The sequence below is a fragment of the Roseovarius sp. YIN77 genome, from assembly GCF_057219155.1.
In genome coordinates this window covers 1-230686 of record NZ_JBXVVI010000002.1, presented here as the reverse complement: position 1 = coordinate 230686, position 230686 = coordinate 1, and the positions used below count along the sequence as shown (strand labels likewise).

Genomic DNA, 230686 nt, shown 5'->3' with positions numbered 1-230686 from the left:
ACGCACGCGCCGCTTTGGGCGCACCGATGCCGGTCAAGTTCTTGACCGTGCCACAAGAAGCGATAGGAAGGCTAAGCGCCAAAATTATGGTGGCTCGTAAGATCATTCAGCTGCCACCCGATCGCATTGTTGTTCGCGCCAGCGCCGCGCGTCCTCAAGATGCGACCAGCCAAAGGCGAAATCACTATCCCCATTGGTGCGCAAATGTTCCAACCGTTCTAGCGCTTCGTCCAAACTTGGCTGATGCCCTTCCGGCACCCACCACATGACGAAATGCATCTGTTCCAGTACCTCGAACCATTCTGCCCGACGTTCATAGAATTGCCGGTGTACAGTATCCCACACAAACGCTTCTAAGGTCTGGACATTTTCCCAGACTGTCAGGTTTGAAATGAGCAGAGGATCACCCTCAACCCCGGTTTCGGTATTGCCAGTCCCGGGTTCACCCGAGCCTTCCATCATCCAGACAAACCCCGGCATCCGCTTGCCAAGCCCGTTGATCCGATCCAGCGCATTCATGAAATCGGCCACACGCGGATCATCCGTCGGCGCGACCAGTCGCGCGACGTTCAGCTCTGCAAGATGATGACCTTTGGGCTGCATTGGTTACTCCGCCGCCACGGCACTGACACGGCCAGTGCGTTTATATTTGATCCGATCTTCAATCTCATTTCGGAAATGACGGATCAGGCCCTGGATCGGCCAAGCCGCCGCATCACCCAGCGCACAGATTGTGTGGCCCTCGACCTGCTTGGTGACCGACAACAGCATATCGATCTCTTCCGGTTCCGCATCGCCTGTCACCAGACGATCCATAACCCGCATCATCCAACCGGTGCCCTCGCGGCACGGGGTACACTGACCGCAGCTTTCGTGTTTGTAGAACTTGGACAGACGCCAGATCGCCTTGATCACATCGGTGGACTGATCCATCACGATCACCGCCGCAGTTCCCAGACCAGAGCGCTGTTCGCGCAACCAGTCGAAATCCATGATCGCGTCTTCACAGATATCCTTGGGAAGCATTGGAACGGACGAGCCACCGGGAATGACGGCTTTCAGGTTATCCCATCCGCCGCGCACGCCGCCGCAGTGACGATCCAGCAACTCCTTCAGCGTGATCGACATTTCCTCCTCAACCACACAGGGGTTGTTCACGTGACCGGAGATGCCAAAAAGCTTGGTGCCTGCATTGTTCGGCCGCCCGAAAGACGAAAACCACCCGGCCCCACGGCGCAGGATCGTCGGCGCAACGGCGATGGATTCCACGTTATTCACCGTGGTCGGGCACCCATAAAGGCCCGCCCCCGCAGGGAATGGCGGCTTCATCCTCGGCATGCCCTTTTTGCCCTCAAGGCTTTCGATCAGGGCGGTTTCTTCGCCGCAGATATAGGCCCCGGCCCCGTGGGCCAGGAACAGATCAAAATCCCAGCCGGATTTGGCGGCGTTCTTGCCCAGAAGGCCCGCATCATAGCATTCGTCAATCGCGGCCTGCAGGGCCTCGCGTTCGCGGATGAATTCCCCACGGATGTAGATATAACAGGTATGCGCATTCATCGCGAAACTGGCGATCAGCGCACCCTCGATCAGGGTATGCGGATCATGGCGCATGATTTCGCGGTCTTTGCAGGTGCCGGGCTCAGATTCGTCAGCGTTGATCACCAGATAGGCCGGGCGACCATCGCTTTCCTTGGGCATGAAGGACCATTTCAAACCGGTCGGAAATCCCGCACCGCCACGACCGCGCAGGCCTGATGCCTTAACCTCATCCACGATCCAGTCGCGGCCCTTTTTGATGATGTCCGCCGTCCCGTCCCAATGGCCGCGCGCCCGCGCACCAGCAAGGCTGCGGTCATGCATCCCGTAGAGGTTGGTAAAGATCCGATCCTGATCTTTCAACATAGTTACCATCCTTCGTCCGCCGGCATTCCGGCCCTGTTATCCCCGGCGTTTCCGCCAGATATTTATTCCAACAATCAACGCCCAAATCAGCGCGCCGATCGCCGCAAAATCGAGCAAGAAAACATAGCGGGCTTCCAGCCCCAGTTTTCCACCCAACCATTGCCCACCCAGCCAGAGGATCATTGCAACCGCGATCACTATCGACACCAGCCGTGCCTGCCGCGCCAGCGCCCGATCCTCTTCGGGGCTTATGGTCATTTACGCCTCGTCGCCGTTTGCCAGCGACTTGGCTTGTTCGATCCAGCCGTCCCGCTCAATGCGGCCTTTAAACTTCAACCGGCTGTCCACCCATGCGACCTCAGCCGGGCCCCAAGCCGCGATCTGATCGAAATGATAGAAACCCAGTTCATTCAACGTCTGTTCCAGCTTAGGTCCCACACCCTTCAGCTTTTTCAGATCATCCGGTTGCCCACCACGTGCGGCGGTCAATGTTTCGGGAGCAGTTTCTGCCGCATCCGTTACAGGTGCCGGTTCAGCCTTGGGGGCTGCTTTTTTGGCGGCTGGCTCGGCAGCAGGTTGCGCCGTTTTCTCCAACCATGGGGTCAAGAGCGGCACCTCTGTTCCGTCAATCTTTTTCACCGTCTCGCCGATGTCCACGGCACGCTGGACCGACCCGTTATACTGGGTATGGCCGCTTTCAAACTCTTTCAGCGTCGTCAGGCCGGGCAGCGGTTCGGCCGCATAGCGCCCGTTTTGCGGCCCCGGCACGGGCACCTTGCCTGCGCGCAGCTCTTCGATGATTTCGCCGAACCGTTCGGCGGTCAAATCTTCATAGTAATCTTTGCCGATCTGGGCCATGGGCGCATTGGTACAGGCCCCAAGGCATTCGACCTCTTCCCAGCTGAGCTTGCCATCGTCAGACAACTGATGCGCGTTCGGCGCGATCTTGTCGCGGCAAACCGCAATCAAATCCTCTGCCCCGCAGATCATGCAGGACGTGGTCCCGCAGACCTGAATATTGGCGATCGATCCGACCGGTTGAAGTTGGAACATGAAGTAGAAGGTCGCAACCTCCAGCGCACGGATGTAATCCATGCCCAGCATGTCAGCGACATATTCGATGGCCGGGCGGGACAGCCAACCCTCTTGTTCCTGCGCCCGCCACAACAGCGGAATAACGGCAGAGGCCTGACGGCCATCCGGGAATTTGGTTGTCTGCGCCTCAGCCCATGCTTGGTTAGCAGGGGTAAAGGCGAAACTATCGGGTTGTTCGGGGTGAAGACGGCGAAGCATTAGCGGTCAATCTCTCCAAATACGACATCCATGGTACCAATAATGGCGGCGACGTCGGCCAATTGGTGGCCGGTGGCGACGTGGTCCATGGCTTGCAGGTGCAAATATCCCGGGGCGCGGATTTTGGCGCGGTAGGGTTTGTTTGATCCATCGGCGACGAGGTAGACGCCAAATTCACCTTTGGGGGCCTCAACCGCCGCATAAACCTCACCCGCGGGCACGTGGAAGCCCTCGGTATAGAGTTTGAAGTGGTGAATCAAAGCCTCCATCGAGGTTTTCATATCGCTACGTTTGGGCGGTGTCAGTTTCCCCCGGGCCAGAACATCGCCTTGGCCTTCGGGCGCGCGGAGTTTTTCCACCGCCTGATGAATGATCTTCAGGCTTTCGCGCATTTCCTGCATCCGGCACAGGTAACGATCAAAACAATCACCGTTTTTGCCAATCGGGATCTGGAAATCGAACTCATCATAGCATTCATAGGGCTGCGCACGGCGCAAATCCCATGCAAGGCCGGAACCCCGGACCATGACGCCAGAGAAGCCCCAATCAAGGATTTCCTGTTCGCTCACAACACCGATATCGCAGTTGCGCTGCTTGAAAATGCGGTTTTCCGTCAACAGACCATCAATATCATCCAGAACACGGGGGAACTCATTCGCCCATGTCTCGATGTCATTGATCAGGTCGGGCGTCAGATCCTGATGGACCCCACCGGGGCGGAAATAGGCGGCGTGCAGGCGGGCCCCGCTAGCACGCTCATAAAACACCATCAGCTTTTCACGCTCTTCAAAACCCCACAGCGGTGGGGTCAACGCGCCGACATCCATGGCCTGCGTCGTCACGTTCAGCAGGTGGTTCAGAACCCGGCCAATTTCGGAAAACAGCACACGGATCAGGCTGCCACGGCGCGGCACCTCTGTTCCGGTCAGCTTTTCAATGGCCAGACACCAGGCATGTTCCTGGTTCATCGGGGCCACGTAATCCAGCCGGTCGAAATACGGCAGGTTTTGCAGGTAGGTCCTGCTTTCCATCAGTTTTTCGGTGCCACGGTGCAACAGGCCGATATGCGGGTCACAGCGTTCGACTATCTCGCCATCCAATTCCAGCACCAAACGCAGAACGCCGTGGGCGGCCGGGTGTTGGGGGCCAAAGTTGATGTTGAAATTGCGGATTTTCTGTTCGCCGGTCAGGGCGTCGGTATATCCTCTGGAGCCGTCCATTATTGCGCCCCTCCTGCATCGGCAAACATCGCAAAGATCTCTGCCTCTGTGGTTTTCTTGGTGTCATTCGCCAAGGCATAGTTGTCAGGCTTGCGGTCGATGAAAATCTCGTGGTCCACGACAAATTGCGATGGATCATCAAAGGCCTGCATCGACACATGCTGAAACGTGCCATCCTGCATTTGCCACACCAAGGACGACCCGCATTCTTTGCAGAACACGCGCTCACCCCATTCGCTACCTTTGTAGGAACCAAGGGGCGCCCCATCTGCGAAAGTGACCGAAGTTTCACAATCCACGGCAAAATACATGCCACCAGACCATTTCCGGCACATGCCGCAATGACAGGCCGCTACCGACATGGAAACCGGGGTCGCGGTGAAGCTGCAGGCGCCACATACGCAGGCACCGTTTAGTGTTTGGCCCGATGCATCAGTCATTTCGCCGCCTCCTTCTCATCACCCGGCAGGATGTATTCGGCGCCCTCCCATGGCGACATGAAATCGAACTGGCGGTATTCCTGGGTCAGCTTGACCGGTTCATAGACCACGCGTTTCTGCGCCTCGTCATATCGCACCTCGGTATAACCCGTCGTCGGAAAATCCTTGCGCAGCGGATGGCCGCGGAACCCATAATCCGTCAGGATGCGGCGCAGGTCCGGATGGCCGGTAAAGATGATGCCGAACATATCGAACACTTCACGCTCGAACCAATTGGAAGACGGATGCACCGATACAATCGACGGCACCATTTCATCGTCACGCACGGCCGCGCGCAGGCGGATGCGGTGGTTTTGGTACATCGACAGAAAGTGATAGACGACATCGTAACGCTGATCGCGCGACGGGTAGTCCACGGCAGTGATATCCACCAGCGTTGAAAACTTGCAGCGCTGATCGCCACGAATAAACTCGACCAGCGATGGCAGGGCACGGGCGACGACATCAACGGTCAACTCGCCATGTGTGATCTTATAGCCGATCACCGCGTCGGGTTGTTTCAGCTCCAGCCAGGCGCCAAGTTCGTTCAGTGCATCAGACATGGCGACCCCTTACCTTACAATCGTGCCGGTGCGGCGGATTTTACGTTGCAGTTGCAGAATACCGTACAAAAGCGCCTCTGCCGTCGGGGGGCAGCCGGGCACATAGATATCGACAGGCACCACACGGTCACACCCACGCACAACAGAGTAGGAATAGTGGTAATAACCGCCGCCATTGGCGCAGGACCCCATAGAGATCACATAGCGTGGTTCTGGCATCTGGTCATAAACCTTGCGCAGCGCCGGAGCCATTTTATTGGTCAGCGTTCCAGCAACAATCATCACATCCGATTGGCGCGGGCTGGCACGAGGGGCGAAACCATAACGTTCGGCGTCATAGCGCGGCATCGCCACATGCATCATTTCCACCGCACAACAGGCCAGACCAAAGGTCATCCAATGCAGCGACCCGGTGCGCGCCCAATTGATAATATCCTCGGACGAGGTCAGCAGGAACCCTTTGTCCTGCAACTCGCGGTTCAGCGCCTGAGTCGCGACATCTTTATCCGCGCCGGCGGCGTTGGCTCCCGTGCTCAATCCCATTCCAGCGCCCCCTTCTTCCACTCATACGCAAAACCGATGGTCAGAACTGCCAGGAAAACCATCATCGACCAGAACCCGACCATCCCGACATCCTTGAAGGCAACAGCCCAGGGGAACAGGAAGGCAATTTCCAGATCGAAGATGATGAAGAGAATCGACACCAGATAGAACCGGACATCAAACTTCATCCGCGCATCATCAAAGGCGTTAAATCCACATTCATAGGCGCTGACTTTTTCAGGATCAGGGTTGCGAACAGCAAGGATTACAGCAGCGAGGATAAGAACAACCCCCAAAGCAATTGCAATCCCGAGAAAAATGAGAATCGGTAGATACTCTCTCAGCAGATCTTCCACAGGTGGCTCCTTGTTTGCATCAGGCGCAAGGCAGTGCTTTTTCGGGTTTAAACGGGGACCAAGACGGGGTCAACCAAAGCTGCGTGGTAAAATGTCGTCAGGTGACCGATTTTGTCGAATTCGGGACGCGACCCTGCCGTGATGACAATACGCGCACAGGTTATCCACGCAGCAATTCCCCCGCCGCCGCGCGCGCCGCATCTGTGATTTTGTCACCTGACAACATGCGTGCAAGCTCATCCACCCGCATTGTATCGGTTAGCGGCGTCACAGTGGACAGCGTGTGCCCGGCCTGTGTTGTCTTGCTGACCCGCCAATGATGCGCGCCCAGTGCAGCCACTTGGGGCGAATGCGTCACCACCAGAACCTGTGAACCATCTGCCAGGGATTTCAAACGACGCCCCACTGCATCGGCCGTGGCCCCGCCAACACCGCGGTCAATCTCGTCAAAAATCATTGTCGCCTTGGCCTCCGCCGCACTCAGGCACACTTTCAAGGCCAACAGAAATCGGCTGAGTTCGCCACCAGAGGCAATCTTATTCAGGGGTCCGCTAGGCGCGCCGGGGTTGGTGGCCACGGCGAAGGCTACGGCATCGGTGCCCTCTGGTCCCGGATCGGCATCACTGACTTCTGTGGTGAAAACCGCGCGCTCCATTTTCAGCGGTGCAAGCTCTTCCATCATCGCCTGGTCGAGCTGTTTGGCGGCGGTTTTGCGGCGGTTTTTGATTTTCAGCGCCTGTTGATCATATTTCGCCTGAATGTTCGACAAATTTGATTGCAACGCTTTGATTTCATTGTCACCGTTGTCAATCTCCTCCAACCTGGCAGAGAGTTGATCGGCCAATGCTGGCAGGTCATCCGACGCGACATCATGTTTGCGCGCCAGGGCGCGGATCGCAAAAAGCCGCTCCTCGACCTGTTCCAGATCTGATGGGTTGAAGCTGAGCTCATCAAGGCAGCGCTCTATTCCCTGCTGGGCGGAGGCAAGCTCATTCAATGCCGAATTCAGGGCATTCGCGCTGTCCTCAAGCAGCGCCTGAATTTCTTCCCCGCCCCCCTCGAGCCAGCGCAGGGCATCGGTGGTCAGGCCCTCGGCCCCATCCAATCCCAATGCCTGATAGGCGCGTTGAATATCCTCTCTCACCCGGCTGGCACTCTGCATCAGGCGACGCTGTGCGTCCAATGCGGCATCCTCGCCCAGTTCTGGCGACAGTTGCAGCAGTTCTGATACCGCGTGGCGTAAATAATCCTCTTCAGATCGGGCGGCGGCCAGGCGGCTTTCAGCCTCGGTAAGTCTGGCGCGGGCATCGGCCACGTCGCGCCAGGACTGACGCAAATCGGATATTTCCGCCGATAGTCCGGCAAAATCATCCAACAACAACCTGTGACCCCTGGGGTTCAGCAACCCGCGATCGTCGTGCTGGCCATGAAGTTCCACCAAATGCTCTGACAAGGATCGAAGCACTTCCCCCGAAACCCGGCGATCATTTGCCCAGGCGGTTTTGCGACCATCAGACCGGTTGACGCGGCGCAGGATCAGTTCCTCTGACGCAGGCAATCCAAACTCGTCCAGAACGTCATGCACCGGATGATCGGTCGGCAGTTCGAACACCGCCGTCACTTCGCCCTGTTCGGCCCCGTCGCGCACCAGTTCAGCGCGCCCGCGCCATCCCAGCACGAACCCTAACGAATCCAACAGAATAGATTTACCGGCCCCGGTTTCCCCGGTCAGAACGTTCAGCCCCGGCTGAAATTCAAGAGCCAGCCGGTCGATAATCAGCATGTCCCGGATGTCGAGACTTTTCAGCATATCCGGTCCCTAGAGCCACTCGCCACGGACGGTCTGGCGGTAAAGCCGCGCAAGCCAACCGTTGCCGCGCACTTTAGGCTGCAGACCCTGACTGCTGAGCAAAGCATAGCTATCTTCATAGAAGGGCGACGACCGGAAGTTATGACCCAAAATGGCAGCGGCGGTTTGGGCCTCATCCGTCAGACCCAAAGACAGATAACTTTCAACAAGTCGATGCAGGGCCTCTGCAGTGTGGCTGGTGGTTTGAAACTCTTCCACAACCATGCGGAACCGGTTGATCGCAGCAGTGTAATGGGCCCGTTTCAGATAATAGCGGCCAACTTCCATTTCCTTTGCCGCCAAACGATCGAACGCCAGATCAAATTTCAATCGCGCAGAACGGGCATAATCGCTGCCGGGATAGCGTTCAATCACAGTGCGTAGCGCCTGAAGTGCCTCTATGGTTAATCCCTGATCGCGGCCGACATCCTCTATCTGGTCATAATAGCTGAGCGCTAGAAGATATTGCGCATATGCGGCATCCTCTGACGCAGGATAGAAATCGATATAGCGTTGCGCCGCGATGCGGGCGTTTTCATAGTCCCGATCCTTGTGATAGGAAAAGGCCTGCATGATCAGCGCGCGTTTAGCGTATTCCGAATAGGGATAAAGCCGCTCTACCTCACCAAACAGACGCGCAGCTTCTTCCGCCTTCTTACTGTTTTCCAGCTCGAACTCGGCGCGTTCATAAATTTGTTGGGCAGATTGATCCTCTATTGCGACTTCGCGATTCCCGCCACATGCCGAAACCAAGCCAACCAAGAGCAGTATACCTGCGATTTTCCCAGAAGATCGAAAGCTGCCCGACATCGCCCGCCTACCCTGTATTCACCATAACGGGTCTATTACCCCGCCTTACGTGCATTGTCCTAGCACAGAAAAATTCGGTGCAAAATGGCTTTGCGTAATTTTTGCAGAGACTTATGCGTAAGCAGGAATTTCGGCCTTATGCACACCGACGCCAGGCAGTTTTGCCGCCTGTGGGCGGTCACATGTCACCAGGCGGAACGCTTCGGGATCGGCAAAGAGCGCACGCAATAATTTGTTGGTCAACGCGTGCCCTGCTCGAATACCAGAGTAGCGCGCCATCAAAGGCGCACCAGCCAAGGCCAGGTCACCCAGAGCGTCCAGCATTTTGTGGCGCACGGCCTCATCCGAATGGCGCAGGCCCCCCGGGCTCAGAACTTCTGCACCGCGCACGACCACGGCGTTTTCCAAGGTGCCACCCAAGGCCAGGCCATTGCGATGCATCGCCTGAACGTCGTCTTCACGGCAGAAGGTGCGGCTGTCACATAGTTCGCGAACAAAGCTACCATTCGCCATGTTCAGGGATTTTTCCTGATGGCCGATTGCAGCATCTTCGAAATCAATCTCGAAATCGATCTCAAGGTTTGAATTTGGCTCCAGCCGGGCAATTGCCAAGCCTTCGCGTACTTCAACAGGTTTCAGAACTTCGATGGCACGAACCGGTGCATCCAGTGTCCGAATACCAACAGAAATCAGCCCCTTCACAAAAGGCTGGGCGCTGCCATCAAGGATCGGAACCTCCGGACCATCAACTTCGATCAGGGCGTTATGAATTCCGCACCCGGCCAAGGCGGCCATGATATGTTCGGTTGTCGAAATGGTGACACCTGCATCGTTGTCGATGCGTGTGCATAGGCGCGCGGTCGTATCCACACCATCCCAGCGCGCGGCAATCAAACCATCGGTGTCGACATCCGTACGATGAAACCAAATGCCATATTCCGCCGAGGCAGGGTGAACCACCATGCGCACAGGCTTACCAGAGTGAAGACCCACCCCGATGAAACGTACAGATGATTTGACCGTTGTCTGCAAAATAGCCCTCTGGCGACATCCCGGACCCAATATCCGGTGACACGGACCTAATCCGCATCGCTCAATAGCTCAATTCAATCTTTGTAACGGTCTGAAACATCGCATTTCAGGATCGGCAATATATTGCCCACATTTGCATACCGTGGCGATAATACATTGATTAGAAAGAAAAAAGGGCAACAAAATGCTGCCCTTTCATCGATCTATGTTTGCCGGATCAGTTGGCCTGTCGGCGGAGAAACGCCGGTATTTCGATGCGTTCCTGCTCAGAATCCAGCTCTTGTTCTTCCTCATAGGCCCGCACTTGCGGCTGTTGGCGCAGGCGCGGTTGCGCACGACGCTCTTCTTCCTGAGGGTGCCCGGTCATCCGATTGATCAGGGAATTGATCCCGAAACGCGGGCGCTGCTCATCTGCAGTTTCCTGACGTTCTATGGGTTGCACCGCGCGTGGTCGCCCGCCAGTGGCCGGGGCTTTCTGGACGGCAGCATGCAAACGGGCCAATGCTTCGGGCGACGGCGTACCGGGCGCAGGCGCGCGCGGGGCGACAAATTCTGTCTCTTCATGCACGGCGACAGGCTCTTCCTCGCGCGGCTGATAGGCCGGTGGCGGCAGTTCGTCATCCTCTGCAGTCACCTCTTCAGATGCAACAAAGGCGGGTTCGTCATCTTCAATCCGTTCGAACAGAGAAGGCTCTGCAACTGCCTCTTCTTCGACCGGCTCTTCCACCTCAATCGCCGCTTTCTTGGGCAGTGGGTTGGCCATGGAACGGCGTGGCATCGGGGAGTCGCTGACAGACAAGCTGGCGTCGATCCCGGTGGAGACCACAGACACACGCAGGCTGCCGCCCATTTCTGTGTCCAGCGTCGATCCAACGATAATGTTTGCCTCTGGGTCCACTTCTTCGCGGATCCGGTTGGCGGCCTCGTCCAATTCGAACAAGGTCATATCGTAACCGCCGGTGATGTTGATCAGAACGCCCTTGGCGCCTTTCAGACTGATTTCGTCCAGCAGCGGGTTGGCTATGGCTTTCTCAGCTGCCTGGATGGCGCGATCTTCGCCCTCGGCCTCGCCGGTGCCCATCATCGCTTTGCCCATTTCGTCCATCACGGCGCGCACATCGGCAAAGTCGAGGTTGATCAGACCCGGGCGCACCATCAGATCGGTCACGCCTTTCACACCCTGATACAAAACGTCATCTGCCATGGAAAACGCTTCGGTAAACGTGGTCTTCTCATTGGCCAGACGGAACAGGTTCTGGTTGGGGATGATGATCAGGGTATCGACAACCTTTTGCAGGGCATCAACCCCGTCTTCGGCCTGGCGCATCCGTTTCGCGCCCTCAAACTGGAAGGGTTTGGTCACAACGCCAACGGTCAGAACGCCCAGTTCACGCGCCGCCTGCGCGATGATCGGGGCGGCCCCGGTCCCGGTGCCACCACCCATGCCAGCGGTGATAAAGCACATATGCGCACCGGCCAGATGATCGACGATTTCTTCAATGGTTTCTTCGGCAGCGGCAGCACCCACGGTTGGTCGAGCACCTGCGCCCAGTCCCTCGGTCACTTTCACACCCATTTGGATGCGAGAGCTGGATTTGCTGGATTGCAGCGCCTGCGCGTCGGTGTTCGCAACGACGAAATCGACGCCCTCCAACTGCTTTTCAATCATGTTGTCGACGGCATTTCCGCCTGCGCCACCTACACCAAATACTGTAATGCGCGGCTTCAATTCGTCCTGTTCGGGCATCCTAAGGTTCAATGTCATATAACTGTCCGCCTGTACTGCTTGTTCGGGCCATTTTTACTACGGCCTCACCCCAATTAATGCCAATCCTACCGTGACAAAGCCGCAACGTCACCTAAAAAAGAGTGAAATCACCACAAAATGTGGTGAAAATGCGTCCGACAACGGCGGTATTTTGCCGACACCCCCCAGATTTTGCGGATTACCAGTTCTCTTTAAACCATTTCACCGCACGGCGCAGCGATCTGGCCGGGTATTTTTCCGACGGAATCTCGAAATCCCAGCATTCATCCTGTGGCCGCGTGGCAAACAGGCACAACCCGACCGAGGACGAAAACGCTGGGCCGGTTGCCGCCTGCGGCAACCCCTGAACACGCAGCGGGCGACCCAACCGCACTTGTTGACCAAGGATGCGAGAGGCCAAACCTTCCAGCCCCGGGATTTGGCTACCGCCACCTGTCAAAACGATCTTTTGGCTCGGTAGATGTTCAAAGCCCGCAACTTCCAACCGTTCGCGCACATCTTCCAGAATTTCCTGAACCCGGGGGCGCATGATCCCGATCAATTCCGCCCGACTGACAGTCCGGCGATCATGTTCCCAATCGCCAGTGTCACCGCCCACCTCGATCATTTCGCGATCGTCCATGCCCGTGGCGACCACGCCGCCATAGAATGTCTTGATCCGCTCTGCCGTCGCCAAAGACACTTGCAGACCCTTGGAAATATCAGAGGTGATGTGATTACCACCCAAACGCACGGTGTCGGTATAGATCATGTGTTTCTTGATAAAGACCGACAGGCTGGTCGACCCGCCGCCAAGATCAATACAAGCCGCACCCAGTTCCTGTTCATCTTCGACCAAGGCCGAAAGGCCGGATGCATAGGCTGATGAGGCCAGCCCGGCCAGTTCCAGATCGCAGCGCTTGATGCAGTAGAGAAGGTTTTGAACCACCCGGCCACTGACAGTCAGCATATGCATATCTGTGGCAAGCCTGTTTCCGATCTGCCCGCGCGGATCGATCAGGCCGGTGCGATGGTCGATTGCAAAATTAACCGGTTGGGCGTGGAGCACATCCCGGCCCTCGCCAATATCAGGCACATCGCAGACCGACAGAACCCGGGCGATATCGCTTTCGGTCACCGTGCTGTCGTGCAGTTCCACCTGGCCCGCCAAGCCATAAGACCTCGGCCGCCCGCCCGAAAAACAGGCGATCACATGGTCGACGCGAACCTGCGCCATTTTCTGCGCGGCTTGTACCGCCGTGCGGACGGCGCGTTCGGTTTCTTGCATGGCGTCGACCTCGCCAAACCGCACCCCGCGAGAGCGTGTTGTCGCAGCGCCAATAACACGAAACCCGGACTGACCCGCCAAAGAACCCACGCCGTCGGCCTCGCGAAACTGTTCCGACCCGTCAAATCGCAGAACCAGACAGGCAATTTTTGAGGTTCCGATATCAAGAATGGCGATAACACCACGATGCATTGCTGCCTTTCGAATACCGCGCATCGCACGTTGCGCTGCAAACAGGTCGGTCATCATTGCCCGCTTCCCCCCACTGATAATCCACGAATGCGCCAAAGCTCTGTCACGGCGTTACTTGCCAGCCGCACCGTTGGACGATGGCCAAGCCGCATGTCCACAGCCGTGACATCACGCGACAATAAATCCTGCGCTTGATTGAGCGCGATCACCCGTTGCAGGGCGTTGATCGGATCACTTTCAGGCAGCATGATGCGTTGACCCCGATCCAGAACGACATCCCAGCGACGCGTGCCGATGCGCATCAATCCCCGCAACCGGTCTGCAATTGGGCCCGCGGTCGCGAAGAGTTGCAAGGCCTCAGGCACCGCCTGATCGGCCCCCGCCCCCGTAATCAAGGGCAAATCCGGGCGCTCCAACCGGGCAATCAGGGCCGCAACCCTGTGGCCTTCGGCATCCAGAGTTTCGATCCCTTGCGGGCCGCGCCAAACAATTGCTGGCTGCCGCTCTACAATATCGATTTGCAACACCCCGCCTGATCGGATGCGCACTTCGGCACTTGCCACCGGATCCAGCCCTGCCACCGTCAGACGCATCTGCTCCAGATCCAAATCAAAGGAACTGACCGGAAAGTCATAGGGCAGCACCTCGCGGATATCTCCCGCCAGTTCGCGCGAGGCCCCGTCAATGGCCATCAGATGCACGGCAAATTCCGGGCGCTCCTCGATCGTGCGGCGAATTTCGTCAATGCCGTTGGTCACATGTTCCATCGCCCGATCATCCGACACGAACAGACCCACAAATCCGCAAACAATTGCAATGGGCACACCGGTGCGGATGAAACGCCTAAACCCCGGCGTCAGACGCAGGCGTTCGATCTTGTAGGCCAACCTGCTGGGGGCCGGATCGCATTGGGCGGGGCGCTTGCGGATCATCGATCGCATGAGGCGTCCTCCACCATCCGGCGGCACAAGGCCCCGAAACTAATCCCGCAATGGGCCGCCTGTTCGGGCGACAAAGAGGTCGGCGTCATACCGGGCTGCGTGTTTGTTTCCAGCAGGATCAAACCATCCAGGCCACGCGCCTCATCCCAGCGAAAATCGGTGCGGCTGACACCCCGGCACCCTAAAACCTGATGCGCGACTAACGCGTGATCCATACAGGCATCAAACACCTCTGCCGAAATATCGGCAGGCACCACGTGGCGCGATCCACCTGCTGCATATTTTGCCTCATAATCATACCAGCCATCAGACAGGATATCGGTGACCGTCAATGCCCGGTCGCCCATGACTGAAACGGTCAGTTCGCGGCCTGCAACATATTCTTCCACCATCAGACAATCCGGCAGGTCCGGATCAAGCTTTGGCGGGCCATTGGCAGCCTCGTGCACGATATAAACCCCGACCGAGGAGCCCTCATTATTTGGCTTCACCACATAGGGCGGGGCCATCACGTGATCCGCCTCGATCTGTTCGCGACTGGCAAGGATATTGTCTGCAACGGGCAATCCGGCAGTGCGGTAGACGGCTTTGGTCCGATCCTTGTCCATCGCCAGCGAAGAGGCCAACACGCCCGAATGCGTATAAGGAATGCGCATCCATTCAAGGATGCCCTGTACGCAGCCATCTTCGCCCCAGCGTCCATGCAGAGCATTGAAAGCGACATCAGGCTTTAACTCATCCAGACGCAGGGCAAGGTCCGGACCAGCGTCCAGTTCGATCACCTTGAACCCTTCGTCCCGCAGCGCAGCGGCGCATTCACGCCCAGATGACAGGGAAACCTCGCGCTCTGCCGAAGGTCCGCCCATCAGAACCACTACTGTCGGGGTTGTCCTGCTCGACATACCCGCCTCTTTCACCGCATGACCCTTTTCGGGTCTTTTTGATTGCGCAGGGCCTGCCTGTGGCCCTTGATATTCTTTATTTTTCTGCCGCAGGTTCACCCACGCGCATGATTTCCCACTCTAACGTTATTCCGCTGTGTTGGAAAACCTTTTTTCTGACCAATTCGCCTAATTCTTCCAGATCGGCCGCGGTTGCCCCACCGGTGTTGATCATGAAGTTCGAATGTTTTTCCGACATCTGCGCCCCGCCCACGCGCGCCCCGCGCATTTCGGCATCATCAATCAGCTTCCACGCCTTCAAATCATGCACATCGTCATCGCGCCCCGTGGAACTGAACCCGGCCGGATTGCGAAAGGTGCTGCCTGCGGTGCGGTCCTTGGTCGGCTGGGTTGCATCGCGCTTGGCCAATTGGGCTGTCATCCGATCCGCAAGCACCCACGGATCACCTGACGGGGCCTCAAAGGTCGCGTCAATCAGAACCCACCCCTCGGGCAAGTCAGACCGGCGATATTGAAAGTTCAGATCATCGCGGGAGAGCACCACAATCTCCCCCGCACGTGTCACGGCACGGGCACTGACCAGAACATCCGCAACATAGGTGCCATAGCAGCCCGCATTCATCCGCACCGCCCCACCAATCGCGCCCGGGATGGTGCGCAAAAAGGTCAGGTCCAGCCCTGCCTCTGCGGCCTTGCGCGCCACATGCGCATCCAGTGCCGCAACGCCTGCCGTCACCTGATTGCCCTCGACCGTAATGGTGTTGAACCCGCGCCCCATACGAATGACCGCCGCTCGCAATCCACCATCGCGCACAATCAGGTTTGACCCGACCCCCATGGGGAACACCGGAACATCGGCAGGCAGCGCCTTTAGAAAATCACTCAGATCATCAACATCTGCGGGCTGAAAGAAGATATCAGCTGGTCCGCCAACGCGCAGCCATGTCAGATCAGACAAAGGCCGGTTGGTGCTTAGCCTGCCGCGAAAATCGCCTGCGTTCATTCCGCCCCCCGCACGACCTGCCGCCGCGCCCAGCGATAGAGGTAGATCACCGGCCAGCGCAGAATAGACATGGCTGCCACCAATACAGCAAAACCGACCCAAGGGCCGTTTTCATAGGTCACGTATCCCAGGATCGGAATGCCCAGCGCGATCATCACATAGGCAAAGCGCCAGTGTTTGTCCCGGCTGGGAAACATCGCCACAATATTCGTTGCAATGAACCACAGCGCTGCGAGGATGAGAGAGTTTGTCATTCTACGCTCGTATTCAACTGATCGGCCAGACCATTGGCCCAGACACTGATCGTCCCGGCCCCAAGGCAGACAACAATGTCACCCGGTTTGGCCTCTGCGCGCACCAGGTCTGCCAGATCCTGCTCTGACGATATGCTGCGTGCATCACGGTGCCCGCCTTGGATCAAACCCGCCACCAGATCATCGCGCGATGCGCCCTCAATCGGGTCCTCCCCCGCCGCAAAGACATCCGCGATGCCGACAATATCGGCGTCATTGAAGCAGCGGCAGAAATCTTCGAACAAAGAGGACAAGCGCGTATATCGATGCGGTTGATGCACGGCGATCACCCTCCCCTCAGATGCTTGGCGAGCGGCCTTCAGTACTGCGGTAATTTCTACCGGATGGTGGCCATAATCATCGATGATCTGGGCACCGTTGAATTCACCCACTTTGGTAAAGCGTCGATTGACGCCACCGAAATTGGCCAGCGCCTCACGGATTTCGTTCTTCTTCATCCCCAGATGCCTGGCCACGGCCACCGCCGACAGCGCGTTGGAAACATTGTGATCCCCCGGCATTGGCAGCGTGCAACCCTCAATCACCTGCCCCTCTGCCTGCAGCACGACATCGAAATGTGCGACCCCGGCCTTGTAGGTCAGATTGACCGCACGAATATCGGCCTGCGTGTTGAACCCATAGGTCAGAATGCGCCTGTCGCTGATCCGGCCAACCAACGCCTGCACTTCGGGATGATCGGTGCAACAGATCGCCAATCCGTAAAAGGGGATGTTGGAGACGAAATCGGTGAAGCCCTGCCGAAGCGTATCAAAATCGCCCCAATGTTCCATATGTTCGGGATCAATATTGGTGACAATGGCGATGGTCGCGGGCAAGCGGTTGAAGGTGCCGTCAGATTCGTCGGCCTCGACCACCATCCATTCGCCCTGCCCCATCCGCGCGTTTGATCCATAGGCGTGAATGATCCCGCCATTGATCACGGTTGGGTCCAGATCGCCCGCATCCAGTAAGGTCGCCACCATGGTGGTCGTGGTGGTTTTGCCATGGGTGCCAGCAACTGCGACATTGGATTTAAGCCGCATCAGTTCCGCCAGCATTTCCGCCCGGCGTACCACCGGCAGGCCTTGCACCCGTGCCGCATCCAGTTCCGGGTTGCCCGGCTTAATCGCCGAAGAGATTACAACAACATCGGCACCGTCCAGATTATCCGCCTTCTGCCCGATAAAGATCGTCGCGCCCAGGCGTTTCAAACGGTCTGTGATCTTGCTGGATTTCAGATCAGACCCCTGAACGATGTAGCCATGGTTCAACAGCACCTCGGCAATGCCAGACATCCCGATCCCGCCGATACCGACAAAGTGGATTGGGCCCATTTCGGTTGGAAGCTTGGTTGCCGCTGCATTCATCGTGCTGGTTCCTCTTGTGCCAGTTCCTTAACCAGTTCCACCAAAGCCTGCGCCGCCTCGGGCTTTCCATAAAGCCGCGCGGCACTGGCCATTTTAGAGGCCGCCTTGGGTTGATCAAAGATCATGCGTATTTGCGCCGCCAGCGTTTCAGGTGCAAGAGCAGATTCCGGGGTCAGGATTGCGGCCCCCGCACGCACCAAGCCACGTGCATTCGCGGTTTGGTGGTCTGCGGTCGCCTGCGCAAAGGGGATCAGGATCGACGGGCGCCCGATCACGGCGATATCGGCGACCGAGGATGCCCCGGCCCGGCTGATCACCAGCTGTGCCTCGCTCATCCGGCGTGGAATATCGGTGAAAAAGGTCTTCACATTGGCCTTGATCCCGTACCGGGCATAGTGATCCGTGACACGTTGTAGATCTTCCTCCCGCGCTTGCTGAAACACCCGCAGGTTTTTCAACACATTCGCGGGCAGACTGGAAATCGCCTCTGGCACCACATCGGATAAAACACGTGCTCCCTGACTGCCGCCAATCACCAGGATCGACATCGGATAGCCCCCGGGCTGAATATAGGGGGCGCCCTCGCGATCCCGGATCGCGGCCCGCACCGGATTGCCGGTAAAGGTCCCCTCAACGCCATTGGGCAGATCGGTTGGCCAGGTTCCGCAAGCGATGCGATTGACCCGCGTGGCAAAGAGCTTGTTCACCCGGCCCAACACACCGTTTTGTTCATGGATCATCCGCGGCAGACGCAATATCCACGCCGCCGCCAGCGCCGGAATTGTGGGATAACCTCCGAAACCAACAACAACCGCTGGTCGGTTCTTCCGGAACGCCCGAACCGTCGCCACCACACCAGCAGCAATGCGAAACGGGACCTCCAGTTTGGCCTTGATCCCACCTCGGGCAAAGCTGGCAGAGGCGACTTGCGTCACCTCAACCATATGCGGAAAACCGCCCGTATACCGTGCCCCACGCGCGTCGGTGGACAGCTTCACCCGCCATCCCCGGTGCAACATTTCCTCTGCCAGGGCCTGTGCCGGAAACATATGACCACCGGTTCCGCCCGCCGCGATCAGCAGCAAAGGCGCCCTATGTTGTGATGTTGGCATTAACGTCCCCGGCCAATAAAATGATCTGCAATCTCGCCCTGCGGACGCTTGCGGGTAAAGGCCAAAAGCATGCCCAACGCAATCCCGCCCGCAACCAGAGACGAACCACCATAGCTGACAAAGGGCAATGTCATGCCCTTGGCCGGCAACAGGCGTACAGCGACACCGATATTGATAAAGGCCTGAATGCCGAACATGCAGGCCAGCCCAGTTCCGGCCAACCGGATAAACGGATCACGTTCGCGGATCAGCCGGATCAGCGAACGCACTGTGATCATCGCAAAAAGTAGAATGATGCAAAGGACAAGGATCAGCCCGTATTCCTCTGCCGCTACAGCAATAATGAAATCCGTATGCGCATCGGGCAGCCACCATTTGACCTGCCCCTCACCCACGCCGACGCCAAAAAATCCGCCCTCACGGATCGCGTTTGTGGCGTAACCGATCTGTGTGGTCGGATCGATTTCGGTCGACAAAAACCCATCAATCCGCCGCGCAAAATGTTCGGAATTATTATAGGCGACAGTCCCGCCAAAAACGACCAACCCGGCCATTCCAACCAACAAGAGCATCGGCGCGCCGGCGACGAAATACATCACACCCCAGCCGAACAGGATCAGTGACGCCTGCCCAAAATCGGGCTGCATGGCCAAAAACGCCACGATGATCAGCGCCACGGCCAACGACATGGATTTACCCGGCGGGCCATTGATTTCCTGACTGGCGGCCATTAACCAGGCGCATAGGATAACAAAACCGGGCTTCAGAAATTCAGACGGCTGCACCGACCCGAAACCGAGCGAATACCAACGTGTTGCCCCCTTGCCAAAATCCGTACCCAGAAGCGGCAGAAAAATCAGCCCGATCATTGCGACAGCAAAGCCGATGACGCCCAGACGGCGCAACAGATCCGGTGACATCATCGAGGTCAGGAACATCGCCATCAATGCCAGCGTGCCATAGACGGCCTGCCGCTGAACGTAGTGAAACGCCTCAAATCCATTGCGCTCTGCCAGGGGTGGCGAGGCCGCCAGCCCCAGCAACATACCGATCGCAAACAGGATCAGAACCGCCGACAATGTCCATTTATCAATCGTGCGCCACCAACGGGGGAGAACAGGTTCTCCTCCCTGCACGGGAACCGCACCGTATACCATTTCGGTCATGGGATACCGCCTAAACTGCCTCAATTACCGCCCGTTTTCCGGGTCTGTGCCAAAGTGTAACCCAGATACGCTGATATAGCTAGAGTCAGCCGGCCCCCTCTTGTGTTTTTCCGCCGATCATGGTCAGCCCCTCGGATGCACTACGACACGGTGATCATAGGGGCCGGGGCTGCCGGTATGATGTGTGCCACCCGCACAGGTGGGCGCACGCTTGTGATCGATCACGCCAAGGCACCGGGCGAAAAGATCCGCATTTCCGGCGGCGGGCGCTGCAATTTCACAAATATCCATGCCGGGCCAGATAATTTTATCTCTGCCAATCCGCATTTTCACAAATCCGCGTTGGCGCGCTACACGCAGTGGGATTTTGTCGACCTGGTCAACAGGTATGGCATCACCTGGCATGAAAAAACGCTGGGGCAGCTCTTTTGCGATAATTCCGCCAAAGACATCATCGCGATGCTTCGGGCCGAGATGGCGCAAGCCGGGGCAGAATTGCGGCTCAACACCTCGGTGACAGAGGTTTCCAAAACCCATGATAGCTTTCAACTGGCGTTGTCCACCGGGCCCAATTTTACCTGCCGGAACCTCGTCTTGGCCAGCGGCGGAAAATCCATTCCCAAAATGGGCGCAACCGGCTTTGCCTATGATATCGCGCGCCAATTCGGGCATGTGGTGACGGAAACTCGCGCGGGCCTGGTGCCCCTCACCTTCCCCGAGGGCCGCTTTGCCGGGATTTCTGGCGTGTCTTCGGATGTGCGCATCACCTGCGGGCCGACCAGTTTTGAGGAGGCACTCTTATTCACGCATCGCGGCCTGTCTGGGCCCGCAATCCTGCAGATCTCCTCCTATTGGCGGGAGAGTCAACCGATTACAATCAACCTGTTCCCAAGCGGCTCGCCCTATGAATGGCTGCGGTCGGATCGCCAAAAGTCTGGACGGCGCAATCTCACAACAGTGTTGTCGCTGCTTCTGCCCGCCCGCTTAGTAGATCATCTCGCCGGAACCACAGACCTGATTGGCAATCTGGCGGATCAAAGCGACAACGCCCTAAGCGACTTGTGCGATCGGTTGACCAATTGGCAGCTCTCCCCATCAGGATCCGAAGGGTATCGCACGGCAGAGGTCACCCTGGGCGGCATTGACACTGATGGTCTGTCTTCCCAAACCATGATGTCGAAAACCACGCCGGGCCTCTATTTCATCGGTGAATGCGTGGATGTGACGGGCTGGCTAGGCGGGTACAACTTTCAATGGGCCTGGTCATCAGGCGTCGCAGCGGGCAAAGCGATTGCCAATCGCTGATCCTGCACAAAATCCTGTGGCCTCGGACAGCGGGATTGTGTAATCCCCGTTGCGATGACACAGACTCTTACCATCCGCCGCCCCGATGACTGGCACCTGCACCTGCGCGACGGCGCAATGTTGCGCGCCGTTCTGCCCGAAACCACCCGCCATTTTGACCGGGCAATCATTATGCCCAATCTGTTACCGCCCGTGGTCACCGGCACACAGGCGGCAGAATATCGCGACCGGATCATGGATGCGATGCCTGACGGGGCCGCGTTCCAGCCTTTGATGACGCTTTACCTGACCGAGGACACTGACCCCGATGATGTGGCCGCGGCCCATGCCTCTGGCCTGATCAAAGCGGTCAAACTCTACCCCGCCGGTGCCACGACCAACTCCGCCAGCGGGGTCCAGAACTTCGACAAAGTGCGCGGCGTGTTGGAACGCATGGCCGAGATTGGCCTGCCCCTTTGTGTCCACGGCGAAGTCACCGACGCCGATATTGACATTTTTGATCGCGAGGCCGTTTTCATCGACCGCGTGCTGGACCCGATCCGTCGTGCAACACCAGGCCTGCGCACCGTGATGGAACATATCACCACCCGTGACGGGGTCGAATACGCCAAGACTCAGGACAATCTGGGCGCCACCATCACCGTTCAGCACCTGATGTTGGATCGCAACCACATGCTGGTCGGTGGCATTCGTCCACATTACTATTGTCTGCCAATCCTGAAACGCCGCGACCATCGGGAGGCCCTATTGGGCGCTGCCACATCTGGCGACCCTCGCTTTTTCCTAGGCACTGACAGCGCACCCCACGCGACCCATACCAAAGAAAACGCCTGCGGCTGCGCCGGATGCTTCACTGCTCCCGTCGCCATGGCGTGTTTGGCAGAAACGTTTGAACAGGCGGGCGCGTTGCAGTTGCTGGAGGCCTTCACATCCGAGCACGGCGCGCGGTTTTACGGATTACCGTTGAACGAGGGCACCCTGACGCTAACCAAAGGCACTCCTATCACCCTGCCAGAAACGATCCCCTCCGATGTCGGCACCGTCACTGTCTTTGACCCCGGTATGCCAATCCACTGGCACGTCACCGAATAAGGACCTGTTCCGCCGGCAATGCCTCCGGCGGGAGTATTTGAGCCAAAAAGAAAGAACCACACCATGATCCCCACCTCCTATCCCGACGCAAAGACCATCGCCAAATTGACGGCCAAAATGCTCTTGGATATCGAGGCGGTGCATTTCAATGCGCGCGAACCGTTCACGCTGGCCTCCGGCCTGCCCTCGCCCACTTATATCGATTGCCGCAAGCTGATCAGCTTTGCCCGCATCCGATCGACGCTGATGGATTTCCTCGCCTGCACCATCATGCGCGACGCAGGGTTGGAAGCGTATGACAACATCGCTGGTGGCGAAACAGCGGGCATTCCCTTTGCCGCTCTGGTGGCCGAACGCATGGCCCTGCCAATGACGTACGTGCGCAAGAAGCCCAAAGGCTACGGCCGCAACGCCCGAATCGAGGGCGCCATGTCCGAGGCTCAGCGCGTGTTGCTGGTCGAGGACCTGACCACCGATGGCGGATCAAAACTGTCCTTCGTCGATGCCATCCGCGACACCGGCGCGACCTGCGATCGGACCGCCGTAATCTTTTACTACGGCATCTTCCCCGAAACCGAAAAAACCCTGTCCGATCATGGGGTCAGCCTGTCATATTTATGCACCTGGTGGGATGTGCTGGAGGCCGCGAGAGAGGGTGATCGCTTTGATCCCGAAACCCTGACCGAGGTCGAAAAGTTTCTGAATGCCCCGCGCGAATGGCAGGAAGCCCGCGCCGGAAGCTGACCTAACGGCAGCTTTTGCAGTAAATTTTTTTCAAAAAATTTACTCGCGCGCAATATCGATATTTCGTGGGTCATGCACCCGAGCGCGCTAAATATTGTGGGGTTTCTCTACTACACAGAAAATCCACAGACTTATCCAGATTGCTTTACTCACGGCAAATGTGCCATGAAGGCCCGCAGGGCGGAGAGGGCTCAATGAACGAAATAGCACGCATCAGCGCGTCCGAAACGACGGACGAGCTTCAAACAGTATTGCCGCACAACATCGAGGCTGAGCAACAGCTTCTGGGTGCGATATTGACCAATAATGAGGTCTATGATCGCGTGACGTCGATCATCGGGTCACAACATTTCTTTGACCCCGTCCATGCCCGCATTTTTGAAACGGCAGAGGCACGCATTCGCAAAAACTCGATTGCCTCACCCGTGACATTGAAAGCGTTTCTGGAGGATGACACGGGCCTGGCCGAACTGGGCGGCCCCGCCTATCTGGTCAAACTTGCAGGTGCGTCGATTTCCTCCTTTGCGGCACGGGACTATGCGCAACTGATTTATGATCTGGCGATCCGGCGAGAGCTGATCGCCATTGGGCGAAACATTTCGGATAAGGCAGCCAAGACAGACGTATCGAGCGAACCGGGCGAGCAAATCGTCGAAGCAGAGCAGGCGCTATATGCGCTTAGCGAACAGGGACAGGCCGACAGTGGGTTTCAATCCTTCCTGTCGGCCGTCACCGACGCCGTAAACGTCGCCAATGCCGCCTATCAACGGGATGGGGGATTGGCGGGGGTCTCCACTGGCCTGACAGACATGGATAAAATGTTGGGGGGCCTGCATCGCTCTGACCTGATCATTCTGGCCGGGCGGCCCTCGATGGGCAAAACCTCTCTGGCAACCAACATCGCCTTTAACGTCGCCAAGGCCTATCGCAAGGGCAAGTTGCACGATGGGTCTGAGGGGGCCGTGAACGGTGGCGTTGTCGGGTTCTACAGCCTTGAAATGTCAGCCGAACAACTGGCCGCACGGATCTTGTCCGAAGCGTCACGCGTCCCCTCCCACCAAATCCGTCGCGGCGACATGACAGAAGAAGAATTTCGCCGCTTTGTCGATGCCGCCAAATCGTTAGAGGCCTGCCCGCTCTTCATCGATGACACCCCTGCCCTGCCGATCAGCCAACTGGCCGCCCGCGCACGTCGCCTGAAACGGACCCACGGGCTTGACCTGCTAGTCGTTGACTACCTGCAGCTGTGTCGGGGCACCAAAGCAGGCGATAACCGGGTGAATGAAATCTCTGAAATCACCATGGGGATGAAGGCCATCGCCAAGGAACTGGATATCCCTGTGATCGCACTGTCACAGCTGTCCCGCCAGGTAGAGTCTCGCGATGACAAACGCCCGCAGCTGTCCGACTTGCGTGAATCGGGTTCTATCGAGCAGGACGCCGACGTGGTGATGTTCGTCTATCGCGGAGAATACTACAAAGAACGCGAAAAACCTGCGGACCACGAGATGGACAAGATCGCCGCCTGGCAGCAAGAGATGGAATCGCTTCACGGCAAGGCCGAGGTTATCATCGGCAAACAACGCCACGGCCCAATCGGCAATGTGGACCTGGCCTTTGAGGGTCAGTTCACTCGTTTCAGCGATCTGGCAAAGCCGTGGCAAAGCGGGCCTGATAGCGGGTTCTAGTTCGCCTCTACCTGCCCTTTTCCATGACTCAAAACCGGCTCGTCATTCTGTGCCCGCGCTGAAACACCTGTCGAACATAGGTAATCGACTGGCCCTGCCACCAAGTTGACCGTTCTGCCAGAAACAGGGGCTCCCCCTGCGCGCATCCCAGATGGCTGGCCAGCAACTCATCCGCCGCCGTGGCGGAAAAACTGATTTCCGCGTCAGAGAATGGAACCGTTTTGACCAGCCATTCATTTGGGCCGATCTCTGAAAAATCGGCCTCTTCGGCCTGAGGCAGCGCCGCCAGATTGATCCACCGGTCTTCAAACTGATATGGATTTCCATCCGCATAATGCATGCAGATCAGGTGCAACACCTGCCCGTCCGCTTCCAATTTCATCCGGGCGCGCAACCAACCCGGTGCTTCGATCACCTCATGCAAGACCAACGCATATCGATAGGTCTTACCCGACGCGCCAATTTCATGCCGCACGATCGGGATTTCAAATCGCGCATGCCGCAAAGGTGACATTCGCACCCGCGTTCCCGCCTTGCGCTTACGTTCCACCAGCCCTTCTTCGGCCAATTCACGCACCGCGCGGTTGACTGTTGCACGGGCGCATTGAAATTCGGCCGCCAAATCAACTTCATTTGGTATCAGATCACCGGGTGCCCAGTCGCCCTTAACAATGCGGCCCCGAATATACTCTTTGACGTCCCGAAAAGCCGTTTTCATCGGAACGAGCCTTCGCGACACGGATGAAACTCAGTGAAATGCACATTGCTTCCTTCTGTTTTACGAATTCGCACCATAGACGGCAGCATACCAAACACAGATGAATTTGTATGCACATAAATCTCAGAACTCTATGCTAAATACAAGGTTTCAACCGATCTCAGGCCCCAACATGCGGCTCGTATCGCCTGCGCGTTGCACTTTCTTTTAGCAGCCAATCCTCGACGATTTTTTGCTCTGCAAACGCTGTTTGACCTTTCCGCTTCAGCAGGAAATAGCCCGACTCCGTTCGGACACATCGATCCCCCATAGGGCGGAACAAGGCGCCGTTATCCAAGTGATGATCAACCAGATGCCCCCACCCCAAGGCAAGCCCGAGCCCATCAACCGCCGCCTGTATCCCCAACGGGTAGGTGTTAAATGTATTCACCCCACGCATAGACCGTTCTGTTATGCCCTGCGCGCTTAACCAGTTTTCCCAATTCATCCACTCTGTATGCATGCTGGATATATCGATCAGGTCCAGATTTGGCAGCTCGTTCAGATCATTCGCGGTTGGATTTGCCCGCAAATAGCTTTCCGAACAGACCGGAAAAATCGTCTCTCCGAATAGCATTGTTGCAGTATAACCGGGCCACTCCCCATCACCACGTAAAATCGCCAAATCAACGTTTTCGGCCAGGCATTCCTCATCGCTATCCGACGCCAGCAAGATGATTTTTATGCGCGAATTGGCCCTGTTGAATCGGCGCAGTCTGGGCATCAGCCAAAGCGACGCAACCGAATTTGTGGCCGCAATCGTCACCGCATTTTTTTGCTTTCGGGACAAGATTTGCTGTGATGCCTTACGCAACCCATCCAAAGATACAGTCACCGTATCCAATAGATTTTGGCCATGCGCCGTCAGATGCACCGATCTGTGACCGCGCACAAACAATGGAACATCGTAATGCAGCTCCAAAAGACGTACTTTCCGGCTGATGGAGTTTTCAGAAATATTCATCTGTCGCGCCGCCTGCGCAAAGCTCCCGCATTTGGCCGCCATCTCAAACGCCACGAAGTAATCCAGTGGGGGAAGTAATTTCTTGGTTTCCATCAGTGGCGGCCTAATCTTCCTTGACGGTCTCGACGTAACCGGAGCAGCGCATATAACGGCAATCCCGCCAAAACTTGACAAAACTTCAACATATTGATTAAAGCAGATTTTTCATATTTTGCCACTAAATTCTTGGGGCAATGCCTCTCAAAATATGAGTCTGAAAAATCAACGAATTACGACAAGATAAACGCGATCCGGGTTATGACCCTCGGGTCTCATTAAAAACGGGGAGTAGAAATGAAAACCAAACTAGCAATGTCAGCGGCCATCGCCGCGATGGCTGCCACGGGCAGCTATGCCGAAGATAGCTCTGATCCAATTGTCATTCCCATCCACAACTGGTCCAGCCAGATTGTGATGTCAAATGTCGTCGGGCAGATTTTCGAAGAGAATGGAAATGCCGTCGAATATGTCACCACTGACAGCCAAGCGGTCTACGAATCCATTCGTCTAGGCGATGTAACACTAGAGTTAGAAGTCTGGGAAGGTGCTTTTGGCGCATCTTATCGAGCAGCCTTGGCAAAAGGAGGTATGGTTGATGCGGGAGCGCACGACGCCGTAACACGCGAAGACTGGTGGTATCCAATGTGGACCAAAGAAGCCTGCCCAGGCCTGCCAAGCTGGGAAGCCCTGAACGACTGTGCCGAAGTATTCGCAACAGCCGAAACCGGTGACAAAGGTCGTTATCTTGACGGTCCGGTTGACTGGTTGAAACATGGTAAAGAACGCGCAGAATCTCTGGGCCTGAACTTCACCGTGATCAACGCGGGTTCCGCTGCAGCCCTGTGGGCCGAAATCGGGGCCGCCGAGGCCGACAAGAAACCGGTTCTGGTCTTCAACTGGACACCAAACTTTGCCGAGGCCGTCTGGCCGGGTGAGTTTGTGGAATTCCCCGAATGGGAAGACGGCTGCGATACCGATCCATCCAAGGGACCGAACCCTGACGCGCTTTATGACTGCGGCAATCCATCGACCGGTTATCTTCGTAAGGTGGCGCATCACGAGATGACAGCCAAGTGGCCTTCAGCTTACTGTGTGTTGTCCACCCTCTCCTTTACAAACCCGCAGATCGCCGAAATGGCAAAACTGGTTGATACAGATGAGTTGGAACCCGAAGAAGCTGCCGAAGAGTGGCTGGAAGCCAACGAAGACGTCTGGCGGCCCTGGATCGACGCCTGCGCCAGCTAACCTGATCCACAACCAATATGACCTAATCGCCCGCCCCCCTTGTGTTACAATGGGGCGGGTGAACAGGGGAGAATTACCAAAATGAATGACTCAGCACCGGTTATTTCCGCAAAAAATGTCTGGAAGGTTTTTGGGGATAATCCCAAGAAATACCTGGAACAAATGCCAGAAGGGCATTCATTCGACCAAATCCGGGCGGACGGATACATCGCTGGCGTAAAAGATGTGTCCATAGACGTCGGACGCGGAGAGATGTTGGTCATCATGGGCCTGTCCGGTTCGGGCAAGTCCACATTGGTTCGCTGCTTTTCCCGCCTTCACGACATCACCGGCGGCTCGATAGAGGTTGAAGGCCAGGACATCATGTCCCTGTCTGAAAATGAGCTGATCGATCTGCGCCGCAACAAGATGGGCATGGTGTTTCAATCTTTCGGATTGCTGCCCCACCGCACGGTACTGGACAATGTCGCCTTCCCGCTGGAAATGCGCGGGCAGGATCGTCACACCCGCCGCGAACGCGCGCTAGAGGTAATTAAACTGGTCGGCCTGGAAGGCCGCGAAGATTATTTTCCCCGGGAACTGTCGGGGGGCCAGCAACAGCGTGTCGGCATCGCCCGCAGCCTGGCCATTGAACCCGACCTGTGGTTCCTGGACGAACCATTTTCCGCACTTGATCCCCTGATCCGCCGCGAAATGCAGGATGAATTCCTGCGGCTTCAGGAAATGCTGGGCAAAACCATTGTGTTCATCACCCACGATTTTGACGAGGCGCTGCGACTGGCTGATCGGATCGCGATCATGAAGGACGGGGCCGTCGAACAATGCGACACGCCCGATCAGATCGTTTTGAACCCGCAGACGCCCTATGTACGAAAATTCACTGAAGAGATTGAAAAATCGCGCGTCGTGCACGCCCGCGTTCTGGCCAACCCGGTGAATGGCAGCAGTATCGAGGGCGATCCGGTTCGCGCCGGCCACACGATCCTGCAGCTTGCACGACAGCTGGTCAATGATACCCGACCAGAACTGCCTGTTGCAGACCGCCACGGTAAAATGATCGGTATTCTCAACCGTCAAGAAGCACTCGACGTCTTGCTGGGGAAAGAATGACATGGCCGATATCTCAATCGATATAGACGGCAAAACCGGCGGGCTTAGCCAAACACGCGTGCTGCAGATTATGCTCGCGATTGCGGTTCTGTTGACGATTTCTCGGCCAATATTGCCCGATTTTCTGGTGCGCCTCCCCGAGGAATGGGTGCCACCGCTGGCGATGTGGATGGATGCGGTCTTTAACTTCATCATTCAGGATTTGAAGCTGGCAGTTCTGACGCGCTGGATCGCCGAGGGACCGTTGGAATTTATGCTCGATACCACGGCGAACCTGCTTTACGGCAAACGCCGCTGGCCGAATATCGGCCCAATCCCATGGACCGCGATCGCCGCAGCCGCCGCTGTTGTGGGCTATTATCTGGGCGGTTGGCGTATGGCGCTGTTGGCGGGGGGCACCTTTGTCTGGACCGCTCTGATCGGGCAATGGACAATTGCAATGCAGACCATGTCTGTGCTGGTTGTTGCCGCGCCTCTGGCCTTTCTGACCGGTCTAATTCTGGGCATCGTCGCGTGGAAATGGTCTTGGTTTGACCGTGCTTTAAGACCGGTTCTGTCCATCCTGCAGACCCTGCCCTTCTTCACCTATCTTTTGCCCGCCGTGATCTTCTTCAAGGTCGGGCCAACTGCCGGGGCCGTTGCAACAATCGTCTATGCGATCCCGCCGATGATTTTGATGACAACGCTGGGCCTGAAAAAAGTGTCGCCCGAGGTGATCGAAGCCGGGAAAATGTCCGGCTGCACGCGCTGGCAAATGCTGCGATCCGTCTATCTGCCTGCGGCACGAACGGAAATTCTGGTGGGCGTCAACCAAGTGATCATGTTGTGCCTGGCGATGGTGGTTCTAACCGCCTTTATCGGCATGCCCGGGCTTGGTGCCAAGCTTCTAGCGATGATGGGATCGTTCAAATTGGGCCGCAGCTTTGAGATCGGCGTGACGATTGTGCTGATGGCTGTGATGCTGGATCGCTTATCAAAGGCCTGGGTTGTCAAACTGCCAGAACATCACGAACGTGGCACCCCTTGGTGGAAACAACATATTTATCTTGTCTCAGCGATTGGCGCTTTCGTCGCCTTTCTGATCCTTGCACAGTTTATCCAGGTCTTCGATCAAATCGGTCGCCGTCAGGATTTCTCTCAAGGCAAGGAAATCGACGGTCTGATCAAATCCTTCCTGGCCATTGATGTGGTGCGGGGCGTTACAGGTTGGTTGCGCTGGTTCCTGAATGTCTGGATCCTGATCCCCTTCCGCAACGCGCTTTTGTGGATCCCGACACCGGCCTTTATCCTGTTCATCGTGTCGTTTGCCTACTATGTCGGCGGCAAACGCCCGGCGATTTTGGCGGCGATCTTTTTCTCGATCATCGCGCTGACCGGATGGTGGGACAGATCAGTCATCACGTTCTATGCGGTGATCTCTGCCGTGATCCTGTCAATGTTTATCGGCATCCCGTTGGGCATGTGGGCGTCGCGCAGCGAACGTTGGTCAAAACGGATCTTGCTGGCCTGTGATACGGCGCAGACTTTCCCCAGCTTCATCTACCTGATTCCGGCGATCATGCTCTTTGGCGTCAACGACGTGGCGGTGGTTTTCTCGATCATCATTTTCACCACGGTTCCGCTAACCCGCTACACGATCGAGGGGCTGCGCACCGTGCCACCTGAACTGACAGAGGCGGCAGACATGTCCGGGGCCACGGCCCGGCAGAAGATGGTGAATGTGCAATTGCCACTGGCCCTGCCGACCATGGCGGTCGGGTTCAATCAGGCGATCATCTTTGCCTTCTTCATGGTCATCATCGCCGCCTTTATCGGCACGCAAGACCTGGGTCAGGAACTGCAGAAAACTCTGGCTGGCACCGAACTTGGCAAAAACATCGTGCTGGGGATCAATGTCTCGTTGATGGCGCTGACGTTCGACACGGCGATCCGGACCTGGGCAGAACGCCGTAAGCAAGCATTGGGACTAGGATGAACAAGATGCTGACAATCAACCCGGTTTTAGAGGTCCCTTGGGAACGCTCTGGCGTGATCGCACCGGGCCTGCCCATCCTGCCGCACGGGGTTGAACGCTATCCCGTGCCAGGAGGCGGATCGCGGGCTGTCCCCATCTATGCAGGCGATGAGATCATCATCCTTGACCGCGAGGGCCTGCAAGAGGGGGAGCTTGTCTTCTTTGCACCCGACCGCACCTCTGATGCGGCCAGATTGGGCACCAGCGGGCATGGCCGGCCAGAGGCCACAATTCAGACTCTGGCAAACGGATCCCGCTCTGGCGCCAAGGTATTGAAAGCCCTGTCAACAGCCGGGTTCAAGATCGACAAGGGCGACGGCATCCGCGTCTTTGCCGACGGCTCCCGCCCCGGTGACATGGAAACCTTCACAGCTGACTCCGATGGCCTATTGATCGTCGCGGCCCCCGGCGGCCCGATGCGACCCCAGGCCCAGAATGCGCCCACGGAATTGATCCTTTATGTCCGACGGCTAAATCCCGCCCCCGGAAAGGCGAATATCGGCCCTCCGGACCCGCTGGCGGACCCGCTGCAAGATATCAATATTCAACCGGGCAACGCGGTGTCGTATGAGGTGAAGAAAGGCGAATTCATCCAGATTTTGGACGTCAAAGGCCGTGAATGCAGTGATTTTCAGGCCTTTTCGCTCCGCGCTTTGGATGACGGGCTGGAACGCGAGATCGACCCGACAACGACGCGTTCACTTAATGGGGGTCTGTACCCCAATCCCGGTATGTTTTCGAAATACTGGACCGTAGATCAGGAACCGCTGGCAGAGGTCGTTCAAGACACCTGCGGGCGCCATGACACATTCGGGCTGGCCTGTACCGCGCGTTATTACGAGGATCTGGGCTATCCGGGTCATGTGAACTGTTCGGACAATATCAATAAGGACCTGTCCACGAATTACGGCATCCGACCGCGGGCTGGCTGGCCGGCGATCAACTATTTCTTCAACACCATACTGGATGACACAAACGCCATCAGCATGGATGATCCATGGTCGCGCCCGGGTGATTATGTGCTCTTGCGGGCGCTCAGTGATCTGGTCTGCGTCAGCACCGCCTGCCCCTGCGATGTGGATCAGGCGAATGGATGGAACCCAACCGACATTCAAGTTCGGACTTACAAATCGGGCGAGGATTTCCGCCCGTCGATCGGCTATCGAAAATCTGCGGAGGCGGAAGTGGAAGAAACGAAAAAAACCGGATTTCATGATTGTTTTGCGCGCCATACGCGCGACTTCGTGGAATATAACGGCTACTGGCTGCCCAACACGTTTGCCAATCATGGCACGCTGGAAGAATACTGGGCCGTGCGGGAAAAAACCGCCGTGATGGATTTGTCCCCACTGCGCAAATACGAGGTCACCGGCCCGGATGCCGAAAAACTCCTGCAAATGTGTCTGACCCGAAACATCAAGAAGCTCAGCGTTGGTCAGGTCATGTATTCGGCCATCTGTTATGAACATGGCGGCATGATGGATGACGGCACGATCTATCGCCTAGGCGACATGAATTTCCGCTGGATCGGGGGCAACGACACGTCCGGCCTGTGGCTGCGCGAACAGGCGCAAAAACACGGGCTGAATGCCTGGGTGCGCAGTTCGACCGATCAATTGCACAATATCGCCGTTCAGGGGCGCAATTCTCGTGACATTCTGGACAAGGTCTTCTGGACCCATCCACAGCAAGCCACCATTCAGGAACTTGGCGTCTTCCGCCTGACCATCGGCCGCGTGGGTGATATCCGGGGCACATCGGTTGTCATTTCGCGCACCGGATACTCCGGCGAATTGGGGTACGAGATTTTCTGCCATCCAAAAGATGCCCCGGAAATCTTTGACAAGGTATGGGAGGCCGGACAGGAATACGGCCTGACCCCGCTGGGCCTCGCGGCATTGGATATGATGCGGATAGAGGCTGGCCTGATTTTCGCCGGGTCAGAATTTGACGATGAAACCGACCCGTGGGAGGCCGGGATCGGCTTTACCGTGCCTTTGAAGTCAAAAGAGGACGATTTTATCGGTCGGGCCGCGTTGGAAGATCGCAAGGCCCACCCGCACCGCAAGCTTGTAGGCTTTGAGGTCGAGGGCGGTGTCGTTCCAGTCCCCGGCGATTGCGTGCGCATTGGAAAGGCCCAGGTGGGCACCATCACGTCCGCGATGAAATCCCCAATCCTTGGCAAAGTCATCGCGTTGGGTCGGGTTTCTGTGACACATGCTGAACCCGGAACGACGATTGAAATCGGCCAATTGGACGGTTTGCAAAAACGGCTGAGGGCCACGGTATCGACCTTCCCGCATTTTGATCCGACAAAGGATCGGGTGAAGGGCAACTATCCCGAAGAAATCAAACCGAAGTCGCTTGCTTCCATTTGATTGAACAGCCCATGGACGGGACCTGATCATCAGGTCCCTTTCCGGTTTCCGCCACTGCTTTCATCGCTTCGAACAAATCTCGCCGCAAATCGCCGGGCCCAGCCTCGCGACGGGAGGCGTCCAACCTGCCCCGATATTGCAGTTCCAAGTCGCCATTGAAGCCATAGAAATCAGGCGTACACACCGCATCATAGGCCCGTGTAACTGACTGATCCTCATCATGCAGATAGGGAAAGGTGAAACCCTGCTGCGCCGCCATGACGGCCATGTTTTCAAAGCTGTCATCAGGATAGGTTTCGGCATCGTTAGAACAGATCGCAGCAACCCCGACGCCCAAATCTGCCAGTTCCTGCGCATCGCGAACGATCCGATCAATCACCGCCAGAACGTAAGGGCAGTGATTGCAGATAAACATGATCAGCGTGCCATTTTCCCCGCGAATATCATCCAGACGATAACGTTTGCCGTCCGTGCCCGGCAAATCGAAATCCGGGGCCGCCCAGCCAAAATCACAAACCGGTGGGATCGCTGCCATGTCGTTTCGCTCCTGTGCTGATCAACTCAGCGCTGATGTTCGGCCATTCACCCGAAATTGGCAAGCCGATGCCATTGGCCCCCACAAATGAAAAGGGCGGCGGAGCCTAAACTCCACCACCCTTACAACTCAGCGTCTCAGATTAAATGTCGAACTTGATCCCCTGCGCCAGTGGCAATTCTCGGGAGTAATTGACCGTGTTGGTCTGACGGCGCATGTATCCTTTCCAGGCGTCTGATCCGCTTTCGCGGCCACCGCCGGTTTCCTTCTCGCCGCCAAAGGCCCCGCCGATCTCGGCGCCCGATGGGCCGATATTGACATTGGCGATCCCGCAATCGGACCCGGCGGCAGACAGGAATTGTTCGGTCTCGCGCACATCGGTCGAGAATATGCAGGATGACAGCCCCTGCGGCACGGCGTTTTGCATCTCGATCGCCTGCTCCAACGTCTTGTATTTCACCGCATAAAGGATCGGGGCAAAGGTTTCGTGATGCATGATTGCGGATTGCTCTGGCATTTCAACAATCGCCGGGTTCACATAGGCGGCATTTGGGAAATTCTCTGCCAGCACCTGACCGCCCCCGTGAACCGTACCGCCCTCTGCCTGCGCCTGTTTCAGCGCCCGCGTCATGGCGGTCATCGCGCCATCATCGATCAACGGCCCGACCAGCGTGCCATCGGCCAATGGATCGCCAATGGGCAAGCCCTGATAGGCCTTGATCAGGCGCGGGATCAGTTGATCATAGATATCTTCGTGTACGATCAGGCGACGCAAGGTGGTGCAACGCTGCCCGGCCGTGCCGACAGCCGAAAACACGATTGCCCGCAGCGCCATTTCCAGATCGGCAGACGGCGCGACGATCATCGCATTGTTGCCGCCCAGTTCCAGAATTGTACGGCCCAGACGCTTGGACATATCGCCTGCCACAGCGCGGCCCATGGGCACCGATCCGGTGGCAGAGATAATCGCAACATCGGGTGACGCCGTCAGAGCCTCCCCCAGATCGCGTTCGCCGATCACCACCTGAAACAGCCCGTCAGGGGCATCACCGCCAAACCGCGCGACCGCCCGGTCACAGATTTTTTGCGTGGCGAGCGCCGTCAGCGGGGTTTTTTCCGACGGTTTCCAGATCACCGGATCGCCGCAGACAATCGCCAGCGCTGCGTTCCAGCACCATGGCGCCACCGGGAAATTAAAGGCAGTGATCACCCCGCAGGTGCCCATCGGATGCCATGTTTCGCGCATTGCATGACCCGGACGTTCGGACGCAATGGTCAGGCCGTATAGCTGACGGGACAGGCCAACCGCGAAATCGCAGATGTCGATCATCTCCTGCACTTCGCCCAGACCTTCCTGATAGATTTTGCCGCATTCCAGCGTCACCAACCGGCCCAGGTTTTCCTTCTCGGCGCGCAATTCTTCGCCCAACAGGCGGATCAGTTCGCCGCGACGCGGGGCGGGCACCATCCGCCATTTCAGAAAGGCCGCCTTGGCCTTGGCGATTTTCGCTTCCGTCTCGGCAACGCTATCTATGGCCAGATCGGCGATCTGACTGCCATCGACGGGCGTGAACACCGGCAGACCACCGGCTGATAGTTCGGATGACTCAAAGCCATTTGCGGCAAGAATGTCAGAATGTGACATGGGGCAGTTCCTTAAAAATTGGCGGGCGCAAACCTGTGCGACATCCGCAATGACCATTTCACGCGGAGTTTGACATGATTCATCATAACATTCGATCAAAAGAAACTCTCAGACACATGAGAATTGGTCATCAGGGGCGCTGCCCCTCTGGCCCGTTGGGCCATTCACCCCGAGGTATTTTTGGCGAAAGGAAGCGGGGGTCGCGATCATCTTGATACGTCTCACAGGTGCCTTTACCCGGGGCTCCGCCCGTTCGCGGCTGAATTGATCCACTGGATCAATTCCAGGACGCCGCCTTTACCCAGGGCTCCGCCCGTTCGCGGCTGAATTGATCCACTGGATCAATTCCAGGACGCCGCTCACCCCAAAGAATAACCAGATCCACGAACGGTGCGGATCGGGTCAGAGTTTCCACCTTCTTTCAATGCCTTACGCAAACGCCCCACATGGACGTCCACGGTGCGCGTATCCACGTAAATATCACGCCCCCAGACCCGATCCAAAAGCTGTTCGCGGCTCCAGACTCGACCGGGTTTTTCCATTAATGTAGACAACAGACGAAACTCTGTCGGGCCCAGTTGCAAAGGCGTCTTGCCCCGTGTCACCCGATGGGTTTCGGCATTCAGGACAATGTCGTCATATTCCAGCACCTCACCCGCGCTGGCAGGTCGGATGCGGCGCAGCTGCGTGCGCAGGCGCGCCATCAGTTCGACCACAGAATAGGGTTTGACCATATAGTCATCGGCCCCGGTTTCCAGACCGCGCACCTTGTCGACCTCTTCGCTGCGGGCCGACAGCATGATGATCGGGATGTCGCGCGTGTCGCTACGGGATTTCAACTGCCGACAGATCTCGATCCCCGATACATGCGGCAACATCCAATCCAGAAGAATCAGATCGGGGGCTTCTTCCTCAACCATCAACAGCGCCTCTTCGCCGTTCTCGGCCTGAACAACCTCATAACCCTCGGCTGTCAGGTTGTAGATCAGGACCTCGCGCTGCGCGAACTCATCCTCGACGACCAGAACTCTGGGTTTGCCCTGCGATGCCATTGTGGCCTCCTGTTATTCTGCCGCCCCAGTGAAAGAGGTCTTATCCCCTTTGGAACGCCCCTCATCCGGAATCTCACCCGTGGCCAGAAAGATCACCTGTTCAGCGATGCTGGTCACATGATCGCCCATCCGCTCGATGTTTTTGGCAATGAAATGCATATGCATGCAGGCGGTGATATTGCGCGGATCTTCCATCATATGGGTCAGCAGCGACCGAAACAGCGCGTTATAGATCTGATCCACCTCGATATCGCGGTCGCGCACATCGTGGGCAAGCGCAGCGTCGCGCTGAATATAGGAATCCAGCACATCCTTCAGCATCAATTCCACCGCCTGCGCCATGCGCCGGATCATCGCCACCGCATCATCGACCTCTGGCAGCTGCGCCAAAACGCTGGTTCGTTTGGCGATGTTTTTGGCGTAATCGCCAATCCGTTCCAGATTGCCGGACACTTTCATCACCGTCAGGATGGTGCGCAGATCGCCAGCTGTCGGCGCGCGAAGGGCAATGATTTTCGCAGCCTCTTCGTTGATCTGCAATTCCAGCGCATCGATCTGTTTGTCGGCCTTTCGGATGTCTTCGGCCAGTTCTTCGTTGCGTTCTACCAGCGCCAGGGTGGAATCGTGGATGGCCCGTTCGACCAGCCCGCCCATTTTGATGATTTGCGCCTGAACCGTTTCAAGTTCACGGTCAAATGCGCGGAAAATATGATCTGATGTCATGTCTGTTGTCCTTATCCGATCCGACCAGTGATATAGCTTTCTGTCCGCGGGTCCTGCGGGTTGGTGAAAATCTGCGCGGTTTCGCCAAATTCCACCAGCGATCCCAGGTGGAAGAAGGCGGTTTTCTGGCTGACACGCGCCGCTTGTTGCATAGAGTGGGTGACGATCACGACAGAAAACCGCTCGCGTAGCTCATAGATCAGTTCCTCGACCTGAGAGGTCGCAATCGGATCCAACGCCGAACAGGGTTCATCCATCAGCAACACTTCGGGCCGGGTGGCAATGGCGCGTGCGATACACAATCGCTGCTGCTGGCCGCCAGACAGGCCAGTTCCCGGCGCGCTCAGCCGATCCTTGACCTCATCCCAGATGGCCGCACGGCGCAGGGATTTTTCGACAATCTCGTCCAGTTCGGCCGTGGTCTGGGCCATGCCGTGAATGCGCGGGCCATAGGCCACATTGTCATAGATCGATTTGGGGAACGGGTTTGGTTTCTGAAACACCATGCCCACCTTGGCGCGCAGTTGCACCGGATCGACGCGGCGGTCATAGATATCCTCGTCATCCAGGCGGATGTCACCTTCGACCCGGCAGATGTCGATCGTGTCATTCATCCGGTTGAGACAGCGCAGAAAGGTCGATTTCCCGCAGCCGGACGGTCCGATAAAGGCGGTGACCGATTTGTCCTCGATCTCGACATTCAGATCCTTGATTGCGTGGGTATCGCCATAATAGACCTGCACCCCGCTCGCGGTGATCTTGATATTCTTCTGGTCCACGTTGTTCTCCAGTTTCGGGGCCGTATCGTACATTTCTTGCAACCTTACATGATTACCAGCGGCGTTCGAATTTCTTGCGCAGGATGATCGCGATGATGTTCATCAGGATAAGGAACACCAACAGCACACAGATCGCCGCGGCGGTTCGCGCCTCAAACGCTTGTTCGGGGAAGTCTGACCAACGGAACACCTGCACCGGCAGAACCGTGGCGCTGTCGGTCACGCCGGTGGGCACATCCACGATAAAGGCGACCATTCCAATCATGATCAACGGGGCCGTTTCGCCCAGCGCCTGCGCCATGCCGATGATGGTGCCGGTCAGGATGCCGGGCATCGCCAAGGGCAACACATGATGGAAACTTGCCTGCACGGGCGACGCCCCAACACCCAGCGCCGCATCACGGATCGACGGTGGCACCGCCCGGATCGCGGCACGCGCGGCAATGATAATGGTGGGCAAGGTCATCAGCGCCAGCACGATACCACCGGCCAAGGGCGCCGACCGCGGCACGCCGACCACATTCAGAAACACAGCCAAGCCCAACAAACCAAAGACAATTGAGGGAACAGCAGCCAGGTTGTTGATATTAACCTCAATAAAGCCGGTCAGGCGGTTCTTGGGCGCAAATTCTTCCAGATAGATCGCGCCAAAGACACCAATGGGAAAGGCCAGTGCAAAGGTCACCATCATGGTCCAGAACGACCCAACAGCCGCCCCCCAGATCCCCGCCAGTTCTGGCGCACGGCTATCGGCAGAGGTGAAAAAGCGGGCGTTGAACACGGTCTCGATCGCGCCGTCATCCTTCAGCGTTTCCAGCCAGGCAATCTGGTGGTCGTTGATCTTGCGCAATTTTTCCGGCAGTTCAGTGATGTAGAAGGACCAATCAGCCGAATTGGTGATCTCCTCTTTGGGGGCCACCAAAATCTCTGCCGTTCCGCCGTTCTCAGACACGTCGGTCAGGCGCAACCACCCACCTCCGGCCTTGATCAGCAACGATGCGGTTTTGTCATCCACGTCTTCTGATCCGCCGGTGCTGCGGGCATTGGCTTCGATCGCTTCCGCCTCTGCGGTCAGATCGGCGCGCTTGTTTTCGGCTTTCTCGGCTTTGGCGATCAATGCGTCACGCTCTTCGCCTGTTTTCGCTACAGACGCCTGCTGGGTGTAAACATTGACTGCATTTTGCTGCCGCTCAGCTTTGACACGCAGCGCAGCCGCATCTTCCAGCAGCTTTGCACGGGCAACAGTCAGGGCCTGGGCAAAATCCGCTGCATCCGACGTGACTGTGAAGTCCTTGCGCCCTCTTGCCTCTATCGTCAGGTGCCCCGAAACAGGGTGCGGCGCCAACGCGCCATAACCGCCCTTGAAATACAGATCTGTCACGTCCGATCCCAGGTAGGCATAGGTCAGACCCTGATCCAGATAGGCCGGATTTTCCGCAACCTCATCGGCTAACTCATAAGGTGCACCACCAGAAATCAGCGCCCTGAGCGCCTTGCGCTGTGGACGGCCAGAGGCCTCGGGGAACCGCGCCGCCAGCGCGGCATAGGCGGCGTCTGTGAAATCGGCCCGCCGAATGTCATCGGCACCGGCCCCGTCGGGCAGGTCCAGAACATCCGCACCGAACTCTGTCTCCAGAACAATGTAGCTTTCCGTCAGCGCGCCGGTGGCTTTGGTCAACACTGATCCCAACAGGGACACCAGTGCCAGCGCCGCAACGCCAATTGCCAAAATGCCATAAGCCTTCAACCGCCATTCAGCGCGGCGACGCTTTCGCACGTAGGCTGTCGTGGCAAACAGGCTGCCGGGTTTAGCCTTTGGGGTGGAAGATGCAGTCATATCAGTCATTTCCCAAGCCTCACTCATACCGTTCGCGGTATTTGCGCACGACACGCTGCGCTAGAATGTTCATCACCAGCGTCATCATGAACAACGCAAAACCCAATGCAAAGGCCGGCCCAGCGGCGGTTTCGGCCTCTGTATCGCCGGTGATCAGCGCCACGATCTGCACGGTCACGGTTGTCACGGCCTCTAGCGGGTTCGCGGTCAGGTTCGCGCCCTGCCCTGCGGCCATCACCACGATCATGGTTTCCCCAATCGCACGGCTGATGCCCAGCAATATCGCCGACACGATCCCCGGCAGCGCCGCGGGCAGGACCACTTGGCGCATGGTTTCAGCCTTGGTCGCGCCCACGCCCAACGATCCGTCACGCAGGCTTTGCGGAACCGCGTTGATCACATCGTCAGATAGTGAGGAAATGAAAGGAATAATCATGATCCCCATCACGACACCCGCCGCCAGCGCGGATTCAGAGGCCACGGTCAGCCCGATCGCCTCGCCCGAATTGCGGATCATCGGGGCCAGTGTGATTGCTGCGAAAAACCCGTAAACAACCGTCGGAATTCCAGCCAGAATCTCCAGCATCGGCTTGGCAATGGCGCGCACGGGCTTTGACGCGAAATCCGACAAGTAAATCGCGGCAAACAGGCCCACAGGAACCGCCACCAGCATCGCGATCACCGTAATCAGCAGCGTCCCGGCAAAGAGCGGCAGCGCGCCGACCTTTTCTGAATCCATTTTCCCCTCGAACACACCTGACAGCGGGCTCCAGTTGGTGCCAAACAGAAACTGATCAATCCGCCAGCCTATCGCCCCAAAGAACCGGGTGGTTTCAAAGATCAGCGACAGGAAAATCCCAACCGTGGTCAGAACCGCAATTCCGGCCATCATCAACAACAGGCTACGGATGATCCGTTCAGACCGATTGCGCGCGCGCCATTCGGCAGAAACCCGCTTCACCCCGAACCATCCGGTCAGAACTGAGATGCCAACGGTGACAACCAGCGAGATCCAACCCTGCAGTGACGACAGGCGACCAAAGCGGCCTGCAATCTCTTCGCGCAGCGGATCAGTGTCAGAGGCGACAAGACCCAGCGACAGCGCCCGCGCGTCATTCAGGATCAGGTTCCAATCCAGCGGGCGGCCATCAGGCAACGCGGCCTTGACCTGCGCCAGCAGCGATTGTTCAGCGATCCATCCGCCGACAACGGTCAGAACCAGCAGCACCCCCCAACCGGCAATCAACGTGCACAGCAGGCTGAACAGCCCATGCTGATGCGGACGTGAATGCAGCCGGGTACCATCCCCGTCAGCAATTGCCAGCGCCCGGTTGCGCGATCCCAGATAGGCCAACCCGGCGATCAGGGCCACAAGTCCGAAAAGGATCAAAGACATTTTCGCGGTTTCCGTCTGTGTCTTGTGGTCCGGTTGCGGACCGTGGGGTCTTCATTGAAAAACCGGGGCAAGGCGCGCCCCGGTCTTATCTCACATTATTGAGGCAACAATCAGTAGTTCGCCTCGGTCAGGGTCGGCAAATTGTCCACACCGTCCTGGTTTGCCTCCATCAGATCGCCGCTGACAGGGATCATGCCCAGATCGGTCAGATAGCCGTCTTCGCCGTTGTTATCGACGAATTCCTGCGCATATTCCAAAATGCCCGGAACCACATCGATATGGGCGTGCTTGATGTAAAAGAACATCGAACGCGACACCGGATAATCACCAGATGCGATATTGTCGAAAGTCGGCTCAACGTCGTCAATGATCGACCCTTTGATCGCATCAGCGTTCTGATCGAGGAAGGAAAACCCAAAGATGCCCAGCGCCCGGTCGTTTGCTTCCAGTTTCGACACGATCAGGTTGTCGTTTTCACCAGCTTCGACATAAACACCGTCTTCGCGGATCTCGGTCGCGATCTCGTCGCAGTTTTCAACACCTGCTTCGTGACAACCCTCTTCCATGACCAGCTCTTCAAACGCGTCACGGGTGCCAGAGGTAGGCGGCGGGCCCAGAACCTCGATTTTCACATCCGGCAGGGTTGGATCAATGTCAGACCACAGCTCTGGTTTCGGGCCATGCTCGGCCAGCGCTTCCCAAATCTGGGCGCGGGTCAGTTCGTAATCCGGGCCGGAATTGGCATTGGCAACAACGATCCCGTCATAGCCTGCAACGATTTCAGTAAACTCAACACTGTTTTCGGCGCACAGGGCCACTTCTTTCAGTTTGATCCGGCGCGAGGCATTGGCGATGTCGGGATTCTCTGTTCCAACACCGGCACAGAACAGCTTCAGTCCACCGCCAGAACCAGTGGATTCGACGACCGGGGTCGAAAAGTCGGTGCTGCGACCGAATTGTTCAGCAACCGCAGTGGCAAACGGGAATACAGTGGATGAACCGACGATACGGATTTCGTCGCGGGCAGCAGCAGCCGTCGCAGATACGGCAGCAAGCGCCAGAGCAGAGACGGTCAGTTTTGCGAAGGTCATTGGACACTCCTAAAAGTTTCATCAGTGATCGGTCATTCGATCTGCCGACTGTCTAGTCAGGCCGCGTGACGCTTATGCAAAACTTTTGTAACAGCCGTATGACAATCGGCAGGGCAATGTAACAGGACGATGAAATCGCCTGTGCCTCAGCGGCCCTGCCCTGCGGTCGACAACAATCGCCGGTCAAATGACACGGATTTCACCAATGCATATATGGGCTTACCCGTTTCCAGCCTCATATCACCCAATGATGCCCGTGTGATCCGCGCTCTAAGATGCCCTGCCCCGATATCAACGATTACTTCGGCAAAGGCCGTGTCGAGCTCTTCGTCGATCCGGGTGATTCTGCCGGGTAGCACATTCCGTATGCTCAACCCCTTTGGCGCCGTCAGGGCCAATGACACATCGCGTGCCCTGACTCTCAGCCGCACAGGGCTGCCCGCCGGGATTGTGACACCCGGTGTTTCCATACGCAGATCGCCGATGGATACCGTGGTAATGTGCAGTGCCCGATCCACGGCCTCCACCTGACCTTCCAATATGGCACTGGCCTCAAACCGCCCGGTGGCGGGCAAAATCGCCGGGCTGTCTAGGCAATCTCCCACCCCTCCCGCAACTACCATTTGGCCCCGATCCAAAACCACCATGTGATCGGCCAGTTGCGTGACCTCTGCCAAGGCATGGGTGACATAGAGGATCGGCAAGCCAAACCGCGCGGGCAGTTCGGCGATCAGCGGCAGAATTTCCGCCCGCGCCCGCATATCCAACGCTGCCAAGGGTTCATCCAGCAACAACAACCGGGGCCGCGACAACAGCGCCCGTGCCAGCGCCACTCGTTGGCGTTCGCCGCCAGACAGATCCGTCGTGCGCCGATCCAGCAAGCCACCGATCCCCATGGCCTGAACGGCATCAGCCATACCAATGCCATCTGGCCCGGCAGGCGCCCGACGCGTTGCAAAGTTCAGATTGCCCCGAACGCTCAGATGATCAAAAAGCCGCGCGTCCTGAAACACCATACCGACCCCGCGCAGATGCGCCGGTACCCGGCGGGCAGCGTCCTGCCAAACCTCCGCCCCAAACTGCAAACGACCGGTGGCCCCCTCTTCCAGCCCCGCGATTGATCGCAGCAGGCTGCTTTTGCCGGACCCGCTGCGACCAAATATGGCGGTGATCCCCTCTGCCGGGATATCCTGCGCCACCTGCAGGTCAAACCCCGGATGGGACAAACGAATATCAACCGACAGCGCGCTCATTTCCCTGCCCCCAGATGCACCGGAAAGCGGCGGTTCAGAACAAAGACCGTCAGCAAAGTGACAAAGGAAAACCCGATCAGAATCAGCGACAAACCATGCGCCTGCGCATAATCCAACACCTCCACCCGTTCATAGATGGCAATGGAAATCACCCGTGTTTCGCCGGGGATATTACCCCCCACCATCAGAACCACGCCAAATTCACCCAGCGTATGAGCAAAACTCAGGATTGCGGCCGTCAGATATCCCCGCGCCGCCTGGGGCGTGATCACCGTAAAAAACGCATCCCATTTCGACGCCCGCAGCATCGCCGCCGCCTCCATCGGTCTGCGCCCCAGCCCCTCAAACGCGGATTGCAAGGGCTGGACGGCAAAGGGCAACGAATAGATGACCGACGCCACCACCAGCCCGGTAAAGGAAAAGCTCAACGCCTGCCCGGTTAGGCTGACCCAGGCCCCGCCGATCGGATTGACCGGGCTGAACAGGATCAACAGGTAAAAGCCCAAAACCGTCGGAGGCAGGACCAGCGGCAGCGCCGTTATCGCCTCTATCACCGGTTTGATCCGCGCCCGCGTCTGCGACAACCACCAAGCCAAGGGCATGGCGATGACCAACAGGATCAGCGTCGTCAGCGCGCCCAATTGCACCGACAGCCACAGGGGGGACAGATCAGGCCAGCTCATTCAGGCACCTCATAACCGTGGGATCGAATAATCGCGCGTCCCTCTTCGGATTGCAGGAATTCCAGAAATGCAGCAGCAGCCTCACTCCCCGCGTCCAGCAGCACCGCATCCTGCCGGATCGGTTCATGCGCCGCTGCGGGAATATCCCAACGACTGCCCCCGCGCGATTGGGTCACCAAAAAAGAGGACGCCACCAGCCCCAGATCCGCATTGCCAGAGGCCACCATCGCCGCAGCCTGCCCGATGTTTTGCCCCAGAACCAACTGCCCGCTAGGGCGTGGCCAAGCACCGAAATGCATCAACGACTGCCGCGCGGCAACGCCATAAGGGGCAAGATCAGGATTGGCGATGGCCAGATGGCCGGACATCGCGCCCTGCAACACAGCGGGGCCATCAACGACATCCCGGGTGACCGACCACAGAGACAGCCGTCCCAACGCATAGGTGAAACGGCTGCCCGTTACGCCAAAGCCGTCTTTTTCCAGCAAGATCGGGCGCGCCTGATCGGCGGCCAATAACACGTCGTAATCCGCCCCATGCCTGATCTGCGCATAAAGGCCGCCGGTGGAGCCACTGGCCAAGATCACCTGATGCCCGGTTTTGCTTTCGAACGCCTCGGCCAAAACTTCTGCCGAGATCAGGAAATTGGCCGCCACAGCGACGCGGATTTCCTCGGCAACTGCTGCGCCCAATCCCAAACCCAATACCGACGCAATACCGACGCCGCACCGACGTGATATCCAAAGCCGTTTTGCAGGCCATGTCAGGGATTTGGCGAAAGACGTGAACATGCGCTGATATAACGGCCCCCGGCAAAAAAGGGCAATCCGCGATATGCGAATTGATTTGGCGCGCCAGTCTGCTATGACCCGCAAAACACCAGTTAACGGACCCGGCTATGGATCATTTTCTCTATCGCGACGGCACGCTCTATGCCGAAGACGTCCCGATCACGGACATCGCCGCCACTGTCGGAACGCCGTTCTATGTCTATTCTTCGGCCACTTTGATCCGGCATTTCAAACTGTTCGATGACGCGTTGGCGGGCACGGATCATCTGGTCTGTTTCGCAATGAAATCAAACTCTAACCTGGCGGTGTTAAAGTTACTGGCTGATCAGGGCGCCGGGATGGATGTGGTGTCAGGCGGTGAATATGCCCGTGCCCGCGCCGTTGGCGTGCCGGGCGATCGGATCGTTTTCTCCGGCGTTGGCAAAACCCGTGAAGAAATGCGCTTGGCACTCGAAGGCGGCATTCGTCAGTTCAATGTCGAAAGCGAACCGGAAATGGTTGTGTTAAACGAGGTCGCCCTGTCGATGGGCGCCACGGCGCCAATCACCATCCGCGTAAACCCCGATGTCGATGCCAAAACCCACGCCAAAATCGCCACCGGCAAGTCCGAAAACAAGTTCGGAATCCCCATCAGCCGCGCCCGCGAAGTCTATGCCTCTGCCGCCGCGATGCAGGGGTTGGATGTGGTTGGAATTGACGTTCACATTGGCAGCCAACTAACCGATCTTGAACCATTTCGCGCCGCTTACCTAAAGGTCGCAGAACTCACTCACGCGCTGCGGGATGATGGCCACAATATTCGCCGCTTGGACCTTGGCGGCGGGCTGGGCATTCCCTATGAACGTTCAAATTCTGCCCCGCCACTGCCCGTCGAATATTGCGATCTGATCAAGGAATGCGTTGGTGATCTGGGTTGCGAGATCGAGATTGAGCCAGGCCGCTTGATTTCCGGCAATGCCGGGCTGCTGATCAGCAAAACGATCTATGTGAAAGAGGGCGAGGATCGCAAATTCCTGATCCTTGATGCGGCCATGAATGATCTGATCCGCCCGTCGATGTATGACGCCCATCACGATATCATCCCCGTCGTGGAACCAGCCCCCGGCACACTGCCAGAGCCCTATGATATCGTTGGACCGGTCTGCGAAACCGGCGATACTTTCGCCAAAGGTCGCGATCTGCCGCCGATGATCACCGAGGATCTGGTCGCTTTCCGGTCTGCCGGGGCTTATGGCGCGGTTATGGCCTCTGAATACAATACCCGCCCCCTGATCCCAGAGGTTTTGGTTCACGGTGATCAATTCGCGGTTATCAGGGCACGTCCCAGCTTTGACGAAATGCTGAAACGCGATACCATCCCGACATGGCTTTGATGGGCACCCCCGCCCAAAAGCCGTGTCAGAGGACGCATGACCCCAGCTAACCGCCCCGGATACGGGGTGAAAAACGAACAATTTCAAGCGCATAAGCGTTTACACCGGCATCTGATCTTGTCGCGTTCTGGATTGGCTTGCGAACGGTTCACGCGGGCGTTTTGGCCGGTTTGGAGCGTGTTTTTTGTCGGCACCGGTGCGTTGATGTTGGGCGTTCAGGATCACATTTCGCTGTTATCCCTGCGGATTGTGGTCACTTTGGGAACATTTTCGCTGCTCTATTTCCTGATTATGGGTTCCCGCAACTTTCATCTGCCCACGATGGCAGAGGCCCGGGCGCGTCTAGATGAAACCATGCCCGGGCAACCGCTAGCAGCCCTGTCAGACAGGCAGCTGATCGGCAAGGTGGACGACGCCTCCCGCGCGGTTTGGAACGCGCATCAGGCCCGGATGCGAGAGGCCGCCAAAGGCGCCCGCGCGCCTGTCCCAGACTTGAAAATCTCTTATCTTGATCGCTACGGGCTGCGTTATCTGGCGCTGCTGATTTTCGTCATGGCTGCCCTCTTTGGCACCCCACACCGCGTTTCAGAGATCACCACCGTGGCCCAAGGCAGGCCCGCGGTGATAAATTCTGGGCCCAGTTGGGAGGGCTGGATTGATCCGCCTACTTATACCGGGCTGCCGACACTTTATCTCAACGATCAGCCCCCGGGGCAGCTGTCATTGGTTGCTGGCAGCGAACTGTTCCTGCGCCTTTATGCACAGAGCAACCAGTTGACGATCCGCCAGACGATTGCAGACACGCCACCCGACGCCGATCCGTCCCAGCCGGAACATCGCCTGATCGCAGCCCGTGATGGTACATTACAAATTGATGGTCCGGACGGTGCGGAATGGCAGGTCACGTTGATCCCCGACACTGCCCCAACCGTCACTCTCACCGATAGCATCGAAGTCTCCCTATCGGGTGAAATGCGCCAACCATTTCGGGCGACGGATGATTTTGGGATCGTGGCGGGCAATGCCCGGATGACGCTAGACCTGCCGACTGTGGACCGGCGCCACGGCCTGCGGGCTCAACCCGATGCCCGGGATCCCATCTCCCTTGAACTACCCCTGACCATTTCTGGGGACCGGCGCGATTTTGACGAAGTGCTGGTCGAAAACCTGTCTCAACACCCCTGGGCGGGATTGCCGGTGATCCTGGAGATATCCGTGACCGACGCCGCGGGCCAAAGCGGTCAGTCTGAACCGGTGTCCATAATCCTACCGGGCCGCCGCTTCTTTGACCTTTCAGCCAAAGCGATCATCGAACAACGCCGGGATTTGCTATGGTCACGCGCCAATGGCAAACGCATCGCCCAGTTGCTGCGCGCCAGCAGTCATCGGCCAGAGGATGCTTTCGATGACGCCTCAACCTATCTGATGCTCCGCACTGCAATTCGTCAGTTGGAGACAGCGCTGTCTGAGCGTCTGCAAACCGGTGATCAGGACGAATTGGCAGAGGTATTGTGGCAAATCGCCCTGCAGATCGAGGATGGCGACATCAGTGATGCGCTGGAACGTATGCGCCAGGCGCAAGAACGCCTGATGCAAGCCATGCGCGATGGCGCGACAGAGGCAGAGATCGCAGAACTGATGCAGGACCTGCGCGACGCCGTGCGTGACTACATGCGCCAGCTCGCCGAAAATCCCGAAAGCACGATTGATCAACCCAATTCCGGCGATATGCAAATGCTGTCCCAACAGGACCTGCAAGAAATGATGGACCGGATACAGGAATTGATGGAACAGGGCCGCATGGCAGAGGCAGAAGAGTTGATGCGTCAATTCCAGCAAATGATGGAAAATCTGCGCATGACCGACCAGCCCGGGCAATCCGGCCAGGGCGAAGGGCAGCAATCGATGGAAGACCTGTCAAAAACTCTGCGCGAACAGCAGGGCCTGTCGGATGAGGCATTCAGGCAATTGCAGGAACAGTTCAACTCTGGCCCGCTGGCCGGGCAAAGCCAGGGCAACACCGGTCGCAGCGGCGGCGACGGGCGCGGACAAAACCATGATGGTCAGGGCCGCGGCAACAGCGGGGATGACGGATCCGGTAGACAAGGCGCACAACGCGGCGAAGAATCGTCTGATGGCCCAAATGCAGGCCAAAGCCTGGCCCAACGCCAGCAGGCCCTGCGCGATGAATTGTTGCGTCAGGAACAGGGGCTGCCGGGTGCAGGCTCACCAGAAGGCGACGCCGCCAGAGAGGCGCTTGATCGCGCAGGTCGCGCCATGGAAGGTGCCGAAGATGCCCTGCGCCAGGATGATTTCGCCCGCGCACTGGAAAATCAGGCTGATGCGCTAGAGGCATTGCGTGACGGTATCCGCAATCTGTCAGAAGCACTGGCCCAAGGGCAAAACCAATCTGGATCGCAAAATGGGCAAAGTCAGGCTTCCACCGATAGCACCGATCCGCTGGGGCGCAATTCCGGCACAAATGGCGCTATGGGATCAAACGAGGTAATGGGCCAAGGCAAAAACATCCAAGAACGCGCGCTGGAACTGCTGAAGCACCTGCGCGATCGCTCGACGGATCAGGAGCGATCGAAAAAGGAACTTGATTACCTCAAACGCCTGCTTGATCGGTTCTAAGGGCGATCAGTTCCCGGGCCAGCGCCTCGATATGTTCGGTCCCGGTCCCGCAGCAGCCCCCTAGACTCTTGATGCCAAAGGCAGAGCGAAGGCCCGCCATATTTGCCCCGAAATCCTCTGGTGCTTCGGTATCCAACTCCTCCAGCCCCTCCAATTCCTCGGGGCTTTTGGCGGAGGTGTTAGCGTTCAACTCCACTACTCGTGCAGCCGCCTGTGGATGGCGATCAGCCGTCACCCGCAATGCCGCTGCAAAAACCGACGCATGTACACAGTTCGCTGCATAACTGTGTGGCGGGCGTTCGGTTTCATTATCGATGCGATCAATAACTTCGGACAGGAATGTGCCATCCAGCAACGTCCCATCGGGCCGCAAGACAAAGCTCAACTGATACGGCAAACCTGTGCGAGCCATTTCCTGTGCAATACCCAAAGCTTCTTGGGCATTTGGCAAAGTGAAGGCCGACAGGTAATCCACACCAGCACCGGCCAAAGCCTCGATCTGCGTGCGGTGAAAGATGCGCGCCTCATCGGCTGTGGGGGCTTCTTCCGGCAGGTAACCGTCCCCCTTGGGGCCGGTGACGCCGCAAATCAGGATTGGCGCGGCATTTGCCCCGTATCCGTCACACAGATCGCGCATGAACTGCACCGCATCCGCATTCACGTCCTCTGATGCATGACCAGATGCCGCAATTCGCGCCGCACTTGTGCGCCAAGTAGGCGTGCCCGCCACCATCGGTAACCCGTACCGCTGACCAATATCCAGATATTCCCGATGCGTATCTGCCAGCACTTGCTGACCCAGATCGTCATAAAGAAACCCGGCATGGGCGATCATCGGATCAAACGCTTCCGCCCCGCTGCGGCGCAAGCGTTCATACATGGACCCTTCGCCCAGCAACAGATCGTGGTGATCAAGACATGTGTTGGTCATTAGCCCCCATTATGCAGAAATTTACGACAATCTTAACACGATCCAATCAACCAACAAAAAACAGGCGCACCATTGGCGCGCCTGAGACGTGTTCAACGGGATTCTGGCAGCTTATTTCTGCCGAATACGGCCATCAGTATATGGCTGGTATGAGGGGTGAGAGCCTAAATACTCTGCCGTGACATCGGCCAGATCGGGGCCAAAATCATAGGCATTGTCGGCATCGCGGAACATTTTATAGCCGTCCCCACCACCACGGACAAAATTGTTGGACACCAGCGTATAGGTCGCGGCAGGATCAATTGGCACCCAATTGCCCCCATTAATCACCAACACTTCGCTCACCCGGCCCTCATTCGAGGCAACCGAGGGATCCCAGACAAACTGCAGACCCGCCACCTGCGGGAAGCGGCCTTTGACCTCTTCAACCTGGCTCACCCCGTTTTCTAGCGCATCAATCACCGTCTGGCCCGACACCTGGAAGGTGGACAGCGTGTTTTGGAATGGCAGCACAGTCAGCACCTCGCCCATTGTAACCTCACCGGCATCTATAGAGGCCCGCAAGCCACCGGAATTGGCAATCGCAATGGTCACACCCTGATCCTGGACACGGTTCAGCATTGCGTCAGCAACCAGATTGCCCATGGCACATTCCTGCACCCGACAGACGTCGCGATTGCCCTCTATCGCGCTGTCTGCATTGGCAACTACCTTGTTGCGGATCTCATCCAATGGCACGGCCAGTTCGGCAATCCGCGCAACTGTTCCCGCGTCCTCTGCCACCGCTGCATCCATGATCAGGGGCTCACCTACAGCCTCTGTCAAATTGCCATCATCATCAAAGGTGACGTTCAACTCGCCCAGAAACTTGCCATAGGCATAGGCTTGCACGATCACGGTATTGCCGACCATGGTTGGGTATGGCCCCACCGCGCGGTCATTGATGTTGGACAAAAGTGTATTGGAATGCCCACCCACGATCACATCGACGCCCGTGGTTTCCGCCGCCACACGCTGATCGACGACATAGCCGGAATGGCTAAGAACAATAATCTTGTTCACACCCTCGGCGCTCAGCCGGTCAACTTCTACCTGAACCGCGGCCACAGGATCGGTGAAGGTCACATTCGGACCGGGGCTCGCCAGATCATGTGTGTCCTCGGGCGTCAGGCCGATCAGGCCCAGCTTCTCGCCGCCCTGCTCGATCACAACGGACTTTTGGATCGCATCAGCAATTAGCGGCTCACCACCAAACTCGGCATTGGACATCAGCACGGGAAAACCGACGGTATCCACGAAACCACGCAGCACTTCGGGGCCATCGTCAAATTCGTGGTTGCCCACGGTCATGGCGTCATAGCCCATCTTGTTCATCATCTCGGCCGCGACAGCACCTTTGTAATAGGTGTAGTACAGCGTGCCCTGAAACTGATCCCCTCCATCGACCAGAATCGAATTGTTCGACCGTGCCCGCGCATCAGCAACCGCGCTGACCAACCGGGCGGAACCGCCAAAACATTTGCCTTCTGCGTTATCTTCCGCGCCACAGCCCGAATCATATTTCGAGATCGGCTCAAACCGGGCGTGGAAATCATTGGTGTGCAAAATGGTCAGGGAATACTCTGCCATTGCCATGCCCGAGGTCAGGGCAAGTGCTGCGGCTGAGAGGAGTAATTTATTTGTCATGACAAACCTCACTGTTGATGGCCAGAGAGTGACTCTGCCTTCGTCCAGAGTCAAAACCTGATGCACAGCATGACGCCACGTAGATGCGGGTGCTTGACGCTGACGCAGCCTTTAGGCATGTGGGGCCCATGCTGATTTACAAGATATTCCGCGCAGATGAATGGGCCACGCTCCAGCGTGACGGCCAGACCACAGGCGCCCCCGTCGATATCGCAGATGGCTATGTGCATTTTTCAACCGCGACGCAGGCGGCTGAAACCGCAGCCAAGCATTTCGCGGGTGAGGATGGCCTGACCCTACTGGCCTGTGATACCGATTTCATGGACGATGATCTGAAATGGGAAGTCTCGCGCGGCGCGGCGCTGTTTCCCCATCTTTACCGCGAATTACGTATGACAGATGTTGTTTGGCATCGCCCCCTGTCGCTTGGCCCCAATGGCCATGAATTTCCAGAGGATATGAAATGAGCATGCGCGAAAAAATCGGCCTCGCCGCGCTGCACAGGCTCGATCCCGAAACCGCCCACGCCCTGTCAAACAAGGCGCTGAGGGCGGGCCTTGCCCCTCTGCCCGGAGCGATCTCCTCTGATCGTTTGAAAACCGAGATTGCAGGTCTTTCGCTGCCCAACCCGGTGGGGCTTGCCGCAGGTTATGACAAAAATGCCGAAGCGATCGCCCCCCTGACCCGGGCGGGATTTGGATTTGTCGAGGTCGGCGCCGCCACCCCCCGCCCGCAGCCGGGCAACCCGAAACCTCGCCTGTTTCGCCTGACGCAGGACCGCGCCGTGATCAACCGCTTTGGCTTTAACAATCAGGGGATGGAGGTGATTGGCACACGGCTGGCCCAACGCCCGGCCACCGGCATCGTCGGCCTGAACCTTGGCGCCAATAAGGATAGTGCTGACCGGGCCGCCGATTTTGCCCGCGTCCTGACCCATTGCGGTCCGCATATCGATTTTGCCACGGTGAACGTGTCCTCCCCCAACACCGAAAAACTGCGTGATCTGCAAGGGGCAGAGGCGCTGTCGGCCCTGCTGACGGGTGTGATGTCCGCCCGCAGCGAACTCGCGAAACCTATTCCCGTATTCCTGAAAATCGCGCCAGATTTGTCGGATACAGAGATTTTCGAGATTGCCGATGTCGCTCGAACAACGGGCATTCACGCCATCATCGCCACCAACACCACATTATCACGCGATGGGCTCACCAGCCCGGATCGCGATCAGGCGGGTGGGCTCTCCGGCGCGCCGCTCTTTGAAAAATCCACCCGCGTTCTGGCGAAGCTCAGCAAAGCAACCGACGGCCAGATCCCCTTGATCGGCGTTGGTGGGATCAGCTCTGCAGAAGATGCCTATGCGAAAATTCGTGCAGGCGCATCAGCGGTACAGATTTATTCCGCCATGGTCTATCAGGGCCTGTCTTTGATCCCGCGTATCGCCCGTGGCCTCGATGACCTGCTCGCCCGGGATGGCTTTGCACATATCTCCGATGCCGTCGGCACAAACAGAGAGGACTGGCTATGACCACCATCTGGCACAACCCACGCTGTTCAAAATCCCGCCAGACACTGGCGCTGTTGCAGGAACGTGGGATTGAACCCAAACAACGCCTGTACCTAACTGACGGCCCAAGTGCCGAAGACATCCGCGCCGTTCTGGATATGCTGGGCAAACCACCGGTTGAGATCATGCGTTCCAAAGACGCGCTGTTCAAAGAGCTCGGCCTGACCAAAGATACCCCTGATGACGATCTGATTGCCGCCATGGCGGCAAAGCCCGCGTTGATCGAACGCCCCATCGTCATCGCCAACGGCAAGGCCGCCATGGGCCGCCCGCCAGAGGCAGTGTTGGATATTCTCTGATCACAGATCAGGCGCCGACCCGCGCCTCCAACCGTGGATAGGCCCAGCCCAACGTCAGCCCGCGCGTCAGGTTCAGAACCATCAGCGCCAACCATAGCCCGTGATTGCCGAAACTCGGCAACAAGATTGCCAGCGCGATCACGTAGACCAAGACCGACAGGATCATCATCTGCCGCATCTCTCGTGTCCATGTGGCGCCCACATAGATGCCGTCAAACATCCAGGACGCGATCCCGATCATAGGGGCAACAACGACCCAAAGCAGATAGATACGTGCCTCGGCCCGCACCTCTGGCGCAGTGCTCATCAGATCAATGAGTGCAGGCCCCAATATCCAGAAAAACAGGCCCAGCAGTATCGCACCACCTACTGCCCACTGGCTGGCCATGATCGCCGCACGCCTAAGACGTGCCCGCGACCCCGCCCCGACCGCGGCCCCCACTAAGGCCTCTGCCGCAAAGGCAAACCCATCCAGCGCAAAGGCGGTGATTTCCAGAAACTGCACCAACACCTGATTGGCGGCCAGTGTCACATCCCCCAGCCCCGCACCCAGAAACAGAAAGCTGGCAAAAGATACGGTCAGCAGGACGGAACGCACCATGATATCGGCATTCACCGTCAGCATCCGCCGCAGGCGCACCGGGTCAAACACCCGCGCCCAATCGCGCCACTGATCCCCGGCAAAACCCGACCGGCACAGCCACAGACCCAGCACCAGACCCGTCCATTCCGCGATCAATGTGGCGATGGCCACGCCTTCCACCCCCCAGCCCAGTTTCAGGACAAAGATCAGATCGAGCATGATGTTCAGCCCGTTCATCCACAGCTGTAGAACCAACACGCCCTTGGTCCGTTCCACGGCAATCAACCAACCGGTGACGGCATATAGGGCAATCGTTGCTGGTGCCCCCCAAATGCGGATCGACAGATAGCTGCGCGCCAGCCCCTCAACCTCTTCTGACGCCGGCGCTAACCAAAACGCCCCGGCAAACACCGCCGCCTGCACCAAGATGAACAACACCCCCCCGACAGCGCCGATCATCACGCCGCGCATCAATAGCGCCCCGGCCTCTGCCATGTCACCAGCCCCACGCGCTTGGGCAACCATCCCGGTGGTGCCCATGCGCAGGAAACTGAATATCCAGTAAAGTGTGGACAGGATCACTGCCCCGATCCCCACCGCCCCGATGGGGGCCGCCAACCCCATTTGACCGACCACACCGGTATCGACCGCGCCAAGAATGGGCACCGTTGCGTTGGACAACACGATCGGAACTGCAATCGCCAAAACACGGCGATGGGTCAGTGGGGCCTCGGCCCCTTTCATTTGGGTCATTCGGCGCTTGGCATCAGGAAATGCCCGGTGGCCTGCGCGATGGGACGTTCTCGATTGTCCTGCCATGCCTCGACATGGACAGAGGCATAACGCCGCCCAAATCGGTTCACCCGCGCCCGCGCATAGGCATCCCTGGGCAGACCAGACCGCAGATAATCCACAGTGATATCAATGGTTTTGGGCAAGGCAATGGGTTGGTCCTGCGCGATCACCTCTCCGCCCGCCATTCGTGTCCACAACTGCCCCCAGCTTAGCTCTGTAATCGCGGCAATTTCCAAAAAGGATGCCGTCGCCCCGCCATGCAAGGCGGGCAATGCGGGATTGCCGATCAGTTTGTCGGCAAACGGCAAGATAGCAGTCAATTCATCGCCGCGCCGATCAAACCTTACCCCCAAAAACGCGGCATAGGGCACCTTCGCGACCAATGCCTGCAACGCCGCATCGCGTTGTTGTTTGATTTCCTGCACCGGTAGAGGTTTGATGACCATCACTTCGCCCCCGACGTTGCTGAAACATGGTTCAGGGTGAAGGCCGCAGCGGCAGAGGCCACCGGGCGGGCGGCATCCTCGTCCAACGCCTGTGCCCGAACAAAGGCAACGGAACGCGTGACATGATAGCATTCAGCCCTCGCGACAATCCGCTCACCCGGCTTGGCCGGACGCATGTAATCGATACGCAGATCCAGCGTGGCCGTCATGATTGTCCCTTTGGGATGGCACATGACCGAAACCCCGCAACACGTATCCAACAGCGCAGACACCGCACCACCATGAATGACACCGGATTGCGGATCACCGATCAACTGCGGATCATAGGGCATTTCCAACACCGCGACCCCTTCTTCGGCGCTGATCAATTTCAGCCCCAGCGCCTTGGAAAAAGGCAGTGCATCGACCAACTGCTGCGAAATCATCTTACCCATCACCCGAATTGTGTCGCCTCTACTTACGGGAACCAAAATTCTCGGCGCAAGCCCCTTTGTATTTTCATCCAACGCTGAGCCGCCTATAAACAGACGGTGAACTGCGCAAACACCGACTCAATGAGCACATGAAAGAAGACACGCAAAAAGAGACCCGCCTGAGCTTCAAGGATATGTGCGCCCGGTTCGAGGTGACGCCGCGAACATTGCGCTATTACGAATACATAGAGCTTTTGTCGCCCAACAAGGTTGGACGCAGCCGGTTCTATGGCCCACGCGAAGTCGCCCGCATGGTTCTGATCCTGCGCGGTCGCCGGTTTGGCTTCAGTCTTGAAGAAATCCGCCAGTGGCTGTTGATCTATGAAACCGAAGGGACGCAGGCACAGCTTCAGACCTGGATTGAGCATGCTGATCGGCAATTGATCGAATTGGACAAGCAGCGCCAGGAACTGGATGACACCATCGCCGATTTGCAAAAGTTGCGCGATGAAACGATCGCATTGCTGGATTAACGCACTTTCCCAAAACTCACCCCGAAATTCAGCCCAACTCGGCATGAACACGCAGGCCTATCCGTTTGGCAGATGATTTGTTAATGTGCATTCAAGATAATGACGTAACGTAAACGTCAACAAATTTGACGCCACGTAATATCTTCACCTTGGCTGGTTCGGCCCTATTTGTGTTAAACTTGAATACGAGAACAATTGGAACATACTCATGACGCAGGAAATCTTGACCATTCGCGAAATGTGCGATGCGTTTGATGTCACCCCGCGCACGCTTCGATTTTACGAAGCCAAAGAATTGCTGTTTCCTCAGCGCATCGGACAAAAACGCCTCTATGACGCACGTGATCGGGCCAGACTGAAGCTTATTCTGCGCGGCAAACGGTTTGGGTTCAGCCTCGATGACATTCGTGAATTGCTGAACCTCTACGATGTGGGTGATCAGCAATGGACACAATATAACGCGGTCTACAATGCCTCTAAAAAACGCCTGGAAGAAATGGTCGTCCAGCGCGACGAACTGACAGAGGCGATTGACGAGTTAGAAGAGCAATTGAAGTGGGGTGAACAGGTCCTCGCCTCGATGAAAAAACCCAACACATAACGGAGCATGAAATGCCCATCTACACCGCGCCGACACAGGATTATCGGTTTCTTTTGCATGACCTGTTGAAGGTCCAGAACAGCGACATTCCCGGATATGACGAGCTGGATCCGGCGTTTACCTCTGCGGTGCTAGAAGAGGCAGGCAAACTGGCCTCTGATCTATTAACTCCCCTGAACGTCGTCGGGGATACCGAAGGATGCAAACTGGAAAACGGTGTGGTTCGAACGCCCAACGGGTTCAAAGATGCCTTTGATCAGGTGCGCGAGGGTGGCTGGACCGGTCTTGATCTGCCGACTGAATATGGCGGACAAGGCATGCCGCATCTGATGGGGGCTGTTCTGAATGAAATGTTCAGCTCTGCCAATCAGGCTTTTACCATGTATCAGGGTCTGACGCATGGCGCCTGTTCGGCCATCGTCGCCCACGGCACCGAAGAGCAGAAAACAAAATACCTGCCCAACATGATCTCCTGCACCTGGACCGGCACCATGAACCTGACAGAGCCGCATTGCGGCACCGATCTGGGCCTGATGCGCACCCGGGCCGAACCGCAGGGCGATGGCAGCTATCAGATCACCGGGCAGAAAATTTTCATCTCTTCCGGCGAACACGACATGGCAGAAAACATCATCCATCTGGTACTGGCCAAAATCCCCGGCGGGCCAGAGGGGATCAAGGGCGTGTCGCTCTTCATCGTGCCCAAGTTTCTGGTAGATGACGATGGCAGCCTTGGCGCGCGCAATGGCGTTGCCTGCGGAAATATCGAACGTAAGATGGGCATTCATGGCAATTCGACCTGCGTTATGAACTTTGAAAACGCCACCGGCTGGCTGTTGGGCGAAGAACATAAAGGCATGCGCGCCATGTTCACCATGATGAATGAGGCCCGCCTGGGTGTCGCCGTTCAGGGTCTGGCCCAGGCAGAGGTCGCCTACCAAAACGCCGTGATCTATGCCAAGGAACGTGTGCAAGGCCGCGACGTGACCGGTGATAAAAACCCCGATGGTCCCGCTGATCCCCTGATCGTGCATCCCGACATCCGCCGCAACCTGATGGATCAGAAAAGTTTTACCGAAGGCGCCCGCGCTTTCATCCTGTGGGGCGCGATGATGATCGACCGTTATCACCGGATGGACGATGACGCCGCCGATGGACTGATCAGCCTGCTGACCCCAGTTTTGAAAGGGTTTCTGACCGACAAGGGCTATGACATGACTGTGCAGGCCCAGCAGGTCTTTGGCGGGCACGGCTATATCGAAGAAACCGGTATGTCCCAGTTCACCCGCGATGCCCGGATCACCATGATTTATGAGGGTGCAAACGGGGTTCAGGCGTTGGATTTGGTCGGCCGAAAGTTACCGCAAGACGGTGGCAAGCACGTGATGGCCTTTTTTGACTTGATCAAATCTTTCTGCAAGGAACACAGCGAAAACGAAGCCATGGCCGAGTTTGTCGAGCCTTTGAAAAAGGCATCCAAGGACCTGCAGGCCGCCGGAATGTATTTCATGCAAAACGGCATGAAGAATCCAAACCATGCGCTGGCCGGGTCCTATGACTTCATGCATCTGGCCGGTCATGTCTGCATGGCGTTGATGTGGGCACAGATGGCCAAGGCCGCACAGGATGCGCTTGACAATGGGGCCTCTGATACGGCCTTCTTTGAAACAAAACTCGCCACCGCGCGCTACTACATGGCGCGGCAACTGCCTGCCACAACCATGCATCTGGCCCGTATCGAAAGCGGGGCGGACACGGTGATGGCGCTGTCGGCAGATAACTTCTGAATAGGCATGTTCCCGGGCATGTCAGCAAAGGGAAATGACATGCCCAAACGCCTGCGCCTGACCCGCCGATTTCCCGTCGCCATGACAGAAGACGGCTATCGCAATCTGCGCCGCTTCGCGGCTGAGGCCGGGTTGGATGAGGGCGAGGCGCTGTCCTTTCTCTTTGAAAATTTCAACAGCGTGACCGATCACGACAACCTGACAACCCGACTGCGAATTTTTAACTCAGAGCTAGAGGCACGCAAACGTTAACTCTCACCCCTGTTTTCTTTTTGGCAAAAATACTCTTAGTTCAACCATGCCGCCGGGACGTCCGCGCATAATGACAGGACCAGATCATGACCATTCAACTCTACTGCTTTGGCGAAAGCGGAAACTCTTACAAGGCAGCGCTGACGCTGGAACTCGCCGGGTTAAAATGGGAACCGGTTTTCGTAGATTTCTTCCGGGGGGAGGCGCGAAGCCCGGAATTCATCGAAAACATCAACGCCATGGCAGAGGTTCCGGTTCTGATTGATGGAGATGTCAAAATCACCCAATCCGGTGTCATGCAGCACTACATTACCGAAAAAACCGGCCTTTTTGACGGTACCACACCCGAAGAGCAGCGCGAGGTCCTGCGCTGGCAATTTTGGGACAATCATAAAATGTCCAGCCAGATCGGCGTAACACGGTTTTTGATGAACTTCCGTGCCGAAGAAAAGCGCCCGCAAGAGGTCATCCGTTTCATGCAGGGACGGCTAAAGGTGGCGTTTGGCATTCTGGACAAGGCATTGGAAGATCGCAATTGGCTGGTGGGCAATGGCCCAACCCATGCTGATCTGTCCTGCTGCAGCTACTTGTTCTATCCCGAACCTTTTGGTTTTGACCGCGCCGATTGGCCTCATATCGATGCCTGGCTTGACCGGATCGCCGCCCTGCCCGGCTGGAAACATCCTTATGACCTGATGCCGGGCAACCCATCGGATCGCGATTGATGGGCTGTGCCTGCGACAGTTATTTGCCTAACGGCTTCGCAACGCAATCACGGCACCTGAAATCACGATGATCACGATCCCCAACGCCGACAGGGTATCTAACGTAGAGCCCCAAAGCAGCCAAGCCCATCCGACGGCAAAACCCAGAAATGAATACTCGAAAACGGCGATGTAAGAGGCGTCTGCCACCAAATACGCCCGGTTGATGAAGTTCACCGCCGCAATTGACCCAACCACCTGCAGCGCCAGAACGCCCCAGAACACCGCTGTCGGCGTCACCCATCCCTGCATCAGAAATGCCGTTTCAGGTTCTGCTGACACTGTGGGCACAAAGGTAAACCATATCAACCCGATCACACCGCATAGCCCCAACCCGAAAAATCCGGCAACGGTTAGACAAAAAGCATCCTCTTGCGAACACAACTTGCGCGTCAACAACATGGACAAACCATAAAATGCCCCGGATGCAATTGGCATAAAAGATAACAAAGACAGATCCTGCGGATCCGGCCTTAGAACAAGCAAGACCCCAAAAAATCCAGCCACCATGGCGGCAATCCGAAACCGGCCAATCCGGTCGCGATAGATCAGGACAGAAAACACCAAAATCCAGATCGGCGACGTGAACAACCCTGCCGCCACTTGCGAAATAGGCAACATTCCCAATCCGGCAAAATAGATCACCATGCTCACAGTAAAGGTGGTGGAGCGCAGCAAGACCGGCCCAAATCTGCGCGGCCTCATCCGCGCACCCGTCATTTTGGCGAACAGCAGAAACACCGGCAACATCAGAACAATCCGCATTGCGTGAAACTGCCACAGCCCGGCGTCTTGCATCGCTCTTGGGAAGAAATTGTCAACAAATGACAAAAGCAACATGCCGATCAGGATAAAGCTCGCCCCGCGCACGATCTGATTGTGAACTGTCCCGGACATTGCCTGCTCCCTCTTCTTGTCCGACTGCTACAGAGGGTTGGTCGGAACTGCACGGCTTTTTTCGACAAGACTGTAAAATCCGCGACGTGGCGCGTTGTGTGACCGAGCACGCTCATGTAGATTGCGCGCAGGCAGAAACAACAGGCAGGACTGCCCGTCACATGACGGCGCTCAGCAAATATCAAAGGCTTGAATCCACCGGATTGTGGCGCGAAGCCCCCGACGCTCAGCTGCGGGAGGTCATCGTATCCTTTGGGGATGCCACGCTGATCCTGTCTGACAAAACCGAAACCGCGTTGACACATTGGTCGCTGGCCGCACTTCGTCGTCTGAACCCACGCCAACGCCCTGCGGTCTTCACCCCCGATCCCAACGGCACCGAAACCTTGGAGATCGAAGAGGATCTGATGATCCGCTCAATCGAAAAAGTAATCAGTGCCGTGTCGCGCAAACGACCGCGTCCGGGCCGCCTGCGCCTGTCGGGCCTCGTGCTCAGCATCGCTGTGGTCATTGCGCTGGCGGTGTTCTGGTTGCCCGGCGCGTTGGTCAATCACACGGCAAATGTGGTGCCCGATGTGACCCGCCAGGCGCTTGGACAGCAGCTTCTCGATAACATTCAACGTCTGTCAGGGCGCCCCTGTCACAGCCCCGGTGGTGTTGGCGCGCTATCCGCCCTTCAGCGGCGCTTGGCCCCCGATTTCAGCCAGATCGTGATTTTGCGTTCGGGGGTTACGGAAACGGCCCATTTACCGGGTGGGATCATACTGCTGAACCGCGCATTGGTAGAAGATTTCGAAACACCCGAGGTGCCAGCCGGATTTGTACTGGCAGAGGCACAGCGGGCTGAAACCGTCGATCCGCTGGAACGCCTGCTTCAGGTTCTTGGCCCGGTTGCGACATTCAGGCTGCTGACCTCTGGCAAGATACCCGACGACGCCCTGACCACCTATGCCGAGGATTTACTGACAACCCCGCGCACGTCGGTTGATCAGGATGATTTGTTGATACGTTTTCAGACCGCCGGGGTCAGTTCGACACCCTTTGCCTATGCTGTTGATGTCTCAGGAGAGGCCACTTTGACCTTGATCGAGGCTGACCCCACGCCACAGGGTCAGGCCCGTCAGGTGCTCAGCGATGGTGATTGGGTCAGCCTGCAGAATATCTGTATCGAATAAACGGCTTACTTGGTGCCGAACATCCGGTCGCCTGCGTCCCCCAAACCCGGGGTGATATAGCCGATCTCGGTCAGCCTTTCATCCAACGCCGCCGTTACAATTGGCACATCGGGATGTGCCTCACGCATCCGCGCCACGCCTTCCGGGGCCGCCAACAGGCACAGGAACCTGATGTTCTTTGCACCTGCCTGTTTCAACAGATCAATCGCCGCAACGGATGAATTGCCCGTGGCCAGCATCGGGTCGACTGCAATGACCAACCGATCCTCCAGCGCATCGGGAACTTTGAAATAGTATTGCACGGGTTGCAACGTTTCCTCATCGCGATAGAGCCCCACAAACCCGACCCGGGCCGACGGGATCAGCTCCAGCACTCCGTCTAAAAGCCCGTTACCGGCGCGCAGGATTGAAATCAGCGCCAGTTTCTTGCCCGCCAGAACCGGTGCATCCATATCTGCCATTGGGGTGGTGATCCGCTTGGTGGTCATTTCCAACTCGCGCGTCACCTCATAGGCCAAAAGCTGGCTGATCTCACGCAAAAGCTGGCGAAAGCCTGCCGTGGGCGTGCCTTGCTGGCGCATCAGCGTCAGTTTGTGCTGTACCAGCGGATGATCGACGATGGTCAGATGTTCATTCATGTCTGTATTCCCTTGCTATACTGTCCACCGTCAGGTCGGATCAGCGATAAAACTCTTGCCCGGCCCTTGCACCGGCACCCCCAGATGCGCCGCGACAGAGGCCGCGACATCCACAAAACCGCATTGGCCGATCTGGCCCTGCCCACACCCCCGCACCACCACTGGCACCTGTTCGCGCGTATGATCCGTGCCAATCCAGGTCGGATCATTGCCATGATCGGCAGTAAAGACGAACATATCGCCCGGACGCGACCGGGCAAAGAGGTCAGACAGGCAATCGTCAAACCATTCCAACGCGCGGGCATAGCCCGACACATCGCGCCGATGGCCGTATTGCGTATCAAACTCGACAAAATTGGCAAAGGTCAGGCTGCCCTCGGGCGCATGATCAACCAAATTGCCCAAATGGGTCATCAATTGCGCATCACTGCCCTTGTGCAACTCATCAATCCCGCGCATCGAAAATATGTCACCGATCTTGCCTACGGCCTGCACCCGGCGCCCTGCCCCCTGTACCCAGTCACACAAGGTGGGTGCGGGCGGTTCAATGGCGATATCCTTGCGGTTGGTGGTGCGCTGGAACCCACCCTCAACCGACCCGATAAAGGGCCGCGCAATAACTCGTCCAACCCGCATATCGTGCAGCAAAGGGGCCAACGCCTTGCACATGGTCAACAGCCGCTCCAACCCGAACGCCTCTTCATGCGCGGCGACCTGCAACACGCTGTCGGCAGAAGTATAGCAAATCGGCCAACCGGTCCGCAGATGCTCCGCCCCGAAATCATCAATCACCTGCGTGCCAGAAGCATGACAATTGGCTAGCGTTCCGTCCGTCCCCGCCGCATGTGCCAACGATGCCATTAGATCGGGGGAGAAGGCGGGTTGCGTATCAGGAAAAAAATGCCAATCCCACGGCACCGGCACACCCGCCAGCTCCCAATGGCCCGATGGCGTATCCTTGCCCCTGCTGACCTCGCGCGCGACGCCCCACCGGCCCGTCGGTTCCGCCACCAAGCCCGGCGTTTCGATCCCGGTCGACAGCCGGATTGCCGCACCCAGACCCAATCCATCCAGATGGGGCACACGCAACGGCCCGCAGCGCCCATCCTCTGCCTGTCCAGCCGCACAGGCCTGAACGATGTGACCCAGCGTATTGGCACCGGCATCAGGCACGTCGCCATTAAAAAACTGATCCGCATCGGGTGCCCCACCACACCCCACCGAATCCAGTACGATCAGAAAGGCCCGGCTCATCCCGCGATCCTTTCGATGATCAGAGGCGTATCCGCCGGGGCCTCCCCGATATCGATCGCGCCCTGCACGGCCCGAACCGCGGCCTCTGCCGCCATACGATCCGCCGCATGCACCAGCGCGAGCGGATCACCGGCCTCTATCCGGTCCCCCAGTCGCAAAACTCCAGACAAACCGACAGCAGGATCAATCGCGGCCCCGTCAATCAGCCGCCCGCCGCCCAGTTCAACCACACAGTGCCCCAACGCCCGGCCATCCATCGCCCGAACATGACCCGCATTGGGCGCGGGTACATCCATAATTACTGGCGCCACGGGTAAATAATCCTGCCACGCCTCGCAGAAATTCGCAGGACCACCTAGCGCCGTGATCATCCGGCCAAACCGATCCATCGCGCGGCCGTCGCCAAGGGTGGTACGGATCGCCTCTGCCCCTTCCGCTGTATCCGCCGCCAATCCGCCCAGCGCCAGCAACTCCCCACCCGATAGGCAGGTCAGTTTTGCCAAGGGTGACCCCGACTGCCCCTCCAAGACGGCCATGCACTCCGCAATCTCCAGCGCGTTACCCAACGAAGGCGCCAGCGGCTGATTCATGTCCGTGATCAGCGATACGGTCCGGCACCCGGCCCCATTTGCCGTTTCCGTCAATGCCCAGGCCAACGCCCGGGCCTCCTCCAACGACGGCATGAAGGCACCTGATCCGCATTTCACATCCAGAACCAGACCGTCCAACCCGGCAGAGAGTTTCTTCGACAGGATCGAGGCGGTGATCAAATCAATGCTTTCCACCGATCCCGTAACATCCCGGATGGCATAAAGCCGTTTGTCCGCTGGCGCGATCTGTCCCGTCGCACTGACAATGGCACAACCGATATCCCCCACCATTCGGCGCAGGGCAGTCTCATCCAATTGGGTGTTCACGCCGGGGATCGCCTCCAGCTTGTCCAGTGTTCCACCGGTATGGCCCAACCCGCGACCCGATATCATCGGAACATAGGCTCCGCAGGCCGCCAAAGCAGGCGCCAGTGGGATAGACACGCAATCCCCCACCCCGCCAGTCGAATGTTTATCCAGCACCGGCCCCGGTAAATCCCACCGCAACACATCACCGCTATCACGCATGGCCTCTGTCAGCGCAACGCGCCCGGCTTCACCCAACCCGTTTAAAAAGGCCGCCATGGCAAAGGCACCGGCCTGTGCATCTGATACCGCACCGCTAGCCAGACCATCAGCAAACCATCGCAGCTCTTTCGCGCTCAGCTTATGCCGATCCCGCAACCGTGCTATGATCCCTGCCGCATCCACTGATCAGACGTTGCTCATGTGATCCAGAGTAAAGGACCCGGGCAACAATTCGGCAACCGTCAAGGTAACGCTCTGCCCACCGGTTGTGGCCAATGTCACCGGTACATCCCGGTCGGCAAATTCTGCAATTTTCTGTCGACAACCCCCACAGGGTGGCACCGGGCTCGGACTATCAGCAATCACCGCGATCGCAGTAATTCGCGTGTCACCAGCCGCAATCATCGCCGCAATGGCGCCGGCCTCGGCACAGGTCCCTTCGGGATAGGCCACGTTTTCGACATTACAGCCCAGATGGCGATTGCATTCAACACTGTCGATGGCGGCCCCGACCTTAAACCGCGAATAAGGGGCATAGGCGTTTTCGCGCACCAGACGTGCAGCTTCTGTCAGCGACATCTCAAACTCCGGTTTTGATCACATGGTCAAACCTGATCGCTTCTGCGCCGCGATGCAAGCCCAGAGCCACCGTTACAGATCAGATTTGCAAGTTTTCCCTAAAACCGCTACCAATTTCCCTAGATCACAAAAAACACACTGAATTATTTGGTTTAACGTTAAACCATATTCACAGGGAGGCTCTGATGAGCAACGACACCGACAACCAGACGCCCGCCCTGAATTACCACGAACTTCCAAAACCCGGGAAACTGGAAATTCGCCCGACCAAACCAATGGCCAACGGGCGCGACCTGTCCTTGGCCTATTCCCCCGGCGTGGCCGAGGCCTGTTTGGAAATCAAAGCCGACCCGGCCAATGCCGCACGCTATACCGCCCGTGGTAACCTTGTGGCGGTTGTGTCAAACGGCACGGCTGTATTGGGGCTGGGCAATATCGGTGGTCTCGCCTCCAAACCAGTGATGGAGGGCAAGGCCGTCCTGTTCAAGAAATTCGCCAATATCGACTGTTTTGATATCGAGGTGAATGAATCCGACCCAGAAAAGCTGGCCGATATTGTCTGTGCGCTGGAACCCACATTCGGCGCCATCAATCTGGAAGATATCAAAGCTCCCGACTGTTTTATCGTTGAAAAGATTTGCCGCGAACGGATGGGCATCCCGGTCTTTCACGACGATCAGCATGGCACCGCCATTGTCGTCGGGGCTGCCGCCCATAACGCCCTGCATGTGGCGGGCAAAAAGTTCGAGGATATCAAAGTCGTCTCTACCGGCGGCGGAGCTGCGGGCATCGCCTGCCTCAACATGCTTCTGAAATTGGGCGTGAAGCGGGAAAATGTCTGGCTCTGCGATATTGAGGGGCTTGTTTATGAGGGCCGCACCACCGAAATGACCCCGCAAAAGGCCTGCTACGCGCAAGCGTCAGACCTGCGGACGCTCGATCAGGTGATCGAGGGGGCGGATCTGTTCCTTGGTCTGTCGGGTCCAGGCGTATTGAAGGCGGAAATGGTTGCCAAGATGGCGGCTCAGCCGATTGTCTTTGCCCTGGCCAACCCAACGCCAGAAATCATGCCGGAAGATGTACGCGCCATCGCCCCCGATGCCATTATCGCCACGGGCAGGTCCGATTACCCCAATCAGGTTAACAACGTCCTCTGTTTTCCCTTCATCTTTCGCGGTGCATTGGATGTGGGCGCGACAGAGATCAATGACGACATGCAAATCGCCTGCGTCGAAGGCATCGCCGCCCTGGCCCGCGAAACCACCAGTGCGGAGGCCGCCGCCGCCTATAAGGGCGAAAAACTGACCTTTGGCCCCGACTATCTGATCCCCAAACCCTTTGACCCACGACTGATCGGTGTCGTCGCCAGTGCTGTGGCCGGGGCTGCCATGACATCGGGTGTGGCTGCGCGACCCGTCACCGATATCGATGCTTACCGCGCGCAACTGAACCAATCCGTCTTCCGCTCCGCCCTGATCATGCGCCCGGTGTTTGAGGCCGCAGCCAAGGCCAGTCGCCGGGTGATCTTTACCGAGGGCGAGGACGAACGCGTCTTGCGCACCGCCTATGCGATGCTGGATGAAAGTGTCGATAAACCGGTTCTAATCGGTCGGCCCGACGTGATCGAACGCCGCTGCCAAAAGGCCGGTTTGAAAATCCGTCCGGGCATCGACTTTGACATTGTTAACCCGGAACGAGACAAACGCTATCGCGACTATTGGCAGACCTATCATCACCTGATGGCCCGGCGCGGCGTCACCCCGGATCTGGCCAAGGCGATCATGCGCACCAACACAACCGCGATCGGCGCGGTCATGGTCCAACGGGAAGAGGCCGACAGCCTGATTTGTGGAACATTTGGCCAATATCTATGGCATCTCAACTATATCACCCAAATTCTGGGCACGCGTGAACTTTCCCCCATTGCCGCCTTGTCGCTGATGGTTCAGGACGAGGGGCCCCTTTTCGTGGCCGATACCCATGTGCACCCCGAACCCACACCCCAGCAGATTGCCGACACCGTGATCGCGGCGGCCCGCCACGTGCGCCGTTTCGGTGTCGAACCGCAAATCGCGCTGTGTTCCTACTCTCAGTTTGGCAACCACAATTGCGATACCGGCCAGCGGATGCGCAGTGCGATGGAGATACTGGATTCGCAGCCGCAGGATTTCATCTACGAGGGCGAGATGCACGTGGATGCCGCATTGGACACCGACATTCGCAACCGGCTTTTGCCCTGCACGCGACTAAAAGGCCCCGCCAATGTTCTGATCTTTGCCAACACCGATGCGGCAAGTGCGGTGCGCAACATCATGAAAACCCGCGCCGGCGCGCTGGAGGTCGGACCAATCCTGATGGGTATGGGCAATCGCGCGCATATCGTGACGCCCTCAATCACGGCACGCGGTCTCTTGAACATGTCTGCCGTGGCGGGAACTTCGGTCGCTGACTACGGCTGATTTCCAGCATCTGTCAGGTACAGGTTACGCTCAGCAATCCACGAATCACGATAAACACCGTCAGGTAAAGTTTGCACGTCAATGATTTGCAACTTTGCAAACCATCACAGATTGCTTCTTCAAACGCTAAATTTCTTGGGGTTTGCAAAAATTTGCAATGCTGCTCAGCAAATTTGTGCAAATTGCCTGCGCCAAACTGTCATGGTAGCGTTCACAGGGCTTGCCTGAACGATCTTCGCTTCTTACACCAAGGCAATCGCAGGGAGAGAATACCATGGTATACAAAGAAGTGTATGACAGCTGGACGTCGGATCCTGAATCGTTCTGGATGACGGCGGCAGAGGCGATCGATTGGGACACCCCGCCCTCGAAGGCACTGTTTGACGACAATGCCCCCCTTTATGAGTGGTTCGTCGATGCCCGGGTCAACACCTGCTACAACGCCATAGACAGGCATGTCGCGGCAGGCCGGGGCGATCAGGTTGCAATCATCTATGACAGCCCGATCACCGACACCAAACAGAACATCACCTATGCCGAACTTCAGACCCGCGTCGCCAGTCTCGCCGGGGCCTTGCGCGCCAAAGGCGTGGAAAAGGGTGATCGCGTCATTATTTATATGCCCATGGTGCCACAGGCGTTAGAGGCGATGCTGGCCTGTGCTCGCCTGGGTGCGATCCATTCCGTGGTCTTTGGCGGGTTCGCCGCCAATGAATTGGCCGTGCGCATCGACGATGCCCAGCCCAAGGCGATCATCGCCGCCTCTGCCGGGATCGAACCAAACCGGGTGATTGCCTATAAACCGCTTCTGGATGGTGCCATCGACATGGCCCAACACAAGCCGGAACTCTGCGTGATCTTTCAACGCGATCAGGCACCGGCCGACCTGATCCCGGGTCGTGACTATGACTGGAATGATATCCAACAGGGCGCCACCCCCGCCGATTGTGTCCCGGTCGAAGGCAACCACCCTGCCTATATCCTCTACACTTCTGGCACCACAGGCCAACCCAAGGGCGTTGTACGCCCGACTGCGGGCCATCTGGTGGCGCTGAACTGGACCATGAAAAATGTCTATAACGTTGATCCGGGTGAGGTCTTCTGGGCCGCGTCTGATGTGGGCTGGGTCGTCGGCCACAGCTATATCTGCTACGCCCCGCTGATCCACGGCAACACCACCATCGTGTTCGAGGGCAAACCTGTGGGCACCCCGGATGCCGGCACCTTCTGGCGGGTGATCTCCGAACACAATGTCAAAAGCTTCTTCACCGCGCCCACGGCATTCCGCGCGGTCAAACGCGAGGATCCAAATGGCGCGTTTATCAAAAAATATGACCTGAGCGGGCTAAAGGCCGTATTTTTGGCCGGAGAACGCGCCGACCCCGACACGATCCAATGGGCCCAGGCAAAACTGGGCGTTCCGGTAATCGACCACTGGTGGCAGACCGAAACCGGCTATGCCATTGCATCAAACCCACTGGGGATAGAGGAACTGCCGATCAAGCTTGGCTCCCCCTCTGTGCCCATGCCGGGTTGGGATGTGCAAATTCTGGATGAGGCCGGGCATCCGATACCGGCGGGTGAATTAGGCGCAATTGCGGTGAAACTCCCTCTGCCTCCGGGCACGCTGCCGACGCTCTGGAATGCCGAGGATCGGTTCCGCAAATCCTATCTTGAACACTTCCCGGGCTATTACGAAACCGGCGATGCCGGCATGATTGACGAGGACGGATATCTTTACATCATGGCGCGCACCGACGACGTGATCAACGTCGCCGGTCACCGCCTGTCCACCGGCGGGATGGAAGAGGTTCTGGCCAGCCACCCAGATGTCGCCGAATGCGCGGTCATTGGCGTGACTGATACGCTGAAGGGCCAATTGCCGATGGGGTTTTTGTGCCTGACCAGCGGGGTAACAAGAGACCACGCCGAGATCACCGCCGAATGCGTCAAGCTGGTGCGTGAAAAGATCGGACCGGTGGCGGCCTTCAAACTGGCCTGTGTTGTCGATCGCCTGCCCAAAACCCGTTCCGGTAAAATTCTGCGCGGCACAATGGTCAAGATCGCGGATAGCGAAGCCTATAAAATGCCCGCCACTATTGATGACCCGGCCATCTTGGATGAAATCAAAGTCGCGCTTCAGGGTCTGGGGTACGCAAGGTAGGGGCGCTGCCCCTCTGGCCCCTTGGGCCATTCACCCCGAGGTGTTTCGGGCGAAAGGAAATAGCGGGGATTTGCTCAGGCGGGCTCCCACAATTCTATCGGATTGCCTTCTGGGTCAGACAGGCGCGCAAACTTCCCATTTGGCAGATTCTCACCGCGTATCACCTCTATGCCCGCAGATTGTAGTTGCGCGATCATCGCCTCCAGATCCCGAACCCTGAAGTTCAGCATGAATTGCAGCTGTTGGGCCCCAAAATAGGCGGTGTCCGCGGGGAACGGGGCGAAGTGCGTGGGGCCTGCCTGTTGCTGCCAGGGCTGCGTTTCATAATCCCCCGGCACCTTGTCGACCCCCAGGTGAGTGGCATACCACTCTGCAAGGGCTGCGGGATCTTTGGCCCGAAAGAAAACACCCCCGAACCCGTCCACTTTTTCCATTCTGCTGTCTTTCCATTTGGTGCTGATTCCGGTCTGCAGTCTATCATGTGAACGAAAAATCGCCGATCCCGACGCGGCGAGGACGTCGTGCGTCGATTTTGCCCTGTTTTCTGCCGCATCGATTCTGTAAAGACAGCCCGAGAGCTAAGGGTAGGCTTAGATTCTAGGCCGCAACTAAGGAGACACACGCCCATGAAGGTGCTTGTACCTGTCAAGCGCGTGATCGATTATAACGTGAAAGTCCGTGTTAAGGCGGATGGCAGCGGTGTCGATCTCGCAAACGTAAAAATGTCGATGAACCCGTTCGACGAGATTGCCGTCGAACAGGCCATTCGCCTGAAAGAGGCCGGTCAGGCTGACGAAGTCGTGGCCGTGTCCATCGGTGTCAAACAGTCTCAGGAAACTCTGCGCACCGCGCTGGCCATGGGCGCCGACCGCGCCATCCTGGTTGTGGCTGCCGACGACGTGCACACCGATATCGAGCCTCTGGCCGTTGCCAAGATCCTGGCCAAAGTGGTCGAGGAAGAGCAGCCCGGCGTTGTTTTGTGCGGCAAGCAAGCCATCGACAATGACATGAACGCCACCGGCCAGATGCTGTCTGCGCTTTTGGGTTGGTCGCAGGGCACTTTTGCCTCTGGTCTGGAAATCGAAGGCGACAGCGCGAAAGTCACACGCGAAGTTGACGGCGGTCTGCAAACCATTAACGTGAAGATGCCCTCCATCATCACCGTTGATCTGCGCCTGAACGAGCCGCGCTATGCGTCGCTGCCCAACATCATGAAGGCCAAGAAAAAGCCACTGGACGAGAAAACCGCCGCCGATTACGGCGTCGATGTCTCCCCACGCTTGGAAATCGTCAAAACCGATGAACCCCCGGCCCGTGCCGCAGGTGTTGTTGTTGGCTCTGTCGATGAGCTGGTCGAAAAACTCAAAGAAGCGGGGGCTCTGTAATGGCTGTTCTTCTTCTCGCCGAAGTCAACAATGGCGAACTGTCGCTGGACGCAACCGCCAAGGCCGTTGCCGCCGTGTCATCGCTGGGCGATATCACCGTTCTGGCCGCAGGTGGCACCGCTGCCGCTGCTGGTGACGCCGCTGCCAAAATCGATGGCGTCAGCAAAGTTCTGGTTGCCGAAGATGCCTCGCTGGGTCACCGCCTGGCCGAAAGCACCGCAGCGCTGATCGTGTCTCTGGCCGATGGTTATGACCACATTGTCGCCCCGGCCACGACGGATGCGAAAAACGTGCTGCCCCGTGTGGCGGCTCTGTTGGACGTGATGGTTATCTCAGACGTATCCGGCGTCGTTGATGGTGATACGTTCGAGCGCCCGATCTATGCTGGCAACGCCATTCAGACCGTCAAATCCCGCGACGCGAAGAAGGTCGTCTCCATCCGGACTGCGAGCTATGACGCTGCTGGCGAAGGTGGCTCTGCCGCTGTGGAAACGGTTTCTGTTGCCGCTGATCCAGGTCTCAGCTCCTGGGTCGAAGACAAGGTCGCCGCCAGCGATCGTCCGGAACTGACCTCTGCTGGTGTCGTTGTGTCCGGCGGCCGCGGCGTTGGCTCCAAAGACGACTTTGCCCTGATCGAGGCTCTGGCCGACAAATTGGGTGCGGCTGTTGGCGCGTCCCGTGCGGCTGTTGACTCCGGCTATGCCCCGAACGATTGGCAGGTTGGTCAGACCGGCAAGGTTGTCGCCCCTGACCTTTATGTTGCTGTCGGTATCTCTGGTGCCATTCAGCACCTCGCCGGGATGAAAGACTCCAAAGTCATCGTCGCGATCAACAAGGACGAAGAGGCCCCGATCTTCCAGGTTGCCGATTTCGGCCTGGTCGCCGATCTCTTCTCTGCTGTACCGGAGTTAACCGGGAAACTGTAACCCGCAACCCCAATGAAATTGATAAGCCCCGCTTCGGCGGGGCTTTTTGATTCGCCGATTCGCATCACTCACACGATTCAACTACGCACACGATTGAATGTTGCGAAGCTCCTTCAAGAAATTTCGAAAAATTACCCCCACACTTGACACATAGAGCACCTAAGCGACACCTTTGTGTTAAAAAGCGAACTCGAATCGTGAACAGCCAATAATGAAACTGCAAACTATTCAGTAAGTTAGGGAGTAACGATCTTGCGCTAGGCGCAAAAAATACAGGCCCCAAAAAATATAAAACTCTTGCAAGAACGTAATGCTTGGGCCAGTTTGCGCCGCATTAGTGCACTATAATAGCACTAAATTCACTATAGGAAACAAGGGAAGGGTGAATCTAATGGGCTTTCTAGAAAGTATCTTCGGCCTTGTAGGCGACCTGACCTGGGGGTGGGCATTGATCCCATTCCTGGTGATTTTCGGCCTATTTCTGACCATTGCTACTGGCTTTGTTCAGTTCCGTTACTTCAAGCGCATGTTCCGCGTTCTGAAGGGGGACAACCAGTCAGACGACCCCAATACGATCTCCGCGCGCGAGGCACTGTTTGTGTCGATCGGTGGTCGTGTTGGTGGTGGTAACATCGCAGGCGTCGCCGTCGCCATCACACTCGGTGGGCCCGGCGCGGTCTTTTGGATGTGGATGATTGCCATTGTCGGCATGGCCACCAGTTTGGTGGAATGTACGCTGGCGCAGGTTTTCAAGCGCAAGCAAGAAGATGGATCCTATCGTGGTGGTCCTGCGCGGATGATCATGTTTGGTCTGGGCAAAGACTATAAATGGCTTGCGGTGCTCTATGCGATTTGTCTGATCGCTGCGTTCGGCATCGGTTTCCCGGCGTTTCAGGGTAATACAGTGGCAGGCGCTGCTGAAAACTCCTGGGGTCTTAGCCGCTATATCACCGGCGCTGTATTGACCGTTGGTACCGGCTATATCGTTTTTGGCGGGATGCACCGGATTGCAAAAGCCTCTGACATCATCGTTCCGGTCATGGCTATCGGCTATATCGCCATGGCGCTGATCGTGATTGTCATCAATATCGGTCAGGTTCCGGGAATCTTCGCCATGATCGTCTCCAACGCTCTGGGCTTCGAAGAAGCCGTCGGCGGTGGCATGGGCGCCGCAATCGCACAAGGTCTGCGTCGCGGTCTGTTCTCGAACGAGGCTGGTCTGGGTTCTGCACCAAACGTTGCTGCAGCAGCAGACGTGAAACACCCGATTTCGCAAGGCATAACGCAGTCGTTCTCGGTCTTCGTCGATACGATTCTGATCTGTAGCTGTACTGCTTTCGTCATTCTGATGAGTGACGTGTACCAGCCGGGCGTAGATATCGACGGTGTTGTTCTGACCCAGAACTCCCTGGTTGACCACCTGGGCAGTTGGACACAGCATTTCCTGACCATTGCTGTACTGCTGTTTGCGTTCAGCTCGATCATCTACAACTACTATCTGGGTGAAAACGCGTTGTCGTTTATGACACCGGCACCTTCGGCGTTGTTGATCTTCAAGTTCGTACTGATGGCAATCGTGTTCCTTGGCGCTGCGGCACCGGGTGCGACATCGATCTTCTTCTTCTCAGATCCGATGATGGGCGTTTTGGCTCTGGTCAACTTGTTGGCCCTGATGATGCTGTTCCCGATCCTGCGCCGCGTGCTGCGTGATTTCGACGAACAGCGCAAGGCAGGCGTTGATCGCCCGGTCTTCAATCCGGAAAACTTCCCGGATCTGGACCTGGATCACACAGCCTGGCATCACAAAGACGCCAGCTAAGCCTTAGCATAAGAAAACGAAAACGCCCGGCATCACACCGGGCGTTTTTTTTGTGAGTGCCTGACCCGCGTCAGTCCAGATCCTGATAGCAAATAAAGATGGGATCCTTCACCCGCGAATACACTGCCCTATGCGCAGATTCTGATGGCTCTTGGTGGGCGTAAAGCAGCTCCACCGCCTTATCGACCGTTGGCCGATCCTTGAACGTCATGGTGACAAAATACTGGTGGTCGCGTTCAGCATCCGTATCCATCGCGGTGTCGCTTTGGCGTTTCCCAATCGGCCCCGACCCGACAACCAGATTGATGCCCTTCATATAATCCACAAACCCATCGAACGCCGTGCGAAACTCGTTCAACTCAATTCCCGGCTTCAAGTTAAAACAGGTCAGCATGTGAAACATCTGGTCAAATCCTCCAATTTAAAATCGGGTGGTCCATCCTAGGCTCGCCCTTTCCTAGCGTAGCGAATGACAGTCTGTTAAATAAGATGGACGTGAATTATCTAATTATTAAAGTAATCTGAATAATGCCTGACGCGCCCATGTCCGATATTGCCACCTTTGTGGCCATTGTTGATCACGGATCAATGCGCGCTGCGGCTGCGGCTTTGGCGGTCAAACCGCCCGCAATCACATATCGGCTGAACCGGTTAGAAAGGGAGCTTGGCGTTTCACTGCTGCTGCGCACCACACGGTCTGTCGAACTGACAGAGGCTGGCCAGCGATTGTATCGGCGCGCCAAACCAGCGCTCAAGGAAATAACAGAGGCGATGTCTGATGCGCGCAGCACCAGCACAACACCCCGGGGCACCCTGCGCATCGCCCTGTCGCATATCGCATTTCGCTATACTTTGGCGGACCATATTGCAGAATTCCAAAACCTTTACCCCGACATCCGTCTGGATCTTTCCTTTGACGATGTTCTCGTTGATTTGGCCGAAGGCGGCTATCACGCGGGCGTTCGGATTGGCGATCTTCTGGATCAGACTATGATCGCAATCAGGCTAACCAACCGCAGACGGATCGTCCATGTCGCCTCGCCCGCATACCTTGATCGGAACGGGCGCCCGAACAAACCCGAAGATCTACTGAACCATCAATGCATCCTGTACCGATTTGGCACGACAACCCGTCGGCAAAGTTGGGAATTTCAGGGTCCCGAAGGTGTGACAAAAATGGAGGTTCGCGGCAACATCATCGTCAACAATTCATCCGCTCAGATCGACGCTGTAAAGCAAGGGCTTGGGATCGGGTGGTTTGGCGAGAAAATCGTGGCGCAAGAGATCGGCAATAAAGAGCTAGAGGTCATCCTGGCCGATTATGCCCTGGAACGCCCACCCTTCTATTTATACTTCCCAAAGGAATACAAAGACCTGAAAATTCTCAGGATCCTGATCGACTTTCTGGTGTCAAAGCGACCCCATCAAAGATGAAGGCAGACGACCCATTTCATTTGACCAAACTTCCTTTCGGTAATTGCCCCGAACCGCCCTTGTGGCGGCGAGATAACGACAACGCGCCGCAGGCGCTCCGTCAGGTCACACGATCCGCATCAAACTCCGCCATGAACCAATCCAGTACGGCCTGCACCACCGGACGGCGGGCGTGTATCGGGGGCGGCAGCAGGTAATAGCCTTCCACCATCTTCGCCCGGTGCTCAAACGGGCGCACCAACGTGCCGCGTTCCAGCCCGTATTGGGCGACGCTGTCATGGGCCATCGCCAACCCGGCCCCGTGCTGCGCCGCAGTGATAGAGACCAGATAGGTTGAACAGGTATGTATTTGGGCCCCATCGGGCAAAGTTTGCCCCTGATCCTTCAGCCACCTGTCCCAATTGTCCAAAACGCCCGCGCAATCAAACAGCGGCCCATCCTTCCAATCAGGATTTCGGGCGGCGGTTTCTGGGCTGCAGACAGGATAAAAATGCTCCGCGCCAAGCCGCCGGGCCGAATCCGACATATCGCTTGGCCGACCAAACCGGATTTCAATATCTGTGCGCGGCGTGCCGTGATCGGTGTCCCAGATCGTGTTGACGATATCCAGTCGCACCGCTGGATGTGCCGCGATCAACCGATGCAGGCGCGGGGCAATCCAATAGGCGGAAAAGGACATATTGCATTGCAAGGTCACCGTGGATTTTGATCGTTCCTGCACGAAGCTCCGGGTGCCAATGGCCAGAATGTCAAACGCCTCGCGCACCGTGGGCAGATAGTTTGACCCGGCCACTGACAGGCGCAAGGCACGCGTATCGCGAATAAACAGCTGCTGACCCAGAAAGTTTTCCAGGCTGCGCACATGCTGGGAAATGGCTGATTGCGTCAGGTTCAGTTCCTGCGCCGCCAGGGTAAAGGACAAATGCCGCGCCGCCGCTTCAAACGCGCGCAACCAGTTCAACGGGGGCAAAGCATCATTGGCCATCAGAAAACCCACACATCAGTTTTCCTAATGTGTGGGTTGATCATCTGATCCTGTCAAGCAAATCAGGCCGTCGCAGCACCCTCTTCGATCCCCAGTGGGGCGGGCAGATGCGCCAGCATCTCGATCGGGCAAACCTGTAGGAAGCTGGCCTTTTCCACATCCCAGTGCTGCAGAATATCGGCCGCGCGCTGGCTGCCGGTTTCCTCAAAATGGCGCTCGATCAAGCCTTTCAGCTGATCTTCCCAGTGATCGACGGTTACCGGGCAACTGACCAGTGTTTCGGCATTCATCAGAACCTGTGCCTTGCGGTCAGGATCATACAGATAGGCCATACCGCCGGTCATCCCGGCCCCGAAATTGGCCCCGATCCGGCCCAGGATCACGGCCACACCGCCGGTCATGTATTCACACCCACAGGCACCGCAGCCCTCGATCACCACCTTGGCGCCAGAGTTGCGCACCGCAAACCGTTCCCCGGCCCGGCCAGAAGCAAACAGATAGCCATCGGTCGCACCGTACAGAACCGTATTGCCAATGATCGTGTTTTCCCCGGCTTCCAGCGGGCTCGACATTGGCGGGCGTACAACTATGGTGGCACCCGAAAGGCCCTTGCCGACATAGTCATTGGCATCGCCCGAAACTTCGATCTTCAGGCCCGGTGCGCCAAAGGCCCCCAGCGACTGCCCGGCCGATCCGGTCAGTTTAACGGTCAGGTGATCCGGCTGCAGTGTGTTTCGCATCCCGAACTTCTGCACGATATGGCTGGACACCCGCGTACCCACCGTCCGATGGGTGTTCTGCACCGCATAGTGCAACTGCATCTTCTCGCCATCATTCAGGAACCGCGCCGCGTCACGCACGATTTCTGCGTCCAGCGTATCGGGCACGGCATTGCGTTCCTTACCGCGGTTATAGGCGATCTCGTCAACGTCACTGACCGAAATCAATAGCGGGTTCAGGTCCAGATCGTCCAGATGGGCAGAGCCCCGGCTGACCTGAGACAACAGATCGGCCCGGCCAATCACCTGATCCAAGGACCGCGCCCCGATTGAGGCCAGAATTTCCCGCACTTCGGTGGCGTAAAAGGTGATCAGGTTCACCACCTTGTCGGCATTGCCGGTGAACTTGGCGCGCAGCGCCTCGTCCTGCGTACAAACACCGACCGGACAAGTGTTGGATTGGCACTGACGCACCATGATACAGCCCATCGCGATCAGGGCGGCGGTGCCGATGCCGTATTCCTCTGCCCCCAGCATCGCGGCCATCACAATGTCTCGCCCGGTCCGCAGGCCGCCATCGGTGCGCAAAGTCACCCGTTCACGCAGGTTGTTCATCGCCAGAACCTGATGCGCCTCTGTCAGGCCCATTTCCCACGGCAGACCCGCATATTTGATCGACGTCGCGGGCGACGCGCCCGTGCCGCCATTGTGACCAGACACGAGGATCACATCCGCCTTGGCCTTGGCCACACCGGCGGCGATGGTCCCGACACCCGATTGCGCAACCAGTTTCACCGTCACCTTGCAGCGCGGGTTGATCTGTTTCAGGTCATAAATCAGCTGCGCCAAATCCTCGATCGAATAAATATCGTGATGCGGCGGCGGGCTGATCAGCGTCACGCCCTTGGTGGAATGGCGCAGGCGCGCGATCAGATCGGTCACCTTCATGCCCGGCAACTGGCCACCCTCCCCCGGTTTTGCACCTTGGGCGACTTTAATCTCCAGTTCTTCGCACTGGTTCAGATATTCAGCGGTAACGCCAAAACGCCCCGACGCAACCTGTTTGATCTTGGCCGACGGATTGTCACCATTGGGTTCCGGGTGGAAATGCGCGGGGTCTTCGCCGCCTTCGCCACTGTCGGATTTCGCCCCGATCCGGTTCATCGCCACGTTCAGCGTTTTGTGCGCCTCTGGCGACAAGGCCCCCAGCGACATCCCCGGCGTCACGAACCGTTTACGGATAGAGGTGATGCTTTCCACCTCTTCCAGCGGAACCGGTTTGCCCAGCGGCTTAATATCCAACAGATCACGCAAATGGATCGGCGGGTTGGATTGCATCTTGGTCGAATACTGTTTCCACATTTGGTAAGATGCCCGCGTACAGGCCGCCTGCAGCATATGCATGGTCTGTGCTTCCCACGCGTGGCTTTCACCGGACTTTCGCGCTTTGTAAAACCCGCCGATGGGCAGCACATCCAGACCAGACCGCCAGCCTCTGGCATGGATTTCCTCGATCTTGCGTTGAATACCTGTGGTTCCGATCCCGGAAATACGGCTGACAACCCCGGGGAAATATTCCGCACACATGGCGCGGCTCAGGCCTATTGCCTCAAAATTCAGACCGCCGCGATAGGACGACATGACCGAAATCCCCATCTTGGCCATGATTTTCAACAGGCCCTGATCGATGGCATTGCGATAGCGCCCGATCACGTCTGTCAGGGATCCCTCGATCAATCCGCGGTCAATCCGATCGGCCAAACTGTCCTCTGCCAGATACGGGTTTACGATGGTCGCGCCCGCCCCGATCAGAACCGCAAAGTAATGCGGATCGATACATTCCGCCGACCGCACACTCAGCGAGGTAAAGGTCCGAAGCCCCTTGCGGATCAGCCAGCTGTGGATTGCGCTGGTCGCCAGGATCATCGGCAGGGCCGCGCGATCCTCATTTTGCGCCATATCGCTTAGAACCAGATGGCCAGCGCCAGAACGCACTGCATCTTCGGCCTCATCGCGAATGCGCGTCAACGCCTCGGACAGCGCCCCGGCCCCACCACCAGCGGGGAAGGTGCAATCAATGGTGACCACCTGATCAGCAAATTCACCCAACAGTTTGTCAAACTGCGCGTTGCCGACAAAGGGGCTCTCCAGCACGATGATCTCTGTCTGGCTGCTATCCTCATCCAGCACGTTCTTCAGGTTGCCGAACCGGGTCTTTAGGCTCATCACCCGGAATTCGCGCAGACTATCAATCGGCGGGTTGGTGACTTGGCTGAAGTTCTGGCGGAAAAAATGGCTCAGCGGTCGGTACTGGTTTGACAGAACAGCCGATGGCGTATCATCACCCATAGAGGCGATCGCCTCTTTGCCATCCTCGCCCATTGGGGCCAGAACCTGTTCCAACTCTTCAATCGTGTAACCGGCGGCGATCTGACGCTTGCGCAGCTCGGCGCCAGCATGGATTGCCGTTTCCGTTGTCGCAGCCAGATCGGCATCCATCTCATGGATTTTCCCGACCCATTCACCAAAGGGCAGCGCCCGGGCCAGCTTGTCCTTGATCTCCTTGTCGCGATACAGTTCTGCCTTTTTCATATCCACGGCAATCATTTGCCCAGGGCCCAACGCGCCTTTTTCGCGCACAGTGCCCTCATCAATCGCGACCATTCCGGCCTCGGACCCGGCGATCAACAGGTTGTCTCCCGTCACCACATAACGCATCGGGCGCAGACCATTTCGATCCAGCCCCGCACAAACCCAGCGCCCATCTGTCATCGCCAATGCCGCTGGGCCGTCCCACGGCTCCATGACAGAGTTGCAATAGGAATACATATCGCGCCAGGCCTGCGGCAGCTCCACCGCCTGCTTGGACCACGACTCCGGCACCAACATGGTTTTTGCCATCGGTGCCGACCGGCCAGCGCGCACCATGACCTCGAACACCGCATCCAGCGCGGCAGAGTCCGACGACCCAGAGGCCACAATCGGTTTGATATCCTCTGCCAGATCCCCAAAGGACGCCGACGCCATGCGGATTTCATGGCTCTTCATCCAGTTCAGGTTGCCCTTTAGCGTGTTGATCTCACCATTATGGGCCAGCATCCGGAACGGCTGCGCCAACCACCACTGTGGAAACGTGTTGGTGGAATAGCGCTGGTGATAAATGGCAAAGGCCGATTGGAACCGTTCATCCATCAGGTCCGGGTAGAACACCGCCACCTGTTCCGCCAGCATCATACCCTTGTAGATGATCGACCGGCAGGACAGCGACGCGATATAAAGCCCCTGGATCCCCGCAGCGGTCACCGCCTTTTCAATCCGACGGCGGATCACGTAAAGCTCGCGCTCGAAATCCTCTTCCTCCAACCCCTTGGCATTGGACAGCAGAATTTGTTCGATCTCTGGCCGTGTCGCGTTGGCCTTTTCGCCCAGACAGGTCACATCCACCGGCACATGACGCCAGCCATAGATTTTGTAGCCCATCCGCAGGATTTCCGTCTCGACAATCGTCCGGCATTTTTCCTGCGCGCCAAAATCCGTGCGTGGCAAAAACACCTGCCCCACAGCCATCAACTGATCATAATGCGGTTCATGTCCCGTGCGGCGTACCTGATCATAGAAGAACGACGCCGGGATCTGTACGTGAATACCCGCGCCATCGCCGGTCTTGCCATCCGCATCCACAGCCCCCCGGTGCCATATCGCCTTGAGCGCATCAATCCCGGCCTCAACAACCTTGCGTGAAGGCTGCCCATCCAAGGACACCACAAACCCGACCCCGCAGGACGAATGCTCATCCTCGGCCTGATACAGCGAATGTTCGGCCATATAAGCGCGCTTGGCTTCCTCTTGGGCGACCCAGTTGGCATCATATTTGGTCATTGGCTTTCTCCTTCGCCCACATGGGGGTTTTTAGCTTCGTACTCGGCCTGCGATTCCCGAACATAGTCGCCGCCAAGCTGAACAGACGCAAAGGCCTGTTCCGTGTAAATTTCTGACCGCAAAGGCCAACCCTGCGCCGCGTCAAACAGACCCGGCATCACATCGTAATTCGCATTCTCATCACCCGTGTCGCGCATCCATAAATGCGACCCGCATTGGGAACAAAAGGCGCGCTCGGCAATGCTCGATGACGCATGACGCGCAACCGGCCCCGTAACGGTCAACTGATCGGCGGGCACGTCAAAACACAAAAACACCCCGCCTGACCAACGCTGACACCTCCGGCAATGACAGGCGCCAACACGCGGATCGTGACCATCAACGCTGATCGTCACTGCGCCGCAGAGGCAATGTCCTGTTAGCTTTGCCATCATTCTCGTTTCATCCACCATATCAGGGGTCCTGCCCCATTAACTTTTCGCTCACAAAATCTTCACTTTTGCCGTCGCCATTGTGCACCGTCGCAATACCGACAAAATACCGACGTGGCACAGCATCACTCCGCCGCCACCTGCTGGGCCCCGTTAAGTTCGGTTAAAATACTATCAGCAGCCTCGCGCCCGTCGCGGATTGCCCAGACAACCAGGCTCGCGCCCCGTACGATATCGCCAACCGCATAGACCCCCGGCAGCGCTGTTGCGTGGCTGCGGAAATCGGCCTTGATCGTGCCCCAGCGGGTCACTTCCAGCGCCTCTTCTCCCCACAATGTAGGCAGGTCTTCGGGCTCAAATCCCAGTGCCTTGATCACCAGATCGGCGTCTTCGACATAATCCGCGCCCTCGATCACCTCGGGGCTTTGGCGGCCTGTCGCATCCGGCGCACCCAACCGCATTTTCTGCACCATCACGCCTGTGACGGGATCACCGGCAAAGCCCTTTGGCGCGGAAAGCCAAACAAATTCAACGCCTTCTTCCTCTGCGTTTTGCACTTCGCGCTGTGACCCCGGCATATTGGCACGGTCGCGACGATAGAGGCATTTGACCGAGGTCGCGCCCTGCCGCACTGCGGTGCGCACACAATCCATCGCCGTGTCACCGCCGCCAATGACAATCACGCGCTTGCCCTCTGCGTTCAGTTCGCCACTGTCAAATTCCGGCACCTCATCGCCAAAGCTTTTGCGATTTGACGCGATGAGATAATCGATGGCCCGGACAATCCCTTCGGCCCCGCTGCCCGGCGCCTGCAAATCGCGGGTCTTATACACGCCGGTCGCGATCAGCGCCGCATCATGTTTGCCCCGGATCGCGTCAAAGCTGATATCCTCACCCACATTGGTGTTCAGCACAAATTCTACACCGGCAATTTCCAATTGCTCAATCCGTTGAAGAACAACAGGTTTTTCCAGTTTAAAGCCGGGAATGCCATAGGTCATCAATCCCCCGGCCCGGTCATAACGATCATAAACAGTCACCTGCAAACCAGCACGACGCAGGCGATCCGCAGCCGCCATTCCACCAGGGCCTGCACCAATGATGCCTACGCTTTCCTCTCGCTCGATGGTTGGGGTGGCGGGCTTCACCCAGCCTTCCTCCCACGCCAGATCGGTCAGGTATTTTTCCACCGCGCCGATCGTCACCGTGCCATGGCCGGATTGTTCGATCACACAGTTACCTTCGCACAGCCGATCCTGCGGGCAGATACGACCGCAGATTTCCGGAAAGGTGTTGGTGGCCTGGCTTAGTTCATACGCCTCTTGCAAGCGTCCCTCTGCCGTCAGCTTCAACCAGTCGGGAATATTGTTGTGCAACGGACAATGAGATTGGCAATACGGCACCCCACACTGGCTGCACCGGCTGGCTTGCTCTTCGGCCTTGGCATGCGCGTACTGCGCATAAATTTCATGAAAATCCTTGTTGCGTAAACTGGAGTCACGCTTTTCAGGCATGTCTCGACCAACAGAGACAAATTTCAACATCGGATTTTCGGCCATCTGGCATCTCCCACGGGGCTGGATTGCGGCAAATTCCCTTTTAAAGGTTATATGCGCGATATAAAGACAGCACTACTGACCTATAACAAGGAATATTCTCGCAGATTTCCCCAAAACTCCTTCTTGATTGATTTGAAATTAGTGTATTGGAAATTATTAGGTCCAGTATAATACCTAAATCCACGCTTCCCATTCGCCCCACCCCCGCTAGGGTGACAAAAACGAATCAAAGAGGCCGGGCTATGCCGCTGTTTCAGCTGCTCATGATTGCTGTCATTCAGGGTATAACTGAATTTCTGCCGGTCTCATCGTCTGGCCATCTGATCCTGCTGCCCAATCTGACCGGCCTGGCGGATCAGGGACAGGTGATCGATGTCGCAGTTCATGTCGGGACATTGATTGCCGTGATGCTATATTTCCATCGCGATGTCGCCTTGGCCGCCTCTGGCCTGCCAGATATTATGCGAGGGCGGAATAAAACTCCGGGCGCCAGGCTTGCCGGGCTTCTTATTCTGGCGACGATCCCGGTTGTCCTTGTGGGGCTTATCCTGAAACTCACCGGGCTGGACGACGCGCTGCGCTCTATCACGGTTATCGGCTGGGCGATGCTGGGGTTTGGGGTTCTGCTCTATTGGGCAGATCAGAAAGGCCCGCAGCAACATGAATCCCAGGATTGGCGCCTGAGCCACGCCATTGCGATGGGCCTTTGGCAGGCTGTCGCCCTGATCCCCGGCACATCGCGTTCCGGCATCACCATCACCGGGGCACGGATGTTGGGCTACACCCGTACAGATGCCGCACGTTTGGCGATGCTGATGTCAATCCCGACAATTATTGCCTCTGGCACCTTGCTAGGGGTCGAAGTGGCCGCCACAGCCAATGCACAGGCCGCACGTGACGGGGCCATTGCTGCGGGCTTTGCATTCATTGCGGCGATGCTGGCCCTGACCCTGATGATGCGGCTTTTGCGCAGCGTTAGCTTTACACCCTATGTGGTGTACCGCATCGGGTTGGGCATTATCCTATTGGTGATCGCTTATTCCTGACCGCGCAGGTTTTTGGCAGAGGCCGTGATGTCATCATACTGACCTTGCGGGCGATACCGCCACAGATATTCCGTCATAATCGCATCGGCGGAGGCTGGCTCAATCCCCATCTCGGCAAAGCCCATCGACCCCTCGGACACCACATTATCGCTCCGCAGACTGCGCAACTGATCGCGAGTCAGAACGCCATTGGTAATCAGCCCCAATGTCACAGAACTGATGGCATCGAATATCGTTGCAATGATATTGCCGACAAAGAATGGCAGCCCAATAACCAGCTTGCGGCGGTAGATGATCGCCAGAATCTGGTCGACAGCTTCTCGCAGGCTCAGCACATCGGGGCCACCCAATTCATAAATCCCGGCGGCGGCAGATCCTTCCACACCTTTCACAGCAGCATGCGCAACGTCATCCACATAGACCGGCTGAAACTTGGTTTTTGCACCAACCAAGGGCAAAAACGGCCCCAGACGGGACAGGGACGCAAAACGATTTGTGAACCCATCCTCAGTGCCAAATATCACCGAGGGGCGCAAAATCACGGCGGCTGGGAATTGACGCAAAATCGCCGCTTCACCCTTCGCCTTTGTCTGGGCGTAAACGCTGTCGCTCGCCTCATCCGCCCCGATGGCAGAGATATGCACCAGACGGGAAACGCCTTCCTCCGTCGCAATTCGGGCAATCCGCTCAGCACCCTGATGCTGAACCGACTCGAAATTATTGCGTCCAGATTTGTCAAACGTACCCACGCAGTTCACAACCGCATCCGCACCCTGCGTAACGGCCCTGACCGACGCATCATCACGGATATTGCAAAACACAGGTTCCACCTGCCCCACAGCGCCGTAAGGTTTGACATGCATCGCCTCGTTCGGGCGACGCACAGCCACGCGCACCCGCCATCCGTCTTTTGCGAGCCTACGCGCAATATATCGCCCGACAAAACCTGATCCGCCAAAAATGGTAACGAGTTTGGACATGTTGGCCTCCGCTTTTGCTAGATACCGGAATACCTGCCGAAAAGGATGCGAACAAGATACAATCCGGTCAAAGAGAGGAAATCCAACACACACAGTACCTGCGGCACGATATTGACAGCGATGAAAGTTGAAAAACGCGATCAGAATCCCCTTGACGCTCTTCAGCACTGGCATTACATCGCCCCTCACCAACCCGTGCCCAGATGGCGGAATTGGTAGACGCGCTAGCTTCAGGTGCTAGTGTCCGTATGGACGTGGAGGTTCGAGTCCTCTTCTGGGCACCAACTCACCATTCAGCCTTAATGAACAAACGCGATCTGAGCGGTGGAAAAGCCTATCCGAATGTGATTGAACGGGTATTGAGTTTATCACCCGGAGGTCTGTTATGACTTTGACCATCGAAGGCAAAAAAATAGGCCGTGACGAGAAATGCTTGCTGATCGCCGAGGTCAGTGCAAACCATGACCGGGATCTCGAACAGGCGCTTGATCTGGTTGATATTGCCGCCGATGCGGGCTGGGATTGCCTGAAACTGCAAACCTATAATGCCGACACGCTGACCATACCGTCTGACCATCCATCGATGCGCATTGATCCGGTTTGGGGCAAAGAAACCCTGTATGAGCTCTATCAATCCGCCGGGATGCCGATGGAGTTTCACGAACCGCTCTTTGCAAAGGCGCGGGAACGTGGATTGCTGCCATTTACCTCTGTCTATGATCCAAGAGATCTGGATTTTATCGAGGATCTGGGCTGTTCCATTTATAAAATTGCCAGTTTTGAGATGACTTATGATGACCTTTTGGAAGCCGTGGCAGGAACCAAAAAGCCGCTGATCCTGTCAACAGGTATGGCAACACTGGCCGAAATCGATCACGCTTTGGAAATATTGGACAAAGCAGGCTCGGGAGAGGTCGTTCTGCTGCATTGTTGTTCCAGCTACCCTGCGCCCATGGATCAGATCAATCTAAATGCCATGGCGGCGATGGGGGAACGCTATGACCGTATGGTCGGCTTTTCAGATCACACCATTGGCGCGATGGGGCCATTGACCGCAATCGCCATGGGCGCGGTTGCCATCGAAAAGCACTACACAAATGATCCAACCCGCAAAGGACCGGATCACCGGTTTTCGGCCACACCTGATGTGATGCGGGAAATCGCCCGCGGCGCCGTTGAAATTCAGGCGCTGAAGGGAAGCGCTCAAAAGCAGACGACCGAAGCTGAACAAGTGTCCAAGTCAAGCGGCCGTCGATCCGCATTTGCCTTGCATGATCTGCCAGCCGGTCATCGGATAACCGACGACGATTTTCGCTTTGTCCGTCCCGGCGCGGGTATCTCATCTTCCGACCGCGATGCCGTACGCGGGCGGGTTTTGACACACGCAGTAAAATCAGGGCATCCCATCACTTATGGCGACGTTGAGTAGCCGATGATCCAAAAACGGAAGATGTTGCGGCCCCTAAGGTTCAGGATTGCGCTGATCCTGTATCAGATCCTTTTGCATGCCGCGATTCCGTTACTATTGGCAAAAATGTTGCTTCGATCGCGAAAAGAACCGATCTACCGTCACCGTTTCCTCGACAGGCTGGGCTTGGGTGTCAAAGCACCAAGTGGCGCTGTCTGGATATATGCGGTCTCACTTGGTGAAACACGCGCGGTCAGCCCTCTGGTGGATCGTCTCTTGGATCAAGGGCACCATGTATTGATGACACATGGCTCACCCGCTGGTCTGCTTGAAAGCAAAAGGCTTTTCCAAGATGCCATTGAGAAAGGACAGCTCAGCTATGGCTACATGGCCGTTGATTTCTTTTGGGCAGTCGCCCTATTTCTGAAACGAAATCGTCCACGCGCCGGGTTGATTGTCGAGTATGAAATCTGGCCAGAAATGCTATCGCGTGCGGACAGATCAAACATTCCGATGTTTCAAGTGAATGGAAACGTCGCCGACCGATCTATCGAACGCGACCAGAATTACATCGGCCGTGTGCGATTACTTCTATATGGCGCGTTTGATAAAATTCTCACGAAATCAGAGGCATACCGGCGTAGATATTTACGCGCCGGGGCCTTGGACGACCAAATCGAACTGGTGGGTGAGCTGAAATTTGATCAGTGGATTGACCCGGTTCACTTAGAGCGCGCAAATGAAATTCGTGAAAATTGGCCCGGGCTGACGGTCATGTTTGCAAGCACGGTGGAAGCGGAAGAAGCGCAAATTCTAACGATCGTGCAATCATTGCGATCAATGACGTCACCGCCTCGGATAATCTGGGTGCCACGCAGCCCACAACGCTTTGATGAGGTCGCGAAGGTTCTTGAAAACACTGGTACGGATTTCGTTCGGCGCAACCAAAGCCTCTCCCCTGATTTGAAGGGAACGCTGCCCGATACAGGCGTAATTCTGGGCGACAGCATCGGCGAAATGAACTTCTATTATCAATTGTCCGATATCGTCTTTGTCGGCGCCAGCCTTGTTCCCCACGGGGGGCACAACATTATCGAACCTTTGGCATTGGGGCGACCCGTTGTGATGGGGCCGAGCATTCATGGTATAACCTTTCCCGCAGTTGAGGCGATAGAAAGTGGTGCGATGGAAAGCTATCCGAATTCCGAGACCCTGACCGACAGATTGCACGATTTAGTTGAGAACAAAGATAAACTGGCCAGTTTCACCAAACACGCGCAAGAGTTTAACTCCAATTACACCGGATCGGCAGAACGCAGCATGACCGTTCTTGCGCCTTATTTGGAGGCATCATGACAATCAAGCAAAGCACTATAGAACGCTCTGAATTATTGGATTTCATACCGCTTCAGGACGCATCCAAAGATGATCAGCACGCACTTCGGCTCATTCGAAACGAACCCGATATTCGCAAAAACATGTACAATGATCATATGATCAGCGTCGAAGAACACGATCAATGGCTCGCATCAATATCCTCACGCTCCAAACCATTTCTGATTTTTGATCATGGCGCATTGATTGGTTTTGTCGGGTTTAGTGAAATCGATCAATTGGCACGCAAAGCAAACTGGGCATTCTATCTTTCAGCAAATGCCCATGGCAAAGGTTACGGGTCAGCGACGGAATATTTCGCGCTACAACATGCGTTTGGCCAACTCAAACTGAACAAACTGAATTGCGAAGTCATCGCCTGGAACCGTGACGTTATCGCACTGCACAAACGATTTGGGTTTGTGGAAGAAGGCATTAGGCGATCCCACGTCTGGCGCACGAACGCGTTTCATGATGTTGTGCTTTTGGGCTTGCTGGCAGATGAATGGCGCAAACTACAACCAGACCTTAGGAAATAGTAAAATGGAAAAAACCAAGTACGATCTGATCATTGACGAGATCGAGGGCGTTCGCACCCGCAACAACAAGAACTGGATGGACATTCTGCGTCTGGCGTTTCGCCATTCACCGGATGAGGCGGCGGCGATTTTGCGTGAAATCTATAAAGAAGACAAAACGATCAGCGACCTGGCTGCAAAGCTGACTGAATAGTCATCCCAGGCCAAGCGCCTGAAACATCGCCTCAGCCCGGGACCAGTCCTCCGGCGTGTCAATGTCCTGCACACGCCACCGGGGCAGAATGATCGGGTGCGTATCCGCGCCAAATGGCGACGTGCCATCCAGCCACGCCGCAGAGCGACCCCAATAGAACTGACCAGCGTCGTGATAGGCCTCTTCCAGGTCCTGGGATCGTGTTGTGTATTGGTCGGGGTCAAACATCCGCAACCCACCGGCATCGGTAATTTTCACCGCCCGCTGGACCGGAAACGGATATGTCGTGACCGGAACAGCAAATGACCAGTGCCGGATCACTTGTGCGCCAGCCAAAATATCCTCTGCCAAAACAAACGGGGCCGTCGCATAAAGACAGCACAGATTTTCCGGCATCTCACTTTCGTCAGCCAGCCAATTCAACGCATGACGCACCACATCGACCGTGGTCGCGTGATCATCTGACAGTTCCGCAGGCCGCGTGAACGGGGCTTCGACCCCCAGTCGCAGGGCGAGCTCTGCAATTTCTGGATCATCGGTGGATACGATGATGCGGTCAAAACAGCGCGCCCTTTGCGCGGCGTCAATCGACCAGCCGATCATAGGTTTTCCGCAAAAGTCGCGAATGTTTTTGCGTGGGATGCGTTTGGACCCACCACGGGCCGGGATCAGGCAGACATTCATGTCAGTGCCCTGTCAATCTCTCTGACTACTTTGTCAAAATCTGCATCCGACAATCCGGGATAGAGCGGGATCGAAATGGCGGCGGCATAATAGGCCTCTGCATTCGGGAACATGCCCGCTGCAAACCCAAGCCTCTGGTAATAGGGCTGCATATGCACCGGGATGTAGTGGACATTCACCCCGATGCCGTTCGCACGCAGAGTTTCAAACACATCTCGACGGCGCGCGGCCTCTACCCGGATCACATAAAGGTGGAAGGCAGACAGCGTCTCTGCCTGACGACCCGGGCGTCGCAAGGGCAAATTTCCTAAGGCCGCATCATATCGGCTGGCCAATGCATTGCGTTGATCAACATATTCCGACAAGCGCCCCATCTGGGTGACACCCAGCGCGGCTTGTAGCTCTGTCATCCGGTAGTTCAGGCCCAGCTCGACCTGCTGGTAATACCACGGGCCATCACTGTCCCATTCCATCAAATCCGGGTCGCGCGTCACCCCGTGAGAGCGAAATAATTGCATCTTTTGGGCCAAAGTGGCGTCGTTTGTGGTGGCTGCACCACCTTCGGCGGTGGTCACGATCTTGACTGGATGAAAGCTGAAAACCGTGATGTCAGAATGGGCGCAATCCCCGATCGGGCGGGTTTGATACGCGCCGCCTATGGCATGGCTTGCATCCTCGACCACCTTGACGCCGTATCGGCGCGCAAGGACTGAAATCGCTGCCATATTACTGGATTGCCCGCACATATGAACCGGGATCAGAACCTTGGGAAGCGTGCCGCTGCGATCAGCAGCCTCCAGTTTCGCGGCCAATGCCGCCGGGCACATATTGAACGTGTCAGGATCAACATCGACGAAATCAACACCTGCCCCACACAGCAGTCCGACATTGGCCGAGGCCACAAAGGTTATCGGCGACGTCCAAAGCGTATCCCCCGGCCCCAGACCCAGCGCAAGGCACGCGATGTGCAGCGCAGATGTCGCAGAGTTTACCGCAACCACGTGTTTGGCACCGGTCGCGGTTTCAATCGCTGCCTCAAAAGCGGGAACCTGTGGCCCCTGTGTCAGGAAATCGGAATTCAGAACCGATACAACCGCATCGATATCCTCTTGCCTTATGTCCTGCCGACCGTATGGGATCATCGACTGACCTGTTCGACCATTTTCAAAAGCTGATCGCCAGATAGCCATTCTGTGTTGCTGCCGGAGTTGTATTCAAAGCCTTGTTCCACCGACTTGCCCTTTTCCCCAATACGGTTGCAGGAAAAATCGGATTCATGGCTGAACTGAATCGTTGGCTGGATGACAAAATGATCGTCAAACTCCAGCGTCAGGTGGCTGTCATCGGCGGGGCACATGACTTCGTGCAGTTTTTCACCGGGGCGGATGCCGATGATCTTGTGCGGCAGGCCAGGGGCGATCGCCTCGGCCAGATCCGTGACTTTCATCGACGGGATCTTGGGGATGAAAATCTCTCCTCCATGCATCCGCGTGAAATTCTTCAACACAAAATCGACGCCATCTTCCAGCGTGATGAAAAACCGGGTCATATCGGCATGTGTGATCGGCAGCTCCGTGGCCCCATCGGCGATCAGTTTTTGGAAAAACGGCACAACAGACCCACGCGATCCGACCACATTGCCATAACGCACCACCGAAAACCGGGTTGGGCGACTGCCGACCATATTATTGGCAGCCACGAACAGCTTATCAGAGGCCAGCTTCGTTGCACCATACAGGTTGACTGGGTTGGCCGCCTTGTCTGTGGACAGCGCAATCACCTTTTGCACCCCCGCCGCCAACGAGGCCTGAATGACATTTTGCGCCCCATGAATATTGGTGCGAATACATTCCATCGGGTTGTATTCGGCGGCTGGCACCTGCTTCAGCGCTGCCGCATGGATCACATAATCCACGTCATCCATCGCCTCTTTCAGGCGCGCCTCATCGCGAACGTCACCGATGAAATACCGCATCTGGGGCCCATCAAAAACCTGCGACATTTCAAACTGCTTCAGTTCGTCCCGTGAATAGATGATCAGCTTGCGGGGTGAAAACCGTGCCAGAATGCGTTCTACATATTTTTTACCGAACGACCCGGTGCCACCTGTAATCAGAATATTTTTATCGTTGAACATGTCCCACCTTTGATGCGCGGATGCCTTTTCATCATGCCTAGCGTCTGATGACGCGAAGTTCCATGCCAAAGTCACATAATTGACTCACGCGCGAACAGTTGCCAAGCGGCGATCTTGCAATCCGGCTCACCTTTGCTACCTTAGAAAAAACATAAACTTATGGCAGGACGACCCCGCCCGAGCACAAGCGCGAATGGTGACGGCGTGACAATGGCAAGACTAAAGCAACAGCCAATTCGGCTGGGAAACATGGAAAAACGCGATGTCAGCACTCAGTTCGGGGCGCTGTGTTACCGTGTTCGCAATGACAAGCTGCAAATTCTGTTGGTCACCAGCCGCGGCACAGGCCGTTGGATCATCCCCAAAGGCTGGCCAATGGATGAAACCACCCCGTCAGAGGCTGCTTTGCAAGAAGCCTGGGAAGAGGCCGGTGTTCAGGGCAAGGTTGCCCCAGTGTGTTTGGGAATTTATTCCTACCAGAAAAATATGGGGGATCAGGATGATTTGCCCTGTGTGGTCGCCACGTTCCCGGTCAAGGTCAAAAAACTTGCGCGCAGTTATCCAGAGGCCGCAGATCGCAATCGCAAGTGGTTCAGTCCCAAGAAGGCCGCCAGCCTTGTGGCAGAGCCTGAATTGGCCTCTATCATCAAACAGTTTGAGCCGAGCAAACTGCCCGGATAGCATCGAATTCTGTTTGATTTCATCTTCGCGATGATTATGTATCGTGCATCATCTGAAAGGATTGCTTGATGATCCGCTACGATCTGAAATGCACAAACGACCACAGCTTTGAAAGCTGGTTTCAGTCGGCAGAAGCTTTTGACAAGCTCAAAGCCGCCGGAATGGTCACATGTGCCCAGTGCGGATCAGCTGATGTCGGTAAAAGCCTGATGGCACCTAGTGTCACACCGTCGCGCAACAAAGCCAAGACGGCCACGGATTTGCGCCCGATCGCAGATAGCAAAGAGGCGATGATCGCACAGATGAAGGCGGAGATAGAGGCAAAATCGGAATATGTTGGCATGAATTTCGCCACAGAAGCCCGCGCCATCCACACCGGTGACGCACCCGAACGTCCGATTTACGGCGAGGCGAAGCCTGAAGAGGCGAAATCCCTGATCGAGGATGGCGTACCCGTCGCCCCCCTGCCCTTTACCCCGACCCGAAAGACAAACTGATATGACTGTCCTGATTACCGGCGCCAATCGCGGCATCGGCCGCGCCATGCGGGATGTTTATGCTGCACGCGGAGAGCAAGTTATTGGAACCCATCGCAGCGCGCCTTCTGAGGACTGGATGCAGCTGGATGTGACCGATCCAGCCTCTCATCGCAATTTGGCTGAGTCACTGAGCGGCCAACCGATTGACCTGCTGATTTGCAACGCTGGCGTCTATCTGGACAAGGGCGATGCCATCGGCCGTGGGTATGAAGCCGAAAAATGGGCCCAAACCTTTGCCGCCAATGTCACAGGCGTTTTTCTGACGATAGAGGCCCTGCTGCCCAATCTGCGCGCCGCACAGAGTGCAAAAATCGCGATTATCTCCAGCACCATGGCCAGCGATACCCGTGCACCCGGCGGGGCCTATATCTATCGCGCCTCCAAGGCCGCGGCATTGAACCTGGGCCGCAACCTGGCAACAGACCTGAAGCCCGAAGGAATCGCTGTCGGGATCTACCATCCCGGCTGGGTCATTACCGACATGGGTGGAGATGAGGCCGATATCACGGTCGAGGAGTCCGTGTCCGGCCTGATCGCGCGGTTTGATGCGCTGTCCATCGACACAACGGGCAGTTTTCTCAACTGGGACGGTCGGCCACACCCCTATTGACCTTGCCCCCGACGGGCTTTGGCCCTATCAGATGCGCGGATTAGTCAGGCGCCGGGCAAGAAGGATAGGTCATGCCGCTCTTGGTAATGAAATTCGGGGGAACCTCTGTCGGGTCGCTGGACCGCATTCGGCGTGCGGCAAAGCGTATCGGGGTTGAGGTCGCCAAAGGATATGACGTTATCGTCATCGTCTCTGCCATGTCGGGCGAAACCAACAAACTGGTTGGCTTGGTCTCTGAAACATCGCCGTTATTTGACGCCCGTGAATACGATGCCGTGGTCAGTTCCGGCGAAAATGTCACCGCTGGCCTGATGGCACTGACCCTGCAGGAAATGGATATCCCGGCCCGCAGCTGGCAAGGCTGGCAAGTGCCGCTGATCACCACATCAGCGCATTCGTCCGCGCGGATCGAAGAAATCCCCACCGACAATATCAACGCCAAGTTTGGCGAGGGGATGAAAGTTGCCGTCGTTGCCGGTTTTCAGGGCATTAGCCCAGAGGGCCGCATCACGACGCTTGGGCGCGGCGGGTCTGATACAACCGCTGTTGCCTTCGCCGCTGCATTCGGTGCTGAACGCTGCGATATCTACACCGATGTCGATGGCGTTTACACCACCGACCCGCGCATCTGTTCCAAGGCCCGCAAACTGGACCGGATCGCGTTCGAGGAAATGCTGGAACTGGCCAGCCTTGGCGCCAAGGTTCTGCAAACCCGTTCGGTCGAACTGGCCATGCGCTACAAGGTCAAGCTGCGGGTACTTTCAAGTTTTGAGGAACAATCCGACGAGGCAGGCACCTTGGTCTGCGATGAGGAGGAAATCATGGAATCCAATGTCGTTTCAGGCGTCGCCTATTCCCGCGACGAAGCACAGATGACACTCGTATCAGTTGCTGACCGACCAGGCATCGCGGCGGCAATCTTCACTCCGCTGTCTGAGGCTGGGGTCAATGTGGATATGATCGTGCAAAACATCTCTGAAGAGGGGCGCACGGACATGACGTTTTCCCTGCCCACGGATCAGGTGAAACGCGCCGAACGGGCAATGCAGGCCGCCAAAGAAGAGGGTGAGATCAACTACCACGATCTGATTGCCGACACCAATGTGGCCAAAGTCTCTGTCGTTGGCATCGGCATGCGCAGCCATACCGGCGTTGCCGCCCAGATGTTCGAGGCCCTGCATGCAGAAGGCATCAACATCAAGGTCATCACCACGTCGGAAATCAAAATCTCCGTTCTGATAGACCGCAAATATATGGAGCTTGCCGTTCAGGCCCTGCACGATACATTTGGGCTCGACAAAGCGGCGTAACCACCAGATTTTAAGTCTGAAAACAAGGGGCGGCCTGTCTGGCCGCCTTTTTTGTTGCCCCAAGATTAGGCAATGCGCTGTGAATTGACCATTGCCCGACAAAGCTGCGCAAACAACCGCGCGCCATCTGCACAAACAGGTTTTTATCTATTCTGCGATGTGTTCTAAGATGAGAGTCAACTGGGAGAGCATCGAACGCCAAATGGTTGAACAAACGGAAAGTGAGAGCCGCAAGCTCCTCGGACGATTGCGTGAAACCCTTGCCGCAGAAAGCGAGGGCCAAGAACGGCTTGACCGCATTACTCATCTGATCGCGGATTCGATGCAGACCGAAGTATGCTCAATTTATTTGTTTCGAGACGATGAAACCCTGGAACTTTGCGCGACCCAGGGCCTGAATCCTGATTCCGTTCACCAAACACGCCTACGCCTTGGCGAAGGGCTCGTTGGCCGCGTCGCCCAATCATCGCAACCCATCAACACCGCGGATGCGCCCTCGACCAAAGGGTTTCGCTACATGCCCGAAACCGGCGAGGAAGTGTTTTCCTCCTTCCTCGGCGTGCCGGTGCAGCGTTTGGGGGAACGGCTGGGAGTTCTGGTCGTGCAATCCAAAGAGGCCCGCGAATTTTCCGGCGATGAGATTTACGCACTAGAAGTCGTGGCCATGGTGCTCGCAGAAATGACCGAACTGGGTGCCTTTATCGGCGAAGGCGCGGCCCTGTCGGCCCTGCACCAGCAACCGGTGATGTTGCGCGGCGGTGTCGCGCAGGAAGGCGTGGCCGAGGGGCATGTCTATCTGCACGAACCACGCGTGATCGTGACGCGCCCAATTGCCGAGGACCCGCATGCAGAACTTATCCGGCTGCAAGAGGCGGTCGATAGTCTGCGTGTCTCTGTTGACGAGATGCTTGATGCGCAACGGGGCGGCGACAAGGAACAGCTTCAGGTTTTGGAAGCTTATCGGATGTTTGCCAATTCCAAAGGCTGGATGCGCCGGATGGAAGAGGATATCGCCCGGGGCCTGTCAGCCGAGGCAGCGGTTGAAAAGGAACAATCCTCGGCCCGGGCGCGGCTTGGCCAGGTGCCCGATCCTTATCTGCGCGACCGGCTGCATGATCTGGACGACCTGTCCAACCGCTTGCTGCGCATCCTGACAGGGCAAGGCAAGGATACCGGGGCAGAAATGCCCGATGACGCAATTCTGGTTGCGCGCAATATCGGCCCGGCGGAACTTTTGGATTATGGCCGCAATCTGAAAGGCATCGTGCTGGAGGAGGGCTCTGTCGGGTCCCACGCCACGATTATTGCCCGCGCCTTGGCCATCCCGCTTGTCGTTCACGTAGAGCGGATCACCAATGAGGCCTTGAATGGCGATCACATCATGGTGGATGGCGAACAAGGTGTCGTTCACCTGCGCCCCGATGAAACGGTTGTGGGGGCATTTCGCGACAAAATCGCCATGCAGGCCGAGGCTCAGCAGCGATACAGTTCCATCCGTGAAAAACCCGCCGAAACATTGTCCGGAGAGGTCATCACGCTGACCATGAATGCGGGCCTGATGGCTGATCTCCCCTCCTTGGTCAGCTCTGGGGCCGAAGGTGTCGGCCTGTTTCGCACGGAATTGCAGTTCCTGATCCGCAACAGCGTTCCAAAACGCGGCGAACTGGCTGCGCTTTATTCCCGGGTCATGGATGCCGCTGGCGACAAGCGTGTGGTGTTTCGAACGCTCGATATCGGTTCTGACAAAGTGCTTCCTTTCATGAACTCGCAGGACGAACCCAACCCCGCGATGGGATGGCGCGCCATTCGGGTCGGGCTTGATAAACCGGGCGTCATGCGTATGCAGGCGCAGGCTTTCCTGCGTGCCGCAAATGGGCGACCTCTGTCGATCATGTTCCCAATGGTCGCCCAGTTTGAGGAATTCAAACAGGCACGGGATTTGATTTTGCGTGAGGTTGAGCGGGAAGAGCGCCTAGGCCACACACTCCCCACCGACCTGAAGATTGGCGCAATGCTGGAAACACCGTCGCTGGCCTTCGCCCCGCGTCAATTCTTTGAATTGGCCGATTTCATTTCAATCGGGGGCAACGACCTGAAACAGTTCTTTTTTGCCGCCGACCGGGAAAATGAACTGGTGCGCCAGCGCTATGACACCTTGAATGTCAGTTTTCTAGGGCTGATCGAACATATAACCAATCGCTGTAATGAGGTCGGAACGCCCATTTCTTTTTGCGGAGAGGATGCCGGCCGCCCAATAGAGGCTCTGTGTTTTGCCGCCGTTGGGCTGCGAGCGCTCTCAATGCGCCCGGCATCGATCGGCCCGGTCAAAAGCTTGCTACGCCGCAGTAATTTGACAGAAGTGCGTGACGTTATCGATGACGCTCGCAATTCGGGCCAGCAATCCGTCCGCCCTGCCGTGATGGACTGGCTGCGCGGAAACGCCTAGCGCGCCTCCTCCTTTTCAACCGAACCTGCTACGCCGTCCCAGGCGCCAGGGGTAAGTTCGATCCCAAGCACACGGTCCGGGTTGGTTGGCGGTGGCATTTCGACATTTTCCAGCTTTTCAAAGCCAAAGCGGCTGTAATACGGGGCATCCCCCACCAGCATGACACGCTCCCACCCCAGATTTCCGGCTCGACGCAGGCTTTCAAGCATCAGATATCCACCCAACCCTTCACCCTGCCGTGTCGGATGGGTTGCAATCGGGCCAAGCAACAAAACCCGCCGCCCATTAACACGGATTGGCCAATACCGAATTGCGGCGGCCAATATCCCCTGTTCATCCCGCGCAACCAGGGACAATTCAGGAACCGGCGGCACGCCATCTCTTAGACGGTAAGACGAAAGTGCCTCGCGCCCCGGGGCAAAGCACAGGTCATACAGCGCCTCGACTTCCCACCAGTCTTCTGTGGTTTCCAGATTGAGAGTGATCACTCTGACATGTCCCTCATACGTGTCGAATGCACAACGCTGCCCTTAACTGCTCAACGAAAACAGGATTTTCCTTTCCGTCGAAATGCTCTAGCACGGGCTGAACGTCTCGGCAACGCAAGGGGATACCGATGTTTTACCAACCGGAAAACGGTCACGGGCTCCCTCATAATCCCTTCAATGCAATCGTCACGCCGCGTCCGATCGGCTGGATTTCCACGCGGGATGGGCAATCACGCGACAACCTCGCGCCCTATTCGTTTTTCAATGCAGTAGCCTATGACCCACCGCAGGTGATGTTTGCCTCGACCTCGTCCAAGCCAGATCGCGGGGACACCAAAGACAGCGTTGCCAATATCCGTGACACCGGTGTTTTCTGCGTCAACATCGTCGAATATGCGGCGCGGGATGTCATGAATACCAGTTCCGGCGCACACCCCGCCGATGGTGACGAGTTTCAATTCGCAGAAATTGAAAAGGCAGAATCCCACACCATCAACTGCCCACGCGTCGCCGACGCACCGGCCAATCTGGAATGCAAACTCACCCAGATTGTCCAACTGCCCGGCGCCAGTAACTTTCTTGTCTTGGGAGAGGTCACAGGGGTGCATATCCGCGATAACTGCATCCGGGACGGTCTGATTGACGTGACAACCTTTCAACCGCTCGCTCGATTGGGATACCGGGATTATGCCCGGGTGACAGAAGTCTTTGCACTCAAAAGGCCGGGCGAATAGGGTCATTCTGTAAACCAAAACGAGGGCGGGATCGTGACAACTTTCATCGGCGTGATTGGCGGGTCTGGCCTGTATGAGATCGAGGGGCTTGAAGGGGCGGAATGGACCCAGGTGAACAGCCCCTGGGGCAGCCCATCTGATGCAATTCTAACCGGGCGACTATCAGGCATCCCGATCGCATTTTTACCGCGTCACGGGCGCGGGCATGTCTATTCCCCCTCCACCGTTCCCTACCGGGCCAATATCGACGCGCTGAAACGGCTGGGGGTGACGGATGTCATCTCTATGTCAGCCTGCGGATCCTTTCGCGAGGATATGGCACCCGGGGATTTCGTCATTATCGATCAGTTCATCGACCGGACCTTTGCCCGGGAAAAAAGCTTCTTTGGCACCGGATGCGTTGCCCATGTCTCTGTCGCCCATCCGACCTGCGCGCGGCTGGGACAGATCATGGCAGACGCCGCCAAAGGTGCCGGCGTGAACGTGCATCAGGGCAGCACTTATCTGGCGATGGAGGGGCCACAGTTTTCATCCGTGGCCGAATCCAAAATGTACCGCGAAAGCTGGGGCTGTGACATCATCGGCATGACCAATATGCCAGAGGCGAAATTGGCCCGCGAGGCAGAGCTGTGCTATGCCTCCGTCGCCATGGTGACCGATTATGACAGCTGGCACCCGGACCATGGCACAGTCGACATAACCGATATCATCGCGACATTGACAGGCAATGCCGACAAGGCCCGCGCAACGATTACGGGCCTGCCAATGCGGCTGGATGCGACCCGATCCCCCTGCCCCTGTGGTTGCGACCGCGCGCTGGATTTTGCCATCCTGACCGCACCTGATAAACGCGATCCCGCGGTGTTGGCAAAACTGGACGCCGTGGCCGGGCGCGTGCTTTAACCCCTCCCACACAGTGATTGATGACATGAACCAACGAAAAGACGTCAAAGACTACATCCGCACCATCGTCGATTTCCCGCATGAGGGAATCCTGTTTCGCGATGTCACGACGCTGTTTGCCAGCCCCCGCGGGTTTCGCATGGCGGTGGACCAGATGCTGCATCCCTATGCCGGTGAACAGATCGACAAGGTCGTGGGGCTGGAAGCACGCGGTTTCATTTTGGGCGGGGCGATTGCCCATCAGTTGACGCTGGGCTTTGTGCCGATCCGCAAGAAGGGCAAATTGCCGGGCACCACGATCAGCCAGGAATATCAGTTGGAATATGGCGAGGCGATTGTGGAGCTTCACGATGATGCCATCCAGCCCGGTGAAAAGGTGTTATTGGTCGACGACCTCTTGGCCACCGGCGGAACGGCTGAGGCCGGGATCAAACTGATCGAACGGCTTGGCGGTGAAATTGTCGGTTGTTCATTCATCATTGACCTGCCAGATCTGGGCGGACGCAAAAAGCTAGAGGCGATGGGCATGGATGTGCATGTTCTTTGCGAATTTGAAGGGCTGTAAAGGTCCACATACCAACCCTGCCCCAAATGACTGCGAAGGTCCTATGACACAGATAATCAATTCCCTCAGCGAAATTTCCGATCGTTACCGCGCCCTGTTCGTCGATCTGTGGGGGTGTGTTCACAACGGGTTGGTGCCCTTCCCGGACGCGGTGAAGGCGCTTCAGGATTATCGCGAAAGGGGCGGCGTTGTGGTTCTGGTCACCAATTCCCCTAAACCCCGCGATCCCGTCAAGACACAGTTGGAAAAGATCGGCGTTGCCCCCGACAGCTGGGATACGATCGCAACCTCTGGCGACAGTGCCCGGTCGGCGTTGTTTCGTGGTGTTGTCGGGCAAAAGATCTATTTCATCGGTGATGAAATCAACGATGCCGGGTTCTTTGAACCACTGCGGCTTTTGGAACACCCGATCAACATCCAAAAGGTCCCACTGGCAGAGGCCGAAGGCATCGTATGCACCGGCCCCTTTGACGCCCATGCCGACCCGTCCGTCAATCGTGCGGATTTTCTTTATGCCAAAACCAAGGGGTTAAAACTCCTTTGCGCCAACCCGGATATTGTCGTGGATCGCGGTGAACACCGGGAATGGTGTGCAGGGGCATTAGCCAGGCTTTACGCGGAAATGGGCGGGGAAAGCCTCTATTTCGGAAAACCTCATCCCCCGATCTATGATCTGGCCCGACGCCGCTTGGCCTCACTCGGCCATGATATTCGCGATAGCGAAATTCTGGCGATCGGCGATGGCATCGGCACCGACATCAAAGGGGCCGTGGGCGAAGATATCGATTCTCTTTTCCTGTCTGGTGGTCTTGCAGCAATTGAGACAGGAACCCAACATCAACCCGACGAAGAACTCTTAACCACCTTTTTACAAAGGGAAAATATATCGCCAACCTACACGATGGGCTTCCTGAGATAGGCGTGGATTTTTCTTGACTTTCTGCACCTGCAAAGTAATTATATTGCGAAACTACCCCGATGTGGGTGTGATAATTACTTTTGAAACGCCGGAGAGGCAGGATGTTTGACAATATGCCCCGTGGAACCATCTGCATCGAGGACCTCGAAATCGGCATGACCCGCCACCTGCGCAAAGAGGTGACCGATCGGGATATCGAACTCTTCGCCGAGGTTTCTACCGATCGCAATCCGGTGCATCTGGACGATGACTATGCCCAAGACACCATCTTTCAGGGGCGCATCGCCCACGGGATGCTGACGGCTGGCCTCATCTCTGCCGTGATCGGGGAACAACTGCCGGGTCATGGCACTGTCTATCTGGGCCAAACCCTGAAATTCATGGCCCCCGTTCGTCCTGGCGATGTTGTGTTGGCAGAGGTAGAGGTGATGGAAATCGACTATGCCAAACGCCGGGTGAAGCTCGATACAAAATGCTCCATCGGGGACACCGTTGTTCTAAAGGGGGAGGCAAATGTGCTGGCCCCCAGCCGGAAATTCGACTGACCGCTTGCATGGTCCCGCACGTGGGGCTAGGTCAGTGTCATGCGGATCATTCGTGACACATATTACATCGAAGATCGTGATCGCGGTGCCAGCGTCGCGATTGGCAATTTTGATGGCGTGCATCTGGGCCACCGCGCCGTGATTGACATCGCTCGTGCCCAGGCGCGGGTCTTGACCTGCCCGTTGGGTGTCATGACCTTTGAACCGCATCCCCGCGAATATTTTGCCCCCGATGCCCTGCCCTTTCGTCTGATGAATGCGGATGCTCGGGCACATAGGCTTGAAAAACTGGGAGTAGAGAAGCTCTATGAACTCCATTTCGGCGAGGTCCTGTCGGGCCTGACAGCCCATGAATTTGCCAAAGATATCATCCACAAGGCGCTGGGCCTGAAACATGTCGTCGTTGGGGCAGATTTCTGCTTTGGCAAGGGTCGCACCGGCACCGCAACAGATCTGCAGACCTTTGGCGAAGAGCTGGGTTTTGGCGTTACACTTGTCCCCCTGGTCAAAGATCCGGGGGGGGAGTTTTCCTCCACCAATATCCGCTCCGCCCTGAGCGAGGGTCGCCCCGGCGATGCTGCCCGGATGCTGGGCCACTGGCACCGGATCGACGGCACCGTCATCCACGGCTATCAGCGTGGTCGCGATCTGGGATTTCCTACCGCCAATATGTCGATCGAGGGCCTGCACCCGCCCCGTTTCGGAGTCTATGCAGTAACTGTTGATGTGCTGGAAGGCCCGCATCGTGGCAGCTATCACGGCGCCGCCAGCATCGGCACGCGCCCGATGTTTGGGGAACATAAGCCTAATCTGGAAACCTATATCTTCGACTTCAAGGGTGATCTTTATGGCACCTCGCTATCCGTTGGGTTGGTCGAATATCTGCGCCCAGAGGAAAAATTCGATGGGCTCGATGATCTGATCGCTCAGATGAATTCGGATTGCGAACAGGCCCGCAAAATCCTGAGTGCCCTGAAATGACATCGCAAACCAAAGACCTGCGCCCGCGCTTCTGGGAACGCCACAGCTTTGACCAACTGACCAAAACCGAGTGGGAGGCCCTGTGTGACGGCTGCGGCAAATGCTGCCTGAACAAGCTGGAGGACGAAGACACCGGCGAGGTGGTGTTCACCCGCCTGGCCTGTCGCTTGCTGGATGATGAAACCTGCCGCTGTAGCCAATACGACATTCGCAAACAGTTCGTGCCCGAATGCATCGTTCTGACGCCAAACACCATGGCCGAGGTCGCGTATTTCATGCCGGCCTCTTGTGCCTATCGGTTGCTGGCAGAAGGCAAGCCGCTCTACGACTGGCATCCGCTGGTTTCGGGCGATCCGGAATCCGTACACAATGCAGGCCGATCCATGCGGCATCAGACCATTCCCGAGTTTGAAGTGCCAGAGGAAGACTGGGAAAACTACATCATAGATGAACCCATCTGATGCAGTTCGTTTCAGACAATTGCGGACCGGTCCATCCAAAGGTGATCGAAGCACTCCATCACGCCAATGACGGCTATGTTGCCTCCTATGGCGATGACGCAATAACCCAGCAGGCAGAGGATGGCCTCCGGGCGCTGTTCGAGGCCCCAGAAGCCGTGGTCAGCCTTGTCGGCACAGGGACTGCTGCCAACAGCCTGATCCTGTCCACCTTGTGTCAGCCCTGGAATGTGGTTTATTGCGGGGCGCTGTCCCATATCCGTGTTGATGAATGCAACGCGGTGGAGTTTTTCGGCAGTGGTTTGCAACTATCCCCCCTGCCAACCCCAGACGGCAAAATCACCCCCGAAGACCTAAAGGAAGCTATCCACGCACAGGGCGCAGGCGACGTGCATCGCCCGCAACCCGGCGCGCTGTCCATTGCCCAACTGACCGAATGCGGCACAGTCTACAGCCAGGAAGAAATCCGGGCGCTTTGCGTGGTGGCTAAAAGACACAACATGCGCACCCATATGGATGGCGCCCGCTTTGCCAATGCCATCGCAGCGCTGGGATGCAGCCCGGCAGAGATGAGCTGGCAGGCCGGGATTGACGCTGTCAGTTTTGGCGGCACCAAAAACGGCCTGATGGGGGTTGAGGCCTGCATCATCTTTGACCCCTCCGTTGCCTGGGAATTGGCCCTTCGCCGCAAACGGGCGGCACAACTCTTTTCCAAACAGCGTTATTTGGCGGCCCAGTTCAATGCGGTGTTGGATCGTAATCTGTGGTTGGATCTGGCCAGCCACGCCAATACGTCGGGGAAGCAATTGTCCGACGGCCTGCGCACCATTTCGGGCATGTCCTTTGATTACACGCCCGATGCAAACATGATCTTCGCCCGCTTTCCTGACCCGGTTCATGACAATCTGGCCAAACACGGGCTTCTTCCCGCCCGGCAGGGATCAGGTCAACAAATCCGTTTGGTCTGTGATTGGGCGGTGACAGAGACTGATATTCAACGCTTTTTGAGCGTCGCGCGATCATCGGCTGACCAAAGTCGGGGTTTAGAAAGATAATCCGTTGCAGAAAGGCGGAAACTGGCGATCAAATACGCCATTTGACCCATTGAATCTAGGCAAGACGTGAACCGGATGTTAAGCGGTGCACGTCACGAATCCGCCACTCAGACTGCCCCGGGGACCGACCATGCCAAATTCGAATGAACCGAAACTGATTTCCGGTAACGCCAACCGGGAATTGGCCAAATCTGTTGCCCGTCGCATGTCGATGCATCGCGGCACGTCTCTGGATTTGGTGGACGCCCGGGTCGAACGGTTTAACGACGCCGAGATTTTTGTCGAGGTATATGAAAACGTCCGTGGCGAGGACATGTTCATCATCCAACCCACGTCAAACCCGGCCAATGACAACCTGATGGAACTGCTGATTATTTCGGATGCAATGCGCCGGTCCTCTGCCTCTCGCATCACTGCGGTCATCCCCTATTTTGGCTATGCACGACAGGATCGCCGGTCCAAGGCACGCACCCCGATCACCGCCAAGCTCGTCGCCAACATGATTGTCGAGGCCGGGATCGAACGTGTGCTGACGCTCGATCTGCACGCCACCCAGATTCAGGGCTTTTTTGATATTCCGGTCGACAACCTCTATGCCTCCCCAATCTTTGCACTGGACGTCAAGCATCAGTTCAAGGACCGGATGGACGAAATTATGGTCGTCTCCCCCGATGTTGGCGGCGTGGCCCGGGCACGTGACCTGGCGCAACGGATCGGCGCCCCCCTGTCGATCGTCGACAAACGCCGCGGCAAACCCGGCGAAGTTGCCGAAATGACCGTGATTGGGGATGTCAAAGACAAGGTCTGCCTGATCATCGATGACATCGTCGATACCGCAGGCACCCTGTGTAAGGCCGCCAGTGTTCTGGTCGAAAATGGCGCGAAAGAGGTCCATTCCTACATCACCCACGGCGTCCTCAGCGGCCCGGCGGTGGAACGTGTGTCCAACTCTGTCATGAAAAACCTGGTGATCACCGACACGATCGCGCCAACGGATGCTGTTAAGGGTGCGCCCAACATTCGCATCCTGCCAACCGCCCCAATCTTTGCCCAGGCGATCCTGAATACATGGAACGGCACATCGGTATCTTCGCTGTTTGATCACTCGACGCTGGAACCGATCTATGAAGGTCTGTTCAAAGCGTGATTTGAATCTATGCTTCGCCTATGTGTGACGAAGCAACGCGAATACAGAAAATCGCCCAGCAACATGCCGCAGCGTGGTCCGCCCAGGATGCAGAGGCTACGATGGCACTCTATGACCCTGACGATTGCGCAATCACAGTGAACGGTGACGTGACGCATCAGGGTTATGACGCGATACGCTCTTCCGCCGCAGCCTTGATGACGCTCTTTCCCGATGTTCGCGTGATCGTGAACGGCACCCGCTACGCGGATTATCGCGCCGTGTTCCTCTGGACACTCGAAGGACATCATGACGAGACCGGCAATTTTGTCTCTTTACCGGGTTGGCATGAATGGGACCTGACGCCAGATTTCAAAGCCCGCAGGGTTCGCGGTTTCTATGATCGCAACGAAATGGAACGGCAGATCGCTGGAAATCCGGAAAGCTGAGCATCAAAGCAGTGTGACAATGGGCCAAAGTTGCACCGACGTAATACCGACGCTATGCAGTCGTGTTGCAGCCCGTTGATTTGACCAAAAAAAGAGCCCCGACCAATCTGGCCGAGGCTCTAAATCTTGGAACACTGTCTGATATCAGACCATGGCGTTCAGGACATCCGTCAAATCAGCAACCAGCAATGCAGCCGCATCTTTCTGATCATCCACAGCATTGGCGTGGTGTTCTTGCGCTGCATCCAGAACGGCCTGAATATCCTCGCGCGATGCACTGTCCTTGGCAAAAGCACGTTCTGCCAGAACCGATACACCAGCCTCGCTGATATCGACAAAGCCACCGGTGACGATGTAATCACCGCCCTGCCCGCCTTCGACATGCAGAATGCCTGGACGCAGGGTCGAGATGACCGGCGCATGACCAGCCATCACTGTCATTTCACCTTCAGCTGCAGGAATCCGTACGGACTCCGCCTCAAACGAGGCCAGACGCTTTTCAGGTGAAACCAGATCAAATTGCATCATATCGGCCATCAGGCCCTCCTTTAGGCGGCTTCAGCGGCCATTTTTTCGGCTTTGGCGATCACCTCGTCGATGCCACCAACCATGTAGAAGGCACCCTCAGGCAGGTGATCGTAGTCGCCAGCAACCACAGCTTTGAACGACGCAATAGTGACATCCAGAGGAACCTGAACACCATCAGAGCCGGTAAAGACCTTTGCAACGTCAAAAGGCTGAGACAAGAAGCGTTCAATCTTACGTGCGCGCGCCACTGCCAGTTTGTCTTCTTCTGACAGTTCGTCCATGCCAAGAATGGCGATGATGTCTTGCAAAGACTTGTAGCGCTGCAGAACCTGCTGAACGTCAGTGGCAACTTTATAATGTTCTTCACCGATGATTTGCGGGTCCAAAAGACGCGATGTGGAACCAAGCGGGTCCACAGCTGGGTAGATACCCTTTTCAGAGATCGCACGGTCCAGAACGGTTGTCGCATCAAGGTGCGCAAACGATGTTGCAGGCGCCGGGTCAGTCAAGTCATCTGCTGGAACATAAACAGCTTGAACCGATGTGATCGAACCGGACTTCGTCGAAGAAATCCGTTCCTGCATCGCGCCCATATCCGTGGCCAGAGTTGGCTGATATCCCACCGCTGATGGGATACGACCCAAAAGCGCAGACACCTCGGAACCAGCTTGGGTAAAGCGGAAGATATTATCAACAAAGAACAGAACGTCGGAACCTGTGTCATCACGGAACTGTTCAGCCAAAGTCAGACCAGACAGTGCAACACGCATACGTGCCCCGGGAGGTTCGTTCATCTGGCCGTAGACCAGCGCAATTTTTGATTCTGAAAGGTTCTCTGGAACAATAACGCCAGATTCAATCATCTCGTGATAAAGGTCATTACCTTCACGCGTCCGTTCACCAACACCGGCAAACACAGATACACCAGAGTGCACTTTCGCAATGTTGTTGATCAGTTCCATGATCAAAACTGTTTTGCCAACACCGGCGCCGCCGAACAGGCCGATTTTACCACCTTTGGTATAGGGCGCCAGCAGGTCGATAACTTTGATACCTGTTGTCAAGATCTCTGTTTCAGTTGACTGCTCAGAAAATGCGGGCGCGTCGCCGTGAATTGGGCGCGTTTCAGTTGCATCGACGTCACCTTTTTCGTCAACCGGATCACCGGTTACGTTCAGGATACGACCCAATGTTGCATTACCAACGGGTACCGAGATCGGGGACCCGGTGTCGGTTACTTCTTGACCACGGACCAGACCTTCGGATGCGTCCATTGCAATGGTACGAACTGTGTTTTCGCCGAGGTGCTGCGCAACCTCCAGAACCAGCTTCTTGCCATTGTTAATTGTGTTCAGTGCGTTCAGAATCTCCGGCAGGCGATCTTCGAACTGAACGTCCACGACGGCACCGATCACCTGGGTGATTTTGCCTTTTGCGTTTGCCATGTTTCTATTCTCCGGTTCGGTTAGAGCGCCTCGGCGCCCGAGATAATTTCAATCAGTTCGTTAGTGATCACAGCCTGACGTGAACGGTTGTATTGAATTGTCAGTTTGTCGATCATGTCGCCAGCATTTCGGGTTGCGTTATCCATAGCGGACATCCGCGCGCCTTGCTCTGATGCACCATTTTCCAAAAGCGCCGCAAAAATTTGTGTGGCCACTCCCCGCGGAAGCAGGTCAGCAAGAATTTCTTCTTCGCTTGGTTCATAGTCATAAAGGGTGCCGGCATCGTCGCTCGCATCCTCGAATGCAGCAGGAATGATTTGCTGCGCTGTTGGGATTTGGCTGATCACCGACTGGAACTGGTTGAAGAAGATCGTTGCCACATCAAACTCGCCCGTATCAAATCGGGCCAGAATATCCTTGGCAATATCATGGGCATTTTCATAACCCACATTCTTCACTTCGCTCATGTCGACATGCGAGATCATCAGATCTTGGTAGTCGCGCTTTAGCTGTTCACGGCCTTTTTTGCCAACGGTCAGAATTTTCACCGTTTTGCCAGAAGCTTTCAGCTCTTCCACCTTGGCACGGGCCAGTTTGACGATTGATGAGTTGAAGCCACCACAAAGGCCGCGTTCTGACGTCATGACAATCAACAGCTGAACCTGATCTGCCCCGGTGCCTGATAGAAGGCGAGGCGCAGAGTCGGAGCCGCCGACAGAGGCAGCAAGCCCACCCAGAACCGCATTCATGCGTTCCGTGTATGGACGGCCAGCCTCGGCCGCTTCCTGTGCCCGCCGCAATTTCGCGGCGGCCACCATCTGCATGGCCTTGGTGATCTTGCGGGTCGATTTGACCGACTCGATCCTGTTTTTAAGGTCCTTAAGACTTGGCATTGCCGCGTCCCCTTATGCGAAATCTGCGGCGAACTCTTCGATAGCTGCCTTGATCTTATCCTCGGCTTCACCCTTCACTTTGGGGTCTTCCTTGGTGATGTAGTTCAGCAGGTTAGCATACTTGCCGCGCAGGTGGTTCAACAAGCCCTGCTCGAACCGGCCGACCTGTTTAACCTCGATCTTGTCCAGATACCCTTTGGTACCAGCATAGATCATGCAGACAATCTCTGCGTTGGTCAGCGGGGAATATTGCGGCTGTTTCATCAGCTCGGTCAAACGCGCACCACGGTTCAACAGCTGTTGGGTTGCGGCGTCAAGGTCGGAACCAAACTGCGCAAACGCTGCCATTTCGCGATACTGGGCCAGTGACAGTTTCACCGGACCCGCAACGGATTTCATCGCGTTGGTTTGTGCCGATGACCCCACACGAGACACAGACAGACCTGTGTTCACAGCTGGGCGGATACCCTGATAGAACAATTCGGTTTCCAGAAAGATCTGACCGTCGGTGATCGAGATCACGTTCGTCGGAATAAACGCAGAAACGTCGCCACCCTGGGTTTCAATGATCGGCAAAGCGGTCAAAGAGCCAGCGCCGTTGTCTTCGTTCAGCTTTGCAGAACGTTCCAGCAGGCGGGAGTGAAGGTAGAAAACGTCACCCGGATAAGCTTCGCGGCCCGGCGGGCGACGCAGCAAGAGCGACATCTGGCGATAGGCCACAGCCTGTTTGGACAGATCATCATAGATGATCAGAGCGTGGCGGCCGTTGTCGCGGAAATGTTCCGCCATAGACGTCGCAGCATAAGGTGCCAGGAACTGCATTGGCGCCGGGTCAGACGCGGTAGCGGCCACAACGATGGAATATTCGATTGCACCAGATTCTTCCAAACGCTTCACCAGCTGCGCAACGGTCGAACGCTTTTGTCCAACAGCGACGTAGATACAGTAAAGTTTCTTGGATTCATCATCACCAGCAGCGTCGTTATAGGCTTTCTGGTTCAGGATGGTGTCCAGCGCTACGGCGGTTTTACCGGTTTGACGGTCGCCAATGATCAGCTCGCGCTGGCCACGGCCAATCGGGATCATCGCGTCAACTGACTTCAGGCCGGTTGCCATCGGTTCATGAACCGATTTACGCGGAATGATGCCCGGAGCCTTCACATCAGCGACGGAACGACCAGACGCGTTGACCGGACCTTTGCCGTCAATCGGGTTGCCCAAGCCATCAACAACGCGGCCCAGCAGTTCATCCCCAACAGGAACGTCCACGATGGCGTTGGTCCGCTTAACGGTGTCGCCCTCTTTGATTCCACGGTCGGCACCAAAGATAACGATACCAACGTTATCACTTTCCAAGTTCAGGGCCATCCCGCGGATACCACCCGGAAACTCGACCATCTCACCTGCTTGGATGTTGTCGAGCCCGTGTACACGCGCAATACCGTCACCAACGCTTAGCACGCGGCCAATTTCAGCAACTTCTGCATCTTGTCCGAAGGATTTGATCTGTTCCTTCAGAATCGCAGAGATTTCGGCTGCCTGGATTCCCATTATCCGACCTCTTTCATTGAATTCTGGAGTGCATTGAGCTTCGAACGGATCGACGTGTCGATCATTTTCGAGCCCACTTTAACGACAAGACCGCCGATGAGGCTTTCATCAACGGTCGAATTGATTTTCACAGTCTTGCCAATCGTCGCTTTTAGCGATTTCGCAAGCTTGTCAGATTGTGCCTTTGTCAACGCCTTGGCGGCGGTCACATCGGCGGCAACTTCACCTTTTTCTTTCGCAATCAACTCGCCCAGCGCCCGCAGCAGTTGCGGCAGAACAAACAGGCGACGCTTTGTTGCCATCAGGCGCAAAGCATTGGTCACGGTTTCGGACAATCCCATTTTTGCAGCAATCGCGCCAATCGCATTGGCTTGCTGATCACGGGCGTAGACCGGAGATGAAATCAGATCGGCAAAATCTGCGCTGTCATTCAGCGCCGCAGCGAGGGCTTCAACATCCCGCTCGAGTGCTTCTACAGATTTGCTTTCTTTGGCCAACTCAAAAATGGCCGTGGCATAGCGCGCAGCAATGCCGGATGAGATCGAAGCAGATTCAGACACGTCCACCCTTCCGAAGTCACAAGCCTCACCTGTTACCTTCTTAAGGGCAAACCATGGCTCGGCAGCTAAGCGGCACCTACGGATGTAAGCACCGAAATCGGCGTGGGTGTAGCAGAGCCTGCGGCCCCTATCAACTGCCTTTGCGCCTAATTCCAACGAAAGCAAACCTAAAGAATTAGGGTTTCGGTGAAGGTGCGACGCTTTGCGCGCATTGAAATGACAAATTTCACCCAAGTAACCACTATGATTCTCCGTCAAATCAAATGGGCTTTGCCTCGGGCTGCGCCAATCCTTCCAACAAACGAAGCGGCCGTTTGACCGATACCGCCAAGCCCGGGCGTTTGGGCTGCAACTGTTGTTTCGATACTTCGACGATTAATACGCCGCCGGATCGGAAAAATGAAAACCGCTGACCATTGCGTTCCCAGAACTGAAGACTGCTTAGCCAAAAACGTCGTTCGCTCGGGGGGATAAAAAGTGCGGAGAACTGTCGGTCGGTGACAAAGTCATGGCGCTTTAGCTGCGTTTCCAGCTGCCCCATACTGTATGGGCGACCATATCCAAACGGTGTCCGGTCACTCCGGGACCACATCCCGCCCCGGTTCGGAACAATGAAAATCGCACGACCACCGGGCCCCAAGACCCGCCAGCACTCTTCCAACAAGGTAGAGGGCTGGTCACTGGTTTCCAGACCGTGCAACAGGACTAATTTATCAACACTTCCCGTTGCCAATGGCCATCGTGTTTCTTCGCACAAAGTCGCGACATTCGGCATGGCGGCAGGCCAGGACATGACCCCTTGCTGACCGGGCATCAATCCGATAATTCGGCGTGCCTTCCCCAAATAGGGCCTTAGAAGAGGGACAGCAAAACCAAAGCCGACAATGGTTTCGCCACGTGCCTCAGGCCAAATCTCGACAAGCTGATCGCGAATGACCTTTTGCGCCGCACGACCCAACGCGCTGCGATAGTAAAAAGACCGTAAATCAAGGACGTCCGGATGCATGGCGCAACGCTAACAGGAAGATGCTACAAGAGCCAGATTGTTTGCTGGCATCTTGTGGGTGGCAACTAAATTCAGACTATTGGCCTTCATTTGGTCAACCATCCAGGTATCATTTTTGTATCCAATATTGGCCTTCTGTAGCTTGAGAGTGCGATCAAAACTTGCATCTGCCGCGCTGCGATAGCTGCCATCATCTGTAAATGGGCCATATATAAACAGGTGCCCATCCGCTTTTAGAACATGAGCAGCAGAGGCGATCGCACGTTTTGCATCAGACTGTGATATCAGATGAAACAGATTAACAACGAATACGAGATCGAAGCTATCCATTGCCAACTGCCAATTCCCGGCCACATCCAGAATGATCGGCTCCCTCAAATTGGCCCCGCGATACGTGTTCCGCCAAGCATGGATACTCTGTAGCCGCACGGGATTCAATTCGCTGGGCTGCCAGTTGGTTTCCGGATGCGCCTCTGCCAATGCGGTGATCTGCTGTCCGGTTCCACTGGCGAGCTCCAACACCAGCCCTTGTTTCGGGACCAGAGGATCAAGCCGCTCACGGATTGGTGCAAGGTTGCGCGCTGCCGAAGGTGCACATAGCCTGCCTGCCTCGTCGGCACAAAGATGCGGACTATCTGGCAGCACCAGCTTTTTGTTCGTCATGGCCATCTCGCTATATTACTCTATTGCTGTCGTCCACTTTTAGTTCGGACGAAACCACACAAGGTTCTTAAGAGGAATAATCATGTCTGTCGAAATTCTTACCATCCCATGCCTTACAGATAATTATGCCTTTTTGATTCACGATTCAGACAGCCGGGAAACAGTCCTGATTGACGCCCCAGAAGCCGCCGCAATCGAACGGACGTTGGGCCGCCGAGGATGGAAGCTGACACACATCCTTCTGACACACCATCACTATGACCACGTGGATGGCGTCAATTCTCTTCGAAACAAAACCGGGGCCGAGGTTATGGGATGCCATGCCGATGCGCACAGGCTACCCAAACTCGACTTTACCTTCAGCCCGGGCCAAGTGTTTCGGATTGCGGGACACAGTTGCGAAGTTATCGATGTGCCCGGCCACACGGTCGGCCATGTTGCGTTTCACTTCGCTGGCCTGAACGCCGTTTTCACAGGCGACAGTTTGATGGCTTTGGGCTGTGGACGGCTGTTTGAAGGCACGCCAGAACAGATGTGGAAAAGCCTAAGCAAGATCGCGGCACTGCCCGAAGATACGGTGGTATATTCGGGTCACGAATACACCCTTTCCAATGGCCGGTTCGCTTTGACAATCGAACCTGAAAACGAAACTTTGATCGCACGTGTCAAGGAAACTGAACAAGCCGCGAAAGAAAAACGCCCAACTGTCCCCTCAACACTATTGCTTGAAAATGCGACAAATCCATTTCTACGTGCCTCAATTCCGGGCGTAAAAGCCTCTATCGGCATGGAAAATGCATCAGATAGTGCCGTTTTTGCCGAGATTCGGGCCAGAAAAGACCAATTCTGACTGGTAAACTCTTTTTGAGCGAAAGAACAAATCAGCCGCAGTCACAGGAAATGTGACCGCATTTGATAAAAAAGGCCTTGAACGTAAAGCAAAGAGAACCGAACTTTAATATCAAAGGGTAACGGTTGGTCGGGCAAGCCGACCTTCCAAAGCAAGAGGAGCACAACAGTGCCTTCATTCTCAAATACGCTCGAGCAGGCAATTCACACCGCATTGGCCATGGCCAATACACGACGGCACGAATTGGCGACTTTGGAACATTTGCTTCTGGCTTTGACCGACGAGCCAGATGCCGCGCGGGTGATGAAAGCCTGCGAGGTGGATCTGGAAGCGCTGAAAGTCACGCTTGAAAGTTTTATCAACGAAGAACTGGCAACATTGATCACAGATGTCGAAGGATCAGAAGCCGTTCCAACTGCCGCGTTTCAGCGCGTCATTCAACGCGCAGCTATCCATGTGCAATCTTCCGGCAGGACCGAAGTCACCGGTGCCAACGTGTTGGTGGCCATCTTTGCGGAACGAGAATCCAACGCGGCCTACTTCCTGCAAGAACAGGATATGACCCGCTATGATGCGGTGAACTTTATCGCGCATGGGGTCGCCAAAGACCCCTCCTATGGCGAAACCCGACCGGTTTCAGGTGCGCCCGAAGTCGAAGAAGCCAGCCAGGCAACCGAAGAAGGCACCAAAGAAAGCGCGCTGGCAAAATACTGCGTCGATCTGAACGCGAAATCCGTCAAGGGTGATATTGACCCGCTAATCGGTCGCGAGCATGAAGTTGAACGTTGTGTTCAGGTTCTATGCCGTCGCCGCAAGAACAACCCGATCCTTGTTGGTGATCCTGGCGTGGGAAAAACCGCAATTGCCGAAGGTCTGGCGCGCAAGATCGTCAATGGTGAGACCCCCGAAATTCTGTCTGGTGCGACGATCTTTGCCTTGGACATGGGCGCCCTTTTGGCTGGCACCCGCTATCGCGGTGATTTCGAAGAGCGGCTGAAAGCCGTTGTCACAGAACTAGAAGAACACCCGGATGCCGTATTGTTTATCGACGAAATCCATACGGTGATCGGTGCTGGCGCGACCTCTGGCGGCGCGATGGATGCTTCAAACCTGCTGAAACCTGCCCTGCAAGGTGGCAAACTACGGTGTATGGGCTCTACGACCTACAAAGAATTCCGCCAGCATTTTGAAAAAGACCGCGCCTTATCACGGCGGTTCCAGAAAATCGACGTGAATGAACCGTCGGTTGAGGATACGGTGAAAATCCTGAAAGGGTTGAAGCCCTATTTCGAAAAGCATCATGATATTCGGTACACGTCGGATGCGATCCGCAACGCCGTTGAATTGTCAGCCCGCTATATCACCGATCGTAAATTGCCTGACAAGGCCATCGATGTGATTGATGAGGCGGGCGCGGCACAGCACTTGGTCCCAGAGTCCAAGCGTCGCAAAACCATCGGTGTGAAAGAGATTGAGGCTGTGGTCGCCAATATCGCGCGCATTCCACCCAAAAACGTCTCCAAAGACGATGCCGAAGTCCTGCGCGATCTGGAAAAATCGCTCAAGCGCGTCGTGTTTGGCCAAGACCCTGCAATTGATGCGCTATCCTCTGCAATTAAACTTGCCCGAGCCGGTTTGCGCGAACCGGAAAAACCGATTGGGAACTACCTTTTCGCAGGGCCAACTGGTGTAGGCAAGACCGAGGTCGCGAAACAACTAGCAGACACGTTGGGTGTTGAACTGCTGCGGTTTGACATGTCGGAATACATGGAAAAACACGCGGTCAGCCGCTTAATCGGTGCACCCCCGGGCTACGTCGGTTTCGATCAGGGTGGTATGTTGACCGATGGCATCGATCAGCATCCGCATTGTGTCCTTTTGCTGGATGAGATCGAAAAGGCCCATCCTGATGTGTACAATATCCTGCTGCAAGTGATGGATCATGGACAATTGACCGACCATAACGGCAGGACTGTGGATTTCCGCAATGTGATCCTAATCATGACCTCCAACGCAGGCGCGATGGAACAGGCGAAAGAGGCCGTTGGTTTTGGCCGTGACCGCCGGACAGGCGAAGATACCGCCGCCATCAACCGGATGTTTACCCCCGAATTCCGCAACCGACTGGATGCAGTGGTCAGTTTCGGACCGTTGTCGAAAGATGTCATTTTGCAAGTGGTCGAGAAATTCGTTCTGCAACTCGAAGCACAGTTGATGGATCGCAATGTACATATCGAGCTGACAAAACCAGCGGCAGAATGGCTGGCAGATCGCGGATATGACGACAAGATGGGCGCACGCCCCTTGGGTCGCGTCATCCAGGAACACATCAAAAAGCCGCTGGCAGAAGAGCTGCTCTTTGGCAAACTTTCCAAGGGTGGCGTGGTCAAGGTTGGTGTCAAGGATGGTGATCTGGATTTGCGGATCGAAGAACCCGTCAGGCGGCAACTCTCCGGTCGGTCACCAAAGTTGCTGACTGCGGATTAAACGCTCTCACACTTTGAATGTAGAATTCAAACCCTGCCTTTCTGGCAGGGTTTATTTTTCCGTGAACTTTAGTTCAATCCGACGGTTCTGGGCTCGGGCCTCATCGCTGTCGGCGCTGTTCACTGGCTGAAATTCACCAAATCCGGTAGCGGCGAGCCGTCCGGGTGAGAGACCCAATTCATCAATCATATAGCGCACCACAGAGAGGGCGCGCCCCTGGCTGAGTTCCCAGTTGTCTATATATTTGCCCGTTCCAGACAACGGCACATTGTCGGTGTGTCCATCAACGCGGATCACCCAGTTGATCTGCGGCGGGATATCATCTGCGACGCTTTGGATGATGGATGCCACTGTTGCGATATCTGCCTGTCCAGCCTCTGACAGCTCCACCTCACCCGGCGGGAACAGAACCTCGGACGAGAAGACAAACCTGTCACCTTCGATCCGCACGCCGGCCTGGCCGCCCAGGACCTCTCGTAACAGACCAAAAAATTCTGACCGATACCGGGCCAGATCTTCGGCTTCAGCCTCCAACCGTTTGCGTTCAATTTCTTCCAACTCCCGCCTGCGGCGTTCTTCGGCGGCTGCACGCGCAAGGGCGGCATTCAGATCTGTGCCAAGGTTCTGTATCTGGACATTCGCCGCTGCATCGCGATCCTTGGCATCATCCAGCAAGGCTTGCAAACTGCCAAGCTGGTTACGTAACGCAGCCACTTGTTCATTCAACAAGGCCACCTGTCTGGCCCGTTCGGCTGATAGCACCTGTTCCTCGCTCAACGCTTGCTCTGCAGTTGCCAATAATGCCGCCCGGCGCGCGGCTTCACTCAGGGCATCCTCTGCCTCGGATTCCGCCAACAAGCGGGCGGCCAGGGCTTGCGCCAACGACTGTTCGTTGCGATTTAAATCTTCGATCAACGCCCCGCCTTTGCCACGCAGCGTCGCGACCTCTGATTTCAGCTGATCACGTTCTAATCGGATCGCTTCTAGCTCAGTTTGCAGGTTGGTAATTGATCCCTCCTGCGCCGACAACTGATCGTCGATCAACATCTGTTCGGCCAGCACTTCTGCCAATCGTAGCTCAACATCGGCGCGGTCCACGGCCTTGCCTTCCAGTTCGGCAATCCGTGCAATCGCCTCTTCCAGCATTTCGGCCGCAGCATCCTGACCGCTTTTGGCAGCTTCCTGCGCCAACACGGCTGCAGCCAGTTTGGCTGTCAGATCTTTGCTGGCAGCCTCTGCAGCGGCGAGCAGCGTCAACGTCTCTTCGGCCCGCGCGCGTTCACGCTCCAATGTCAGGGTCATTGCCGTCAATTCCGTGTCGGCGTTTTTCAATCGCTCGCGAAGCGCTTCTGCCGCAGCCGCATCAGCAAGCTGCGCCGCCTCCACTTCGCCTAGGGCCTCTTCGAGTTCGGTGGCTTGGGCTGTGGCGGCCTCGCCGTCCTTGCGCAGATCAGCAATCAATGCTTCCAGCGCTTCGCGCCGCGCGGCATCCAATCGCGCGGCTTCAACACCCGCATCAATCTCATCCCGAGCCTGCGCAAGAGCTATCTGCAAAGCCTCCTGATCCGACAACAACTTTGTTTGTGCCGCTGCCAATTTATCCAACTCTGCGCGTAACTCCTGGCCGATATTCAAAGCCGTGTCGCGTTCAGACAGCAGGCTGGCAACCTGTGCCTCGAAACTTGTTATCCTCGCCCGCTCCGCCTGCAGCTCCTCGGCCTGAGCAGCGGTCTGCAAACGCAGTGTCGCGATCAACGCTGTTTGTTCATCAATTACCTGCCGTTCATTTTGCAGTGTGGCTGATAACTGGCCTATCTCTGTCTGCAATTCATCATTGCGCACACGCTCAAGCCCCAGCGCATCTGCAAGACTGGCAACTTGTTGTGATAACTGATCCAGTTCCGATTCCTGACCGGATATCGTGTCGCGCAATACAAACTGCACCACCATGAAAATGGTCAGGATAAATACCAAGACCAACAAAAGCGCGGTGATCGCATCCACAAAGCCGGGCCAGATAGAGGCCTGAAAGCGTTGTCCGGTGCGACGTGACAAAGCCATGGCTTATTGCTCCGGCTCGACGCTCAGATCACGGATTGTCTGGGTCAATGTTGCAATCTCGGTGCGAATTGCGGCCACGCTCTCGGCCCTGCCTGCGGCCATTTCCTCCAATAGCCGCAGCATCTGCACATCAATGGATCGCAATCGCATCCGGCTTTCCGCATCTACATGCGCACCGCCCTCTGCTGTCATCGCCTCCAAAGCCTCTCCAACCCGATCCTGTGAGCGCACCAAGGCCTCGACATGCTTGTCGCTCAAGGCTTGCCCGTTTTCCTGGCTTGCACCTTTTTCCAGTTTTTCGGTCAAACGAGTGAACTTTTCTTCCATCGAATTGCGACTGATTTCCGCCTGAACCAAAAGTTCCTGAATAACCTCCATCTGCTGAGCAAACTGTTCAAGAACATAGCCAGCAACACCTTGGCCACCACCGTCCGCATCCGCGTCACCTGTGGCAAATCCCAAGCGTGTGATGGTCGACAGCCAATCCTCAAGCTCCCTGTAGAACCGGTTCTGACCATGCCCCGCAAAAAGCTCCAGCAATCCAACGACAAGCGATCCCGCCAGACCTAATAAGGAGGACGCAAAGGCCGTTCCCATCCCATCGAGTTGGGATTGCAATCCCGACATCAGCCGGCCAAACACCTCTAGCCCGCTATCACCTTCCTTTGGTTCCAGTGACGCGATTGTGTCGACAACGGCGGGAACGGTCGTCGCCAAGCCCCAAAACGTTCCCAGCAGCCCAAGAAAAATCAAAAGGCTGACGATATAGCGAGTGATATCCCGTGCTTCGTCGATGCGGGTGGCCACAGAATCCTGGATCGATTGGGCAGAGCTGGACGTGATATGCATCTGCTTGCCGCGCGACCGCAACAGCGCGGCCAAAGGGGCCAGCATTCGGGGCACCTTGATAAACTCATGGCCTGGGATCCTCGCCGCGAATCCCACAATCCAGCGCACAGATGACATCAACTGTATGACCTGAATAAAGCAGGCCAGAACACCGATGAAAAACACCAGTATGATGAAGCCATTCAGGTAGGGATTGGCCAGAAAGACAGGGGCCACTCTGGGAAATGCGATATAGGCGCCGCCTGCCACAAGCCCCAAGACAACCAGCATTGAAACAATCTGGCGGATCGGCTGCGAAAAATACGGCTCTGCCTCGCGATCTGGTTTGTCCATCATTGGGACGGGTTCCGACGCTGTTTTCATTGGCGTCAGAATAGGCGGACAATCGCCATTCGCCAACACCTATTACAGCAGCAACTTATGCTGCTGATTTATGGCATAAATATATCATCCGATCAGGCCCCGAACCCGGTCTGACAACCAGTTCAAATCAGGATCCTCTAGACCCAATTCGACCAGATGATCGGCAGTGTTGAACAGATACTCGGTATTAGGACCGCGCCCGCCAATTGCAGTGGCAATTATCTGTGCCTGCTCTTCTAGGGGAAGGCTGCCACAATACTGAACATGATCGGGATCAATGATATAGGTCACTGATTGCACCTCGCGCCCATCAAGTAATGTAATGGGAAGTTCGGCCTCTAGATAGGCGGAAGAGATAAGCTCGCGTTCGCGCAACTCCTGCAAGGTATCTGCCGCATGTTCGTCGGCCACGCGAAAGGCGACACCGTTGCAAAAACTGTCGCGGGCCTTATCCAGCGCAAGGACCAGACCCGGTTTTTCCTCGGTCCCTCGGTGATGAATGGACCGCATACAGAAACTTCGGTGAAAACCATTCAGGCGGGCGATCTGCTTTTCAGCGATCGGAAAGCCCGGATTCCATATCAGAGACCCATATCCAAACACCCAAAACCCTGATCTAACCATTCATCTGGCCCTTTCTTCTTTGGCCCTGTAAACACCATCCCGAACGTGCTGGAAAGGGACGATCATGCGATTGTTGGTTGGCATTTTTCTGATCGGATCGGTGCTGTGGGGTGGATACTGGTTCATCGGGGAACGCACGGTCGAAACCACTGTGACCGAATGGCTGGATCAGGCGGATCACAACGGCGTCTCCGTCAGCTATGACAGCGTCGATACCAAGGGGTTCCCCAACAGGTTTGATACAACAATTTCCGCCCCCTCATTTTTTGACGCACAAAACGGTATGGGTTGGGCGGGGGCCTTTTTGCAGGTCTTCGCGCTTAGTTACAAACCCAATCATGTCATTGTTGTATTCCCGCCCGAACATGAATTGGATATTCGGGATGTCTCTTTGTCTGCTCGCAGCAAAGACCTGCGCGCCAGTATCATTGTCGAACCCAGTACCGACCTTGCGATCGACCGGATTACCCTGACAGGTGAGAGCATTCACCTAGCTGGTGCCGAGAATGATCTGCTGTCGCTCGATACAGCCCTCGTTGCCAGCCGCCAGGCCATTGCCCAGACCAACGCCCATGACATCGCTATTGAGTTGCGGAACATAACACTATCCGATTTTGTTCGAACAGAGCTGAGTTTTGACACCACCCTTCCCAAAACCATCGATAGCTTGGAGGTTGGAGCAACCCTGTATTTTGATGACAGCATCAGCCTACGGGGCACCGCGCCGTTGCTTGAAAAATTATCCATTCAGAAGGCGCAAATCACATGGGGGAACATGGCATTGTCATTGGAAGGCGACATCACAGCAAACACCGCAGGATTTGCCGAAGGCACCCTGACATTGAACGCGCTCAACTGGCGCAAGGTTTTTGCAGTATTAGCGCGCGCCGGTGTCGTTGATCCGATCTGGGAGGGTGCCATCACCCCGATGGCCGAAGCGGATGGAAACACCGATGATCTGGTTGCACCGATCACGATGTCCGATGGGTTGATCTATTTTGGCCCTTTGCCAATTGGCCCTGCCCCGCGCCTGAACTAGCGGCAGTACCGTCCGCCTTGCTGGCGCGCGATGTCCAAGTGAAAGTGATCGCGGTGATGGCGATCAGATGCTGGCCCTAAAACGGTATTAAACGGCCCGCAAGCGGCGCTGTGCAGACGGCGCAATATGTTCCCATCCACCTGATCGTTCCAGCCCGATTCAACAGAAATCACCCGACCGTTTTCAAGCTTGAACCCCGAGATATCAATGGCATTGCCCTTGCCATGTTCAGAGATTTTCGCACCGGTCCGATTGTTCCGTGTCCGACAGGTGTAGTGCGCGGCAACCTGCAATTGACTGATCCCGCCACCCAATCGACGAATGGCCGGGCGGATGCCATCTTTCACCCAATCCTGCAATGCATCAGCAGTTTGGCAGGTCATAATGGACGGTTGCGACAGGCGCACGCCATCGACCTCATGTACACGCACCGGATTAGAAACCCCACATCCCTGCAGGCTATCAGCTATCGGGGCAATGACTTCGCCCCGGATCGCTCTTTGCCCGCAGATCAATCCCACTTCTGCTCTCTGGCGGGGCTCTTCCACACGAGGTTGGGTCGAAACAACGACCGTCTCTTGGGCGGGCGTTTGCACCGTTTGACGGGCCGGTCGAGCGACCGGACGCAGCGAAACAAAGAGGCCTGGGGCTGCGCGCGGAACGGAGATCGGTTCAACCTCTTCTTCAGCCACATTCGACGCGAACACTTCTTGGGTCAATCGTTTCGAGCCGGGACGCGGAATCGGACGTGGCGACAGCGTGACACCCGGAACCGAAGGGTCAACTCGCACAAACCCGTGGGAGGATGGTGAACCAATTCCGGACTGTTCCAACAACGTAGGTCTGGGTGCGGGGCGCAAAGACTCGTTCAGTGCCGTGGCACCCACCTGCGCTGTCATGCACAGGCATACACAGATCGCTACAAAGCGCGGTATCATCGTTGTCCGGTACGTCCGAAATCGGGGGCATCGGTATCTTGCCCGGCCTCGATAATCCCACGGCGAATGGCTCTGGTGTGCGTGAAATAATCGAACAAATGATCCCCGTCACCCGTGCGAATGGCACGCTGTAGGGCGAACAGTTCCTCTGTAAATCGGCCCAGAATTTCCAGCGTGGCCTCTTTGTTGTTCAAAAACACATCTCGCCACATGGTCGGGTCAGAGGCTGCAATCCGGGTGAAATCGCGAAACCCCGCTGCTGAATATTTGATGACCTCGCTGTCGGTGACACGACGCAGGTCATCCGCAACACCGACCATCGTGTAGGCAATCAAATGTGGCGCATGGCTGGTGACGGCCAACACCAGATCATGATGCTCGACATCCATTTGTTCTGTATAGGCACCCAGGCCTTGCCAGAATTCCTCAAGACGCTCAATCGCCGCTGGATCGCTATCTGGCAACGGCGTGATTAGGGTGAATCGCTTGTCAAACAACTCCGCAAATCCGGAACGCGGACCGGAATGTTCGGTACCAGCCACGGGGTGAGCTGGAACGAAATGCACACCATTTGGTAAATGTGGTGCAACTGCTTCGACTACAGCACCCTTGACCGATCCCACGTCGCTGATCGTCGCCCCCGGTTTTAAATGCGGGGCGATTTCACGGGCAACGGCATCCATAACGCCGACTGGAACACACAGCACCACCAAATCCGCATCTTGCACAGCCTTGGCTGCACTATCGACCACTTGATCACAAAGCCCGATTTCCCGTGCGGTTTCGCGCGTTTGCGCCGAACGGGCCGTGCCCACGACCTCTCCCGCCAGACCACCACGTTTAATAGCCCAGAACATGGATGACGCAATCAAGCCCAAGCCAATCAGCGCGACCCGGTTATAAATTGGGGCGGTCATGGGTTTTCTCCCTTGAACTCTGCAACGGCATGCGCGACCTGACGGCAGGCGGCTTCATCTCCGATGGTAATTCGCAGGCAGTTGGGCAGCTTGTACCCGGCAACGCGGCGCACAATCAGACCTTTGGATTTCAGATGCGCATCACAGGCCTCTGCCTCTGCGGCATCAGCAAAGCGGGCGAGAATAAAGTTTGCGCAAGACGTATCCGACGGCACCCCTGTTTCGGCCAGCGCCTTGGCCAACCAGCCCCGCATTCGTGCGTTTTCAGCAAGGCATTTTTCTGCATAGGTCCTATCACGAACCGCGGCCTCTGCCGCGTCTAACTGCGCATTTGACAGGTTGAACGGTCCCCGAATGCGATGGAGCACATCAATGATATGTTTCGGGCCGTAACCCCAACCGATGCGTAGGCCACCCAGGCCGTAAAGCTTTGAAAAGGTTCGGGTCATGACGACATTTTCGCGTGAATCGACCAGTGCAGCACCACCATCAAAGCCATCGACAAACTCTGCATAGGCCCCATCCAGAACCAAAATCGCCTGGCTAGGCAAACCATCTGCCAGACGCGCAACCTCATTTCCGCCGATCATTGTTCCGGTCGGGTTGTTCGGATTGGCGATGAAGACCAGTTTTGTCCGCTCATTACAGGCGGCCAGAATGGCGTCGACATCGGTCACGCGCTCGCGCTCTTTCACCTCAACCGGCGTGGCCCCAACGGCGCGGGTTGAGATCGGATACATCAGAAATCCGTGTTCCGTGTGGATCACCTCATCCCCCGACCCGGCATAGGCCTGACACAGAAACGTGATAATCTCATCTGACCCGACGCCACAAATTATGCGTTCAGAATCAATACCATGCACCTTGGCGATTGCCTTGCGCAGGCTGGCGTGATCCGTGTTGGGGTAACGGTGCAGGTCATGGGCGGCGCGGCGGAACGCTTCTTTGGCGGCGTCTGATGGGCCAAAGGGATTTTCGTTCGAGGAGAGCTTTATTACCTCCTCGACCCCTTCGATTTTTGACTGCCCCCCCTGGTAAAGGGCGATGTCCATGATCCCTGGCTGGGATTGAATGGCGTTCGTCATTCATAACTCCTGCATTATCAGGGGTTTTCTATCCAGTTGATGCCAGCAAGACCATACGGAAAGCGACGTTTGAAAAAGTGCGGGTCGAAGTGTGGCGTTGATACCGACCCTTCGGACCGGGCAAAAACCGCGCCAAAATGCCTGTCGGTATTGCGTCGGTATTTGCACTGCATTGCGACGGTGGCTCTGCGCCCCATAAATTAGCGCAGATTTCAACACCGGCCCGTCGCCGCCATTCACAAGCGACATGGAGTGGTGCGCCAGAGCGTTTAATCAAAACGCTCTGGCGGTTGGAAAGTTCACGTGGTTTCTAAGGTCGTTCGACCGGCGCGATTATTCGATACCAAATCCGCCCCGGACTTTAATTTCCTGATAGTCTTCGATCCCGAAAACGCCACCCTCGCGGCCGTTGCCCGACAATTTGTAACCCCCAAACGGGGATCCATATTGTGTGCCTTTGCCATTGATGGTCACGGTGCCCGCGCGCAGTTGGGCAAAGACCCGTTCAGCGCGAACTTTGTCCCCAGTCTGAAGATAGGCGGCCAAACCGTATTCGCTGTCATTGGCCATGGCGACGCCCTCTTCCTCTGTCTCAAAAGGAAGGATGACCAGAACCGGTCCAAAAATCTCCTCCCGGGCGACGCGCATATCAGGGGTGACATCGGCAAAGATCGTCGGTTTGACGTACCAGCCATGTTCCAGCCCCTCGGGCTTGCGTGTGCCACCGGCAATCAGGCGCGCTCCTTCGTCGATCCCGACTTGGATCATTGCCTGCACACGGTCATATTGCATTTCGTCAAACAAGGGGCCGATATGGCCGCCCTCTTCCGTCGGATCGCCCACGGTTTGGCTGGCGGCAGCACGCGCTGCAATATCTAGCACTTGATCATAGCAGCTGCGTTCCACCAGCATCCGTGTGGGCGCATTGCAGGACTGACCCGTATTGTGAAAACAGCCCTTGACCGATTTGGTGACAGCTTTTTCCAGATCCGCATCGGCAAAAACCAGGTTGGCAGATTTACCCCCGAGTTCCAGCGTAACCCGCTTGATTGTGTCGGCAGAATCCTTTGAAACCTGAACTCCGGCACGGGTAGAACCAGTGAAAGACATCATCGCGATATCCGGGTGGCACGACAGGGCAGAACCCACCGTCGGCCCATCGCCGTAAACCAGATTGAACACACCTGCAGGGTAGCCGGCCTCGTGTACAAATTCGGCAAACAGCGCCGCAGACAGAGGGGTATATTCAGAAGGTTTCAAAACACAGGTGGCCCCAACAGCCAGGGCCGGTACAACCTTTTGCACGATCTGGTTGATCGGCCAGTTCCAAGGCGTGATCAACCCGCACACCCCGATCGGGTCACGCATGATCACATCACCATTGGGCAATGTTTCCTGCTCGAATTGGCGGGACAGCGCGTCGATGAAAGCACTGATGTGATCAATGCCGCATTGCGCCTGTTCATCCCGAGACATGGTGATCGGGGCACCCATTTCTGCGGTGATCGCCTGTGCCATCTCGTCCAGCCGGTCGGTGAAAATGGCGTTCAGGCGTTCCATCAGGGCGATACGCTCTTCTTTCGACGTCTGAGAAAACATCTGGAAGGCACGCTTTGCCGCCTCGACCGCCCGGTCCACATCCGCCGCAGAGCCCAGCTCTACCTCGCCAATCTGGCTGTTATTGGCCGGGTTCTTGATTGCGAATGTCCGGGACGAAATCGGATCAACCCATGCACCGTCGATGTAAAACTTGTTCAGAGCAATCATATTTCTAGCTTTCTTTCCGAGAGGTATTTCTGTGGTCTGGTTAAATGGCACTCTTTGCATCTTCCAGAATAAGATCGGCGGCACGTGCCGCGAGCATCATCACCGGCGCATTGGTATTGCCTGATGTCACGTTTGGAAAGGCGGATGCGTCGATAACCCGCAGGCCACCAATGCCATGAACGCGCAGTCGTGCATCCAACACCGATGTTGCGGCTGATTCACCCATCCGGCAGGTGCAGGTGGGGTGAAAAATTGTTCCGGCCCGTTCGCGGAAGTTTTCCAAAAGTTCCGCATCCGACATGGGCACGACGTCCGGGGACAGGCGTTCCTTGGTCACCGCGCTGATCGCCGGGATTTGGGCCAGGTCCTGCAAGACGCGACCCGCCTTGATTGCCATTGCGCAATCATGTTCCGTCGACAGGGAATTCGGGCGGATATCGGGTGGCGCAGTCGGGTCAGGCGATGCAATGTTGATTTCGCCCCTGCTGGTTGGCCGACAAGGCTGTGCGCACATAAGAAAACCCGGTTTAGGGTCAACGCCCGCGTTGCCATCCGCATCAATCACATATGACATCGGGTTGCAATAAATCTGCAGGTCAGCCGCATGGGCGTTTTCATCAGAACGGATAAAACCACTGACCTGATTGACCGGAACGCTTAACGGCCCGCCACGGGTGGCAAGATAGGTGACGCCCGCAATCCTCTGCCCCAACCAATTGCCGATTTTTGTGTTCAATGTTGGTTCGGTGGCCCGGAAGTAATGCGAAATTCCAAGGTGATCCTGCAAGCCCTGCCCGACTTGCGGCAGGTTCTTCTGAACATCGATACCATGAGATTTCAACAGGTTGGCCGGACCAATTCCGGACAATTGCAGCAGTTGCGGAGAATTGACTGCACCAGCGGATATCAGCACCTCGCCGCGCACCTCTGCGACATAGTCCTGCCCGCCCACACGGTAGCGCACGCCCGTTGCACGGCGCCCATCAACCTGCACTTTTTCGACCAGTGCGTTGGAGACAACCTTCAGGTTTGGCCGTTTCATCGCCGGCCGCAAAAACGCATCCGCAGCGGACCAGCGACGCCCGTTGCGCACGGTTGAACGCATCTTCATGACGCCTTCGGTGTCTTCGCCATTCAGGTTGCGCGACACCTGCCAACCCATTTGCTGTGCAGCGGTCAGAAAGTGATCTGAAAACGGATGCATCCGTTGGCTGACATCACTGACCCAAAGTGGCCCTTTCCCGGTGGTTTTCGATCCACCCTCGGTATCCGGTTCGCACTGAGTTTCCAGCGCCTCATAGGTTTCCAGCACATTTTGCCAATTCCAGCCCGTGGCCCCTGCCCGTTCCCAATCATCAAAATCGCTAGGCAGACACCGCAGATAGGCCATCGCGTTAATGGAACTTGATCCCCCGATCACGCGCCCGCGCGGCCAGTAGGCCTCTCGGTTGTTCAAGCCCGGATCGGCGCTTGCGGTAAAGCACCAGTTCACGCGCGGGTCATTGAATGTTTTGCCATATCCCAAGGGGACTTTGATCCAAAACCGCCTGTCGCTGCCGCCGGCCTCAATCAGCAGGACCTTGTGGTGGCCAGACGCCGTCAGCCGATCCGCCAGAACGCAGCCAGCGGACCCTGCCCCAACAATGATGTAATCAAAGATCTCCGACCGCATCGGCTTGTCCCATTTTCCCAATTTGGGCGCATCCCAGTATGATCGGTCGCATATCACGTTTGTTAAATCAAACAATGCGTTTTATACCTAAGGCATAAGTTTACTTAACGGTGCAACATGGTCGATCTCCCTTACGCAACATGGCTTCGCACTTTCGAGGTTGCCGCCCGTCATGGCAGTTTTTCAACTGCGGCCGAGGAGCTGGGCCTGACCCCGGCGGCGGTCAGTCAGCAAATCCGGTTGCTGGAAAAACATCTGGGGACAAAACTTTTTGAACGACTGCCGCGTGGGGTCGCCCTGACCGATATGGGGCAGGCCTATTCACAGCCCGTTCGCAAATCATTTTCCGATCTGGAGGTGGCGACTCGCGGGCTTTTTGGCAGCTCTGTCAAACGCGTGATCCGGGTGCGTGCGTCGATTTCTCATGCCGCATTGGTGATCGCCCCGCGGCTTCGTGAATTTCACGATATGCACCCAGATATCGAGATACAGCTTTCGACCTTTGTGTGGGCTGATAGATTTGGTGATAGCGAAAGTGACATCGACATTCGATTTGGTCATGGCGAATGGCGTGACGGTGCCCTGACCCATCTGGGCCCTGAATATGCAATTCCGGTTTGCCACCCGGACTATGCCAAATCCTTTGGGGACGCGTTTAGCATCAACACTCTGGCAGAGGGACATGTCGCCACTGTTACAGGTTCAGAGGCCGATTGGATCAACCTGTCGGCGCATTATGGTCTGAGCCTTGGCGTACCGTCGAGCGTTGTGGGCGCAGATTCATCGCTGATTGCGCTGCAAACCATTGCGGCAGGTCATGGTGCGGTGATGGTGCTGGAAAATTTTGCCGCGCAATACTTGCGCCAAGGCCTGTTGATTGCACCCTTTGACTATCGACTGCCAATCTCTGCATCCCATTACCTGATCCGACGGGACACGACCGGCGCGCGTGATGAGGTTCGATTGTTCGAAAACTGGGTTGTGTCGCTGCATTCATAGCGCAGCGTGAATGCAATATCCTAGTCGCGCAGACAGGTTTCCGTTTCGCAGGACGTATCTACGCGCTGATCAGCACCTTGCGGATGGGTCACGGCCAGGATTTCCGCCAACACACTGACAGCAAGAGTCCGGGCATCGCGCGCCGATGGGATCAATCCGATCGGCCCCTTGACCCGATCCAGGTCGTCAGCGTTCAACCCCATGGCGGACAGGGATGCGAAACGCGTTGCGCTTGTGCGCCGGCTGCCTTGTGCGCCAATGTAAAACGCCTTTGATTGCACGGCCGAGTGGACGATTGGCGGTTCCCATTCGTGATCATGAAAAAACAAAACAATCGCGGTGCGTTCATCGATGTACACATGATCAGGGATGGCCGGGGTTTTGATATGTTGGGTCGCACATCCTGTCGCTGCTGCCCGCGCCAGGGTTTCCTCATCCGGCGAGAGCACCAGATTTGAATAGCCCACGGACTGAACAAGGCTTGAAAATGCAACTGCCTCTGGCCCTTTGCCGAAGACGACAAATCGAAACTCTGGAACAAGTTCGACGACAAACTGATCGCCATTGCGCCCGGTTTGCCCCTGGGGCGCGCAGGAAAGTGTCTGGGCAGAGGAACCCACGACCAGCGCGCAGGTATTTCGATGTTCATGCATGTCAACGATGCTTAGCAGAACCGCCACATCCGGCTGAGGTATGATCAGAATTTCAAGCCCGCCACCACATGGCAGCTGAATGTCGCGAAAGGGGGAACCCCGGCCATATTTGACTGTTTGGAAGGTCTGGTTTTCCAAAGCATGTTGCGCGTGAAGGGTGATATCGGCCTCGACACACCCGGATGACAGGCTGCCGACACGCTCTCCATTTTGGAAGATGGCCATCATGGCACCCAAAGGTCGATAGGATGGCCCCTCGATACCAACAATGATGGCCAGCGCGCCGGGTTGCGCTGCGGTCGAGAGCCTTCGTATCGGCTCAAGATCGGATATCTCGTTGAAATACTTCAACGCATTATCTCCATTTGAGTAGTGTTTAGGTCCCAAGAAACCTTCTTGCATCACTCACTGATAGGATACTCTAGACCCTGAAACTCTGTGCTTCCAATCTGTTTTGCGTTACCTGACGCAGCTAAAGCCAAGTTGAGAAACAACTTTCTAGCACCTGAAACCACAGAAAGTTCAGCCGACTACTTATCCCCTAGGGTCCAGCAGTTTAGCCAAAATTCGATCCGTCGAGATCTGACCAATCAATTTACCATCTTCGGTTACACCAACGACGGGATCATCGGCGCGACCAAACTCTGCCATGATCTCGCGCACATCCGTGTCCGCAGTCACAGTGATCTGTGGATTTTCAACGCCCATCGGCTCAACCAGATCTCGCGCTGATAAAACCCCCAGCGGGTTCATATGTGCAACAAAATCAGCAACATATTCGTTCACCGGATCGGTATAGATATCCTTTGGCGTGCCCATCTGAACGATGCGCCCACCCTCCATGATCGCGATACGGTCGCCCAGTTTAAACGCCTCATCCAAGTCATGGCTGACAAAGATAATCGTGCGCTTCAGTTTCTTTTGCAGATCGATCAGTTCGTCCTGAAGACGCGCGCGGATCAGTGGATCCAGCGCCGAAAATGGTTCATCCATCAAAAGGATCGGCGCCTCTGTCGCAAAGGCGCGTGCCAATCCAACCCGTTGTTGCATCCCGCCGGACAGTTCCCCAACCTTGCGATCTGCCCAGTCACTGAGATGGACAAGCTCAAGCTGTTGATCGACTTTCGCTTTGCGCTCTGTGCGGTTCATCCCGGCAAGTTCAAGCCCGAGGCCCACATTTTCACGCACCGTCCGCCACGGCAGCAATCCAAACTGCTGAAAGACCATGGCAACCTGATGCTGGCGAATAGATCTGAGCGCGCTTTCATCCGCGTGGGTGACATCAACCATCTCTGTGCCATTGTTCACGCGAACCGATCCACGCACGACGGGGTTTAACGCGTTCACCGCCCTCAGAAGCGTTGATTTGCCCGACCCGGACAAGCCCATCAGAACCAAAATCTCGCCGGTGCCGACCTGCAAAGAGCAATTGTGCACACCCAGAACCTGGCTGGTCTGAACCTGCACCTCGGCCCGGTCTCTTCCCTCATCCATCAGGGGGAGCGCTTTTTGCGGCTTGTCCCCGAAAACGATCGATACGTTGTCAAATTCTACGGCGACAGACATCACTTTTTCTCCACACGCAGCATGCGATCAAGCATGATAGCAACGACGACGATGATCAGCCCGCTTTCAAATCCAAGCGCTGTGTTGACCTGGTTCAAGGCCCGGACCACTGGAACACCCAGACCATCCGCGCCGACCAGGGCCGCAATCACAACCATCGACAAGCTCAGCATGATTGTCTGGTTCAGCCCCGCCATGATCTGCGGCAATGCATATGGCAGCTCGACCTTCCACAGGGTCTGCCGCGGCGTTGCGCCAAAGGCCTGCGCGGCCTCCAACAACGCCGTCGGCGTGGAGCTGACACCAAGATGGGTCAAGCGGATGGGGGCGGGCAATACGAACACCACGGTGGCAATCAGCCCGGGGACCATGCCGATGCCGAAAAAGACGATCATCGGGATCAGATACACGAATGTTGGAAGCGTCTGCATCAGGTCCAGTACCGGGCGCATCGCCTGATACAATCGGGGGCGATGTGCGGCAGCGATCCCGATCGGGACGCCAATGCCCATACAGACAATGCAGGACACCATCACCAGCGTCAGGCTTTCCAGCGTTTCTTCCCAGTAGCCTTGATTAAGAATGAACAAAAAGCCCAGCGTGACCAAAACACATGGCCGCCAGTTCCTTTGTAAAAACCATGTCAGCGCGACAAACGCCGCGACGATGATCAACGGATGTGGAAAATTCAGAACATCCAGAATGGTTTCAATCAGCCAACTGACTGCAAGCTCCAATCCATCAAAGAAAAAGCCGCCATTGTTGCGGGACCACTCGAACACGACCTTAAAGAAGCGCCCGACCGGGATTTTGGAATCCATCAGCCATTCCATGTGATTTTCCAATACGTTGGGGAAGCGACACGCGCTGGTTCAGTGGCCCCGAAACAAATTCAGGGCCACCAATTGCCGAGATATCAGCCGTCCAGGGCAGACATCACAGCCGCTTTGGAATCGCTACCATCAACGGTGGTGACGCCGTCCAGCCAGCCATCCAGTACGCCGGGGTTGGCTTTCAGCCAGTCTTCGGCGGCGCTGGGAATATCCTGACCCTCATCCAGAATGGCGGCCATCAGATCGTTTTCCATCTCGACCGAAAATACCAGGTTGCGCATGAACTGACCGAGATTCGGACATTCATCCAAAAATCCCTGACGCACATTCGAAAATACCGTCGCGGCACCGAAATCCGGGCCAAACGTATCATCACCACCGGTCAGATATGTGACGTCAAAATTGTTGTTCATCGGATGCGGTGCCCACCCCAGAAACACAACCGGTTTGCCGCGTGAATCTGATCTGGCAACCTGGGCCAACATGCCCTGTTCAGAACTTTCCTTCACCTCAAAGCTGCCCAGACCGAATGTATCGTTTTCGATCATTTCCAGGATCAGACGGTTGCCGTCATTGCCGGGCTCGATGCCGATGATGGAATTGTCCAACGCGTCCGCATGTTTTGCGATGTCAGCGAAATCACTGATGCCCAGTTCTGCACCAACGGCATTGGTGGCCAGCGTGTATTTGGCACCTTCGACCACGGCGCGCACGACCTCTACGGTGCCCGCTTCGGTATATGGATCAACATCAGCGGCCATCGACGGCATCCAGTTGCCTAGAAACGCATCAATGTCACCATTTGCCATTGATGTGTAGGTCACCGGGATCGACAGGACCTTGATATCAACATCATAGCCCAGCGCCCTTAGCACCAGCCCGGCCATTTCCGTGGTCGCCGATTCCCCGGTCCAGCCAACATCGGCGAATGATACTTCTTCACAATTTGCAGATGCCTGACCTGCGGTCGCCATCGCTGCCGCCAACGCCAATGCTGCACATGAAAATCTTTTCATTTTCGTTCTCCCTGTTTTCATGATTATTTGTTTGGTCTACCCCGATTATTTATCCATTACCATCACTGTCGCAGTAAAAACCCGACCTTACCGGGTTTGAACCCGACAAGTCCCGTAGGGTCATCCGTCATATTCCAATTCATATGACACGGATTATCCACGGCAATCTCGTCTCTCCACTCGGCGCGGGGACAACAGGTTAACAGAGATTTAGTCGTTCACAAACAATGATATATAAGGAATACACAATGGAGCCACTGTCTTTTCTATAATTGTTCCAGCCGCCTGTTTTTCCCCAGAATGCCAGATTCCATTATGATCTCTGACACCAGATGTTCGCGTCGATAGGCCATGACATGCACACCGGACACGCCGGAAATCTCTCGCATTTTCTGGACCAGTTCGATGCAGATCTTTTTGCCCTCTTCGGCTTGGTTTTCTGATTTCTCCAGCCTATCAATGATGGCATCGGGAATGTGAATTCCGGGAACGTTGCTGCGCATCCAGCGGGCCGCGCGTGCAGAAGCCAACGGACCGACACCCGCAATGATGAACACCCGCTTGTCCAAACCCATGTCCCTGACGCGGGCCATGAAGTTTTCGAACACCGGAACGTCGAAGATATAGTTGGTTTGGATGTATTCTGCGCCTGCCTCGACCTTTTTGGCCAGACGATTGGGGCGCCAGTCATGGGGATACACACATGGGTTTTCCGCAGCCCCCAAAAATAGTCGCGGCGGGTTCGTGATTTTGCGACCTGAAAGGAACATCGCCTGATCACGCATGGTGCGGATCGTGCGCAGCAATGTCATGGAATCAAAGTCAAACACCGGTTTGGCCCCGGGTTGATCCCCCACGCCAACGCCATCCCCGGTCAGGCATAGAACATTGCTGACACCCAAAGCTGCAGCGCCCAAAACGTCGCCCTGAATTGCGATACGGTTCCGATCACGGCAGGAAATCTGATACACCGGTGAATAGCCTGCACGTGTCAACAACGCACAAATACCGATCGACGACATGTGGCAATTGGCGCCTGATGCATCGGTCGCATTGATCGCATCAGCGACCTCGCCCAAAGGTTGGGCCGCCTCGAACACGGCTTGCGGATCGGCGCTATCGGGCGGGTTCAACTCTGCTGTCACGGCAAACCTGCCAGAACGCAACACGCGTTCCAACCGGCTATGAGAAACATGGCCCTGTGGCGGGGCAGTGTAGACGAAGTTGTCGGCCTTGTTATCCATTCCTGCTGTCACCTCTTGGCCTTTGCGTCCCGATTAACCGCGTTGGCCGGTTCTTGGGCAACCGGGGCCGTGGCGGGTTCTAGCGAGCGGGCCTCTGCAAACGCATTCGCCATCGTTTCGCGGGCAGATTGGCGCAACTCTCGGCGTTGGTTGGCTTTCTCGCGGCTGACACGCAGCCACGACGATGACCCTTTTAGCCTGTTGTCGACAGGTGGCAGGACATTGTTGATCTGAATGGAGCCCTCTTTCATGCGGCTGGCCCCATCCCAGGCCAGCGCCCAGACGCATTTCATGTCTGGCTTGACCTCACAGAACCCACCGGGCCGAACGCCGCCACACGGGCCGTTGCGCAATTGTTTCGGGCAGTTCATCGGGCAGGACATGCCAGTTGATGAGAGGGCACATTGCCCGCACATCTGGCAATCAAACAAGAGCGTCTTGATCTGCTTTTCCACAAAAGAGACGGGACGTTCGACCCGATTGTACCCAATGCGCGAAAACAACGGATCCATGAACACAAGGCTGGCCTCGACCCGTTTGTATATCCATTCGAACCTGCGTGAATGGCGTATCGCGAAAAGGCGGATTCTGTACATGTCGTTCCTTCCAGAACCTGATGATGAGGGCCTCTTCTTGGTCGCGTCAACCCATGTCTCTGCTTAGAGTATACCACGTTCTCAACTGGATAGGAGATTGTAATTACTGGCAATATGTCCGCTTTGTTTGACCAAGACAGGCGCAAAAGGCCCATTTCAGCGAACACGCTCAAAACAGCTATTGGGGGTCGCGTGGCACGCAACCCCCGAAAAGTGATGACAGCCTGTGTGGAAGGCTGCGCTGTGACAGCTCAGCCCGGGCGGGTTTTACGCCCAACCAAGCTGCCGCATCGCAACCGTGTCATTCCAGATCTTGGTCAGGTGGCGAATTCTGCCGCCCTCGAAATTGATCGTGTATGCATAATCCGTGGCAATCGTTTTGCCGGTCGGCGGAACCGGGCCGCCCTCGCCGGTTTGGGTTCCGTGGAAGACGGACGATACGACAACAGTGCCGCGCTCCTCATCTGCCGCAAAACCCTTGAGCTCATAATGGCCGTCGGGCATCGGCGTCAGGATGGCCTTGGTCCAGTTTGTGTAGCCTTCCAGTGTTGACGTATCGGCCAGCGCGTCGGCCTGGCAATCAAAAGTCGCATCGTTGTGGCAGTATTGTTTGCACACTTCCCAGCCTTGTCCGGTTTCACAAGCTTCGAAAAACTCACGTGCTGTTGTTGCGATGGTCATGTCCTTAACTCCTTGTTTTGCATTTCGAGAGCATCCCGAATGTCTGATGTGAGTTAGGTTTACGCCGCCCAGAATCGCCGAACATCTGCCAGGTGGCATATACCAGGTAAAAAAATTCCATATGCCACCAAATCTGTGCAAAAGTTACTTTAACCTGGGGGGAACAGCATTGAATATCCAAACAAATTTACCGCTTGAATTGTCGTCACTGGTTGGCCGTGCCAGCGAGTTAACAGGGCTAAAGCACCAACTGGCCGCACATCGATTGGTAACATTGACCGGTCCCGGGGGCACCGGAAAGACCCGGATTGCCAAAAAAGTTGCGCGTGCCCAGATTGACGACTTCAAAGACGGGGTCTGGTTCATTGACCTGACAGGTGTGTTTCGGGACTCAGGCGTCGCCGGCGCCGTGTCGCGGGTACTGGGGGTGTTGGAGGAGGAGCAAAAAGCGCTGGCCGATACGATTGCGCGACAGATTGCGGAACGCAAGATCCTATTGGTGTTGGACAATTGCGAACAAGTTTTGGCGGGTTGTGCCGAGCTCACAGCACAGATCTTGGCCAATTCCCCAAAAGCCCGGATTCTGGCAACCAGCCGGGAACCCATACACATTAGCGGTGAATTCGTGCATCAGGTTCCGCCCCTGAATGCCGAAGATGGGATCGATTTGTTCTTGGAACGTGCCCGTCAGGCAGGTGCCCAAATTGCCTCTGATCCTGCCGCTGCAGTATCCATCAAGGAAATCGTAGAGCGTTTGGATGGCGTGCCGCTGGCCATTGAACTGGCGGCGGCCCGGACCTCTATGATGGGAGCAGCACAAATTCTGGCCGGGCTGGACAAGCGGTTTGAATTGCTGACGGGCGGAACGCGTGATGCGATGGATCATCACAAATCGCTGCGGGCGTCGGTGGCGTGGAGTTATGATTTGATGACCCCGGCCGAACAGGCGCTCGCGCGGCGGCTGTGCGTTTTGCGGGGGTTCACACTGGACGCCGCGAATGCGATTGGTGCAGAGGTTGCGCCCGCTGATGACAGTGTTCTCGACCTGCTGCAACGTCTGGTCGATATGTCCATCGTTCAGCTTGACAGATCAGGCGCAGAGCCGCGTTTTCGCTTCCTTGAAACCGTGCGGGAATTTTTTCTTGAAAAACAGGCAGAGGTTGATGAAACCAACGCCGCCAGGGCCGCGCATCTGGCCCATTTCGTTGATTTCTCAGAGTACCGCGCCCAGCGGCTGATCCTTGGGGACGGGCCGGATCTGATGGCGCAAATCCATACAGAATTTGACAATCTGGAAGATGCCCTGGTTTTCGCCGAAAGCCATGACGACCCCAGCCTGCTCTTACGTCTGCTGACCGCCCTGACGGGATATTATGAAATTTGGGGCCAGTATCAGCATGGGATGCGTTGGTACGACATCGCCTTGGCGCGCCCAGACGCGCCCGATCTGCTAACGGCGCGGGCCCTATGGGGGGCATCGCATGTGTGTGCTTATGGCGGCCGGATGGATCTGGCATTTCCGCGAGCAATGCAGGCGCTGGAAATGTCGCAGCAATTGAATGATCCCTGGACCGAGGCGCGCGCACTGGACATGATTGGATTTGCGCAATCGGTATCCGATCCAACGGCGGGTTATGACTCTCTTAGCCGATGCATCAAGCTTGGCGGTGACATACAGGATAGCTGGGCAGAAACCCACGGCATCAAAATGATCACGGCTGTATATCTCTTCTCGCATGAAATTGCGGGCGGAAGCGTCGCGGTTGAAAACCTCCTGGCCATCGCCGACCAACACAACAGTCGGTACCTGCGGGCGTGGGGGAACGCGGTGAAAGGATATTTTGCCCGTGACGGTGGCGATCTGGACGCCGCCGATGCCGCGCTTACTATTGCTGTCGAAAACGCGCGCTACGTCGGGGATCATGCCACGGGTGGATTTGCACATGCTTGGTCTTCGGCATTAAAGGCTGATCGTGGAAAGGTTGATGAGGCCCGACAGGAAATGCTGGCTGCCATGCAAACAGCCACTGTGACCGGTACGTTTCTGGCTGTGCCGGAAACCATGTTTCAGCTTGGTATGATCGAGGTCGCCGCCGGTACCCCACAAGCCACGCTGGATATGATTGGCGGCCATGTTGAAGGATTAAAATCAGCCGGCATCCCGGTCTGGGCCGCGCAATTGGCTGTGGCCTCTGCTGCCGCGCAGATTGCATTGGGAGGATTTGATCAGGCAACGGCACTGCTCGACGATGCTGAACAGATGTCCACATCCCTGAAAAACCCGTTGATCAATGGGCTGATCAGCTACTTACGCGGGCGCCATGCGCTGGCCCGGGGGGATACAGGAGCGGCAGAGGCGAATTTGCACGAGGCATTGGAAATCCAACGCGATGCGGGCCTGTTGCCGGGGCTTTTGCGGACAATGGGGGCTATCGCCGAAATTCTGATTGCCAAAGAAAAGTACGAAGACGCGGGTCGTGTTCTGGCATTTGTTGATCATACACGCGATGACATCACACTGATCCGCGGCAAGGCCGAAGACGCCCATCATCAGGGGCTGCTGGCCGGGCTGGAACAGGCATTGGGGGCGTCGGCACATGCCGAATTGCAGCAAAGCACCGCCAGTTCCGATCTGGAGGAGATTATCGGGCTGATCTCTCGCATGCGGGGCAAACGGGCCCGGCCCCTGATGGGCTGGGACAGTCTGACCCCCACAGAGCGGCGCGTTGTCGCCCTTGCGACGGAGGGGCTATCCAATCCCGAAATCGCAGAGCGCATGTTCATCGCGCGTGGCACGGTGAAGGTACATCTGTCCCATATCTACGAAAAGCTCGACGTCAAATCCCGCACACAACTGGCCGCCAAAGCGGTTGCGGATGCGTTCGCATCGTAGGAGCATCTGACTATTGTAACGGGATGGCGTGATACATTGTCCGCAGCCGCCCCTCAGGATGCGGTGGATTTGCTCCAATCCGGTTCAAACCCCAGTATCACACTGTCGGACGGCAGCGATTGGTTGAACAGCCGGTTATGGGCCATCGTTGCGGCAAATAGCGGATTGTGCGCCGCCAATTTCCAAACCTTGCAGGCAAGATCGAACCGTTGGTTGTAAGCCTCAAACACCAATGTGCATGTGCCGGCCGTGCGAATTTTTGCGGCCCCCGGTGACCCAGGCGGAAATGTCGCCGTCAGGATGTCGGAAAACTCTTTGTGCCTTTGATAATAAGTTGCGGAAAAATACTGTAGCGCCTGATCCCGTTTTTGCGCCGGATCATGCGTCTTGGAATTCATATGAACCAATTCCGGTGTCACCGAATATCCGGGCGATTTGTTTAGGATTGTAATGATCTGGCCTAACGGCTCTTCTTCTCCGGGCAAGATCACATGGGGCATGATCCCGTCCACGGGTCGCCCCTGCCCTTCCCGCATCATCAACTGACGAATATGGCATTGCCACTTCAAGAAGGCGCTTTTTATCGGATGATCAGTAAAGGTCTGACCAAGTGCGGCTGAAACAGAACTCATCGGATGTTCCTGTGTACGCTGGGAAATGAGAATACGTTTTCAATCAATATCTTATCCGCACCCGACACCCGATCAACACTTAATGCGAGTTCGGGTGCCCAGTTGTTTTCTTGACCGAAGATGTTCAACGGCGCGCCACCTGTTTTAGAATTTCATATAGGCTTTGCGCAGGGCAACAAGCGGGTGCCTGTCCGACATCTGGAATTTGATCAGCAGCTCGCGCGCGATCATGTCGCGATCCTGCTGATTGTCCGGCAGTTCGATTGTATCAGGAATGCGGACCCAACCGTTGTTGTTGCGGTCAAAGACGGCAGGCTTACCTTCCTCATATCCCATATGGATATCTTCCAGCCAGTTCAGATCATCCCAGCCCATCGTTTCGATGTATTTCTGCAGGAAGGGAGTGATCCGGCCATAGTCCGGCACAAGGTTTACGTCGTAGCGATACCCAATGTGCTGACCAATTTCCTTCTCACGCTCTGTTTCCAGACCATCGGCGTCGTTCAGAAACTGATCGACGTCTTTGATCTCGGAGCCGCGATACTGTGTTCCAGCCATGATTTTTGCTCCTTACAGGTTATGATAATCTTCGACGCCAACGGTGTGGTTGGTGCCTGCAAGCGGAACGCCAGCCATTGCCGATGCTTCCATTGTCAGTGCGGCAAGGTCTTCGGGCTCCAGACTGTGCACGTGGGTTTTCCCGCAGGCACGGGCAAATAGCTGTGCCTCGATCGTCAGCGTATGCAGGAAGTTATACACCCGTTCGGCCGCCTCATCTGGATCAAGCCTTTGGCGCAGGACCGGATCCTGGGTTGCCACGCCAACCGGGCAACGTCCGGTGTGGCAATGATAGCAATATCCGGGTTCAGCGCCTATTTCCTCTGGGTAATTGGCCTCTGGAATATCCTTGTTACAGTTCAGCGCCATCATGACCGAATGGCCGATCGCGATCGCATCTGCACCCAGCGCAATTGCCTTGGCGACATCGGCGCCATTGCGGATACCACCGGCATAGACCAGGCTGATTTCCCCCCGCTTGCCCAGATCATCAATTGCCTTGCGCGCCTGACGAATTGCAGCCATGCCGGGAACACCAGTGTCCTCGGTCGCAAGGTGCGGGCCCGCGCCGGTGCTGCCTTCCATACCATCGATATAAATCGAGTCTGGATCACATTTCACCGCCATGCGCACATCGTCATACACACGCGATGCGCCCAGTTTCAGTTGGATAGGTATTTGGCCATCTGTTGCCTCGCGTATTTCAAGGATCTTCAGGGCCAGATCATCCGGGCCCAGCCAATCCGGGTGACGCGCCGGGGATCTTTGGTCGATACCTGCAGGAAGTGAACGCATTTCAGCGACCTGATCGGTCACTTTTTGGCCCATCAGGTGACCACCCAGACCCACTTTGCAGCCTTGACCGATAAAGAACTCGCACCCATCCGCCAAAATCAGGTGGTTCGGATTAAAGCCATAGCGCGACTGGATACATTGATAGAACCATTTTGAGCTATAGCGCCGTTCATCGGGGATCATCCCCCCCTCGCCAGAGCATGTCGCGGTGCCCGCCATTGTTGCGCCCCGGGCCAGTGCGGTTTTCGCCTCGTAAGACAAGGCGCCAAAGCTCATGCCGGTGACATAGACCGGGATATCCAGATCCAGGGGTTTCTTTGCCCGTGGACCAATGATTGTGCGGGTTTCACATTTTTCTCGGTACCCCTCAATCACGAAGCGTGTCAGCGTGCCCGGCAGAAAGGTCAGATCATCCCAATGGGGGATTTTCTTGAACAGAGAGAAGCCGCGCATACGGTAGCGGCCCAATTCAGATTTGATGTGAATGTCGTCCATAACGTGGGGCGGAAAGATGAAACTATCCCCAATCCGGTTGACGTCCCGTGCCAGTGCGGGTTTTTTGTTTTGGCCTCCATCAGCCATGAGTATTCTCCTTTAGCATCAGGTCGTTAGAGGATGAGTTTCTTCTCATTTGGTTCCAGATTGTCGTAGTTCCACAGCATCTTGCCCGCCACGACCTTCTTGAAATGATCAACGCCTTTTTCCGGCATCATCCCATATTGGGTCAGCTTGCGGGTCAGCCAGGCTTTATCCAGATCGCTCAACGGTTCCTCGACAGCATCAACGCCCAGTGACCGGATTTCCCCGCCCACAAAAATGGTGCCGTCATACATGGAGTCGCCCAGGTTTTTCCCGGCATTTCCGCACACAACCATGCGCCCGCGCTGCATCATGAAGCCTGACAATGCCCCCGTGTCGCCGCCTACGATGATTGTGCCGCCCTTCTGGTCGATCCCTGTTCTCGATCCAACCGATCCTTTGCACACCAGATCGCCACCACGGATCGCAGCACCGAAAGTGGAGCCCGCGTTCTTTTCGACGATGACAGTGCCTGACATCATGTTTTCACCGCAGGACCACCCGACGCGACCGTTCACGCGCACATTCGGGCCATCCAAAAGGCCTGTCGAAAAATAGCCGGTTGATCCGTCGATGATCAGGTTCAGTTTTGAAAGAATGCCAACACCCAGAGAATGCTTGCCGCGTGGATTTTTTAGGACGATGGTCCCGTACCCCTCGGCCATCAGTTCCCGAATTTTTGTGTTGACCTCTGTGGTGGTCATGTCGTCGGTGTCGATTTCGGTCCGCTTGTTGAAATCGACCTGTGGCGCCCAAGGATATTCGAAACGCTCCTCCGCATCGGGGTCAAATTCCACATAAAGGGATTTGCCCGTCAACTGTTCCGTCCGCATTCCAAGCGCGGTTACGCGCTCTTCCTGCGTCATTGCCTTTAGTTCGGCGTCGCTTACGCTTGCCATACTCGGACCTCCTCATCGTAGGGATCGGTTGTGTCAATTTCCTGCGGAAGAATGGCGCGGATTGCGACTTCTTCCGAAGCCATGGCAATCAAATCGTCGGATTCGTACAAAACCAGAGGTTTTGCCGCCATGGTGTCTTTGGCCATGCCCAACTGATCCTTTGTGCAAACCAGATAGGTAAAGACACCATCAATTTCTTCGATGGAACGGCGCAGGCTTTCTTCCAGATCGACACCATTTGCCAGATTATGGGCCGTGTAGACTGCCAACAGCTCTGAATCGCAGTTCGACTGGAACCGGTGGCCCCTGCGCTCCATTTCGCGTCGCATGATCCAGTAATTGGTGATCTGACCATTATGAACAACGCTGATGTCGTTGTAGGGAAACGCCCAATATGGGTGGGCGGATTTGATATCCACGTCAGATTCCGTGGCCATACGCGTGTGACCAATTCCGTGAGTGCCGGTAAAATCGTTCAGGCCATATGCCGCAGCCACGACCGACGCATCACCCAGATCCTTGATCAGTTCCAGCCCGCTGCCCATGGACAGGATTTCGGTGACTTTATCCTCTTCGATATGGGTGGCCATCGCGGCGGTGTCGCCGTCATGATTTATCACATACCTGAGCGAATATTCCTGCGGTGCTTCCTTGGATTTCACCACGGCGCCGTGCTCTTCCAATATCGCATCAACCCGCGCGATCCGGTCGGCAATCATCTTATGCACGCCGTGACCAATATTGCGATCTTCTGCCTCGGCGACTTTGACGCGCATGATATAGTCTTCGGGATTGCCGCTTTCGGCATAAACCGCGTAGCCGGTCGAATCCGGCCCCCGGTGTTTCAGGGCCTGCAACATCGAGGTCATCTCGGCCCCGACGTTAGAGGTTTTACCCTTGTGAATAAGTCCTGCGATTCCGCACATTTTGAGAATTGCCTCCTATTGACCGTAGCTATTGGTTGGCGGGACACATGCCCCACCACCGGGATTTCAGGAACGCCTTAGGGCAGACATTCCATGTAGGTTTCATTGTCCCAATCAGTCACCGTAGACATGAAGCGGGCGTATTCGTCGTACTTATATTCGTGATACAAGCGGTACATCTCGCCAGGCATGCCGCGACGTACAACGTCGCTGTTTTCAAGATGCGCCAACGCCTCGCCCAACGACATCGGAAGCTTCTTGACTTGCTTGCCGGCTTCAATCGCTTCGTAAATGTTGCGCTCTTCCGGTGCGCCTGGGTCCAGTTTGTTGCTGATCCCGTCATCCATCGCCGCCAACAGTGTGGACCCCATCAGGTACGGGTTCACCATTGAATCGACAGAGCGATATTCAAACCGACCCGGGGCAGAAACCCGCAGACCCGTCGTCCGGTTCTGAAAACCCCAATCGGCGAAAACAGGCGCCCAGAACCCCGTATCCCACAATCGGCGATAGGAATTGACGGTTGAACAGCCAATCGCGGTCAGGGCCTGCAAGTGATGAACGACGCCACCGATTGCCTCCAGCCCTTCTTGCCCGGGCATTTGCGGATCATCATCATCGGGCATAAAGGTGTTTTCGCCACCTTTGACATACATGTAATTGTCGCGCATGCCTGGCAGATTGTCCGGATCATTGCCGGTCCGCACGAACTCATCCTCGCCCCCGCGCCACAGCGACATATTATGGTGACAGCCAGAGGCTGACACACCCATGAAGGGTTTGGTCATGAAGCAGGCGAAAATCCCGTTCTCACGCGCCACCTGGGCACATATCTGACGGTAGGTTGTCAAGCGATCTGCATTGCGCAGAACATCATCGAACATCCAGTTCAGTTCCAATTGGCCCGGCGCGTCTTCGTGATCGCCCTGGATCATGTCCAAGCCCATCTTGCGGGCATAGCGGATCACCTGCATTGATACCGGGCGCAGGCTTTCGAACTGATCGATGTGATAGCAGTACGGTTTTGAATATCCGTCCTTTGGCTTGCCGTTCTCATCAAACTTCAGCCACATCATTTCGGGTTCGGTTCCGATGCGCAGGCTGCGGCCATGCTTGGCCTTAAATTCCTCGTGAAGGCGACGTAGGTTGCCACGGCAATCCGCCGTCAGGTAAGCCCCTGGATCCACTTTCTCTTCGCGATTGCGAAACAAGGTGCAATAGAACCGGCCAATCTGTGGCGCCCATGGCAGCTGCATGAAGGTTTCTGGTTCTGGAATACCAATCAGTTCGGCCGCTTCCGGCCCATAGCCAAGGTAGTTGCCGGCGCGATCTGTAAACAGGTTGACCGTAGCCCCATAAACCAGCTGAAATCCCTTTTTCGCCACTTGTTCCCAGTGGTCGGCGGGGATGCCCTTGCCCATGATTTTGCCTGTCACCGAAACAAATTGCAGATAGAGATATTCAATCTCCATCGCATCAATCATCTTTCGGACTTCCTTGATCTTTTCGTCACGCCCCGGCGTTTCGACAAATCTTTCCAGGTCAGTTTCGGCCACGATTATTCTCCCTGTTTTTCAGTTTCACACGTCCCAGTCGTTAGAATGTTTTGGTTAACTCCACGGATAGGGGCTGTTGGAGACCGGGTGAAGTTGGCCCTTCTCAAAGCGATCAAAGCGGAAAGGTTCCAGCAGGTCCTGCGTTTCCCCCAACACTTCGTCAGCGATCAGATGGCCCACACCCAGCATCTTCCAGCCATGGTTGCTGTCGGCAATCAAAGTTGCGTTTTCATGGAAATGATCAAAGACCGGAAAGCTGTCGGCCGTAAAACAGCCAATTCCGCCCGATGCTTCGCGATGGTACTTGCCCATCATTCCTTCAAATCGTTTGTGGCAATGCGCCAATGCAGAGACCCACATATGGGCAAATTGATCAGAGGCGACAAATTCAGGCGACGATGGTCCGTAGGGGTCGATCGCAACCTGATCGACAGGCGTGTCGACCTTGTAGGGCGACGCCCCGCCCTGAATACCCCCAAAATGCCAATCAGGTTTATAGTAGATGCCCCACATTTCGTCCGTGACCAGCGAGCCATCCTCGACAGAATAAAGCGGCGCGTCCGTATCAACATGGATCACCGGCGGCACCTTGCCGTCATTGGTTTGCAGTGTTTCAGGCGGCACCTGCAGGACGCCCTCCTCCAATTGCCAGAACCTCCACATATCCACGTTAGTGTGAACCTGACCGTCTAACCCTTTGACTGAAATCTGTTTGGGCATGCCTAGCATTTCCCAGAAATCGCGCGCCCAGGGGCCCGGGGCAATAATCAGCCGATCACAGGATATGGTTCCCTTATCCGTCTCAACCGATTGAATGCTGGACGTGGTACTTTCACTGTTCAACCCTTTGACCGCCACGCCGGTCAGGATGCGCACGCCCCGATCTTCGACCATTTTGGCAATGCCATACATGGATTTGGTATTGTTGGAATATCCACCGCGCTTTTCATGCAGGACAGAGGTGATACCCTTGGCCTGCCAGTCGCTGAACATATCTTGCATATACCTGTCGCAGGCTTCGGTCCCTTCGATGAAAGAGCTTTCATAACCAATCGCCTGCTGTTGCTCGAAAATCGAGGCCACATCATTATGCATCGATTCACAGGAAATCTGCATATAGCCGACCGGATGATAGCTAAGCGCCTTTGGATCGCTTTCCCAAACTCCCACGGAATGTGCCATGAGCTTGCGCATTGCCGGTTGGAAGTAATTGTTGCGCACCACCCCACAGGCAATCCCTGACGCCCCCGAAGCAATTCCGGATTTATCCAAGACGATAATTCGCCCCTCGACATCCTCCCCTGCTTCGATCAATCGGTCGGCAAGCCGCCACGCGGTCGACAGACCATGGATACCGGCTCCGACGATAAGAAAGTCAGCATGGGCAGGAAAAGCCATTGGAAATGTTCCCCAGATAACTGGCAGCTACGCACAGCCAGCGATGTAATTCGCGCCTTTCACGATATTATTTTCCGTCGCTGGACCAAATGTCAACCATTTATGATCCAATTTTGATATTTCACTGGTATATCGCCTATTTTGGTATATAATTGGATCAAAATCGGGAATATAGAATGACAAGCACACCCAAAAACAAATTGGGCTCTGCCGATGTTGCCACATTAATCAGACGCCAAATCACCAATGGCAGTTTGCAGCTACATGACAAGCTCCCGTCTGAGCGCACGCTTGCCGACACACATCGTGTTGCCAGGGGCACTATACGCGAGGCTTTAAACCGGTTGGAGGAAGAAAACTTCGTCGAAATCAGAGCGGGCAGCGGGACATATGTTACCCACCGCCCGGATGCCCTGAGCGTCACGGCGGTCGCCGTTGCCAACCCTTTGGAACTGATGGATGCACGCTTCGCCCTTGAGCCTCATATCTGCCGGCTTGCCGTATTGCATGGGCGACGTGCGGATTTTGATCGATTGGAACAGCTCTGCGAGCATATGGAGGCCAATCAAAGCAATCCAAGGGCATTCGCGGATGCCGATACATCATTTCACAAAGCGCTGGTTGAATGCACGCGAAACGGACTGTTGATTTGGATGATTGATCAGATCACCTCTGTCCGTGGTCAGGATGAATGGACCCGAATGCGTCGACTGACGCTGGGCAATGAAATCATCCAGCAATACAACGCACAACATCGCGAAATTCTGAACGCGATCCGTGACCGCGAACCTGAACGTGCCGCAACCGCCATGAAAGAGCATCTGGAAACCGCGCGTCTGTCATTGACCCGGGCGGCAGAAACCTAGCTGATCGCCATGGCGGCGGTTTGCAGCCAGTTGATGTAGATACGCTCTGCCATTCGGTTAAACTCTGACATCCGCGCGGCGCAGTCCTGATCTAAACGCTTTACCGCGCCCGGGCCCATCGCCTGGTCCAGCGCATTCGCATATTCTGGGATATCGGCCCAGTTGATCACGGTCTCTTTTTCGATCTCGACGTGAAACTGCAGCGAATAGGCGCGGTTGCCCCAACGCATCGCCTGGACCGCACATTCAGGTGATGTAGCCAAACATTCCGCACCTGCAGGCATCTGTTTGACCTCGGCACTATGCCACTGAAGGCAGGCAAATTGTTCAGGGATCTCATCAAATAAAATTCCTGTCGCGCCCAACTCTGTCAGCTGGACGTTGCACACTCCGATCTCTGGAGTTTCAGACAAGCCAACCTTTCCGCCCAGCGCCTGTGCAAGCAACTGATGACCAAGGCACAGGCCAAGAAAAGGCAATCCTCTTTCTTTCACCGCATCATGAATGAGCGCTTTTTCAGCCTTAAGCCATGGATGTTTATCTTCTTCCCATACGTCCATGGGGCCGCCCATCACCCACAAGGCATCATAACCGTCCAACCCGGGCAGAGGCTCCCCCTCATCCAGCTCGACGGCATCCCAGATGTGGCCATCCCCATCTAGAAACTCACGAAATACACCAGGATGTTCAGCCCTTGCGTGCTGCAAAACAAGAATACGCATCTAACCCTCCGAATGATGACAGAGCCTAGACAGGTGCGGTTCACTTAGGCAAGTGCTGATGTAAACCAATGGTTTTATCGAGGCCCAGAATTGATCGGCGCATGATCAATGTGGAAACTGCATTCCTGACCCGACTAGCTCAACAATCGACCGATGATTTCTTTGCTCAGCTTTGCGGCGACCATGGCCGTTATTTTCTGCGGATCGCGGTGTGGGTTCAATTCTACCAGATCAGCGCCGACAAACGTACCCGGCACCTTATGAATCAGATCAAGCACCTGACGTGTCGATAGACCGCCGGGTTCGTAATGTGAAACACCCGGGGCAAAGGCCGGGTCCAGACCGTCAAGATCAAGGGACAGGTAGACCGGCCCCTCAAACGCCAGGTTCGGCAAATTGCTAAGGTCACGCATTTCATGCATTTCGACCCCGAACCTTTCGGCCTGCGCGCGTTGGTGGGGATTGCAGGTGCGAATGCCCACCTGAACAAGACGATTGATCTTGCCGCTTTCCATCAGACGGGCAAATGGCGATGCGTGGCTGAAATGGTTGTCCAGCATATTGTTGTAAAGGTCCGGATGCGCGTCGATATGCAGAATATTCAAACCATCATACGCATCGGCATGGGCGCTGATGGCAGGGAATGAAACGGAATGATCGCCCCCAAGGCTGAGTACTCTGTGCCCTTTTGAAATCAGATCAGCGACGCCGCCGCGTATTGCATCAAAAGCGCCCTGCCCCTGCAAATCCGCCAGCTCAACATCACCAGCATCGCCCCAGAGGGTTTGGTCATTCAGGTCGAAACCCATTTCGGTTGCCAAGTTGGCAGAGTCGCAGAAAAAGGCCTCGCGAATACGGGTGGGCGCCATTGCCGGGCCGGTCATGTAGCTCGAATTATTGTCCTGTGGCAGGCCAAGCATCATGACCTTGGGGGTTGCCATTTTTACCGTCATTTCCACGATCTCCTTAGGCCGGGATCGTCCGGCTGCGCCAAGATGGTTCCTGTCGCAGCCGATCAGTTCAAAACTTCAGCCTAACGCGTTGGAACCTGCTTTTCGACATAATTGAACATCAGGGCGATAAATCCAGCAATGACCATGTAGACCGCCGCAAGCAGAAGCAAAGGCTCATACACGATGAAGGTATCGGCCCGCACCCGGGAAGAGACCGAATAGATCTCGACCACGGTGATGGTGGCAACAAGAGGTGTCGCCTTAAGCTGCAGAATGGTTTCGCCACCGAGTGTTGGCAGAACATTACGAATGGCCTGCGGCAACCAAATACGCCGGAACATTGTGAAACGAGGCATCCCGAAAGACTTGGCCGCTTCCAATTGGCCCTTTTTGACACTGGCAAATGCACCACGCATGATTTCGCCCTCATATCCTGCATAAGACAGGGTGAGTGCCAAAACCGCATAGGGCCAAGCTTGTCGCAGATAGGGCCAAAGTTCGCTGCTTCTGATCCATGGGATTTGAGGAAAGAGCGAACCAAGCCCGTAATAAAGCAACCAGATCTGAAGCAGGATTGGCGTGCCGCGGATAACGGTACAAAATACCTTTGCTGGGGCAGACAAATACCACGGGCCAATCGCCTGGGCGAGGCCAAGCGGTACCGCCAGAAGGAACCCCATCACACAGGTGACGACCAGCAACCATATAGTGCGCCACAGCCCCTCAAGCGCGAGCGGCGCGTATTCGGGGATCCAGTCCCACCGCAGTGAAACCGCACACCAAACTATCAGCCCGACGAACAATGCCATCAGGAAAATTCTGTGTGGTTGCATAAGCGAACGCAAAGTCGTCATCAGCTTGTCCCCTTCAGTGAGGGTTGCCCACGACGCGCCCATTTTTCAATTCGGGCGAACACAAATCCAGAGCACAGAGTGACGATCATATAGAGCGCACCTGCCGCCAGGAAGAATGTGAAATACGCCCGCGTACTGGCCGCAGCCTGCCGCGTTTCAAGTGTCAGCTCGCTAAATCCGACAATCGCCAGCAGCGCCGTGTCCTTTGTGGCAATCAACCACAAATTCGCCAGCCCGGGCGTTGCGAAAGACATCATCGCCGGGATTGTCACCCGCCGCATCAACATGAATGACGGCATTCCATAAGCGCGTGCGGCCTCGATTTGACCAGATGGAACGGCCTGAATGGCGCCACGCAAAATCTCTGTTGCGTAGGCACCTTGAACAATTCCCAGGACCCAGATGCCTGCAACAACACCACTGATTTCCACCCGGCCATAGCCCAATGCCTGCGACGCCTGGTTAATCAGATCGGTGCCGACATAATACAGGATCAATATCAGGATGAGCTCCGGCACGGCCCGGACAACAGTCGTGTATATGGCGAGGAGATCACGCGTGACCACCCCGCCATATATTTTGCCATATGCTCCGAAAAGCCCAATCACCAACCCAAAGCCAAACGCACCAAAGGCGATTTGCAATGAATTAGCGAGGCCTCGCAGCAGGTTACCACCCCACCCGGGAGAGGAAAGCGAGAGCAGTTCCGCGCTTTGGGCAAGGCCAAGGGTTTGGAGTATGGCTTCCACAGCTAACTCTTATTCGCTGTAGATGCTGGTTGTGAAGTAACGCGACGTGATCTCGGCGTGGGTGCCGTCGGCCAAAATGGCGGCGATCCCGGCATTCAGCTTTTCACGAAGTGCATCGTCGCCTTTGCGGACACCCGCGCCAACGCCGCGACCCAAGATTGCCTCGTCATTGGCGACAGCACCCTTGATCTCGCAGCAAGCGCCGGTATCGGTGCTGACAAAGTCTGCCATTGCGATGCTGTCGGCTTGAGTGGCGTCAATACGACCCGCAAACAAATCCTGATTGGCTTCATCCTGCGTTTGATAAGCGCGGATCTCGGCTGCATCACCAAAATGGGCGTTGGCATAGGCCTGGTGGATGGTCGAAGCTTGGATTCCAATGATCTTGCCAGCCAGAGATTCAGGTGTTGGCTCAATATCTATGGATTTATCAGCTACGATCACGGCCGGCGTGTTGTAGTAAGGATCGCTGAAATCGATGGTCTTCAACCGCTCTTCGGTGATCGACATCGAAGCCATCAGCGCATCAATCTGCTGACCGGTCAGAGAGGGGATAATCCCATCCCAGGCAACCGCGGCGATGACACAATCCAGTTCAGCAGCGGCGCAGACAGCGTCAATAATCTCGATTTCCCAACCGATCCAGGCACCGGAAGAATCCAGTGAGGCGAACGGTGGATATGGCTCGGCCGCGATACCGATTTTAACTTCTTCAGCAGCTGCCGCCCCGGCGCCAAGCACGGCGGCGGTCAAACCGGCAGCAAATAGTGTCTTGAATGTCATGGAATGTCTCCCTGTTACTTTGTTTTTGGTGAGTGTTAGCCGACAGATTGAAGGAACTGTTTCAACCTTGCGGATTTCGGATTGCCAAATAGCTCTTCTGGTGGCCCCTGCTCTTCGATACGGCCTTCGAACAGGTATACAACGTGCGAGGCCACCTCGCGGGCAAATTTCATTTCATGTGTGACCAGAAGCATGGTCCGACCTTCGGCCGCCAGATCGCGAATGACGGTCAAAACCTCGCCGACCAGCTCCGGGTCAAGTGCACTTGTAGGTTCATCAAACAACATCACGTTCGGGTCGACGGCCAGCGCCCGGGCAATTGCCGCACGTTGCTGTTGGCCACCGGACAGAAAGGACGGGTAGGTATCTGCTTTATCGCCCAACCCGACCCGCTCCAGCAGCTCTTTCGCACGCTTGATCGCCACATCGCGCGGCACTTTCAGGACGTGCACCGGGACCTCGATCACGTTTTCAAGCAAGCTGCGATGGGTCCACAAATTGAAGGACTGAAACACCATTGCCAGCCGCGTACGGATGCGTTCGATCTGACGGCGATCCGCTGGCGTTCCATCTGGCCGCATCGCGACTTCTTCACCACTGATGACAATCTGACCTGAACTGGGTGTTTCTAGGAAATTGATGCAACGCAGGCATGTTGACTTGCCGGATCCGCTACCGCCGATAATCGCAACCACATCCCCTTTGTAAGCGGTGAGAGAGACGCCTTTTAAGACCTCAAGCGCGCCGAAGGATTTGTGCAAATCGGTTACCCGAATGGCTTCTTCTCGGGTCCCTTGCTCAACCTCGGGATCAGCAACCTGGTCTGTTGATGCCATCACGATCTCCCATTTTTCTGCTTGCAGCGGTTCCATTATCTGGTATTTATACGTTTGTATAATTATATTTTCTGAATTATGCAAGCGTATAATTACAGACTTGGAAAGCCCAGTGTCAGATCGCGTGATCAAGTTCAGAAGAGAGCCCGCACAGCAGCGTAAAGACGCGCTAATCCGGGCCACTCTATCCCTAATCGCCGAGCAAGGTGTGCGGGGGGCAACCGTTCGTGCAATCGCCGAGCGGGCACAGGTTACTCAGGGTTTGATTCGGCATTACTTCTCTTCAAAAGAAGACCTGATCAAAGCGGCCTATGAGTTCCACATGCGCCGTCTGACCAGCATGACCGCGGCCCCTAGCCTGGAAAACAGCAGTTCAGCCCGATCCCGGTTGGCGATTTTTGTCGCGACAGGTTTGACCCCCCCTGTTGTTGACCCCAGTGCGGTGTCTCTGTGGGCAGGGTTTCTGAATACCCTGCGCGAAGGGGCTGAAATGCAGGTCATTCACGAACGGACCTACTATGACTTCCGCGATCGGCTGGAGGCGCTCATCGCCGATACCCTGAAAGAGGCCGGTCGGCCTGCCACGCCTCCAGAGCTTCGTCGGTTTGCCATCGCAAGTAACGCCGTAATCGATGGATTGTGGATGGAGGGCGGTGCACTGCCAAAGGCATTTGCACCTGGGGAATTGTCCGATATCGGGCTGCATTCTGTCGGCGCAATTATCGGTTTAGACCTGACAGGGTTAGAGAAAGATTCATCATGAAACAAACAGCAATCACCAAACGCCTTGCCGGACTGGGTGGCGCCAAATGGGAAGTCTATCTGAAAGCCAAAGCAATGGCGGCCCAAGGGCGAGACATCATCGAGATGACCATCGGTGAACCCGACGTGGCGACCCCTGTTGAACTGGTGGATACCGCCGTTGAGGCGCTGCGCCGAGGGCGGACAACCTATTCCAGCGGTCGTGGCGAAGCGGGGCTGCGCGCAGCCTTGGCGGAGCGTTACACTCAAAGCACTGGCAGAGGTATTTCTGACAAGCAGGTCCTGTGTTTTCCGGGAACGCAAACCTCTTTGTTTGCGGTATTGATGGGCGTGGCGGAAACCGGATGTGAGGTTCTGGTAGGCGACCCGATGTATGCCACGTATGAGGGCGTGATCCGTGCAAGCGGAGCCGATATCGTGCCGGTTCCGCTTCGTCCCGAAAACGGGTTTCGGATTTCAGCCCGCGACATCGCTGACCGGATTACCCCCAAAACCTCTGCAATCTTGCTGACTACGCCGCACAATCCGACCGGTTCCATCCTGACAGAGAGCGATATCGACGCGATCGGCGCATTGGCGATCGAACATGACCTTTGGATCATCTCTGACGAGGTCTATGCGGAGCTGATCTTTGACGATACAGAGTTCGCCTCTCCTCTGTCCCGACCCGACCTGGCTGACCGGGTTATCGTGGTGTCGTCGATTTCAAAATCCCATGCAGCACCGGGCTTTCGCAGCGGCTGGTGTGTAGGCCCCGAACATTTTACCGAAGCTCTGCTACCGCTTTCGGAAACTATGCTGTTTGGCAACCAGCCCTTCATCGCGGATATGACAGAAAAAGCCATTCGCGAGGGATCAACCGTGGCTGGCGGAATGGCACGCCGCTTTGCTGCCCGTGCGCAACGGCTGCACGATCGTCTCTCCAACGAGACCCAGATCGGGGTGCATCGGCCGCAGGCAGGCATGTTCGCGATGATCGACGTGTCCGCAACCGGCATGAACGGCAATGACTATGCCCTGCATCTGCTGGAACATGGTGGTGTGGCGGTGATGCCTGGTACCTCCTTTGGCAGCACAGTTGATAACTGGGTGCGCATCGCCCTGACCGTCGAAGACGCAACGTTCGAGGCCGCGATTGATCGCATTGTTGAACATGCAAAACGGTTTGAGCAGGTGACAGCATGACAAGCATCGGAGAAGTGCTGGTATCAGAGCTGGTTGCGCGCGACGTGGACACCGTGTTCGGCATTCCCGGCGTACATACGGTAGAGCTTTACCGGGGCCTTGCGGCCTCTGGTATTCGACATGTTACTCCGCGCCATGAACAGGGTGCAGGCTTTATGGCCGATGGCTATGCAAGAGTGTCGGGAAAACCTGGCGTGACGTTTGTCATCACCGGGCCGGGTCTGGCCAATACGCTGACAGCCATGGGACAAGCCCGCGCCGACAGCGTGCCGATGTTGGTGGTGTCAGGTGTGAATAGTTTGCCGAGCCTTGGCAAAGGATTTGGGCATCTGCATGAACTGCCCGACCAGCAGGCGATGGCAAAAACCGTCGCATTGCGATCCGAAAGAATAGAGCATTCTGCCGACCTGCAACCGGCATTGGACAAGGCCTATGCCCCCTTTCATTCCGGCCGCCCGGGCCCCACGCATATCGAAATCCCCCTGGACATTGCCGGGGCCGAATTTGACGGCGCCACGGAAACAACGACCTCTGCGGCAGGATCACAACCTGATCCAGCACTGATCGAACAGGCCATCCAAATCCTAAGCACGGCCAAGGCCCCGGTCATTCTGACCGGTGGTGGCGTGCGTCGGGCCAGCACGCAGGTGCGTGCGCTGGCCGAACGATTGGATGCGCCGGTGGTGCAAACGGTGAACGCGCGCGGGTTGATGTTTGATCACCCGCTTAGCGTTCCGGCCAGCCCCAGCCTGCAGGCGGTGCGCACTTTGATCGAAGACGCTGATGTCGTTCTGGCTTTGGGGACGGAACTGGGCCAGACCGACTATGATATGTACGCCACCGGCACGATGGCAGCGATGCGCAACCTGATCCGGGTGGACTTGTGCCCCGATCAGCTGGACCGCATGCCGGCCAAGGTGCGGGTTGCTGGCGATGCGTCTGAAACTGCCACGGCACTTCTTGTTGGTCTCGGTGCTGGTGCAGCCTCTACCGAGGGTGCCCAACGCGCTGCCACGGCACGCAAAAACGCCTACGAAGAAATCGGCCCAGAGATGCGGGCGATGTGCGAACTGCTGGGTGCCATGCGTGACGCCGTTCCGGGCTCCATCATGGTTGGCGACTCCCTCCACCCGATTTACGGCGGCAACCTTTATTACGATCATGATCGTCCTGGTGGCTGGTTCAACGCCTCCACCGGCTTCGGGGCGCTTGGTTATGGTATTCCTGCCGCCATCGGGGCCGCGCTGGCCGATCCGTCATCGCCCGTGATCTGTCTTGCCGGCGATGGTGGCGCGCAATTCAGCCTGCCCGAACTGATGTGCGCCGTCGATGAAAAGCTGCCCATTACATTCGTGATCTGGAACAATTACGGCTATCAGGAAATCGCCACTTCAATGCAGGCGGTCGGCGTGACCGTTCTGGGGTGTGACCCGACCCCACCCGATTTCGAATATGTGGCCCGTTCCTGCAATATGCCGTTCCAACGTGTGGGCCCCGGCCCATCAGAGGTCGCAGAGGCGTTGCGGAAATCGCAATCCCAAAACGGCCCGCGCCTAATCGAAATCCGTGCCCCTAATCTGTCCCATTCAACATAAAGAACCGAGAGTAATTATGACCAACCCTACATACGAATTCTCACGCGCCATTACCCGTCGTCCTGCTGCGTCTGTTGTCAACGGCCTGCGCGCCGCTCATATCGGCACCCCCGACCTGGATCGGATGCTGAAGGCGCATGCGCACTACGTTGCGACACTGAAAGAAACCGGTGCCGAGGTCATCGAACTGCCGCCAATCGAGGAGCATCCAGATGCGCTCTTTGTCGAGGATTCGACATTGTGCCTGCCCCAAGGCGCGGTGATGATGCGCCCCGGTGCGCCCAGCCGTATGGGCGAAGTTGCCCATATGGAACCGACCATTCGCTCTGTTTACGACGATGTGCGTCAGATCAAAGGCCCCGGCCATATCGAGGGCGGCGACATTCTGGTGACGGGCAAAGAGATATTGGTCGGTCGCTCGGATCGAACCGATGCCGAAGGCGTGGCCGAACTGGTAGAAATTGTCGCCGATTGGGGCCATACGGTACGCGAGGTCTTCACCCCCCCCGGTGTTTTGCACTTCAAAACTGATTGCTCCTTGCTGGATGCCGAAACGATCCTGTCGACAAAGCGACTAGACGTATCGGGCTGCTTTGACGGTTACCGCGTCCTGCACGTGGCCGAAGGCGAAGAGGCCGCAGCCAATTCCATCCGCTTCAACCAATATGTCCTGGCCCCGGCTGGTTTCCCGCGCACAACCGAAATGCTGCGTGAAAACGGGTATACCGTCGTCGAAATCGACAATACCGATTGCGCCAAGTTGGACGGCGGCATGTCTTGCCTGTCCCTCAGGTTCTAATCCCGCATTCAATCTTCTGACCTCAGCTCAACCAACTTGGGCTGAAGTCCTCATTCCTGCGCGCTAAGACATGTCCGCGAGATTTTGCGGACATGTTCTGACAAGGCCTGAATTTCGTTTGTCGCCAGATCCCAGGTCTTCCAATACAGGTTCACTTTGAACGTTTCGGGACACATTTTCATCAATGTCCCGTCAGGGCGTTCAGACCGCGAGATCAGAACTGAATTCGCACACCACCCCAATCCCATTTCAACGGCTTGATTGATTTCCGCGCTGCCGGGAATGAAATGACGGTTGGTTTCGTTGATATTGACGCCAAATTTCTTCAAATACCCGCCGGCGACATAATCCGTACGATCATAGTAAAGACCGGGCGCAGATTTCAAAGCCTCGGCAGTAATCCCATTGGGAAAGTGTTTCTGAAAAAACGTGCGCGAGCACACGATTTCATATTCTGCGGCCCCCAAGGGTTTTGATTTGCACCCGGGGATCGCATTCGGATTCGATGTCACCGCCGCCAGAACGCGGCCTTTTTGAAACAACTCCTCGGTCATTTCAGCGTCTGCGGTAATCACCTCTACGAACATTCCGGTCGCTTCGGTGAAGGATTCAATCACTGCCAAAAACCAGCATGTGAGGGAATCCTGATTTACTGCGATTGCGATTTTTGAATTTTGTGTGACTTCGCCAAGGATCGCTTGATCCATTTCCATCTGCATGGACCAGATCCGGCGCGCATAGCTCATCACACGCTCGCCCGCCTCGGTCAGATAGGGCGGGTTGCGGCGAATGATTAGCGGCTTGCCAACCTGCGTTTCCATCCGCCTGATCCGCTGAGACACCGCCCCTGCCGTGATAAAAAGCTTTTTTGCCGCCGCTTCAAATCCACCCTCGTCAATGACTTCGATAAGGCATTTCAAGTCCTTGAGATCAAGCATCAACCCCATCCTTAGTTTATCTAAAGTAGCTTAATATATTATAGTTATACTTAATTTTAGGATCAGCGTAACATTTATTTAAGGCGCGAGATCGGGCTTCGTTAAGCAGAAGTCAAATCCCGGCTGGAACGACCGTTTTGAAACTGCGGTCAACGTGTATCTGGATCACCTTTTTGGTGGCGAAATGGCCGAGACCGTGGCAACCGACCCTTCTCTTGCCTCTAATTGGGGGACATTCCTGGCCGGCAGAGCGGGCACAACGACCGCCGGCGACTTCGTCAGGGCCTATCATGCGCAGGAAGAGCGGGGACGTGTTTTCGGGGCGGTTCTGGATGATTGCTATGCCTTTATCTGCCCGACCCTTGGCCACCATGAAATCGCCGCCGATATCGATCCACGCGAAGACGTCCAGATCAATGGCAAGACAGTGGATGCGCTCTATGGATGGACCATGTGCCATCCTTTCAACATGCTGGGCCGTTGCCCGGTACTAAGCATGCCAACCGGCATCGGTGGAAATGGCCTGCCCACCAGCATCCAGATCATCGCCCGTCATTTGGACGATGTTCGCGTATTCCGCGTTGGGCAAGCGCTGGAAGATGCACAACCCTGGCTCTATTCACACGAGGCGCGGCCGAACTTTTAACGGCTCTTCACGTCCTCACCAATTGCGACGAGCCACATCGAAGATAGCGTTGAAATGAGCCTGAGGCGGGACCTGTGAATTCTAGTCCTGCCTTAGGGTTTCCCCCAAATCGACGCAATCTTTCCACGCCAACGCCGCGTGTCTCAAACGCTTGACAAAAGCAGGCTCGTTTCACTGTTCGATATCCCATCGATCATCCGAACCTCACGCAGAACCCTGTCAAAATCGTGCAATCTGGCGACCCGAACTTCTGCAACGAGATCCCAATTCCCGTTTGTAGTGTGAAGCGTGAACAGCTCGGGCATTCCGCGCAGGGCGCGAATGACCTGACTGGTGGATTTTCCAACGACCTCGATCATCATGATCGCGCGGATGGAATCTTCTTCGTAGTCTTCACGAACCCTTGCCGTGAACCCAAGCAACGCGCCCGTTTCCAGCAATCGGCCCATGCGGCTTTGAACGGTTGCCCGGGTCACGCCAAGCACATCAGCAAGTTTTGAAACCGGCGCTCTGCCATCTCTGCGAAGCAAAGAGATCAGTTTTCGGTCGAGATCATCATAGATGTACTTACCTAGGTTTTGTCTTGTCATATCGATCAATCCGTAAATTCATACTAAGCATATTGCGCAAATATGGTGAGTATTTCTACACAATTAGATCATTTTATCTAAATTTCTTACAGCAGATACTCTCATTACAAAGAATCGAGAGCATCCTCATGACCAAACCATCCCCATCCGAACTTGCATTCGTGCCATTTGTCAGTGTCGAAAACATGATGCGGCTGGTGCACAGCATCGGCATCGAAACCATGTTGGATGGTATTGCATCTTACATCGAGGACGATTTTCGCCGTTGGGAAAAGTTCGACAAAACGCCACGCGTTGCCAGCCATTCAGACGTGGGCGTAATCGAATTGATGCCAACCTCCGATGGCGAGGCCTACGGCTTTAAATATGTCAACGGCCACCCGAAAAACACCAAAGAAGGCCTGCAAACGGTTACGGCGTTTGGTCTGCTTGCCGATGTTTACACCGGCTATCCGATCTTGCTCACGGAAATGACCATTTTGACGGCACTGCGCACGGCAGCAACCTCTGCAATGGTGGCCAAGCACCTGGCCCCCAAGGGCGCGCGCTGTATGGCGATGATCGGAAACGGGGCGCAATCAGAATTTCAGGCAACCGCGATGAAGGTGCTGTGCGGGATTGATACGCTGCGTCTTTACGACACTGACAGCAAGGCAACCGATAAGCTGGTTCGCAATCTTGATGGCCGCGGGTTTAAAATTACGGCCTGCAACACCCCTGAAGAGGCGATTGAAGGCGCCCAGATCATCACCACTTGCACCGCCGACAAACAAAACGCCACCATCCTGACCGACAACATGGTTGGCGCAGGTGTTCACATCAACGCCATTGGCGGTGACTGCCCCGGAAAAACAGAACTTCACAGGGACATCCTGCTACGCTCTGACGTCTTTGTGGAATACCCGCCGCAAACGCGGATCGAGGGTGAAATTCAGCAAATGCCAGAAGACTTCGCCGTGACCGAAATGTGGGAAGTGATCACCGGGGCCAAACAAGGCCGCACAGGCGATCGCCAGATCACTTTGTTTGACGGTGTCGGTTTCGCGATCGAGGATTTTTCTGCCCTGCGCTATATTCGAGGTCGCATCAAGGACACCGGCTTTTATCAGCAGCTGGATATGCTGGCAGACCCGGATGATCCCCGCGATCTGTTCGGCATGTTGCTGCGCGCAGCCTAACCCGCATATATGGGAGATTTGCACATGGAAAAACCCAGCATTCAGGCGCCTTCATCTGTTGTCATGATCCGTCCTCACCATTTTTCTGTGAACACGGAAACCGGCGACAATGTCTTTCAGGCAAGCCAGCCAGCAAACGGCGATATCGCAAAGCAAGCCTATGACGAGGCCACGCTGTCCGCGGACATCCTGCGCGAATATGGGGTTCATGTTCATGTTTTTGAAGGCGAGGACAGCCGCACCCCTGATTGTGTCTTTCCCAACAACTGGTTTTCCACCCACGCAGGCGGGCATGTTGCGATCTACCCGATGAAGGCACCAAACCGCCGTCTGGAACGGCGGATGGACGTGATCGAAATGCTCAAGCACGATTACCGCGTCCAGGATATCATTGATTATTCCGGGTTGGAGCAGGACAATCTGTTTCTTGAAGGCACAGGCGCGATGGTCATCGATCATGTGGAACGCATCGCCTATGCCGTCGAATCCGATCGCACCAGCCCGATTCTGCTGGAACGGTTCTGCACACATTTCAACTATGAACCGATGGCCTTTGCCGCCGCCGATCAAAACGGTGTCGCGATTTATCACACCAATGTTCTGATGTGCATCGGCACCGATTTTGCACTGATCGGGGCGGATATGATCACCGACGAGACCCGCCGAGTTGAGGTTATCAATCGTCTCAAACAGCCGGGCCGCGAGGTGATCAAACTCACCGAGGATCAGATTTCTTCCTTCGCCGGAAACGCCATCGAACTTCAGGGCCGTGATGGGCGCATTCTGGCCTTGTCACAAACGGCCGCTGATGCGTTAACGGCGGACCAGATCGCCATCATCGAGCAAAGCGCAAAACTGGTGCCCCTGCCCATCGGGACGATCGAAATGGCCGGCGGTTCGGTAAGATGCACAATCGCGGGAATCCATCTGGCGCGGCGGTGATAATCTGCGGGCTATGCTCGGTTCTCGCTCAGGCAAATGATTGCGACATTCAGGTGCAAACTATCCCAACAGACGGCGATAGGATCAACCGAAGGACCATTAAAAAGAGCCCCTCAGATCAGATCGCGTCAAGGACCTCCCGGATCGCCTTTTTGTAGTTTTGTTCAATCTCAGCGCGTTTGGTATGGCGACCTGATTTGACCATGTGCCGGCCTGCCGACCATGTATCGGTGATCACCCGATCGGACGCCGCAAAGCACAAACCGTCCAGCAATTGATCGTTGTTAAGCGAACACAGCGTTACATCATCGTAATCTATGGCCACCAGATCAGCCAGCTTGCCTTCGCAGATCTCACCGGCATCCCGACCGATGGCCTGTGCACCGCCCTGGGCGGCTTTTGTGTAAAGAGTTCGGCCAACGGATCCCTCACCCCGGACCATGACATTGCGCGCCATGTCGCGCAGGCGTTGCGAATATTCCAATGTGCGCAATTCCTCGGTCAACGAAACACAAACGTTGGAATCCGAGCCTATTCCGAAGGCACCGCCATGATCCAGATAGGTAGGCCCATTAAAAGGACCGTCTCCCAGATTGGCCTCGGTGATCGGGCACAGCCCCGCCACAGCACCACTTTTGGCCATGGCAATGGTTTCCGCCTCGGTCATGTGGGTGGCGTGGATCAGGCACCAACGGTCGTTGACATCGGCATTGTCCAATAGCCACTCCACCGGGCGTTGGCCCAGTTTGGCCTGCACATCCGCAACCTCTTTCAACTGTTCAGAGATATGGATATGCACCGGTCCATCTGGTGTCGTGCTCAATACCCGGGCCAGATCTGCGGGCGACGTTGCACGCAGCGAATGAGGTGCAATGCCGACCCTCGCGTCATCAGGCAATTCGCCAAGCTGTCCCTTGCAGGCATCAACAAGCGCCAAGAACCGATCCACATCGTTGGAAAAACGCAGTTGGCCGCCCGCCAGAGGCTCTTGATTGACCCCGCCATAGGTGTAAAGCACAGGCAGATGGGTCAGGCCGATCCCCGTTTGGCTGGCCGCAGCGTAGATCCGGTCACTTAACTCTGAAAGCTGGGCATAGGGGCTGCCATCCGGTTGATGGTGCACGTAATGAAATTCACCAACTGACGCGTATCCTGCTTCTTGCATCTCCATAAACACAAGGGCAGCGATTGCTTCATAGTGTTCTGGCGTCAGATGCCCAAGGAAACGATACATCAGATCGCGCCAGGTCCAGAAACTTTCACGCCCGGCGGCGCGAAATTCGGTCATGCCCGCCATGGCTCGCTGAAATGTATGGCTGTGAAGGTTCCCAAGCGATGGCAATAGCGCATCGACCTTGTAATCCTCAGAGCCGGCCAAAACACCCGTTTCAACCTTTGAGATTCGACCGCCCGTGCATGTAAGGCGAACATTTTGCACCCAATTTTGGCCGATAAGTGCTTTGTTGGCATAGATTTCCATACTCACCTCTTTATGCATAGACATATTGGTATTAGTATTATACATATCATACATCAATTGCAACTTCGGAATCGAATCTGATGGTCGAAAGAAAGATACTCACCGGTGCACAAATCGCGACAGCCGCCACCACTGGTAGGGCGTATGGCTTAATCTCCGATGGCGCCATCGCAATGTCAGGGGGTACGATCGAATGGGTTGGGTCAGCGAATGCGGTTCCAGATCAGTTCTCTGACTATGTGCGCGAAGATCTGGGCGGGCGTCTTGTGACCCCTGGCCTTGTTGATTGCCACACCCATGTGGTGTTTGGCGGTGACCGTGCAGAGGAATTCGAGATGCGCCTTAACGGTGCAGGGTATGAGGAAATCGCTCGCGCCGGTGGTGGCATCAATTCGACCGTACGTGCGACACGTCAGGCCAGCCTCGATCAACTGATCGAAGGGGCCCTGCCCCGTGTTGATGCCCTGATCGCCGAAGGACTGACCACGATAGAGATCAAATCCGGTTATGGCCTGGAGCAGGAGGCCGAGCTAAACATGCTGCGCGCTGCGCGCGAGATCGCCCGCCTGCGGCCTGTCACCGTTTGCACAACATATCTGGGCGCGCACGCAACGCCGCCTGAATACAAGGGCCGTGATGACGACTATATTGATGACGTCGTCATTCCGACCCTGCACGCAGCACATGCCGAGGGTCTGATTGACGCGGTCGATGGGTTTTGCGAAGGCATCGCCTTCCAACCTGCGCAGATTGCAAAAGTGTTCGACGCGGCAAAATCGCTCGGCCTACCGGTCAAGCTGCACGCCGAACAGCTTTCTAATCTGGGCGGGGCAAAGCTCGCCGCTGCCTACGGGGCTCTGTCGGCGGATCACATCGAGTTTCTGGATGATGAGGGCGTTCGTGCCATGGCGGATGCCGGGACCGTCGGCGTCATCTTGCCCGGGGCGTTCTACACCTTGCGTGAAACGCAGCAGCCCCCAATTGCGCTTTTGCGCGAACACAATGTGCCTATGGCGCTAGCGACCGATTGCAACCCCGGATCGTCCCCCCTCACGTCATTGCTGCTGACAATGAACATGGGCTGCACGCTCTTTCGCATGACGCCAGAGGAAGCTCTGGCCGGGGTCACACGCAATGCCGCCCTTGCTTTGGGCCTAACGGATCGTGGCATGATCGCGCCCGGCATGCGGGCCGACCTCGCCATTTGGGATGTAAAACATCCCGCTGAACTTTCTTACCGTATTGGGTTCAACCCACTTCACAACCGCATCTATGGAGGCACGTCGTGACCAATCTCACCCTTACTCCCGGCCAAACGACGCTGGCACAGCTGGAAACCATCTATTGGAATGATGCAACAGCGCAGCTGGATGCAGAGTGTAAACCCGCGATCGACAAGGCTGCGGAGCGGATCAAAGCCGCGGCCGATGGGGATGTGGCTGTTTACGGTGTTAACACCGGGTTCGGCAAACTGGCCTCCGTCAAGGTCGCACCAGAGGACACAGCCACCCTTCAGCGCAATCTGATCCTGTCGCATTGCTGTGGTGTTGGCGATCCGATGCCGCGCAAACTGGTGCGGCTGATGATGACGCTGAAACTGCTTTCCTTTGGGCGCGGTGCCTCTGGTGTGCGTTGGGAATTGGTTGAACTCCTGCAAAACATGCTGGCCAAAGGCGTGACACCCATTGTGCCCGCCCAAGGTTCGGTTGGCGCGTCGGGCGATCTGGCCCCACTGGCACATATGACCGCCGCATTGATGGGCGAAGGCCACGCAGAGTTCGATGGCGAAACCCTACCTGCCAAAGAGGCCCTGAACCGTGCAGGTCTGACACCGGGTGCCCTTGGTCCCAAAGAGGGTCTGGCATTTATCAACGGCACCCAATTTACCACCGCATATGCACTGGCTGCTTTGTTCCAGGGCTGGCGCGCGGCCCGCAACTCACTGGTAATCTCTGCCATGTCCACGGATGCGATCATGGGGTCGACGGCGCCGTTGCAGCCGGAAATCCACACTTTACGCGGACATCGCGGTCAAATAGAGGCCGCAACCACGATGAGCGCTGTTCTGGCGCAATCAGAAATCCGCGAAAGCCACCGCGGGGGCGACACCCGGGTGCAGGACCCCTACTGCATCCGCTGCCAGCCACAGGTAACCGGGGCCGCGATGGACGTGTTGCGTCAGGCCGCCGCCACCTTGTTGATCGAAGCCAATGCCGCCACCGACAACCCACTTGTCCTGACCGAGGCAGGGCTGATCGTCTCAGGCGGCAATTTTCACGCCGAACCGGTTGGTTTTGCCGCTGATATGATGGCACTGGCCTTGTCCGAAATTGGCGCGATCGCACAACGCCGCGTCGCGCTGATGGTCGATCCAACCCTAAGTTTCGATCTGCCACCGTTTCTGACGCCCAATCCGGGCCTGAATTCGGGCTTGATGATTGCAGAGGTGACCACCGCCGCCCTGATGAGCGAAAACAAACACCTCGCAAACCCCTGCGTCACCGACAGCACACCGACTTCCGCCAACCAGGAAGACCATGTATCCATGGCCGCCCACGGGGCCCGGCGCTTGCAGCAGATGATCGCCAATCTGAACAACATTCTGGGCGTCGAAATGCTCTGCGCGGCCAGCGGCATCGAGTTCCGCGCGCCATTGCAAACCAGTCCGCTGCTGCAAAAAGCGCTCAATCGCTTGCGTCAGGATGTCGAACCGTTGGCAGATGACCGCTTTATGGCCCCCGATCTGGCCGCCGCTGCTGAACTGATGACGAGCGGTGCCATTTTGGAAGTGGTCGACACCGATCTGCCGAGCCTGAACTGATGCAGGTCTTTGAGGTCCAATCCGGCGACAGCCCAGTTGTATTGGGCCAACCCCACGGCGGGGTTTATGTCCCTGACGCCGTTGCCGCCCGGTTCAATGAAACCGGCGCCGCGCTGGCGGATACGGATTGGCACATCACGCGTCTTTATGACGGGCTATTGCCCTCTGCCACAGTGGTGAAGTCCAATATGCACCGCTATGTCATCGACGCTAATCGTGATCCTGCGGGCGCATCGCTCTATCCGGGCCAAAACACCACAACCCTGGTACCGCTGACGGATTTTGATGGCCAGTCAATCTGGATGAATGGCCAAGAGCCTTCGACAGATGAAATCGAGGCCCGGCGCGCCGCCTATCATGCCCCCTATCACAATGCACTGAGTGACGAATTGGAACGTGTTCGCGCCAAGCATGGTGTTGCAATCCTGTTTGATTGCCATTCGATCCGATCGAACATTCCCTTCCTGTTCGACGGTGAACTACCGATCTTCAACACCGGCACCAATCTTGGCGAAACCTGCGCCCCGGCGATTGAGACCTGTGTGAATGTCCTGGCGCAGGCCTCGGGAATGAGTTCGGTGTTGAACGGACGTTTCAAGGGCGGCTGGACCACGCGCCATTATGGTCAACCCGCAGGCGGTGTGCACGCCATCCAAATGGAAGTCTCACAACGCGCCTACATGCATGAAATCCCGCCCTGGAAATGGGACGACGCCCGCGCCAATGCAACCCGCCCGCACTTGCGGGTGATGCTTGAAAAACTACATGACATCGCCCTGTCGGGCATCCTGCAATTCTAATGGAGTGACCAATGACTGATCCCCGTAAAAACATGCGCGACATTTATCCGCCGACCGGAACAGAGCTGAATGCAAAAAGCTGGCTGACAGAGGCGCCCTTGCGCATGTTGATGAACAACCTGCATCCGGACGTGGCCGAAAACCCGCATGAGCTGGTCGTGTATGGCGGCATTGGGCGCGCAGCACGGACCTGGAAAGATTTCGACCTGATCGTCGAAAGCCTGAAGAATCTGGAAGAGGACGAAACCCTTGTAGTGCAGTCCGGCAAGCCGATCGCCGTGGTGAAAACCCACAAGGATGCCCCGCGCGTTCTGATCGCCAATTCAAACCTGGTGCCGCATTGGGCAACCTGGGATCACTTCAACGAGCTCGATAAAAAAGGCCTGGCTATGTACGGCCAGATGACTGCTGGATCCTGGATCTATATCGGTTCGCAAGGTATTGTGCAGGGCACCTATGAAACCTTCATGGAAGCGGGCCGCCAACACTATTGCGGCAGCCTGAAAGGGCGCTGGATCCTGACCGGCGGCCTGGGGGGTATGGGCGGCGCCCAGCCATTGGCAGCCGTCATGGCAGGCGCCAGCTGTCTGGCCGTCGAATGCGATGAAAAATCCGCCGATTTCCGCCTGCGCACCCGCTATGTCGATGAAAAGACACACTCCCTGGACGAAGCGCTGGAAATGATCGACCGCTGGACCAAGGCCGGAGAGGCCAAATCCGTGGCCCTGATCGGCAATGCAGCGGATATCTTCCCCGAGATTTACAAACGCGGCATCCGTCCTGACATCGTGACCGACCAGACCTCGGCCCATGACCCGGTCAACGGCTACTTGCCACAAGGCTGGAGCGTTGCCGAATGGCGCGCCAAGGCCGAAACCGCGCCGAAAGAGGTTGAAAAGGCCGCGCGCGCCTCGATGAAGGTGCAAGTCGAGGCAATGGTCGCCTTCCACAATGATGGCGTGCCGACCGTGGATTACGGCAACAACATCCGGCAGATGGCCCTGGAAGAGGGGCTCGAGGATGCTTTTGCCTTCCCCGGTTTTGTCCCGGCCTATATCCGCCCGTTGTTCTGCCGTGGCATCGGCCCGTTCCGCTGGGCGGCCTTGTCTGGTGATCCAGAAGACATCTACAAGACCGATCAAAAGGTCAAAGAAATCCTGCCCGACAACAAACATCTGCACAACTGGCTGGACATGGCGCGCGAGCGCATCAGTTTTCAGGGCCTGCCCGCCCGTATCTGCTGGGTTGGGCTGGGTGATCGCCATCGCCTGGGGTTGGCCTTTAACGAAATGGTCAAAAACGGCGAGCTCAGCGCACCGGTGGTCATCGGCCGCGACCATCTGGACAGCGGTTCAGTCGCCTCGCCCAACCGCGAAACAGAATCCATGAAAGATGGTTCAGATGCCGTATCTGACTGGCCGCTTCTGAACGCGCTGGTCAACACAGCCTCTGGCGCGACCTGGGTGTCGCTGCACCACGGTGGTGGGGTCGGCATGGGCTTTTCCCAGCATTCAGGTGTTGTGATCTGTGCCGATGGCACCGATGAAGCCGCCAAACGTCTGGAACGTGTCCTATGGAATGATCCGGCCTCGGGCGTCTGGCGCCACGCCGATGCTGGCTATGAAATCGCCAAGGACTGCGCCCGTGAACACGGGCTCAAACTCCCCGCAATTCTGGGGTGAGAAACGAGGCAGTAAAAGAACATAAAAAACAGGCTGCCCCAATATATTAGTACCAAACCAGTGAGGAAAAAATGAAAACAACATTGCCTGAAGGTGCGAGATTACCAACATTCGGGGAAGCAATGATATCATTGCTTTCCCTCATTGCGGGCATCTCCGTATCGATTATTGTATATGGCCTGGACCCACACATTCCCATGCTGCTCGGCGTAGCAGTGGCTAGTGCCGTTGCGTTGCGGTGTAAATTTCCGTGGCAAAGCATTCAGAACGGAATGGTCAGGGGGATCACAAACGCCCTGCCTGCGGTGATCATTCTGATTGTGGTCGGCATTCTGATCGGCGTCTAGATTCTTGCAGGCGTGGTGCCAACACTCATTTACTATGGGCTTCAGGTTCTATCGCCAGGCATCTTCCTGCCCGCAACAGTGATCATCTGCTCTATTGCGTCTCTGGCAACCGGGACAAGCTGGGGAACGTCAGGCACAATTGGTGTCGCGTTGATCGGTATCGGGGCCAGCCTGGGCTTCCCGCTGCCCTTGGTTGCAGGGGCTGTGCTGTCTGGTGCCTATTTCGGGGACAAGATGTCACCGCTGTCAGACACCACAAACATGGCTCCGGCGCTCGTGGGCACCGATTTGTTCACGCATATCAAACATATGTCCTACACCTCGGGCGTGGCGATCATCCTGACGCTGATCATCGAATATTTCATTGGTCTGTCTTACGGCGGGAATAGCCCCGAAAATCTTGAACGTGTTCAGACGATGCTTACCACGCTGGATGCAAACTTCACGATCAACCCGGTGCTGCTGATCCCACCACTTGTTGTCGCGTTTGTATCGTTTAAAAAAGTTCCGGCAATTCCGGGCATTACGCTTGGCGTTATCGCTGCGGCTTTTTGTGCGATCGGCCTGCAAGGTTCGGGATATGAAGATCTGATCAATGCAAGTTTCAGCGGCTTCGAAGCTGATACTGGTGTTGAAGACGTCGACAATTTGTTGTCACGCGGCGGTATGGATTCGATGATGTGGACCATTGGTCTTGTGATCTCTGCGCTGATGTTTGGTGGCGTGATGGAGCGCACCAGTCAGCTAAAAGTGATCGCCGACAAAATTATGACAATGGCAAAATCGAACGGATCCCTGATCCTTGCCACGGCGCTCACAACTTTTGGCGCCAACGTCGTCATGGCCGAGCAGTACATGTCCATCGTCGTAGGCGCCCGGACATTTGCGCCGGAATATCGCCGTCGCGGACTGGCGCCTGAAAACCTGTCTCGGGTCGTCGAGGATGCTGGTACTGTCACCGCTAACTTGGTGCCATGGAGCTCTGGCGGGGCCTATCAAACAGCCACGTTGGGCGTGCCCACAATCGCCTATGCACCTTTTGCGTTCTTCTGTTGGCTGTCGCCACTGGTAACCATCTTGTTCGGTTACACCGGTTGGACAATCAAGAAGATGAACGACGAAGAACTGGCAGAAGTGAAGGCCGAGGAGGCCGAAGCCGCAGCCTCCGCATAAGGGAACTTAGGCTGATCATTCAACCCCGTCGCAGCGCCGTGCGAATACCGACGCAATACCGACATAGATTTTTTAGATAATGCTCGCAGTTGCGACGGGTTCACCCTGACGCCCCCTTGACGCCTGCCCCCTGACCTGCAATCCCATTTGGACCACTGGCAGGAGGATCAAGATGCGGCACAAGTTGGCGGCTGGAAACTGGAAAATGAATAGGCTGGCTTCGTCCATGGCAGAAGCTCGGGCATTGTCAGAGGCACACCCGAACCCATCGGTCGACATCCTGTTATGCCCGCCCGCGACGCTCCTCTCGCGGCTGTCTGATGCCTTATCTGACAGCGCAATCGCCACTGGCGGGCAGGATTGTCATGCCAACGCTTCGGGGGCTCACACCGGTGATATCGCCGCCGACATGTTGGTTGATGCCGGGGCCAGCCATGTGATCCTCGGCCATTCGGAACGACGCGAGGATCATGATGAACATGATGAGGATATCCGCGCAAAGGCACAAACCGCCATCGCCGCCGGGTTGATCGCGATCATCTGCGTCGGCGAATCCGAGGCCCAGCGCGATGCCGACAACACGCTGGATATCATCGGCGGGCAACTGGCCGGATCTGTGCCTGATGGGGCTACTGCAGACACGGTCGTCATCGCCTACGAACCGATCTGGGCGATTGGAACTGGGCGGGTGCCAACATTGGAGCAAATCGCAGAAGTTCATGATTTCATTAGATTTAGATTGATCCGCCGGTTCGGGGAAGACACCGGTAACAATGTCCGAATTCTCTATGGCGGCTCGGTCAAACCGGGTAACGCAGCAGAAATTTTTGGCGTTGCCAATGTCGACGGTGCGCTGGTCGGTGGGGCCTCTTTGAAGGTTGCGGATTTCTCTCCGATCATCACAGCGCTAGAGGCCACCGGCTGAGTTTCATGAAGCGACTGCGCCAATCCCCGACAGACGATCAGTTTGTTCAGAACCCCTATCCAATTTATGACCGTGCACGGCAGGCGGGCGCGTTAATCTTTTGGGAAAACTATAACCTTCCCTGCGCCACCAATTATGACACTGTCAACGCGATCCTGCGGGATCGTCGGTTCGGGCGTGAAGTACCGAAAGACAAGCGACAGCCAACTGCGGACCATCTGGAACCATTTTACGCGGTCGAACAACACTCCATGCTGGAGCTGGAGGCTCCGCGCCATCCCCGCCTGCGCGGGCTGGTTTTGCGCGCCTTTACCTCCCGCCGGATCCGGGCGTTGGAACCGGAGCTGACCCAACTGAGCAACGATCTGATCGACGCGTTCGAGGGCTCGATTATCGACCTGCTTCCTGCCTATTGCCAACGTATTCCTGTAATCGTGATCTGCCGCCTGCTGGGGGTGCCAGAGGATATGGCGGATCAGCTGCTGCGGTGGTCCAACGCCATGGTCGGCATGTATCAGGCCGGTCGCAATTTCGAAACCGAACTCAAGGCCGCAGCCGCCAGTCAGGCGTTTTCAGACTTCATGCGCAGCTATATTAGCGCGCGCCGGGCCGCACCGGCGGACGATCTGATCACCCATCTGATTGCCGCCGAGGAAGACGGCGAACGACTGTCGACCGATGAATTGATCACCACATGCATCCTTTTGTTGAATGCGGGGCACGAGGCGACGGTGCATTCTATGGGCAATGCCGTTAAACTGTTGCTGGAGCATCAATGCGATCCCTCGGTATTATCGAAAGAAACCATCGACAATGTTGTCGAGGAAACACTGCGGTTTGATCCGCCGCTGCATTTATTTACCCGTTGGGCCTATAACAATGTCGAAATTGCCGGCCACCTGATCGAAGCGGGGCAAGAGGTTGGCCTGCTTCTGGCGTCGGCCAATCGCGATGCGGCGATCTGGAATAGCGCAGATGTGTTTGATCCCACGCGACCCATCAAAACCAACGCTGCCTTTGGCGCTGGGGCGCATTTCTGCATCGGGGCTGCGCTCGCCCGGATGGAACTAAAAACTGCCTTGCCCATTTTGTTTGCTCGTTGCCCCAAATTGCAGTTGGCCGATACGCCCCGTTATTCAAATCTGTATCATTTTCATGGGCTTGAGGCGCTGAACGTCCACCTATGACTGTTCCAAAATAGGCAGGATTGTTGTTGATTTTAGCTCTTCCATCGACAGCAACGCGGTCACGTTATAAATTCGAACTTCCTTGATCAGCGCCTGATAAAACACATCATAGGCGCGGGCGTTTTTGACCACCACTTTCAGGATGTAATCGATGTCGCCCGCCAGTCGGTGGGCCTCCATCACTTCGGGGCGTTCACGCAGGGCTTTCAGGAATTTTTTCTGCCAGTCAGCCTCGTGCTCTGACGTGCGGATCAAGACAAAAAAACACGCATCCAACCCCAACGCTTCGGCATCCAGAATAACCGTTTGCTGGCCAATGATACCGGCTTCTCGCATCTTGCGAATACGATTCCAGACGGGCGTTTTGGATGATCCGACTTTGCTGGCAATTTCGTCCAGCGATTGTCCCGCATCCCGCTGTAATTCAGCCAAAATCCTGCGATCGGTTTCATCGAGGCGAACATCCATCCTTTGAATCCTTCAGAATTGGAACAAATGACCCGACGATTACCGCCAAAGGAACGTTTGTTCTTATTTATCTCCACACCTAGCGCATAATCGGGAAAATATCCTATATCAAGCATGAAAACACGCGTGGAAAAGTCAAGATGAAGCATTTTCCGATCTTTATGGCCGTCGAAGGCCGCCGAATTGTCGTTTCGGGCGGCGGTGACGCGGCATTGGCCAAGCTGCGGCTTCTGTTGAAAACAGAGGCCCGGATTGATGTGTTTACCGCCAATCCAGCACACGAGATCATCTCTTGGGCTTCTGAGGGCAAAATCTTCCTCGCCCAACGGGCTTTGCAGGCTGGCGATGTCGCTGGCGCCATTTTGTTTTATGCCGCTGACGAGGATGATCGCGAAGATGCCCGGACGTCAGCCATTGCCGCGGCTGAAGGCGCGCTAGTCAATATCGTTGACAACCTTGAAGACAGCCAATTCATCACACCAGCGATCGTTGATCGTGATCCGGTCACCGTTGCAATCGGAACAGAGGGTGCTGCACCCGTACTGGCCCGTGCGATCAAGGCTGAGCTGGAAGAAAAACTTCCTCCCGTTCTGGGCACACTCACCCGGATTGGCAAATCCTTCCGCAAACAGGTCGAGTCTCTCCCATTCGGCCGCAAGCGGCGCGAGTTCTGGGCGGAGTATTATTTCCGCTCAGGGCCCGCCGCGATTGAAACCGGTGGCGCAGATGCAGTTGCACCCGCTCTGCAAGCCTTACTGGACAACCACCTGTCGCGCGGGGCTGATCGTGGCCATGTCGATCTGGTTGGCGCAGGTCCGGGTGATCCAGAGCTACTGACGCTCAAAGCTCGCAAGGTGCTTGATGAAGCAGATGTTGTTATCTACGACCGTCTGGTTTCCCCAGAAATCCTCGAACTCGCCCGTCGCGAGGCAATCCTGCTGGATGTGGGTAAAGAAGGTTTTGGCAAACACACCCCGCAAGAAGACATCCACGCCGCAATGATTACCCACGCCCAAAAGGGCCTGCATGTTGTGCGGCTGAAATCTGGCGATCCGACCGTTTTTGGCCGTTTGGACGAAGAGATCGATGCCCTGGTTGCTGCCGGGATTGACTGGCGCATCGTGCCAGGCATCACTGCGGCCTCTGCCGCTGTTGCAGGAATTGGTCAGAGCTTGACCAAGCGCGGGCGCAACTCTTCTGTTCGCATTCTGACCGGGCATGACACCCGCGGCTTCGCCGAACATGATTGGCGACAACTGGGCCGCGAGGGCGAAGTTGCAGCCGTCTATATGGGTAAGAAATCCGCGCGTTTTATTCAGGGACGCCTGATGATGTATGGCGCTGATCCGGCCACCCCTGTGACCGTGATCGAGGATGCCTCTCGCCCGACTCAACGTATCGTCGCCACCACCTTGGCCGATCTGCCAACCGCCATTGCCGATGTCGACGGCCCGGCAATCACATTTTATGGCCTCGCACCTCGTGCTGCGATGGACCTGTCCGAGACACTTGAACAGAAGGTTCTGACCCAATGAGCAGAAAATTCACCCCAAAAGTCGTCACCGCCAATGACCTGTTGATTGGCGATGTGATCTATCTGACCGCCGATGATCAATGGACCCGCAGCCACGCCAAGGCAGAATTGATCGAGGATGAGGCGCACGCCCAACTGCGTCTGCTTTTTGCAGAACAGCAGCGTAACTCTGTCGTTGGTGCCTATCTGGCCGATGCCAAAGCGGGTGCAACGGGCCCCGAACCCGTCCATTTCCGCGAGGCCTTCCGTGCCGATGGGCCATCCAACTATTACCACGGCAAGCAAGCAGAGGCCGCAAATGTATAAGTATAACGATTTCGACGAGGCGTTCATTCGCACGCGCAACGCCCAGTTTCGGGCGCAGGTTGCCCGCCGCATTGATGGCGCGCTGACCGAGGATGAATTTAAACCACTGCGCCTGATGAACGGGCTCTATCTGCAACTGCACGCCTATATGCTGCGGGTGGCCATTCCTTATGGCACGCTGGACGGTGCCAAAATGCGCCAACTGGCCTTTATCGCTGACAAATGGGATAAGGGCTATGGCCATTTCACCACCCGTCAGAACATCCAATACAACTGGCCGAAATTGCCGGATGTGCCGGACATTCTGGATGCGCTGGCCGATGTGGAAATGCACGCCATCCAGACCTCTGGCAACACCATCCGCAACGTGACTTCGGATCATTTCGCCGGAGCTGCAGCAGACGAGATCGAAGATCCCCGTCCGGTTGCTGAACTGCTGCGCCAATGGTCAACCGATCATGCGGAATTCCAGTTCCTGCCACGTAAATTCAAAATTGCCATCACCGGCAGCCCGAACGACCGCGCCGTGACCAAGGCCCACGATATTGGCCTGCGCATGGTCCGCAATGACGCGGGCGAGCCCGGCTTTGAGGTGATCGTTGGCGGTGGTTTGGGCCGTACACCGATGGTGGGCAAGGTCATTCGTGACTTCCTACCCAAGGCAGACCTCTTGCCCTATTGCGAGGCGATCGTCAGCGTTTACAACCTCTTGGGCCGTCGCGACAACAAATACAAAGCCCGGATCAAAATCACCGTGCATGAGAACGGGTTGGACAAGGTCCGCGCGTTGGTCGAGGAACGTTTTGCCCTATTGCGCCCGCAATTCTCTGGCGTTGATCAGGAGCATCTGGCCGAGATCGAGGCGCATTTTGCAGCACCAGAATTCATCAGCGCATCGACCAATGCCTATGAGGCCGAGCGTTCTGCAAATCCGGCCTTCCGGTCGTGGTCCGACACCAACCTCGCCAAGCACAAAAACGACGATTACGCGATTGTCACCATTTCAATCAAGGCGCATGGATACACGCCAGGCGATGCAAGTTCTGATCAGATGCGCGTCATGGCCGATCTGGCCGAAAAATACGCCCATGATGAGCTGCGCATCAGCCATGAGCAAAACGTGGTGCTGCCGCATGTGCACAAATCGCACCTGCCCGCAATCTATGCTGAGCTGAAAGCTGTCGGCCTGGCCACCGCGAATATTGGCCTGATTTCCGATATCATCGCCTGCCCCGGTATGGATTACTGTGCGCTCGCCACGGCCCGGTCGATCCCGGTTGCCCAACAAATCGCCACCCGGTTTGAAGAGCTGAAGGTCGAACATGACGTGGGCGAGCTGAAGATCAAGATCTCTGGCTGTATCAATGCCTGTGGCCATCACCATGTCGGCCATATCGGCATCTTGGGTCTGGATCGTGCGGGCGTGGAAAACTACCAGATCACCCTGGGTGGGGACGGCACGGAAACGGCCTCCATCGGCGAACGTGCAGGCCCCGGTTTTGCTTATGACGAGATCGTTCCGGCCATCGAACGTCTGGTTCTGGGCTATCTCGACCTGCGCGAAGCGCCCGAGGAAACCTTCCTTCAGGCCTATCGCCGCCTGGGCGCAGCCCCGTTCAAGGCAATTCTTTACCCAGAGGATGCAAAGCGTAATGCCGCTTGAAACCCCCTTCCCCTCGGTCGCTGATCGCGCCAAGGACCTGAATGCGCGCTATCTGCATCACAGCGCGACATCGGTTCTGGAACGCGCTTTGACCGACCCGATGATTGGTCGGATCGCCATGGTTTCGTCCTTTGGGGCGGAATCCGTGGTGCTCTTGCATATGTTGTCGGTGATGGATCGGACCACGCCGGTGATCTTTCTGGATACGCATCTGCTGTTTCCCGAAACGCTGGAATACCAGTTGGACCTGTCGGAAAAACTGGGCCTGACGGATGTGCGGCGGATCACGCCCTCGCCCAGTCAGATTGCCCGGACAGATCCGTTTGGTAAGTTGCGCGCCCATGACAAGGACGCATGCTGCAACTTGCGCAAAACCGTGCCGTTGGAGTTTGCCCTACACGGATTCGATGCCTGGATCACCGGGCGCAAGCGCTATCAAAGCGATACGCGTGCCACATTGGAATTTTTTGAGCCTGAAGGGAAAGAGCGGTTAAAAATCAACCCCCTGGCCCATTGGACACCGGATAATATCCGGGAATACATGACCGAAAACAACCTGCCCAAGCACCCGTTGGTGGCACGTGGCTATCCATCCATTGGATGTGCCCCATGCACCACCAAGGTGGCCGATGGCGAAGACCCTCGTGCCGGTCGTTGGCGTGGTGAAGACAAAACAGAATGCGGTATCCACTTTGTCGACGGCAAGATCGTTCGTGGACCGATTTCAGAAGGACAAGCAGCATGAGCGTACTTGTGACAGATACCGGGTTCCAACCCGATGATTGGACAAATAATTTCTATGCAGTTGATGACGTGCCGGCCGAAACGCCTGCGGCGCTGGCGATTGACCTTGGCTCTGATGCAGACCCAGAAGTCCTTGCCGATAAGCTGGATCAGATTGACCTGATCCGCGTGGATTTCCCCAGTTCCGCCGATGGCCGTGGCTTCACCATTGCCCGCCGTCTGCGTTTGATGGGATTTCAGGGTCGGCTACGGGCGCGTGGCCACGTGATCTCTGACCAATATGCGATGGCGCGCCGTTCTGGATTTGATGAGGTCGAGATCAGTAATGATCTTGCCCAACGTCAGCCCGCTGATCATTGGCAGTTCCGCGCCAACTGGCGTGACCATGACTATCAGTCGCGATTGCGCGCCTAGACCCCGACGATCGAACCCCCTATATGCACCGATGACAGAGGGCGGGGTCCAACCCCGCTAAAGGCAATGAACAAGCAAGTAACCATGGATCAGACCGCAACCGCCAAAGCCGTCCCAACCCTGCCAGATGCGCAGAAGGTGACCGAAGTGAAACACTGGACGGATCGTCTGTTTTCCTTCCGCGTGACACGCCCGCAATCCCTGCGTTTCCGCTCTGGCGAATTTGTGATGATCGGCCTGATGGGCGACAATGGCCGCCCTTTGTTACGTGCCTATTCCATTGCCAGCCCAGCCTGGGACGAAGAGCTGGAGTTCTATTCGATCAAAGTGCCCGATGGGCCTCTGACCTCAAAACTTCAGCACATCAAACCCGGCGACGAGATTATTCTACGCCCGAAACCGGTTGGCACGCTGGTTCATGACGCGCTGTTGCCTGGCAAACGCATCTATTTCTTTTCCACCGGCACCGGATTTGCGCCCTTTGCGTCTTTGCTGCGTGAACCGCAGACCTATGAGGATTATGACGAGGTCATCATCACCCATACCTGCCGAGAGGTCGGAGAACTGGAATATGGCCGCAAACTGATCGAAGATCTGAAATCAGATGAGATGATGATCGAGCTGTTGGGTCAGGAAAATCTGGATAAGATCCACTATTACCCAACCACAACCCGCGAACAGAGCCCAAAAATGGGTCGGATCACCGACCTGATCAAATCCGGTCGGCTGTTTGAGGATCTGGGTGTTCCGCCGCTGAACCCTGAAACCGACCGCGGCATGGTCTGTGGATCTTTGGCATTCAACAACGACATCAAGGAAATTCTGGAAGAAGCGGGCCTGAAAGAGGGCGCAAATTCTCATCCGGAACAGTTTGTGATCGAAAAGGCCTTTGTCGGCGAAGGGGTCTGACACCTTGATCGAAAAATGATCAAAGCCGGGACCATCGCGTCTTGACTTTATAGTTTTACATCCAGATACGAAAACGCCGCGCAAAATGTCCCGCGCGGCGTTGTGGTTCGATATCAGGAACCGTTTACTCGGTGATCGCCTCAACCGCGCCTTCCAGCGCATCGGCGGCAGCATCAGCTGCTTCCTCAACCACATCTTCAACGGCTTCTTCCACTGCTTCTTCTGCGGCCTCAACAGCTTCTGCAGCGGCCTCTTCGGCAGCAGCGGCGGCGGCTTCTGCCTCGGCGGCAGCAGCAGCGGCAGCAGCTTCCAGTTCAGCAGCAGCGGCGGCGACGGCAGCTTCGGCTTCTGCGGCGGCAGCAGCCTCTGCCTCTGCAGCGGCGGCAGCTTCAGCTTCAGCCTGCGCAGCAGCAGCGGCTTCTTCAGCAGCCTGCTTCGAATCGTAATAGAAATATCCACCCACACCGACTGCGGCGATCAAAATGGCGATAAGCAAAGTTCTGTTCATATCCGTCTTCCTCTGGATTAAGAGCGTATTCTTCGGCCTCTTGGCAGAACTGCACCCGGAATAAAAGGGATTAAAGGGGAACTTGGCGGCTGTTTGCTCATTCTTCGGTCGATAGCGGGTTGAAAGCCCCACATCCGCCGTCTATTTTCGCGCGCACATGCAGAAACTGCTAAAGGAACAAAGCTATAGCCCGCAGACCCCATAACGCCCCGCCGGTGCGTGACACTGGCCCCCGGATTAACGACAACATCCGCGGACCAGAAATCCGGCTAATCGGAGCTGACGGAGAGAACGTCGGCGTCGTCCCCCCCGCGCGCGGGATGCAACTGGCCGAAGAGGCCGGTCTTGATCTGGTTGAAATCAGCCCGAATGCCAATCCTCCGGTCTGCAAAGTGATGGACTATGGCAAGTTCAAGTATGAACAGCAAAAACGCGAGGCCGAAGCGCGCAAAAAGCAAAAGACCATCGAGGTCAAGGAAATCAAGTTCCGCCCCAACACCGATACTCATGACTATGAGGTCAAGCTGCGCAGCGTGCGCAAGTTTCTGGAAAACGGCGACAAGGTAAAAATCTCTTTGCGGTTCCGTGGCCGTGAGATGGCGCACCAGGAATTGGGGCGCGAATTGCTGGAGCGTGTGGCCGAAGACACCACGGAAATTGGCAAGGTTGAAAACATGCCCAAGATGGAAGGTCGTCAGATGATCATGATGATCGGTCCGATCAGCCGCTGACTTTTTTCGGTAACATGATATCAAGCCCGCGAAATTTTCGCGGGCTTTTTCATTGGCGGGTTCGGCCCCGAGGCCTGCATCATCGCTCAGGCAATATCGCGCTGACCGCGTAGCCATCTCGCAAAATCGGGAACGTCAAATCCCAGCGAGATCATATCAACGACCAGAACCGTCCACAGGATCACGCTCATAGTTTCCGGCATGTCTGTTCCACGTCGGATCAGGATCAGACAGAGCGGCGTCCACAAAATCAGATGCGACAACGCCATCAGCTTGGAAAACCCACGATCCCGGATCAGCAGATAAAGATTGGGCAATAATCCCCCGATGGACAACGCCGCAATCAGCAATCCACCGGGGCGCAACACTTCGACAATCGGCAGAATATTGACCGGCACAAGAACCATCCACATCCACAACTGCACCCACAGCGGCATCCGCCGAAGGCTGGCCCAGATATCTGCGATCAACTGCATTTTTCACCTGCAACTTGCGTGGAGCTCATTCTGAGGGTCGCAACAATTTCAGCCATGATCGACACGGCGATTTCTGCTGGGGATTTGGCGCCAATTGACAGTCCGACCGGGCCGTGAATGCGATCCAGATCCGCCGCATCAAACCCTTCGGCCTGCAATCTGTCGATCCGTTTGGCATGGGTTCGGCGCGATCCCAAGCTGCCGATGTAAAACGCCCGAGATGAAAGAGCGACACGCAAGGCTGGATCATCAAGTTTGGCGTCATGGGTCAGGGTCACCACGGCACTGCGTGCCTCCAGTCCCAAATCCGATAAAACCTGGTCAGGCCAGCCATCTTGAACGTCGATGTCGGTAAACCTCTCTCCCTCGGCAAAAACCGGTCGGGGGTCAACCAACGTCACCTCAAACCCGGTTTGACGCGCCAAGGGCACAAGATACTGCGCAATATGCACCGCGCCAACAATCACCAGTCGCAACGGCGCCTGATAAAGTGCGATAAATGTGTCCCCTTCAAACCCAGAAATCCCATTTTCGATGCATCGCGCCACGCGCGGGTCCTGTTCAGTAGTCGCAACAGCTCTGGCCCCTGACACCGTGTCCACCAGATAGGCAAAGGACTGACGCGCCGATTTCCCCTCCACAATTTTCTGCAATACCTGTTCTGTCAGCACAGGCCCCACCGGCTCCAGCAAAATGTTTATCGTGCCCCCACAAGCCAACCCAACGGCAAAGGCATCCTCATCGGAAACACCAAATTCCAGCAGTTTTTGCCGCTCGTCCGCTAGGGCGTCCAATGCCTCCACAACAACCGCACCCTCTACGCACCCGCCGGAAACAGATCCCGAAATATCACCCTGACCACTGATCGCCAATTGGCTGCCAACCGGTCGCGGGGCAGACCCCCAGGTGCGGGTGACCGTGGCCAGAACAGCGCCCTTGCCTTGCCGGTGCCAGCGCAAAGCGGTTTCAGGAATATCGTCATATGTCGACATATCGAGTTCCAATCGATGAGCGGCCTGTAACCACTATCGGCATTTGTCGCGTTCCTTCTGCGGACCGCAACCTGTTTCAGCCAGATTGACGGGACTTTTATCAGAAGTTTCGCAAAGTGGTACAATGATTGACAGCGATCCCCCTTTCAGGCTTTGTCCCGGAAAAGGAGAATGCGATGTTGCTGGAAACCTGGTTGGCCTTTGCCGCCGCTTCGATAGTCTTGCTGATTATCCCGGGCCCAACTGTGGTGTTGACGGTTTCCTATGCCATCAGTCAGGGACGGCGGGCGGCGTTGTCAGTGGCACTAGGGGTCGCGCTCGGCGACTTGGTTGCCATGACGGCCTCTCTTCTGGGTCTTGGGGCGCTGGTTTTGGCGTCTGCAACTTTGTTCACGGTCCTGAAGTGGATCGGTGCAGTTTATTTGGTCTGGCTCGGAATCAATCTGTGGCGTAGCCCCCCGGTCTTGCCAGAGGCTGATCGGTCGCCTGACAAGCCCGCATCCAGAATGTTTTGGCACGCCGCGCTGGTGACGGCGCTGAACCCAAAAAGCATTACATTCTTTATCGCATTCGTGCCTCAGTTCCTAAACGTGAATGCACCTCTGATCCCTCAGTTTTCACTCATGATTGCCACCTTTGTTGGCCTCGCCTTCGTTAATACGCTCGGGTATCTGACTTTGGCAGATCAAGCACGCCATCGGTTGCTAACACCTGGTTTCGCGACCCTCAGCGGCCGCATTGGCGGTGGCGCTCTTGTTACGATGGGCATCATGACAGCCATGGTCAAACGGGGCTGAACATGGCGTTGGAATCTGCGCAAGATTACATCTGGTCGAGGGGTTTGCAATTTCCGAACCGCCCGGAGATTATCCCTGATCACAGCCGGACAGCATTGCGCGAAAACAGATTTGAACGGTGGGAACACCGGGCCGTCATCGCGCTTGCAGATGCGCAGGATCACGTGCTTGAACTGGGCGGGGGTTTGGGGTTTCTGTCCACCCTACTGTCGGTGAAGTCGCCGGTGCAGTCTGTCACAACGCTGGAACCGAACCCTGCATTGGCCGATTACATCGCCGAAGTTCATCAGTTGAATAATGCAATGAATGCCCGTGTCGTCCAAGCGGTCGCCGGTCCCGATACGCTGCGCTCCGTGCCGTTTCACATCAGGAAAAATGTTCTGGCCTCATCGCTTGATGCTGATGCCGGGGCAAAACCCGTCACGACCATCACATCCGATGTTGTTGACATCAACGCCCTGATAAACGACCTGCACATCACTTACCTGATCTGCGATATTGAGGGCGGCGAAGCGGACTTGATCGAGCTTTTGGAACCCGCCCCCTTGCGAGCCATAACGATAGAGCTACATCCGCAGAAAATTGGCACCGAGGCGACGCGCGATATCTTTGATAAATTGCATGAAAATGGCCTGATTTACGCACCAGAGGCGTCTTTCGGCAAGGTTGTCAGCTTTACCCGGGACAAGCGCCTGTCCTCGATTCCACAAACTTAGCTTCCTAAAATGCTGGGGCTTGACGGGGTGAACACTATTGCGTCCGCTTTGGCGACAGAAGGCCAATTGGTGGATCACTGTTGAAAACTATGGCCAAAATAAGGCACAATTCTTGATACACCCACAAAAATGCCGCAATTTGGTCTGCGGCGGGGTCGCCCCCGCATGTGTGTGTAGAAAGTGTGCATTTTATGCTAAGTTCGCAAATCTCATCCATGCCGGATCTGTCCGGCCTTCCCCATGCCGATTGGATTCACGGGCTGGAAGATTTCGCCGAACGCGAAGGATATTTCGAACAACTCAGTGAAAATCACACCGCAATGTTGCTGGACAGGGGTGAAACGCTGTTGGTGACATTTGAAACCATTCGACCGCTCAAGTCCCGATCTACCCATGGCACACCGCTTGGGTTTGAAATTTCACAGGCCACCGGATGGTCATCGCTGTGCCTTCTGGCACATCGGCACCAATGGTATCGTGACCCTGCGGTCTATGCCTATTTCGACCGTCTGATTGATGACGGGTTTTTCGAAGAGTTCGATCAGGTTGTGTTTTATGGCGAAGGCATGGGGGCCTATGCCGCCGCCGCTTTTTCCGTTGCGGCACCCGGATCCACGGTCATTTTGCTGTCCCCCCAGGCCACGCTTGATCCGCGTATTACGGAATGGGACACACGATTTTTCGGGATGCGGAAAACCAGCTTTACTGATCGCTACGGCTATGCCCCCGACATGATCGGTGGGGCAAGCCGTGCTTTCATCTTTTACGATCCTGATGAAGAGTTCGATTCCATGCATGCCAGCCTGTTTCAGGGCCCGCATATCAGTCGCCACCGTTGTCGGCATCTGGGCCCTCATCTGGGGCGCACATTTCATGATATGCGAATTCTCGATCTGATGATCGAGGCTGCCGGGCGGGACCGCCTGACCGATCAATTGGTCAACAAGCTATTGCGCAACCGCCGCCGCTATCCGCCGTATCTCACGCGTCTGCTTGCCCACTTGCAGGATGATGGTCGTGATCTGATGGCCGGCCAGCTTTGCCGATATGCCATCGGGGCGCTGCGTAAACCCGATCACTTTGTGCGCCAACTGCAAGAGATTGAGGCGAGATAAGCGCTGAAATCACAGGTTTTATTTCGTCACATCGGCAAGGCCAAACTGACCTAATTCTTGCTCAACCTCTGCCCCGATGCATTAAATAGGAAACTATCCGCATCGTTGAAATCCAGTTGGATATCCGTATCCGGCTCGACAGCGTGTTGACCAAACAAACGCACGGTCACCGGGTTATCATTGCCGATATCCACCAACACGTTCGTATCGCCGCCCAGTTTTTCGACATGGGTCACTTGCCCGCCGATCCGGCCCTCTTGGGCAAGTTCCAGATGTTCGGGGCGGATGCCCACAACTGTATCGGGTTGCCCCCCCAGCTTGTCCGCCGGAATAAAGTTCATCGAAGGCGCGCCAAGAAACCCCGCGACAAACTGGTTGGCTGGATTGTTATAAAGCTCCATGGGAGAGCCGACCTGTTCGACACGCCCATCACGCAACACGACAATTTTATCCGCCAGCGTCATCGCCTCTGTTTGATCATGGGTCACATAGATCATAGAGGCCGCCAAAGCCCGGTGCAGACGGGCAATTTCTATGCGCGTGTTCATCCGTAAAGCCGCGTCGAGGTTTGACAATGGCTCATCAAACAAAAACAGCTTTGGCTCTCTGACAATGGCCCGGCCGATGGCCACACGCTGACGCTGACCGCCCGACAGTTCGGCAGGTCGGCGATCCAGATAGTCCTGAAGCGACAGCATCTGACTGGCGACATCGACCCGCCGGGTGATTTCGTCCTTGGGCTGCTTTTCCTGTTTCAGGGCCAGTGCCATGTTGTCGCGAACACTTAGATGCGGGTAAAGCGCGTAGGATTGAAACACCATCGCGATCCCGCGTTTGGCGGGCGGCACGTCATTTACGCCCTGCCCTTCAATCTCGATCGAGCCCGATGTCGCATCCTCCAACCCTGCTATCACGCGTAACAATGTGGATTTTCCGCAGCCCGACGGCCCGACAAAGACCACAAACTCTCCCTGCTCCACCGTCAGGTCGATATTCTTCAACACTTCGACAGGACCGAAGGATTTGCAAACGTTGTTCAATTGCAGCGCAGTCATTTGTCTTGTTCCTCAAGGGTTATTACGCGACCGGTGCGAATGCTTTCATCCGCGGCCAGACAGATCGCAAGGCTTTGCACCGCATCCTGCATATGGCGCGTCAGGTCCGTATCATTTTCAATGGCAGACAGCATAAAGGCCTGCTCCCGGTCACACAGTTCCTGATGACCGGGTTCGCCTGCCATCTCTATCAACTCGTCACCATCAGGTCGGTGAACCAGAATGCCGCCGACCTTTGTGTGACCATCCACATCGTCAGAGGCGCCCTTGTTGCCATCGTTGATGGACACGGCACCGTTCGGGCTGACGATGTCTTTTACGAAAAAGGCGGTTTCCGACATCATCGGTCCCCAGCCGGCCTCGTACCAACCGACGGAACCATCGTCGAACACCACCTGAAACTGGCCGTAATTATACATGTCAGGTGCAATTTCATCGGACAGGCGCACGCCCATGCCATGCACCCGGACCGGCCTTGCATCGGTGATCTGGCACATGACATCAACATAATGCACCCCACAATCGACGATCGGTGATGTGGTCTGCATCAGCGCCTTGTGAACCTCCCATGTCGGGCCATCGGATTGCTGGTTCAGGTTCAGACGAAACACAAATGGCCCGCCAAGCCCGCGCGCCTCTGCAATCAGGCGCACCCAACTGGGATGATGGCGCAGGATATAGCCCACAACCAGCTTACGGTCGGTCTCAACTGCCTTGGCGACCACGCGTTTTGCGTCAGAAACCGTTGTTGCCAATGGCTTTTCCACAAAAACATGCGCGCCCGCATCCATCGCCGCGCAGGAAAAATCGGCGTGGCTATCGGAATAGGTGGCGATCACCACCAGATCAGGTTTGGCCTCTGACAGCGCTTCGTGAAAATCAGTGTAAATCGGATATGATTGCAGATCCCCATCCTCAATACGGCCAGACCGATTGACCAGACCCACAATCTCTGCATCCGCGTGGTGGTGATGCGCCAACGCATGGGACAGCCCCATATTGCCCAGACCTGCGATCAGAACACGGGTCATTTCACTGCTCCAGAGGTTATCCCACGGATCAATTGGCGCGAAAAGACGACGTAAAGCGCCATCACCGGCAGGATCGCCATCGACAGCGCCGACAGAACCGCGTTCCAGTCGGTCACAAACTGCCCGATAAAGACCTGGCTCCCCAGAGTCAGCGTTTTCGTTTCCTCCGCCGGGGCCAGGATCAGCGGAAACCACAGATCATTCCAAATCGGGATCATGTTAAACACCGCAACCGTCGCCATGGCTGGCCGTACCAGCGGCAGTACCAGTCGGAAAAAGATCGTGTATTCCGACAGCCCATCTATCCGGCCCGCGTTTTTCAGATCATCACTGACCTGCCGCATAAACTCAGACAAGATGAACACCGCCAACGGCAATCCCTGTGCCGTATAGACAAGGATCAGCGCCATCAGCGTATTCACCAACCCCGTAGACACCATTAGTTCCAGTATTGCGACGGTTCCGATCCGGATCGGGATCATAATGCCCAGCGCCAGATAGAGCCCCATCAGCGTGTTGCCCTTAAACCGGTACTCCGCCAAGGCAAACGCCGCCATCGATCCGAACAAAAGTACGAAAAACAGAGAGGCCACAGTGACGATCATCGAGTTTTGGAAATAGAGGAAAAAATCCCCCTGCTTCATCACTGTCTGATAGCCAATTAATGAAAAGCTGTCAGCATCTGGCAGGGCCAACGGCTCCCGAAAGATCGCCCGCCGGGTCTTGAAGCTGTTGATCAGGATCACGAAGACCGGGAACAATGCGATCAACGTATAGGTCAGCAAAATCGCGTGACTGGCGAAGATGTTGAACGGGTTTCTGCGGGCTTTGTTCATTGTCATAACCCTCAGAACTGATACCGACGCATGCGCGTCTGGATGCCAAACAGATACAGGCACACACCGATCAGAATGATCACGAACATGGCCGTCGCGATAGCAGACCCCATATGCGGATCACCCAACTGCAACTGGAAGCCAAAGAAGGTGCGGTACATAAACGTGCCCAGAATATCGGTGGAATAGTCCGGTCCCGCCAGCGCCCCCTGCGCGGCGTAGATCAGATCGAACGCGTTGAAATTGCCGACAAATGTCAGGATAGAGATAATCCCGATCGACGGCAAAATCAGCGGCAACTTGATCTTCCAGAACGCAGACATGCCGGTGATGCCGTCAACCTCGCCGGCTTCCAGAACTTCTTCAGGAATGGACAGAAGCGCCGCGTAGATCAGCATCATCGGGATGCCCACGAATTGCCATACGGATACCAAGGCAAGCGTCGTCAGCGCGTATTCTTCTTTCCCCAGCCAAGGCGCATATAAAAACTTCAATCCGACCGCGTTCAGCATATCTGGCGCGATGCCCCAGATCGGGCTGAGGATCAGTTTCCACGCAAAGCCCACAATCACAAAAGACAGGATCGTCGGGATGAAAATTGCAGACCGATACAAGGCCGCAAAACGCAGTCTCGGGTGGCTCAGAATGGCCGCAAGCGCGACGCCAATCGGGTTTTGAACCAGCATATGGATAAAGAAAAACCAGAAGTTGTTGCCTAACGCGTTCCAGAAACTTTCTGACCAACGCGGGTCGCCAAACAACGTGCGAAAATTGTCGAGGCCTGTGAACACACGGGCATGATCAACCTCTGTGTAAAGCGCCAGGCGCAATGTATTGAACAGCGGGAAGATCATGATCGCCGTATAAACCAGCACAGCAGGTGCCAGAAAAACCAGGATGTGCCAGCGAATGCGTTTAGAAGCGGTGGCCGAAGTCATGTCTGTCCCCCTGAGTGTGTGCCGGGCAGGTCGGGCCCGCCCGGCAGATCGTGCTTATTGGTGAGGTGCGTACCAGCTTGCCAATCCGTCTTGCAGTTTGGCCCCCAGATCTTCTGCGTTCTCGGCGCCTTTGATCGCGGCGACGGATGCGCCCCAGGTATCATTCTCGAGGTTCGGCGTGCCGCGAGACAAAATCTGATAGGTGGATCGGATAGTCGATTCACACTCTCCGCGCCAGCTGACAAACTCCTTCGCTAGCGGATCTTCCATCTCAACCGGTGTGTTGGACAATGGGAAGAACCCCGGCAGCGCATTGCCAAATATCGAGGCAAATTCTGGCGAGGCAACCCAGGCCAGGAATGTCCGCGCAGCCTCTGGGTTCTCAGAAGCGGCGTTCATGCCAATGCCGATATCCGTGTGGTCAGAGATATAGCACGTATCACCCGCGTTCTGAACCGGTGGCTTGAACGCCCCCATTTCGAAATCTGCCAAGGCGTTGAAGCCAGAGATTTCCCAGCTGCCCGCCGGATAAACAGCCGCACGACCAAGGGTAAAGATGTTTTGGCTGTCAGGGTAGGTTTGCGCCTCAAACCCATCGCCCAGATAGCCACCCCATTTGGCCAGTGCCCGGTACGGTGCAACCCATTGCTCGTCGGTCAGTTTCTGTTCCCCTGCAATCAGCGCCAGACGACCCTCTTCACCTTTCCAATAGTTCGGACCGATGTTGTTATAGCCCATGGTCGCGGCTTCCCATTGGTCATTGGTGCCCATCGCCATTGGGATGTAGGTGCCATCTTGCTTGATCGCCTCAAGTGCTGCGAAAAACTCTGCTTCGGTCTCTGGCACGTCAATGCCCAGTTCAACAAAGGCGTCCTTGTTGTAGATAAACCCATGAATGACCGACGCCATTGGCACGCAGAAACTGGCCGACCCATCATCAGTTTGCCAGGCAGATTTTGCCACGTCAGAGAAGTTGGACATCGCAGCCATATCATCCAGATCGGTCAGGTGACCGGCGTCATAGAGCGCCAGCGATGCGTCAAACGGGCGGCATGTGATCAGGTCACCGGCAGACCCTGCATCCAGCTTTGAATTCAGCACCGCATTGTATTCGGCAGGCGCCGAAGGTGTGAATTGAACCTTGATATCAGGATGCTCTGCTTCAAATGCTGGGATTATCTTGTCCTGCCAAAGCGCGAGGTCATCATTGCGCCAGCTCTCAATTGTGATCGTGGTTTCGGCCAAAGCGGCTGACGCCCCTATTGTTGTCGTCATCAGCGCCAGTGCCAGTGTGGTTTTTGGTTTCATTTCAGTCTCCCTTTCAATTCTGTTGGTTCGCCTTCGCGCGCAAACTCTCTAACGCCGCGCGCAGATTTCCTTTGGATGCGTGCAAAATTTCCGTTGCGTGATCCAACCCTCTCGCCCCTGCCGCCAAAATGATGGCTGGCTTTACGGCACCTTCTGCGATCTCCAGACAACGGGCGGCTTCGCTATCGGCCACGCCAGCGATGGCGCTGACCATGCCCCGGGCACGCCCGCGCAATTTGTCATTGTCAGCGATCAAGTTGACCATCTGCCCATCATGTACATGACCCAAACGGATGCCCATCAGCGTGGACATCATGTTCAACACAACCTTCTGTGCGGTCCCTGCCCCCAATCGCGTTGATCCTGCTATAACCTCGGGCGGCGTCTGCACACAGATCGACACATCCGCATATTCAAAGATCGCTGCGCCATCGTTATTCGCGATGCAAATCACCCGCGCACCACGTGACCGCGCAACCCGGGCAAAGGCCACGGGATAAGCCGTCGTCCCCGACGCGGTGACGGCAATCACCACATCGGCAGAGCTCACAGTACCTGCCGCCACTTCCGCCTCGACCTGATCATCTTCGACATCGCCCGGCAGATGGGCATCAACAGGCAGCCCTCCAGCCATGAAAATCTGAACCTGCGATGGCAGCAATCCAAATGTCCCGCCCAGTTCTGCCGCATCTGCCAGCGACATCAATGCAGAAGACCCCGCTGCCGCATATATCAACCGGCCGCCCTTTCGGATCGCTTCGGCCATTTCTGTGGCGGCTTTTTCAATATTTGGCAGGGCACCCTCAATCGCGCCAAGCACATCCCGCTGCCCCTGAAGCAAACAGTCAAGGATCTCTGCGCCCGAACGCGCATCAAGCCCCTGTGATTGTGAATGCAATGCTTCTGTATGTGCGGCAGCCATACGATTCCTCCGTTTCACATACAATACCTATTAGAAACCATTTGTCTACCATTTTTGACCAATGCATGTATTTTACGCCCTTCTGTCGATAAATCAGGGAAGTTTGGTGAAATTCTGCTTTATTTATCTGTATAGGTATTGTATTGGTATCTTATGAATTTGAATAACCCAAGATCATTATCGACCACCTTGCCGTGGGATTGGATCACTCGCAATGTCGTGCGGACAGTGCGCCATCTCGCTGATTTCAAACGGGACAATTGGTCATGAGCGTCGCAAATTTCCTGAAGCCCGATCAATGGCTGGATGATGGCACCGGCCCGCGTTACGTCAGGTTGCGCCAACGCATTCAAGACGCGATTAACGCCAAGATTCTAACCCCAGACGCCCCCTTGCCCGCAGAACGCGAAATTGCCACCTTGACCGGCCTGTCGCGCGTCACTGTTCGCAAGGCGATGCAGGATTTGGTCGGCAAAGGAATCATCGTACAGCGCCAGGGGTCCGGCAATTTTGTCACTGCTCAGGGGCCGCGCATGGAACAGTCCCTGTCTGTTCTGACATCCTTTACCGAGGATATGAACCGCCGCGGCTATATCTCAGAGGCACGCTGGCTGGAGAGGGGTGTTTTCATGCCCTCCCCGGATGAAATCGTGTCGCTGTCCTTGTCCGCTGACGATTCGGTTGCCCGGATAGCCCGATTGCGTACGGCAGGTGATCGACCATTGGCGATCGAACGGGCCTCTTTGCCGTTGGATATCTTGCCCAACCCGTTGTTGGTGGAAACATCTCTCTACGAATTGCTGGATGCGGATGGCAATCGCCCGGTGCGCGCCATTCAAAAAATTTCCGCCATCAACCTAGGCACTTCTGATGCGGACTTGCTTTGCGTGGAACCCGGGTCGGCAGGGTTGCGCATTGAACGCTTGTCGCGCTTGGCAAGTGGTCGCGTCATCGAGCTTACAAGATCAATATACCGCGGCGACGCCTACGAATTCGTGGCCGAACTGCGCCTGACCGAAAACCAGGAAACCTCATGACCCACTCATCCAGCCAAATGCGCAAGGAAATTGATGAAATACCCGCCGCCGTGGAACGGCTGCTGATCCACGGCGCGAAGAATATCGAGCTCGCAGCAAACGCGCTGAGGGAACTGGACCCGATGATCGTCATTTCCATCGCGCGCGGCTCTTCTGATCACGCCTGCACATATTTGAAATATGCGACAGAGCTGGAATTGGGCCTGCCAGTGGCATCGGTTGGCCCATCCATCGCCTCGATTTACCGCGCCCCGCTGCGTTTATCCGGGGCCGCCAGCATTGCTGTATCCCAATCAGGACAAAGCCCAGATATCGTCGAAATGGCGCGCGCGGCACGGCGTGACGGCGCCTTGCAAATCGCGCTGACAAACGACCTCACCTCACCATTGTCCGAAGCCAGCCATCACGCGCTGGACATCTGCGCAGGCCCCGAACGAAGTGTCGCGGCAACCAAAACATTCGTCACTTCTGCTGTTGCGGGTCTGATGTTGCTCGCAAAATGGGCGCAGGATGACTCCCTGATCAACGCCATTCACACGCTACCCGAAGCGTTGCAAAAAGCCGCGGCCATAAACTGGCCAGACGTGCGCGCCGCGCTCAATCAGGAACGATCCTTGTTTACGCTTGGCCGTGGCCCCGCTTGGGCAATCTCAAACGAGGCCGCATTGAAATTCAAGGAAACCTGCCAAATTCATGCCGAAAGCTACTCCTCTGCCGAGGTTTTGCATGGCCCGGTCTCTATCGTCGACGAAGGGTTCCCGGTGTTGTGCTTCGCCGCAGGTGATGCTGCCGAAAAGGGGTTGGTTCAGATTGCAGATCAGGTATCTGACATGGGAGCGCAAGTCTTCATCACATCACAGATGCCGAGATCAGCACATACCATCCCCCACATACGGACCGATCATCCACTGACGGACCCGCTGTGCCTGATTGTGTCCTTCTATGCCATGATCGAACGTTTCGCGATGTCGCAAGGCACGAACCCGGATGCCCCGCGCCACCTGAAAAAAGTAACGGAAACAATATGAGCGCGACACTGAAAGCGTTGACCGGTGCCGCCGTATTTGATGGCGTACAAACCCATCATGATCACGCGGTTCTGGTGCGCGATGAACACGTCGTGGGGCTTGTGCCAACGCCCGACATTCCGGCTGATGCGCAGGTGCAGGATTTGGGCGGCGGAATTTTCGCCCCCGGATTTGTGGATTTGCAAGTAAATGGCGGTGGCGGATTGATGTTTAACAGCGACCAATCCGTTGAAACGTTGGAAACCATTGCCAAAGCCCATGCCCAAATTGGCGCCACCTCCATTCTGCCGACATTGATCACTGACACCACCGAACGAACCAAGGCCGCCATTGATGCCGCAATATCGGCGGTTGAGGCAGGCATTGCGGGTATTGAAGGGCTGCATCTGGAAGGCCCGCATCTGTCAATCGCACGCAAGGGCGCCCATGATGAGGCCCTGATCCACCCGATGGAGCAAGCTGATTTGGATATTCTGATCAGTGCCGCGTCGCGGCTGCCAATCCTTAAGCTAACTATCGCCCCGGAAAGCGTTACACCTGATCAGATCAGACAACTGTCCCAGGCAGGTATCCTGATCGCACTTGGCCATAGCGATGCCGCCTTTGCCGACTGTCAACGCGCCGCAGATGCCGGTGCCCGCTGCGTCACCCATCTGTTCAACGCGATGCGACAATTGGAAAGCCGGGAACCAGGTCTTGTAGGCGCCGCGCTCCGCCTGGGGGATTTGTCCGCAGGCTTGATTGCTGATCTGGTCCATGTGCACCCACAAACCATCGCGGCAGCCATGGCCGCTAAGGCAGGCCCAGGAGGCATCTTTCTGGTCAGCGATGCCATGGCCACGGCAGGTTCTGAAATTTCACAGTTCACCTTGAACGACCGCCGCATATCCCGGGACGGCAGCCGATTGACACTGGACGATGGCACATTGGCCGGTGCTCATTTGGAACTGAGCGATGCAATCAGAAACATGGTGCAAACTGTTGGCCTGCCCTTGGATCACGCGCTGGCGATGGCCACGTCAATCCCGGCGAAACTGATCGGCAAGGGGAACAAGATCGGGCAAGTCAGCAAAGGCGCCTGCGCCAATTTCGCACATTTAAACGATGACCTGACATTACGCGGCGTATGGGTGGCGGGAATACATCAGCCGACATAGCATGATTTTCGGCCATATGCGGGGGAGACGCGACAACCCCCTATAACCACACCTGGCCCAATCCGCCTGGGAACTGCGCGAATTATAATGCGTGCACAGCTTCAACAAAGGCATCGCCACGTTTTTCGAAATCCGGGAACTGATCGAAACTGGCAGCCGCCGGGGCCAGTAGCACGGTATCGCCAGTTTCAGCCTCCGCCGCAGCGCGGTTGACGGCCACATCGATGGTTTCGCAAATCTCATAGGGCACATCACCAAGCGCCAAGGCAAACTCGCGTGCCGAATGGCCGATCAGGTAGGCTTTGACCACCGATCCCAGATGCGGCAGCACGGCATCGAGCCCACCATCCTTGCCCAACCCGCCTGCAATCCAGCGGATGCGGTCAAAGGCCTGCAGGGCCTGCGCCGCGCTGTCGGCATTGGTAGCCTTTGAATCATTGACGAAGGTCACGCCATCCCGTTGCCCGACGACCTGACTGCGATGCGGCAGCCCGTCAAAGGCATGAAACGATTTCTCGATCAATTTGGGCGGCAATCCCAGCGACCGGCACACAGCATAGGCGGCACAGGCGTTTTGGTGGTTATGTGACCCGGGCAACCCGGCAATGCCCCGCAAATCGATCGACGCCGCCTGCCGCCCCTTGCGGTACTCAGATAAAAAGCCCTTGCGCGCAAAAATGTTCCAGCCAGAGCCTGTCAGTTTCTGATCACGAGAGACACGGATCACCCGATCGTCAGCGGCTTCTTCGGACAACTGATTGGCCAGAAACCGACCCTCAACCTCATCCACACCGATCACCGCCCGGTCCGGTCCACCCTCGGCAAACAGGCGCCGTTTGGCCGCAAAATAGCCACCCATGCCGCCATGCCGGTCCAGATGATCCGGGCTGAGATTGGTAAAGACGGCAATATCCGGGGTCAGGGATCGCGCCAGCTCGGTCTGGTAGCTGGACAGTTCTAGCACGATGACCTCGCCATCTACGGGGGTTTCGATATCCAGAACCCCGCGCCCGATATTGCCGGCCAGTTGGCTGGGTTTCCCGGCAAATTTCAGGATGTGGTAGATCAGCGCCGCCGTTGTGGATTTACCGTTCGACCCGGTCACCGCGACAACGCGCGGTGGCGTGTCAAACATCGCCCAGTCACCATTGCCAAAGGACCGAAAAAAAAGCCCGATATCATTGTCCACCGGCACACCCGCCGCCAACGCAGAGGCAATAATCGGATTGGGTTGCGGGTAAAGATGCGGAATACCCGGCGAAACCACCAGCGCCGCAATATCCGACCAAACATCTTGCTTAGACAGGTCATGGGTGGTCAGACCTTGCGCCTCTGCCTTTTGGCGCGCCTCGGCGCTGTCATCCCACAACAGCGCGATAGCGCCCCCAGCCTCCAGCGCATGGGCGGTTGCAATGCCGGACCGGCCCAGCCCCAGAACGGCGACTTTTGCGCCCTCGTATCCGCGTACAGGGATCATCAACGTACCTTCAACGTGGCCAGACCGATCAGCGCCAGGATCAGAGAAATGATCCAGAACCGGATCACAATCTGCGGCTCTGCCCAGCCCTTTTTCTCAAAATGGTGATGAATCGGGGCCATCAGGAACACGCGTCGCCCGGTGCGTTTGAAATAGAGGACCTGAATGATCACGCTCAAGGCCTCAACGACAAAGAGCCCGCCGATGATGGCCAAAACCAGCTCGTGCTTGGTGGCGACCGCAATCGCGCCCAAGGCACCGCCCAGCGCCAATGACCCGGTATCCCCCATGAACACGGCCGCAGGCGGCGCGTTATACCACAAAAAGCCCAAACCCCCGCCGATCAGCCCGGCGGTAAAGATCAACAACTCTCCAGTGCCGGGCACGTAGTGCACATCCAGATATTCGGTGAAGTCAACCCGTCCGACCGCATAAGCAATCACACCCAGCGCACCGGCAGCAATCATCGACGGCATAATCGCCAACCCGTCCAGACCATCGGTCAGGTTTACCGCGTTGGCCGCCCCCACAATCACGATCATGGTGAACGGAATGAACAGGATGCCCAGATTGATCAGCGTGTCCTTGAACACCGGCAAGGCCAGTTGATTGGTCAACGGATCGGGATGCACATAAGATGCCCATATCCCGGCAATCGCGGCAATTGCAAAGCCAGCGCCCAGCCGCACCTTACCCGATACACCCTTGGTGTTTGATTTTGCAACTTTTTGATAATCATCAACAAATCCGATCAAACCAAATCCGATCGTCACGAACAGAACCAGCCAGACAAACGGATTGTCCCACCGCGCCCAGACCAGGGTCGATACGATCAGCGCACCCAGGATCAGCACCCCGCCCATGGTGGGCGTGCCCGCCTTGGTCACCAGATGGCTTTCCGGCCCATCCTCCCGAATAGGTTGGCCCTTGGCTTGTTTGCGTTTCAACAGATTGATCAGGGGCCTGCCAAACAAAAAGCCAAAGATCAGCGCCGTGAAAAACGCACCACCTGCGCGAAATGTGATATAGCGAAAGAGGTTAAACACATCCCCGCCATCCGAAAGCTCCGTCAGCCAAAACAGCATTCGCGCGCCCCTTAGTTCGTTTGTGGGGCCGGATGGCCCAGTTTGCGGATCGCGTCAACCACACGACTGACATAAGACCCTTTCGATCCCTTGATCAGGATCACATCGCCCGCATCAATTAACCGATGCGCCTGGGCTGCCAATTCGTCGGCCTGCTCGACCCATTCGCCACGTTTGTGATCGGGCAGAGCGTCCCACAAATGCCGCATACGCGGACCGACACAGTGCAATAGATCTATGGCCTGAACATCGTTCAGACCGGCGATCGCAGCATGATCATCTGTCTCTGTCGGACCCAGTTCCAGCATATCGCCCAAGATGGCGATCCGGCGGCCCTTGCCGACCCGCCCGATCCCGTCCATCGGGGTGCTTTTCGCCAGAACCTCCAGCGCCGCCGCCATCGAGGTTGGATTGGCGTTGAACGCATCATCGATCAACTCAATAGTCATATCCTGTTCGACGGCATCCAGACGCACATTCTCTCTGGTGCCCCGCCCGGCTGGGGGCGCCCATAACACCAGATCCCGTGCTGCCAGCGCAACATCTGCGCCCAAGGCCTCCACCACGGCCAGCACACCCAACGCGTTGGTTGCAAAATGCCGCCCGGCAGAGCTGACGCGGTAGACAACTTCAAACTCTGGCAACGCCGCCCGGGCAGAGGTGCTGTCGCCGGTGATCACCACATTGGACAAGCGATAGGGCAAAGTTGTCCCTTCACCAAACTGTGCGATGTGCAGGTTCAATCTTTGGGCCGCGTCTTTCAATATGTCTGCGGTTCCGACATCGCCATTCAGAACCGCCGCACCGCCGGGTTCAACCCCTTCCAGAATGGATGCCTTTTCCCGCGCGATCGCCTCGATCCCGTCAAACGCCTCCATATGCGCTGCCGCGATAGTGGTGATCATCGCCACATGGGGCCGCGCCATCCGGGCCAATGGGGCAATCTCGCCCGGGTTGCTCATCCCGATCTCGATCACCGCAAAATCAGCATCCTTGGGCATCCGGGCCAACGTCAGGGGCACACCCCAGTGATTGTTGTAACTCGCCTCTGCCGCATGAACCACGCCCTGCCGGGTCAACACACTGCGCAACATTTCCTTGGTCGAGGTTTTCCCGACAGAGCCTGTCACCCCGATCACCTGCCCTGAAAACCGCGTCCGTCCGGCCACGCCCAGCGCCTCCAACGCTTTTAGCACGTCATCGACGATCAACAGGGGCGCATCAGGGGCGACCCCATCCAGCACCCGGCTGACCAGCGCCGCAGCGGCACCTTTCCCCAAAGCCTGCGCGACAAAATCATGGCCGTCCCGCTGATCCTTCAACGCGACAAACAGATCACCGGGTTGGATCGTTCTTGTGTCGATCGACACACCCGTCGCCCGCCACTCTGTCGTGGTCTGCCCACCTGTTGCGGCCACGGCATCGGCTGATGTCCACAGCACGCTCATGCCAGTCGCCCTTCCAACGCCGCAACGGCAACACTGGCCTGTTCCACATCGTCAAAAGGCAACACATCATCACCAACGATCTGCCCGGTTTCATGGCCCTTGCCCGCAATCAACAGTGCATCCCCCGGCCCCAATGCATCAACCCCGCGCAGGATCGCCTCTGCCCGGTCGCCAACCTCAGTCGCTGTCGGGCAACCTTCCATCACCATGGCACGGATGGCCGCTGGATCTTCGCCGCGCGGGTTGTCATCAGTGACAAAGACGACATCAGCGTTTTTCGCGGCTGCCCGCCCCATCAGCGGGCGCTTGCCCTGATCCCGATCGCCGCCAGCGCCCAACACCACAACCAATCGTCCCATCACATGCGGGCGCAAGGCCTGAAGCGCGGTCGCCACCGCATCCGGGGTATGGGCGTAATCGACAAAAATTGGCGCGCCATTGTCGCGGGTCGCCGCCCGTTCCATCCGCCCACGTACGGTGGTCAGTTCGGGCAACGTGTCAAACACTTCTTCTGGGTCTGCGCCGGTACCGATCACCAACCCTGCCGCCACGGCCACGTTCTGGGCCTGAAACCCACCAATCAGGTTCAGACGCAGCTGCCTTGGCTTGCCATCCCACTCAAAGCGCAGCTCTTGGCCGGTCTGATCAAACCGTTGCCCCATCAGACGCAGCTTGGCATCGATCGCGCGGCCCACGGTCAACACCCGCTGCCCGCGCCCCCGGGCAATCGCCGCCATATCCTGACCGCGCGGGTCATCAACATTGATCACCGCGGTTCCGTCCTCTGGCAGCACACGGGAAAACAACCCCGCCTTGGCGCTGAAATAGGAATCAAAGTTATCGTGGTAATCCAGATGGTCCTGCGTAAAGTTCGTAAACCCCGCCGCCATCAGGCGCACGCCGTCCAACCGCCGTTGTTCCAACCCATGGCTTGATGCCTCCATCGCGGCGTGGGTCACACCGGCCCCTGCCATACCCGACAGCAGGGAATGCAGCGTGATCGGCTCTGGCGTTGTGTGGTTCAGCGGCGCGGTATAGGCGCCCTCGACCCCGGTTGTGCCCAGATTGGCAGCGGACAGGCCCATGGCCTCCCATATCTGGCGCGTAAAACTGGCGACAGAGGTTTTGCCGTTGGTTCCGGTCGCTGCCACCATCACACCGGGCTGCACCCCGAACCACAGTGCTGCGGCATGGGCCAGCACCTGCCGGGGGTCCTCGGCAATGATCAACGCGGCGTTTGACGTCTCAATCTCATCCTTCGCGATCTTGGCACCTTCGCGATCTGTCAGGATAGCGGCGGCTCCCATCCGCAGGGCAAAGCTGATAAATTCTGCGCCATGAACCCGAACACCGGGCAGGGCTGCAAACAGATGCCCCTCTTCCACAAAGCGGCTGTCAACTGATAGGCCGGTGATGCGTACGTCACCGTTATGTGTGACCGTCAGCCCCAGCTGTGCCAGTGACTTTGTTGCCCCGCTCCCCGCTGATTGCCCCACCTTATGCCTTTCGCTCTTGTGCCAGAGTCACCCGTTCGTGCTGCTGAGTGTTACATCGGTTCCACTGCTGTGTTCAATATGGGGTCTGAGCCCCAGTAACGGTGCTACGCGGCGGATGACTTCGGCGGCAACCGGAACAGCTGTCCAGCCCGCCGTGCGACGCATTTCATCCAGCGAATAAATCTCTGGTTCATCCAGGGTGACGATCAGCACATATTTGGGGTCAGAGGCCGGGAAGATAGAGGCAAAAGTCGCAATAACCTTGTCATCATAATACCCCGCCCCATTTTCCAAGGGCTTGTCGGCACTGCCGGTTTTGCCGCCAACTTCGTATCCCGCCACATCGCCAAAAGTCGCCGTGCCGCGCACCACGACCTGGCGCAGCATGTCACGCACCTGCCGGGATGTGGTTTCCGATACCACACGATTTCCGGCCACAATTGTATCACGCCGGATCAGGGTGGGTTCCACCATGAACCCCCCATTGACCATCGCTGAATAGGCCGCCGCCAAATGCACCGGGCTGGCCGACAGGCCATGGCCATAGGATATCGTCATGGTGGACAGTTCAGACCAGTTGCCAGGCAACAATGGGCGCCCAGCTGTGGCTTCGGACATTTCCAGTGTCGTTGGTTCAAGAAATCCCAACTTACCCAGAAACGTGCGCTGTCGTTCGGCGCCGATCTGTTGGGCCAGCCGCGCGGTGCCAATATTGGACGAATCAACAATCACATCGGTGACCGACAGCTCTGGCCCGTAATCATGAAAGTCGCGAATACGAAACTTGCCCCAGCGCAGTGGGCCTTTGGTATCGATCATGGTTTGCGGGTTGACCAACCCATCTTCCAGCGCTTGCGCCACGGCAAAGATTTTGAAGGTCGAGCCCAGCTCATACACCCCCTGCACCGCCCGGTTAAACCTTGGGCTGCGGGCGGCTGTTCCGGCGGCGACGGGCTGTGGGCGATCATTAGGGTCAAAATCAGGTAGCGATGCCATCGAGATAATTTCACCCGTATGCACATCCATCAGCACTGCGGCAGCACCTTCAGCGTTCATCAGGCGCATGCCCCCGGCCAGAACCTGTTCGGTCGCGGTCTGAATGGTCATATCCAGCGATAGCTCCAGCGGCTCACCACCCATGGCCGGGTCGCGCAGATAATCGTCGAAACTACGCTCAACGCCCGCGCTGCCCACCACCTCAGCAGAATGCACACCTTCGCGGCCAAACTGCGTGCCACCCAGAATGTGCGAAGCCAACCGACCATTGGGATAAAGCCGCATTTCACGGGGCCCAAACAACAAACCCGGCTCGCCGATATCATGCACCGCCTGCATCTGTTCCGGCGACAGCTTGCGTTTGATCCAGACAAAGGACCGGCGTCCGGCAAACTGATCCAACAGCTTGGCCTCATTCAGGTCGGGAAAAATCCCCGCCAAGGCCCGCGCTGCGCCAGCCTTGTCGATCATCTGCTGTGGTTGAGCATATAGCGAATGGGTCGAGATATTCGTGGCCAGAATCCGGCCATTGCGATCCGTGATATCGGCGCGCTGCGAAATGATGGTATCACCCACTGCCGTGCTGCGTGGTTCAGACGGGGCGCTGGCTGCCAAATGCCCCATCCGCACCGATGCCACCAGAAAAGCGCAAAAGAAGAACACACCCAACACCAGCAACCGGCCCTCGGCCCGCAGCCGCGCGGTGTCGCGCATCGTTTCATGTCGGGCCTGAATATTCTCACGCTCTATCAGATCGGGGTTTTCCCCCTTTTGGCGGGCCTCCAGTATACGGGCCAATGGGCGCAACGGTGTTCTGATCATGGATTGGCCTCCGCTTCGGCGGAAATTTCAACAACATCGCCCAATGCCCCTGACAAAACTTCCGGCATGGGATAAGTCACCTGATCGACCAGCCCGAACTGTTCCGGGGTCAAGGGCAACAGCCCCAGACGATCAAAATTAATCTCTGCCAGAGCACGCAGCCTGTCGGGACGGTTCAGATAGGCCCATTCGGCATTTAAAACCGCCAGCGATGTTCGTTCCACCGCGATTTGCTGGTGCAGGTCATGGACCTCTGCAATCACATTCTGGGTTTTATAGTTTTCGCGATAGGCCCAAAACGCCAGCCCCATCACAACCAATGCCGTAGAGATATAAAACAACATCCGCATTACCGCGTTCCCCCAAGAACCATCTTTGGCAATCCATATTCCGACCGTTCCCCGGTCCCCGCCGGGGCATCCGTGCGCAACCCCACACGCAGTTTCGCCGATCGTGCGCGCGGATTTTCCGCCAGCTCCTCATCATCTGCGATCACCGCCTTGCGCGTCAGCATCTTGAACTGCGGCTGCAATTCGGCCTCTTCCGGGGCAAAGCGATTGCTGCGCCCTGCCCCACCGGATCGATGCTGGAAAAACCGTTTCACCACGCGGTCCTCCAGCGAATGAAACGTCACGACCGCCAGCTTGCCGCCCGGCTGCAACGCGCGCTCTGCAGCTTCCAGACCGGCCAGAAGCTGGCCAAATTCATCATTCACCGCAATCCGGATCGCCTGAAAACTGCGCGTGGCTGGATGGCTTTGCCCGGGCTTTGCCCGCGGCAGGCATTTTTCGATGATTTCTGCCAGTTGCATGGTGGTCAACAAGGGCACAAGCTTTCGTGCCTCGACAATCGCGCGGGCGATCCGCCGCGATTGGCGTTCTTCGCCATACTGATACAGAATATCGGCCAGATCCGCCTCTGGCGTGCCATTGACCAGATCGGCAGCCGTCGGCCCATCGGCCGCCATCCGCATATCCAGCGGTCCGTCTTTCATAAAGGAAAAGCCGCGCTCCGCCTGATCCAACTGCATCGAGGATACACCTAGATCCAACACCACACCGTCCAGCAAGTCGTCGCAATAGGTATCCAACGCGCCAAACGTGCCCTCGACCAACTGCAACCGATCGCCATAGTCATCGGCCCAGTCAGCGGCCATGCGAAAGACGCTGGGGTCCCGATCAACGCCGATTACCTTGTCCGCGCCCTCGGCCAGCAGGCCGCGCGAATAGCCGCCCGCGCCAAAGGTACCATCCAGCCATTGGCCGGTTACCGGCGCCACTGCTTTCAGCAACGGTCGCAGCAAAACAGGAATATGGGGGGGATTGGGATCAGAGGTCGGATCGTTGGACATATCCTATCCCTCCTCTTCACCATCCAGGTAAATTGATGGATCTGCCTCTGGATCGAACTCATCATCCGCCGACAGATCAGCATCCATTTCGGCGTCGTAGGTTTCGGGTTTCCAGATCTCGAACGTATCGCCATTACCGGCGAAAAACGCCATGCCATCGATATCGATCTTTTCGCGCAGCTTGGCCGGCAGAACCAGACGTCCGGTTTCATCGACCGAGGTCAGCAATGATTGCGTGTTATAAAGCCGCTGCAGCGCCTTGCGCCGCTTATCACCACGGGGCAGCTTTTCAATCCGGCGCTCCACATCATGGATTGCGTCGATGGTGAAACATTCCAGCTGCTTGCGGCGCTCATCGCCATAGACGATGACAAGTTCAGGGCTCAGCCCGTCGGTCCAGTTCGGATCACCTGCCTCAAGCACACGGCGAAAAGAGGCCGGGATAGACACCCTGCCCTTATTGTCCACCTTATGGTGGCTTTCGCCTCTGAACCTGCGAACCAAAACGGTCCCCTCTTACTGTCCCCTTCGAATGGAAACGGCGGGTGAGCCGCTGCCACTGCTCAACCCGCCGCCCTCGTCCCGTTTCCGGGGTTGTCCAGCTGCGCGCGCCACCTGGGGGGATGTCTGCTCGCTCGCGCGCCGGATCTCACGTTCGATGAAGCGGGTGCCTGTATGAAACCTGACTTGGGAGATTCACGGGGTCTTGGGTGCCCCTTATCCCGTCCTCATCGTGCTATAAGGGATGACATGGGAATTCATGGAAATCAAGGAAAATATGAGGGATAAGTAAAATGAGTCCTCAGTGAAATATCAGAAGTTTCAACCGAAAACTCCCAATTAACGCCCCCACTTTTCCACATTTAGAGGTATATTGCTGAAATTAGTCAATATATGGGATCAACACAGCCAAACTCGATCTGACCCATAAATTCCCAGAAAACTTTAAATATCGGCCAAATATCGCGCAATAGCAGCCGATTCTTATGAACAGTTGGCGCGAATCGTCGTCACCAGCGACACGAATCCACGCACCATCCCATAATTTCCCAAACATCACGCCGCCAGGCGTTGCCTTGACGATTTCCATTCACACCTATCAATTTATCACATGCCAAAGAAAGCTGATCCACTCCTGCGCTGGTCGCACAAACACAATACGAACGAAGAGCTTTTGGAGATGATCCGGCACATCGCTGAAAACATGCCAACTCCAAACTATTCGGATCCAATGTTACCACCCTGGCTACGCTTTCCGGAAATACCCGCATTTAGCATCGGCTGGCGTATGCGTGGTGGCGAAGACTACATAGGAGCGTTCGCAGATTGGCTACGCTCAAAATCTCCCGAGGAGCGAGAGCAAAATTTCGAGACCAATCCGCCGCCAAATGCTGACTGGCTTAAGTGGAGTCTAATTGTGCGTGAGCGTATCGCCGAAACCTAGGCCATCCCGCCCTTGACCAACCGATCCGCGAGCGCGGCATAGGCCTGTGCCATAGGGCCGTCACCCACCGCAATGGGCGTGCCAGCATCACCTGCAAGCCGCGTATCCAGATCCAGTGGCAGTTCGCCCAGGAAGGGCACGTTGATCTTTTCTGCCTCTGCCCGCACACCGCCATGGCCGAACAGATGTGCCTCATGCCCGCAATTGGGGCAGATATAGGTCGACATGTTTTCAATCAACCCCAGCACCGGCGTCTTCAGCGTGCCAAACATATTGATCGCCTTGCGCGCATCCAACAGCGCCACATCCTGCGGGGTCGATACCACGATCGCCCCGGTCAGCGCGGTGCGCTGGCACAGGGTCAGTTGCACATCGCCGGTCCCCGGCGGCAGATCGACGATCAGGATATCCAACTCACCCCACTGAACCTGCCCCAGCATTTGCTGCAACGCGCCCATCAACATCGGCCCGCGCCAGACCACCGCTTGATCCGGGTCCACCATCAGCCCGATGGACATCATCGTCACGCCATGGTTCTGCAAGGGGATGATCGTCTTGCCATCAGGCGAGGCTGGGCGTTTCGACACGCCCAGCATCCTGGGCTGCGACGGCCCATAGATGTCGGCATCCAGCAACCCAACCCGGCGACCCTGTTTGGCCAGCGCCACCGCCAGATTCGACGACACGGTGGATTTTCCTACCCCGCCCTTGCCCGACGCAATCGCAATGATCCGGTTCACCCCTGATACTTTCTGCGGACCTTCTTGCGGCGTTGGATGGCGGCCGATCTTCAGATCAGGGGCCGGGCCGCCTGCCGGTTGGGCCGGCTTGGGCTTGGCCGCTGGTCCATGGGCCGTCATCACGACAGAGGCACGTTCGATCCCCGGCAAGGCCAGCACCGCAGCCTCTGCTTCGTTTCGTGCAGGCGACAGCGCCGACGCCTGTTCGGGCGTTTCCGCCTCAATGACAAATTTCACGGAATCGCCAGAGACATCCAACGCGCGCACCAACTCTCTGGACACCAGGGATCCCCCCCCCGGGACGGAAATCCGATCCAGAACCTTCAAAATATCATCACGTGTCATCGCCATTGCCTGCCCCTGAATGCGTTCACCTCTTTACTTTAGAACTCTGCGGGCAAAGACAAGATGCAACCCAACAGATTGTGCGATTGGTCGCAGATAGATCGTCCACGACCTATGCAATTGCTGCATAGCGGCATTGACCATCCGAGGGATTGCGCATGCGCAGCATAAGCTTATTTTCTCCCTGCAAGCCGATGGAACATCCATCCTGCAAAACAATGGGTAACCCCCGGGGACGATCCCGGAAACCCGGAAATGATGATGAAAGTGAGAATGAAAATGGCATATGCAGCAAGCACCAATGGTCTGAGCACCGGCGTTTTTGGTGGCATCGCCAAACTGTACAACGCTGTCGCAGCAGAGCTTTACAACCGCCGCGTCTACTTTGCGACCAAAAATGAACTGTCCGCTCTGAGCAGCCGCGATCTGGATGACCTGGGAATTTCCCGCAGCGACATCAATCGCATTGCATACGAAGCGGCCTACAGCGCTTAACCAAGAATTCTGGCACCTGACCTCCTCCCCAGGTGCCGATGGGGCTGACGCGACCTCCTCCCTCAGCGACACCCCCGGGGCCTTGCCCCACATATTTGATCAGCGGCGCTTTCTCCTCCCTCGCGCCCTGATCAGACCGGACCTGCCCTCCTCCTCCCTGGCAGCGTCCAACACAGATGGCCCTGCCTCCTCCCTCGGGGCCCGTGTAATAGAACGGCGACACCTTTACGGGTGTCGCCGTTTCTTTCGCGGGATGTCAAAATTTAGCAAACCAACCCGAAATCTATCAGAGCTTGCTACAGGTGATTCCGGTCTGGTTGTTGAACGTTTTCATCCAAATGCCCTCGATTTCAAACAACGCGATGTCCGCTATTGGAACAAATCATCGTTGTCCTTCGAAAATCAGCCTTGCGGCCAGCCCTCCAAAGACAAACCCGAGAAAGTACCTCGGCCACTTTGCAAAGTCCCTGCCTCGCGTCGATAGTGACCCGATACTGCCGGCCAGACAAACCACCACCAGGCGAACGGCAAAATCAATAATTATAAAGATGCTGGCCAGCACCATAATCTGTAAAGCAACAGCACCTTTCTCTGGGTCAAGAAACTGTGGGAAAAGCGTGAGGTAGAACAAGGCCACCTTCGGGTTTAGGACATTCGAGAAAAACCCTGCTTGAGAATTGCAAACAGTGACAGCCGCTTGTCAGGCGATGATCGCGCAGAAAAGCTTTCGTGTGCTGTGAACGCCTGCCATGCCAGATACAGCAGATAGGCAGCACCAAGGAACCGCACCAAATCGTAGGCGTAAGGTACTGCCAAAAACAGTTGCGACAATCCGAGCGCTAGGATGATCCCGTGAAATACCGATCCCGCCGAGACGCCCAACTGCGTAACCACTCCAGCCAACTTGCCTTGCGCAGCACTTCTTGCTGCGACCAGGATCATGTCAGGCCCCGGCGTTATCGCAAGCGCCAAGCTCGCTGCGCTGAACAGAAGAAGTGTTTGCATGCCCACCATTAAACGACCTTTTCGCGAAGATATGCATAGTTTTGCCAGATAGACGGATCAGCACAAGAGCACATTGGTTTTGTTGCTATTGATGTTTCTCCAGAGCCGTTTCAGGCATGATGAAGCGGTCCAATGGGACCTCAGCAATTCCGGTGATCTCTACAAGCAACCTCGGATCGTACAATGATGAGACTTCCAACGTGGTTGTTGCGGGGTAAGGCACTTTGAAATAGCGCGCTCGCACCTCCCCGCATTGCATGAAGGCTTGGATATCTGTTGTGAATTGTTGGAGTGATACGATGTCGCTCATTCGTCCACCCATCACATCAAGGATATCGGAAATATTGCGCAAGACTTGTGCGACCTGAGCCGCCATGTCTCCTTCGCCAATGATTTGACCGTCCGATCCGAGCGCGACTTGCCCTTTAAGATAAATGGTTTGCCCGTCGCCAGAGATGACCGCCTGAGAGAATGCCCCAAATGGCGTCCAGACATTTGGTGGATCAAAGCTCTTTGCCATTTCACATAACCCTTGGGTCGCCAGACGTCGGTTCATCGCTTTCCATCACGCTACTTGAGAGATGGCATAGCGCAAATTTGACACTCTTGCGAGGTGCAGCATTTGGTCTTTTGGCCTCCAAGCAGCCCTTTGCCGTTGGCGCAGATTTGCTTCTTGCGTCGTTTTATGGGGTGACAGGCGGACTTGAATGGCAATCAGCACACGACATCACGACTCATCGCCAGATAACCCCTACCCCCGCATTGCCTGGAAAAATCTTTCCAACAGCTTTTGCGACTCTTCCGCCTGCAACCCGTCATAGACCTCGGGCACGTGATGGGCTTGTGGGTGGTCATAGATGCAAGGCCCCTGCGCCACACCGCCGGATTTCGGATCCGCCGCTCCGTAATACAGTCGCGCAATCCGGGCCGCCGATATCGCCATCGCGCACATTGGGCAGGGCTCCAACGTCACGTACAAATCACAGCCGGTCAGCCGTTCGCTGCCCAGCGCCGTGCAGGCCTCGCGGATCGCCATAACCTCCGCATGCGCTGTAGGATCGTTCAGTTCCCGCGTCCGGTTTCCGGCCCGCGCCAGAACTTTGCCCTGCGGGTCAACCACAACGGCACCCACAGGCACCTCGCCCCGCTTTGCAGCGGCATGGGCTTCTTGCAAAGCAACAGACATCCAGGATCGAAATTCGCTCATGAAACCTGTGTGGCCCGCGGAAATCGCTTTGCCAAGCCCCTTTTCCTTTCGCCCCGAAGCGGGTAGAGCCCCACCATGACCAATGACACCCCCAAAGGCGACCGCATCGCCAAAGTTCTGTCGCGTGCCGGCATCGCCTCGCGCCGCGAGGCGGAGCGCATGATCGAGGCTGGCCGCGTATCGGTGAATGGCAAGAAGATCGACAGCCCTGCCCTGAACGTCACATCCAGTGATCAGATCAAGGTCGATGGCAAACCCATTGCCGAACCTGACCCGCCGCGCCTGTGGCTGTTTCACAAGCCCACCGGGCTGGTGACCACAGCACGCGACGAAAAGGGGCGGCAGACGATTTTTGACGTCCTGCCCGAAACCATGCCCCGCGTGATGAGCGTCGGGCGATTGGACATCAACTCCGAAGGCTTGTTGATTCTCACCAATGACGGCGAAATCAAACGTCGCATGGAATTGCCCTCCACCGGTTGGCTGCGCCGCTACCGAGTGCGGGTCAAAGGCACCCCAGAGGAGGCAACGCTGGAGCCCCTGCGCAAGGGCGTCACGATCGAAGGTGAACGTTTCCAACCGATGACCGTGACGTTGGATCGGCAACAGGGCGCCAATGCCTGGCTGACCGTATCGTTGCGCGAGGGCAAAAACCGCGAAATTCGCCGCGCCATGGAACATATCGGGCTAGAAGTGAACCGACTGATCCGCATCAGCTATGGCCCGTTTCAACTGGGCCAACTGAAATCGGGTGAGGTGGAGGAGCTGAAACAGCGCGTCGTACGTGATCAGCTGGGGCTGGGCGAGGCGCCAAAACCCAAACCCGTTCGCCGCCGTCCTTCACGAAAATAGCACCGCCGCGATACCGATCGGATACCGACGTGTTACAGAACAGCGATTATTCCCCCTAGACGAATGCTGGATCGCGCCGGGCTGATCACCTATATTTGATCTCAGGACAGAAAAACCTACCAACCGGGGAGAGGGATGAGCGATAAGGGCCTGCAAAAACTGGCTTTTTTCATGCTGCTTGCATTAATTGTGTACGTTGCCGCCTCGGGGGGCAGCTAATGGCGCAGCGGTATTCGGGGCCCCACAGCCCGGGCGAGGAAACCCCTGCTCGGCAATCTTCTGCCCAAGAGTTCAAAAATGCCAAACGCACCCGCGCCGGTGGACGTGTGAATTTTCTGTTCCTCGCCCCGTTCCCTTTGGTTGCGCGCGCCTTTGCCGAGGCACCAACCCAGATGGCAATGCTGATTGTTGCCTTCGGCCTGTTAATATTTTCCGCATGGCTCACCCGCAGCGGCTTGATCGCGCAAGAAGCTTATGAGGCGCGCCGCATTGCCCGACGTCCCGCCATTCCCCGTAAACTGTTTGGCAGCGCGTTGATGGGTGTTGGCCTTGGCCTCGCCGGGCTTGCCACCACCGGCGGATTGATTGCCCCCATCCTCTTTGCTGCGCTCGGCGCTGGCCTGCACTTTTTCGCCTTTGGGCCTGATCCGATGCGCGACAAGGGTGCCGAAGGCATCGACATGTTTCAGGCCGACCGCGTTGCCCGCGCCGTGGATCAGGCCGAAAGCCACCTGACCCAGATGTCCGACCTGATCGCGCCTTTGGGTGATCGACCCCTACTGGCAGAGGTCACGCGGTTTCAAACCACCGCCCGCGACATGTTCCGAACGGTCGAATCCGACCCGCGCGACCTGACCGCCGCGCGCAAGTTTCTGGGCGTCTACCTGACGGCCGCGCGCGACGCGACGTTGAAATACGCCGATCTCGAAAATCGCGGTCCATCACACGCGGCGCGCGGCAAATACATCGCCCTCTTGTCTGATCTGGAACAGGGCTTCGCTGAAAAAACCCGGCAGCTATTGCAGGATGACCACGCCGATCTGGATGTGGAAATTGATGTGCTGCGCGAACGACTTGAACGTGACGGCCTGACAAAAGGCTGATTTAATACCTGGTAACGGAGGATATCCATGTCTGAAACCACACGCGCGAAAGCCGAAAGCACCATCGCCGCGATCCAAGAGGTCACAGCGGTAGAGCTTGCCAGCCCGTCGACCGAACTGATCGTTCTGGATCAGGCCGATGAACCCGTTGCCGCAGAAATTCGCAAGCGGATGGATGAACTGGACATGTCGGACACCAGTTCCATCATTCATTTCGGCTCTGCCGCGCAGGAAGAGTTGCAGCAGATCAGCCAAGCGATGTTGTCAGATGTGCGCAACAAGGATGTGGGCCCAGCGGGCGACAGCCTGCGCGATATCGTCACCACCATTCGCGGTTTTTCGGTCACCGAACTGGACGTGCGCCGCAAACGCAGCTGGTGGGAACGCCTTCTGGGCCGCGCCGCACCCTTTGCCAATTTCGTGGCGCGGTTTGAATCTGTTCAAGGTCAGATCGACAAGATTACCGATAACCTACTGGCCCATGAACATACGCTCTTGAAAGACATCAAATCGCTCGATCAGCTCTACGACAAGACGCTGAATTTCTACGATGAACTGGCGATCTATATTGCCGCGGGCGAGGAAAAGCTGCGGGTGCTGGATGCCGACATCATCCCCGCCAAAGCGGCAGAAGTTGATGCCGCCCCAGAGGAACAGCAAGTCCTGAAAGCGCAGGAACTGCGCGATCTGCGTGCTGCCCGTGACGATCTGGAACGCCGGGTGCACGATCTGAAACTGACCCGTCAGGTGACCATGCAGTCCCTGCCCTCGATTCGACTGGTGCAGGAAAATGACAAATCACTGGTCACCAAAATCAACTCGACCTTGGTCAACACCGTACCCCTGTGGGAAACCCAGTTGGCGCAGGCGGTCACCATTCAGCGTTCGCGCGAGGCCGCAGAAGCCGTGCGCGAGGCCAATGATCTGACCAATGAGCTCTTGACCGCCAATGCCAAGAACCTGCGCGAAGCCAACAAAGTGGTGCGCGAGGAAATGGAACGCGGTGTCTTTGACATCAATGCGGTCAAGCAGGCAAACTCTGATCTGATCGCCACGATCGAGGAAAGCCTCGCCATCGCCGATCAGGGCAAAGCCCGCCGGGCAGAGGCAGAGGTCGAATTGCAAAAGATGGAAGAAGACCTGAAATCAACGCTTACCGCCGCCAAGGCGCGCGGTGATGGTGTCGGTGACACTGCCGGCACATCGGTCCCTAACTAGGCGTGCGGGCAGGACCAGCAAAATGGATGGCCATGGGGCTCGGCATCGCGCTCCTTGCCGGGTGTGAACCCGGCGGCCTGTCTGGTCCGCCCCCCTCTGACCCGCAGCCCCCGACTGCACCCCAAGAACCTATTCAAAGCGCGCAAAGCGCCGCTCTTGCTGATTACTATGCAAGCGCAGAGGCCGAATTGTTGGCCCAGGGTCTCTTGCGCACTGATGGTGGCGGGCCGGATGTGCGTTATTCCAGGCGCGATCTGGTCGAAAACTTCATCAAGATCGGATTTTTTACTGAATATCGCCGCACCGCCTCTGGCCGGTACATTCGATCAGAAACGGAAACTGCCCTGCATCGCTGGTCCCAACCGGTCCGGGTCGCGCTCTATTTCGGCGCGCAAGTGACGGAGGACAGGCGCCGCGCGGTCAGCACAGAGCTGCGCCGCTATACCCGCCAACTCAGTCGCGCGACCGGGCATCCGGTTGTGACCTCGTCATCACAGGCGAATTTTCACATTCTGATCGTCGATGAGGACGAACGTCAGGCGCTTGCCCCCACGCTCACCTCAATTGATCCGCGCCTGTCTGACAGCGACCTTCGCGCCATCACCGATCTGCCACGCCAGATCTTCTGCCGTCTGGTCACCATATCGGGCCGCAATGCCTCAAACGCCTATGATGTAGCCTTTGCCGTCATCCGCGCCGAACACCCGCCGCACCTGACCACGCAATGCCTGCACGAAGAGCTCGCCCAAGGTTTAGGCCTGCCAAATGACAGCCGCTATGCGCGTCCGTCGATCTTTAATGATAACGAAGAGTTTGGCCGCCTGACCCCCCATGACGAAATGTTACTGCAGATGCTTTACGATCCGCGCCTGCACCCCGGCATGAACGCGGATCAGGCCCGCCCGATCATAGAAATCATGGCCAGCGAACTGCTGCCCGACAAAGTTTGACGATTAAACGGAGGTTTGAATGGGTATTCTCGATTTTCTGACAGGTGAGTTCATCGACGTCATCCACTGGGTCGATGACACGCGCGACACGATGGTCTGGCGCTTTGAGCGCGAGGCGCATGAGATCAAGTACGGCGCCAAACTGACCGTGCGCGAAGGGCAATCCGCAGTTTTCGTTCATGAGGGCCAGCTGGCCGACACTTTCACCCCCGGCCTTTACATGCTGGAAACCAACAACATGCCGATCCTGACGACGCTCCAGCATTGGGATCACGGCTTCAAAAGCCCCTTCAAGTCCGAAATCTACTTCGTCAACACCACCCGGTTCAATGATCTGAAATGGGGCACCAAAAACCCGATCATTCTGCGCGACCCTGAATTCGGCCCTGTCCGCGTACGCTCCTACGGCACCTATGCCGTGCGCGTCACCGATCCTGCACGGTTCCTAACAGAAATCGTCGGCACCGATGGCGAATTCACCATGGACGAAATCAGCTATCAGATCCGCAATATCATCGTGCAGGAATTTTCCCGGGTGATTGCATCGTCAGGCATTCCGGTTTTGGACATGGCCGCCAACACCGCTGATCTGGGCAAGCTTGTCGCCGGCGCGATCAGCCCGGTTCTGGCCGAATATGGCCTGACCATCCCGGAACTTTACATCGAAAACATTTCCCTCCCGCCTGCCGTCGAGGCCGCGCTGGACACTCGCACCTCGCGCGGGCTGACCGGCGATCTCGACGCCCATATGCAATACGCCGCAGCCGAAGCCCTGCGTCAGGGGGGCGAGACCAGCGGTGCCATGGGTGCAGGCCTAGGCGCAGGCATGGGCATTGCGATGGCACAACAGATGGCACAATCGGGCCCATGGGGCGCACGCCCCACTGCCGGGGCCGTCACACCCCCACCGCCACCGGTGGAAAAGGTCTGGCACATCGCCGAAGGTGGCGAAACCAAGGGGCCGTATTCCCGCGCCGCCCTTGGCCGGATGGCGGCCCATGGCGGCGTCACTCGCGACACCTATGTCTGGACAGCAGGGCTGGATGGATGGAAACACGCGGGCGAGGTTGACGAACTGGCACAGCTCTTTACCGTTTTGCCGCCCCCGCCACCGGAAAGCTGAGGAAAAACAGCGAAATAAACCAAAGTCCAATGGAAACTCCGATGATGGGTTTGCACATGTCGCACACCCATCAATCAGGAGGTGCGAATGACCCGGAGAAGCATTATCAAATGGCTGCATTGGCTCAGCTTTGGACTGATCACCTATTTCTTTCTGGTCGAACCGGGCGAAAGCCGCGTCGACCCCGGCGGCGCGCTGTCCACCCACGCAGGCTTTGGCCTTCTCTTGGCCGTGGTCACCGCCATCTGGTTCGCCATGTATCTGCGCAAAGGGCTGGCCAGCCGCGCCGGGCCCAAGCTCCCGGGCTGGGCCAAACGTCTGCACCCTCTCATGCACAAGGCGCTGTATCTCGGTCTGCCGGTGATGGTGGCCAGCGGGGCCATGGCCGGGCTCTTGGCCCCCTTTGCCATTCAGGCTTTTGACGTGATCCCGATCAATCCCGGCATCGGCTTTGAAACCTTGCATGATCTGGCGGCGGAGCTGCACGAGATTATCTTTGACGCGCTTATAATCGTGATCGGGGCCCATGGCGCATTTCACATTTGGCGGCATTTCCGGTTGAAAGACAACGCGCTCAGGATCATGGTGCCGAAAGTCCTGCACAAGTATCTGTAACCCATGACCGACCCGACCACAGACAATCACTTCCCCTGCCAGACCTGCGGGTCTGACCTGCGCTTTGCACCGGGACAAGATCGGTTGATCTGTGATCATTGCGGGCAACAAGAGGTTCTGGACACAGAACCTCGCCACCTGCCAGATCTGCGGGAACTTGACTATCAGGATGCCATCAATACCGCCCTGCCCGCGTCGGAAATGGTCGATACCCGTCTGCTGTCCTGCCCCAATTGCAGCGCGCAGTTCGAACGGGCAGAGGAAGAACACGCCACCGAATGCCCGTTCTGTGCCACACCCGTGGTCAGCGGCACCGGGGTGCATCGCCAGATCAAACCCCGGGGTGTGATCCCCTTTGATCTGACCGAAAATGCCGCACGCGATGCCATGAACAACTGGCTGGGCAGCCTGTGGTTCGCCCCGTCAGGCCTGCAGGAATACGCCCGAAAAGGCCGCCGGATGCAGGGCATCTATGCCCCCTACTGGACCTTTGATGCAGATACGCGCAGCCAGTACAGCGGCCAGCGCGGCACGGTTTACTATGACACCCGAACAGTCCGCCGGGATGGCAAAAGCAAAACCGTCAGGGTTCGCAAAATCCGCTGGCGATCCGTGTCTGGTCGCGTCGCGCGGTTTTTTGACGATGTGCTTGTCTTGGCCTCGACCTCTCTGCCCAAAAGCCACACAGATGCGCTCCTGCCGTGGGACCTGTCACAGATGGAACCTTACCAGCCCGAATATCTGGCGGGCTTTCGGGCAGAGGCCTATACCGTGGGCCTCGAAGATGGCTATCGCGAAGCACGTCATCACATGGACAAGGTCATCCTGCGCGACGTGAAGTTTGACATCGGCGGCGATGAACAACGGGTGCACAATATCGACACCCGGATCAGTGACGTCACCTTTAAACACATCCTATTGCCGGTTTGGCTCGCCGCCTACAAATATCAGGGCCAAACTTATCGCTTTGTCGTCAATGGCCAGACCGGACGGGTGCAGGGCGAACGCCCTTGGTCCGCCTTGAAACTAGCGGCGGCCGCGTTGGCAATTGCCGCGATCGCCGCAGCGGGGGGATATATCTATGCCCAATATGGCCGGTAATCGCCATTTGATCCCATTTTTGTCGCACCGACGTAATACCGACGTTATGCAGCCGCGATGCAGCCCGCTGGTTTTGCGCATTTTGGCGCATTTTCCTGCGCATGTTTCAGTGGCTCACGATTGCTTGTAAGGTGCTGGAAATCCGGCACAGGTTACCCATTTACCTGCGGACACCGCAGCACAGGAGACGCCTATGACCCGCTATCACAAAGACCCTGACGCCATCGCCCGCCTGTCCCCCGAACAGTATAGAATCACACAAGAAAATGGCACCGAACGCCCCTTTACCGGTGAATTTGACGGATTCAAGGGCGTGGGGCTCTATGTCGATATCGTCTCTGGGGAACCGCTCTTTACCTCGATGGACAAATTTGACAGCGGCTGCGGCTGGCCCAGCTTCGCCAAGCCAGTAGAGGGAAACAATATCAACGAGTTAAGCGATATAACCCACGGTATGACCCGCACCGAAGTCCGCTCCACTCACGGCGACAGCCATCTGGGCCACGTCTTCCCCGACGGCCCACGCGAACTGGGCGGGCTGCGCTATTGTATCAACTCTGCCTCCCTGCGATTCATCCCGATAGAGGATTTGGAATCAATGGGTTACGGTGACTATCTGCATCTGTTTGAGAAGGAAACAAACGCATGACACAAGATCGCGCAGTTCTGGCAGGCGGCTGTTTTTGGGGTATGCAGGATCTGATCCGCAAACTTCCCGGCGTGATCTCCACCCGTGTGGGGTACACCGGCGGGGACATTCCAAATGCCACCTATCGCAACCATGGTACCCATGCCGAAGGCATTGAAATCATTTACGACCCTTCGCAGATCAGCTATCGCCGCCTGTTGGAGTTCTTCTTCCAGATCCATGACCCAACCACGCCGGACCGTCAGGGAAATGATCGCGGCATGTCTTATCGATCCGCCATCTACTACGTCGATGACGCCCAAAAGGCAGAAGCAGAAAACACCATCGCCGATGTCGAGGCCTCTGGCCTCTGGCCCGGCAAAGTGGTGACAGAGGTCGAACCCGTTGGTGATTTCTGGGACGCAGAACCAGAGCATCAGGATTACCTGGAACGTGTCCCGAATGGCTATACCTGCCACTTCCCACGCGCCAATTGGGTCTTGCCAAAACGTTAACGCGCCCTTCCTTTCGCCAAAAATACCTCGGGGTGAATTGGCCAACGGCCAAGAGGGGCGGCGCCCCTCGCCCCTTTATTTACTGGGTAACATCACCGATTTTCGGACCATGTCCCAATACACGGTCTCAACCTGTGCACGGCTTAGTCGCCCATCGGATTTGTACCAGGTGTTAACACCGGTCAACATTGCAATGATCGCCATCGCCGACAATTTCGTGTCGGTCACATCAAACAGGCCTGCCTGTTGCCCGTCTGCCAAAATCTCCGTCAGAATTGCCTCGTAGCGGCCGCGCAGCGCGGCGATTTTGGCAAAGTTCTCGGGATTAAGGTTTCGCAATTCCATATAGGCGATAAAGACGGCATCCGGTCGTTCAATGTTGAAGGCAATGTGAAACCGGGCGAACGCTTCCAACCGGCTAGCCGGATCTCGGCCCACCTCAACGGTATCCCAGGCCGCAATCAGGTCAGTTAGATGTTCCTCCATCAGTTCATAAAGCAGGGTCTGCTTGTCGGGTGTGTACAGGTAGAGCGCCCCGGCCTGCAAACCAACTTCAGATGCAATTTTTCGCATAGAAACTGCGGCATAGCCTTTTTGCGCAAACAACCGCAAGGCTGCTGCACGGATACGTGGGCGGGTGGTTTCGGCGTGGGATCCAGTTTTGCGTGCCATGGAAATACGGATATATGAACACCCGTTCATATCAAAGGGAAAATCCCCACCTCCTACTGCTTGTGATCGGTGTTCAACACAGTGTAAACCTGAATCACAGCAATCGGAGAGCATGATGCGGCAACCATTTGTCCTGGTCTTGATATGGAGTTTTCTGACCGCCTGTTCCCCTATTCCTGGGCTTGACGACCAGGTGAGTGAACCAGAGGATGTCGGCCCCTATCCGTCCCTTCTCACACATGAGGAACTGACGGCACTGAACGCGTCGTCGGCAGCGACATCAACACAAGATGACGACCTGCTAGTTCGTGTGGATCGCATGCAAGCCCGGGCCAATGCGCTGCGCAATACTCAGACAGAAGAAGACGATCCTGCACTGCTTCTGGATGAAGTTGACGGTACCGAATGAGCGACGATTGAACCTTTCAGGGAATCCCGCTAACACAGCTCACAATCACCCCTCTGATGGAGAGCCTTCATGTCTACACCCCTTCGCCTTGGTATCGCCGGATTGGGCACCGTCGGCGCTGGCGTCGTTAAAATCGTACGGCAAAAGGCCAATCTTTTGGCGGTTCGCACCGGGCGACCCGTTGTCATAACTGCAATAAGTGCACGCAGTCGGACCAAAGATCGTGGGGTAAACCTGTCAGATTATGCGTGGGAAGATGATCCCGTTGCATTGGCCACCCGCGATGATGTGGATGTGTTTGTCGAACTGATGGGTGGCAGCGATGGTCCGGCAAAAGCCGCAACCGAGGCCGCTCTGAAAGCTGGCAAAGATGTTGTCACCGCGAACAAAGCCATGCTGGCCATGCATGGACAAACTCTCGCTGAGCTGGCCGAAGCCAATGGGCGCGTGATCCGGTTCGAGGCCGCCGTTGCCGGTGGCATTCCGGTGATCAAGGCGCTGACCGAAGGATTGGCAGGCAATGAGACGACCCGTGTGATGGGGGTTATGAACGGCACCTGCAACTATATCCTGACCCGGATGGAAAACGCCGGATTGCCCTACGAGGAAGTGTTCGAAGAGGCCAATAAACTTGGATATCTAGAGGCTGACCCTACCCTGGATGTGGGGGGCATTGATGCAGGGCACAAACTGGCGCTGCTCTCTTCGATCGCTTTTGGCACGCAGGTCGCGTTCGACGAAATGGAACTGGAAGGCATCGACAGGATCTCCATCGATGACATCCATCACGCCGCGGATATGGGGTATCGCATCAAACTTCTGGGCGTGTCGCAATTGACCCCCCGCGGGCTCGAACAGCGCATGTCGCCTTGTTTGGTGCCATCAAATTCTCCGCTTGGACAGCTGGAAGGTGGCACCAATATGGTTGTGCTGGAGGCTGACGCCGTCGAGCAGATTGTTCTGCGTGGTCCCGGCGCCGGCGAAGGGCCTACCGCCAGCGCAGTGATGTCGGATGTCTTGGATATTGCACGCGGCTTCCGCATTTCGACGTTCGGCCAACCGGCCACAACTTTGGCCAAAGCAAAACCTGCACGTTCGTCGGCGCCGGCGCCGTACTACCTGCGTCTGGAACTACAGGATAAACCCGGTGCGTTGGCAAAAATTGCAAGCGTGTTGGGAGAGGCTGGCATATCGATCGACCGCATGCGCCAATATGGCCATGACACCCCCATCGCGCCGGTCTTGATTGTTACCCACAAAATCACCCGTGACGCGTTGGAACAGGCCTTGTCCGGATTGGGCAAAACCGGCGTCTTGGAAAATGATCCTGTGGCGATACGGATCGAAAACGTTTAAACTTTATTCTCACCCAGCCGCATGGCGCGGCGGGCAAACTGATAGGGGCACATAATGGCGACACAGCAGGATTTTCAGGATCGCATGCTTTCTTTGGGGTTGGCCAGGGTATCAGAGGCCGCGGCGATTGCCTCTGCCCCACTTGTCGGTCGCGGGGATGAAAAGGCCGCTGATCAGGCTGCGGTCAACGCCATGCGCGAACAGCTAAACTTGCTGGATATCGCCGGTGTTGTCGTCATCGGCGAGGGCGAACGCGACGAGGCGCCGATGCTTTACATTGGCGAAGAAGTTGGTACAGGCGACGGCCCCGGCGTCGACATCGCGCTGGACCCGCTGGAGGGCACCACCCTCACCGCCAAAGACATGCCAAACGCCCTAACGGTCATCGCAATGGGGCCACGGGGTTCTATGTTGCATGCCCCCGATGTCTATATGGAAAAGCTCGCCATTGGACCGGGCTACCCCGAAGGCATCGTCAGCCTGGACATGCCAGCCGCCACACGTGTGTCGGCACTGGCAACAGAGAAGGGATGCGACCCAAGCGGCATCACCGTATGTATTCTCGAACGCCCCAGACACGAGGACATCATCGAAGAGGTTCGTTCCACCGGCGCAGCAATTCGCCTGATTACGGATGGCGATGTCGCTGGCGTGATGCATTGTGCTGACCCTTCCACCACCAATATCGATATGTATATGGGCACCGGCGGTGCACCCGAGGGCGTATTGGCCGCTGCCGCCCTGAAATGCATGGGCGGGCAAATCCAAGGGCGCCTGTTGTTCCGAAACGACGATGAAAAAGCCCGCGCTGCCAAGGCGGGCATCACGGATTTGAACCGTATCTATAATCGGGATGATATGGTTGCCGGAGACGTCATTTTTGCCGCAACCGGTGTAACCGACGGATCACTGCTGAAAGGCATCAAGCGAGAGATTGGTTGGCTGACAACCGAAACATTGCTGATGCGATCCAAAACCGGCTCTGTTCGGCGGATGAGCTATCGCACGCCACGCGGCTGATCCAGGCATGGGTTTTTTGGATGTTTCCAGTTCGCTCACCGGGCGCCGGTGGGTCGGACCCGATGACAATCAAAACCGGTTGGCCGATGCAATGGCACAGTCCACCGAACTCCCTATCCCTCTGTGTCGGACGTTGGTCAGGCTTGGCGTATCAGCTGACGAAGCACACCCATATCTGACGCCGCAGCTACGTGACTTGTTGCCCGACCCCCGGTCGCTAAAAGATATGCAGGTTGCGGCAGAGCGGTTTCTGAAAGCTTGCAGAAATCGCGAACGCATCGCGGTATTTGCCGACTACGATGTTGACGGTGGATCATCGGCGGCTCTGCTGATCTGCTGGCTGCGTCAGATGGGCCATCAGGCAACGCTCTATATCCCCGACCGGATTGATGAGGGCTATGGCCCCAACGAAGAGGCAATGGCAATGCTGGCGTACGATCATGACCTGATCGTTTGCGTGGATTGTGGCACCCTGTCTCATGATCCAATCGCTGCCGCGGGCAGTACCGATGTTGTGGTTCTGGATCACCATCTTGGCGGCGAATCCTTGCCCGACGCTTTGGCGGTGGTTAACCCCAACCGGCAGGACGAGGATGGAACGCTTGCCCATCTCTGCGCCGCAGGGGTGGTGTTTCTGATGTTGGTCGAGGCTGGGCGTCAGCTGCGTGAAGCCGGGGAAAATGGCCCCGATCTGTTGGCTATGCTGGATCTGGTTGCGCTGGCGACCGTTGCCGATGTCGCACCTTTGATCGGGGTCAATCGCGCCCTAGTCCGGCAGGGGTTGAAGGTGATGTCACGCCGCGCCCGCCCCGGTTTGCGTGCGTTGGCAGATGTTTCAAGGATGAATTCAGCACCAGCGGCCTATCACCTCGGCTTTCTGTTGGGACCTCGTGTCAACGCAGGTGGACGAATTGGCAAGGCCGATCTGGGGGCCCGTCTGTTGATCACCGAATATGATAACGAGGCCGCTGCACTGGCAGAACACCTGGACCAGCTGAATTCTGAGCGCCGAGAGATCGAAAACCACGTGCGCGATGCGGCCATGGCACAAGCCGAGGAAAGAGGATTTGACGCCCCCCTGATCTGGGCGGCGGGTGATGGCTGGCATCCGGGCGTGGTCGGAATCGTGGCCTCCCGTCTGAAAGAGGCAACCGGTCGACCCGCGGTCGTCATTGGCTTTGATGGCAACGAGGGCAAAGGATCCGGTCGTTCCATTGCCGGGATCGATCTGGGGGCATCCATCCAGATGCTGGCATCAGAAGGGTTGTTGACCAAGGGCGGTGGGCATAAAATGGCGGCTGGGCTGACTGTCAGCCGTGAGAGCTTACTCCCCGCGATGAAACGTCTCTCAGAAATGCTAGCCCGCCAAGGTGCCGGTCATGCGGGGCCTGCTGATCTACGCCTCGATTCCCTGTTGATGCCTAGTGCAGCCACACCTGAATTGATCACGATGATCGACTCCGCCGGACCATTTGGCGCAGGCGCCCCTGCCCCGCGTTTTGCCTTTGCAAATCAGCGCATACATTTTGCCAAACGTGTTGGCGAGTCGCACTTGAAGCTGAGTTTTGGGGAGGCAAATGGCCCACGTGTTGATGCGATCGCATTCGGCGCCTTTGACACCACGATTGGATCAACGCTGATGGATCACGGTGGTCAGCTGTTTCATTTGTCGGGCCGCCTGGAGCTGAATGATTGGGGCGGGCGCAGCAAAGCCCAACTGCGATTGGAAGACGCGGCAATCGCCTAAGATCTGGCCCGGAAATATTTTGAGGGTAGCCTAGAAATTTTCCATTTTATCTCTTGTGCGTTCCGCTCTCTAACGCTAAATACCCGCTCACCGAACGGTGCTCCCTTCGTCTATCGGTTAGGACGCCAGGTTTTCAACCTGGAAAGAGGGGTTCGATTCCCCTAGGGAGTACCACCCGGCTTCCCCACAGATTTTGACTTCCTCAGTTCAGCCGACCAACAAACACGTCCGCAAATGAAGCATCCTCATCTTGTTCTGCGGCGTGACGTGTCATCATCTTTTTGAGAGCAGCGTCGAACTGGGCAACGTCTTGTTTGTCTTCTTTTAGCAACCAAAAACTCCGCATCAGCCGAACCGCAGTCCAGATAAAAATTGCAGCAAACATAAATAGCATAAAAATTGAAAGCTCGTATGTCATTGGGTTACCTCTGGAACTTGTTAATAATACTTGAATAGCGGGTACAGATTTTCACGGCAGTGAGCCGCCAATCGTTACTGTTTTAAAATTTGGGATCGGCTAAACGGCAACGGATGAGAGTTTCGGGGCTAGTTTGGCAGTCCCGAAATCAAATTCACGTCATAGATGATATTTTCACCAACAGACCCGGTCGCAGCAACACAGCAAACCATGGTGATCAAAGAGGCCGTTAAGAGGCCAATGGCCAGTTCTGCGTGGTATAAGCCAAAGATGCCTTTGCAGGTATCCAACCCGGAATTTGTTGTAAGTTTCATTCTGTTTTCCAATCGTTACTCTGATACGCGTTAACTAAATTCAACTTGCAGCACAGGGCGGGTTGGTCGAACCTGTCTTTTCGTACAAGTCACGGCTACGGCAAATATTTGCAATTGAAATCAATTAGTTGATAAATTGTGCCGCAATTTGAACATAGTTTTACCCATTCGTGACCACAATTTTGTTGCCCGGATAAGATCAATAAGGGTTTCAAATCAAATTTGGGTAAAAATTTTCAAATACAGCATCGACCGGTCAAAAGGAATCCTCTTCATCTCGACCATCAATAAATACCTATCGAACAGAATGGGCCGACTACTGGCAAGCCTAATCGAAACTGAAAGAGGGATTTGGTAGCGGAGGAGGGACTTGAACCCCCGACACGCGGATTATGATTCCGCTGCTCTAACCACCTGAGCTACTCCGCCAAACCGAGTGTGGATTTATGGGAGGGTAAGGGAGGCGTCAAGGGGGAAAGTGGTGGGTGAACCCGATCTTGTTATCTCCGGCAACCCCATACGAGATTTCAATGCGAGTGTTTCAAGTTTCTATCACGAGAGACCTGTTATTGGTCGGCGCTGCAATAGAAAGAGTTGATCGTTCTGAATTGCCCATTCAATGTCATGGGGTGTCTTTCCAAAAACTTCGTCGCAAAGAAAAACCAGTTCTCGAAGAGCGTTCAGCTTCGTTGCATCAAGGCAAAGCGTTTCCACCAAGTCAGATGAGACTGGGACTTGTTGTACATTGCCAGCTCCATCCGGCTTAATCGCGATATCTTTGACGCCGGTGCGTTGTTCCAAGACGTTGCCATCGAGGCTGACACGAAACCTGTCTGGGATAACCAGCCCCTGAACAATCGCTTCGCCCAACCCCCAACTCGCCTCTATCAATAGTTCAGCATCCCCGGTCATTGGGTTTCGGCTAAACAACACGCCTGAAACATCTGCCAGAATTTGTTTCTGGATGACCACCCCGATTTGCACGTCCATGGCGGTACCCATCCGAGTGCGATAGGCGATGGCCGATTCTGATCGGCCGGACTCCCATACAGATCTGACTGCATGCAGTACAGAGCGCGTATCAACGACATTCAATATTGTCGTGTGTTGGCCGGCGAAACTTGCTGCTGCGCCATCTTCACCAATCGCGGATGAACGTACTGCGAACGGACCCGCAATCGAAGCGCACTCATCGCTCAATTGCGTTATCGCGATCTTGTCTCCTTCGATAATGGAATCCACGAATTCATAAGACAATGCAATACCATCGGGGACTGGCAAATCTGAGGCCAAGGCCTTTGCAAGTTGTGCGGCTTTGCCTCCAAATCTAAGAGCATCTCCGGCATTGCGCAAAGGCAGCAAACTCATTGGAGCAACCGAACTTCACCTGTTGCACCATCAACCGTAACCCTCGTTCCATCTGGGATCAGGTCCGTGGCATTTCGCGTTCCTACTACTCCCGGGATCCCAAACTCTCGACTGACAATTGCTGCATGGGACAATAGTCCGCCAGAGTTAGTGACAATTGCACCCAACATTGGAATAACGATGTTAAAGGCTTCTGTGGTCGTTGGGGTGACAAGGACATCACCCTTCTCAATTAGACCAAAGTCATCAGGCCCAGCTATGACACGAGCGGTTCCTGTATATGAACCTGGGCTTGCACCAGTTCCCCGAATTACTTTCTCCTCGCTCTTTGCTTCGCTTTCCTGAAACAGGGCATTTACAGCAGCACCGATGGCTTTCATCATTCGTTCTGTTGCTGGAGGCAATCCGTCTAGCGGTGGTGGTGGAGATGGAGGATCACCTAAAAATGGGGGTGCGTCGGATACCTTGTTGTTTGCTCTGAATAACGCGCGTGTCGCCAACTCTTCTCCCGTTGGTCCTTGGCCAGTCGTAATAAGTTGAGTGAGTTCCTCAAAGTCTGCCTCAACCAGATGCTCCGCTTTTTCGATAAGGCCCTTGGCAACCAGTCGTTCGCCTGCAGAGATTAACGCGCGTCTATAGATTCCAGCGGCCCAAACATCGCTATACAATCCACGTTCGTCACGCATTTTTGACATATGGCGTGTCTCCGCCAAAAGTTGGTCAAATGTATCATGATGTTCTGTCGGAATTTTGCTGCGCAATTGCGATACTTCTTCATCAGAAGATTGGCTTGCCGCCGGCGGTCCTTGTTCGACTGCATTACGGATGCCGTTGATCAAAACATCCGGCGCTTCGATCACTCTGCGCTCTCCGGTATCGAGGCTGTCGAGCAACCTGTTGGCTACGATGTCGAGATACGCCTGCATTGCCTCGCCAACAGCACCAGAACGATCACAAAGTTTGGCCAACTTGACTGCACTGACCAGAGAAGACGTCAATATCTCGGATGCATTCTTGTCGTCGCGAATGGCGGTTACCAGACTATCCAACTCTGAAAATGAACCAGCGGACTCGGGAGCTTCACCCCTTGTGAGGGCGAGATAATCTCCAACGGGATGATCGGTCCATGATGAAACATGGGCAATGAAATCGCCAACTGGAACCAGAGCAGCCCCATTGAACTGGTGATGCTGCTTGATCATCCGGCCCAGATGATCACGACAGGTTTGAATGTAAGCCTGCAACTCCTCATCAGACAGAGCGTCGGGTTCGACAGATTGCAATTCTTTGTGAGCCTTAATCGCTGCCGGTTTGACTTCATTGTCCCAACGCGCCAAGTCATCTCGCCAAAGTTTGCCTTCAAAAGCTCTTTGCGCTGCTTCAAACCGGGCAGGAATTTCGTCATCTGCTGCTGGCTTTACGGTAGAATATCCAAAACCATGAATGAACTTGTACTCCACAGCATCCATCAGAAAACCATATCGTCTAGCAGTCTCAACAAAGCCCTTTGCGATATTGGGAACAAATATTTCAATATGCGCACGAGACCATGGCTTTGGCATATGGACGTTGTCGGTTGTCCAACTGCCAGGTCCAGGTGCTTCAAATTTCAATGATGTCGCTGATAACGTATTGTCCATTGTGAGCCCCCCGGGTTCGTCAAAAACCTGTTTACTATTTTTTGAAGACACCAAGCAGGTTAGCACGCGCTAACCATCTGTCAATTTTCTATGTTTTTGCCGGTCAACAATACGACAAAGGAAAGATCATAAATGAAATCCAAAGATCTAATGAAGAATTCGAGCGGGCAGCCGGGTACTTGCAAATGCGGATAACACAATCATAAGAGTAAAAAGCTTGATCATGACAAGGTGGCGCCAAATACTTACCGTAGCATCATCACCCAGAACTACGCCCATGACCAATATGCTGGTGATACTGCCCATGTAACGCATTGTTGAACTTGCCCCAGCAGCCATCCCGGCTTGCTCTGGTGCGATAACAGACATTGAGGCCGACTGAGCCGGAGCGCCACAAAGCCCCATTCCCAAACCAAATATCAGAAGAGGCAACAATGCGTCATGTGGGGCGTTGAATTCGCTAAGTCGCCACATAAGCAAGATTCCGATCAGCAATGGTGAAACACCGATCAAAGCAGCGCTTCGGGCGCCAAGACGATCGGTTAACTGACCACCGATTGGTGAAGCAACGACCATTCCGACCATCATTACAAACAGCATATAACCAACATCGCGTGGGGAAGATGGACGAAAAGTTGTGAAATACTGTGGAAGCTCAAAAAGCAATCCGTACATTGCGAAGTTTTGTAACGCAATGATCGCTGTTCCTGCTGCGAATGCAGGATAAGCAAACAAGCTTGGGTCCAACATCGGTTGTCTTGCTCTTCTTTCCCACCAAACAAAACCGAACCCCACCAATGCTGAGATTACAAAGGTTGCAACTCGCATCCCACCAGCCAACTCACTGGAAATTATCAACAATGTCAAAGATATCGCCAGAAAGAAAAACCCTACAAAGTCAAGAGAGCGAATATTGTTCAGCCTGTTCTCTCTTACTATCTCCTTGGCGACAGGAATTGGATATTTGTAAAGCAGGAATGATGCCAAGACGAGAAACGGAATATTGGCCAGAAAAATTGCCCGCCATCCGAACAAGTTAACGATTTCACCTCCTAATGCTGGTCCTCCTGCCGCCGCAATCCCCATTGTTGCACCGAATAAACCAAATATTTTACCTCGCTTTTGTGCTGGGGAATGCAATCGGAGCAACGCGAGTGTTGCGGGAATAACAATCGCACCTGCCATAGCCATAACGCATCGCGACAGAACCAATTGCGACATTCCTTGCGCGACAAAACCAACTAACGCACCAATCGTGTATATGGATATTCCAATTTTCAAAAAGCGGGGGTGGCCTACGATATCACTGATCTTGCCTGCTGGGCTCTGACAAATCACGCTGACGACCAAGTACCCGGTCACAAGTAAGCTGGTAATAAAAACGAGATCAACCGAGATACTCTTTCCGATGGACGGCAATGCTACTGCAATCAGCGTTGAGCCCAAAGGCGCTTGCGCTGAGGCGAGCAGCAACGCGGTGATTGTCATGATAGACAGTGTTTTTGGATTGTCGTCGCTGATGGCAATTAGCCTTTAGAATAATCGGATCTCTATCCAAGCAAATACTATATCAAGCCGTGAATTTGACCAGACAAAAGCCCAATTCACCTCTCAACTGGGAATTTGTCGTATAGCGATAGCGGAAATGTTTTGGAGCACGGCATTCGCCATCTGAGCTACTCCGCCCAATGCGAGTGTGGATTCATGGGACGGGCGCGTAGGCGTCAAGGAGCGGGAGAAAATACAATTTGGGGGGCCCGCGTGAAAGCAATCTATTTGCCTTTGTGATCCGCTGACCTCCTTGTTGCTTGACAGTTCATTCACGAAATCATATAAGAGAACAATTATTCTCTTATGGAGCAATGGCAAATGCCACGGACACGTACATTTGAGCCTGATGAAGCACTGGATGCGGCAATGAACGTATTCTGGCAAAAAGGTTTTGCCGAGACGAGCTATGATGATCTCGTCGCCCGGACCGGCGTCAGCCGTAAGGGTTTGTATACGGTGTTTGGCGATAAGGAAGCGTTGTTTCTTGCAGCGCTCAAACATTATTGCAAAACCCGTATCCCAATGATGTTCGGAACACTCCAAAAAGACGAGGTCTCACTCGGCGATATACACAAAATGATGCTTTGGCTTTCAGACCTCGCAGCAAGCGGCCAGTTGGTGCAGGGATGCTTTATGGCGAATACCGCCGCCGACGAAATGATCCGAAACAGTAAGATCCGCGATGCCTATAACAGCTATCTCAACTTCATGATCGAGTTGTTGAAAGGAGGTTTCCTAAAAGCTGGGTTGGATGAAGTAGATTCTCACAAGCTCGGAATCTACTATCTGGGTGTCTTGCAGTCATTGCAATTGATGGCCCATGCCCAAACGGACAGCGCAATCATTAAACAATTCACGGAAACCGCCCTGAAAGAAATCACATCGCGCATGAAGTGATTTTTTTTGATTGATTGGAGAACAATCGTTCTCATTCTGGAGATAACAATGACAAAACAAATCACAACACAAAAATACTCACCCTATAAGGAGAATGATCGTTCTTATATTGGGCGACGGAGTATTACCTCGGCAATCGACCGGTTCGCAGTGCGATGGGTCGACGTTGTTTTAAGATTTCGATGGGCAACAGTCTTGTTCTCGTTGGTTGTGGTCGCGGTGTTTGCAGCTGGATTGACAAAGTTGGATGTCTCAACCAACTATCGCGTCTTCTTTAGCGATCAGAACCCGGACCTTAATGCGCTAGAAGATTTTGAGGCCACATTTACCCGGGCGGACAATATCCTATTTGTTCTTAAGCCAAAGGATGGCAATGTTGCGGATCCTACGATTCTGCTGGCTGTCGAAGAGCTGACCGACCGGGCTTGGGGAATTCCCTACAACACCCGCGTCGATTCAATCAGCAATTTCCAACACACAGTTGGATTGGACGATGACTTGATCGTTGAAGATCTGGTCTCTGGCGCCGCATCTATGTCGCAGCAGGACGCAGAGCAATCAGTTCAAATCGCGCTTGAGGAACCACTACTTTCTGGTCGACTGATAGCCACGGACGCGGGAGCGACCGGCGTCAATGTCACTCTCACTTTTCCCGACATCGGTCTAACAGAAGTTCCGGAGTCCATGACCTTTGCTCGCGAATTGGCTGCAGAATTCGAACTTCAGTATCCGTCGATTGAAATTGCAGTAACCGGTGTAACAGCCCTAAACGATGCCTTCGCCGAGGCTACGGTCAATGATGCGATGACATTGTTTGGACCGATGTTTCTGGTGCTCGTACTGATCTCTTGGCTTATCGTTCGCACTTATCTCGGGACACTAGGAACCGTTTTCGTCATTATTAATTCGACTGTGGCTGCAATGGGGTTTGCTGGTTGGATCGGGATCACCATGTCACCATTTTCCGGCAGCGCCCCGGTAGTCATCATGACATTGGCGATTGCAGATTCAATCCACATCTTGCTGACTGTGGTACAGCGTATGCGGCAGGGAGATGACAGGCATTCCGCCATTCGCGAAGCTGTGCGGGTCAATTTTTTGGCAGTCACGATTACCAGCGTGACGACCATAATCGGCTTCCTAGCGCTGAATTTCTCTGATGCGCCTCCGTTCAATGCGCTTGGCAATATCGCTGCGGTAGGCATCGCTGCTGCTTGGTTCCTATCCTTGACCTTTTTCCCAGCGTTTCTGTCGTTGGTACCCCTAAATGTCCGCGCTCGAGAAATTGGTGGTTCGGGGCCGATGCAGAAATTGATCAATAAGGTCGGGGAATGGGTTATCGCCAATGTCCGGCGGGCGCTCGTGGTTTCCGTGCTCACCATCGGTGTGTTGGCTGCATTCATTCCAACGATCGATCTCAATGATCAGTGGATCGACTATTTTGACCATCGCGTTGAATTTCGGAACGACGCTGATTTCGCAATGGAGCACCTGACCGGTCTCTACACTCTGGAATATGCTGTTCCGGCGAGTGAGGTTGGTGCGATCAGTGACCCGAAGTACCTCCAAAATCTGGAGGCCTTTGCAACGTGGTTGCGGAGCCAACCAGAGGTCGCGCATGTCTACGCCTATTCCGACATCATCAAACGCCTCAATCGCAATATGCACGATGAAGAGGCCGACCACTTTGCTATCCCCGAGTCTCGCGAACTCGCCGCGCAATATCTGCTGCTGTATGAGCTGTCGCTGCCATTTGGTTTGGACACCAATGATCGTATCGACATCGACAAATCAGCAACGCGCGTCACGGTCACGCTATCGAAAATCTCCACGCGTGAAACCCGTGAGTTCCTGACCAAGGTTGAAGAATGGTGGGACAACCGGTCACCGGATACTCAGGAATATGCCACCGGGGCGACCTATCTGTTCTCCTTCATCTCTGAGCGCAATATCTCAGACATGATTGGCGGCAATATCGTGGCCGTTGGTCTGATCGCGCTGGTGATGATGGGCGCCCTGCGGTCTGTCGGATTGGGAATGCTCAGCCTTGTACCCAACCTTGCGCCTTTGGCAATGACATTTGGCATCTGGGCGATTCTTGTCGGCCAAGTCGGAACCGCCGCCGCAACCGTTTCGGCGACTTCTCTGGGCATCATCGTAGACAACACGGTCCACCTCTTGACCAAATACCGGCGCGCCCGGTTGGAAAAAGAGCTGAACCCAACAGATGCGGTCCGCTATGCGCTGAATACGGTCGGTGCAGCGGTCGCTGCAAATGCGATGATCTTGTCCCTGGGCTTTGCCGTCTTGGCGCTGTCCTCGTTCAAGATCACCGCTGAAATGGGCGTACTGACAGCGCTGGCAATCCTTGTTGCGCTGGTCGTGGATTTCATCCTGCTGCCCGCCCTTCTTCTAATTCGTACCAACCCTAAACACATGAAAGGAAAGACTGATGTTCAATCTTATCAAATCCAGAGCGCTTAAATTTGCAACCGCAATTGCCGTCATGGCGGCTGTGCTGCCGATAGTTCCGGTCAACGCACAAGATGCTGCGGCGAGGGGCTACGAGGTCGCTGCCCAGGCAGACCGGTCAGATCGTGGGTTTCGCGACAGTCGGGTAACGTTGCAAATGGTTTTGCGGAACGCGAGCGGTCAATCGGCAACTCGAACTTTGGAAATTACCACGCTGGAGCTGCCGGATGAAAACGTCGGTGACAAAAGCCTGATCCTGTTTTCCTCGCCGAGGGATATCGACGGAACCGCGTTGCTGTCGCATGCCCAGATTTTGCAACCCGACAATCAGTGGCTTTATCTGCCTGCCCTTAAACGGACAAAGAGGATTTCATCGGCCAACAAGTCCGGTCCATTCGTCGGCTCCGAATTCGCGTTTGAAGACATCACCGGTCAGGAGCTTAACAAGTATGAATATACCTGGCTGGGAGCAGAGAAATGTGGCTCCTTCACTTGCGATGTTGTGGAACGGCGCCCACGCTATGCGAGTTCCGGCTACGCCCGGCAAGTTGGATGGGTGGATCAGACCCATCATCAGCCGCGCAAACTGGAATACTACGATCGTCGTGGCGCACTTTTGAAAACGCAGACCTTCGAGAACTACAAACTGTACAACGGTAAGTTCTGGCGCCCGCTGGTCCAGAAGATGGTCAATCATCAAACTGGAAAAAGCACCGAACTTCGCTTTGGAGAGTTTCAGTTCGGTATCGGCCTGCGGGATCGCGACTTTATAAAGTCCGCGCTCGACCGCCTGAGTTAGGAACAAGAAAATGACTGACTTTAGTTTGACAAAACCAAGAATTCGGCGCTTTGGCGCCGGAGCCTTGCTCTGCTTAGTGGCAACTTCTTCGGCAGCGGCAGGTGAGTTGGATTTCGGCGGAGAGATATCTGTCGAAGCGCGATATTTCGCAGAGTCGCCCGCATATCCTAGTCAACTGGACGATTGGCAGTATTCTTTTGCGCTGACCCCGGAAATAAAGTGGCGCAGTGATGACGGGCAGCATCAGCTGAACTTTATCGGTTTCTTGCGCGAAGACAGCGAAGTTGACGAAAGGAGCCATGCTGATATACGAGAGGCGTTCTATCGATACTCCAACGGCGACTGGGACATACTTGCCGGGGTAAATCGTGTTTTCTGGGGCGTTACCGAATCCCGCCATCTGGTGAATGTGATCAACCAAATCGACAGTGTCGAAGATGTCGATGAAGAGGATTATCTCGGCCAACAAATGCTGCAAATTGGGCGGGAAACCAACATAGGCCGGTTTGATCTGTTCCTGATGCCCGGATTCCGCGAGCGCAACCTTTCTGGGGAGAAAGGCCGATTGCGGCCCGCCATTCCCGTGGATGAGAATGCAGCGACATTTGAGAGTAGCGAAGGCCAGGACCACATTGATGTTGCTTTGCGTTATTCACACTACATCGATGATGTGGATATCGGCCTGCATGTGTTTCATGGGACAAGCCGTGAACCTACGCTGACGATGAATGGTGGTGGGGACGCACTGATCCCACACTATCCGATGATCACCCAGGCCGGAATTGACCTTCAATACACCAAAGATGCATGGCTCTGGAAACTCGAAGCGTTAGTGCGCCAAGGCCAAGGCAGCACCTTTGGGGCGGCCGTAGCCGGGTTTGAATACACACGCTATCAGATAGGTGGCGGTAGTATGGATCTTGGCCTAATCACTGAACTTACGCATGATGGGCGTGATGACACGGTGTTCCCAGCGATCTATAACAACGATGTATTTCTCGGAGCTCGATTGGCGTTCAATGACACTGCTGACACCTCAATTCTTGCGGGATTGTTGAGCGATTTTGAAACCGGGCCGACCGCATTGCGAATTGAGGCTGAACGGCGATTGGGAGAAAACTGGTCAATCGAAGCAGTGGGCCAAATCTTTTTTCAGGATGACCCAACTGATCCAGCTCAGCGATTTGAGAATGACAGCCATCTATCGCTCCAACTGTCACGTCACTTTTGAGTGAATGGATTTTGGCGGGCTTTCCAATGACCGGGGATGGCAACCTTGGTCAGTCACCTGTCCGCCTTTCAACATCCATCCGTTTTCCGGTAGTCATTGCAATAAAAATAACACCATTCTTTAGTCAGCTACTTCTAGAGACTCGGATATGTTCAATCCCTTCATCCCCACGGAGCTATTGAGAAGATCCACTTAAGCGTTAAGCTGCATTTTCAGACAAACTGTGATCAAAGAGCCCACTTTGATCGGAAAGCCAACTGGCGATACGCTTGGCGGCCGTGAACGCTGCCCACGCAACTGTCATTACCAACTTTTCATCTCCCGAATGGTATCTCATGAAATTGGTGATCACATCATCGCTCATCTGTGAAGGTGACAGGGCAGTGAGCAGAGCCAAACTTGATGCTGCAGCATCAGCCTCGTTCAAGCCCTTAACCTTTGGCTCCAGCCAAGCACGGCTTAGCCCCATTGGTTCACCTCGCCATTGAGAAACTTCGTTCTCAACGCGTTCACGTACTTCCAGCGAGATATAATCCTTCGCGGCTCCATCTATGGCATTTGCCATACGTGACACTGCAGCCGCAATGAACTGATTAGGTTCGGCCCATTTCAGGTCTTCTGGTAGTGGTGCGTTTGGCAGAAAATCAAGTGACCGACCGGGTCTGAGACGCCGCGTTACAGATTCTCGCAGCTCCAATCCTGTCAGGCGATACAATGCCGACTTGACCGCATTTGACGAGAACGGCGACTTAAGAGGTGTGCCCGCGAAAAATACTTTCACGTAACGATTGAAGTAATTGAACATAAAAGCTGTACCAATGACCTCTGGCGCGTTCTGTTTATTAAAGGGGGGATTGCGAAGAACATCGCTGTTTGCATCGTAGCTATTCAACGCCCAAATATGAAGATCCCGCGTTACTGTATCATTTATTTCACTATGCTGATGATAACGAAGCTGCTCGGCAAGCTCTCCTTGCTCTGATCCATAAACAACACTGTTGAGCAAATCTTCACAGTAAGTACACTCGTTTACCTGTGAAATTGTTACGCCAAGAGCTTCTTTGTCCTCACGAGTCAAAAACTGATCTGTAAGCATTATCTCGCGCTCTGCCATCCACACGCCTGCAAGAACTGGAGGGCAAACAGCATGTGTCGTTAGCGGCCCATTGATGAAGAACTCTTCAATGACTTGTTTATAGACTTCTGCAGTGAGTCCAGTTGCCTTGTGGTATGGAGTTGGCGTCACATATCGACCAGTCATATTAGATAAAGTGTCGAAGAATCTTGGTTTGATTATTTGAGGTAGCATTTCTTGTTTCTCCTTTGGATTGGTGAGCATTGAACGCAGGTGACGCGGGCATCCTGCAGACCCCTGCACGGGAGTCCGGTGTGTTGGAGCCGGGATTTTGAAGTTAGTAATTTTCGTTTGAGATGCGTCAGGACTGAGAAAGCTCAAACTCTTCCTCAGACATATTCTCTGGAATGCCTTCAAACAGAGGAGAAGAGAGATATCTCTCGCCGGTGTCGGGTAATATAACGAGCATTACCGTTCCTGCTGGCGCGTTTTTGGCAACCTCGAGAGCCCCTGCAAGCGCTGCACCGCTAGATATCCCAACGAATATACCCTCTTTTCTGGCCAGCAACTTGGTGACCTCGATGGCATCCGAACCGGTTACCGGAACAACCCGATCAAAGTATTTGCCATCCACTGCCTCCTGCAAGACGAGCGGGACAAAATCAGGTGTCACGCCTTGGATTGGGTGTGGTTCAAAGGCTTCATGGCTTTTGGCTGGTGAACCATCGTCATTTCGGGGCGTTGGACGATCAGATGCGATCACCGGGGCGTTGGCGGGTTCGGTTAACATGATTTGAACATCAGATCTCACTTGCCTTAGAACCCTGCCAATGCCTGTGATGGTTCCACCGGTCCCATACCCAGCAAACAGGTAGTCCAGTTGCTTTCCTTCGAAGCTTGCAATAATCTCTTGAGCGGTCGTTTCAGCATGAATATCTGCATTTGCATCGGTCTCAAATTGACGGGCAAGAAACCAACCGTTCTTTTCAGCAAGTTCCTTGGCTTTGTTGTACATTCCGAAGCCTTTTTCTTCCTTAGGGGTCAGCACTACTTTTGCACCAAAAAAACGCATCAACTTCCGTCGCTCAATCGAAAATCCATCATGCATGGTTGCCACGAACGGATACCCCTTTGCAGCACAAACCATGGCCAATCCGATGCCGGTATTTCCCGAAGTCGCTTCAATAACGGTCTGACCGGGTTTTAGGCGGCCTTCGCGCTCAGCACGCTCAATGACGCTAACCGCCAAGCGATCTTTGATCGATCCGCCAGGATTGAATGCCTCAGATTTGACGAAGATTTCGACGTGATCAGGACCAATGTTGTTCAAACGAATGATCGGCGTATTTCCGATTGTATCCAGAACAGAATTGGCGATTTGATTTTCAACACTTGAGTTTAACATTGTTTTTTTCTCCATAAGAATTCTCATTGTGGACGTGCGTCTTGTCCCCCGCCAGTTTCCTGGCGAGGGAAGTCAATGGATCTTCACCGAACAGTTTCATACCCGGCGTCGAACCAGGCCTGGGTGCCACCTTTGATCCAGTTCACATTCGCAAAACCTTGCTTGGCAAAGGCCTCTGCCGTGCGATGGGCCATTGGGCCCGCCTGACAAGTGGTGATGATATGCAGAGTGTGATCGGCAAAGAC

The 230686-nt window shown here is 56.1% G+C and carries 224 protein-coding genes, 3 tRNA genes and 1 pseudogene (1 of these 228 cut by a window edge); 100 read left to right on the top strand and 128 right to left on the bottom strand.

The features are described from left to right. The 22 genes from AC2D8P_RS04875 to ftsW form a co-directional block, all read right to left on the bottom strand. Window positions 1-106 carry the 5' portion of a hypothetical protein gene (locus AC2D8P_RS04875; RefSeq protein WP_484700979.1) on the bottom strand. Its footprint begins 242 nt before the window's first position, so 106 of the gene's 348 nt are visible here — the first part of the coding sequence; it begins with the start codon at window positions 104-106; its stop codon lies off the left edge, out of view. Further along, on the bottom strand, window positions 103-603 hold the full coding sequence (locus tag AC2D8P_RS04870) for a DUF3291 domain-containing protein (protein ID WP_484700977.1): 501 nt from the start codon (window positions 601-603) through the stop codon (window positions 103-105). Before AC2D8P_RS04870 ends, AC2D8P_RS04875 begins: the two co-directional genes overlap by 4 nt. 3 nt (window positions 604-606) lie before the next feature. After that, window positions 607-1902: an NADH-quinone oxidoreductase subunit NuoF gene (nuoF, locus tag AC2D8P_RS04865; RefSeq protein WP_484700975.1), complete on the bottom strand. Its 1296-nt coding sequence runs from the start codon at window positions 1900-1902 to the stop codon at window positions 607-609. A 36-nt stretch (window positions 1903-1938) separates the two neighbouring features. Beyond that, window positions 1939-2160, bottom strand: coding sequence for a DUF5337 domain-containing protein (locus AC2D8P_RS04860; RefSeq protein ID WP_484700974.1), 222 nt, complete (start codon window positions 2158-2160; stop codon window positions 1939-1941). Further along, entirely contained in the window at window positions 2161-3195 is a 1035-nt protein-coding gene (nuoE, locus tag AC2D8P_RS04855) for an NADH-quinone oxidoreductase subunit NuoE (RefSeq protein WP_484700972.1), read from the bottom strand. Then, window positions 3195-4415, bottom strand: coding sequence for an NADH-quinone oxidoreductase subunit D (locus tag AC2D8P_RS04850; RefSeq protein ID WP_484700970.1), 1221 nt, complete (start codon window positions 4413-4415; stop codon window positions 3195-3197). The genes nuoE and AC2D8P_RS04850 overlap by 1 nt, the downstream gene beginning before the upstream one ends. Then, window positions 4415-4855 (bottom strand): GFA family protein, encoded by a 441-nt coding sequence (locus AC2D8P_RS04845; protein WP_484700968.1) that lies wholly within the window; start codon window positions 4853-4855, stop codon window positions 4415-4417. The genes AC2D8P_RS04850 and AC2D8P_RS04845 overlap by 1 nt, the downstream gene beginning before the upstream one ends. Further along, on the bottom strand, window positions 4852-5457 hold the full coding sequence (locus tag AC2D8P_RS04840) for an NADH-quinone oxidoreductase subunit C (protein ID WP_484700966.1): 606 nt from the start codon (window positions 5455-5457) through the stop codon (window positions 4852-4854). Before AC2D8P_RS04840 ends, AC2D8P_RS04845 begins: the two co-directional genes overlap by 4 nt. Window positions 5458-5466: 9 nt before the next feature. Further along, window positions 5467-6000 (bottom strand): NuoB/complex I 20 kDa subunit family protein, encoded by a 534-nt coding sequence (locus AC2D8P_RS04835; RefSeq protein ID WP_484700964.1) that lies wholly within the window; start codon window positions 5998-6000, stop codon window positions 5467-5469. Then, the gene (locus AC2D8P_RS04830; RefSeq protein WP_484700962.1) at window positions 5991-6356 is read right to left on the bottom strand and encodes an NADH-quinone oxidoreductase subunit A; all 366 of its coding nucleotides are present in this window, start codon (window positions 6354-6356) and stop codon (window positions 5991-5993) included. Before AC2D8P_RS04830 ends, AC2D8P_RS04835 begins: the two co-directional genes overlap by 10 nt. 160 nt (window positions 6357-6516) lie before the next feature. Further along, window positions 6517-8166 carry a DNA repair protein RecN gene (recN, locus tag AC2D8P_RS04825; protein ID WP_484700960.1) on the bottom strand — a complete coding sequence of 550 codons (1650 nt, stop codon included), beginning with the start codon at window positions 8164-8166 and terminating at the stop codon, window positions 6517-6519. 9 nt (window positions 8167-8175) lie between these two features. Next, window positions 8176-9015 carry an outer membrane protein assembly factor BamD gene (locus AC2D8P_RS04820; protein WP_484700959.1) on the bottom strand — a complete coding sequence of 280 codons (840 nt, stop codon included), beginning with the start codon at window positions 9013-9015 and terminating at the stop codon, window positions 8176-8178. A gap of 111 nt (window positions 9016-9126) precedes the next feature. Beyond that, window positions 9127-10047, bottom strand: coding sequence for a UDP-3-O-acyl-N-acetylglucosamine deacetylase (gene lpxC, locus AC2D8P_RS04815; RefSeq protein WP_484700957.1), 921 nt, complete (start codon window positions 10045-10047; stop codon window positions 9127-9129). A 217-nt stretch (window positions 10048-10264) separates the two neighbouring features. After that, complete coding sequence (ftsZ, locus tag AC2D8P_RS04810) at window positions 10265-11812, bottom strand: cell division protein FtsZ (RefSeq protein ID WP_484700955.1); 1548 nt, start codon at window positions 11810-11812, stop codon at window positions 10265-10267. Between the two features lie 181 nt (window positions 11813-11993). Further along, window positions 11994-13328, bottom strand: coding sequence for a cell division protein FtsA (ftsA, locus tag AC2D8P_RS04805; protein ID WP_484701111.1), 1335 nt, complete (start codon window positions 13326-13328; stop codon window positions 11994-11996). Beyond that, the gene (locus tag AC2D8P_RS04800) at window positions 13328-14215 is read right to left on the bottom strand and encodes a cell division protein FtsQ/DivIB (protein WP_484700953.1); all 888 of its coding nucleotides are present in this window, start codon (window positions 14213-14215) and stop codon (window positions 13328-13330) included. Before AC2D8P_RS04800 ends, ftsA begins: the two co-directional genes overlap by 1 nt. Beyond that, window positions 14203-15117, bottom strand: coding sequence for a D-alanine--D-alanine ligase (locus tag AC2D8P_RS04795; protein WP_484700951.1), 915 nt, complete (start codon window positions 15115-15117; stop codon window positions 14203-14205). The genes AC2D8P_RS04800 and AC2D8P_RS04795 overlap by 13 nt, the downstream gene beginning before the upstream one ends. Window positions 15118-15193: 76 nt before the next feature. Next, window positions 15194-16120 (bottom strand): UDP-N-acetylmuramate dehydrogenase, encoded by a 927-nt coding sequence (murB, locus tag AC2D8P_RS04790; protein ID WP_484700949.1) that lies wholly within the window; start codon window positions 16118-16120, stop codon window positions 15194-15196. Then, complete coding sequence (locus AC2D8P_RS04785; protein ID WP_484700947.1) at window positions 16117-16374, bottom strand: DUF2484 family protein; 258 nt, start codon at window positions 16372-16374, stop codon at window positions 16117-16119. The genes murB and AC2D8P_RS04785 overlap by 4 nt, the downstream gene beginning before the upstream one ends. Beyond that, window positions 16371-17780: a UDP-N-acetylmuramate--L-alanine ligase gene (gene murC / locus AC2D8P_RS04780; protein ID WP_484700945.1), complete on the bottom strand. Its 1410-nt coding sequence runs from the start codon at window positions 17778-17780 to the stop codon at window positions 16371-16373. Before murC ends, AC2D8P_RS04785 begins: the two co-directional genes overlap by 4 nt. Then, window positions 17777-18892, bottom strand: coding sequence for an undecaprenyldiphospho-muramoylpentapeptide beta-N-acetylglucosaminyltransferase (gene murG, locus AC2D8P_RS04775; RefSeq protein ID WP_484700943.1), 1116 nt, complete (start codon window positions 18890-18892; stop codon window positions 17777-17779). The genes murC and murG overlap by 4 nt, the downstream gene beginning before the upstream one ends. Beyond that, complete coding sequence (gene ftsW, locus AC2D8P_RS04770; protein ID WP_484700941.1) at window positions 18892-20058, bottom strand: putative lipid II flippase FtsW; 1167 nt, start codon at window positions 20056-20058, stop codon at window positions 18892-18894. The genes murG and ftsW overlap by 1 nt, the downstream gene beginning before the upstream one ends. Before the next feature lie 135 nt (window positions 20059-20193). Between ftsW and AC2D8P_RS04765 the strand changes: the two genes are divergently transcribed. From AC2D8P_RS04765 to AC2D8P_RS04750, 4 genes are all read left to right on the top strand, one after another. Next, entirely contained in the window at window positions 20194-21363 is a 1170-nt protein-coding gene (locus AC2D8P_RS04765) for a BaiN/RdsA family NAD(P)/FAD-dependent oxidoreductase (protein WP_484700939.1), read from the top strand. A 54-nt stretch (window positions 21364-21417) separates the two neighbouring features. Further along, on the top strand, window positions 21418-22455 hold the full coding sequence (gene pyrC, locus AC2D8P_RS04760; protein ID WP_484700937.1) for a dihydroorotase: 1038 nt from the start codon (window positions 21418-21420) through the stop codon (window positions 22453-22455). Window positions 22456-22518: 63 nt separating this feature from the next. After that, window positions 22519-23199 (top strand): orotate phosphoribosyltransferase, encoded by a 681-nt coding sequence (locus AC2D8P_RS04755; protein WP_484700936.1) that lies wholly within the window; start codon window positions 22519-22521, stop codon window positions 23197-23199. A gap of 194 nt (window positions 23200-23393) precedes the next feature. Then, window positions 23394-24887 carry a replicative DNA helicase gene (locus AC2D8P_RS04750; RefSeq protein ID WP_484700934.1) on the top strand — a complete coding sequence of 498 codons (1494 nt, stop codon included), beginning with the start codon at window positions 23394-23396 and terminating at the stop codon, window positions 24885-24887. A 28-nt stretch (window positions 24888-24915) separates the two neighbouring features. Here the strand turns inward: AC2D8P_RS04750 and AC2D8P_RS04745 are convergent, their stop codons facing one another. Both AC2D8P_RS04745 and AC2D8P_RS04740 read right to left on the bottom strand, forming a co-directional pair. Beyond that, complete coding sequence (locus AC2D8P_RS04745) at window positions 24916-25605, bottom strand: GntR family transcriptional regulator (RefSeq protein WP_484700933.1); 690 nt, start codon at window positions 25603-25605, stop codon at window positions 24916-24918. A 160-nt stretch (window positions 25606-25765) separates the two neighbouring features. Further along, entirely contained in the window at window positions 25766-26701 is a 936-nt protein-coding gene (locus AC2D8P_RS04740) for a LysR substrate-binding domain-containing protein (protein WP_484700931.1), read from the bottom strand. A 240-nt stretch (window positions 26702-26941) separates the two neighbouring features. Here AC2D8P_RS04740 and AC2D8P_RS04735 point away from each other — a divergent pair, with 240 nt between their 5' ends. The 4 genes from AC2D8P_RS04735 to AC2D8P_RS04720 all read left to right on the top strand — a co-directional run bounded on the left by AC2D8P_RS04735 (window position 26942) and on the right by AC2D8P_RS04720 (window position 33394). Then, the gene (locus AC2D8P_RS04735; RefSeq protein WP_484700930.1) at window positions 26942-27892 is read left to right on the top strand and encodes an ABC transporter substrate-binding protein; all 951 of its coding nucleotides are present in this window, start codon (window positions 26942-26944) and stop codon (window positions 27890-27892) included. A gap of 81 nt (window positions 27893-27973) precedes the next feature. After that, window positions 27974-29002, top strand: a complete 1029-nt coding sequence (locus AC2D8P_RS04730; protein ID WP_484700929.1) for a quaternary amine ABC transporter ATP-binding protein — start codon at window positions 27974-27976, stop codon at window positions 29000-29002. Between the two features lies 1 nt (window position 29003). Further along, entirely contained in the window at window positions 29004-30977 is a 1974-nt protein-coding gene (locus AC2D8P_RS04725; protein WP_484700928.1) for an ABC transporter permease, read from the top strand. Continuing rightward, on the top strand, window positions 30974-33394 hold the full coding sequence (locus tag AC2D8P_RS04720; RefSeq protein ID WP_484700927.1) for a trimethylamine N-oxide demethylase: 2421 nt from the start codon (window positions 30974-30976) through the stop codon (window positions 33392-33394). Before AC2D8P_RS04725 ends, AC2D8P_RS04720 begins: the two co-directional genes overlap by 4 nt. Here the strand turns inward: AC2D8P_RS04720 and AC2D8P_RS04715 are convergent. The 12 genes and pseudogenes from AC2D8P_RS04715 to modA all read right to left on the bottom strand — a co-directional run bounded on the left by AC2D8P_RS04715 (window position 33366) and on the right by modA (window position 45179). Continuing rightward, a complete protein-coding gene (locus tag AC2D8P_RS04715) occupies window positions 33366-33929 on the bottom strand; it encodes a thioredoxin family protein (RefSeq protein WP_484700926.1) in 564 nt (187 codons plus the stop codon). The two genes, AC2D8P_RS04720 and AC2D8P_RS04715, sit on opposite strands and share 29 nt — an antisense overlap. Before the next feature lie 142 nt (window positions 33930-34071). Continuing rightward, window positions 34072-35574 (bottom strand): L-piperidine-6-carboxylate dehydrogenase, encoded by a 1503-nt coding sequence (gene amaB, locus AC2D8P_RS04710; protein ID WP_484700924.1) that lies wholly within the window; start codon window positions 35572-35574, stop codon window positions 34072-34074. A 359-nt stretch (window positions 35575-35933) separates the two neighbouring features. Further along, window positions 35934-36626, bottom strand: a complete 693-nt coding sequence (gene phoB, locus AC2D8P_RS04705) for a phosphate regulon transcriptional regulator PhoB (protein ID WP_484700922.1) — start codon at window positions 36624-36626, stop codon at window positions 35934-35936. 12 nt (window positions 36627-36638) lie between these two features. Further along, window positions 36639-37349, bottom strand: coding sequence for a phosphate signaling complex protein PhoU (gene phoU / locus AC2D8P_RS04700; protein WP_484700920.1), 711 nt, complete (start codon window positions 37347-37349; stop codon window positions 36639-36641). 11 nt (window positions 37350-37360) lie between these two features. Further along, window positions 37361-38161, bottom strand: coding sequence for a phosphate ABC transporter ATP-binding protein PstB (gene pstB / locus AC2D8P_RS04695; protein ID WP_484700919.1), 801 nt, complete (start codon window positions 38159-38161; stop codon window positions 37361-37363). 19 nt (window positions 38162-38180) lie between these two features. Next, window positions 38181-39203 (bottom strand): phosphate ABC transporter permease PstA, encoded by a 1023-nt coding sequence (gene pstA, locus AC2D8P_RS04690; RefSeq protein WP_484701109.1) that lies wholly within the window; start codon window positions 39201-39203, stop codon window positions 38181-38183. 288 nt (window positions 39204-39491) lie between these two features. Then, a pseudogene (locus AC2D8P_RS04685) lies at window positions 39492-39965 on the bottom strand (DUF3333 domain-containing protein); the annotation flags it as partial. Between the two features lie 19 nt (window positions 39966-39984). Next, window positions 39985-41361, bottom strand: coding sequence for a phosphate ABC transporter permease subunit PstC (gene pstC / locus AC2D8P_RS04680; protein WP_484700917.1), 1377 nt, complete (start codon window positions 41359-41361; stop codon window positions 39985-39987). Between the two features lie 110 nt (window positions 41362-41471). Further along, window positions 41472-42452, bottom strand: a complete 981-nt coding sequence (locus AC2D8P_RS04675) for a substrate-binding domain-containing protein (protein WP_484700915.1) — start codon at window positions 42450-42452, stop codon at window positions 41472-41474. 146 nt (window positions 42453-42598) lie between these two features. Continuing rightward, complete coding sequence (gene modC, locus AC2D8P_RS04670) at window positions 42599-43705, bottom strand: molybdenum ABC transporter ATP-binding protein (protein ID WP_484700913.1); 1107 nt, start codon at window positions 43703-43705, stop codon at window positions 42599-42601. Then, window positions 43702-44388 (bottom strand): molybdate ABC transporter permease subunit, encoded by a 687-nt coding sequence (gene modB / locus AC2D8P_RS04665; RefSeq protein ID WP_484700911.1) that lies wholly within the window; start codon window positions 44386-44388, stop codon window positions 43702-43704. Before modB ends, modC begins: the two co-directional genes overlap by 4 nt. Further along, entirely contained in the window at window positions 44385-45179 is a 795-nt protein-coding gene (gene modA, locus AC2D8P_RS04660) for a molybdate ABC transporter substrate-binding protein (protein WP_484700909.1), read from the bottom strand. Before modA ends, modB begins: the two co-directional genes overlap by 4 nt. 107 nt (window positions 45180-45286) lie before the next feature. On the opposite strand from modA, the gene lysA reads away from it, so the two are divergent. Together lysA and AC2D8P_RS04650 are read left to right on the top strand one after the other, a co-directional pair. Next, window positions 45287-46552: a diaminopimelate decarboxylase gene (lysA, locus tag AC2D8P_RS04655; RefSeq protein WP_484700907.1), complete on the top strand. Its 1266-nt coding sequence runs from the start codon at window positions 45287-45289 to the stop codon at window positions 46550-46552. A 36-nt stretch (window positions 46553-46588) separates the two neighbouring features. Further along, window positions 46589-49189 carry a DUF4175 domain-containing protein gene (locus tag AC2D8P_RS04650; RefSeq protein WP_484700905.1) on the top strand — a complete coding sequence of 867 codons (2601 nt, stop codon included), beginning with the start codon at window positions 46589-46591 and terminating at the stop codon, window positions 49187-49189. Here the strand turns inward: AC2D8P_RS04650 and AC2D8P_RS04645 are convergent. Further along, entirely contained in the window at window positions 49164-50120 is a 957-nt protein-coding gene (locus AC2D8P_RS04645; protein ID WP_484700903.1) for a homocysteine S-methyltransferase family protein, read from the bottom strand. The two genes, AC2D8P_RS04650 and AC2D8P_RS04645, sit on opposite strands and share 26 nt — an antisense overlap. A 111-nt stretch (window positions 50121-50231) precedes the next feature. After that, complete coding sequence (locus tag AC2D8P_RS04640; protein ID WP_484700901.1) at window positions 50232-51806, bottom strand: bifunctional metallophosphatase/5'-nucleotidase; 1575 nt, start codon at window positions 51804-51806, stop codon at window positions 50232-50234. A 128-nt stretch (window positions 51807-51934) separates the two neighbouring features. Here AC2D8P_RS04640 and AC2D8P_RS04635 point away from each other — a divergent pair, with 128 nt between their 5' ends. The 3 genes from AC2D8P_RS04635 to arsC are packed head-to-tail and all read left to right on the top strand — an operon-like array spanning window position 51935 to window position 53666. Then, a complete protein-coding gene (locus AC2D8P_RS04635) occupies window positions 51935-52273 on the top strand; it encodes a DUF952 domain-containing protein (protein WP_484700899.1) in 339 nt (112 codons plus the stop codon). Beyond that, the gene (locus tag AC2D8P_RS04630; protein WP_484700898.1) at window positions 52270-53328 is read left to right on the top strand and encodes a quinone-dependent dihydroorotate dehydrogenase; all 1059 of its coding nucleotides are present in this window, start codon (window positions 52270-52272) and stop codon (window positions 53326-53328) included. The genes AC2D8P_RS04635 and AC2D8P_RS04630 overlap by 4 nt, the downstream gene beginning before the upstream one ends. After that, on the top strand, window positions 53325-53666 hold the full coding sequence (gene arsC / locus AC2D8P_RS04625) for an arsenate reductase (glutaredoxin) (protein ID WP_484700897.1): 342 nt from the start codon (window positions 53325-53327) through the stop codon (window positions 53664-53666). Before AC2D8P_RS04630 ends, arsC begins: the two co-directional genes overlap by 4 nt. A gap of 7 nt (window positions 53667-53673) precedes the next feature. Here the strand turns inward: arsC and AC2D8P_RS04620 are convergent, their stop codons facing one another. From AC2D8P_RS04620 to AC2D8P_RS04610, 3 genes are read right to left on the bottom strand one after another with little or no spacing between them, the layout of a single operon-like run. Continuing rightward, the gene (locus AC2D8P_RS04620) at window positions 53674-54993 is read right to left on the bottom strand and encodes an MATE family efflux transporter (protein WP_484701107.1); all 1320 of its coding nucleotides are present in this window, start codon (window positions 54991-54993) and stop codon (window positions 53674-53676) included. Window positions 54994-54998: 5 nt separating this feature from the next. Then, on the bottom strand, window positions 54999-55490 hold the full coding sequence (locus tag AC2D8P_RS04615; RefSeq protein ID WP_484700895.1) for a PaaI family thioesterase: 492 nt from the start codon (window positions 55488-55490) through the stop codon (window positions 54999-55001). Next, window positions 55490-55915: a PaaI family thioesterase gene (locus tag AC2D8P_RS04610; RefSeq protein WP_484700894.1), complete on the bottom strand. Its 426-nt coding sequence runs from the start codon at window positions 55913-55915 to the stop codon at window positions 55490-55492. The genes AC2D8P_RS04615 and AC2D8P_RS04610 overlap by 1 nt, the downstream gene beginning before the upstream one ends. A 137-nt stretch (window positions 55916-56052) precedes the next feature. Between AC2D8P_RS04610 and AC2D8P_RS04605 the strand changes: the two genes are divergently transcribed. From AC2D8P_RS04605 to AC2D8P_RS04585, 5 genes are all read left to right on the top strand, one after another. Further along, window positions 56053-56436: a MerR family transcriptional regulator gene (locus tag AC2D8P_RS04605; protein ID WP_484700893.1), complete on the top strand. Its 384-nt coding sequence runs from the start codon at window positions 56053-56055 to the stop codon at window positions 56434-56436. Window positions 56437-56644: 208 nt separating this feature from the next. Then, complete coding sequence (locus tag AC2D8P_RS04600) at window positions 56645-57037, top strand: MerR family transcriptional regulator (RefSeq protein WP_484700891.1); 393 nt, start codon at window positions 56645-56647, stop codon at window positions 57035-57037. Between the two features lie 11 nt (window positions 57038-57048). Beyond that, on the top strand, window positions 57049-58824 hold the full coding sequence (locus AC2D8P_RS04595) for an acyl-CoA dehydrogenase C-terminal domain-containing protein (protein WP_484700889.1): 1776 nt from the start codon (window positions 57049-57051) through the stop codon (window positions 58822-58824). Window positions 58825-58863: 39 nt separating this feature from the next. Next, the gene (locus tag AC2D8P_RS04590) at window positions 58864-59076 is read left to right on the top strand and encodes a hypothetical protein (RefSeq protein WP_484700888.1); all 213 of its coding nucleotides are present in this window, start codon (window positions 58864-58866) and stop codon (window positions 59074-59076) included. 86 nt (window positions 59077-59162) lie between these two features. Next, window positions 59163-59801: a glutathione S-transferase family protein gene (locus AC2D8P_RS04585; RefSeq protein ID WP_484700886.1), complete on the top strand. Its 639-nt coding sequence runs from the start codon at window positions 59163-59165 to the stop codon at window positions 59799-59801. A gap of 27 nt (window positions 59802-59828) precedes the next feature. Here AC2D8P_RS04585 and AC2D8P_RS04580 read toward each other — a convergent pair whose 3' ends face one another. Beyond that, window positions 59829-60737 carry a DMT family transporter gene (locus tag AC2D8P_RS04580; protein WP_484700884.1) on the bottom strand — a complete coding sequence of 303 codons (909 nt, stop codon included), beginning with the start codon at window positions 60735-60737 and terminating at the stop codon, window positions 59829-59831. 98 nt (window positions 60738-60835) lie between these two features. Between AC2D8P_RS04580 and AC2D8P_RS04575 the strand changes: the two genes are divergently transcribed. Then, window positions 60836-61912, top strand: coding sequence for a hypothetical protein (locus tag AC2D8P_RS04575; protein WP_484700883.1), 1077 nt, complete (start codon window positions 60836-60838; stop codon window positions 61910-61912). A gap of 5 nt (window positions 61913-61917) precedes the next feature. Here the strand turns inward: AC2D8P_RS04575 and upp are convergent, their stop codons facing one another. Genes upp through AC2D8P_RS04555 form a run of 4 tightly spaced genes read right to left on the bottom strand, consistent with a single transcriptional unit; the run spans window position 61918 to window position 65501 of the window. Further along, window positions 61918-62550 carry a uracil phosphoribosyltransferase gene (gene upp / locus AC2D8P_RS04570; protein WP_484700881.1) on the bottom strand — a complete coding sequence of 211 codons (633 nt, stop codon included), beginning with the start codon at window positions 62548-62550 and terminating at the stop codon, window positions 61918-61920. A gap of 30 nt (window positions 62551-62580) precedes the next feature. Then, window positions 62581-63804, bottom strand: coding sequence for a phosphopentomutase (locus AC2D8P_RS04565; RefSeq protein ID WP_484700880.1), 1224 nt, complete (start codon window positions 63802-63804; stop codon window positions 62581-62583). Further along, window positions 63801-65105, bottom strand: coding sequence for a thymidine phosphorylase (locus tag AC2D8P_RS04560; RefSeq protein ID WP_484700878.1), 1305 nt, complete (start codon window positions 65103-65105; stop codon window positions 63801-63803). Before AC2D8P_RS04560 ends, AC2D8P_RS04565 begins: the two co-directional genes overlap by 4 nt. A 3-nt stretch (window positions 65106-65108) precedes the next feature. Then, the gene (locus AC2D8P_RS04555; protein ID WP_484700877.1) at window positions 65109-65501 is read right to left on the bottom strand and encodes a cytidine deaminase; all 393 of its coding nucleotides are present in this window, start codon (window positions 65499-65501) and stop codon (window positions 65109-65111) included. Window positions 65502-65686: 185 nt separating this feature from the next. Here AC2D8P_RS04555 and AC2D8P_RS04550 point away from each other — a divergent pair, with 185 nt between their 5' ends. Continuing rightward, on the top strand, window positions 65687-67960 hold the full coding sequence (locus tag AC2D8P_RS04550; RefSeq protein WP_484700875.1) for an NADP-dependent malic enzyme: 2274 nt from the start codon (window positions 65687-65689) through the stop codon (window positions 67958-67960). Between the two features lie 274 nt (window positions 67961-68234). Continuing rightward, window positions 68235-70124, top strand: coding sequence for a propionate-CoA ligase PrpE (prpE, locus tag AC2D8P_RS04545; RefSeq protein WP_484700874.1), 1890 nt, complete (start codon window positions 68235-68237; stop codon window positions 70122-70124). 74 nt (window positions 70125-70198) lie between these two features. Here the strand turns inward: prpE and AC2D8P_RS04540 are convergent, their stop codons facing one another. Continuing rightward, a complete protein-coding gene (locus AC2D8P_RS04540; protein ID WP_484700872.1) occupies window positions 70199-70558 on the bottom strand; it encodes a VOC family protein in 360 nt (119 codons plus the stop codon). Window positions 70559-70750: 192 nt separating this feature from the next. Here AC2D8P_RS04540 and AC2D8P_RS04535 point away from each other — a divergent pair, with 192 nt between their 5' ends. The 3 genes from AC2D8P_RS04535 (at window position 70751) to AC2D8P_RS04525 (ending at window position 74254) form a co-directional block, all read left to right on the top strand. Further along, complete coding sequence (locus tag AC2D8P_RS04535) at window positions 70751-71509, top strand: electron transfer flavoprotein subunit beta/FixA family protein (RefSeq protein ID WP_484700870.1); 759 nt, start codon at window positions 70751-70753, stop codon at window positions 71507-71509. Further along, window positions 71509-72435, top strand: a complete 927-nt coding sequence (locus AC2D8P_RS04530; RefSeq protein ID WP_484700868.1) for an electron transfer flavoprotein subunit alpha/FixB family protein — start codon at window positions 71509-71511, stop codon at window positions 72433-72435. Before AC2D8P_RS04535 ends, AC2D8P_RS04530 begins: the two co-directional genes overlap by 1 nt. A gap of 391 nt (window positions 72436-72826) precedes the next feature. Next, window positions 72827-74254: an alanine/glycine:cation symporter family protein gene (locus AC2D8P_RS04525; RefSeq protein ID WP_484700866.1), complete on the top strand. Its 1428-nt coding sequence runs from the start codon at window positions 72827-72829 to the stop codon at window positions 74252-74254. Window positions 74255-74324: 70 nt separating this feature from the next. On the opposite strand, the gene AC2D8P_RS04520 is transcribed toward AC2D8P_RS04525, so the two are convergent. Continuing rightward, complete coding sequence (locus tag AC2D8P_RS04520; protein WP_484700864.1) at window positions 74325-74657, bottom strand: hypothetical protein; 333 nt, start codon at window positions 74655-74657, stop codon at window positions 74325-74327. Window positions 74658-74797: 140 nt separating this feature from the next. Here AC2D8P_RS04520 and AC2D8P_RS04515 point away from each other — a divergent pair, with 140 nt between their 5' ends. Continuing rightward, window positions 74798-75688 (top strand): LysR family transcriptional regulator, encoded by an 891-nt coding sequence (locus AC2D8P_RS04515; protein WP_484700862.1) that lies wholly within the window; start codon window positions 74798-74800, stop codon window positions 75686-75688. A gap of 100 nt (window positions 75689-75788) precedes the next feature. Here AC2D8P_RS04515 and AC2D8P_RS04510 read toward each other — a convergent pair whose 3' ends face one another. From AC2D8P_RS04510 to AC2D8P_RS04495, 4 genes are all read right to left on the bottom strand, one after another. Beyond that, window positions 75789-76673 (bottom strand): LysR substrate-binding domain-containing protein, encoded by an 885-nt coding sequence (locus AC2D8P_RS04510; protein WP_484700861.1) that lies wholly within the window; start codon window positions 76671-76673, stop codon window positions 75789-75791. A gap of 62 nt (window positions 76674-76735) precedes the next feature. Continuing rightward, window positions 76736-81271, bottom strand: a complete 4536-nt coding sequence (gltB, locus tag AC2D8P_RS04505) for a glutamate synthase large subunit (protein ID WP_484700859.1) — start codon at window positions 81269-81271, stop codon at window positions 76736-76738. Continuing rightward, a complete protein-coding gene (locus tag AC2D8P_RS04500; RefSeq protein WP_484700858.1) occupies window positions 81268-81702 on the bottom strand; it encodes a GFA family protein in 435 nt (144 codons plus the stop codon). The genes gltB and AC2D8P_RS04500 overlap by 4 nt, the downstream gene beginning before the upstream one ends. 125 nt (window positions 81703-81827) lie before the next feature. Next, window positions 81828-83261 (bottom strand): NAD(P)-dependent oxidoreductase, encoded by a 1434-nt coding sequence (locus AC2D8P_RS04495; protein ID WP_484700856.1) that lies wholly within the window; start codon window positions 83259-83261, stop codon window positions 81828-81830. Window positions 83262-83503: 242 nt separating this feature from the next. Here AC2D8P_RS04495 and AC2D8P_RS04490 point away from each other — a divergent pair, with 242 nt between their 5' ends. After that, window positions 83504-84307 (top strand): undecaprenyl-diphosphate phosphatase, encoded by an 804-nt coding sequence (locus tag AC2D8P_RS04490; protein WP_484700855.1) that lies wholly within the window; start codon window positions 83504-83506, stop codon window positions 84305-84307. On the opposite strand, the gene AC2D8P_RS04485 is transcribed toward AC2D8P_RS04490, so the two are convergent. Further along, window positions 84298-85287: a complex I NDUFA9 subunit family protein gene (locus AC2D8P_RS04485; protein WP_484700854.1), complete on the bottom strand. Its 990-nt coding sequence runs from the start codon at window positions 85285-85287 to the stop codon at window positions 84298-84300. The genes AC2D8P_RS04490 and AC2D8P_RS04485 overlap by 10 nt on opposite strands. A gap of 197 nt (window positions 85288-85484) precedes the next feature. Between AC2D8P_RS04485 and AC2D8P_RS04480 the strand changes: the two genes are divergently transcribed. The 5 genes from AC2D8P_RS04480 to AC2D8P_RS04460 all read left to right on the top strand — a co-directional run bounded on the left by AC2D8P_RS04480 (window position 85485) and on the right by AC2D8P_RS04460 (window position 88801). Beyond that, a tRNA-Leu gene (locus tag AC2D8P_RS04480) sits at window positions 85485-85571 on the top strand. A 101-nt stretch (window positions 85572-85672) separates the two neighbouring features. Further along, complete coding sequence (locus AC2D8P_RS04475) at window positions 85673-86716, top strand: N-acetylneuraminate synthase family protein (protein WP_484700852.1); 1044 nt, start codon at window positions 85673-85675, stop codon at window positions 86714-86716. A gap of 3 nt (window positions 86717-86719) precedes the next feature. Further along, complete coding sequence (locus tag AC2D8P_RS04470; RefSeq protein ID WP_484700851.1) at window positions 86720-88051, top strand: 3-deoxy-D-manno-octulosonic acid transferase; 1332 nt, start codon at window positions 86720-86722, stop codon at window positions 88049-88051. Beyond that, window positions 88048-88608, top strand: a complete 561-nt coding sequence (gene pseH, locus AC2D8P_RS04465; protein ID WP_484700849.1) for a UDP-4-amino-4,6-dideoxy-N-acetyl-beta-L-altrosamine N-acetyltransferase — start codon at window positions 88048-88050, stop codon at window positions 88606-88608. Before AC2D8P_RS04470 ends, pseH begins: the two co-directional genes overlap by 4 nt. 4 nt (window positions 88609-88612) lie before the next feature. Next, window positions 88613-88801: a hypothetical protein gene (locus AC2D8P_RS04460; protein ID WP_484700847.1), complete on the top strand. Its 189-nt coding sequence runs from the start codon at window positions 88613-88615 to the stop codon at window positions 88799-88801. Here the strand turns inward: AC2D8P_RS04460 and pseF are convergent, their stop codons facing one another. Genes pseF through pseB form a run of 3 tightly spaced genes read right to left on the bottom strand, consistent with a single transcriptional unit; the run spans window position 88802 to window position 91622 of the window. Beyond that, window positions 88802-89485, bottom strand: coding sequence for a pseudaminic acid cytidylyltransferase (pseF, locus tag AC2D8P_RS04455; RefSeq protein WP_484700846.1), 684 nt, complete (start codon window positions 89483-89485; stop codon window positions 88802-88804). Continuing rightward, complete coding sequence (gene pseC / locus AC2D8P_RS04450) at window positions 89482-90675, bottom strand: UDP-4-amino-4,6-dideoxy-N-acetyl-beta-L-altrosamine transaminase (RefSeq protein ID WP_484700844.1); 1194 nt, start codon at window positions 90673-90675, stop codon at window positions 89482-89484. Before pseC ends, pseF begins: the two co-directional genes overlap by 4 nt. Further along, entirely contained in the window at window positions 90624-91622 is a 999-nt protein-coding gene (gene pseB, locus AC2D8P_RS04445) for a UDP-N-acetylglucosamine 4,6-dehydratase (inverting) (protein WP_484700842.1), read from the bottom strand. Before pseB ends, pseC begins: the two co-directional genes overlap by 52 nt. Window positions 91623-91832: 210 nt before the next feature. On the opposite strand from pseB, the gene AC2D8P_RS04440 reads away from it, so the two are divergent. The 5 genes from AC2D8P_RS04440 (at window position 91833) to ptsP (ending at window position 97208) form a co-directional block, all read left to right on the top strand. Beyond that, window positions 91833-92303 (top strand): NUDIX hydrolase, encoded by a 471-nt coding sequence (locus tag AC2D8P_RS04440; RefSeq protein WP_484700840.1) that lies wholly within the window; start codon window positions 91833-91835, stop codon window positions 92301-92303. A 68-nt stretch (window positions 92304-92371) separates the two neighbouring features. Then, window positions 92372-92800 (top strand): DUF1178 family protein, encoded by a 429-nt coding sequence (locus tag AC2D8P_RS04435; RefSeq protein WP_484700838.1) that lies wholly within the window; start codon window positions 92372-92374, stop codon window positions 92798-92800. Window position 92801: 1 nt separating this feature from the next. Continuing rightward, the gene (locus AC2D8P_RS04430; RefSeq protein ID WP_484700836.1) at window positions 92802-93452 is read left to right on the top strand and encodes an SDR family oxidoreductase; all 651 of its coding nucleotides are present in this window, start codon (window positions 92802-92804) and stop codon (window positions 93450-93452) included. A gap of 71 nt (window positions 93453-93523) precedes the next feature. Next, window positions 93524-94762 carry an aspartate kinase gene (locus AC2D8P_RS04425; RefSeq protein ID WP_484700834.1) on the top strand — a complete coding sequence of 413 codons (1239 nt, stop codon included), beginning with the start codon at window positions 93524-93526 and terminating at the stop codon, window positions 94760-94762. Window positions 94763-94964: 202 nt separating this feature from the next. After that, window positions 94965-97208: a phosphoenolpyruvate--protein phosphotransferase gene (ptsP, locus tag AC2D8P_RS04420; RefSeq protein ID WP_484700832.1), complete on the top strand. Its 2244-nt coding sequence runs from the start codon at window positions 94965-94967 to the stop codon at window positions 97206-97208. Here the strand turns inward: ptsP and AC2D8P_RS04415 are convergent. Beyond that, window positions 97205-97696, bottom strand: coding sequence for a GNAT family N-acetyltransferase (locus AC2D8P_RS04415; protein ID WP_484700830.1), 492 nt, complete (start codon window positions 97694-97696; stop codon window positions 97205-97207). The two genes, ptsP and AC2D8P_RS04415, sit on opposite strands and share 4 nt — an antisense overlap. A 128-nt stretch (window positions 97697-97824) precedes the next feature. Here AC2D8P_RS04415 and AC2D8P_RS04410 point away from each other — a divergent pair, with 128 nt between their 5' ends. The 10 genes from AC2D8P_RS04410 to AC2D8P_RS04365 all read left to right on the top strand — a co-directional run bounded on the left by AC2D8P_RS04410 (window position 97825) and on the right by AC2D8P_RS04365 (window position 105431). Then, a complete protein-coding gene (locus tag AC2D8P_RS04410; RefSeq protein ID WP_484700828.1) occupies window positions 97825-98430 on the top strand; it encodes a flavin reductase family protein in 606 nt (201 codons plus the stop codon). Window positions 98431-98460: 30 nt separating this feature from the next. After that, a complete protein-coding gene (locus tag AC2D8P_RS04405) occupies window positions 98461-99333 on the top strand; it encodes an S-methyl-5'-thioadenosine phosphorylase (RefSeq protein ID WP_484701105.1) in 873 nt (290 codons plus the stop codon). Between the two features lie 25 nt (window positions 99334-99358). Continuing rightward, the gene (locus tag AC2D8P_RS04400) at window positions 99359-99898 is read left to right on the top strand and encodes an adenine phosphoribosyltransferase (protein WP_484700826.1); all 540 of its coding nucleotides are present in this window, start codon (window positions 99359-99361) and stop codon (window positions 99896-99898) included. Between the two features lie 43 nt (window positions 99899-99941). After that, window positions 99942-100817, top strand: coding sequence for a TIGR01459 family HAD-type hydrolase (locus AC2D8P_RS04395; RefSeq protein ID WP_484700824.1), 876 nt, complete (start codon window positions 99942-99944; stop codon window positions 100815-100817). Between the two features lie 101 nt (window positions 100818-100918). Beyond that, window positions 100919-101362, top strand: a complete 444-nt coding sequence (locus tag AC2D8P_RS04390; protein WP_484700822.1) for a MaoC family dehydratase — start codon at window positions 100919-100921, stop codon at window positions 101360-101362. Window positions 101363-101401: 39 nt separating this feature from the next. Then, window positions 101402-102343: a bifunctional riboflavin kinase/FAD synthetase gene (locus tag AC2D8P_RS04385; protein WP_484700820.1), complete on the top strand. Its 942-nt coding sequence runs from the start codon at window positions 101402-101404 to the stop codon at window positions 102341-102343. After that, entirely contained in the window at window positions 102340-102804 is a 465-nt protein-coding gene (locus AC2D8P_RS04380; protein ID WP_484700818.1) for a YcgN family cysteine cluster protein, read from the top strand. Before AC2D8P_RS04385 ends, AC2D8P_RS04380 begins: the two co-directional genes overlap by 4 nt. Further along, window positions 102804-103856, top strand: coding sequence for a threonine aldolase family protein (locus AC2D8P_RS04375; RefSeq protein ID WP_484700816.1), 1053 nt, complete (start codon window positions 102804-102806; stop codon window positions 103854-103856). The genes AC2D8P_RS04380 and AC2D8P_RS04375 overlap by 1 nt, the downstream gene beginning before the upstream one ends. A 130-nt stretch (window positions 103857-103986) precedes the next feature. Beyond that, entirely contained in the window at window positions 103987-105003 is a 1017-nt protein-coding gene (locus tag AC2D8P_RS04370) for a ribose-phosphate pyrophosphokinase (protein WP_484700814.1), read from the top strand. 20 nt (window positions 105004-105023) lie between these two features. Next, a complete protein-coding gene (locus AC2D8P_RS04365; protein ID WP_484700812.1) occupies window positions 105024-105431 on the top strand; it encodes a nuclear transport factor 2 family protein in 408 nt (135 codons plus the stop codon). Between the two features lie 144 nt (window positions 105432-105575). Here AC2D8P_RS04365 and atpC read toward each other — a convergent pair whose 3' ends face one another. The 7 genes from atpC to AC2D8P_RS04330 all read right to left on the bottom strand — a co-directional run bounded on the left by atpC (window position 105576) and on the right by AC2D8P_RS04330 (window position 112077). Further along, window positions 105576-105968: an ATP synthase F1 subunit epsilon gene (atpC, locus tag AC2D8P_RS04360; protein ID WP_484700811.1), complete on the bottom strand. Its 393-nt coding sequence runs from the start codon at window positions 105966-105968 to the stop codon at window positions 105576-105578. An 11-nt stretch (window positions 105969-105979) separates the two neighbouring features. After that, a complete protein-coding gene (gene atpD, locus AC2D8P_RS04355; RefSeq protein ID WP_484700810.1) occupies window positions 105980-107404 on the bottom strand; it encodes a F0F1 ATP synthase subunit beta in 1425 nt (474 codons plus the stop codon). 20 nt (window positions 107405-107424) lie between these two features. Further along, window positions 107425-108297: a F0F1 ATP synthase subunit gamma gene (locus AC2D8P_RS04350; protein ID WP_484700809.1), complete on the bottom strand. Its 873-nt coding sequence runs from the start codon at window positions 108295-108297 to the stop codon at window positions 107425-107427. Between the two features lie 12 nt (window positions 108298-108309). Continuing rightward, a complete protein-coding gene (gene atpA / locus AC2D8P_RS04345) occupies window positions 108310-109848 on the bottom strand; it encodes a F0F1 ATP synthase subunit alpha (RefSeq protein ID WP_484700807.1) in 1539 nt (512 codons plus the stop codon). Continuing rightward, on the bottom strand, window positions 109848-110408 hold the full coding sequence (locus AC2D8P_RS04340; protein WP_484701103.1) for a F0F1 ATP synthase subunit delta: 561 nt from the start codon (window positions 110406-110408) through the stop codon (window positions 109848-109850). Before AC2D8P_RS04340 ends, atpA begins: the two co-directional genes overlap by 1 nt. Window positions 110409-110667: 259 nt before the next feature. Next, window positions 110668-111414: a class I SAM-dependent methyltransferase gene (locus tag AC2D8P_RS04335; RefSeq protein WP_484700806.1), complete on the bottom strand. Its 747-nt coding sequence runs from the start codon at window positions 111412-111414 to the stop codon at window positions 110668-110670. Between the two features lie 9 nt (window positions 111415-111423). Continuing rightward, window positions 111424-112077 carry a DUF938 domain-containing protein gene (locus AC2D8P_RS04330; protein ID WP_484700804.1) on the bottom strand — a complete coding sequence of 218 codons (654 nt, stop codon included), beginning with the start codon at window positions 112075-112077 and terminating at the stop codon, window positions 111424-111426. A gap of 82 nt (window positions 112078-112159) precedes the next feature. Between AC2D8P_RS04330 and gloB the strand changes: the two genes are divergently transcribed. Next, on the top strand, window positions 112160-112927 hold the full coding sequence (gloB, locus tag AC2D8P_RS04325) for a hydroxyacylglutathione hydrolase (RefSeq protein WP_484700803.1): 768 nt from the start codon (window positions 112160-112162) through the stop codon (window positions 112925-112927). A 168-nt stretch (window positions 112928-113095) separates the two neighbouring features. Next, window positions 113096-115414, top strand: coding sequence for an ATP-dependent Clp protease ATP-binding subunit ClpA (gene clpA / locus AC2D8P_RS04320; RefSeq protein ID WP_484700802.1), 2319 nt, complete (start codon window positions 113096-113098; stop codon window positions 115412-115414). 51 nt (window positions 115415-115465) lie between these two features. Here clpA and AC2D8P_RS04315 read toward each other — a convergent pair whose 3' ends face one another. The 3 genes from AC2D8P_RS04315 to AC2D8P_RS04305 all read right to left on the bottom strand — a co-directional run bounded on the left by AC2D8P_RS04315 (window position 115466) and on the right by AC2D8P_RS04305 (window position 119311). Then, window positions 115466-117475: a peptidoglycan -binding protein gene (locus AC2D8P_RS04315; RefSeq protein WP_484700800.1), complete on the bottom strand. Its 2010-nt coding sequence runs from the start codon at window positions 117473-117475 to the stop codon at window positions 115466-115468. Between the two features lie 3 nt (window positions 117476-117478). Beyond that, window positions 117479-118660, bottom strand: a complete 1182-nt coding sequence (locus AC2D8P_RS04310) for a biopolymer transporter ExbB (RefSeq protein WP_484700799.1) — start codon at window positions 118658-118660, stop codon at window positions 117479-117481. Window positions 118661-118771: 111 nt separating this feature from the next. Further along, window positions 118772-119311, bottom strand: a complete 540-nt coding sequence (locus AC2D8P_RS04305) for a gamma-glutamylcyclotransferase (protein ID WP_484700798.1) — start codon at window positions 119309-119311, stop codon at window positions 118772-118774. A gap of 64 nt (window positions 119312-119375) precedes the next feature. On the opposite strand from AC2D8P_RS04305, the gene AC2D8P_RS04300 reads away from it, so the two are divergent. Next, window positions 119376-120350, top strand: a complete 975-nt coding sequence (locus AC2D8P_RS04300; RefSeq protein WP_484700796.1) for a DUF2125 domain-containing protein — start codon at window positions 119376-119378, stop codon at window positions 120348-120350. On the opposite strand, the gene AC2D8P_RS04295 is transcribed toward AC2D8P_RS04300, so the two are convergent. The 5 genes from AC2D8P_RS04295 to AC2D8P_RS04275 all read right to left on the bottom strand — a co-directional run bounded on the left by AC2D8P_RS04295 (window position 120347) and on the right by AC2D8P_RS04275 (window position 126729). Continuing rightward, a complete protein-coding gene (locus tag AC2D8P_RS04295) occupies window positions 120347-121249 on the bottom strand; it encodes an extensin-like domain-containing protein (RefSeq protein ID WP_484700795.1) in 903 nt (300 codons plus the stop codon). The genes AC2D8P_RS04300 and AC2D8P_RS04295 overlap by 4 nt on opposite strands. 35 nt (window positions 121250-121284) lie before the next feature. Next, entirely contained in the window at window positions 121285-122205 is a 921-nt protein-coding gene (locus tag AC2D8P_RS04290; protein ID WP_484700794.1) for a prephenate/arogenate dehydrogenase family protein, read from the bottom strand. Further along, complete coding sequence (gene hisC / locus AC2D8P_RS04285) at window positions 122202-123290, bottom strand: histidinol-phosphate transaminase (RefSeq protein ID WP_484700792.1); 1089 nt, start codon at window positions 123288-123290, stop codon at window positions 122202-122204. Before hisC ends, AC2D8P_RS04290 begins: the two co-directional genes overlap by 4 nt. A 333-nt stretch (window positions 123291-123623) precedes the next feature. Continuing rightward, on the bottom strand, window positions 123624-125057 hold the full coding sequence (locus tag AC2D8P_RS04280) for an aldehyde dehydrogenase family protein (protein WP_484700791.1): 1434 nt from the start codon (window positions 125055-125057) through the stop codon (window positions 123624-123626). A 40-nt stretch (window positions 125058-125097) separates the two neighbouring features. Continuing rightward, entirely contained in the window at window positions 125098-126729 is a 1632-nt protein-coding gene (locus AC2D8P_RS04275; protein ID WP_484700789.1) for a GMC family oxidoreductase, read from the bottom strand. Window positions 126730-126846: 117 nt separating this feature from the next. On the opposite strand from AC2D8P_RS04275, the gene AC2D8P_RS04270 reads away from it, so the two are divergent. Continuing rightward, window positions 126847-127728: a LysR family transcriptional regulator gene (locus AC2D8P_RS04270; RefSeq protein WP_484700788.1), complete on the top strand. Its 882-nt coding sequence runs from the start codon at window positions 126847-126849 to the stop codon at window positions 127726-127728. 20 nt (window positions 127729-127748) lie between these two features. On the opposite strand, the gene AC2D8P_RS04265 is transcribed toward AC2D8P_RS04270, so the two are convergent. From AC2D8P_RS04265 to AC2D8P_RS04235, 7 genes are all read right to left on the bottom strand, one after another. Beyond that, entirely contained in the window at window positions 127749-128732 is a 984-nt protein-coding gene (locus AC2D8P_RS04265; RefSeq protein ID WP_484700786.1) for an XdhC family protein, read from the bottom strand. A 183-nt stretch (window positions 128733-128915) separates the two neighbouring features. Then, window positions 128916-129947, bottom strand: a complete 1032-nt coding sequence (gene choV, locus AC2D8P_RS04260) for a choline ABC transporter ATP-binding protein (protein WP_484700785.1) — start codon at window positions 129945-129947, stop codon at window positions 128916-128918. Further along, a complete protein-coding gene (choW, locus tag AC2D8P_RS04255) occupies window positions 129947-130780 on the bottom strand; it encodes a choline ABC transporter permease subunit (RefSeq protein ID WP_484700783.1) in 834 nt (277 codons plus the stop codon). Before choW ends, choV begins: the two co-directional genes overlap by 1 nt. An 83-nt stretch (window positions 130781-130863) precedes the next feature. Beyond that, complete coding sequence (choX, locus tag AC2D8P_RS04250) at window positions 130864-131796, bottom strand: choline ABC transporter substrate-binding protein (protein ID WP_484700782.1); 933 nt, start codon at window positions 131794-131796, stop codon at window positions 130864-130866. A 266-nt stretch (window positions 131797-132062) separates the two neighbouring features. Further along, complete coding sequence (locus AC2D8P_RS04245) at window positions 132063-133040, bottom strand: methylenetetrahydrofolate reductase (RefSeq protein WP_484700780.1); 978 nt, start codon at window positions 133038-133040, stop codon at window positions 132063-132065. 8 nt (window positions 133041-133048) lie between these two features. Further along, a complete protein-coding gene (locus tag AC2D8P_RS04240; protein WP_484700779.1) occupies window positions 133049-133636 on the bottom strand; it encodes a methylenetetrahydrofolate reductase C-terminal domain-containing protein in 588 nt (195 codons plus the stop codon). A 267-nt stretch (window positions 133637-133903) separates the two neighbouring features. Next, complete coding sequence (locus AC2D8P_RS04235; RefSeq protein WP_484700777.1) at window positions 133904-134317, bottom strand: ester cyclase; 414 nt, start codon at window positions 134315-134317, stop codon at window positions 133904-133906. A gap of 169 nt (window positions 134318-134486) precedes the next feature. Between AC2D8P_RS04235 and AC2D8P_RS04230 the strand changes: the two genes are divergently transcribed. Continuing rightward, the gene (locus AC2D8P_RS04230) at window positions 134487-137210 is read left to right on the top strand and encodes a LuxR C-terminal-related transcriptional regulator (protein WP_484700776.1); all 2724 of its coding nucleotides are present in this window, start codon (window positions 134487-134489) and stop codon (window positions 137208-137210) included. Between the two features lie 53 nt (window positions 137211-137263). On the opposite strand, the gene AC2D8P_RS04225 is transcribed toward AC2D8P_RS04230, so the two are convergent. The 7 genes from AC2D8P_RS04225 to AC2D8P_RS04195 all read right to left on the bottom strand — a co-directional run bounded on the left by AC2D8P_RS04225 (window position 137264) and on the right by AC2D8P_RS04195 (window position 144553). Beyond that, the gene (locus AC2D8P_RS04225) at window positions 137264-137842 is read right to left on the bottom strand and encodes a hypothetical protein (RefSeq protein WP_484700775.1); all 579 of its coding nucleotides are present in this window, start codon (window positions 137840-137842) and stop codon (window positions 137264-137266) included. Between the two features lie 144 nt (window positions 137843-137986). Continuing rightward, window positions 137987-138400 (bottom strand): hypothetical protein, encoded by a 414-nt coding sequence (locus AC2D8P_RS04220; RefSeq protein WP_484700773.1) that lies wholly within the window; start codon window positions 138398-138400, stop codon window positions 137987-137989. A gap of 12 nt (window positions 138401-138412) precedes the next feature. Beyond that, window positions 138413-139777 (bottom strand): FMN-binding glutamate synthase family protein, encoded by a 1365-nt coding sequence (locus AC2D8P_RS04215; RefSeq protein ID WP_484700772.1) that lies wholly within the window; start codon window positions 139775-139777, stop codon window positions 138413-138415. A 26-nt stretch (window positions 139778-139803) separates the two neighbouring features. After that, complete coding sequence (locus AC2D8P_RS04210; RefSeq protein ID WP_484700770.1) at window positions 139804-140673, bottom strand: GltB/FmdC/FwdC-like GXGXG domain-containing protein; 870 nt, start codon at window positions 140671-140673, stop codon at window positions 139804-139806. Next, window positions 140661-141599: a class II glutamine amidotransferase domain-containing protein gene (locus AC2D8P_RS04205; protein ID WP_484700768.1), complete on the bottom strand. Its 939-nt coding sequence runs from the start codon at window positions 141597-141599 to the stop codon at window positions 140661-140663. The genes AC2D8P_RS04210 and AC2D8P_RS04205 overlap by 13 nt, the downstream gene beginning before the upstream one ends. A gap of 77 nt (window positions 141600-141676) precedes the next feature. Further along, window positions 141677-143155, bottom strand: coding sequence for a glutamine synthetase family protein (locus AC2D8P_RS04200; RefSeq protein ID WP_484700767.1), 1479 nt, complete (start codon window positions 143153-143155; stop codon window positions 141677-141679). A gap of 54 nt (window positions 143156-143209) precedes the next feature. Beyond that, the gene (locus AC2D8P_RS04195) at window positions 143210-144553 is read right to left on the bottom strand and encodes an NAD(P)/FAD-dependent oxidoreductase (protein ID WP_484700765.1); all 1344 of its coding nucleotides are present in this window, start codon (window positions 144551-144553) and stop codon (window positions 143210-143212) included. A gap of 176 nt (window positions 144554-144729) precedes the next feature. On the opposite strand from AC2D8P_RS04195, the gene AC2D8P_RS04190 reads away from it, so the two are divergent. Next, window positions 144730-145419 (top strand): FadR/GntR family transcriptional regulator, encoded by a 690-nt coding sequence (locus AC2D8P_RS04190; RefSeq protein ID WP_484700764.1) that lies wholly within the window; start codon window positions 144730-144732, stop codon window positions 145417-145419. Here the strand turns inward: AC2D8P_RS04190 and AC2D8P_RS04185 are convergent. The 6 genes from AC2D8P_RS04185 to AC2D8P_RS04160 all read right to left on the bottom strand — a co-directional run bounded on the left by AC2D8P_RS04185 (window position 145416) and on the right by AC2D8P_RS04160 (window position 150316). Beyond that, the gene (locus AC2D8P_RS04185; RefSeq protein ID WP_484700762.1) at window positions 145416-146141 is read right to left on the bottom strand and encodes a type 1 glutamine amidotransferase; all 726 of its coding nucleotides are present in this window, start codon (window positions 146139-146141) and stop codon (window positions 145416-145418) included. The genes AC2D8P_RS04190 and AC2D8P_RS04185 overlap by 4 nt on opposite strands. 134 nt (window positions 146142-146275) lie before the next feature. After that, a complete protein-coding gene (gene speB, locus AC2D8P_RS04180; protein ID WP_484700760.1) occupies window positions 146276-147094 on the bottom strand; it encodes an agmatinase in 819 nt (272 codons plus the stop codon). Between the two features lie 80 nt (window positions 147095-147174). Beyond that, the gene (locus AC2D8P_RS04175; protein WP_484700759.1) at window positions 147175-147948 is read right to left on the bottom strand and encodes an ABC transporter permease; all 774 of its coding nucleotides are present in this window, start codon (window positions 147946-147948) and stop codon (window positions 147175-147177) included. After that, entirely contained in the window at window positions 147948-148697 is a 750-nt protein-coding gene (locus AC2D8P_RS04170; protein ID WP_484700758.1) for an ABC transporter permease, read from the bottom strand. Before AC2D8P_RS04170 ends, AC2D8P_RS04175 begins: the two co-directional genes overlap by 1 nt. A 9-nt stretch (window positions 148698-148706) precedes the next feature. Then, window positions 148707-149480: a transporter substrate-binding domain-containing protein gene (locus tag AC2D8P_RS04165; protein WP_484700756.1), complete on the bottom strand. Its 774-nt coding sequence runs from the start codon at window positions 149478-149480 to the stop codon at window positions 148707-148709. Between the two features lie 35 nt (window positions 149481-149515). After that, window positions 149516-150316 (bottom strand): ABC transporter ATP-binding protein, encoded by an 801-nt coding sequence (locus AC2D8P_RS04160; protein ID WP_484700754.1) that lies wholly within the window; start codon window positions 150314-150316, stop codon window positions 149516-149518. Window positions 150317-150428: 112 nt separating this feature from the next. Between AC2D8P_RS04160 and AC2D8P_RS04155 the strand changes: the two genes are divergently transcribed. The 4 genes from AC2D8P_RS04155 to AC2D8P_RS04140 are packed head-to-tail and all read left to right on the top strand — an operon-like array spanning window position 150429 to window position 154657. Continuing rightward, on the top strand, window positions 150429-151079 hold the full coding sequence (locus AC2D8P_RS04155; RefSeq protein WP_484700752.1) for a TetR/AcrR family transcriptional regulator: 651 nt from the start codon (window positions 150429-150431) through the stop codon (window positions 151077-151079). After that, on the top strand, window positions 151076-152263 hold the full coding sequence (locus AC2D8P_RS04150; protein ID WP_484700751.1) for a pyridoxal phosphate-dependent aminotransferase: 1188 nt from the start codon (window positions 151076-151078) through the stop codon (window positions 152261-152263). Before AC2D8P_RS04155 ends, AC2D8P_RS04150 begins: the two co-directional genes overlap by 4 nt. Then, entirely contained in the window at window positions 152260-153858 is a 1599-nt protein-coding gene (locus AC2D8P_RS04145; protein WP_484700750.1) for a 5-guanidino-2-oxopentanoate decarboxylase, read from the top strand. The genes AC2D8P_RS04150 and AC2D8P_RS04145 overlap by 4 nt, the downstream gene beginning before the upstream one ends. Window positions 153859-153874: 16 nt before the next feature. Further along, window positions 153875-154657 (top strand): dimethylarginine dimethylaminohydrolase family protein, encoded by a 783-nt coding sequence (locus tag AC2D8P_RS04140; RefSeq protein WP_484700749.1) that lies wholly within the window; start codon window positions 153875-153877, stop codon window positions 154655-154657. A gap of 50 nt (window positions 154658-154707) precedes the next feature. Here the strand turns inward: AC2D8P_RS04140 and AC2D8P_RS04135 are convergent, their stop codons facing one another. Further along, entirely contained in the window at window positions 154708-155595 is an 888-nt protein-coding gene (locus AC2D8P_RS04135) for an ArgP/LysG family DNA-binding transcriptional regulator (protein WP_484700747.1), read from the bottom strand. A 184-nt stretch (window positions 155596-155779) separates the two neighbouring features. Here AC2D8P_RS04135 and AC2D8P_RS04130 point away from each other — a divergent pair, with 184 nt between their 5' ends. Further along, window positions 155780-156241 carry a hypothetical protein gene (locus AC2D8P_RS04130; protein WP_484700746.1) on the top strand — a complete coding sequence of 154 codons (462 nt, stop codon included), beginning with the start codon at window positions 155780-155782 and terminating at the stop codon, window positions 156239-156241. Window positions 156242-156384: 143 nt separating this feature from the next. Here AC2D8P_RS04130 and AC2D8P_RS04125 read toward each other — a convergent pair whose 3' ends face one another. After that, window positions 156385-156831 carry an Lrp/AsnC family transcriptional regulator gene (locus AC2D8P_RS04125; RefSeq protein ID WP_484700744.1) on the bottom strand — a complete coding sequence of 149 codons (447 nt, stop codon included), beginning with the start codon at window positions 156829-156831 and terminating at the stop codon, window positions 156385-156387. 128 nt (window positions 156832-156959) lie between these two features. On the opposite strand from AC2D8P_RS04125, the gene AC2D8P_RS04120 reads away from it, so the two are divergent. Together AC2D8P_RS04120 and ctlX are read left to right on the top strand one after the other, a co-directional pair. Beyond that, on the top strand, window positions 156960-158009 hold the full coding sequence (locus AC2D8P_RS04120; RefSeq protein WP_484700743.1) for an ornithine cyclodeaminase: 1050 nt from the start codon (window positions 156960-156962) through the stop codon (window positions 158007-158009). A gap of 24 nt (window positions 158010-158033) precedes the next feature. Beyond that, window positions 158034-158951, top strand: a complete 918-nt coding sequence (gene ctlX, locus AC2D8P_RS04115; RefSeq protein WP_484700742.1) for a citrulline utilization hydrolase CtlX — start codon at window positions 158034-158036, stop codon at window positions 158949-158951. A 118-nt stretch (window positions 158952-159069) separates the two neighbouring features. On the opposite strand, the gene AC2D8P_RS04110 is transcribed toward ctlX, so the two are convergent. Continuing rightward, a complete protein-coding gene (locus AC2D8P_RS04110) occupies window positions 159070-160431 on the bottom strand; it encodes a formimidoylglutamate deiminase (RefSeq protein ID WP_484700740.1) in 1362 nt (453 codons plus the stop codon). Window positions 160432-160511: 80 nt separating this feature from the next. On the opposite strand from AC2D8P_RS04110, the gene hutI reads away from it, so the two are divergent. From hutI to AC2D8P_RS04070, 8 genes are all read left to right on the top strand, one after another. Continuing rightward, the gene (gene hutI, locus AC2D8P_RS04105; RefSeq protein WP_484700738.1) at window positions 160512-161720 is read left to right on the top strand and encodes an imidazolonepropionase; all 1209 of its coding nucleotides are present in this window, start codon (window positions 160512-160514) and stop codon (window positions 161718-161720) included. Then, a complete protein-coding gene (hutH, locus tag AC2D8P_RS04100; RefSeq protein WP_484700736.1) occupies window positions 161717-163252 on the top strand; it encodes a histidine ammonia-lyase in 1536 nt (511 codons plus the stop codon). The genes hutI and hutH overlap by 4 nt, the downstream gene beginning before the upstream one ends. After that, a complete protein-coding gene (gene hutG, locus AC2D8P_RS04095) occupies window positions 163252-164052 on the top strand; it encodes an N-formylglutamate deformylase (protein ID WP_484700734.1) in 801 nt (266 codons plus the stop codon). The genes hutH and hutG overlap by 1 nt, the downstream gene beginning before the upstream one ends. 11 nt (window positions 164053-164063) lie before the next feature. Next, window positions 164064-165734, top strand: a complete 1671-nt coding sequence (gene hutU / locus AC2D8P_RS04090; protein WP_484700732.1) for a urocanate hydratase — start codon at window positions 164064-164066, stop codon at window positions 165732-165734. Window positions 165735-165805: 71 nt separating this feature from the next. Beyond that, complete coding sequence (locus AC2D8P_RS04085; RefSeq protein WP_484700730.1) at window positions 165806-166081, top strand: hypothetical protein; 276 nt, start codon at window positions 165806-165808, stop codon at window positions 166079-166081. A 12-nt stretch (window positions 166082-166093) separates the two neighbouring features. Beyond that, on the top strand, window positions 166094-167254 hold the full coding sequence (nhaC, locus tag AC2D8P_RS04080; RefSeq protein WP_484700728.1) for a Na+/H+ antiporter NhaC: 1161 nt from the start codon (window positions 166094-166096) through the stop codon (window positions 167252-167254). Between the two features lie 172 nt (window positions 167255-167426). Further along, window positions 167427-168179 carry a triose-phosphate isomerase gene (gene tpiA / locus AC2D8P_RS04075; protein WP_484700726.1) on the top strand — a complete coding sequence of 251 codons (753 nt, stop codon included), beginning with the start codon at window positions 167427-167429 and terminating at the stop codon, window positions 168177-168179. 5 nt (window positions 168180-168184) lie between these two features. After that, window positions 168185-169366, top strand: coding sequence for a cytochrome P450 (locus AC2D8P_RS04070; protein ID WP_484700724.1), 1182 nt, complete (start codon window positions 168185-168187; stop codon window positions 169364-169366). On the opposite strand, the gene AC2D8P_RS04065 is transcribed toward AC2D8P_RS04070, so the two are convergent. Continuing rightward, window positions 169361-169834: an Lrp/AsnC family transcriptional regulator gene (locus tag AC2D8P_RS04065; protein WP_484700722.1), complete on the bottom strand. Its 474-nt coding sequence runs from the start codon at window positions 169832-169834 to the stop codon at window positions 169361-169363. The two genes, AC2D8P_RS04070 and AC2D8P_RS04065, sit on opposite strands and share 6 nt — an antisense overlap. Window positions 169835-169974: 140 nt before the next feature. Here AC2D8P_RS04065 and cysG point away from each other — a divergent pair, with 140 nt between their 5' ends. From cysG to AC2D8P_RS04035, 6 genes are all read left to right on the top strand, one after another. Beyond that, window positions 169975-171369, top strand: coding sequence for a siroheme synthase CysG (cysG, locus tag AC2D8P_RS04060; protein ID WP_484700720.1), 1395 nt, complete (start codon window positions 169975-169977; stop codon window positions 171367-171369). Further along, window positions 171366-171674 carry a DUF2849 domain-containing protein gene (locus AC2D8P_RS04055; RefSeq protein WP_484700718.1) on the top strand — a complete coding sequence of 103 codons (309 nt, stop codon included), beginning with the start codon at window positions 171366-171368 and terminating at the stop codon, window positions 171672-171674. Before cysG ends, AC2D8P_RS04055 begins: the two co-directional genes overlap by 4 nt. Next, window positions 171667-173337 (top strand): nitrite/sulfite reductase, encoded by a 1671-nt coding sequence (locus tag AC2D8P_RS04050; RefSeq protein WP_484700716.1) that lies wholly within the window; start codon window positions 171667-171669, stop codon window positions 173335-173337. Before AC2D8P_RS04055 ends, AC2D8P_RS04050 begins: the two co-directional genes overlap by 8 nt. Continuing rightward, window positions 173327-174082 carry a phosphoadenylyl-sulfate reductase gene (locus AC2D8P_RS04045; RefSeq protein WP_484700714.1) on the top strand — a complete coding sequence of 252 codons (756 nt, stop codon included), beginning with the start codon at window positions 173327-173329 and terminating at the stop codon, window positions 174080-174082. The genes AC2D8P_RS04050 and AC2D8P_RS04045 overlap by 11 nt, the downstream gene beginning before the upstream one ends. Continuing rightward, the gene (locus AC2D8P_RS04040) at window positions 174079-174495 is read left to right on the top strand and encodes a DUF934 domain-containing protein (protein ID WP_484700713.1); all 417 of its coding nucleotides are present in this window, start codon (window positions 174079-174081) and stop codon (window positions 174493-174495) included. Before AC2D8P_RS04045 ends, AC2D8P_RS04040 begins: the two co-directional genes overlap by 4 nt. A 66-nt stretch (window positions 174496-174561) precedes the next feature. Continuing rightward, the gene (locus AC2D8P_RS04035; protein WP_484700711.1) at window positions 174562-175404 is read left to right on the top strand and encodes a ferredoxin--NADP reductase; all 843 of its coding nucleotides are present in this window, start codon (window positions 174562-174564) and stop codon (window positions 175402-175404) included. A 124-nt stretch (window positions 175405-175528) separates the two neighbouring features. On the opposite strand, the gene AC2D8P_RS04030 is transcribed toward AC2D8P_RS04035, so the two are convergent. Next, the gene (locus AC2D8P_RS04030; protein ID WP_484700709.1) at window positions 175529-175912 is read right to left on the bottom strand and encodes a hypothetical protein; all 384 of its coding nucleotides are present in this window, start codon (window positions 175910-175912) and stop codon (window positions 175529-175531) included. A 215-nt stretch (window positions 175913-176127) separates the two neighbouring features. On the opposite strand from AC2D8P_RS04030, the gene infC reads away from it, so the two are divergent. Then, on the top strand, window positions 176128-176643 hold the full coding sequence (gene infC, locus AC2D8P_RS04025; RefSeq protein ID WP_484700707.1) for a translation initiation factor IF-3: 516 nt from the start codon (window positions 176128-176130) through the stop codon (window positions 176641-176643). Between the two features lie 86 nt (window positions 176644-176729). Here infC and AC2D8P_RS04020 read toward each other — a convergent pair whose 3' ends face one another. Together AC2D8P_RS04020 and AC2D8P_RS04015 are read right to left on the bottom strand one after the other, a co-directional pair. Next, window positions 176730-177119 (bottom strand): hypothetical protein, encoded by a 390-nt coding sequence (locus tag AC2D8P_RS04020; RefSeq protein ID WP_484700705.1) that lies wholly within the window; start codon window positions 177117-177119, stop codon window positions 176730-176732. Further along, window positions 177110-178111, bottom strand: a complete 1002-nt coding sequence (locus AC2D8P_RS04015; protein WP_484700703.1) for an XdhC family protein — start codon at window positions 178109-178111, stop codon at window positions 177110-177112. The genes AC2D8P_RS04020 and AC2D8P_RS04015 overlap by 10 nt, the downstream gene beginning before the upstream one ends. Before the next feature lie 176 nt (window positions 178112-178287). On the opposite strand from AC2D8P_RS04015, the gene AC2D8P_RS04010 reads away from it, so the two are divergent. From AC2D8P_RS04010 to AC2D8P_RS04000, 3 genes are all read left to right on the top strand, one after another. Further along, window positions 178288-178908 carry a LysE family translocator gene (locus tag AC2D8P_RS04010; protein WP_484700701.1) on the top strand — a complete coding sequence of 207 codons (621 nt, stop codon included), beginning with the start codon at window positions 178288-178290 and terminating at the stop codon, window positions 178906-178908. A gap of 2 nt (window positions 178909-178910) precedes the next feature. Beyond that, window positions 178911-179624, top strand: a complete 714-nt coding sequence (locus AC2D8P_RS04005) for an FkbM family methyltransferase (RefSeq protein WP_484700699.1) — start codon at window positions 178911-178913, stop codon at window positions 179622-179624. Between the two features lie 191 nt (window positions 179625-179815). After that, entirely contained in the window at window positions 179816-180739 is a 924-nt protein-coding gene (locus AC2D8P_RS04000) for a phosphoadenosine phosphosulfate reductase (RefSeq protein WP_484700698.1), read from the top strand. Window positions 180740-180789: 50 nt separating this feature from the next. Here the strand turns inward: AC2D8P_RS04000 and AC2D8P_RS03995 are convergent, their stop codons facing one another. Genes AC2D8P_RS03995 through AC2D8P_RS03970 form a run of 6 tightly spaced genes read right to left on the bottom strand, consistent with a single transcriptional unit; the run spans window position 180790 to window position 186829 of the window. Next, a complete protein-coding gene (locus AC2D8P_RS03995; RefSeq protein ID WP_484700697.1) occupies window positions 180790-181794 on the bottom strand; it encodes an ABC transporter ATP-binding protein in 1005 nt (334 codons plus the stop codon). Beyond that, window positions 181791-182825 (bottom strand): Gfo/Idh/MocA family protein, encoded by a 1035-nt coding sequence (locus AC2D8P_RS03990; RefSeq protein WP_484700695.1) that lies wholly within the window; start codon window positions 182823-182825, stop codon window positions 181791-181793. Before AC2D8P_RS03990 ends, AC2D8P_RS03995 begins: the two co-directional genes overlap by 4 nt. Next, the gene (locus tag AC2D8P_RS03985) at window positions 182822-183661 is read right to left on the bottom strand and encodes a carbohydrate ABC transporter permease (RefSeq protein ID WP_484700693.1); all 840 of its coding nucleotides are present in this window, start codon (window positions 183659-183661) and stop codon (window positions 182822-182824) included. The genes AC2D8P_RS03990 and AC2D8P_RS03985 overlap by 4 nt, the downstream gene beginning before the upstream one ends. A gap of 11 nt (window positions 183662-183672) precedes the next feature. Continuing rightward, complete coding sequence (locus AC2D8P_RS03980) at window positions 183673-184599, bottom strand: carbohydrate ABC transporter permease (RefSeq protein WP_484700691.1); 927 nt, start codon at window positions 184597-184599, stop codon at window positions 183673-183675. A gap of 54 nt (window positions 184600-184653) precedes the next feature. Continuing rightward, complete coding sequence (locus tag AC2D8P_RS03975) at window positions 184654-185907, bottom strand: ABC transporter substrate-binding protein (RefSeq protein ID WP_484700689.1); 1254 nt, start codon at window positions 185905-185907, stop codon at window positions 184654-184656. Window positions 185908-185920: 13 nt separating this feature from the next. Beyond that, window positions 185921-186829, bottom strand: coding sequence for an N-acetylmuramic acid 6-phosphate etherase (locus tag AC2D8P_RS03970; RefSeq protein ID WP_484700687.1), 909 nt, complete (start codon window positions 186827-186829; stop codon window positions 185921-185923). Between the two features lie 266 nt (window positions 186830-187095). Here AC2D8P_RS03970 and AC2D8P_RS03965 point away from each other — a divergent pair, with 266 nt between their 5' ends. The 3 genes from AC2D8P_RS03965 to nagA are packed head-to-tail and all read left to right on the top strand — an operon-like array spanning window position 187096 to window position 190051. Beyond that, window positions 187096-187866: a GntR family transcriptional regulator gene (locus tag AC2D8P_RS03965; protein ID WP_484700685.1), complete on the top strand. Its 771-nt coding sequence runs from the start codon at window positions 187096-187098 to the stop codon at window positions 187864-187866. Further along, window positions 187863-188894, top strand: a complete 1032-nt coding sequence (locus tag AC2D8P_RS03960) for an SIS domain-containing protein (protein ID WP_484700683.1) — start codon at window positions 187863-187865, stop codon at window positions 188892-188894. The genes AC2D8P_RS03965 and AC2D8P_RS03960 overlap by 4 nt, the downstream gene beginning before the upstream one ends. Further along, window positions 188891-190051, top strand: coding sequence for an N-acetylglucosamine-6-phosphate deacetylase (gene nagA / locus AC2D8P_RS03955; RefSeq protein ID WP_484700681.1), 1161 nt, complete (start codon window positions 188891-188893; stop codon window positions 190049-190051). The genes AC2D8P_RS03960 and nagA overlap by 4 nt, the downstream gene beginning before the upstream one ends. 82 nt (window positions 190052-190133) lie before the next feature. On the opposite strand, the gene murD is transcribed toward nagA, so the two are convergent. From murD to mraZ, 8 genes are read right to left on the bottom strand one after another with little or no spacing between them, the layout of a single operon-like run. Then, entirely contained in the window at window positions 190134-191528 is a 1395-nt protein-coding gene (gene murD / locus AC2D8P_RS03950; RefSeq protein WP_484700679.1) for a UDP-N-acetylmuramoyl-L-alanine--D-glutamate ligase, read from the bottom strand. Continuing rightward, window positions 191528-192613, bottom strand: coding sequence for a phospho-N-acetylmuramoyl-pentapeptide-transferase (gene mraY, locus AC2D8P_RS03945; protein WP_484700677.1), 1086 nt, complete (start codon window positions 192611-192613; stop codon window positions 191528-191530). Before mraY ends, murD begins: the two co-directional genes overlap by 1 nt. An 11-nt stretch (window positions 192614-192624) precedes the next feature. Next, window positions 192625-194061: a UDP-N-acetylmuramoyl-tripeptide--D-alanyl-D-alanine ligase gene (locus tag AC2D8P_RS03940; RefSeq protein WP_484700675.1), complete on the bottom strand. Its 1437-nt coding sequence runs from the start codon at window positions 194059-194061 to the stop codon at window positions 192625-192627. Beyond that, a complete protein-coding gene (locus AC2D8P_RS03935; RefSeq protein ID WP_484700674.1) occupies window positions 194058-195557 on the bottom strand; it encodes a UDP-N-acetylmuramoyl-L-alanyl-D-glutamate--2,6-diaminopimelate ligase in 1500 nt (499 codons plus the stop codon). Before AC2D8P_RS03935 ends, AC2D8P_RS03940 begins: the two co-directional genes overlap by 4 nt. A 27-nt stretch (window positions 195558-195584) precedes the next feature. After that, window positions 195585-197375 (bottom strand): peptidoglycan D,D-transpeptidase FtsI family protein, encoded by a 1791-nt coding sequence (locus AC2D8P_RS03930; RefSeq protein WP_484700672.1) that lies wholly within the window; start codon window positions 197373-197375, stop codon window positions 195585-195587. Then, the gene (gene ftsL, locus AC2D8P_RS03925) at window positions 197372-197725 is read right to left on the bottom strand and encodes a cell division protein FtsL (RefSeq protein ID WP_484700670.1); all 354 of its coding nucleotides are present in this window, start codon (window positions 197723-197725) and stop codon (window positions 197372-197374) included. Before ftsL ends, AC2D8P_RS03930 begins: the two co-directional genes overlap by 4 nt. Next, entirely contained in the window at window positions 197725-198726 is a 1002-nt protein-coding gene (gene rsmH, locus AC2D8P_RS03920; RefSeq protein ID WP_484700668.1) for a 16S rRNA (cytosine(1402)-N(4))-methyltransferase RsmH, read from the bottom strand. Before rsmH ends, ftsL begins: the two co-directional genes overlap by 1 nt. A gap of 3 nt (window positions 198727-198729) precedes the next feature. Further along, a complete protein-coding gene (gene mraZ / locus AC2D8P_RS03915) occupies window positions 198730-199230 on the bottom strand; it encodes a division/cell wall cluster transcriptional repressor MraZ (protein WP_484700666.1) in 501 nt (166 codons plus the stop codon). Window positions 199231-199837: 607 nt separating this feature from the next. Here mraZ and AC2D8P_RS03910 point away from each other — a divergent pair. Further along, a complete protein-coding gene (locus AC2D8P_RS03910; RefSeq protein WP_484700664.1) occupies window positions 199838-200170 on the top strand; it encodes a hypothetical protein in 333 nt (110 codons plus the stop codon). On the opposite strand, the gene AC2D8P_RS03905 is transcribed toward AC2D8P_RS03910, so the two are convergent. Continuing rightward, the gene (locus tag AC2D8P_RS03905; protein ID WP_484700662.1) at window positions 200167-201261 is read right to left on the bottom strand and encodes an Mrp/NBP35 family ATP-binding protein; all 1095 of its coding nucleotides are present in this window, start codon (window positions 201259-201261) and stop codon (window positions 200167-200169) included. The genes AC2D8P_RS03910 and AC2D8P_RS03905 overlap by 4 nt on opposite strands. A 249-nt stretch (window positions 201262-201510) precedes the next feature. On the opposite strand from AC2D8P_RS03905, the gene AC2D8P_RS03900 reads away from it, so the two are divergent. Next, on the top strand, window positions 201511-201750 hold the full coding sequence (locus AC2D8P_RS03900) for a DUF1127 domain-containing protein (protein WP_484700660.1): 240 nt from the start codon (window positions 201511-201513) through the stop codon (window positions 201748-201750). Window positions 201751-202132: 382 nt separating this feature from the next. Here the strand turns inward: AC2D8P_RS03900 and AC2D8P_RS03895 are convergent, their stop codons facing one another. The 4 genes from AC2D8P_RS03895 to AC2D8P_RS03880 form a co-directional block, all read right to left on the bottom strand. After that, window positions 202133-202387, bottom strand: coding sequence for a hypothetical protein (locus AC2D8P_RS03895; protein ID WP_484700658.1), 255 nt, complete (start codon window positions 202385-202387; stop codon window positions 202133-202135). Window positions 202388-202395: 8 nt separating this feature from the next. Further along, window positions 202396-202755: a LysE family translocator gene (locus AC2D8P_RS03890; protein ID WP_484701101.1), complete on the bottom strand. Its 360-nt coding sequence runs from the start codon at window positions 202753-202755 to the stop codon at window positions 202396-202398. A gap of 85 nt (window positions 202756-202840) precedes the next feature. Then, window positions 202841-203275, bottom strand: coding sequence for a RidA family protein (locus AC2D8P_RS03885; protein WP_484700656.1), 435 nt, complete (start codon window positions 203273-203275; stop codon window positions 202841-202843). A 231-nt stretch (window positions 203276-203506) separates the two neighbouring features. Continuing rightward, the gene (locus tag AC2D8P_RS03880) at window positions 203507-203962 is read right to left on the bottom strand and encodes a nucleoside deaminase (protein WP_484700655.1); all 456 of its coding nucleotides are present in this window, start codon (window positions 203960-203962) and stop codon (window positions 203507-203509) included. 75 nt (window positions 203963-204037) lie between these two features. Between AC2D8P_RS03880 and AC2D8P_RS03875 the strand changes: the two genes are divergently transcribed. The 9 genes from AC2D8P_RS03875 (at window position 204038) to msrA (ending at window position 212067) form a co-directional block, all read left to right on the top strand. Next, window positions 204038-204814, top strand: coding sequence for a pseudouridine synthase (locus tag AC2D8P_RS03875; RefSeq protein ID WP_484700653.1), 777 nt, complete (start codon window positions 204038-204040; stop codon window positions 204812-204814). Between the two features lie 218 nt (window positions 204815-205032). Continuing rightward, a complete protein-coding gene (locus AC2D8P_RS03870) occupies window positions 205033-205917 on the top strand; it encodes a 5-bromo-4-chloroindolyl phosphate hydrolysis family protein (RefSeq protein ID WP_484700651.1) in 885 nt (294 codons plus the stop codon). Between the two features lie 27 nt (window positions 205918-205944). Then, window positions 205945-207135, top strand: a complete 1191-nt coding sequence (locus AC2D8P_RS03865) for a toxic anion resistance protein (RefSeq protein ID WP_484700649.1) — start codon at window positions 205945-205947, stop codon at window positions 207133-207135. A 26-nt stretch (window positions 207136-207161) separates the two neighbouring features. After that, window positions 207162-208085 (top strand): DUF2927 domain-containing protein, encoded by a 924-nt coding sequence (locus tag AC2D8P_RS03860; RefSeq protein ID WP_484700647.1) that lies wholly within the window; start codon window positions 207162-207164, stop codon window positions 208083-208085. A 19-nt stretch (window positions 208086-208104) separates the two neighbouring features. Then, the gene (locus AC2D8P_RS03855; RefSeq protein ID WP_484700645.1) at window positions 208105-209208 is read left to right on the top strand and encodes an SPFH domain-containing protein; all 1104 of its coding nucleotides are present in this window, start codon (window positions 208105-208107) and stop codon (window positions 209206-209208) included. Between the two features lie 87 nt (window positions 209209-209295). Further along, on the top strand, window positions 209296-209823 hold the full coding sequence (locus AC2D8P_RS03850) for a cytochrome b (RefSeq protein WP_484700643.1): 528 nt from the start codon (window positions 209296-209298) through the stop codon (window positions 209821-209823). A 3-nt stretch (window positions 209824-209826) separates the two neighbouring features. Further along, the gene (locus AC2D8P_RS03845) at window positions 209827-210924 is read left to right on the top strand and encodes a TFIIB-type zinc ribbon-containing protein (protein ID WP_484700641.1); all 1098 of its coding nucleotides are present in this window, start codon (window positions 209827-209829) and stop codon (window positions 210922-210924) included. Window positions 210925-211117: 193 nt separating this feature from the next. Then, window positions 211118-211573: a peptide-methionine (R)-S-oxide reductase MsrB gene (gene msrB / locus AC2D8P_RS03840; protein ID WP_484700639.1), complete on the top strand. Its 456-nt coding sequence runs from the start codon at window positions 211118-211120 to the stop codon at window positions 211571-211573. Further along, the gene (gene msrA, locus AC2D8P_RS03835) at window positions 211570-212067 is read left to right on the top strand and encodes a peptide-methionine (S)-S-oxide reductase MsrA (protein ID WP_484700638.1); all 498 of its coding nucleotides are present in this window, start codon (window positions 211570-211572) and stop codon (window positions 212065-212067) included. The genes msrB and msrA overlap by 4 nt, the downstream gene beginning before the upstream one ends. Before the next feature lie 75 nt (window positions 212068-212142). Here msrA and AC2D8P_RS03830 read toward each other — a convergent pair whose 3' ends face one another. Further along, window positions 212143-212739 (bottom strand): TetR/AcrR family transcriptional regulator, encoded by a 597-nt coding sequence (locus tag AC2D8P_RS03830; protein WP_484700636.1) that lies wholly within the window; start codon window positions 212737-212739, stop codon window positions 212143-212145. A gap of 115 nt (window positions 212740-212854) precedes the next feature. On the opposite strand from AC2D8P_RS03830, the gene AC2D8P_RS03825 reads away from it, so the two are divergent. From AC2D8P_RS03825 to AC2D8P_RS03805, 5 genes are all read left to right on the top strand, one after another. Further along, on the top strand, window positions 212855-213148 hold the full coding sequence (locus AC2D8P_RS03825; RefSeq protein WP_484700635.1) for a hypothetical protein: 294 nt from the start codon (window positions 212855-212857) through the stop codon (window positions 213146-213148). A gap of 69 nt (window positions 213149-213217) precedes the next feature. Then, on the top strand, window positions 213218-214504 hold the full coding sequence (locus tag AC2D8P_RS03820) for a homoserine dehydrogenase (RefSeq protein WP_484700633.1): 1287 nt from the start codon (window positions 213218-213220) through the stop codon (window positions 214502-214504). Between the two features lie 54 nt (window positions 214505-214558). Continuing rightward, the gene (gene glpX, locus AC2D8P_RS03815; RefSeq protein ID WP_484700631.1) at window positions 214559-215524 is read left to right on the top strand and encodes a class II fructose-bisphosphatase; all 966 of its coding nucleotides are present in this window, start codon (window positions 214559-214561) and stop codon (window positions 215522-215524) included. 7 nt (window positions 215525-215531) lie between these two features. Beyond that, window positions 215532-217271 carry a single-stranded-DNA-specific exonuclease RecJ gene (recJ, locus tag AC2D8P_RS03810; protein WP_484700630.1) on the top strand — a complete coding sequence of 580 codons (1740 nt, stop codon included), beginning with the start codon at window positions 215532-215534 and terminating at the stop codon, window positions 217269-217271. Window positions 217272-217370: 99 nt separating this feature from the next. Further along, window positions 217371-217445 (top strand) — tRNA-Glu (locus AC2D8P_RS03805). A gap of 28 nt (window positions 217446-217473) precedes the next feature. Here the strand turns inward: AC2D8P_RS03805 and AC2D8P_RS03800 are convergent. From AC2D8P_RS03800 to AC2D8P_RS03775, 6 genes are all read right to left on the bottom strand, one after another. Next, the gene (locus tag AC2D8P_RS03800; protein ID WP_484700628.1) at window positions 217474-217689 is read right to left on the bottom strand and encodes a hypothetical protein; all 216 of its coding nucleotides are present in this window, start codon (window positions 217687-217689) and stop codon (window positions 217474-217476) included. 128 nt (window positions 217690-217817) lie between these two features. Further along, window positions 217818-218003 (bottom strand): hypothetical protein, encoded by a 186-nt coding sequence (locus tag AC2D8P_RS03795; protein ID WP_484700627.1) that lies wholly within the window; start codon window positions 218001-218003, stop codon window positions 217818-217820. A gap of 352 nt (window positions 218004-218355) precedes the next feature. Further along, window positions 218356-218432: transfer RNA gene (locus AC2D8P_RS03790), tRNA-Met, on the bottom strand. A gap of 123 nt (window positions 218433-218555) precedes the next feature. Beyond that, window positions 218556-219356, bottom strand: coding sequence for a PEP/pyruvate-binding domain-containing protein (locus tag AC2D8P_RS03785; RefSeq protein ID WP_484700625.1), 801 nt, complete (start codon window positions 219354-219356; stop codon window positions 218556-218558). 11 nt (window positions 219357-219367) lie between these two features. Beyond that, entirely contained in the window at window positions 219368-221011 is a 1644-nt protein-coding gene (locus tag AC2D8P_RS03780; RefSeq protein ID WP_484700624.1) for a PEP-utilizing enzyme, read from the bottom strand. 147 nt (window positions 221012-221158) lie between these two features. Then, window positions 221159-222499: an MFS transporter gene (locus AC2D8P_RS03775; RefSeq protein ID WP_484700623.1), complete on the bottom strand. Its 1341-nt coding sequence runs from the start codon at window positions 222497-222499 to the stop codon at window positions 221159-221161. A gap of 381 nt (window positions 222500-222880) precedes the next feature. Between AC2D8P_RS03775 and AC2D8P_RS03770 the strand changes: the two genes are divergently transcribed. The 4 genes from AC2D8P_RS03770 (at window position 222881) to AC2D8P_RS03755 (ending at window position 227961) form a co-directional block, all read left to right on the top strand. Next, complete coding sequence (locus AC2D8P_RS03770) at window positions 222881-223459, top strand: TetR/AcrR family transcriptional regulator (RefSeq protein WP_484700621.1); 579 nt, start codon at window positions 222881-222883, stop codon at window positions 223457-223459. 195 nt (window positions 223460-223654) lie between these two features. Further along, complete coding sequence (locus AC2D8P_RS03765) at window positions 223655-225943, top strand: efflux RND transporter permease subunit (RefSeq protein WP_484700619.1); 2289 nt, start codon at window positions 223655-223657, stop codon at window positions 225941-225943. Then, on the top strand, window positions 225912-226730 hold the full coding sequence (locus AC2D8P_RS03760; protein WP_484700617.1) for an outer membrane lipoprotein-sorting protein: 819 nt from the start codon (window positions 225912-225914) through the stop codon (window positions 226728-226730). The genes AC2D8P_RS03765 and AC2D8P_RS03760 overlap by 32 nt, the downstream gene beginning before the upstream one ends. Before the next feature lie 10 nt (window positions 226731-226740). Then, window positions 226741-227961 (top strand): hypothetical protein, encoded by a 1221-nt coding sequence (locus AC2D8P_RS03755; protein ID WP_484700615.1) that lies wholly within the window; start codon window positions 226741-226743, stop codon window positions 227959-227961. 199 nt (window positions 227962-228160) lie between these two features. On the opposite strand, the gene AC2D8P_RS03750 is transcribed toward AC2D8P_RS03755, so the two are convergent. From AC2D8P_RS03750 to AC2D8P_RS03740, 3 genes are all read right to left on the bottom strand, one after another. After that, window positions 228161-229417 carry a carboxymuconolactone decarboxylase family protein gene (locus AC2D8P_RS03750; protein WP_484700613.1) on the bottom strand — a complete coding sequence of 419 codons (1257 nt, stop codon included), beginning with the start codon at window positions 229415-229417 and terminating at the stop codon, window positions 228161-228163. After that, window positions 229398-230456 (bottom strand): cysteine synthase A, encoded by a 1059-nt coding sequence (cysK, locus tag AC2D8P_RS03745; RefSeq protein ID WP_484700611.1) that lies wholly within the window; start codon window positions 230454-230456, stop codon window positions 229398-229400. The genes AC2D8P_RS03750 and cysK overlap by 20 nt, the downstream gene beginning before the upstream one ends. 68 nt (window positions 230457-230524) lie before the next feature. Then, window positions 230525-230668 carry a rhodanese-like domain-containing protein gene (locus tag AC2D8P_RS03740; protein ID WP_484701099.1) on the bottom strand — a complete coding sequence of 48 codons (144 nt, stop codon included), beginning with the start codon at window positions 230666-230668 and terminating at the stop codon, window positions 230525-230527. Between the last annotated feature and the right edge of the window lie 18 nt (window positions 230669-230686).

Coding starts and splice junctions, on each gene's coding strand:
- AC2D8P_RS04870 (WP_484700977.1), bottom strand. CDS start 603: ATGCAGCCCAAAGGTCATCATCTTGCAGAGCTGAACGTCGCGCGACTG.
- nuoF (WP_484700975.1), bottom strand. CDS start 1,902: ATGTTGAAAGATCAGGATCGGATCTTTACCAACCTCTACGGGATGCAT.
- AC2D8P_RS04860 (WP_484700974.1), bottom strand. CDS start 2,160: ATGACCATAAGCCCCGAAGAGGATCGGGCGCTGGCGCGGCAGGCACGG.
- nuoE (WP_484700972.1), bottom strand. CDS start 3,195: ATGCTTCGCCGTCTTCACCCCGAACAACCCGATAGTTTCGCCTTTACC.
- AC2D8P_RS04850 (WP_484700970.1), bottom strand. CDS start 4,415: ATGGACGGCTCCAGAGGATATACCGACGCCCTGACCGGCGAACAGAAA.
- AC2D8P_RS04845 (WP_484700968.1), bottom strand. CDS start 4,855: ATGACTGATGCATCGGGCCAAACACTAAACGGTGCCTGCGTATGTGGC.
- AC2D8P_RS04840 (WP_484700966.1), bottom strand. CDS start 5,457: ATGTCTGATGCACTGAACGAACTTGGCGCCTGGCTGGAGCTGAAACAA.
- AC2D8P_RS04835 (WP_484700964.1), bottom strand. CDS start 6,000: ATGGGATTGAGCACGGGAGCCAACGCCGCCGGCGCGGATAAAGATGTC.
- recN (WP_484700960.1), bottom strand. CDS start 8,166: ATGCTGAAAAGTCTCGACATCCGGGACATGCTGATTATCGACCGGCTG.
- AC2D8P_RS04820 (WP_484700959.1), bottom strand. CDS start 9,015: ATGTCGGGCAGCTTTCGATCTTCTGGGAAAATCGCAGGTATACTGCTC.
- ftsZ (WP_484700955.1), bottom strand. CDS start 11,812: ATGACATTGAACCTTAGGATGCCCGAACAGGACGAATTGAAGCCGCGC.
- ftsA (WP_484701111.1), bottom strand. CDS start 13,328: ATGACCGACCTGTTTGCAGCGCAACGTGCGATGCGCGGTATTCGAAAG.
- AC2D8P_RS04800 (WP_484700953.1), bottom strand. CDS start 14,215: ATGCGATCGATGATCCGCAAGCGCCCCGCCCAATGCGATCCGGCCCCC.
- AC2D8P_RS04795 (WP_484700951.1), bottom strand. CDS start 15,117: ATGTCGAGCAGGACAACCCCGACAGTAGTGGTTCTGATGGGCGGACCT.
- murB (WP_484700949.1), bottom strand. CDS start 16,120: ATGAACGCAGGCGATTTTCGCGGCAGGCTAAGCACCAACCGGCCTTTG.
- AC2D8P_RS04785 (WP_484700947.1), bottom strand. CDS start 16,374: ATGACAAACTCTCTCATCCTCGCAGCGCTGTGGTTCATTGCAACGAAT.
- murC (WP_484700945.1), bottom strand. CDS start 17,780: ATGAATGCAGCGGCAACCAAGCTTCCAACCGAAATGGGCCCAATCCAC.
- murG (WP_484700943.1), bottom strand. CDS start 18,892: ATGCCAACATCACAACATAGGGCGCCTTTGCTGCTGATCGCGGCGGGC.
- ftsW (WP_484700941.1), bottom strand. CDS start 20,058: ATGACCGAAATGGTATACGGTGCGGTTCCCGTGCAGGGAGGAGAACCT.
- AC2D8P_RS04765 (WP_484700939.1), top strand. CDS start 20,194: ATGCACTACGACACGGTGATCATAGGGGCCGGGGCTGCCGGTATGATG.
- pyrC (WP_484700937.1), top strand. CDS start 21,418: ATGACACAGACTCTTACCATCCGCCGCCCCGATGACTGGCACCTGCAC.
- AC2D8P_RS04755 (WP_484700936.1), top strand. CDS start 22,519: ATGATCCCCACCTCCTATCCCGACGCAAAGACCATCGCCAAATTGACG.
- AC2D8P_RS04750 (WP_484700934.1), top strand. CDS start 23,394: ATGAACGAAATAGCACGCATCAGCGCGTCCGAAACGACGGACGAGCTT.
- AC2D8P_RS04745 (WP_484700933.1), bottom strand. CDS start 25,605: ATGAAAACGGCTTTTCGGGACGTCAAAGAGTATATTCGGGGCCGCATT.
- AC2D8P_RS04740 (WP_484700931.1), bottom strand. CDS start 26,701: ATGGAAACCAAGAAATTACTTCCCCCACTGGATTACTTCGTGGCGTTT.
- AC2D8P_RS04735 (WP_484700930.1), top strand. CDS start 26,942: ATGAAAACCAAACTAGCAATGTCAGCGGCCATCGCCGCGATGGCTGCC.
- AC2D8P_RS04730 (WP_484700929.1), top strand. CDS start 27,974: ATGAATGACTCAGCACCGGTTATTTCCGCAAAAAATGTCTGGAAGGTT.
- AC2D8P_RS04725 (WP_484700928.1), top strand. CDS start 29,004: ATGGCCGATATCTCAATCGATATAGACGGCAAAACCGGCGGGCTTAGC.
- AC2D8P_RS04720 (WP_484700927.1), top strand. CDS start 30,974: ATGAACAAGATGCTGACAATCAACCCGGTTTTAGAGGTCCCTTGGGAA.
- AC2D8P_RS04715 (WP_484700926.1), bottom strand. CDS start 33,929: ATGGCAGCGATCCCACCGGTTTGTGATTTTGGCTGGGCGGCCCCGGAT.
- amaB (WP_484700924.1), bottom strand. CDS start 35,574: ATGTCACATTCTGACATTCTTGCCGCAAATGGCTTTGAGTCATCCGAA.
- phoB (WP_484700922.1), bottom strand. CDS start 36,626: ATGGCATCGCAGGGCAAACCCAGAGTTCTGGTCGTCGAGGATGAGTTC.
- phoU (WP_484700920.1), bottom strand. CDS start 37,349: ATGACATCAGATCATATTTTCCGCGCATTTGACCGTGAACTTGAAACG.
- pstB (WP_484700919.1), bottom strand. CDS start 38,161: ATGTACGATACGGCCCCGAAACTGGAGAACAACGTGGACCAGAAGAAT.
- pstC (WP_484700917.1), bottom strand. CDS start 41,361: ATGTCTTTGATCCTTTTCGGACTTGTGGCCCTGATCGCCGGGTTGGCC.
- AC2D8P_RS04675 (WP_484700915.1), bottom strand. CDS start 42,452: ATGACCTTCGCAAAACTGACCGTCTCTGCTCTGGCGCTTGCTGCCGTA.
- modC (WP_484700913.1), bottom strand. CDS start 43,705: ATGAGCGCGCTGTCGGTTGATATTCGTTTGTCCCATCCGGGGTTTGAC.
- modB (WP_484700911.1), bottom strand. CDS start 44,388: ATGAGCTGGCCTGATCTGTCCCCCCTGTGGCTGTCGGTGCAATTGGGC.
- modA (WP_484700909.1), bottom strand. CDS start 45,179: ATGTTCACGTCTTTCGCCAAATCCCTGACATGGCCTGCAAAACGGCTT.
- lysA (WP_484700907.1), top strand. CDS start 45,287: ATGGATCATTTTCTCTATCGCGACGGCACGCTCTATGCCGAAGACGTC.
- AC2D8P_RS04650 (WP_484700905.1), top strand. CDS start 46,589: ATGACCCCAGCTAACCGCCCCGGATACGGGGTGAAAAACGAACAATTT.
- AC2D8P_RS04645 (WP_484700903.1), bottom strand. CDS start 50,120: ATGACCAACACATGTCTTGATCACCACGATCTGTTGCTGGGCGAAGGG.
- AC2D8P_RS04640 (WP_484700901.1), bottom strand. CDS start 51,806: ATGACAAATAAATTACTCCTCTCAGCCGCAGCACTTGCCCTGACCTCG.
- AC2D8P_RS04635 (WP_484700899.1), top strand. CDS start 51,935: ATGCTGATTTACAAGATATTCCGCGCAGATGAATGGGCCACGCTCCAG.
- AC2D8P_RS04630 (WP_484700898.1), top strand. CDS start 52,270: ATGAGCATGCGCGAAAAAATCGGCCTCGCCGCGCTGCACAGGCTCGAT.
- arsC (WP_484700897.1), top strand. CDS start 53,325: ATGACCACCATCTGGCACAACCCACGCTGTTCAAAATCCCGCCAGACA.
- AC2D8P_RS04620 (WP_484701107.1), bottom strand. CDS start 54,993: ATGAAAGGGGCCGAGGCCCCACTGACCCATCGCCGTGTTTTGGCGATT.
- AC2D8P_RS04615 (WP_484700895.1), bottom strand. CDS start 55,490: ATGGTCATCAAACCTCTACCGGTGCAGGAAATCAAACAACAACGCGAT.
- AC2D8P_RS04610 (WP_484700894.1), bottom strand. CDS start 55,915: ATGATTTCGCAGCAGTTGGTCGATGCACTGCCTTTTTCCAAGGCGCTG.
- AC2D8P_RS04605 (WP_484700893.1), top strand. CDS start 56,053: ATGAAAGAAGACACGCAAAAAGAGACCCGCCTGAGCTTCAAGGATATG.
- AC2D8P_RS04600 (WP_484700891.1), top strand. CDS start 56,645: ATGACGCAGGAAATCTTGACCATTCGCGAAATGTGCGATGCGTTTGAT.
- AC2D8P_RS04595 (WP_484700889.1), top strand. CDS start 57,049: ATGCCCATCTACACCGCGCCGACACAGGATTATCGGTTTCTTTTGCAT.
- AC2D8P_RS04590 (WP_484700888.1), top strand. CDS start 58,864: ATGCCCAAACGCCTGCGCCTGACCCGCCGATTTCCCGTCGCCATGACA.
- AC2D8P_RS04585 (WP_484700886.1), top strand. CDS start 59,163: ATGACCATTCAACTCTACTGCTTTGGCGAAAGCGGAAACTCTTACAAG.
- AC2D8P_RS04580 (WP_484700884.1), bottom strand. CDS start 60,737: ATGTCCGGGACAGTTCACAATCAGATCGTGCGCGGGGCGAGCTTTATC.
- upp (WP_484700881.1), bottom strand. CDS start 62,550: ATGAATGAACATCTGACCATCGTCGATCATCCGCTGGTACAGCACAAA.
- AC2D8P_RS04565 (WP_484700880.1), bottom strand. CDS start 63,804: ATGAGCCGGGCCTTTCTGATCGTACTGGATTCGGTGGGGTGTGGTGGG.
- AC2D8P_RS04555 (WP_484700877.1), bottom strand. CDS start 65,501: ATGTCGCTGACAGAAGCTGCACGTCTGGTGCGCGAAAACGCCTATGCC.
- AC2D8P_RS04550 (WP_484700875.1), top strand. CDS start 65,687: ATGAGCAACGACACCGACAACCAGACGCCCGCCCTGAATTACCACGAA.
- prpE (WP_484700874.1), top strand. CDS start 68,235: ATGGTATACAAAGAAGTGTATGACAGCTGGACGTCGGATCCTGAATCG.
- AC2D8P_RS04540 (WP_484700872.1), bottom strand. CDS start 70,558: ATGGAAAAAGTGGACGGGTTCGGGGGTGTTTTCTTTCGGGCCAAAGAT.
- AC2D8P_RS04535 (WP_484700870.1), top strand. CDS start 70,751: ATGAAGGTGCTTGTACCTGTCAAGCGCGTGATCGATTATAACGTGAAA.
- AC2D8P_RS04530 (WP_484700868.1), top strand. CDS start 71,509: ATGGCTGTTCTTCTTCTCGCCGAAGTCAACAATGGCGAACTGTCGCTG.
- AC2D8P_RS04525 (WP_484700866.1), top strand. CDS start 72,827: ATGGGCTTTCTAGAAAGTATCTTCGGCCTTGTAGGCGACCTGACCTGG.
- AC2D8P_RS04520 (WP_484700864.1), bottom strand. CDS start 74,657: ATGTTTCACATGCTGACCTGTTTTAACTTGAAGCCGGGAATTGAGTTG.
- AC2D8P_RS04515 (WP_484700862.1), top strand. CDS start 74,798: ATGTCCGATATTGCCACCTTTGTGGCCATTGTTGATCACGGATCAATG.
- AC2D8P_RS04510 (WP_484700861.1), bottom strand. CDS start 76,673: ATGGCCAATGATGCTTTGCCCCCGTTGAACTGGTTGCGCGCGTTTGAA.
- gltB (WP_484700859.1), bottom strand. CDS start 81,271: ATGACCAAATATGATGCCAACTGGGTCGCCCAAGAGGAAGCCAAGCGC.
- AC2D8P_RS04500 (WP_484700858.1), bottom strand. CDS start 81,702: ATGGCAAAGCTAACAGGACATTGCCTCTGCGGCGCAGTGACGATCAGC.
- AC2D8P_RS04495 (WP_484700856.1), bottom strand. CDS start 83,261: ATGGCCGAAAATCCGATGTTGAAATTTGTCTCTGTTGGTCGAGACATG.
- AC2D8P_RS04490 (WP_484700855.1), top strand. CDS start 83,504: ATGCCGCTGTTTCAGCTGCTCATGATTGCTGTCATTCAGGGTATAACT.
- AC2D8P_RS04485 (WP_484700854.1), bottom strand. CDS start 85,287: ATGTCCAAACTCGTTACCATTTTTGGCGGATCAGGTTTTGTCGGGCGA.
- AC2D8P_RS04475 (WP_484700852.1), top strand. CDS start 85,673: ATGACTTTGACCATCGAAGGCAAAAAAATAGGCCGTGACGAGAAATGC.
- AC2D8P_RS04470 (WP_484700851.1), top strand. CDS start 86,720: ATGATCCAAAAACGGAAGATGTTGCGGCCCCTAAGGTTCAGGATTGCG.
- pseH (WP_484700849.1), top strand. CDS start 88,048: ATGACAATCAAGCAAAGCACTATAGAACGCTCTGAATTATTGGATTTC.
- AC2D8P_RS04460 (WP_484700847.1), top strand. CDS start 88,613: ATGGAAAAAACCAAGTACGATCTGATCATTGACGAGATCGAGGGCGTT.
- pseF (WP_484700846.1), bottom strand. CDS start 89,485: ATGAATGTCTGCCTGATCCCGGCCCGTGGTGGGTCCAAACGCATCCCA.
- pseC (WP_484700844.1), bottom strand. CDS start 90,675: ATGGCTATCTGGCGATCAGCTTTTGAAAATGGTCGAACAGGTCAGTCG.
- pseB (WP_484700842.1), bottom strand. CDS start 91,622: ATGTTCAACGATAAAAATATTCTGATTACAGGTGGCACCGGGTCGTTC.
- AC2D8P_RS04440 (WP_484700840.1), top strand. CDS start 91,833: ATGGCAAGACTAAAGCAACAGCCAATTCGGCTGGGAAACATGGAAAAA.
- AC2D8P_RS04435 (WP_484700838.1), top strand. CDS start 92,372: ATGATCCGCTACGATCTGAAATGCACAAACGACCACAGCTTTGAAAGC.
- AC2D8P_RS04430 (WP_484700836.1), top strand. CDS start 92,802: ATGACTGTCCTGATTACCGGCGCCAATCGCGGCATCGGCCGCGCCATG.
- AC2D8P_RS04425 (WP_484700834.1), top strand. CDS start 93,524: ATGCCGCTCTTGGTAATGAAATTCGGGGGAACCTCTGTCGGGTCGCTG.
- ptsP (WP_484700832.1), top strand. CDS start 94,965: ATGGTTGAACAAACGGAAAGTGAGAGCCGCAAGCTCCTCGGACGATTG.
- AC2D8P_RS04410 (WP_484700828.1), top strand. CDS start 97,825: ATGTTTTACCAACCGGAAAACGGTCACGGGCTCCCTCATAATCCCTTC.
- AC2D8P_RS04400 (WP_484700826.1), top strand. CDS start 99,359: ATGAACCAACGAAAAGACGTCAAAGACTACATCCGCACCATCGTCGAT.
- AC2D8P_RS04395 (WP_484700824.1), top strand. CDS start 99,942: ATGACACAGATAATCAATTCCCTCAGCGAAATTTCCGATCGTTACCGC.
- AC2D8P_RS04390 (WP_484700822.1), top strand. CDS start 100,919: ATGTTTGACAATATGCCCCGTGGAACCATCTGCATCGAGGACCTCGAA.
- AC2D8P_RS04385 (WP_484700820.1), top strand. CDS start 101,402: ATGCGGATCATTCGTGACACATATTACATCGAAGATCGTGATCGCGGT.
- AC2D8P_RS04380 (WP_484700818.1), top strand. CDS start 102,340: ATGACATCGCAAACCAAAGACCTGCGCCCGCGCTTCTGGGAACGCCAC.
- AC2D8P_RS04375 (WP_484700816.1), top strand. CDS start 102,804: ATGCAGTTCGTTTCAGACAATTGCGGACCGGTCCATCCAAAGGTGATC.
- AC2D8P_RS04370 (WP_484700814.1), top strand. CDS start 103,987: ATGCCAAATTCGAATGAACCGAAACTGATTTCCGGTAACGCCAACCGG.
- AC2D8P_RS04365 (WP_484700812.1), top strand. CDS start 105,024: ATGTGTGACGAAGCAACGCGAATACAGAAAATCGCCCAGCAACATGCC.
- atpC (WP_484700811.1), bottom strand. CDS start 105,968: ATGGCCGATATGATGCAATTTGATCTGGTTTCACCTGAAAAGCGTCTG.
- atpD (WP_484700810.1), bottom strand. CDS start 107,404: ATGGCAAACGCAAAAGGCAAAATCACCCAGGTGATCGGTGCCGTCGTG.
- AC2D8P_RS04350 (WP_484700809.1), bottom strand. CDS start 108,297: ATGCCAAGTCTTAAGGACCTTAAAAACAGGATCGAGTCGGTCAAATCG.
- atpA (WP_484700807.1), bottom strand. CDS start 109,848: ATGGGAATCCAGGCAGCCGAAATCTCTGCGATTCTGAAGGAACAGATC.
- AC2D8P_RS04335 (WP_484700806.1), bottom strand. CDS start 111,414: ATGCATCCGGACGTCCTTGATTTACGGTCTTTTTACTATCGCAGCGCG.
- AC2D8P_RS04330 (WP_484700804.1), bottom strand. CDS start 112,077: ATGACGAACAAAAAGCTGGTGCTGCCAGATAGTCCGCATCTTTGTGCC.
- gloB (WP_484700803.1), top strand. CDS start 112,160: ATGTCTGTCGAAATTCTTACCATCCCATGCCTTACAGATAATTATGCC.
- AC2D8P_RS04315 (WP_484700800.1), bottom strand. CDS start 117,475: ATGGCTTTGTCACGTCGCACCGGACAACGCTTTCAGGCCTCTATCTGG.
- AC2D8P_RS04310 (WP_484700799.1), bottom strand. CDS start 118,660: ATGATGGACAAACCAGATCGCGAGGCAGAGCCGTATTTTTCGCAGCCG.
- AC2D8P_RS04305 (WP_484700798.1), bottom strand. CDS start 119,311: ATGGTTAGATCAGGGTTTTGGGTGTTTGGATATGGGTCTCTGATATGG.
- AC2D8P_RS04300 (WP_484700796.1), top strand. CDS start 119,376: ATGCGATTGTTGGTTGGCATTTTTCTGATCGGATCGGTGCTGTGGGGT.
- AC2D8P_RS04295 (WP_484700795.1), bottom strand. CDS start 121,249: ATGACAGCGCAGGTGGGTGCCACGGCACTGAACGAGTCTTTGCGCCCC.
- AC2D8P_RS04290 (WP_484700794.1), bottom strand. CDS start 122,205: ATGACCGCCCCAATTTATAACCGGGTCGCGCTGATTGGCTTGGGCTTG.
- hisC (WP_484700792.1), bottom strand. CDS start 123,290: ATGACGAACGCCATTCAATCCCAGCCAGGGATCATGGACATCGCCCTT.
- AC2D8P_RS04280 (WP_484700791.1), bottom strand. CDS start 125,057: ATGATTGCTCTGAACAAGTTTTACATCGACGGTGCATGGGTTGATCCG.
- AC2D8P_RS04275 (WP_484700789.1), bottom strand. CDS start 126,729: ATGCGGTCGGAGATCTTTGATTACATCATTGTTGGGGCAGGGTCCGCT.
- AC2D8P_RS04270 (WP_484700788.1), top strand. CDS start 126,847: ATGGTCGATCTCCCTTACGCAACATGGCTTCGCACTTTCGAGGTTGCC.
- choV (WP_484700785.1), bottom strand. CDS start 129,947: ATGTCTGTCGCCGTAGAATTTGACAACGTATCGATCGTTTTCGGGGAC.
- choW (WP_484700783.1), bottom strand. CDS start 130,780: ATGGAATGGCTGATGGATTCCAAAATCCCGGTCGGGCGCTTCTTTAAG.
- choX (WP_484700782.1), bottom strand. CDS start 131,796: ATGAAAAGATTTTCATGTGCAGCATTGGCGTTGGCGGCAGCGATGGCG.
- AC2D8P_RS04245 (WP_484700780.1), bottom strand. CDS start 133,040: ATGGATAACAAGGCCGACAACTTCGTCTACACTGCCCCGCCACAGGGC.
- AC2D8P_RS04240 (WP_484700779.1), bottom strand. CDS start 133,636: ATGTACAGAATCCGCCTTTTCGCGATACGCCATTCACGCAGGTTCGAA.
- AC2D8P_RS04235 (WP_484700777.1), bottom strand. CDS start 134,317: ATGACCATCGCAACAACAGCACGTGAGTTTTTCGAAGCTTGTGAAACC.
- AC2D8P_RS04225 (WP_484700775.1), bottom strand. CDS start 137,842: ATGAGTTCTGTTTCAGCCGCACTTGGTCAGACCTTTACTGATCATCCG.
- AC2D8P_RS04220 (WP_484700773.1), bottom strand. CDS start 138,400: ATGGCTGGAACACAGTATCGCGGCTCCGAGATCAAAGACGTCGATCAG.
- AC2D8P_RS04215 (WP_484700772.1), bottom strand. CDS start 139,777: ATGGCTGATGGAGGCCAAAACAAAAAACCCGCACTGGCACGGGACGTC.
- AC2D8P_RS04210 (WP_484700770.1), bottom strand. CDS start 140,673: ATGGCAAGCGTAAGCGACGCCGAACTAAAGGCAATGACGCAGGAAGAG.
- AC2D8P_RS04205 (WP_484700768.1), bottom strand. CDS start 141,599: ATGTGCGGAATCGCAGGACTTATTCACAAGGGTAAAACCTCTAACGTC.
- AC2D8P_RS04195 (WP_484700765.1), bottom strand. CDS start 144,553: ATGGCTTTTCCTGCCCATGCTGACTTTCTTATCGTCGGAGCCGGTATC.
- AC2D8P_RS04190 (WP_484700764.1), top strand. CDS start 144,730: ATGACAAGCACACCCAAAAACAAATTGGGCTCTGCCGATGTTGCCACA.
- AC2D8P_RS04185 (WP_484700762.1), bottom strand. CDS start 146,141: ATGCGTATTCTTGTTTTGCAGCACGCAAGGGCTGAACATCCTGGTGTA.
- speB (WP_484700760.1), bottom strand. CDS start 147,094: ATGACGGTAAAAATGGCAACCCCCAAGGTCATGATGCTTGGCCTGCCA.
- AC2D8P_RS04175 (WP_484700759.1), bottom strand. CDS start 147,948: ATGACGACTTTGCGTTCGCTTATGCAACCACACAGAATTTTCCTGATG.
- AC2D8P_RS04165 (WP_484700756.1), bottom strand. CDS start 149,480: ATGACATTCAAGACACTATTTGCTGCCGGTTTGACCGCCGCCGTGCTT.
- AC2D8P_RS04160 (WP_484700754.1), bottom strand. CDS start 150,316: ATGGCATCAACAGACCAGGTTGCTGATCCCGAGGTTGAGCAAGGGACC.
- AC2D8P_RS04150 (WP_484700751.1), top strand. CDS start 151,076: ATGAAACAAACAGCAATCACCAAACGCCTTGCCGGACTGGGTGGCGCC.
- AC2D8P_RS04145 (WP_484700750.1), top strand. CDS start 152,260: ATGACAAGCATCGGAGAAGTGCTGGTATCAGAGCTGGTTGCGCGCGAC.
- AC2D8P_RS04140 (WP_484700749.1), top strand. CDS start 153,875: ATGACCAACCCTACATACGAATTCTCACGCGCCATTACCCGTCGTCCT.
- AC2D8P_RS04135 (WP_484700747.1), bottom strand. CDS start 155,595: ATGCTTGATCTCAAGGACTTGAAATGCCTTATCGAAGTCATTGACGAG.
- AC2D8P_RS04130 (WP_484700746.1), top strand. CDS start 155,780: ATGGCCGAGACCGTGGCAACCGACCCTTCTCTTGCCTCTAATTGGGGG.
- AC2D8P_RS04125 (WP_484700744.1), bottom strand. CDS start 156,831: ATGACAAGACAAAACCTAGGTAAGTACATCTATGATGATCTCGACCGA.
- AC2D8P_RS04120 (WP_484700743.1), top strand. CDS start 156,960: ATGACCAAACCATCCCCATCCGAACTTGCATTCGTGCCATTTGTCAGT.
- ctlX (WP_484700742.1), top strand. CDS start 158,034: ATGGAAAAACCCAGCATTCAGGCGCCTTCATCTGTTGTCATGATCCGT.
- AC2D8P_RS04110 (WP_484700740.1), bottom strand. CDS start 160,431: ATGGAAATCTATGCCAACAAAGCACTTATCGGCCAAAATTGGGTGCAA.
- hutI (WP_484700738.1), top strand. CDS start 160,512: ATGGTCGAAAGAAAGATACTCACCGGTGCACAAATCGCGACAGCCGCC.
- hutG (WP_484700734.1), top strand. CDS start 163,252: ATGCAGGTCTTTGAGGTCCAATCCGGCGACAGCCCAGTTGTATTGGGC.
- hutU (WP_484700732.1), top strand. CDS start 164,064: ATGACTGATCCCCGTAAAAACATGCGCGACATTTATCCGCCGACCGGA.
- AC2D8P_RS04085 (WP_484700730.1), top strand. CDS start 165,806: ATGAAAACAACATTGCCTGAAGGTGCGAGATTACCAACATTCGGGGAA.
- tpiA (WP_484700726.1), top strand. CDS start 167,427: ATGCGGCACAAGTTGGCGGCTGGAAACTGGAAAATGAATAGGCTGGCT.
- AC2D8P_RS04070 (WP_484700724.1), top strand. CDS start 168,185: ATGAAGCGACTGCGCCAATCCCCGACAGACGATCAGTTTGTTCAGAAC.
- AC2D8P_RS04065 (WP_484700722.1), bottom strand. CDS start 169,834: ATGGATGTTCGCCTCGATGAAACCGATCGCAGGATTTTGGCTGAATTA.
- cysG (WP_484700720.1), top strand. CDS start 169,975: ATGAAGCATTTTCCGATCTTTATGGCCGTCGAAGGCCGCCGAATTGTC.
- AC2D8P_RS04055 (WP_484700718.1), top strand. CDS start 171,366: ATGAGCAGAAAATTCACCCCAAAAGTCGTCACCGCCAATGACCTGTTG.
- AC2D8P_RS04050 (WP_484700716.1), top strand. CDS start 171,667: ATGTATAAGTATAACGATTTCGACGAGGCGTTCATTCGCACGCGCAAC.
- AC2D8P_RS04045 (WP_484700714.1), top strand. CDS start 173,327: ATGCCGCTTGAAACCCCCTTCCCCTCGGTCGCTGATCGCGCCAAGGAC.
- AC2D8P_RS04040 (WP_484700713.1), top strand. CDS start 174,079: ATGAGCGTACTTGTGACAGATACCGGGTTCCAACCCGATGATTGGACA.
- AC2D8P_RS04035 (WP_484700711.1), top strand. CDS start 174,562: ATGAACAAGCAAGTAACCATGGATCAGACCGCAACCGCCAAAGCCGTC.
- AC2D8P_RS04030 (WP_484700709.1), bottom strand. CDS start 175,912: ATGAACAGAACTTTGCTTATCGCCATTTTGATCGCCGCAGTCGGTGTG.
- AC2D8P_RS04020 (WP_484700705.1), bottom strand. CDS start 177,119: ATGCAGTTGATCGCAGATATCTGGGCCAGCCTTCGGCGGATGCCGCTG.
- AC2D8P_RS04015 (WP_484700703.1), bottom strand. CDS start 178,111: ATGTCGACATATGACGATATTCCTGAAACCGCTTTGCGCTGGCACCGG.
- AC2D8P_RS04010 (WP_484700701.1), top strand. CDS start 178,288: ATGTTGCTGGAAACCTGGTTGGCCTTTGCCGCCGCTTCGATAGTCTTG.
- AC2D8P_RS04005 (WP_484700699.1), top strand. CDS start 178,911: ATGGCGTTGGAATCTGCGCAAGATTACATCTGGTCGAGGGGTTTGCAA.
- AC2D8P_RS04000 (WP_484700698.1), top strand. CDS start 179,816: ATGCTAAGTTCGCAAATCTCATCCATGCCGGATCTGTCCGGCCTTCCC.
- AC2D8P_RS03995 (WP_484700697.1), bottom strand. CDS start 181,794: ATGACTGCGCTGCAATTGAACAACGTTTGCAAATCCTTCGGTCCTGTC.
- AC2D8P_RS03990 (WP_484700695.1), bottom strand. CDS start 182,825: ATGACCCGTGTTCTGATCGCAGGTCTGGGCAATATGGGGCTGTCCCAT.
- AC2D8P_RS03985 (WP_484700693.1), bottom strand. CDS start 183,661: ATGAACAAAGCCCGCAGAAACCCGTTCAACATCTTCGCCAGTCACGCG.
- AC2D8P_RS03980 (WP_484700691.1), bottom strand. CDS start 184,599: ATGACTTCGGCCACCGCTTCTAAACGCATTCGCTGGCACATCCTGGTT.
- AC2D8P_RS03975 (WP_484700689.1), bottom strand. CDS start 185,907: ATGAAACCAAAAACCACACTGGCACTGGCGCTGATGACGACAACAATA.
- AC2D8P_RS03970 (WP_484700687.1), bottom strand. CDS start 186,829: ATGGCTGCCGCACATACAGAAGCATTGCATTCACAATCACAGGGGCTT.
- AC2D8P_RS03965 (WP_484700685.1), top strand. CDS start 187,096: ATGAGCGTCGCAAATTTCCTGAAGCCCGATCAATGGCTGGATGATGGC.
- AC2D8P_RS03960 (WP_484700683.1), top strand. CDS start 187,863: ATGACCCACTCATCCAGCCAAATGCGCAAGGAAATTGATGAAATACCC.
- nagA (WP_484700681.1), top strand. CDS start 188,891: ATGAGCGCGACACTGAAAGCGTTGACCGGTGCCGCCGTATTTGATGGC.
- murD (WP_484700679.1), bottom strand. CDS start 191,528: ATGATCCCTGTACGCGGATACGAGGGCGCAAAAGTCGCCGTTCTGGGG.
- mraY (WP_484700677.1), bottom strand. CDS start 192,613: ATGCTGTTTTGGCTGACGGAGCTTTCGGATGGCGGGGATGTGTTTAAC.
- AC2D8P_RS03940 (WP_484700675.1), bottom strand. CDS start 194,061: ATGAGCGTGCTGTGGACATCAGCCGATGCCGTGGCCGCAACAGGTGGG.
- AC2D8P_RS03930 (WP_484700672.1), bottom strand. CDS start 197,375: ATGATCAGAACACCGTTGCGCCCATTGGCCCGTATACTGGAGGCCCGC.
- ftsL (WP_484700670.1), bottom strand. CDS start 197,725: ATGCGGATGTTGTTTTATATCTCTACGGCATTGGTTGTGATGGGGCTG.
- rsmH (WP_484700668.1), bottom strand. CDS start 198,726: ATGTCCAACGATCCGACCTCTGATCCCAATCCCCCCCATATTCCTGTT.
- AC2D8P_RS03910 (WP_484700664.1), top strand. CDS start 199,838: ATGCCAAAGAAAGCTGATCCACTCCTGCGCTGGTCGCACAAACACAAT.
- AC2D8P_RS03905 (WP_484700662.1), bottom strand. CDS start 201,261: ATGGCGATGACACGTGATGATATTTTGAAGGTTCTGGATCGGATTTCC.
- AC2D8P_RS03900 (WP_484700660.1), top strand. CDS start 201,511: ATGATGATGAAAGTGAGAATGAAAATGGCATATGCAGCAAGCACCAAT.
- AC2D8P_RS03890 (WP_484701101.1), bottom strand. CDS start 202,755: ATGCAAACACTTCTTCTGTTCAGCGCAGCGAGCTTGGCGCTTGCGATA.
- AC2D8P_RS03885 (WP_484700656.1), bottom strand. CDS start 203,275: ATGGCAAAGAGCTTTGATCCACCAAATGTCTGGACGCCATTTGGGGCA.
- AC2D8P_RS03880 (WP_484700655.1), bottom strand. CDS start 203,962: ATGAGCGAATTTCGATCCTGGATGTCTGTTGCTTTGCAAGAAGCCCAT.
- AC2D8P_RS03875 (WP_484700653.1), top strand. CDS start 204,038: ATGACCAATGACACCCCCAAAGGCGACCGCATCGCCAAAGTTCTGTCG.
- AC2D8P_RS03870 (WP_484700651.1), top strand. CDS start 205,033: ATGGCGCAGCGGTATTCGGGGCCCCACAGCCCGGGCGAGGAAACCCCT.
- AC2D8P_RS03865 (WP_484700649.1), top strand. CDS start 205,945: ATGTCTGAAACCACACGCGCGAAAGCCGAAAGCACCATCGCCGCGATC.
- AC2D8P_RS03860 (WP_484700647.1), top strand. CDS start 207,162: ATGGCCATGGGGCTCGGCATCGCGCTCCTTGCCGGGTGTGAACCCGGC.
- AC2D8P_RS03855 (WP_484700645.1), top strand. CDS start 208,105: ATGGGTATTCTCGATTTTCTGACAGGTGAGTTCATCGACGTCATCCAC.
- AC2D8P_RS03850 (WP_484700643.1), top strand. CDS start 209,296: ATGACCCGGAGAAGCATTATCAAATGGCTGCATTGGCTCAGCTTTGGA.
- AC2D8P_RS03845 (WP_484700641.1), top strand. CDS start 209,827: ATGACCGACCCGACCACAGACAATCACTTCCCCTGCCAGACCTGCGGG.
- msrB (WP_484700639.1), top strand. CDS start 211,118: ATGACCCGCTATCACAAAGACCCTGACGCCATCGCCCGCCTGTCCCCC.
- msrA (WP_484700638.1), top strand. CDS start 211,570: ATGACACAAGATCGCGCAGTTCTGGCAGGCGGCTGTTTTTGGGGTATG.
- AC2D8P_RS03830 (WP_484700636.1), bottom strand. CDS start 212,739: ATGGCACGCAAAACTGGATCCCACGCCGAAACCACCCGCCCACGTATC.
- AC2D8P_RS03825 (WP_484700635.1), top strand. CDS start 212,855: ATGCGGCAACCATTTGTCCTGGTCTTGATATGGAGTTTTCTGACCGCC.
- AC2D8P_RS03820 (WP_484700633.1), top strand. CDS start 213,218: ATGTCTACACCCCTTCGCCTTGGTATCGCCGGATTGGGCACCGTCGGC.
- glpX (WP_484700631.1), top strand. CDS start 214,559: ATGGCGACACAGCAGGATTTTCAGGATCGCATGCTTTCTTTGGGGTTG.
- recJ (WP_484700630.1), top strand. CDS start 215,532: ATGGGTTTTTTGGATGTTTCCAGTTCGCTCACCGGGCGCCGGTGGGTC.
- AC2D8P_RS03800 (WP_484700628.1), bottom strand. CDS start 217,689: ATGACATACGAGCTTTCAATTTTTATGCTATTTATGTTTGCTGCAATT.
- AC2D8P_RS03795 (WP_484700627.1), bottom strand. CDS start 218,003: ATGAAACTTACAACAAATTCCGGGTTGGATACCTGCAAAGGCATCTTT.
- AC2D8P_RS03780 (WP_484700624.1), bottom strand. CDS start 221,011: ATGGACAATACGTTATCAGCGACATCATTGAAATTTGAAGCACCTGGA.
- AC2D8P_RS03775 (WP_484700623.1), bottom strand. CDS start 222,499: ATGACAATCACCGCGTTGCTGCTCGCCTCAGCGCAAGCGCCTTTGGGC.
- AC2D8P_RS03770 (WP_484700621.1), top strand. CDS start 222,881: ATGCCACGGACACGTACATTTGAGCCTGATGAAGCACTGGATGCGGCA.
- AC2D8P_RS03760 (WP_484700617.1), top strand. CDS start 225,912: ATGTTCAATCTTATCAAATCCAGAGCGCTTAAATTTGCAACCGCAATT.
- AC2D8P_RS03755 (WP_484700615.1), top strand. CDS start 226,741: ATGACTGACTTTAGTTTGACAAAACCAAGAATTCGGCGCTTTGGCGCC.
- cysK (WP_484700611.1), bottom strand. CDS start 230,456: ATGGAGAAAAAAACAATGTTAAACTCAAGTGTTGAAAATCAAATCGCC.